The 230,686-nt window shown below is 50.1% G+C and carries 201 protein-coding genes and 2 pseudogenes (1 of these 203 cut by a window edge); 67 read left to right on the top strand and 136 right to left on the bottom strand.

The window, feature by feature from the left end; genetic code table 11:
• Window positions 1–250: 250 nt before the first annotated feature.
• The 14 genes from H511_RS0115880 to H511_RS0115950 form a co-directional block, all read right to left on the bottom strand.
• A complete protein-coding gene (locus H511_RS0115880; RefSeq protein WP_027253188.1) occupies window positions 251–847 on the bottom strand; it encodes an imm11 family protein in 597 nt (198 codons plus the stop codon).
• Between the two features lie 156 nt (window positions 848–1,003).
• Window positions 1,004–1,612: an imm11 family protein gene (locus H511_RS24880; RefSeq protein WP_036759850.1), complete on the bottom strand. Its 609-nt coding sequence runs from the start codon at window positions 1,610–1,612 to the stop codon at window positions 1,004–1,006.
• Between the two features lie 119 nt (window positions 1,613–1,731).
• The gene (locus H511_RS0115890; protein ID WP_027253190.1) at window positions 1,732–2,358 is read right to left on the bottom strand and encodes an imm11 family protein; all 627 of its coding nucleotides are present in this window, start codon (window positions 2,356–2,358) and stop codon (window positions 1,732–1,734) included.
• A 2-nt stretch (window positions 2,359–2,360) separates the two neighbouring features.
• Complete coding sequence (locus tag H511_RS0115895) at window positions 2,361–2,726, bottom strand: hypothetical protein (protein WP_027253191.1); 366 nt, start codon at window positions 2,724–2,726, stop codon at window positions 2,361–2,363.
• Window positions 2,726–3,283 carry an imm11 family protein gene (locus H511_RS0115900; RefSeq protein WP_027253192.1) on the bottom strand — a complete coding sequence of 186 codons (558 nt, stop codon included), beginning with the start codon at window positions 3,281–3,283 and terminating at the stop codon, window positions 2,726–2,728. The genes H511_RS0115895 and H511_RS0115900 overlap by 1 nt, the downstream gene beginning before the upstream one ends.
• The gene (locus tag H511_RS24185) at window positions 3,284–6,532 is read right to left on the bottom strand and encodes a PAAR-like domain-containing protein (RefSeq protein WP_051288273.1); all 3,249 of its coding nucleotides are present in this window, start codon (window positions 6,530–6,532) and stop codon (window positions 3,284–3,286) included.
• A gap of 220 nt (window positions 6,533–6,752) precedes the next feature.
• A complete protein-coding gene (locus H511_RS0115910) occupies window positions 6,753–7,349 on the bottom strand; it encodes a GNAT family N-acetyltransferase (RefSeq protein WP_027253193.1) in 597 nt (198 codons plus the stop codon).
• Window positions 7,350–7,657: 308 nt separating this feature from the next.
• Window positions 7,658–8,056: an ACT domain-containing protein gene (locus H511_RS0115915; protein WP_027253194.1), complete on the bottom strand. Its 399-nt coding sequence runs from the start codon at window positions 8,054–8,056 to the stop codon at window positions 7,658–7,660.
• Window positions 8,057–8,096: 40 nt separating this feature from the next.
• The gene (locus H511_RS0115920; RefSeq protein ID WP_027253195.1) at window positions 8,097–8,579 is read right to left on the bottom strand and encodes a GNAT family N-acetyltransferase; all 483 of its coding nucleotides are present in this window, start codon (window positions 8,577–8,579) and stop codon (window positions 8,097–8,099) included.
• 735 nt (window positions 8,580–9,314) lie between these two features.
• Window positions 9,315–9,620, bottom strand: coding sequence for a YceK/YidQ family lipoprotein (locus H511_RS0115930; protein WP_027253197.1), 306 nt, complete (start codon window positions 9,618–9,620; stop codon window positions 9,315–9,317).
• Window positions 9,621–9,798: 178 nt separating this feature from the next.
• The gene (locus H511_RS0115935) at window positions 9,799–10,689 is read right to left on the bottom strand and encodes an EamA family transporter (protein WP_027253198.1); all 891 of its coding nucleotides are present in this window, start codon (window positions 10,687–10,689) and stop codon (window positions 9,799–9,801) included.
• Between the two features lie 28 nt (window positions 10,690–10,717).
• Complete coding sequence (locus H511_RS0115940) at window positions 10,718–11,290, bottom strand: O-methyltransferase (protein WP_027253199.1); 573 nt, start codon at window positions 11,288–11,290, stop codon at window positions 10,718–10,720.
• 260 nt (window positions 11,291–11,550) lie between these two features.
• Window positions 11,551–11,934 (bottom strand): hypothetical protein, encoded by a 384-nt coding sequence (locus tag H511_RS0115945; protein WP_027253200.1) that lies wholly within the window; start codon window positions 11,932–11,934, stop codon window positions 11,551–11,553.
• Between the two features lie 225 nt (window positions 11,935–12,159).
• Complete coding sequence (locus tag H511_RS0115950; protein ID WP_027253201.1) at window positions 12,160–14,520, bottom strand: ATP-dependent helicase; 2,361 nt, start codon at window positions 14,518–14,520, stop codon at window positions 12,160–12,162.
• A 286-nt stretch (window positions 14,521–14,806) separates the two neighbouring features.
• Between H511_RS0115950 and H511_RS0115955 the strand changes: the two genes are divergently transcribed.
• Together H511_RS0115955 and H511_RS0115960 are read left to right on the top strand one after the other, a co-directional pair.
• A complete protein-coding gene (locus H511_RS0115955; RefSeq protein ID WP_027253202.1) occupies window positions 14,807–15,910 on the top strand; it encodes a phosphoribosylaminoimidazolesuccinocarboxamide synthase in 1,104 nt (367 codons plus the stop codon).
• A gap of 211 nt (window positions 15,911–16,121) precedes the next feature.
• A complete protein-coding gene (locus tag H511_RS0115960) occupies window positions 16,122–17,990 on the top strand; it encodes a methyl-accepting chemotaxis protein (RefSeq protein WP_027253203.1) in 1,869 nt (622 codons plus the stop codon).
• A 65-nt stretch (window positions 17,991–18,055) separates the two neighbouring features.
• On the opposite strand, the gene H511_RS0115965 is transcribed toward H511_RS0115960, so the two are convergent.
• The 7 genes from H511_RS0115965 to H511_RS0115995 all read right to left on the bottom strand — a co-directional run bounded on the left by H511_RS0115965 (window position 18,056) and on the right by H511_RS0115995 (window position 27,013).
• Window positions 18,056–18,565: a GNAT family N-acetyltransferase gene (locus H511_RS0115965; protein WP_027253204.1), complete on the bottom strand. Its 510-nt coding sequence runs from the start codon at window positions 18,563–18,565 to the stop codon at window positions 18,056–18,058.
• A gap of 88 nt (window positions 18,566–18,653) precedes the next feature.
• The gene (locus tag H511_RS0115970; protein WP_027253205.1) at window positions 18,654–19,250 is read right to left on the bottom strand and encodes a DJ-1/PfpI family protein; all 597 of its coding nucleotides are present in this window, start codon (window positions 19,248–19,250) and stop codon (window positions 18,654–18,656) included.
• 172 nt (window positions 19,251–19,422) lie between these two features.
• A complete protein-coding gene (locus tag H511_RS0115975) occupies window positions 19,423–20,970 on the bottom strand; it encodes an alanine/glycine:cation symporter family protein (protein WP_027253206.1) in 1,548 nt (515 codons plus the stop codon).
• Window positions 20,971–21,398: 428 nt separating this feature from the next.
• Window positions 21,399–22,994, bottom strand: coding sequence for an ABC transporter ATP-binding protein (locus H511_RS0115980; protein ID WP_027253207.1), 1,596 nt, complete (start codon window positions 22,992–22,994; stop codon window positions 21,399–21,401).
• Window positions 22,995–23,010: 16 nt separating this feature from the next.
• The gene (locus H511_RS0115985) at window positions 23,011–24,057 is read right to left on the bottom strand and encodes an ABC transporter permease (RefSeq protein ID WP_027253208.1); all 1,047 of its coding nucleotides are present in this window, start codon (window positions 24,055–24,057) and stop codon (window positions 23,011–23,013) included.
• Window positions 24,058–24,061: 4 nt separating this feature from the next.
• Window positions 24,062–25,159, bottom strand: a complete 1,098-nt coding sequence (locus H511_RS0115990; RefSeq protein WP_027253209.1) for a microcin C ABC transporter permease YejB — start codon at window positions 25,157–25,159, stop codon at window positions 24,062–24,064.
• A 27-nt stretch (window positions 25,160–25,186) separates the two neighbouring features.
• The gene (locus tag H511_RS0115995) at window positions 25,187–27,013 is read right to left on the bottom strand and encodes an extracellular solute-binding protein (protein ID WP_036759852.1); all 1,827 of its coding nucleotides are present in this window, start codon (window positions 27,011–27,013) and stop codon (window positions 25,187–25,189) included.
• 379 nt (window positions 27,014–27,392) lie between these two features.
• Here H511_RS0115995 and fusA point away from each other — a divergent pair, with 379 nt between their 5' ends.
• The gene (fusA, locus tag H511_RS0116000; RefSeq protein WP_027253211.1) at window positions 27,393–29,480 is read left to right on the top strand and encodes an elongation factor G; all 2,088 of its coding nucleotides are present in this window, start codon (window positions 27,393–27,395) and stop codon (window positions 29,478–29,480) included.
• Between the two features lie 97 nt (window positions 29,481–29,577).
• On the opposite strand, the gene H511_RS0116005 is transcribed toward fusA, so the two are convergent.
• The 6 genes from H511_RS0116005 to H511_RS0116030 form a co-directional block, all read right to left on the bottom strand.
• Window positions 29,578–30,354, bottom strand: a complete 777-nt coding sequence (locus H511_RS0116005) for a DUF4922 domain-containing protein (RefSeq protein ID WP_027253212.1) — start codon at window positions 30,352–30,354, stop codon at window positions 29,578–29,580.
• Between the two features lie 395 nt (window positions 30,355–30,749).
• Window positions 30,750–31,931, bottom strand: coding sequence for an amino acid permease (locus H511_RS0116010; RefSeq protein ID WP_027253213.1), 1,182 nt, complete (start codon window positions 31,929–31,931; stop codon window positions 30,750–30,752).
• A 596-nt stretch (window positions 31,932–32,527) separates the two neighbouring features.
• On the bottom strand, window positions 32,528–32,827 hold the full coding sequence (locus H511_RS0116015) for an ArsR/SmtB family transcription factor (protein ID WP_027253214.1): 300 nt from the start codon (window positions 32,825–32,827) through the stop codon (window positions 32,528–32,530).
• 16 nt (window positions 32,828–32,843) lie between these two features.
• Window positions 32,844–33,269 (bottom strand): YeeE/YedE family protein, encoded by a 426-nt coding sequence (locus H511_RS0116020; RefSeq protein WP_027253215.1) that lies wholly within the window; start codon window positions 33,267–33,269, stop codon window positions 32,844–32,846.
• Window positions 33,270–33,273: 4 nt separating this feature from the next.
• Complete coding sequence (locus tag H511_RS0116025) at window positions 33,274–33,696, bottom strand: YeeE/YedE family protein (protein ID WP_027253216.1); 423 nt, start codon at window positions 33,694–33,696, stop codon at window positions 33,274–33,276.
• Between the two features lie 76 nt (window positions 33,697–33,772).
• Window positions 33,773–34,654, bottom strand: a complete 882-nt coding sequence (locus H511_RS0116030; protein ID WP_211225215.1) for an MBL fold metallo-hydrolase — start codon at window positions 34,652–34,654, stop codon at window positions 33,773–33,775.
• A gap of 79 nt (window positions 34,655–34,733) precedes the next feature.
• Between H511_RS0116030 and H511_RS23655 the strand changes: the two genes are divergently transcribed.
• From H511_RS23655 to H511_RS0116055, 5 genes are all read left to right on the top strand, one after another.
• On the top strand, window positions 34,734–35,525 hold the full coding sequence (locus tag H511_RS23655) for a sulfite exporter TauE/SafE family protein (protein ID WP_211225216.1): 792 nt from the start codon (window positions 34,734–34,736) through the stop codon (window positions 35,523–35,525).
• A 2-nt stretch (window positions 35,526–35,527) separates the two neighbouring features.
• The gene (locus H511_RS0116040; RefSeq protein ID WP_027253218.1) at window positions 35,528–35,926 is read left to right on the top strand and encodes a rhodanese-like domain-containing protein; all 399 of its coding nucleotides are present in this window, start codon (window positions 35,528–35,530) and stop codon (window positions 35,924–35,926) included.
• 414 nt (window positions 35,927–36,340) lie between these two features.
• On the top strand, window positions 36,341–37,036 hold the full coding sequence (locus tag H511_RS0116045) for a CDP-alcohol phosphatidyltransferase family protein (protein ID WP_027253219.1): 696 nt from the start codon (window positions 36,341–36,343) through the stop codon (window positions 37,034–37,036).
• Complete coding sequence (locus H511_RS0116050) at window positions 37,029–37,961, top strand: phosphatidate cytidylyltransferase (RefSeq protein ID WP_027253220.1); 933 nt, start codon at window positions 37,029–37,031, stop codon at window positions 37,959–37,961. Before H511_RS0116045 ends, H511_RS0116050 begins: the two co-directional genes overlap by 8 nt.
• A 7-nt stretch (window positions 37,962–37,968) precedes the next feature.
• A complete protein-coding gene (locus H511_RS0116055) occupies window positions 37,969–38,619 on the top strand; it encodes a lysophospholipid acyltransferase family protein (RefSeq protein ID WP_027253221.1) in 651 nt (216 codons plus the stop codon).
• Window positions 38,620–38,687: 68 nt separating this feature from the next.
• Here the strand turns inward: H511_RS0116055 and H511_RS0116060 are convergent, their stop codons facing one another.
• The 18 genes and pseudogenes from H511_RS0116060 to H511_RS0116140 form a co-directional block, all read right to left on the bottom strand.
• Window positions 38,688–40,115 (bottom strand): DEAD/DEAH box helicase, encoded by a 1,428-nt coding sequence (locus H511_RS0116060; protein WP_027253222.1) that lies wholly within the window; start codon window positions 40,113–40,115, stop codon window positions 38,688–38,690.
• Between the two features lie 337 nt (window positions 40,116–40,452).
• A complete protein-coding gene (locus tag H511_RS25235) occupies window positions 40,453–41,007 on the bottom strand; it encodes a methyl-accepting chemotaxis protein (protein ID WP_248616616.1) in 555 nt (184 codons plus the stop codon).
• A pseudogene (locus H511_RS25240) lies at window positions 40,993–41,763 on the bottom strand (PAS domain-containing protein); the annotation flags it as partial. The gene H511_RS25235 and the pseudogene H511_RS25240, both read right to left, overlap by 15 nt.
• A gap of 375 nt (window positions 41,764–42,138) precedes the next feature.
• Window positions 42,139–43,164 carry a TerC family protein gene (locus H511_RS0116070; protein ID WP_027253224.1) on the bottom strand — a complete coding sequence of 342 codons (1,026 nt, stop codon included), beginning with the start codon at window positions 43,162–43,164 and terminating at the stop codon, window positions 42,139–42,141.
• Between the two features lie 208 nt (window positions 43,165–43,372).
• Window positions 43,373–43,738, bottom strand: coding sequence for a glyoxalase superfamily protein (locus H511_RS0116075; RefSeq protein ID WP_027253225.1), 366 nt, complete (start codon window positions 43,736–43,738; stop codon window positions 43,373–43,375).
• A 116-nt stretch (window positions 43,739–43,854) separates the two neighbouring features.
• Window positions 43,855–44,337 carry a GNAT family N-acetyltransferase gene (locus H511_RS0116080; RefSeq protein ID WP_027253226.1) on the bottom strand — a complete coding sequence of 161 codons (483 nt, stop codon included), beginning with the start codon at window positions 44,335–44,337 and terminating at the stop codon, window positions 43,855–43,857.
• 160 nt (window positions 44,338–44,497) lie between these two features.
• Window positions 44,498–44,866, bottom strand: coding sequence for an MmcQ/YjbR family DNA-binding protein (locus H511_RS0116085; RefSeq protein ID WP_027253227.1), 369 nt, complete (start codon window positions 44,864–44,866; stop codon window positions 44,498–44,500).
• Between the two features lie 83 nt (window positions 44,867–44,949).
• Window positions 44,950–45,471: a GNAT family N-acetyltransferase gene (locus H511_RS0116090; RefSeq protein ID WP_027253228.1), complete on the bottom strand. Its 522-nt coding sequence runs from the start codon at window positions 45,469–45,471 to the stop codon at window positions 44,950–44,952.
• A 169-nt stretch (window positions 45,472–45,640) separates the two neighbouring features.
• Window positions 45,641–46,900 (bottom strand): DegT/DnrJ/EryC1/StrS family aminotransferase, encoded by a 1,260-nt coding sequence (locus tag H511_RS0116095; protein WP_027253229.1) that lies wholly within the window; start codon window positions 46,898–46,900, stop codon window positions 45,641–45,643.
• A 12-nt stretch (window positions 46,901–46,912) separates the two neighbouring features.
• Window positions 46,913–48,271, bottom strand: a complete 1,359-nt coding sequence (locus H511_RS0116100; protein WP_027253230.1) for a hypothetical protein — start codon at window positions 48,269–48,271, stop codon at window positions 46,913–46,915.
• Window positions 48,272–48,308: 37 nt separating this feature from the next.
• Complete coding sequence (locus tag H511_RS0116105) at window positions 48,309–49,523, bottom strand: MFS transporter (RefSeq protein WP_155804914.1); 1,215 nt, start codon at window positions 49,521–49,523, stop codon at window positions 48,309–48,311.
• 656 nt (window positions 49,524–50,179) lie between these two features.
• Window positions 50,180–50,596, bottom strand: a complete 417-nt coding sequence (locus tag H511_RS0116110; protein WP_027253232.1) for a putative signal transducing protein — start codon at window positions 50,594–50,596, stop codon at window positions 50,180–50,182.
• Window positions 50,597–50,683: 87 nt separating this feature from the next.
• A complete protein-coding gene (locus H511_RS0116115) occupies window positions 50,684–51,037 on the bottom strand; it encodes a DUF1428 domain-containing protein (RefSeq protein WP_027253233.1) in 354 nt (117 codons plus the stop codon).
• A gap of 16 nt (window positions 51,038–51,053) precedes the next feature.
• On the bottom strand, window positions 51,054–51,452 hold the full coding sequence (locus H511_RS0116120) for a YciI family protein (RefSeq protein ID WP_027253234.1): 399 nt from the start codon (window positions 51,450–51,452) through the stop codon (window positions 51,054–51,056).
• Between the two features lie 47 nt (window positions 51,453–51,499).
• Window positions 51,500–52,357 carry a YciI family protein gene (locus tag H511_RS0116125; protein WP_027253235.1) on the bottom strand — a complete coding sequence of 286 codons (858 nt, stop codon included), beginning with the start codon at window positions 52,355–52,357 and terminating at the stop codon, window positions 51,500–51,502.
• Window positions 52,358–52,489: 132 nt separating this feature from the next.
• Window positions 52,490–53,767, bottom strand: coding sequence for an RNA polymerase sigma factor (locus tag H511_RS0116130; RefSeq protein ID WP_027253236.1), 1,278 nt, complete (start codon window positions 53,765–53,767; stop codon window positions 52,490–52,492).
• 60 nt (window positions 53,768–53,827) lie between these two features.
• A complete protein-coding gene (locus H511_RS0116135) occupies window positions 53,828–54,520 on the bottom strand; it encodes an aspartate/glutamate racemase family protein (RefSeq protein WP_027253237.1) in 693 nt (230 codons plus the stop codon).
• A gap of 145 nt (window positions 54,521–54,665) precedes the next feature.
• Entirely contained in the window at window positions 54,666–55,238 is a 573-nt protein-coding gene (locus tag H511_RS0116140) for an acyloxyacyl hydrolase (protein WP_162144621.1), read from the bottom strand.
• Window positions 55,239–55,421: 183 nt separating this feature from the next.
• Between H511_RS0116140 and H511_RS0116145 the strand changes: the two genes are divergently transcribed.
• Window positions 55,422–56,378 carry a transposase gene (locus H511_RS0116145; RefSeq protein WP_027253239.1) on the top strand — a complete coding sequence of 319 codons (957 nt, stop codon included), beginning with the start codon at window positions 55,422–55,424 and terminating at the stop codon, window positions 56,376–56,378.
• A gap of 232 nt (window positions 56,379–56,610) precedes the next feature.
• Here the strand turns inward: H511_RS0116145 and H511_RS0116150 are convergent, their stop codons facing one another.
• The 4 genes from H511_RS0116150 to H511_RS0116165 all read right to left on the bottom strand — a co-directional run bounded on the left by H511_RS0116150 (window position 56,611) and on the right by H511_RS0116165 (window position 59,195).
• Window positions 56,611–57,081 carry a GrpB family protein gene (locus tag H511_RS0116150; RefSeq protein WP_027253240.1) on the bottom strand — a complete coding sequence of 157 codons (471 nt, stop codon included), beginning with the start codon at window positions 57,079–57,081 and terminating at the stop codon, window positions 56,611–56,613.
• 113 nt (window positions 57,082–57,194) lie between these two features.
• Window positions 57,195–58,199 carry a S66 family peptidase gene (locus tag H511_RS0116155; RefSeq protein ID WP_027253241.1) on the bottom strand — a complete coding sequence of 335 codons (1,005 nt, stop codon included), beginning with the start codon at window positions 58,197–58,199 and terminating at the stop codon, window positions 57,195–57,197.
• A 357-nt stretch (window positions 58,200–58,556) separates the two neighbouring features.
• Window positions 58,557–58,805, bottom strand: a complete 249-nt coding sequence (locus H511_RS0116160; protein ID WP_027253242.1) for a DUF3297 family protein — start codon at window positions 58,803–58,805, stop codon at window positions 58,557–58,559.
• Window positions 58,806–58,925: 120 nt separating this feature from the next.
• Window positions 58,926–59,195, bottom strand: a complete 270-nt coding sequence (locus H511_RS0116165) for a hypothetical protein (protein ID WP_027253243.1) — start codon at window positions 59,193–59,195, stop codon at window positions 58,926–58,928.
• A 284-nt stretch (window positions 59,196–59,479) separates the two neighbouring features.
• On the opposite strand from H511_RS0116165, the pseudogene H511_RS24680 reads away from it, so the two are divergent.
• Window positions 59,480–59,590: pseudogene (locus tag H511_RS24680) on the top strand (IS110 family transposase); the annotation flags it as partial.
• Between the two features lie 15 nt (window positions 59,591–59,605).
• On the opposite strand, the gene H511_RS24685 reads toward H511_RS24680, so the two are convergent.
• The 7 genes from H511_RS24685 to H511_RS23665 form a co-directional block, all read right to left on the bottom strand.
• Window positions 59,606–59,977, bottom strand: a complete 372-nt coding sequence (locus H511_RS24685; protein WP_155804918.1) for a hypothetical protein — start codon at window positions 59,975–59,977, stop codon at window positions 59,606–59,608.
• Window positions 59,978–60,395: 418 nt separating this feature from the next.
• Window positions 60,396–61,301 (bottom strand): DUF2971 domain-containing protein, encoded by a 906-nt coding sequence (locus tag H511_RS0116175; protein ID WP_162144622.1) that lies wholly within the window; start codon window positions 61,299–61,301, stop codon window positions 60,396–60,398.
• A gap of 131 nt (window positions 61,302–61,432) precedes the next feature.
• Window positions 61,433–62,131, bottom strand: a complete 699-nt coding sequence (locus H511_RS24190) for a hypothetical protein (protein ID WP_051288274.1) — start codon at window positions 62,129–62,131, stop codon at window positions 61,433–61,435.
• Between the two features lie 483 nt (window positions 62,132–62,614).
• A complete protein-coding gene (gene copI, locus H511_RS0116185; RefSeq protein WP_027253246.1) occupies window positions 62,615–63,103 on the bottom strand; it encodes a copper-resistant cuproprotein CopI in 489 nt (162 codons plus the stop codon).
• Between the two features lie 87 nt (window positions 63,104–63,190).
• A complete protein-coding gene (locus H511_RS0116190) occupies window positions 63,191–66,319 on the bottom strand; it encodes an efflux RND transporter permease subunit (RefSeq protein WP_027253247.1) in 3,129 nt (1,042 codons plus the stop codon).
• Complete coding sequence (locus H511_RS0116195) at window positions 66,316–68,025, bottom strand: efflux RND transporter periplasmic adaptor subunit (protein WP_027253248.1); 1,710 nt, start codon at window positions 68,023–68,025, stop codon at window positions 66,316–66,318. The genes H511_RS0116190 and H511_RS0116195 overlap by 4 nt, the downstream gene beginning before the upstream one ends.
• 2 nt (window positions 68,026–68,027) lie before the next feature.
• A complete protein-coding gene (locus tag H511_RS23665) occupies window positions 68,028–69,404 on the bottom strand; it encodes a TolC family protein (protein WP_248616617.1) in 1,377 nt (458 codons plus the stop codon).
• 694 nt (window positions 69,405–70,098) lie between these two features.
• On the opposite strand from H511_RS23665, the gene H511_RS0116210 reads away from it, so the two are divergent.
• On the top strand, window positions 70,099–70,641 hold the full coding sequence (locus tag H511_RS0116210) for a hypothetical protein (protein WP_036759904.1): 543 nt from the start codon (window positions 70,099–70,101) through the stop codon (window positions 70,639–70,641).
• Between the two features lie 67 nt (window positions 70,642–70,708).
• Here H511_RS0116210 and H511_RS0116215 read toward each other — a convergent pair whose 3' ends face one another.
• The 4 genes from H511_RS0116215 to H511_RS0116230 form a co-directional block, all read right to left on the bottom strand.
• A complete protein-coding gene (locus H511_RS0116215) occupies window positions 70,709–71,227 on the bottom strand; it encodes a protein disulfide oxidoreductase (protein WP_027253250.1) in 519 nt (172 codons plus the stop codon).
• A 4-nt stretch (window positions 71,228–71,231) separates the two neighbouring features.
• Entirely contained in the window at window positions 71,232–73,331 is a 2,100-nt protein-coding gene (locus H511_RS0116220) for a protein-disulfide reductase DsbD family protein (RefSeq protein ID WP_051288275.1), read from the bottom strand.
• A gap of 59 nt (window positions 73,332–73,390) precedes the next feature.
• Window positions 73,391–73,759 (bottom strand): hypothetical protein, encoded by a 369-nt coding sequence (locus H511_RS0116225; RefSeq protein ID WP_155804922.1) that lies wholly within the window; start codon window positions 73,757–73,759, stop codon window positions 73,391–73,393.
• Between the two features lie 149 nt (window positions 73,760–73,908).
• Window positions 73,909–74,298 (bottom strand): DUF805 domain-containing protein, encoded by a 390-nt coding sequence (locus H511_RS0116230; RefSeq protein ID WP_027253253.1) that lies wholly within the window; start codon window positions 74,296–74,298, stop codon window positions 73,909–73,911.
• A 281-nt stretch (window positions 74,299–74,579) separates the two neighbouring features.
• Between H511_RS0116230 and H511_RS0116235 the strand changes: the two genes are divergently transcribed.
• Entirely contained in the window at window positions 74,580–77,396 is a 2,817-nt protein-coding gene (locus H511_RS0116235; protein WP_036759855.1) for an FAD-binding and (Fe-S)-binding domain-containing protein, read from the top strand.
• A gap of 240 nt (window positions 77,397–77,636) precedes the next feature.
• Here H511_RS0116235 and H511_RS23670 read toward each other — a convergent pair whose 3' ends face one another.
• Together H511_RS23670 and H511_RS0116245 are read right to left on the bottom strand one after the other, a co-directional pair.
• Complete coding sequence (locus H511_RS23670) at window positions 77,637–79,301, bottom strand: methyl-accepting chemotaxis protein (protein WP_051288276.1); 1,665 nt, start codon at window positions 79,299–79,301, stop codon at window positions 77,637–77,639.
• Window positions 79,302–79,558: 257 nt separating this feature from the next.
• Window positions 79,559–80,347: a THxN family PEP-CTERM protein gene (locus H511_RS0116245; protein WP_211225217.1), complete on the bottom strand. Its 789-nt coding sequence runs from the start codon at window positions 80,345–80,347 to the stop codon at window positions 79,559–79,561.
• Between the two features lie 544 nt (window positions 80,348–80,891).
• Between H511_RS0116245 and H511_RS0116250 the strand changes: the two genes are divergently transcribed.
• From H511_RS0116250 to H511_RS0116280, 7 genes are all read left to right on the top strand, one after another.
• The gene (locus H511_RS0116250) at window positions 80,892–81,710 is read left to right on the top strand and encodes a phosphate ABC transporter substrate-binding protein (protein ID WP_027253256.1); all 819 of its coding nucleotides are present in this window, start codon (window positions 80,892–80,894) and stop codon (window positions 81,708–81,710) included.
• A gap of 92 nt (window positions 81,711–81,802) precedes the next feature.
• Window positions 81,803–82,714: a phosphate ABC transporter permease subunit PstC gene (gene pstC, locus H511_RS0116255; RefSeq protein ID WP_027253257.1), complete on the top strand. Its 912-nt coding sequence runs from the start codon at window positions 81,803–81,805 to the stop codon at window positions 82,712–82,714.
• A 5-nt stretch (window positions 82,715–82,719) separates the two neighbouring features.
• Window positions 82,720–83,604: a phosphate ABC transporter permease PstA gene (gene pstA, locus H511_RS0116260; protein WP_027253258.1), complete on the top strand. Its 885-nt coding sequence runs from the start codon at window positions 82,720–82,722 to the stop codon at window positions 83,602–83,604.
• Window positions 83,605–83,621: 17 nt separating this feature from the next.
• Window positions 83,622–84,371 carry a phosphate ABC transporter ATP-binding protein PstB gene (gene pstB / locus H511_RS0116265; RefSeq protein WP_027253259.1) on the top strand — a complete coding sequence of 250 codons (750 nt, stop codon included), beginning with the start codon at window positions 83,622–83,624 and terminating at the stop codon, window positions 84,369–84,371.
• Between the two features lie 240 nt (window positions 84,372–84,611).
• Window positions 84,612–84,989 carry a hypothetical protein gene (locus H511_RS0116270; protein WP_027253260.1) on the top strand — a complete coding sequence of 126 codons (378 nt, stop codon included), beginning with the start codon at window positions 84,612–84,614 and terminating at the stop codon, window positions 84,987–84,989.
• Window positions 84,990–85,101: 112 nt separating this feature from the next.
• Window positions 85,102–86,739, top strand: coding sequence for a mechanosensitive ion channel family protein (locus tag H511_RS0116275; protein WP_027253261.1), 1,638 nt, complete (start codon window positions 85,102–85,104; stop codon window positions 86,737–86,739).
• Between the two features lie 101 nt (window positions 86,740–86,840).
• The gene (locus tag H511_RS0116280; RefSeq protein WP_027253262.1) at window positions 86,841–87,275 is read left to right on the top strand and encodes an META domain-containing protein; all 435 of its coding nucleotides are present in this window, start codon (window positions 86,841–86,843) and stop codon (window positions 87,273–87,275) included.
• Window positions 87,276–87,306: 31 nt separating this feature from the next.
• Here H511_RS0116280 and H511_RS0116285 read toward each other — a convergent pair whose 3' ends face one another.
• Complete coding sequence (locus H511_RS0116285; RefSeq protein ID WP_027253263.1) at window positions 87,307–88,986, bottom strand: CHASE domain-containing protein; 1,680 nt, start codon at window positions 88,984–88,986, stop codon at window positions 87,307–87,309.
• Window positions 88,987–89,199: 213 nt separating this feature from the next.
• On the opposite strand from H511_RS0116285, the gene metR reads away from it, so the two are divergent.
• Window positions 89,200–90,111, top strand: a complete 912-nt coding sequence (metR, locus tag H511_RS0116290) for an HTH-type transcriptional regulator MetR (RefSeq protein WP_027253264.1) — start codon at window positions 89,200–89,202, stop codon at window positions 90,109–90,111.
• Window positions 90,112–90,159: 48 nt separating this feature from the next.
• Here the strand turns inward: metR and H511_RS0116295 are convergent, their stop codons facing one another.
• Window positions 90,160–90,348: a DUF4250 domain-containing protein gene (locus H511_RS0116295; RefSeq protein ID WP_027253265.1), complete on the bottom strand. Its 189-nt coding sequence runs from the start codon at window positions 90,346–90,348 to the stop codon at window positions 90,160–90,162.
• A 97-nt stretch (window positions 90,349–90,445) separates the two neighbouring features.
• Window positions 90,446–91,066 carry a hypothetical protein gene (locus tag H511_RS0116300; RefSeq protein WP_237583170.1) on the bottom strand — a complete coding sequence of 207 codons (621 nt, stop codon included), beginning with the start codon at window positions 91,064–91,066 and terminating at the stop codon, window positions 90,446–90,448.
• Between the two features lie 280 nt (window positions 91,067–91,346).
• Between H511_RS0116300 and H511_RS23675 the strand changes: the two genes are divergently transcribed.
• Complete coding sequence (locus H511_RS23675; protein WP_162144623.1) at window positions 91,347–92,555, top strand: GGDEF domain-containing protein; 1,209 nt, start codon at window positions 91,347–91,349, stop codon at window positions 92,553–92,555.
• A 23-nt stretch (window positions 92,556–92,578) separates the two neighbouring features.
• On the opposite strand, the gene H511_RS0116310 is transcribed toward H511_RS23675, so the two are convergent.
• Entirely contained in the window at window positions 92,579–93,781 is a 1,203-nt protein-coding gene (locus H511_RS0116310) for an MFS transporter (protein WP_027253267.1), read from the bottom strand.
• Window positions 93,782–93,893: 112 nt separating this feature from the next.
• Between H511_RS0116310 and H511_RS0116315 the strand changes: the two genes are divergently transcribed.
• Together H511_RS0116315 and H511_RS0116320 are read left to right on the top strand one after the other, a co-directional pair.
• Complete coding sequence (locus H511_RS0116315) at window positions 93,894–94,787, top strand: LysR family transcriptional regulator (RefSeq protein ID WP_027253268.1); 894 nt, start codon at window positions 93,894–93,896, stop codon at window positions 94,785–94,787.
• A 280-nt stretch (window positions 94,788–95,067) separates the two neighbouring features.
• On the top strand, window positions 95,068–96,258 hold the full coding sequence (locus H511_RS0116320) for an amino acid aminotransferase (protein WP_027253269.1): 1,191 nt from the start codon (window positions 95,068–95,070) through the stop codon (window positions 96,256–96,258).
• Between the two features lie 149 nt (window positions 96,259–96,407).
• Here the strand turns inward: H511_RS0116320 and H511_RS0116325 are convergent, their stop codons facing one another.
• Window positions 96,408–96,713: a hypothetical protein gene (locus H511_RS0116325; RefSeq protein WP_027253270.1), complete on the bottom strand. Its 306-nt coding sequence runs from the start codon at window positions 96,711–96,713 to the stop codon at window positions 96,408–96,410.
• Between the two features lie 224 nt (window positions 96,714–96,937).
• Window positions 96,938–97,330: a hypothetical protein gene (locus H511_RS0116330; RefSeq protein ID WP_027253271.1), complete on the bottom strand. Its 393-nt coding sequence runs from the start codon at window positions 97,328–97,330 to the stop codon at window positions 96,938–96,940.
• 354 nt (window positions 97,331–97,684) lie between these two features.
• On the opposite strand from H511_RS0116330, the gene H511_RS0116335 reads away from it, so the two are divergent.
• On the top strand, window positions 97,685–98,350 hold the full coding sequence (locus H511_RS0116335; protein ID WP_027253272.1) for a DUF2982 domain-containing protein: 666 nt from the start codon (window positions 97,685–97,687) through the stop codon (window positions 98,348–98,350).
• 5 nt (window positions 98,351–98,355) lie between these two features.
• Here the strand turns inward: H511_RS0116335 and H511_RS0116340 are convergent, their stop codons facing one another.
• From H511_RS0116340 to H511_RS0116370, 7 genes are all read right to left on the bottom strand, one after another.
• Window positions 98,356–99,009, bottom strand: coding sequence for an MBL fold metallo-hydrolase (locus H511_RS0116340; RefSeq protein WP_027253273.1), 654 nt, complete (start codon window positions 99,007–99,009; stop codon window positions 98,356–98,358).
• Window positions 99,010–99,075: 66 nt separating this feature from the next.
• Window positions 99,076–99,627, bottom strand: a complete 552-nt coding sequence (gene mepK, locus H511_RS0116345) for a peptidoglycan L,D-endopeptidase MepK (protein WP_027253274.1) — start codon at window positions 99,625–99,627, stop codon at window positions 99,076–99,078.
• Window positions 99,628–99,783: 156 nt separating this feature from the next.
• Window positions 99,784–101,553 carry a L,D-transpeptidase family protein gene (locus tag H511_RS0116350; protein ID WP_027253275.1) on the bottom strand — a complete coding sequence of 590 codons (1,770 nt, stop codon included), beginning with the start codon at window positions 101,551–101,553 and terminating at the stop codon, window positions 99,784–99,786.
• A 137-nt stretch (window positions 101,554–101,690) separates the two neighbouring features.
• Window positions 101,691–102,833 carry a DUF1513 domain-containing protein gene (locus tag H511_RS0116355; protein ID WP_027253276.1) on the bottom strand — a complete coding sequence of 381 codons (1,143 nt, stop codon included), beginning with the start codon at window positions 102,831–102,833 and terminating at the stop codon, window positions 101,691–101,693.
• Window positions 102,814–103,824: an imelysin family protein gene (locus H511_RS0116360; protein WP_051288280.1), complete on the bottom strand. Its 1,011-nt coding sequence runs from the start codon at window positions 103,822–103,824 to the stop codon at window positions 102,814–102,816. Before H511_RS0116360 ends, H511_RS0116355 begins: the two co-directional genes overlap by 20 nt.
• A gap of 10 nt (window positions 103,825–103,834) precedes the next feature.
• Window positions 103,835–105,271, bottom strand: coding sequence for a di-heme oxidoreductase family protein (locus H511_RS0116365; RefSeq protein ID WP_081669313.1), 1,437 nt, complete (start codon window positions 105,269–105,271; stop codon window positions 103,835–103,837).
• 105 nt (window positions 105,272–105,376) lie between these two features.
• A complete protein-coding gene (locus tag H511_RS0116370; RefSeq protein WP_027253279.1) occupies window positions 105,377–106,630 on the bottom strand; it encodes an imelysin family protein in 1,254 nt (417 codons plus the stop codon).
• A gap of 555 nt (window positions 106,631–107,185) precedes the next feature.
• Here H511_RS0116370 and H511_RS0116375 point away from each other — a divergent pair.
• The gene (locus tag H511_RS0116375; RefSeq protein WP_027253280.1) at window positions 107,186–107,686 is read left to right on the top strand and encodes a MarR family winged helix-turn-helix transcriptional regulator; all 501 of its coding nucleotides are present in this window, start codon (window positions 107,186–107,188) and stop codon (window positions 107,684–107,686) included.
• Between the two features lie 136 nt (window positions 107,687–107,822).
• Window positions 107,823–108,689, top strand: a complete 867-nt coding sequence (locus tag H511_RS0116380) for a LysR family transcriptional regulator (protein ID WP_027253281.1) — start codon at window positions 107,823–107,825, stop codon at window positions 108,687–108,689.
• Here the strand turns inward: H511_RS0116380 and H511_RS0116385 are convergent.
• Complete coding sequence (locus H511_RS0116385; RefSeq protein WP_027253282.1) at window positions 108,628–109,398, bottom strand: TSUP family transporter; 771 nt, start codon at window positions 109,396–109,398, stop codon at window positions 108,628–108,630. The genes H511_RS0116380 and H511_RS0116385 overlap by 62 nt on opposite strands.
• A 199-nt stretch (window positions 109,399–109,597) precedes the next feature.
• Here H511_RS0116385 and H511_RS24690 point away from each other — a divergent pair, with 199 nt between their 5' ends.
• Window positions 109,598–109,741 carry a hypothetical protein gene (locus tag H511_RS24690; RefSeq protein ID WP_155804924.1) on the top strand — a complete coding sequence of 48 codons (144 nt, stop codon included), beginning with the start codon at window positions 109,598–109,600 and terminating at the stop codon, window positions 109,739–109,741.
• Window positions 109,742–109,785: 44 nt separating this feature from the next.
• Here H511_RS24690 and H511_RS24695 read toward each other — a convergent pair whose 3' ends face one another.
• The 5 genes from H511_RS24695 to H511_RS0116420 all read right to left on the bottom strand — a co-directional run bounded on the left by H511_RS24695 (window position 109,786) and on the right by H511_RS0116420 (window position 115,221).
• Window positions 109,786–110,634 carry a PEP-CTERM sorting domain-containing protein gene (locus H511_RS24695; protein ID WP_027253283.1) on the bottom strand — a complete coding sequence of 283 codons (849 nt, stop codon included), beginning with the start codon at window positions 110,632–110,634 and terminating at the stop codon, window positions 109,786–109,788.
• 136 nt (window positions 110,635–110,770) lie between these two features.
• The gene (locus H511_RS23680) at window positions 110,771–111,211 is read right to left on the bottom strand and encodes a globin domain-containing protein (RefSeq protein ID WP_161459611.1); all 441 of its coding nucleotides are present in this window, start codon (window positions 111,209–111,211) and stop codon (window positions 110,771–110,773) included.
• Between the two features lie 176 nt (window positions 111,212–111,387).
• On the bottom strand, window positions 111,388–112,212 hold the full coding sequence (locus H511_RS0116405) for a tetratricopeptide repeat protein (protein WP_051288282.1): 825 nt from the start codon (window positions 112,210–112,212) through the stop codon (window positions 111,388–111,390).
• A 315-nt stretch (window positions 112,213–112,527) separates the two neighbouring features.
• The gene (locus tag H511_RS0116415; protein WP_155804926.1) at window positions 112,528–113,568 is read right to left on the bottom strand and encodes a hypothetical protein; all 1,041 of its coding nucleotides are present in this window, start codon (window positions 113,566–113,568) and stop codon (window positions 112,528–112,530) included.
• Between the two features lie 312 nt (window positions 113,569–113,880).
• Window positions 113,881–115,221, bottom strand: a complete 1,341-nt coding sequence (locus tag H511_RS0116420; protein WP_027253287.1) for an aminotransferase-like domain-containing protein — start codon at window positions 115,219–115,221, stop codon at window positions 113,881–113,883.
• Window positions 115,222–115,372: 151 nt separating this feature from the next.
• On the opposite strand from H511_RS0116420, the gene H511_RS0116425 reads away from it, so the two are divergent.
• Genes H511_RS0116425 through H511_RS0116435 form a run of 3 tightly spaced genes read left to right on the top strand, consistent with a single transcriptional unit; the run spans window position 115,373 to window position 118,093 of the window.
• Window positions 115,373–116,392 carry a TauD/TfdA family dioxygenase gene (locus H511_RS0116425; RefSeq protein ID WP_027253288.1) on the top strand — a complete coding sequence of 340 codons (1,020 nt, stop codon included), beginning with the start codon at window positions 115,373–115,375 and terminating at the stop codon, window positions 116,390–116,392.
• A 9-nt stretch (window positions 116,393–116,401) separates the two neighbouring features.
• Complete coding sequence (locus H511_RS0116430; protein ID WP_027253289.1) at window positions 116,402–117,298, top strand: NAD(P)-dependent oxidoreductase; 897 nt, start codon at window positions 116,402–116,404, stop codon at window positions 117,296–117,298.
• Between the two features lie 12 nt (window positions 117,299–117,310).
• Entirely contained in the window at window positions 117,311–118,093 is a 783-nt protein-coding gene (locus tag H511_RS0116435; protein ID WP_027253290.1) for a sulfite exporter TauE/SafE family protein, read from the top strand.
• A 108-nt stretch (window positions 118,094–118,201) separates the two neighbouring features.
• On the opposite strand, the gene mukB is transcribed toward H511_RS0116435, so the two are convergent.
• Genes mukB through cmoM form a run of 4 tightly spaced genes read right to left on the bottom strand, consistent with a single transcriptional unit; the run spans window position 118,202 to window position 125,544 of the window.
• Entirely contained in the window at window positions 118,202–122,662 is a 4,461-nt protein-coding gene (mukB, locus tag H511_RS0116440) for a chromosome partition protein MukB (RefSeq protein ID WP_036759860.1), read from the bottom strand.
• The gene (gene mukE, locus H511_RS0116445; protein WP_027253292.1) at window positions 122,662–123,390 is read right to left on the bottom strand and encodes a chromosome partition protein MukE; all 729 of its coding nucleotides are present in this window, start codon (window positions 123,388–123,390) and stop codon (window positions 122,662–122,664) included. Before mukE ends, mukB begins: the two co-directional genes overlap by 1 nt.
• The gene (gene mukF, locus H511_RS0116450; protein WP_027253293.1) at window positions 123,371–124,699 is read right to left on the bottom strand and encodes a chromosome partition protein MukF; all 1,329 of its coding nucleotides are present in this window, start codon (window positions 124,697–124,699) and stop codon (window positions 123,371–123,373) included. Before mukF ends, mukE begins: the two co-directional genes overlap by 20 nt.
• 50 nt (window positions 124,700–124,749) lie before the next feature.
• Window positions 124,750–125,544, bottom strand: coding sequence for a tRNA uridine 5-oxyacetic acid(34) methyltransferase CmoM (cmoM, locus tag H511_RS0116455; RefSeq protein WP_027253294.1), 795 nt, complete (start codon window positions 125,542–125,544; stop codon window positions 124,750–124,752).
• Between the two features lie 117 nt (window positions 125,545–125,661).
• Here cmoM and elyC point away from each other — a divergent pair, with 117 nt between their 5' ends.
• Together elyC and H511_RS0116465 are read left to right on the top strand one after the other, a co-directional pair.
• On the top strand, window positions 125,662–126,474 hold the full coding sequence (gene elyC / locus H511_RS23685) for an envelope biogenesis factor ElyC (protein ID WP_051288283.1): 813 nt from the start codon (window positions 125,662–125,664) through the stop codon (window positions 126,472–126,474).
• Between the two features lie 237 nt (window positions 126,475–126,711).
• Window positions 126,712–128,100: an L-cystine transporter gene (locus H511_RS0116465; RefSeq protein ID WP_027253295.1), complete on the top strand. Its 1,389-nt coding sequence runs from the start codon at window positions 126,712–126,714 to the stop codon at window positions 128,098–128,100.
• Between the two features lie 73 nt (window positions 128,101–128,173).
• On the opposite strand, the gene H511_RS0116470 is transcribed toward H511_RS0116465, so the two are convergent.
• The gene (locus tag H511_RS0116470; RefSeq protein WP_027253296.1) at window positions 128,174–129,958 is read right to left on the bottom strand and encodes a sigma-54-dependent Fis family transcriptional regulator; all 1,785 of its coding nucleotides are present in this window, start codon (window positions 129,956–129,958) and stop codon (window positions 128,174–128,176) included.
• A 284-nt stretch (window positions 129,959–130,242) separates the two neighbouring features.
• On the opposite strand from H511_RS0116470, the gene exaC reads away from it, so the two are divergent.
• Window positions 130,243–131,763, top strand: a complete 1,521-nt coding sequence (gene exaC, locus H511_RS0116475) for an acetaldehyde dehydrogenase ExaC (RefSeq protein WP_027253297.1) — start codon at window positions 130,243–130,245, stop codon at window positions 131,761–131,763.
• A gap of 104 nt (window positions 131,764–131,867) precedes the next feature.
• Here exaC and kdsB read toward each other — a convergent pair whose 3' ends face one another.
• The 5 genes from kdsB to H511_RS0116500 form a co-directional block, all read right to left on the bottom strand.
• A complete protein-coding gene (gene kdsB, locus H511_RS0116480; protein ID WP_027253298.1) occupies window positions 131,868–132,614 on the bottom strand; it encodes a 3-deoxy-manno-octulosonate cytidylyltransferase in 747 nt (248 codons plus the stop codon).
• Entirely contained in the window at window positions 132,614–132,793 is a 180-nt protein-coding gene (locus H511_RS0116485) for a Trm112 family protein (RefSeq protein ID WP_027253299.1), read from the bottom strand. The genes kdsB and H511_RS0116485 overlap by 1 nt, the downstream gene beginning before the upstream one ends.
• Window positions 132,774–133,787 (bottom strand): tetraacyldisaccharide 4'-kinase, encoded by a 1,014-nt coding sequence (gene lpxK / locus H511_RS0116490; RefSeq protein WP_027253300.1) that lies wholly within the window; start codon window positions 133,785–133,787, stop codon window positions 132,774–132,776. Before lpxK ends, H511_RS0116485 begins: the two co-directional genes overlap by 20 nt.
• 14 nt (window positions 133,788–133,801) lie before the next feature.
• Window positions 133,802–135,559, bottom strand: coding sequence for a lipid A ABC transporter ATP-binding protein/permease MsbA (gene msbA, locus H511_RS0116495; protein ID WP_027253301.1), 1,758 nt, complete (start codon window positions 135,557–135,559; stop codon window positions 133,802–133,804).
• Window positions 135,560–135,702: 143 nt separating this feature from the next.
• Entirely contained in the window at window positions 135,703–138,006 is a 2,304-nt protein-coding gene (locus tag H511_RS0116500; RefSeq protein WP_338091553.1) for a DNA internalization-related competence protein ComEC/Rec2, read from the bottom strand.
• A 41-nt stretch (window positions 138,007–138,047) separates the two neighbouring features.
• Here H511_RS0116500 and H511_RS0116505 point away from each other — a divergent pair, with 41 nt between their 5' ends.
• On the top strand, window positions 138,048–138,557 hold the full coding sequence (locus H511_RS0116505; protein ID WP_027253303.1) for a DUF2062 domain-containing protein: 510 nt from the start codon (window positions 138,048–138,050) through the stop codon (window positions 138,555–138,557).
• 210 nt (window positions 138,558–138,767) lie between these two features.
• On the opposite strand, the gene lolE is transcribed toward H511_RS0116505, so the two are convergent.
• From lolE to lolC, 3 genes are read right to left on the bottom strand one after another with little or no spacing between them, the layout of a single operon-like run.
• A complete protein-coding gene (gene lolE / locus H511_RS0116510; protein ID WP_027253304.1) occupies window positions 138,768–140,012 on the bottom strand; it encodes a lipoprotein-releasing ABC transporter permease subunit LolE in 1,245 nt (414 codons plus the stop codon).
• Window positions 140,009–140,698, bottom strand: a complete 690-nt coding sequence (gene lolD / locus H511_RS0116515) for a lipoprotein-releasing ABC transporter ATP-binding protein LolD (RefSeq protein WP_027253305.1) — start codon at window positions 140,696–140,698, stop codon at window positions 140,009–140,011. Before lolD ends, lolE begins: the two co-directional genes overlap by 4 nt.
• Window positions 140,691–141,899 carry a lipoprotein-releasing ABC transporter permease subunit LolC gene (gene lolC / locus H511_RS0116520; protein WP_027253306.1) on the bottom strand — a complete coding sequence of 403 codons (1,209 nt, stop codon included), beginning with the start codon at window positions 141,897–141,899 and terminating at the stop codon, window positions 140,691–140,693. Before lolC ends, lolD begins: the two co-directional genes overlap by 8 nt.
• A gap of 188 nt (window positions 141,900–142,087) precedes the next feature.
• Between lolC and H511_RS0116525 the strand changes: the two genes are divergently transcribed.
• The 5 genes from H511_RS0116525 to H511_RS0116545 all read left to right on the top strand — a co-directional run bounded on the left by H511_RS0116525 (window position 142,088) and on the right by H511_RS0116545 (window position 148,146).
• Complete coding sequence (locus H511_RS0116525; RefSeq protein WP_027253307.1) at window positions 142,088–142,663, top strand: hypothetical protein; 576 nt, start codon at window positions 142,088–142,090, stop codon at window positions 142,661–142,663.
• Window positions 142,664–142,665: 2 nt separating this feature from the next.
• Window positions 142,666–146,121, top strand: coding sequence for a transcription-repair coupling factor (gene mfd / locus H511_RS0116530; RefSeq protein WP_027253308.1), 3,456 nt, complete (start codon window positions 142,666–142,668; stop codon window positions 146,119–146,121).
• Window positions 146,122–146,149: 28 nt separating this feature from the next.
• Window positions 146,150–146,971, top strand: coding sequence for a peptidoglycan binding protein CsiV (locus tag H511_RS0116535; protein ID WP_027253309.1), 822 nt, complete (start codon window positions 146,150–146,152; stop codon window positions 146,969–146,971).
• 59 nt (window positions 146,972–147,030) lie between these two features.
• On the top strand, window positions 147,031–147,603 hold the full coding sequence (locus tag H511_RS0116540; protein WP_027253310.1) for a GNAT family N-acetyltransferase: 573 nt from the start codon (window positions 147,031–147,033) through the stop codon (window positions 147,601–147,603).
• A 69-nt stretch (window positions 147,604–147,672) separates the two neighbouring features.
• The gene (locus tag H511_RS0116545) at window positions 147,673–148,146 is read left to right on the top strand and encodes a BamJ family beta-barrel-assembly machinery protein (RefSeq protein WP_027253311.1); all 474 of its coding nucleotides are present in this window, start codon (window positions 147,673–147,675) and stop codon (window positions 148,144–148,146) included.
• Between the two features lie 115 nt (window positions 148,147–148,261).
• Here H511_RS0116545 and H511_RS0116550 read toward each other — a convergent pair whose 3' ends face one another.
• The 8 genes from H511_RS0116550 to hinT form a co-directional block, all read right to left on the bottom strand.
• Window positions 148,262–149,551: an NAD(P)/FAD-dependent oxidoreductase gene (locus H511_RS0116550; RefSeq protein WP_027253312.1), complete on the bottom strand. Its 1,290-nt coding sequence runs from the start codon at window positions 149,549–149,551 to the stop codon at window positions 148,262–148,264.
• 133 nt (window positions 149,552–149,684) lie between these two features.
• Entirely contained in the window at window positions 149,685–150,227 is a 543-nt protein-coding gene (gene ycfP, locus H511_RS0116555) for an alpha/beta hydrolase YcfP (RefSeq protein WP_027253313.1), read from the bottom strand.
• A gap of 101 nt (window positions 150,228–150,328) precedes the next feature.
• A complete protein-coding gene (locus tag H511_RS23690) occupies window positions 150,329–151,183 on the bottom strand; it encodes a DUF6279 family lipoprotein (protein WP_051288284.1) in 855 nt (284 codons plus the stop codon).
• A 48-nt stretch (window positions 151,184–151,231) separates the two neighbouring features.
• Window positions 151,232–152,077, bottom strand: a complete 846-nt coding sequence (locus H511_RS23695) for a phosphotransferase (protein ID WP_051288285.1) — start codon at window positions 152,075–152,077, stop codon at window positions 151,232–151,234.
• Window positions 152,078–152,668: a penicillin-binding protein activator LpoB gene (gene lpoB, locus H511_RS0116570; protein ID WP_027253314.1), complete on the bottom strand. Its 591-nt coding sequence runs from the start codon at window positions 152,666–152,668 to the stop codon at window positions 152,078–152,080.
• A 69-nt stretch (window positions 152,669–152,737) separates the two neighbouring features.
• A complete protein-coding gene (locus H511_RS0116575; RefSeq protein WP_027253315.1) occupies window positions 152,738–153,133 on the bottom strand; it encodes a YcfL family putative periplasmic lipoprotein in 396 nt (131 codons plus the stop codon).
• Window positions 153,133–154,530, bottom strand: coding sequence for a COG3014 family protein (locus H511_RS0116580; protein WP_036759865.1), 1,398 nt, complete (start codon window positions 154,528–154,530; stop codon window positions 153,133–153,135). Before H511_RS0116580 ends, H511_RS0116575 begins: the two co-directional genes overlap by 1 nt.
• A 68-nt stretch (window positions 154,531–154,598) precedes the next feature.
• Entirely contained in the window at window positions 154,599–154,949 is a 351-nt protein-coding gene (hinT, locus tag H511_RS0116585; RefSeq protein ID WP_027253317.1) for a purine nucleoside phosphoramidase, read from the bottom strand.
• A gap of 361 nt (window positions 154,950–155,310) precedes the next feature.
• Between hinT and H511_RS0116590 the strand changes: the two genes are divergently transcribed.
• Together H511_RS0116590 and H511_RS0116595 are read left to right on the top strand one after the other, a co-directional pair.
• Window positions 155,311–157,308, top strand: a complete 1,998-nt coding sequence (locus tag H511_RS0116590; RefSeq protein ID WP_027253318.1) for a methyl-accepting chemotaxis protein — start codon at window positions 155,311–155,313, stop codon at window positions 157,306–157,308.
• A gap of 194 nt (window positions 157,309–157,502) precedes the next feature.
• Window positions 157,503–158,246, top strand: a complete 744-nt coding sequence (locus H511_RS0116595; protein WP_027253319.1) for a class I SAM-dependent DNA methyltransferase — start codon at window positions 157,503–157,505, stop codon at window positions 158,244–158,246.
• Window positions 158,247–158,475: 229 nt separating this feature from the next.
• On the opposite strand, the gene H511_RS0116600 is transcribed toward H511_RS0116595, so the two are convergent.
• Entirely contained in the window at window positions 158,476–158,766 is a 291-nt protein-coding gene (locus H511_RS0116600; RefSeq protein ID WP_081669315.1) for a YkgJ family cysteine cluster protein, read from the bottom strand.
• Between the two features lie 330 nt (window positions 158,767–159,096).
• On the opposite strand from H511_RS0116600, the gene H511_RS0116605 reads away from it, so the two are divergent.
• Window positions 159,097–160,053, top strand: coding sequence for a transposase (locus tag H511_RS0116605; protein ID WP_027253321.1), 957 nt, complete (start codon window positions 159,097–159,099; stop codon window positions 160,051–160,053).
• A 304-nt stretch (window positions 160,054–160,357) separates the two neighbouring features.
• Here the strand turns inward: H511_RS0116605 and H511_RS0116610 are convergent, their stop codons facing one another.
• The 4 genes from H511_RS0116610 to H511_RS0116630 all read right to left on the bottom strand — a co-directional run bounded on the left by H511_RS0116610 (window position 160,358) and on the right by H511_RS0116630 (window position 164,229).
• Window positions 160,358–161,110, bottom strand: a complete 753-nt coding sequence (locus H511_RS0116610) for an AAA family ATPase (RefSeq protein WP_237584056.1) — start codon at window positions 161,108–161,110, stop codon at window positions 160,358–160,360.
• A gap of 137 nt (window positions 161,111–161,247) precedes the next feature.
• Window positions 161,248–162,534 carry an NAD(P)/FAD-dependent oxidoreductase gene (locus H511_RS23700; RefSeq protein ID WP_051288286.1) on the bottom strand — a complete coding sequence of 429 codons (1,287 nt, stop codon included), beginning with the start codon at window positions 162,532–162,534 and terminating at the stop codon, window positions 161,248–161,250.
• Entirely contained in the window at window positions 162,534–163,916 is a 1,383-nt protein-coding gene (locus tag H511_RS0116625) for an NAD(P)/FAD-dependent oxidoreductase (protein ID WP_027253323.1), read from the bottom strand. The genes H511_RS23700 and H511_RS0116625 overlap by 1 nt, the downstream gene beginning before the upstream one ends.
• A complete protein-coding gene (locus H511_RS0116630; protein ID WP_027253324.1) occupies window positions 163,909–164,229 on the bottom strand; it encodes a (2Fe-2S)-binding protein in 321 nt (106 codons plus the stop codon). Before H511_RS0116630 ends, H511_RS0116625 begins: the two co-directional genes overlap by 8 nt.
• A 277-nt stretch (window positions 164,230–164,506) precedes the next feature.
• Between H511_RS0116630 and pyrC the strand changes: the two genes are divergently transcribed.
• Both pyrC and H511_RS0116640 read left to right on the top strand, forming a co-directional pair.
• A complete protein-coding gene (gene pyrC, locus H511_RS0116635; RefSeq protein ID WP_027253325.1) occupies window positions 164,507–165,538 on the top strand; it encodes a dihydroorotase in 1,032 nt (343 codons plus the stop codon).
• A 138-nt stretch (window positions 165,539–165,676) separates the two neighbouring features.
• On the top strand, window positions 165,677–166,912 hold the full coding sequence (locus tag H511_RS0116640; protein WP_036759867.1) for a cation:proton antiporter: 1,236 nt from the start codon (window positions 165,677–165,679) through the stop codon (window positions 166,910–166,912).
• 109 nt (window positions 166,913–167,021) lie between these two features.
• Here the strand turns inward: H511_RS0116640 and H511_RS0116645 are convergent, their stop codons facing one another.
• The 4 genes from H511_RS0116645 to H511_RS0116660 all read right to left on the bottom strand — a co-directional run bounded on the left by H511_RS0116645 (window position 167,022) and on the right by H511_RS0116660 (window position 173,920).
• Complete coding sequence (locus H511_RS0116645) at window positions 167,022–170,093, bottom strand: efflux RND transporter permease subunit (RefSeq protein WP_027253327.1); 3,072 nt, start codon at window positions 170,091–170,093, stop codon at window positions 167,022–167,024.
• A complete protein-coding gene (locus H511_RS0116650; RefSeq protein WP_027253328.1) occupies window positions 170,093–171,181 on the bottom strand; it encodes an efflux RND transporter periplasmic adaptor subunit in 1,089 nt (362 codons plus the stop codon). Before H511_RS0116650 ends, H511_RS0116645 begins: the two co-directional genes overlap by 1 nt.
• 1 nt (window position 171,182) lies before the next feature.
• On the bottom strand, window positions 171,183–172,217 hold the full coding sequence (locus H511_RS0116655) for an efflux RND transporter periplasmic adaptor subunit (RefSeq protein ID WP_027253329.1): 1,035 nt from the start codon (window positions 172,215–172,217) through the stop codon (window positions 171,183–171,185).
• 188 nt (window positions 172,218–172,405) lie between these two features.
• Window positions 172,406–173,920 (bottom strand): fumarate hydratase, encoded by a 1,515-nt coding sequence (locus H511_RS0116660; protein ID WP_027253330.1) that lies wholly within the window; start codon window positions 173,918–173,920, stop codon window positions 172,406–172,408.
• A 218-nt stretch (window positions 173,921–174,138) separates the two neighbouring features.
• Here H511_RS0116660 and pabB point away from each other — a divergent pair, with 218 nt between their 5' ends.
• The 4 genes from pabB to H511_RS0116680 all read left to right on the top strand — a co-directional run bounded on the left by pabB (window position 174,139) and on the right by H511_RS0116680 (window position 179,162).
• The gene (gene pabB / locus H511_RS0116665) at window positions 174,139–175,515 is read left to right on the top strand and encodes an aminodeoxychorismate synthase component I (RefSeq protein WP_027253331.1); all 1,377 of its coding nucleotides are present in this window, start codon (window positions 174,139–174,141) and stop codon (window positions 175,513–175,515) included.
• A gap of 47 nt (window positions 175,516–175,562) precedes the next feature.
• A complete protein-coding gene (locus tag H511_RS0116670) occupies window positions 175,563–176,171 on the top strand; it encodes a CoA pyrophosphatase (protein WP_027253332.1) in 609 nt (202 codons plus the stop codon).
• A 168-nt stretch (window positions 176,172–176,339) separates the two neighbouring features.
• On the top strand, window positions 176,340–177,620 hold the full coding sequence (locus H511_RS0116675; RefSeq protein WP_027253333.1) for a serine/threonine transporter: 1,281 nt from the start codon (window positions 176,340–176,342) through the stop codon (window positions 177,618–177,620).
• Window positions 177,621–177,800: 180 nt separating this feature from the next.
• Window positions 177,801–179,162, top strand: coding sequence for an L-serine ammonia-lyase (locus tag H511_RS0116680; RefSeq protein WP_027253334.1), 1,362 nt, complete (start codon window positions 177,801–177,803; stop codon window positions 179,160–179,162).
• A 255-nt stretch (window positions 179,163–179,417) separates the two neighbouring features.
• Here the strand turns inward: H511_RS0116680 and H511_RS0116685 are convergent, their stop codons facing one another.
• The 3 genes from H511_RS0116685 to nfsA all read right to left on the bottom strand — a co-directional run bounded on the left by H511_RS0116685 (window position 179,418) and on the right by nfsA (window position 182,605).
• On the bottom strand, window positions 179,418–180,011 hold the full coding sequence (locus tag H511_RS0116685) for an acetate uptake transporter (RefSeq protein WP_027253335.1): 594 nt from the start codon (window positions 180,009–180,011) through the stop codon (window positions 179,418–179,420).
• A 429-nt stretch (window positions 180,012–180,440) separates the two neighbouring features.
• A complete protein-coding gene (locus H511_RS23705; RefSeq protein WP_051288288.1) occupies window positions 180,441–181,658 on the bottom strand; it encodes a hypothetical protein in 1,218 nt (405 codons plus the stop codon).
• Between the two features lie 221 nt (window positions 181,659–181,879).
• Entirely contained in the window at window positions 181,880–182,605 is a 726-nt protein-coding gene (gene nfsA, locus H511_RS0116695; protein ID WP_027253336.1) for an oxygen-insensitive NADPH nitroreductase, read from the bottom strand.
• Between the two features lie 284 nt (window positions 182,606–182,889).
• Here nfsA and H511_RS0116700 point away from each other — a divergent pair, with 284 nt between their 5' ends.
• The 5 genes from H511_RS0116700 (at window position 182,890) to H511_RS0116725 (ending at window position 188,377) form a co-directional block, all read left to right on the top strand.
• Window positions 182,890–183,870, top strand: a complete 981-nt coding sequence (locus H511_RS0116700; RefSeq protein ID WP_027253337.1) for a porin — start codon at window positions 182,890–182,892, stop codon at window positions 183,868–183,870.
• A gap of 198 nt (window positions 183,871–184,068) precedes the next feature.
• Window positions 184,069–184,332, top strand: a complete 264-nt coding sequence (locus H511_RS0116710; protein WP_027253338.1) for a GrxA family glutaredoxin — start codon at window positions 184,069–184,071, stop codon at window positions 184,330–184,332.
• Window positions 184,333–184,494: 162 nt separating this feature from the next.
• Complete coding sequence (locus tag H511_RS0116715) at window positions 184,495–186,177, top strand: aspartate:alanine antiporter (protein ID WP_027253339.1); 1,683 nt, start codon at window positions 184,495–184,497, stop codon at window positions 186,175–186,177.
• 176 nt (window positions 186,178–186,353) lie between these two features.
• Window positions 186,354–187,028, top strand: a complete 675-nt coding sequence (locus tag H511_RS0116720) for a response regulator (protein ID WP_027253340.1) — start codon at window positions 186,354–186,356, stop codon at window positions 187,026–187,028.
• A gap of 35 nt (window positions 187,029–187,063) precedes the next feature.
• The gene (locus H511_RS0116725) at window positions 187,064–188,377 is read left to right on the top strand and encodes an ATP-binding protein (RefSeq protein ID WP_420835037.1); all 1,314 of its coding nucleotides are present in this window, start codon (window positions 187,064–187,066) and stop codon (window positions 188,375–188,377) included.
• Window positions 188,378–188,482: 105 nt separating this feature from the next.
• Here H511_RS0116725 and fabV read toward each other — a convergent pair whose 3' ends face one another.
• From fabV to H511_RS0116745, 4 genes are all read right to left on the bottom strand, one after another.
• Window positions 188,483–189,685 (bottom strand): enoyl-ACP reductase FabV, encoded by a 1,203-nt coding sequence (fabV, locus tag H511_RS0116730; protein WP_027253342.1) that lies wholly within the window; start codon window positions 189,683–189,685, stop codon window positions 188,483–188,485.
• A 289-nt stretch (window positions 189,686–189,974) separates the two neighbouring features.
• Window positions 189,975–192,248 carry an acyl-CoA dehydrogenase gene (locus H511_RS0116735; RefSeq protein ID WP_027253343.1) on the bottom strand — a complete coding sequence of 758 codons (2,274 nt, stop codon included), beginning with the start codon at window positions 192,246–192,248 and terminating at the stop codon, window positions 189,975–189,977.
• Between the two features lie 70 nt (window positions 192,249–192,318).
• A complete protein-coding gene (psrA, locus tag H511_RS0116740) occupies window positions 192,319–192,990 on the bottom strand; it encodes a TetR family transcriptional repressor PsrA (protein WP_027253344.1) in 672 nt (223 codons plus the stop codon).
• A gap of 582 nt (window positions 192,991–193,572) precedes the next feature.
• Window positions 193,573–194,406, bottom strand: a complete 834-nt coding sequence (locus H511_RS0116745; protein WP_051288290.1) for an NAD-dependent epimerase/dehydratase family protein — start codon at window positions 194,404–194,406, stop codon at window positions 193,573–193,575.
• 313 nt (window positions 194,407–194,719) lie between these two features.
• Between H511_RS0116745 and H511_RS0116750 the strand changes: the two genes are divergently transcribed.
• Window positions 194,720–195,574, top strand: coding sequence for a MurR/RpiR family transcriptional regulator (locus H511_RS0116750; RefSeq protein WP_027253346.1), 855 nt, complete (start codon window positions 194,720–194,722; stop codon window positions 195,572–195,574).
• Window positions 195,575–195,855: 281 nt separating this feature from the next.
• Window positions 195,856–197,301, top strand: coding sequence for a pyruvate kinase (gene pyk, locus H511_RS0116755; RefSeq protein WP_027253347.1), 1,446 nt, complete (start codon window positions 195,856–195,858; stop codon window positions 197,299–197,301).
• 126 nt (window positions 197,302–197,427) lie between these two features.
• Here the strand turns inward: pyk and rimJ are convergent, their stop codons facing one another.
• Entirely contained in the window at window positions 197,428–198,012 is a 585-nt protein-coding gene (gene rimJ, locus H511_RS0116760) for a ribosomal protein S5-alanine N-acetyltransferase (RefSeq protein ID WP_027253348.1), read from the bottom strand.
• Window positions 198,013–198,121: 109 nt separating this feature from the next.
• Between rimJ and H511_RS0116765 the strand changes: the two genes are divergently transcribed.
• Window positions 198,122–198,607: a methylated-DNA--[protein]-cysteine S-methyltransferase gene (locus H511_RS0116765; RefSeq protein WP_027253349.1), complete on the top strand. Its 486-nt coding sequence runs from the start codon at window positions 198,122–198,124 to the stop codon at window positions 198,605–198,607.
• Between the two features lie 39 nt (window positions 198,608–198,646).
• On the opposite strand, the gene tyrR is transcribed toward H511_RS0116765, so the two are convergent.
• From tyrR to pspA, 6 genes are all read right to left on the bottom strand, one after another.
• On the bottom strand, window positions 198,647–200,182 hold the full coding sequence (tyrR, locus tag H511_RS0116770; protein WP_027253350.1) for a transcriptional regulator TyrR: 1,536 nt from the start codon (window positions 200,180–200,182) through the stop codon (window positions 198,647–198,649).
• A 214-nt stretch (window positions 200,183–200,396) separates the two neighbouring features.
• The gene (locus H511_RS0116775) at window positions 200,397–201,434 is read right to left on the bottom strand and encodes a YcjF family protein (protein WP_027253351.1); all 1,038 of its coding nucleotides are present in this window, start codon (window positions 201,432–201,434) and stop codon (window positions 200,397–200,399) included.
• On the bottom strand, window positions 201,431–202,828 hold the full coding sequence (locus H511_RS0116780; RefSeq protein ID WP_027253352.1) for a YcjX family GTP-binding protein: 1,398 nt from the start codon (window positions 202,826–202,828) through the stop codon (window positions 201,431–201,433). The genes H511_RS0116775 and H511_RS0116780 overlap by 4 nt, the downstream gene beginning before the upstream one ends.
• An 83-nt stretch (window positions 202,829–202,911) precedes the next feature.
• Window positions 202,912–203,298, bottom strand: coding sequence for an envelope stress response membrane protein PspC (gene pspC / locus H511_RS0116785; RefSeq protein ID WP_027253353.1), 387 nt, complete (start codon window positions 203,296–203,298; stop codon window positions 202,912–202,914).
• Entirely contained in the window at window positions 203,295–203,525 is a 231-nt protein-coding gene (gene pspB, locus H511_RS0116790) for an envelope stress response membrane protein PspB (protein ID WP_027253354.1), read from the bottom strand. Before pspB ends, pspC begins: the two co-directional genes overlap by 4 nt.
• Window positions 203,526–203,546: 21 nt before the next feature.
• A complete protein-coding gene (pspA, locus tag H511_RS0116795; protein ID WP_027253355.1) occupies window positions 203,547–204,212 on the bottom strand; it encodes a phage shock protein PspA in 666 nt (221 codons plus the stop codon).
• Window positions 204,213–204,498: 286 nt separating this feature from the next.
• Between pspA and pspF the strand changes: the two genes are divergently transcribed.
• The 6 genes from pspF to H511_RS0116825 all read left to right on the top strand — a co-directional run bounded on the left by pspF (window position 204,499) and on the right by H511_RS0116825 (window position 210,921).
• Window positions 204,499–205,521, top strand: coding sequence for a phage shock protein operon transcriptional activator (gene pspF, locus H511_RS0116800; protein WP_027253356.1), 1,023 nt, complete (start codon window positions 204,499–204,501; stop codon window positions 205,519–205,521).
• A gap of 121 nt (window positions 205,522–205,642) precedes the next feature.
• Complete coding sequence (sapA, locus tag H511_RS0116805; RefSeq protein ID WP_027253357.1) at window positions 205,643–207,262, top strand: ABC transporter substrate-binding protein SapA; 1,620 nt, start codon at window positions 205,643–205,645, stop codon at window positions 207,260–207,262.
• A gap of 3 nt (window positions 207,263–207,265) precedes the next feature.
• A complete protein-coding gene (locus tag H511_RS0116810; RefSeq protein WP_027253358.1) occupies window positions 207,266–208,228 on the top strand; it encodes an ABC transporter permease in 963 nt (320 codons plus the stop codon).
• Window positions 208,215–209,102, top strand: coding sequence for a putrescine export ABC transporter permease SapC (gene sapC / locus H511_RS0116815; RefSeq protein WP_027253359.1), 888 nt, complete (start codon window positions 208,215–208,217; stop codon window positions 209,100–209,102). Before H511_RS0116810 ends, sapC begins: the two co-directional genes overlap by 14 nt.
• Window positions 209,102–210,100 (top strand): peptide ABC transporter ATP-binding protein, encoded by a 999-nt coding sequence (locus tag H511_RS0116820; RefSeq protein ID WP_027253360.1) that lies wholly within the window; start codon window positions 209,102–209,104, stop codon window positions 210,098–210,100. Before sapC ends, H511_RS0116820 begins: the two co-directional genes overlap by 1 nt.
• The gene (locus H511_RS0116825; RefSeq protein WP_027253361.1) at window positions 210,097–210,921 is read left to right on the top strand and encodes a peptide ABC transporter ATP-binding protein; all 825 of its coding nucleotides are present in this window, start codon (window positions 210,097–210,099) and stop codon (window positions 210,919–210,921) included. Before H511_RS0116820 ends, H511_RS0116825 begins: the two co-directional genes overlap by 4 nt.
• Here H511_RS0116825 and H511_RS0116830 read toward each other — a convergent pair.
• The 9 genes from H511_RS0116830 to H511_RS0116870 form a co-directional block, all read right to left on the bottom strand.
• A complete protein-coding gene (locus tag H511_RS0116830; protein ID WP_027253362.1) occupies window positions 210,918–212,189 on the bottom strand; it encodes an MgtC/SapB family protein in 1,272 nt (423 codons plus the stop codon). The genes H511_RS0116825 and H511_RS0116830 overlap by 4 nt on opposite strands.
• Window positions 212,190–212,340: 151 nt before the next feature.
• On the bottom strand, window positions 212,341–213,039 hold the full coding sequence (gene pyrF, locus H511_RS0116835; RefSeq protein WP_027253363.1) for an orotidine-5'-phosphate decarboxylase: 699 nt from the start codon (window positions 213,037–213,039) through the stop codon (window positions 212,341–212,343).
• Between the two features lie 99 nt (window positions 213,040–213,138).
• On the bottom strand, window positions 213,139–214,308 hold the full coding sequence (gene lapB, locus H511_RS0116840; protein ID WP_027253364.1) for a lipopolysaccharide assembly protein LapB: 1,170 nt from the start codon (window positions 214,306–214,308) through the stop codon (window positions 213,139–213,141).
• Between the two features lie 7 nt (window positions 214,309–214,315).
• Window positions 214,316–214,603 (bottom strand): LapA family protein, encoded by a 288-nt coding sequence (locus tag H511_RS0116845; RefSeq protein WP_027253365.1) that lies wholly within the window; start codon window positions 214,601–214,603, stop codon window positions 214,316–214,318.
• Window positions 214,604–214,732: 129 nt separating this feature from the next.
• Window positions 214,733–215,023, bottom strand: a complete 291-nt coding sequence (gene ihfB, locus H511_RS0116850) for an integration host factor subunit beta (RefSeq protein ID WP_027253366.1) — start codon at window positions 215,021–215,023, stop codon at window positions 214,733–214,735.
• 74 nt (window positions 215,024–215,097) lie between these two features.
• Window positions 215,098–216,768: a 30S ribosomal protein S1 gene (gene rpsA, locus H511_RS0116855; protein WP_027253367.1), complete on the bottom strand. Its 1,671-nt coding sequence runs from the start codon at window positions 216,766–216,768 to the stop codon at window positions 215,098–215,100.
• A 93-nt stretch (window positions 216,769–216,861) separates the two neighbouring features.
• Entirely contained in the window at window positions 216,862–217,554 is a 693-nt protein-coding gene (cmk, locus tag H511_RS0116860; RefSeq protein ID WP_027253368.1) for a (d)CMP kinase, read from the bottom strand.
• A gap of 149 nt (window positions 217,555–217,703) precedes the next feature.
• Window positions 217,704–218,987 carry a 3-phosphoshikimate 1-carboxyvinyltransferase gene (gene aroA / locus H511_RS0116865; RefSeq protein WP_027253369.1) on the bottom strand — a complete coding sequence of 428 codons (1,284 nt, stop codon included), beginning with the start codon at window positions 218,985–218,987 and terminating at the stop codon, window positions 217,704–217,706.
• 176 nt (window positions 218,988–219,163) lie between these two features.
• Window positions 219,164–220,411 carry a DUF5666 domain-containing protein gene (locus H511_RS0116870; RefSeq protein WP_027253370.1) on the bottom strand — a complete coding sequence of 416 codons (1,248 nt, stop codon included), beginning with the start codon at window positions 220,409–220,411 and terminating at the stop codon, window positions 219,164–219,166.
• A gap of 95 nt (window positions 220,412–220,506) precedes the next feature.
• On the opposite strand from H511_RS0116870, the gene H511_RS0116875 reads away from it, so the two are divergent.
• Both H511_RS0116875 and H511_RS0116880 read left to right on the top strand, forming a co-directional pair.
• Window positions 220,507–221,175, top strand: coding sequence for a response regulator transcription factor (locus tag H511_RS0116875; protein ID WP_027253371.1), 669 nt, complete (start codon window positions 220,507–220,509; stop codon window positions 221,173–221,175).
• The gene (locus H511_RS0116880) at window positions 221,147–222,409 is read left to right on the top strand and encodes a sensor histidine kinase (RefSeq protein ID WP_027253372.1); all 1,263 of its coding nucleotides are present in this window, start codon (window positions 221,147–221,149) and stop codon (window positions 222,407–222,409) included. The genes H511_RS0116875 and H511_RS0116880 overlap by 29 nt, the downstream gene beginning before the upstream one ends.
• Before the next feature lie 47 nt (window positions 222,410–222,456).
• Here H511_RS0116880 and serC read toward each other — a convergent pair whose 3' ends face one another.
• Window positions 222,457–223,539 carry a 3-phosphoserine/phosphohydroxythreonine transaminase gene (gene serC / locus H511_RS0116885; protein WP_027253373.1) on the bottom strand — a complete coding sequence of 361 codons (1,083 nt, stop codon included), beginning with the start codon at window positions 223,537–223,539 and terminating at the stop codon, window positions 222,457–222,459.
• A 239-nt stretch (window positions 223,540–223,778) separates the two neighbouring features.
• Window positions 223,779–226,421 (bottom strand): DNA topoisomerase (ATP-hydrolyzing) subunit A, encoded by a 2,643-nt coding sequence (gyrA, locus tag H511_RS0116895; protein WP_027253374.1) that lies wholly within the window; start codon window positions 226,419–226,421, stop codon window positions 223,779–223,781.
• 336 nt (window positions 226,422–226,757) lie between these two features.
• On the opposite strand from gyrA, the gene ubiG reads away from it, so the two are divergent.
• From ubiG to nrdA, 3 genes are all read left to right on the top strand, one after another.
• A complete protein-coding gene (ubiG, locus tag H511_RS0116900) occupies window positions 226,758–227,456 on the top strand; it encodes a bifunctional 2-polyprenyl-6-hydroxyphenol methylase/3-demethylubiquinol 3-O-methyltransferase UbiG (protein WP_027253375.1) in 699 nt (232 codons plus the stop codon).
• Window positions 227,457–227,635: 179 nt separating this feature from the next.
• A complete protein-coding gene (locus H511_RS23710; protein WP_051288292.1) occupies window positions 227,636–228,352 on the top strand; it encodes an HAD family hydrolase in 717 nt (238 codons plus the stop codon).
• Between the two features lie 344 nt (window positions 228,353–228,696).
• A protein-coding gene (gene nrdA / locus H511_RS0116910; protein WP_027253376.1) for a class 1a ribonucleoside-diphosphate reductase subunit alpha crosses the window boundary here: on the top strand, window positions 228,697–230,686 show its 5' portion. The gene runs 278 nt beyond the window's last position; 1,990 of the gene's 2,268 nt are visible here — the first part of the coding sequence; its start codon is at window positions 228,697–228,699; the stop codon falls past the right edge of the window.

Consider the following 230,686-nt stretch of genomic DNA (forward strand, 5'->3'; position numbering starts at 1 on the left):
TTTCGGTGAATAGGAAAAAGAGACATTAATCTCTCTAACCCATCATCTGAACCTTCAACTTGATCTAACATATAACTCGTTGCACGACCACTTTCTTTTAACATGTAGTATTGACTATCATATTTCATTTTCTTGCCATTATACGATTTGTCTTCAAATCGACTATCTCTCAACCTATTGACAATTCTGAATATTGAAAAAACATATGGCCACCAGAAGCACTTTAGGCAGCCATTGTAGTAATAGTCTATTATTCAAAAGCCGAACCAATTGACCATTCATCTACCCGCTGAAAACTCAAACCTGTGAGATTCGCCTCACGAAGTGCCTGCACAACTGTTTCATGAAACAGGAATTTTGGCTTCTCTTCCAATGTGAATACTAAACGTTTTTCTAGAGGTATTTTATCTAGTACATTTTCATCTAATGATAATACTTCTAGAATAAAATCATCATCCACATAAGTTCCATCAATTTTTGATCTACCTTTATGAATTGCCTGATAGTTATTCCATATATGCATATAGTAATGTTCTGACCAAGTTTTATTTCCGCTAACAATATTTGTTTGGTAAAAATCCACACCCGGCAAATTGAACCCTTGCAACACCTGCATGAATTTTTCTGAAACTAATTGCTCTGCAGTCTCATGATAATCTGATGGTGTAAAAAAATCTGGATTTCCCTCAATAATTTCAACCACACCAGGACCAAGAACACGATGTTTAATTGAACGAATCGACATCAAATGCCTTAACCCCTGATCAGAAGTTCTTTTTTGTTCTAGCATGTAGCTGGATGAGTTACCACTTTCTCTTAAAAAGTAATAATCGCTATCATATTTCATTATTTACGACTTCCGATGCGTTTGGATATGCTGGTCACTTGCTATGTCCCTTCGATGAAATCAAACAGAAGTACTGTATCACTTAGTAAGCTTAAAATTCGTTTTCACTAAAATTCCGCCACTTCTTGTGGCGGAAAATGTACTCATAAAATAATTTTAAATAAAAGCACTATTGGGGCCCCAATCCTGAACATTCAAGAACCCAACACCAGTTAACCCTGCTGCCTTTAATGCAACGACAACCGACTCATGATATAGATAATGAGGCTTTTCGTTTAGTCTAAAGACAAGCCGTTCATTTAAAGGTACTTTGTCTAACACATCTTCATTTAAGCACATTTTTTCCAACTGAAAGCGATCATTTTCATACGTTCCATCATAAACAGAACGTTTTGGGTGCAAAGCTCGATGATTTTGCCAGACATGAAGTAGATAATGGCCATCCCAAGTCCGCCCCCTGTTTTCAATATATGTTGGATAGAAATCCACTCCGGGGAGCTGAAAGGACTCTAATACCTGTTTGAATTTATCTGAAACCAGACCAGAAGGTAAAACTTCATGATAATCACAAGGGTTGAAATGCCCATCATCACCATAGGTAATATGTACATATCCTGGGCCGAGAACTTTGCGTTTTATTGAACGCATCACTAACAAATCATCAAGACCTTCATCTGATTTCTCACTTTCAGATAACATATATGAACCAGATAAAGAATCACCCGTCAATAAATAATATTGACTATCATATTTATTTTCGTACATGTAATTTCCCAATGAACAGACTCAGCCACAGCCCTCTGAGTCAAGGTTCATTAAATCCAGAAGTATCTATCATTAAAGCCCCACTGAAGGGGCCAATATCAATAACATATTTATATCAATTACAAATCATCATAGGAATCATCATCGTCGTCTTCAAAGGCAGAACCGATAGACCAGCTATCTACACGACGAAAGCCTAAACCACTGAGGTCAGCGGCTCTGAGGGCTGCAACGACAGATTCATGGAACAAAAAAACAGGTTTTTCTTCCAAGGTGAAAACAAGCCTTTTTTCTAAAGGGACTTGGTCAAGGACTTTTTCATCTAAGGACAGTTTCAACAGGGTAAATCTGTTCCTAACATAAGTTCCTAATATTTCACTTCGTTTTTTATCAATCGCTTTATGATGATTCCAGATATGCATGTAATAGTGTTCTGACCAAATTTTATCTCCATTGACGATATTTGTTTGATAAAAATCTACGCCTGGTAAGTTAAACGGTACCAGAACTTGTCTGAATTTTTCAGATACCAGCTGCTCTGCGGTTTCATGATAGTCACACGGTTGAAATTTGTCGCGATTTCCTTCTGTAATTTCAACGATTCCAGGTCCAAGGACATGACTTTTCAATGACCATAGAGACATTAAATGGTCTAACCCTTCATCAGAATTCTCCGCCATATCTAGCATATAAACACTAGAGTCATAATTTTCTTCCAATATATAGTACTGGCGATCATATTTCATGATTACAGCTTCCGGTGAATCCGAATATGTTGATCTGCATGCTGAATCTTATACGCCAAATCTGGATGAAAATATAATGCCTCATCATCATAAGCCAACCAAACTTGTTCTCCAGATTGAATGGCAGCCGCTACCCTATGCAATGGCTTTGCCTGAACAAACTCGTATTCCCAATCCTCTTCATCGAAACGTACCATAGCCGGCAGGGTATCGATATTCTCAGTAATCTCTAATTCATCGCTTATGTAAACGCCAGGAAAAAGAGTGAAATCAAGGATAACTCTTGGCTCGTCTGAATAAAATTTTGTCTTTGCCACTTCCGCAAGTGGACCCTGTTGTTGAAAGCTTTGTTTGATCCAGTTTTCCATTAGACGATCTCCACAGGGAAAGCAACAACACCGGTGATATTGTTTTCTTCAATGATATTTTTAACTTTCTCGTTGATAACAATTGAGCTACTAAATTCTTTGATTCTGAATATATCATGATTAATATCAACTTTATTTACTTTATTTGAGTCAAATACCATATCCATGATAAAGCCATATGTCTCAAAATAATCACTATAGCTACTAGCTTGTGATTTAACGACGTCTAATAGTGAATACGTCGGAAATACATTCATATGAAAATAATCGTGATATTGATTTCCATCAACATCTACAACAACAGGAATAAATTGAACACCCGAAATAAAATGCTTAATAAAAATATTGACTAAACGTTGATTTGGTATGAAGTCTATAGCTTTAAGCACATCAGACATATTACGCTGTCGATATACTTTCCTAACTTTTATTAAAGGGGCATCAGAATACATTTTAATTGACAAATCACTTTTATCAAGAATATTCCTATGCTTGTTATCAAAAGCAAATGAAGCTTCGTCACTTATAAAGTCACTTTTTAATTGATAATATTTCACTTAGCCTCCAATTTTTGCCTTGTTATTTTTCGATAGTAATTTTTGATTTTTATCAAAATCTAAGAACTGATGCCTTGTGTGATTTTTACGATGTTCACACATTTCTACTTCTGTATTGGTTTTTTCTGATTCAAGTAACTGGTCGCGGCAGCCCGCATTACCTGGATGATAATCTTTACCGAACTTTTTAGGTAAACTAATTATCCCTTCATGCTTAAACTCATTAATCAGACTTAACATATCAACTGATATACGATTCATCCTTTCTCTTATAAGTTTTCTAGCACCTTGCATATCATTACAATATTTTGAAGATTGAATTTCATTTCCAAGTTCATCAAGCCTTCTAAACACCTCATCCGTATAAGGTGACGGATGACCACTATTATGCAACGGTACTCCAAGAGCACAAGCTAGCTCAGGAACTCTTGGCAGAACTGTAACATTATATTTCTCATTTATGTTATATCCAACTTGAGGTAATAATTCATATAAGAATTCACTATCTTCCATTTCATTAATCGTAATAATATGGTGTGCGGCTAATACATTCGATGGATAGCTCGCATCATGCTCTGGACGGCGCCAATTACCATGCTCATCTTTATCTGCACTTCTTGCCCACCAATCATGTTCAATGGGTTTAATGCCTAAATATTTCCACGGTGAATGTTGCCGCTGCTCTTTATCAGAACCTTTTCCTGTGTATCCTCTGCGAGTAAAGCCATACTCCCTGTCAGTTTCTTTATACAACTTGCCTTTATAGCCATCGTGCTTGCAAAGATTCTTAGTTTTCTTTTTCGGCTTTTTACCTTTTTTCAGTACTTTCTTGCCACATAACGGACAAGGCTCTCCATTTCGGCGTTCAAGATGAGTTTCATTGTCTCTTTCATGCTGTTTTTTAGGGTGATAATTCAGCATTTTCTTATTGTTTTCGAAGATCTTCATCAGCACCTTGATCAAGCCTTCCATGCCCTTACCTGCGTTACGGGCTGTGACCACTCCCGTCATTGCTGCAGCAGCAATTGGTGCGCCAACTCCAGCACTAACAGCTCCCGCGACGGCTGTACTGCCTGCAACAGCTGCTATATCTATCCCTTTTTGGGTCATTTGAGATACAGTAAAACGAGCCAGCTCATCTGGTGGCATGGATTCCATGAAACGGCGTGGCAGGCTGGCAAGATATTGTCGTGTCTCTGGATCCGAGGCCAGTAGCAATAAAACTTCCATCGCCATACTGGCTTGCTGCAAACCCAGCTTGGCACGATCAACATGCTTTAGTTTACGTTGAAGGATGTCAATTTCACCCTTGTAAATGGCTTCCACGAGGACATCGATACCAATATCTGCCGCTTCCATCAGCTCGCCAAATTCGCCAAAATCTGGGATATATTCGGTAACGCCTGTGCTTACACCCAATCCTGCACTTTTCGCATAAGACCAGCTTTGCTCCAGGAAAGACAAGTCATCAAAGGCATCTTTGCGGCTTTCCATCTCAGCTAATTCGGCTTCAACAGAGGCCTTCACCAATGCAAACGTTTCAGGCGCAACGTCAACTGCCATTGCTGCCTGCCGGTGTGCTATCGGTTTAAAATCTTCAACCATATTATCGAGTGCTTCTGATAACTGATTTTTCAGCTCGGCTTGTTCCTTTTCTGCCTTTTTCGCTGCTTCTTTGTCACCAAACGTCACTTCTGCGCCAACTTGAGGTACGCCGTACAGCATCACACTGCCGTTCGCATCCAGCTTTCCTTCCTGTTTTTCGCCATTGGCGAACATGACAGAGTAAGGCACATAACCTGCTGGCGTTTGCTCAATGTCATCGTAGGTCAGTCGAATCGCCAGCGGCGCTGGCAATGCGTTCAGCGAGTGCACCACATCGGTAATGCTGCCGCCCTGCGTGGTGCGCTGGTTATTGGTCGGCACCACCATGATGTTTTCGCCCTTGCTGCGGATGGTGGCGATTTTCTGTTTCAGGCCGTTCATCGCCGCTGAAATGTCATCAGGCAGGTTTTTACGGACCGTTTTCACCGATTCCCGATGGGCTTTGATGTTGTTTGAGATATAGGTATATCCACGGGTATCTGAGTGAAAAAGGATCGTTTCCAGCCGGGCATCCGTTTTTTCCAGAATGCTGCCGCATTCGCGACTGAGCAGGGTTGCCTTGGCGTCCCAGTCCAGGTTGTCCAGCCACTCACTCGGGTTGCCAGTGCCCAGATGACGCATGGAAGCCAGCAGGTTGTTGCCGGATTCCTCTTTGTGATAATTGACGAACAGATCAAACAAGACGCCGTCTGCTTCCAGTATCGGCAGCATGGTGCTGATCAGACCGAGGATGTCCTGCTCCGACACAGGCTGCTGGTCAAAGAAGTTGATCAGTCGCGCTGCGATCTCTTCTGCCTGACCCGGTTTGGGGTTCAATGGCAGGTGGGTGCGAATCTCCACTTCCAGCATGTGGCGAAATTCAAGGCTGTCTGCCAGCGTTTCGCCCAAATAACCCCAGTGACGCTCTTGCAGATCGCCTCTTGGGACCCAGAATGGCACGCACATATGCGATGCGCGGTCAAAAAACACCTCGTCATCAAGCGTGGCTTTTTCAGGATTGGCAGGGCGAGGATAATTGATTTTATAAGGCGCTGGCGCTTCACCGTATTCAACGGTGCAGCCTTTGGTGGGCAAGCCATCAACGATGGCTTCACCTGCGTTGTTCAATGTGCCTTCTGCCAGAACAGCACCGGATTCATCTTTCAGTTTGAAAGGGGCATTGGCGAGCGGTTTACCGGACGTGTAACGACATTGAACACGCAGCGCATGGGTTTTATCTTCATCTGGCTGAACGGTCACCGACGGATTTTCACAACCAAAACACATAGTATTGCCTGCGTTCATGGTCATCATGTCGGTTTTACGAGCCACCCCGACACCTTCAATTTTCACTGTGGAAGATGCCGTGGTGAATTTGGCTTCCGCTTCGGTCGTACCGGACACAATGCCTTTTTTATCGCCGCCTGCATCGCCGGTGCTGCACGAAAACTGGCTGCTTTTCAGTGCAATGCTGTTACCACCATCGGCGGTGACTGTTGTGCTTCCATCGGCCAGATCGGCCGACTTGGCATTGTTTCCGTAAGGGATAGGAACAACGGGTGGCCCGACCGTTGTCATACATACATCAGGGACGGCAGCATTCGCTTCACCGCCAGACCCTTTATGAACAATACTCAGACCATCAGCACTGATAGTGACTCCCATGACGCTTTCCTCGCAACACAGACTAATTAATAGCCATTATTCTACCAGATGCCCATCACTCTATCCCATTGATAAAAAATAGGAAATACTAGTCAATATGACTTTTTACCCAGTCAATCTGACAGTTGTTCAATTCTTGTGAGGAATATCAAGATAACAACTAAAAAGTCTGGATTTGCCTCGCAACACGACTATACACAGTGAAAATAGAAGACGGTCATCAGTCTGCCTGTATCTGATAAATCATGGTCGTTGAGCCAGAAAAGCCAACAAGCCATTTCAGATAAGGAAAACGATCGGTTCTGACCGGAAGGAAACCTTTTTCGTCATACAGTTTTCTGGCTCTTGGGTTACTGTCGATAACGTCGAGCCGCACTTTCTGATACTGATTTTCACTGGCATACGCAATAATGTGCGATAGCAGTTTCGAACCGAGCCCCAGGCCACGACAAGCAGGATCCACCACGATGCCGTCCATGATCAGCTCTTTGGGATCAGGCTTGCGTTCAAACAAATTCAGGACAACCGCTGCCCAGGTTCCGCGCCAGACGCCCAGTACTCGCCATAACCGTCTTAAGGTTATCCCGCCCGTCAGTGATCCCTGCGCTGTCTGATACCCGGCAATCCCCACGATGTTTCCATTCGCTATTACCACAAAAGAAAAATCCGGATTAAAGGATTCAGCCAGTAAATGAATCCGCTGCGCTTTGCTGGGAATCGCGGCTTTAAACTTATGTCCAAACGCATTTTCATACAGTGAGGCAACGGCTAAAGCATGGGACGCATGCCAGCCTTGCTGAATCATTGAATAGTCCATGGAAAAACCTCTGAGCAGCCTTTTTGCAGGAAATAATAACCCGGGCAGCATTGACTTTAATCGACAAAACATCGTCATCAAAACGAGATAACGCTATGCGTGCGCCAAGCCACACAATACGCAATCAGATGTCTATATTAGGGTACAGGATCACATATCCTGCAAAGTCATTGCCCCCCCAGTGACGCCGCCTGGTTATGCCTTAGATAATCAATATCCGCCAGATAAGCTGCGTGGTGATTCGGGACAGGCATGAAACCCCTGTTGGTGCAGATAACGTAACAAGCGGTGAACCGTCGCAGACCAAATTATTGATTGGTCAGATCAGTCAGCACCTGCAAAGCCAGGTCTGCTTTGTCCGCCGGTACAAAGACGTGATCGTGATAATACGCGGCAATCACATTGGCGCTGATGCCATGCTTTGCCAACGCAGTAGACACCGCCGCCGTCAGCCCAACGGCTTCGAGGCTGGAATGTACCGTCAGTGTGATACAGCGAAAGGTCGATTCATACTTCATGGCACCCTTTTCAGCCGCCTGAGCCGTGACCACCAGCGTTAACCCTTCCTGCTCCTGAAATGTCGCCAGAGGCGCATACTGAAGATACTCGGTAATATCCCCGTTGACCGTACAAAATACATATTCTTCTTCCCGCGTTACCGGCGACATGGTTTGCAGCAGCCGTTTTAAATCCATGATTCCTGACATATTTCCTCCCAGCCCTGTCATCATGCTCTGTGATCAATAGTTACGTAAGCTGTTTGTACATCACGTAGCAATCGACCAAGCCTTTATTTTTGTGCCGGTAGGCGCCCGGTAAGGTGCCGACTATCTCAAAACCCAGCTTCTGCCAGAGTTTCACGGCAACCTCATTGGTCGATACCACTGAATTAAACTGCATTGCGCTGAACCCCAGCTCAAGCGCCACTTGTTGTGAATGCTCGCACATGGCACGCGCAACGCCTTTGCCCCGCGCTGCCGGCGTTACCATATAGCCGCAATTACAAACATGGTTTCCCGGCCCCATGGCATTGGCTTTGAGATAATAAGAGCCCAGCACTGTGCCGTCTTGCACGCATACAAATGTCTTTAGCGGCAACTCGCCCCACAAGGTAAAAGCTTGCTCACGACTCATCTCCGGATCAAAGGCGTAGGTTTCCTGCGCCTGAATAATGCGCCTGAAATCTGGCCAGAATTGTTCGAAATCGGCGGCATCCATTTCACGTATCAGCATGTCTGTGTTCCCTTTACTGTTATTGACTGAATTTACGACGAAAACCTCTGGCTGTCATGCCTTGGTATAACGTAAACAGACACGCAAAAACAATAGATGGTAAAGACAATCGCGTCGATGGCCGTTTACGGAAAAGCGCGGCTTTGCCCTGTGATGCAGGGTGAAATATTTAAATGATTTGAGGAATCAGGCTGATGTATTTGACGTCAGAGAAGGTAAAGATGAAGTAATCTGAAGCGAAAAAAATCGGGGCTGTGAAGCCCCGCACTCAAGGAACCATTGTTCAGTTTCTTATTATAATTCCGTTGGCTTACGGCATGATGCCGCAAGGCCTTATACCTTAAGAGTATCCAATCGTTCTAAATATGGCGAGCGATCACCCTGATATTGCGGAAAAATCACGTTATGATCACGGTAACTCTTCAAAATTTATCCCAACCCAAGCACAGCACGAGCGCTGGTACGGCGTACTCGGTTTAAATCCAGAGCCAGTTCAATCAATTATGCTGTACTGCCAGCCTGATACCTGTCTGCGACAGACCTGACCGGGTTCACCGGCACTGAGCCTCTATGGCAGGGCTGAAAAGCATACCTTTTCCTATATCGGCTGACAATTTCTCCTTGCGGATTTATTGCCTGAACAGTTTGAATGCCTGATTCTGGCGGATTCGTCACGCTGGCGAAAGGATTTCATCAACGACCGATCCGCTTTAATCAGCCCACCCCACGCGCTTATCGCCAGGACATCCGACAGAAACTGGTTTTATTATTGCCATTATCTTCCAGGATGAGATCGAACGGCAATAAAGCGGTATCTAAAGCAGCCGACGTCACTATATCTGCAACGGAAAGTGGAATAGTGACAACAATGATGGGTGGAAATGCCAGAAGCGCATAAACATTACAGTCTGCATTATCTACAGCATATTCAAGGCCACCGTAAGGCTGCCCGACCTGATAACCCGAGCCAACTCTCGACGCGATACTTGAACAACCGGTTAATATACAAACGTATAGCAATAGACTGACCCATTTCATGAATACATATGCCTTTGATTTTATTCAACATGAGCCTTCTATATCATGTTTTTCAATCAAAGCGTTCTGCCATAGAAACTTATGGAGTGCATCTCGCAAGAAAAACGGCCCCGCAGGGCCGTTGTCATTCATATATGGAGAGCAAGTATTATTAACATTTGTTCATTGCCATTGGGTTTTATGCCTGCTGCCGGGCAGCACGACTTTTTGCCCGTATCAGTCGTCCCCCTAAAATACAGCATGTCAAACCGAGAAAAATCAGTCCTGCGCCTGCCATTTCTGTTTCAGTCATGCGCTCGTTCAGTACCAGTGTGGATGTGAACATCCCGACGACGGGAATGAGCAAAGCAAAAGGCGTCACTGTGGCTGCGGGATAGCTTTTCAGTAAATGCCCCCACAATGCGAAGGCCAGCAACGTTGAAATATAGCTCACGTAAAGCAGTGCCAGCCATGTGTCCGACGTGGCAGCGAGCAGCACATCCAAAGGCTGTGCCGTTTCTGTGAAATACGAGATTAACAGCAAAGGCAGCGGAGGAACCACACTGACCCATACCATAAAGTGAAGCAAATTGACGCCTTGCATCCGCTTCATCATGGTGTTGGCGGTTGCCCAGCAAAAAGCGGCCGCCAGAATCATCATCAGGCCCATGGCCGTAATGTTGCCGTCGGCATCAAGAAAAAACAGCCCAAAACCTGCCACGGCAACCAGGATGCCGAGTGCCTGATACCGACTGACCATTTCTTTATATAGTAAGACACTCAAACTAATAGTGAAAAACACCTGAGCTTGCAATATCAGGGATGATAAGCCGGCTGAAGCATCCGCTTTCATGGCGATAAACAGTAAGCCGAATTTCAGCACACCCAGAAATACGCCGACACCCAGCACATTCCATACGGACGTTTTCGGGAAGGGGATGAAAAACACAGCCGGGACAGCCACCACAGCAAATCGTAATGCAGAAAATAATATCGGCGGCAGTGTTTCCAGCCCTATCTTAATGACAGAAAAATTGACACCCCAAATGACGACAACCAGCAGCGCAATAACCATGTCCCTTGATTTCATTTACCCGTTCCTTCTTCGAGCTTCGCGTTCATGCTTTATACACGACAAACTCACCTTTACCGACAGGCAACAGACAGGTCGTTAACCCTTCCCGGCGGCACAGATAGTCGGTGAAGGCTTCGAGTTCATGACGATGTGAAATCGCATTGTCACACACTAATACCCCACCGGCTGAGAGTTTACTTAGCAGCAGGTCAATATAATCCATGTAAGCTGAACGATCGGCGTCGAGAAAAATAAAATCAAAGCTCAGATCTGTGCTTTGTATGAATTCGCCGGCATCTGCCTGAATCTGTTCGATACGATCCTGTAATCCGGCCCGTACGAAGTTTTCTGTCGCCATTGTGATTTTATCTGTCTGCTTTTCAACGGTTACCACTTTGCCTGCAGCGGGCAGTGACGAAGCCAGCCACAGGGTTGAGTAACCATTGGACGTGCCAATTTCCAGTACATTCACAGCACGTGTCGCCTTCACCATGACAGAGAGGAACTCACCTGTGTCCCGGGTAATATTCAGCAGTTTTTTCGATCGGTCTGATTCAGTTGCGTCATTTTGTTCACCTAACGCCTCTAACTCAGCCAGTAATAATGCTAACGACATCCATTTCTCCCCGCTCATCATTTCGTGCGGATCAAACATCCGCCCAACAATCATATGAACATGGAAACATATCAATGGCATCACATTTCATCAACTATAACCGCGTATAGCAGACATAAAAAAAAGGCTGCCAAAGGCAGCCAAGCATCACAACTTATAGGGTTTGGTAACCCATTCTTATACCGTTCAACATCTTTCTGTTACTGGCAGATTGATGTATCAGTATAAAGAGACGACTGTATGATGCTGAGTATTAAACATTATTTTGTCAGAGAGCACGGCGTTATCCGATTTTCTTTGTACCCGCACATCACAGGATAAGTCCCCGCCTGCTTGAGATCCGGGGAATCCTCCAGCACATGATCTTTATAATGACGCCAGGTGTATTCCGCCATCAGCACACAGTAGCGGGGATCGGTATCTTTTTCGCACTGCTGCCTTGCCCGTAACAATGCCGACATCTCTACTTCGCACTGATAAATCTGGGCCTCATCCTTGTAAAGCTCTCTGCACAGCGACAAAGGCTCCTCGGCGGCGTTTGCTTGCACGGCATTTTGCGAAATATCCCGCCAATGTACCTGAGATGAAGAACAGGCCGTGAGCAAACAGAAAAACGGTATGATCAGCAACCACTGAAATCGCATTGTCAGCCCTTCCTTTTGCATTGAACGCTATAAAATGGCGACCGTTCAGGAAAAATTCATAAATGCACAATAGTGAATGCAAAAGGTGATGGGCGACTCAGTGCGGCAGCCATAACGGCTTATTCGTGATAACAAGGACACCTGCCCGGCATGCAGACAGGCCGGATAACACATCAGCGTGCAATTAATAAGTAAGCTAATTACAGATACGGCAGGTGCTCGCCTTCATCTGAGCACCTGCCGACGCGCGTGGGACACCGCAATCAAACGTTTAACCAGCACAGATTTTTTACTGTCCGCTGCCGTTTCCAGATCACGTAACAAGCGGGTAATTTCTGCGTCAAGGTAACGGGCATTTTTGGTTCGGATCAAGGAACGAATCACCTTCTCGGCGTTATCAGGCAAAGGCTGCTCAATGGCCCACAGGTAGCTGTAAGCAGCAGTGTTGACATGATTGGCCTGACTGGCCTTGGCATGGTTAAGGCTATGGTTGTTTGCCCTGGATAGCGTTTTGTGTGGCGTGCGACTGCTCGCACTTTGCGCTGCATCTGCGGCCCGGCCGACACGTTCATAATACCTTTCCGTCACCGGGTATTGTGCAGCGGGTAATGGCCCGTTCTGATACAGGGCTGGCCCAATGGCTTTGGCCTGCTCAATGGCGGCTTCCCGAACGAAGGTACTGGCATTACGTTTGCCTTTCTTTTCCGCATCGGTGTAATAGACAGCCGAATACGCTTTCGCCCGCGTTAACGCAACATAAGCCAATCGCCGCTCTTCTTCCTTATCTGTTTTCATGTCTGTGGCTGCCGGATTACGATACGGAAAGGCATCTTTATCCCAGAACGGCAGGAACACACGCTGGTATTCACACCCTTTTGCCCGGAATATAGTGGTGACTTGCACGCTGGCCGAACGCGGCTTCTGATCTGCCTGTCCCTGACCGGTATCGCGGGATTGCGCCGTGTAGAACTCAAAATACTGTAAGGCTTTTTCGCAGCGTTGATCCATAGACTCCAGCACGGTTGATACCGCATCCAGCCTGTCTATCGCTTCTTCTATCTCACTGGCTGTGGCTTCGGTTTTCCATATCCAGCTGTCCAGCCCGCTTTCGCGCCGATACTGCTCAAACACATCAAATGCTTTCTGCCCGCCTTTGCGCTGCAACCGGGTAAAAAGCTCAAGGCGTTCAATCAGGTTATCCAGTTTCAGATTAGGGTTCACCTGGGCATGTCGCTCAGCAAAACCAACCCAGCGACTATCCGGTATTTTCACCAGTTGATCACATAATGGTCTGAGCGCTTTATTGGGTACGTAACAATGGGGAAACGACAGCAGGCTGAACAGCAGTGCGGATCTGTCCTGATCATTTAACTGGGCAAATCGCCCGATGGCCAGGGTCATGACTTCCATCAGTAAGCGCACTTCGCGGCTGTTTGCCAGCACAGAAGGTACAGGCATGTGGTACGGAATCTGTTTGCTGAGAAACGCCAGTTCAAACAGCAGCGTCTGAGACCAGCGCCTGACCAGAATGGCGATGTCGTCCGGCTGACCACCCTGTTCAATATACGCCTGTACCGCACTGACAATTTCCCCCACCTGCCGGGGCGAGCCTATCAGGTTAACCTGAGTATCAGGGATATTGTCAGCGGGCACGGTCAGAAAATCTGAAAAGCGTGCCTGGTTATGCGCAATCAGATGGCTGGCGGCCAGCGCCAGGCTATGACCAAAGCGAAAAGTCTGCGACAGCGAATAGACCTGCGCGGGGGCAAAGTCACGTTCGAAATTCAGCATGAACTGCGGCGCACTGCCCCGCCAGGTGTAAATGCACTGATCCACATCGCCCACGGCAATCAGCTGACAGTCAGGCCCAAGCAACTGCTTCAGTAACCGGTACTGCGCATTGTTGATATCCTGAAATTCATCTACCACCAGTAATCGGCACTGTTGCTGACAATGCGCACGCAGTGAGGCATTTTGTTCAAGCAGTGACACGACAGTCACCAGCCAGTCATCAAAAAACAGTAACTTCTGCGCCTGCCGCAAGTGTTCAAAGGCTGTGTAGGCATCCAGAATGAAGCGATAGTCATTGTTGATGCCCGCCATGGCAAATACTTCATGAGGCGGCAACATATGCGCTTTCACCAGACCGACAAAACTAAGCAGCAGTTCAAGGGTTTTCGGCTCTTTCAATTGCTGCTGTTTGCTGTAAGCCGTCTCTTTCCCCGCCATTTGTCGCAGCACTTGTTTCGCCAGACTTTTGTCGTTTTCGCCGGGATTGAAATCAACACGGTATCCGGTTTCAGCCAGGTAACCCGACTGATTCAACACCCGCAGACAGAAACTGTGGAAGGTATGAACAGGGACAGGCTGAGTAATGCCGGACTGGTTGAGTTTCTGCTGAAAATCACGGCGTATATCGCTGTTAAACATCAGGACCAGCATCTCGCTGGCCGGTCGCATGTCGAGCTGAGTCTGAATCAGGCCGACAAGGGTCGTCGTTTTACCCGTCCCCGCACCGGCAATACATAAGGCATTTCCCTCGCGATGCTGAATAAAACACTGCTGCTCGGATGTAAAATGCATCATGTACCGTTTTTACCTGTTGGTCTGAAAGGACAGTGATTTTGCCACAGTTCGGCCCGTCGCACTAACACCTGTCAGTCTTTTGCGATTACCACTGAAAATTCAGGCAAAATAGCGGTACTGTTGCATTTAGCGTCACTCAGAGAAACATCGAGGCAAACGTTTGCTTTTTTGCTGAAAGGGGAAAACACTTCTGCTATCATCTGCCTCGCCAACAGGATATGCGCTGATTGGGCGACACCCAAACAGCGATTTTCATCGAATTGACTCTTGAAATAGGAACTTCACCATGAGCCTTGCTGATCAAGTTCTTGCTGTAAATGATGATCTCCCAATCCGTACCGACCAGCCGGTTCACAGCGGTAAAGTCCGCTCCGTATACTGGCTGACTGAGGCTGACAGCCGCCGGCTGATTGAAGAGAAAGGCTACAATGTTCGCCCGGATGCGCCTTTGGCAATCATGGTTATCAGCGATCGTATTTCTGCGTTCGACTGCATCTGGCATGGTGAAGGTGGCCTGAAAGGTGTACCGGGTAAAGGTGCAGCACTGAATGCGATTTCCAATCACTGGTTCCGCCTGTTCCGCGAGAAAGGCCTGGCAGACAGCCATATTCTGGATATCCCTCACCCGTTTGTCTGGATCGTTCAGAAAGCCCGCCCAATCAAAGTAGAAGCTATCTGCCGCCAGTACATCACAGGCTCCATGTGGCGTGCCTATGCGAACGGCGACCGTGAATTTTGCGGCATTCAGGTGCCTGATGGCCTGACCAAAGATCAGAAGTTGCCAGAGGTTCTGATCACCCCATCCACCAAAGGGATTCTGCACGACATTCCGGGCGTACCCGCTGTGGATGACGTTAATGTCACGCGCAACGACTTGCTGAACAATTATCAGGCCTTCAATTTCAGCCAGCCAGAAGATATTGATCACTACGAAGTGCTGCTGAAAGAAGGGTTTGCTGTTATCAGCGACGCGTTAGCGCAACTTGACCAGATTTTTGTCGATACAAAATTTGAGTTCGGTTATGTCACCGACGCACAAGGCCAGGAAAAGATGATCTACATGGATGAAGTCGGCACACCGGACTCATCCCGCATCTGGGATGGTCCTTCATACCGCGAAGGCAAGATAGTCGAAAACTCTAAAGAAGATTTCCGCCAGTTACTGCTGAACCACTTCCCTGATCCGGACATTCTGCTGAACAAAGAACGCATGGATGAGCGTGAAGCACTGGCCCGTGACAATGCGCTGCCTGAAGATGTACTGATGCAGGTTTCCCGCATTTACACCGGCATTGCCGAGAAAGTTACAGGCAAAAAAATCGAGCTTAGCGGTAACCCGAAGGAAGAAATCATCACTGTGCTACGCAATGAGTATGGCCTGATCGACTAATATTCCCTTAATGGAATATCAGGGCAGCTTATCGCTGCCCTTTTTCATTGTGTTCTGGGTTAATATTCGGTTCAGGAATGCATTATTCCTCACAAAATCATCCCAAAAATATATTCACCATCACAATTACATATTTTTGCTATTAAGACTTTTCGAGCCAGCGCCGACAATGGGGGAACAATAATAGCAATTGCAGTAGTTGAGGGACTCCATGAAGTTTAGCCACAAAATCGTTGCCACTTCGTCGGCAATACTGTTCGCCGCTTTAGTTCTGCTTTCCGGCATCCAGTACGTTCACACCAGAGACGATGTGCATAAGCTGGTAGACCACAGCATTGATGAAATCGTTTCCGGCGTAAATCAAACCTTAGTCACAGAGATTGCCAGCCGTACGAAATTAGCCAATATCACCGCAGGGATCGTAGAACAAAATTTATCCCCTGATAGCATTCGCCAGATTATCAGCCAGCCTGTACTCAAAGACACCTTTGTGCTGACAGGTGTAGGGTTTGAAAAAGACGGTTCTTCCATTATCAACGACCCGTCCTGGAAGCCAGCACCAGGCTGGGATCCCCGCGCTCGTCCCTGGTATACCCAGGCAAAAGAAGCCGGGCATATGATCATTACATCGCCATACCGGGATTCGGTTACAAACGAAATTCTGGTCTCTTTTGCAGCGCCCATCAAAGACAACGGCCAGTTTACAGGGGCCATCTTCTTTGATGTCAGTATGAGCAAAATTGCCAATCTGATTAACCAGGCTTCTTTGTTTAATGCCGGTTATCTCTTTTTGGTCTCAGAGAAAGGTGTCATCATCGCGCACCCTGACAAAGAGTTTAATGGTAAATCACTGTCGGAAGCGTATCCCGGCATACAAATCTCTGAGCAATCTTTAGACACAGTTTTTGATAATGAATCCGTCAATATCAGTTTCCATCAAGTGCAGGGACAAACACTGTATATAGGTGCAGTCCTGAAAACTGACATCGCGTTTGCCGCTGTCGACCAGATTAAAAACAACGCCATCACCTATTCTCTGCTGTTCATTATTATCGGTATCGTGGCTGTCTTCTTGCTGGTTAAACGCCTGATGCGTCCTTTGGATGTTATCAATCAGGCCATGAAAAACATTGCAACCGGACAGGCCGATCTGACCCAGCGCCTGAGCACCAATACCGAGCCGGAATTTGCGTCACTGGCACAAAGTTTTAATCAGTTCACTGAACGTATGCAGCAACAGATCATACGCTCGCAAGCGCTGAGTAACGACATAATGCAAGGCACTGAGCTGACGGCTCAGGGTGCGAATCGCTCATCCGAGGCCATGAACAGCCAGCTGCAACAGCTTGAGCTGCTGGCAACGGCCATGAATGAAATGGCTTCAACATCGGCTAACGTGGCAGACAATGCGCACAGTGCTGCGTCTGCGGCCTCGGCGGCAGAACTGGCTGCACAAGAAGGCGGCGATATTGTCTCACGGACATCTGTGTCTATTCATGATTTGTCCGATCAAATTGATCAGGCTGTTGATGTCGTCAAGGAGCTGGAGTCTGCCACAGGTAACATTGAACGCATTCTTCAGGTGATCAATGACATTGCCGATCAGACGAACCTGCTGGCACTGAATGCTGCCATTGAAGCTGCAAGGGCTGGCGATTCCGGCCGGGGTTTTGCGGTTGTCGCCGATGAAGTCCGGACACTGGCGCAACGTACTCAGCAATCGACGACCGAAATCCGTCAGATGATTGAGCAACTTCAGGCAGGCGCCAGTTCAGCCACCAGCACCATGGCGCTGAGTAAAAACACGGCCAGCGAAACCGTCGCTACGGCACAGGAAGCCGATGAAGCACTGTCGCGCATCCGTGAAGCCATTCAACAGATCAATGATATGAATATACAAATCGCCTCGGCGGCTGAGGAGCAGAGCCTGGTTGCTGAGGATATTAATGGCAATACCATCAATATTAAGGACTTGTCGGTTCAGGTTGCAGAAACCGCCAATGAAACCAGTGTGGCGATGGAAACCCAGATCAAGAACGTGCGTGAACAAAACGCACTGATGAAGCAGTTTACTGTGTAAGCAATGCAAAGCCGCCGGCAGCGACTGGCGGCTTTGCTTTCACTTTGGTTTTTTCGAAATAACGCCTATGACGCTCGCTGATAAACATGATCCGCGTACAGCTCACCGCCAATTTCGTATGCTTCAGGAATCTTCTTCTGTAACCTGAAACCACATTTTTCCAGCACTCGTTCTGAAGCGATATTGCCTTCTGTTACCACAGCCCTGAACAAAACAAGCCCTAGTGCTTCTTCCGCCCAGTGAATCACTGCACGCAGGGATTCTGTGCCATAGCCTTTGCCATAAAACTCAGGCATCAGCAGATAACCCATTTCCGCAATACCCTGATCAACAACAAAACCAGTGATACCGACTTTTTCTCCCGACGCTTTTTCTTTGATGACCAGGGTTAACCATGCGCCGCTTTCAGGCGTCCACGTCTGAAGACGTGAATGAAATTTTGCCTTTATTTCATCGTCAGATGGCGCATCAAAACATTTTTCGATTACAGCCGGTATCGTATGAAGCGCCTTAAAAAGCGGCCAGTCTGTTTCAGTGATGGGCTCTAATACTAATTGTTGTGTTGCTAAATTCATCCTGAATCACCTCTTAAAACTGCCTTAAGATTCAATATTTATCTATTTTCACAATTTCGTACAACAGTAAATCTATCCCTCAGGTTAGTCATGCTTCTGAAAGTGTACGGCTGATTAATGTTTCAAACATTTCTGACTGGCCAGCCGGAATCAGCTGTCGATGAATTTCCCGACGTTTGTCCACACCATACAAACGCTCTGCCAGCCAACCTGTAAGGTACAATTGCGACAAGCACCCACCTGCTGTGGCAAGATTTCCATGCACTACCAGCGCCTTATCCAGAACATGAATACCTTCAGCTTCAAGCGCTGATTTTGCATCCGGATGAGTCGTAGCAGTCATACCATCCAGCAACCCCAGTTTGGCCAGAATAAATGCACCTGCACAAATTGACCCAATAAGCTGGTTTTGAGGATCCAGCTTAAGCGATGCCATAAATTCATGATTATTTAACGCCGCCGGCACCCCTTTGTAACCACTGCTGAATAATACAACATCGGCCTCCGAGGTCTCTGCAACATGCCCGTCTGTTTTTACTTCCATTCCTAAAGAAGATCTATGGAACGGCTTAGTACCCAAGATTTTAACGACCCAGTCCATCTGGCTTCTTCCCAAAATATCCCTTAGCAGGAAAAAATCGATATCCGTGAAGTCATCAAAAATGACGATAGCTATTTGATACATATTACTCTCACCCACTAAGCTGCTTGTTCTTTCTAACGGCAAAAGTTAACACATAAGCATCGGAGTGCATAAATAAGTGTGCCTTGCACTGCTTTATTTGAGTAAACGCCTTAAACAGCAAAGGCCAGCAAATGCTGGCCTTTGATAGTTAGTGAATGTCTGTCAATTCATATTATAAGGTTGATTTGGCTGTACCTATTGTAGAAGAATCTTGACCCAGGTCTGGCGCTTTCTGGCCTTTACGCTTCATACGCTCTTCCCAGTAATCAGCACCTTTGATACCTAATTTCACTGGATCGAACACGTATTCTTTCACACCGGCTTTCTTCTGCATTTCATAGTCTTTCAACGCTTTCAGCGCAGGTTTTGCCATGAAGAAGATAATCAGAATACCGATGATGTTCAGCCAGGCCATCAGGCCAACACCTACATCACCCAGTGCCCATGCCAGGTTTGCCGTTTTCACTGCGCCGTAGAATACGGAAGCTAGCAACGCAATTTTCAGAACGAATGTCAGCCCAGGAACATGAATGGTACGGTGAATGTACGCAATGTTAGTTTCTGCGATGTAGTAGTACGCCAGAATCGTGGTAAATGAGAAGAAGAACAACGCAATTGCCACAAAAGGTTTACCCAGGCCAGGCATTGCTGTTTCAATCGCCATCTGAGTAAATACCGGGCTGTTGGCTGCGATTTCCGCAGGCAGATTCTGCACCAGGAACGCCCCTTCTGCACCATGGACGTTGAATGCACCCGTGATGATAATCATGAATGCCGTCGCACTACAAACCAGCAGCGTATCAATGTAAATAGAGAACGCTTGAACCATACCTTGCTGAGCAGGGTGATCAACCTGAGCTGCTGCTGCTGCATGCGGGCCTGTGCCCTGACCGGCTTCATTGGAGTAAACACCACGTTTTACACCCCAGCCGATAGCCGCACCGACACCTGCCATTGGCGAGAAGGCATCACCCACAATGGTGGCAAACACACTTGGCACCATGTCAATGTTCAGCAGAATGACAACGAAGGCAATAACGATATAGCCCAGCGCCATGAAAGGAACAACGATCTGAGTAAAGTGCGCAATACGCTTAACACCACCAAAGATGATGAAAGCCAGTACCACACATACAATCGCGCCAGTGATGATCTTCGCAGAGCTGAATGTACCCAAAGTGGTTTCGATCACATCACCAGAACCAAATGCCGCTTCAACCGCGTTACCGATACTGTTTGACTGCACACCAGGAAGCATCAGACCGCAGGCGACAATTGTCGCAATCGCGAAGATCCATGCATACCACTTCTGACCCATTGCTTTTTCAATGTAGTACGCAGGGCCACCACGGAACTGGCCTTCATCTTCTTCTTTATAAATCTGAGCAAGTGTTGATTCATAGTAAGCTGTAGAAGCTCCCAGGAAGGCAACAACCCACATCCAGAATACAGCGCCCGGACCACCAAAACCAATGGCGGCAGCAACACCGGCAATGTTACCTGTACCGACACGGCCTGACAGTGAAACCGCCAGTGCCTGGAATGAGGAAATCCCCTTATCTGAACTCTGACCAGCGAACAGCAGGCGGATCATTTCGCCGAAATGGCGAACCTGCATAAAACGTGTTGTGATGGAATAAAATAAACCGGCACCCAGGCAAAGATAAATCAATGCCGGACTCCATATTATCCCGTTGATAAAATCGACCAATGACTGCATATGAGTCTCCCTGTTATAGTCTGTTTGGTTACAACTCGAGCAGTATAATACGCAAATTGTAACCTGATTGTTAAGAATTTTATTTCATCAGCATTGATTTGCTTGATGTAGGCATCAAATAGCAACAAATCCACAACATCCAGTCATTGAAACTATGATTAACGACAAATACAACACACCCCACCAATCATCACCTGTTAGGCCTGTGATAATTTGTATAAGTATTAGCCAGGTGATTCACAAAAGATGTCAATAATGTGCGGCATGTCAGCATAAAGAGGCCGTGACAGATAATAATCAGGCATCAACAGACACAAGATACTGTATTTCAAGCATATGCCATCAAGAGCATTTGTGTGAAATGTGGCGCATGAACTGCCTCCCAAAAAAAGCAGTTCAGCTTAGAAGATGTAAACAGTGAGTGGATATCAGTTAATCGCAGACAAATTCACTAAGTGGCGGGTATATTCGGCTTCGGGGTGGCTGAACATCTGACGGGTTGGCCCCTGCTCTACCACACAGCCATCTTTTAATACCAGGGTATAATGGCACAATGACTTAACGACAGTCAGATCATGGCTGATAAACAGGTAACTCAGACCGTACTTCAACTGCAACTCTTTCAGTAAATTCAGCACCTGATGCTGCACGGTGCGATCCAGTGAGGAGGTGGGTTCATCGAGCAGAATAAACTCAGGTTTCAATACCAGCGCCCTTGCTATGGCTATCCGCTGACGTTGCCCACCTGAAAATTCATTGGGATAACGAAAACGGGTGGATGGGTCCAGTTCCACATCTTTCATCGCCTGACAAATCGCAGCGTCTTCTTCCTCATCCGACAGTGCCTGATGGACTTTCAGACCTTCGCCAATGATCTGCGCAACAGACATTCTTGGATTCAGTGCGGAAAACGGGTCCTGAAATACAACTTGCAATCGACTGCGAAAAGGTAACATGCCTTTGCGGTTAAGATGACTGATCTCCTGGCCGTCAAAACGAATGCTCCCTTCGCTGTTGAGCAATCTAAGTATCGCCATCCCGGTCGTCGACTTCCCTGAGCCACTTTCCCCGACCAGCCCGACACTCTGCCCCTGCTTAAGCTGGAAGCTCACATCAGTCACGGCTTTAATATGACTGATCACACGTTTCATAATCCCCCCTTTCACGGGAAACCAGACACGTAATTTGTCTATTTCAAACAGCGCGGAAGGATTCCCGTTTACCGGAACAGGCTCGCCGGTGGGATCAGAGTTAATGAGTTTCTGGGTATAAGGATGGGAAGGCGACGCAAAAAGGATATCTCTCTCATTGGTTTCCACTAACTGCCCGAGTTGCATCACCGCTACCCGATCGGCAATTTTTCGCACAATACTCAAATCATGCGTAATAAAAAGCATGGCCATGCCCAGTTCCTGCTGCAGATTTTTCAGCAAATCGAGGATCTGGGCCTGAACAGAAACATCGAGAGCGGTCGTCGGCTCATCGGCAATCAGAAGATCAGGCTCATTGATCAGCGCCATGGCAATCATTACACGCTGGCGCTCACCGCCTGACAACTCATGAGGATAGGCATACATACGCTGCTCGGGGTTACGGATACCCACTTTTTTTAACCAGCTCAGCGCACGTTTCTCTGCCGGCCTCTGACGCACTCCCTTGTGTATAGACAGCGTTTCACACAGCTGGCGGCCAATTTTATGCAGCGGGTTCAGCGACATCATAGGTTCCTGAAAGATCATGCCGATTTTGTTTCCGCGTAACCCGCGCATCTGGCGTTCACTACACCGCAGCATATCCACGCCATCGTAATAAATATGACCGTCCAGATAACGCGCCGACGCTTTCGGCAGCAAGCGCAGAATGGCATTGGCCGTGACAGACTTGCCAGAACCACTTTCCCCCACCAGTGCCAGGGTTTCTCCCCGCTTGATTGTCAGGCAGACTTTCTCTGTTACCGGGCGGACAGGCTTACCGTTGGCAAAGCCCACAGAGAGATTTTCAATAGTCAGTAAAGCATCACTCATTGCAGTATCCCGGTCATTACGATTGATGGTGTGGGTCGAAAGCATCGCGCACCGCCTCGCCGATAAAGACCAGCAGGCTCAGCATGATAGAAAGCACAACGAACGCAGACAGCCCCAGCCAGGGTGCCTGAAGGTTGGTTTTACCCTGAGCAAGCAATTCTCCGAGAGACGGTGAACCCACAGGCAAACCGAACCCGAGGAAGTCCAATGATGTCAGTGTGGTCACTGACCCGCTGAGAATAAAAGGCATCATAGTCAGTGAGGCCACCATAGCATTTGGCAGCATATGACGGAGCATTATGCGCCTGTCATTCACGCCCAGCGCCTGCGCGGCACGCACATAATCCAGGTTCCGGCAGCGGAGAAATTCCGCCCGCACAACGCCCACCAGCCCCATCCAGCTAAACAGCACCATGATGCCCAGCAGCCACCAGAAGTTAGGTTCTACGAAACTGGACAGGATAATCAGCAAGAACAAAGTCGGCATACCTGACCAGACTTCGATGAAACGCTGACCAAACAGATCCAGCCAGCCGCCATAGTAGCCCTGCCCGGCTCCGACCATGACACCGACAATGGTTGAGATCACCGTCAGCGCAAAACCAAACAGCACAGATATCCGAAAACCGTAAATGATGCGAGCAAGCACATCGCGGCCTTTATCATCTGTCCCCAGCCAGTTCACATTGTCCGGTGCAGAGGGCGCCGGACCGGACAAGTTGTAGTTAATCGTGTCATAGCTGAAATGGATCAGTGGCCAGATCATATAGCCGTCTTCGTTGATCAATTCCTGCACATACGGATCGGTATAATCGGCTTCTGTGGCAAACTCACCGCCAAATTGCGTTTCGGCGTACTGTTCGGTTATCGGAAAATACCAGTCCCCTTTGAAGCTGACAAACAAGGGCTTATCGTTGGCGATCACTTCAGCAAACAGGCTGATAATAAAAAGCACGGCGAACAGCCACATTGACCAGTAGCCGCGTCTGTGTGCTTTAAACCGGGCCCAGCGCTCTTTTGTCAGTGGATTGAAGGTAAACAAAGTTGCGAATGTCTTTCTCATGGTATTACCTGGCCTCGAAATCAATACGTGGATCGACCAGGGTATAAGTCAGGTCAGAAATAATATTCAGGATAAGTCCCAGCAATGTCATGATGTAAAGCGAGCTGAATACCACGGGGTAATCACGCTGAATCGTTGATTCAAAGCCCAGTAAGCCAATTCCCTCCAGCGAAAACATCACTTCAATGAGCATAGAGCCGGTAAAGAAAATACTGATAAACGCACTGGGAAAACCGGCAATAATAATCAGCATGGCATTACGAAACACATGCTTATATAAGATGCTTCTGTCATCGAGCCCTTTCGCACGGGCGGTGACAACGTATTGCTTGTTGATCTCATCCAGAAACGAGTTTTTAGTCAGCATAGTCAGCGTTGCGAAACCGCCGATGACCATGGCAAAGATTGGCAGCGCAAGGTGCCAGAAGTAATCACCGACTTGCTGATACCAGGTCATCTGATCGAAATCAGCCGAAAACAATCCCCGTAACGGAAACCAGCTGAAATAATTACCGCTGGCAAAGAAAATAATCAATACAATGGCGAACAGGAAACCGGGAATCGCATACCCGGCTATCACTAATGCGCTGCTCCAGATATCAAAACGGCTACCATGATTCACCGCTTTCGCAATCCCCAGCGGGATAGAGACGAAATAAATGATCAAGGTGCTCCACAGACCCAGCGAAATCGACACCGGCAGCCGTTCGATAATCAGATCAATCACATTGCCGCCACGAAAAAGGCTTTCGCCGAAATTGAAGGTAATATAATTCGTCAGCATATCGACATAACGTTCCCAGAGCGGTTTATCAAAACCAAACTGCTTACGTATTTCTGCCACCACTTCCGGATCCAGACCACGGGAACCACGATAGCCCGTTCCGCCATTGCCGTTTTGCTGCGAACCTTCCGACTGCTGTACTTCCTGCCCGCCGCCGGTAAAGCGCTCCATAATGCCGGAAGTATGCCCTTCAAGCTGTGCCACGGCCTGTTCAACAGGCCCGCCCGGTGCAATCTGAATCACGAAAAAGTTAATCGTAATAATCGCCCAGAGCGTTGGGATCACCAGCAAAAGGCGCCGGATAATATATGCCGTCATACTGCTCTACCTGTTTCCACGTTTTGATTAACGGCGTTTTTCCGGCAATTTGACCGCCTTGGCCGTATCCACCCACCAAGTATCAACACCCAGTGCATACTTAGGTCGGACCGCAGGACGATCAAATTTATCCCAGGTCGCTACACGGAATTTGCTTAAATGCCACTGGGGAATGACAAAAAAGTTCCATTGCAGCACCCGGTCCAGCGCCGGGCCTAATGCCGCCAGCGCGGCAGGATCTTGCTGATGCGCAGCGATTTGTTCTGTCAGCGCATCAATAGCCGGATCCTGAACCCCGGCAGTATTATAGGTGGAATCCAGATAGTTACTGTTCCAGGCAATCAGCAGATTCTGTGTCGGGTAGGCATTCGCGCTGTAACCGGAAGACACCATGTCAAAATCCCGGTCACGCAGGCGCTTGATGTACTGCGTAGTGTCAACCGTACGGATTTTCATCTCGATACCCAGCTGCTTCAGGTTTTTCTGCAGCGGAATAGCGATGCGCTCCGAGGTCGGGCTGTAGATCAGCAACTCAAAAGCCAGGGGCTCCCCGGTCTTCACATTGGTCATGACCTGATTTTTCAGCTCCCAGCCCGCAGCCTTTAACAATGCAAACGCTTTACGCGATTGTGCACGAACACGGCCTGAGCCATCAGTGACCGGCGGCTGGTAAGATTCAGTAAAGACACGTGCCGGGATCTTGTCTTTCAACGGATCCAGATATTTCAACTCAGCAGGCGTGGGCAGGCCTTTTGCTTCATAGGGGGTATTCTGGAAAAAACTGCGGGAACGTGAATACTGGTTATAGAAAAGCGTTTTATTCATCCACTCAAAATCCATGGCGTAATTGAGCGCTTCCCTGACCCGAACATCACTGAATACAGGGCGCTGAGTATTAAAGACAAACGCCTGCATCGCCTGAGGGATTTCGTGCGGGATTTCTTCCTTCTTTATATAACCGTTATCAAAATTATTGCCCTCATAGAGAGTGGCCCAGAACTTGGCGACATTCTCCTGACGGAAGTCATATTCTCCGGCTTTGAACGCTTCCAGGGTCACAGTATCATCACGGTAGTAGTCGTACCGGATGGTGTCGAAATTATGCCGCCCGACATTCACCGGAAGATTGGCCGCCCAGTAATCTTTCACTCTGGAGTAAGTCACACTCTGACCCGACTGATAACTGGTTACCTTGTACGCACTGCTGCCAATCGGTGGTTCGTTGAGCGGCTCGCTGAGTTTCTTGTCTTTCCAGTAATGTTCCGGTAAGACGTTCATGCCTTCAACCAGAGAAAACAGTTTTTCCCTGTTGGCAACAGACATTTCAACCCGCGCGGTCAGCGGCGATACCGCCGTCACTGACTTCACCTCTTTATAAAACACACGAAACTGAGGCACACCCTCAGCCATGAACTTATCAAAGGTGAAGGCGACATCTTTCGCTGTAATAGGTTGGCCGTCATGAAATCGCGCTTTAGGGTTGATATCAATTTCCATCCAGGAAAAATCGTCGGCATAACGTACTTTTTCTGCAATTAACGGGTAATAGCTGTCAATTTCGTCACTCGCTGGTGCAAATAAGGTGTCATACATTTCGTCCGCGCCGGCGACCGAAACCCCTCTTGATGCATAGCGGTTAAAACTGTCGTATGTTCCTACTTCCGCATAGGTGATGGCTCCGCCTTTTGGCGCATCCGGATTGACATAGTCAAAGTGTTTAAATTCAGGTGCGTACTTTGCCGTACCAAACCCCACTAAACTGGTGGTTTCTATCACCTCTTGTGCCAGTGCACTGGTACTTCCCAGCAATAATCCAGCCATTATTGACAGGCTTACAGTCAATCCATTCTTCATATCCCCTCCAAGGCAACTTCACCTAACCACCCAGCCGACGCCAGAAAATCGTTCTTTTTCATTATTGTAAGAGTTATCAATGACGAACACTGACATGTAACACAAATATATACCATAAGAAAACACGCCGCCTGAATCGCTGGGCATATCATCAAGAAATTTGTTGCTCTGCCCGACAGGGATGCAACACCTTGTCACAATCAGTTAACAGACATTTTCTGTATTTTTATTGAGCAATCATCCAGTTCCTGCCTGAATCAATGGGTTAAAAGCCAACGAATACTCATTAAATTACTCAGATCTATGTTCTGATAGTTGTAAGTAGTGCTATACTCCCCACCCTGACATGTGACAACAATTGTTCATATAGAGAAAAACAATGGCAGATCTATCTAAATACAGAAACATTGGTATTTTCGCGCACGTAGATGCGGGTAAAACCACTACCACTGAGCGTATCCTGAAGCTGACCGGTAAAATCCACCGTACGGGTGAAGTACACGACGGTGCTTCTACCATGGACTTCATGGATCAGGAAGCAGAGCGTGGTATCACCATCCAGTCAGCTGCGACTACCTGTTTCTGGAAAGACCACCGTTTTAACGTTATCGATACTCCGGGACACGTTGACTTCACCGTTGAAGTTTACCGTTCTCTGAAAGTACTTGACGGTGGTGTAGGTGTATTCTGTGGTTCAGGTGGTGTTGAGCCTCAGTCTGAAACTAACTGGCGTTACGCGAACGAATCAGAAGTATCTCGTCTGATCTTCGTTAACAAACTGGACCGTATGGGCGCAGACTTCTTCAGCGTTGTTGAGCAAGTGAAGAAAGTTCTGGGCGCTAACCCTCTGGTTATGACCCTGCCTATCGGCCGCGAAGACGATTTCGTTGGTGTTGTTGACGTTCTGACTCGCCAGGCATACGTGTGGGACGATTCAGGTCAGCCAGAAAACTACGAAATCAAAGAAATCCCAGCGGATATGGTTGATGACGTAGAAGCTTACCGCGAAGAGCTGATCGAGACTGCCGTTGAGCAAGACGACGACCTGATGGAAGCTTACATGGAAGGTGAAGAGCCTTCTATCGAAGACCTGAAACGTTGTATCCGTAAAGGTACTCGTGATCTGGCCTTCTTCCCAACCTACTGTGGTTCAGCGTTCAAGAACAAAGGTATGCAGCTGCTGCTTGACGCCGTTGTTGACTACCTGCCAAACCCAACAGAAGTTGACCCTCAGGATCTGACTGATCCAGAAACTGGTGAACCAACTGGTAAAGTTGCTACCGTTTCTGTTGACGAACCATTCCGTGCGCTTGCGTTTAAGATCATGGATGACCGTTTCGGCGCCCTGACCTTCGTACGTGTTTACTCTGGTAAGCTGAAGAAGGGTGACACCATCCTGAACTCTGCGACAGGTAAAACTGAGCGTGTTGGCCGTATGGTGGAAATGCACGCTAACGACCGTAACGAGCTGGATGCTGCGCAAGCAGGTGACATCATCGCTATCGTTGGTATGAAGAACGTTCAGACTGGTCACACTCTGTGTGATCCTAAGCACGAATGTACTCTGGAACCAATGATCTTCCCAGATCCAGTAATCTCTATCGCTGTTGCTCCTAAGGACAAAACAGCTTCTGAGAAACTGGGTATCGCACTGGGTAAGATGATCGCAGAAGATCCATCATTCCAGGTTGAAACTGATGAAGATTCTGGCGAAACCATCCTGAAAGGTATGGGTGAGCTGCACCTGGACATCAAAGTTGACATCCTGAAGCGTACTCACGGTGTTGAACTGACTGTAGGTGCTCCACAGGTTGCTTACCGTGAAACTATCACCAAAGCAATCGAAGACAGCTACACGCACAAGAAGCAGTCTGGTGGTTCTGGTCAGTTCGGTAAGATCGATTACCGTATCAAACCAGGCGAAGCAAACTCTGGCTTCAAGTTCGTTTCTACCGTTGTTGGTGGTAACGTTCCTAAAGAATTCTGGCCTGCAATCGAAAAAGGCTTCGCTGGTATGATGAGTACTGGTGTTCTGGCTGGCTTCCCAGTGCTGGACGTTGAAGTTGAGCTGTTCGACGGTGGTTTCCACGCAGTTGACTCCTCTGCTGTAGCGTTTGAAATTGCTGCACGTGGCGCATTCCGTCAGTCTATGCCTAAAGCGGGTGCTCAGCTGCTTGAGCCTATCATGCACGTTGACGTGTTCACTCCGGAAGATCACGTTGGTGATGTTATCGGTGACCTGAACCGTCGTCGCGGTATGATCAAAGATCAGGTTGCAGCTGCAACGGGTGTTCGTATTAAAGCTGACGTACCTCTGTCTGAGATGTTCGGCTATATCGGTCACCTGCGCACCATGACTTCTGGCCGTGGTCAGTTCTCAATGGAATTCTCTCACTACTCTGCATGCCCAGCGAACGTTGCTGAAGCAGTTATCGCAGAAGTGAAAGAGCGTAACGCTAAGAAATAATTTATTTTCTTAACGTAACGACAAAAAAACCCCAGCTCAGGCTGGGGTTTTTTTAGTGCTGTAACAACAGATGCGTTCCTAATTCCCAGCCTGTGATTTACTCGCTGCATTCACGTAAAAACCGCATTAAACCGTATTCCTGTAACCACACCAGCTGTTCTGCTTGTTTTACCAGGAAACGTCCGCTGTAGTTAATACCATTGGCAAAAAGCCCCTGCACATTGTTAGCGGTACGAGGCAGTATCAGCAGCCAGCGCTCAGTCAGAAGGATGTTATGTGGCTTGCACGCATCGTCCGCCTCATTAAAGAGCGACAAGGCTTTCATCCCCTTCAGATAGGCGTCATACAGCTCATCAGTGGTCATAGCTTCAACCAGATACAACCAGTGAGCAAATGGCAGCTTTCCACCCGCGATCACTTTTTCCAGCGGAATGTCGCTTCGGACCAACTGCATGTGACGGTGTGACTGGCTCGCTCCGGCTAACGGCCCACTGTTATAAAAGCCGAGCACATCTGAGTGTGTAAATCCCCCCAGCCAGGCATGCCAGTCTTCCCAGCTTAATGGCGACTCCTGAGGCACAAAATCTTTTGAGCAAATCAGTAAGTGTGGCGAGATAACGGGAAACTTATTGAGCAGACACACATGGTGCTCCCCTGCTTCGCAAACATACATAGATTTCTCGTAGGGCAGAAAGGGGTTAGAGGTATGCTTAGCCGTCAGATTCAGTAACTTCTTGCCCGCATTCTCTGTGACCAGATGACCAAGATAACGGACACCCTGTTCTTCAATCTGCTCCGCTTCTGTGGCGATTGGCATAAGGCTACCTTCTGCCAGTGCCTTTGCAGCCACCTGATCCGCAAGTTTCCAGTTCATATCCATATCCCATCTTTTTTAACCAAGATACTCTAACTTGGCATGCGTGTCATAGGAGAAAAGTGTGTATAAAAAAGTTTACGTTATGGCGAATTTTGTCTCTTCAGGAAAACAGGCCCAAGCCTAGCACCAGTAAAGGAAAGTCGGTAAGATTCGCTCAACTTTTTGAGGATACGTCACTAGCTGCTTACTCTGTGTCAACAGATCACTACTCCTGCAGATAGGTTATTTCAGCGTTCGGTCAAACCTGAAACGACACCTGACGATATCGGTCTTGTTCGGTCAAACAAATCGTTAGCATCCTCAAAGCAATGTCGCTAATACGATATTGAGCTCCACAAAAAAAGGCGCTTCCAATCGGAAGCGCCTTTTTACATCTTATCGGTACTCACTGATTAAATCAGTTCAGCCATCAATAAAAAACAACCGAACAGAAAGCTCAGCGCCAGCGCCATGACTCCGCCGCCCGCCTGATACACAGCTTCGTTACCCTCTTTTTGTGTCACTGTCGCCTCATCGCCATCCTTTCTGACTTTGACTGTCATTGCCATCGGGACAAAAATAGCCAGGAACACAAGAATGATACCGGCATAGCTCAGCACTGACAGGAATTGATTCGCCGCCAGAAGCGCCCCCAGCATAGGCAAAATAAAGGTCAGTACATACGTCACTGCCCGATTCTGGCGAAAGGCATCCGCGTTCTGATCAAACAGTGCCATTGCCACACCCAGAAAAGAAGTCAGCAATGCCAGGCCGGTGAAGACAGACAGGATCAGCTGCATACTGCCGTGATTCACACTCAGCGCAGCAATCAGCTCAGAAACATTCGCAAAGCCCACCAGTTGCTCAGGCGACAGATTGCCTACAGCCGCGTAGAGCCAGAACAGGTAACAGAATAATGGGATGACAGAACCTGCAATCACCATATTTCTCAGCTGCTTTTGAGTGGCTTCAGGGTTATAAGTTACCAGCGATGGGATAACCACCATAAAACCGAAGCTGGTAAACAGCACAGAGCTGGTTTTGATGAGTGCGACTTTGTTATCGCTGCCAACCGATGCCAGGTTGTCAGGATTGATGCCAGGCACCAGAGTCACCAGAGTCATGGCCAGCATGATCACCATTGCCGCAAACAGCAGACGGTTGAGCCGGTCAATCACACCGGTTCCGGCAGCAACAACAACACCCGCTACCACGGTAAACGCAATTTGTGCCTGCGTGGCACTTAATACCACTCCAAGGCCATCGGTCAGCTTTTTGAGCAGATCGCCAGCGCCGATAATGTAGGCCATCAGCAGACACACAAGCAGCGCGTACAGCAAGCCATTTGTCACCAGTTGGCCACCTTTACCCAGTGTTTTACGGGCAATGGAATTCATGCCCAGGCCACCACCAGACTTGATACTGGCTTCAAGCAACAGCAGTGCCGCGTAGGTCGTACCTACCCAGATCAGCAGCATTAACAGGGTGCCCCACAGTAAGCCAAACTGGGCCAATACCATAGGAATAGCAAGCATACCTGCACCCAGTGCTGTACCTGCAATAATCAGGGAACTGCCTAACAATTTCATATTCACGGAATTTTCCTTCATGTCCTTAACTGCGGCTTATGTCAAAAGCGCACTCAAGCGTTATCTTTATAACTATCTGATTTAATTTTATTTAAAAGCACTCTGACACGACTCAGGCGCAATCAGTTGTGTTCTGTATGGGCTAACAATGGCCAAAACATCTAAATCGACGAAAGAATTGAAGGCGATAGGCAGAAAACGGGCGTGAAAAAGGCAGCAAGGTCAAAGCGCAGCGGCTGAGCAAAGCATTCAGAAGGGAAATGGTGAGAATAGCGCCCCTACCCGGCAACAATGCCTGGCATGAAAGCGAGCAGTGTAATGTCATTTATCGTACTCCTAACACGATAGAACTTCGGTCATTTCTGATAAAAACCAGCCAAACTGGCTGATATTTCATCTCTTGCCAGGTCAAGGCAAGGCGTTCGGTCAGGAAGCAAAATAATGAGGTACCGCACAAACTACAACCTGCATTGTTGAAATATTTGATTTTGATCTTGTAAGAAATGGAATACAGGTCAAATTGCCTGTTTGGGCGAGCATAAGAAGCAGATCAATCTGAGTAAATCTTACCCAGATTGATGGTAAATTCACAGCAGGCAGCTTCAGTCGGCACAATAATGCTTATGAAGCATCGCGATGATGTCGATAACAGCAGCATTATCGAGCCGGTAATAGATAGTCTGCGCTTCCCGTCTCGTTTTCACAAAACCGGCCCGGCGCAGCCAGGCCAGATGCTGTGACAAAGACGACTGAGGGATAGGAAATCGCTCATTCAGCTGAGAAACAGACAATTCCTCTTCCTGGAGTACACACAGTATCATCAGCCGGTGCTGATTGCCCATGGCTTTGAGCAGCTCAACCGCCTGCTCGACATTTGCCTCCATGTTGGAATAATCCCGCATTCTACCCTCATAATTTTCAAGACTTTTTAAGCAGACGGTCGATAGTGCCAGAAAACTGCATTCCCGCCAACATCGCGATAACGAAGCCGAAAATTTTAGCATTACCTCCCAGCAGATTACTCACAGCGGGCCCAGGGCAAATCCCCACTAAACCCCACCCCAGGCCAAATAAAATAGCGCCTATGATCAAAGGTTTACCGATAATTTTATTGACAGGAATATAAAACTGATCGGCTATCAGAGGCTTTGAGCGGGGTTTCACCAAAAAGTGATAACCCAGGCCAAAAACGACCAATGCTGAACCCATCACCAAAATTAAACTGGGATCCCACTGTCCTGCTATATCCAGGAAATTTAACACTTTATCCGGATTGACCATTTGAGAAATCGTTAATCCGGCACCAAACAATAAACCGGCAATAAGAGCAATTAGCATCTGCATACCCTTACACTCCTGACAGATGGCGAACAACAAACACCACAACAACAGCGACCAACATGAAGGTTGCTGTTGCGACAATAGATCGGGGAGATAGACGCCCGATACCGCAAATACCGTGTCCGCTGGTACAGCCAGACCCTAATCTTGTTCCGACACCAACCAGCAGCCCACCAGCTATGATGAGAGGCCAGCCAGCATCGATACGTTCTGGCAAATACGTTCCAAAAGGGGCAGCCAGCAATGGGCCGATAACCAGTCCCACTATAAACATCCAACGCCATTTGACATTTGGATCACTGGCATCCATCGCGCCGCTGACAATACCTGAAATACCCGCTATGCGACCATTCAGCAGCAGCAGTATCAGTGCACTAATACCCAACACTGCCCCACCTGCCAGCGCCGTCCAAGGTGTGAATTCTGTCATTTCATTACTCTCACTAATGCAGTTAATCGTTTCAGTTTGGCGACAACCGAGTGGCGCACAAACAGCGTTGAGTGGTTCAATCTGCCTGACTTGGCCGCTCGAGGGTTAACGGAATCTTGATGTAGGCTGTATCGTTACTCTCGGCAGCCGGTAAATGACCGCCACGTATATTCACCTGCACAGAGGGATACAGCAGTTTAGGCACATCCAGATGCTTGTCTCTGGCTTGTCTCACCTGAATAAACGCGTCTTTCTCTACGCCCTGGTGAATGTGGATATTGTTACGGCGGCTCTCTGCAACTGTCGTGACATAAGCCAGCTCCCGGCCATCAGGTTGATAATCATGGCACATCCATAACCTGGTCTCGGCCGGCAGGCTGTGTAACCGGGACACACTGTCATACAACACGCCTGCATCACCGCCGGGAAAATCACACCGGGCTGTACCGCCGTCCGGCATGAATAAGGTATCTCCGACGAAGGCATTACCTTCAATAAGGTAAGTCACACTGTCATTCGTGTGTCCTGGTGTCGACATCACCTTGCCGGTTAATGCGCCAATCGTAAAAACCTCACCATCTTTAAACAGATGATCGAAGACCTGACCATCTGCCATTAACTCATCGTCACCGATATTAAATACCGCTTTAAAGGTTTTTTGTACCTTGACGATTCCTTCGCCAACACCAAGAGGGCTACCGAGCTGCTCGCGGAGATAATGTGCCGCTGATAAGTGATCGGCATGGGCGTGCGTTTCCAAAATCCAGTCGACAGTCAGTTGCTGTTCTTTGATAAACGCCAGTTGCTGATCAGCAAATGCAGTCCAGACCTTGCCGGAGTGAGCCGCAAAATCCAGGACACTGTCCACAATGGCAGCGTGTCCGCCCTGTTTGTCGTAGACAACATAACTGATGGTACTGGTGTCAGTGTGATAGAAAGCTTTAATCATCGCATTCATCAGACTCTTCCTTTGCATTAATATCTATATATCGTATATTACACATATACGAACAATCATAGCAAGTTTTGAGGTCTCTATGATCACCCTTTTTTTTGGTGCAATAGCTGTCGGGCTTAGCCTGGGCATGCTTGGCTCCGGCGGCGCTATTCTCACGCTACCAATTCTGGCTTACGGTTTGGGACAGACAGAGAAACAAGCAATAGCCAGTGCCTTAATTATTGTCGGAATAATCAGCAGTATCACTTCATTCAATGGTATCAGACAGCGATTAGTGAACTGGTCTTTAGTGATGCTGTTCGGTTTTCCCGGTATGGCAGGAACTTACCTGGGAGCCTGGTTCGCCAGCTATCTGGATGGCGCTATCCAGATGACAGTATTTGCCGTCGTGATGTTGGCAGCAGCGTGGCGAATGTTCCAGCCGGTTGGCCTTACATCCTCTCACGCTCAGACTCAGTCATATTGGTTGACCGGATTGCAGGGACTGCTGGTCGGAGTGCTGACCGGATTTGTCGGAGTGGGCGGTGGGTTTCTGATTGTCCCTGCGCTTGTACTGCTCAGTGGTCTGACGATGCAAACTGCGGTGGCGACCAGCCTGGTGATCATCGTCATGAACTCGTTGATCGGTTTTCTGACATACCAGGATGTCCTCGCTCTTACACACCCAGCTGGATTGGCCTGTGATTGCGATCATGGCTGTCATTGGTGTGGCGGGCAGTTTAGCCGGGCAACGACTGTCCGGGCGGTTACCCCAACATCGCTTACAACGTATTTTTTCTGTGTGTTTGATTCTGATGGCAGGATTCATTCTTTACCAGTCACTGCCTTCACTGCTCCCTTCGATGACTCTCTGAAGTTAAGAGGAATATGATTATGCTTGTCAATGGACGCGACTTAGCCAACCGGGCTAAACAAAGTATTGAAGAAATTCACTGCCATGAATTAGCGTTACTGCTCACTCAGGAGATTATTTTAATCGATGTTCGCGAACGTCATGAAGTCGACACAGGCATGCTGCCAGGCGCCATCCATATTGCCCGGGGCGTACTTGAAATGCAGCTTGATACGCACCCAGCGGTTGCCCATCACAGCAATCCGCTTGAAGTGATGGCTCAGCAGCCTGTTTACCTTTACTGTCGATCCGGTGTCCGCTCGGCCTTAGCCGCAGAATCGCTGCAAAAAATGGGATTTACGCGGGTGTTTTCACTGGCCGGCGGCATACAGGCCTGGCAAGACGCCAAACTGCCTGTGGTCAATGCCAAAGCACAGTGAAGTCACATGGAGCCTTATTATCAGGCAAACGCCTGATCAGTGTCTTCCGTACATACCGCACTGCCCGACAGTCAACCAGTTAGTTTGTGCCAGTCATGCTGTGGAAAATTTTTTCCTCCACAGCATGCTCTCAGAGACTGTCACTGCACCGCCATCCCGCTGAGTCTCTGCTGTCTGTCCCGATATCATCCTCTTAGTTTGAAAGCAGTTCAAAAAGTCATAATCAATCGCTTGATATTCAATCTATTCCATTTATGTTTATGTCTCCTTGCTGGCGAGTTCGATTGACAAGACCGAGGACATTCTGTGGCCCATTTTATCTGCCATCGCTCATCCGCTTATTTACACAGATGATTAATGCTCTTTAATGCAGTGGTCTGCCAGCTCATCTTTCTTTTTCTATAAGCCATAAACATGAAGAATCAGCACGAATCAGAATCTAACCGGCGTCCCCTTGCCGTCAGGGAGACGGCTTTAACCAAGCGCATTGCAGTCTGGTTAAGCCAGAAAAACATCACACCGAACCAGATCTCCCTGATGAGCATAGTCTTTGCCGTCATCGGCCTGCTCTCAATGCTGTGGTACAAAGCCTCCGCGTTCAGTGTCCTGTTGCTTGTCGCTGCAGCCTGTATCCAGTTGCGGCTGCTGTGCAATCTGTTCGACGGTATGGTGGCTGTAGAAGGCGGCAAGAAAACCCCGGCAGGTGAATTATTCAATGACGTGCCCGATCGTATTGCTGACCCGCTGTTGATTCTGGCCGCTGGCTTTGCAACTCAGTCTGATATCGGTATGACACTGGCATGGCTGTGCGCCCTGGTCGCCGTGCTGACGGCGTACGTTCGCGTATTAGGGGTCAGCATGGGCTGTCCGGCCGACTTCCGCGGGCCTATGGCCAAACAGCACAGAATGGCGCTGCTGACAGTGAGCTTCCTGGTCTTGTTCGTCAGCCAGGTGTTCGCCTTGCTGCCAGAGGTGCTGGCCTACACGCTGGATGCCGCGCTGGCGATCATGCTGGTTGGGTCTGTAATGACCACCTGGCGCCGTCTGGTGGGTATTTATCGCTTTAAAGCGGCAGAGCAGACTGATAAGGAAAGCGCAGACAATGAATAGTATTCCTTCCCATTCGCTGTACCTGATGCTCGCCATCATTGCCGTACTGGTAACAGGTACGCTGGTGTATTTGTGGAAATCGCGCGCCCATCCGGACAGGGATTACCTTGAACTGAAGCTGCGTATCCGCTCCTGGTGGTGGATGATTGGGATTGTTTTTGTCGTCCTCTACCTGCCGTTAACCTATACGCTGTTTTTTGTCGGTTTTCTGAGTTTTATGGCGCTGAAAGAATTTTTGTCTATCGTGCCGACCCGAATGACAGACCGTCGCGTGATCTTTTGGGCCTACCTGTCCATTCCCTTTCAGTATTACTGGCTGTCAATTGGCTGGTACGGCATGTTCATCATTTTCATCCCTGTGTATGTGTTCCTGTACCTGCCGATGGTGATGGTACTGATTGGCGATACCAAAGGCTTCATCCGCTCCGCCGGTATTATTCACTGGGCCATGATGCTGACCGTGTTCTGTATCAGCCATATGGCCTATCTGCTGGTCTTGCCAAGCCTGAACCCGGACGCCGGATCCTTGGGCATGCTGCTGTTTCTTCTGGTGTTCACCCAGTTTAACGATGTGTGCCAGTACGTATGGGGCAAGTCTTTCGGCAAACACAAGATAGTGCCGAAAGTCAGCCCGAACAAAACCTGGGAAGGTTTTATCGGCGGCAGCGCAACCGTGATTCTGGTGTCCTATTTCGTCGCGCCCTATCTCACGCCCCTCACCTCGCTGCAGGGTCTGGTAGCCGGTATGATCATTGCGTTCAGTGGGTTTATCGGGGATTTAGTGATTTCTTCGGTGAAACGTGATTTGCAGATCAAAGACACCAGCCAGTTTATTCCGGGTCACGGTGGCATCCTGGATCGCATCGACAGCCTGATGTTCACAGCACCGCTGTTCTTCCATTACATTTACTATCTCTACTATTGAGGATCCCATGGCTCACGTGCTCAAGGTGTTATTTATCCTCTTCATTGTTAAGCCGCTGGTATTTATTGGCCTTGGGCTGAACATCATCCAGCGGCAAAACCTGCCTGTAAATGGTCCGGTTGTGGTGGCAGCCAACCATAACAGCCATTTAGATACCCTGGTGTTACTGGCGCTGTTTCCCATTTCCATCGTCCATAAAGTTCGCCCGGTCGCCGCGGCAGATTACTTTCTGGCCAATAAAATCGTTGCCTGGCTGTCGCTGAACGTCATTGGCATTATTCCGCTGAGACGATCCCCTTCACCCAGCCAGCGGGAAGCGGTATTACAGGAGTGCCATCAGGCATTGGCACAAGGGGATATACTGATCATCTTCCCGGAAGGCAGCCGGGGCGAACCGGAAACCATGAGCGGCATTAAGAAAGGCATTTACCATTTAGTGAAAGATCATGAGGGCTGCCCGGTTATTCCGGTGGTCATGCGCGGGCTGGGCCGTTCTTTACCCAGAGGCACCGCGATGTTTGTGCCCTTTAACTGTGATGTGGTGATTGGTGAGCCGGTCAGTCATTTTGACGATGCCAGCGATTTCGTCGATACCATGCAGGCCAGGTATCATGAGTTGGCCAAGCATTGCATTACGCAGACCAGCAGCGAAAATTAATACCGACTCAAAAGCAACAAGCCTGTCTCAGACAGGCTTGTTATCAGGGGTGAATCATTACAAAGGCATTACGCCGATTGCGGACGCGCTCTGTGACACTGAGCAGGTCGCTTGTTGCCGCCAGCTGCGTTACCGGCAGGTCTTGCATTGCCCGCTGATTGACCCGCCTCAGAACGTCCGGCACCATTTTTGTTTGCAGCATTAGCCTGACCATTCGTTCTGCGCCTTGGCTTTTGCGCAGAATTCCCACTGGCATTGTTTCTCTCACCTTGAGCCTGGCCTGAGCGCGGTTTATTCGACTTCGGTTTCTTCGGCTTTTTCGGTTTAATTGGACGCGAATCCAGCTTAGACTCCGGCAATGGATTACTCGGTTTGTAACCGTCCAGTTCCATACGCGGCAGCAGTTGCTGAATTAAACGCTCAATGCCAAACAACTCGTCGGCTTCCTGAGCGCACACCAGCGAAATCGCTTTACCTGTTTCACCCGCACGGCCTGTACGTCCGATACGGTGAACATAATCTTCCGCCACATTGGGCAGCTCAAAGTTCACCACTTGTGGTAACTGAGGAATATCGATACCGCGTGCCGCAATGTCTGTCGCCACTAACACGCGAATTTTGCCCGATTTAAAATCAGCCAGCGCTTTGGTTCGTGCGCCCTGACTCTTATTACCGTGAATGGCCGCAGAAGCCAGCTTCTCTTCAGACAAAAATGCTGCCAGGCGGTTTGCGCCGTGCTTCGTACGGGTAAACACCAACACCTGCTGCCAGTCGCCATCCTTGATCAGTTTGACCAGCATAGGCGCTTTCTTCTTCACATCAGCCGGATAGATACACTGCTCAACCGTTCTTGCCGTTGAGTTCGCGGTATTGACAGAAATTTCAACAGGGTTGTTTACCAGGCCTTTCGCCAGGGTGCGAATTTCTTCAGAAAACGTTGCTGAAAACAGCAAGTTCTGACGTTTCGCAGGAAGCAATTTGAGAATTTTTTGAATATCGCGGATGAAACCCATATCCAGCATGCGGTCAGCTTCATCCAGCACCAGGACTTCCAGCTGATCAAATTTCACTGCATTCTGGTTATACAAATCCATCAGACGCCCTGGTGTTGCCACCAGAATATCTGCGCCTTTGCGCAAACGCAGCATCTGCGGATTAATCTTTACCCCACCAAACACCACAGCACTGCTCAACGGCAGATGACGGCTGTAGACAGACACGCTTTCCTGCACCTGTGCTGCCAGCTCGCGTGTCGGCGTTAAGATAAGCGCACGCACTTGGTTACTGCGAACCTGCGGGCCCTGATAAAGACGCTCAAGAATCGGTAATGTAAAGCCAGCGGTTTTACCTGTTCCCGTCTGAGCTGCAGCCATGACGTCTTTTCCATCTAACACTGCCGGAATTGCCTGTGCTTGAATTGGTGAGGGAGTGTCGTATCCTTTTTCTTGAATAGCTTTCAGGATTGGCGCAGAAAGACCTGTTGAGGCAAAACCCATATATGATTCTCAATTGTTAATGATGTGAATGTTCGCCTAACTCTCTGACGGCGAAAAGTCCGACATTCTGAGGCTTTCACTCCCCGGTAGCAACCTATTATTGTGATTTGTTTCGTGTCAGGTTGAGAGAAAGAACGTCAACAGAACAATATTCTCAGCGAAAAACCGCGAGAGCTTGCGAGAAATTCATCGAAAAATCAGCAAGGATCAGTAGCCAGAATGAAGCATGGGTGCCATTTCTTCAGCATGTCATCGTGAAGAAATAGCACCAGCCCAATGCGTCACGCGCATTTCGCTCAATATCTATCAGATCAAACTGAGCTTTATCTTTTCATCGCTATAGCTGTTTGGTAAAGCTGCCAACCGCCATATCCACTTTCTCGGCCCCTTTGCGAATATCACTCATCATTTGCCCCGCTTTGTTTGACAAAGTGAGTGTTTCAGATGCCTGAGACAAACCCTGTTCAATCAAATGAACCGCATTTCCGGTTAAGGTTAAATTCTCAGATACCACAGCAACAATTTCTTCAGTGGTCTGGCTTGTCCTTGATGCGAGTTGACGGACTTCATCAGCCACAACGGCAAAACCACGTCCCTGCTCACCAGCTCTGGCCGCTTCAATGGCAGCATTCAGCGCCAGAAGGTTAGTTTGCGCCGCTATCCCATTAATGCTGCCCACCAACTCGTTAATTTTCTGAGATTGCTCATACAGTGCCTGGATACCTGCATTCGCTTTTTCCATCACTTTTGTTAACTCTTCCATTTTCTCTATGGTTGAATCAATAACTTGCTTGCCTTGCGTCGTCTGCTGACCGGTCTCTGTCGAGACTTCATGCGCAATGTCAGCGGCTTCCGCAATCGCAATCTCACGATTAATCTGATCTGTAATCACGGTGGCAAATTTAACGACTTTATATAACTCACCATGTGCGTTATATATGGGATTGTAAGACGCTTCTAACCAAACAACATTTCCATAGCTGTCGATACGTTTAAACCGGTCAGAGACAAATTCCCCTTGTCCCAGCCTTTGCCAAAACGCACGATACTCAGGAGAGCTGGCCTCTGAACTTTCACAGAAAATGCGATGATGCTGCCCGACAATTTTCGTTTTTTCATAACCCATAGACGCCAGAAAATTGCTGTTAGCATCAAGAATAATACCGTCTAATGTGAACTCGATGACTGCCGTAGAACGGTGCAAAGCATTAATAAGATCCTCTTGCTCCCGGGACATTGCAATGGTTCTGGTAAGCTCAGAGGCATAAATAACAATATGCTTAATGCCGCCACCCGCAGACAAAATAGGTTGAAGAATAGCCCTCAACCAGGCTTCTTCACCATTTCCTTTTAAAATTTGCAATGCACCATTCCAGTGCTTCCGCTGCCTGATTGCATCAGACATCAAATGAAAGTGGCGAGTGTCCCGCGCCTGCAGAGGAACTAAATCGGCAATATGTTTACCTTTAATCTCTTCCAGCGGCAACAAAATGTCACTTTGAAACAATGTGTTAGCTGAAATTACATTCCCACCCTCATCCAGAGTCAGTCGGAGCATATCAGACTCTATACTCTCTTCAACTTGCGATAATGCATATAGCTCTGCTTTCAGCTCATGGTTTTGTTGCTTTATTTTTCTGAAAAACATATCACTTGTCCTGCGAATCTTGTCATGGGTGAGTGAAGTAAAATTAGGAATGATACAAAAAAACCAGAACGATCGCTCTGGTTAAGAATGACACTGTTATTGTTTGGCAAGCTTTACGCTGATACAAGACATAGCCTGCCGGCAATTAGTCTACCTGATTGTCAATGTGAGATCACACACTTTGAGAATTAACTTAAATGAATGATTTTAATGAACTTTATCGAAATTTCTCTTTGATGATTTTTACCAACTAAGACATTAATATTGAGCTCAAATGCTTTGAATATGTATGCTGGCCCAAACAGCGGGACAGGCATTGGGCACGAAATGGCTGCCCTCTGCCATCGAAACAACTCAGATGGCGAGCGTTACGGATCATTTCGGGCTTTTCGGGGGTTGTTTGGCCTTATCCGATCGTGCCGGACTGCCAGGCACCCACCATGATCCAACCTTGTCAGCTTCTGCTGTCCGCTCTGCCTCAGTGAGATTACGCGTACGGACAATGGAAATCAGCATTGAGCCGCCGATCAGAACAGCTGTGATCAATAACGCCAATTCCGTCGGAATGAGCTTAGTGCCGAAATACGCGTTCACCAGCATCTTCACTCCAACGAAGATGAGCACCAGTGAGAGTCCGTACTTTAAGTAATGAAAGCGGTGTATCACCCCCACCAACGCAAAATACAGTGCCCGCAAACCGAGAATGGCGAACACGTTTGACGTGTAAATAATAAATGGGTCGGTTGTGATAGCAAAAATAGCAGGAATGGAATCCAGTGCGAACACCACGTCGGTCAGTTCCACCAGCACCAGCGTAATGAACAAAGGTGTCATATAAAGCAGGCCATTCCGGCGGACGAAAAATTGCTGACCGACAAAACCTTCCGTCACCCGAAAATGTCGCCGCATAAACACCGCTACGCGGTTTTTGTCCAGATCCGGCGTCTGACTCACAGTGACCAGCATTTTGATGCCGGTAAAGACCAGAAATGCACCAAACAGATAGATCATCCAATGGAAGGTATCAATTACAGCAGTCCCTGCCCAAATGAGGCTCCCGCGCAAAACCAGAGCGAACAGCACTCCCCAGAATAGCACCCGATACTGAGATTGAGGCGGCACCGAAAAATGCATAAAAATCAGCACAAAGACAAATATATTGTCGACGCTTAAGCTCTTCTCAATGAAATAACCCGTCAGGAACGCGTACCCTGCTTCCCGGCTCATAAAAGCAAAGATCCCGGCCGCAAAAAGCAGCGCCAACATGACATAGCCAAGACTAAGCAACAGTGCTTCACGTACCGCAATCACCCGGTCGCCCCGGTGCAGGACACCAAGGTCCAAAGCCAGCAACAAAATGACGAACAGGTTAAAACCGATCCACAGCCAAATCATGTCCATATTATTGCCCGGTCACCTTGAGGTTAAAATTGCCAAAGAGTGCCACCTCGGATTAAGTAACCTGTACTGTCATCACTAACGCCGAAAGACTACGCACCCAAACTCATCACCGAAAGTGTAGCGGGTGTTTGGCAACCGGGAGATTTATCAGCCATTTTAAGCAGCTAAACCTTTAAGCAACTGAACACAGCTGGCTAGAATTTACCCGTTATATGCTGGCCGTTTCATTAAATAATATCCGGTTAGAAAATGGATCTGTCACAGTAAAACACCGCGCTCCCCAGGGGGCATCTTCAATGGTTGGCTTGTTATATTTATAAGGCTTTAACGTGATCTCTGAAAATAACGTATCCAGCTCACTGACATTAACAAAAACTTTGCTTCCAGGCGTGCAGTCGCCTGAATGCTCACTGAGATGAAGAACAAAATCTCCCTTAGACACTTGCATGTAAATCGGAAAATCTTCTTCAAAACGGTGCTCCCAGTCCAGCTCCATGCCCAAAAATTCCAAATAAAATTCTTTGGCTTTATCCTCATCAAAAATCCGAATGACGGGTATCGTCTGACACTTCATAGCCACTGCTCCTCACACATTGCACAGGTATCGATATCATCTGATCGTGCCATTTCCATGTACGATCCCACGGCATCCAACCGACACTTGCAGAATACTCACACTAAAGCCGTTAGTTAACGGGCGAAGGCTTCAAGTGCTTTACCTGTTAGCCTGTAAATTACCCACTCATCTTGCGCATTCGCCCCAATTGACTTGTAAAACTCTATTGCAGGCTCGTTCCAATCCAATACACACCACTCGAAACGACCACACTTTTTTTCAACGGCCAGCTTAGCCAGGTATTTCAATATCGCTTTTCCTGCCCCGACTTTACGGTACTCAGGTGATACATACAGATCCTCTAAATACAGACCATGTTTACCTAACCAGGTGGAATAGTTATAAAAATAGACGGCAAAACCAATAGGCTCGTTGTTCAGCATGCAGATAATTGAATGAACAGTGGCGTCTTGCGCAAAGAGACTGTTTTCTATATGTTCCAGAGTGGCTTTGACTTCACTCTCCTGCTTTTCGTAGATGGCTAATTCAGTGATGAATTTCAGTATAGTGGCTGCGTCATTGACAGTTGCCTTCCTGATTTCAATCTTATTGGTCATCTTCCATGACTCCTCTAACGTAGATCAAGTAACAATAAATCGAGTGGTATCAACCCAGTTATCTGTAATCTGCCTTATTTTATGACACAAGACATCTTCTCACGTAATTAAGAAACGTAAAGCTCTGTTCTCGATAAGAATTACGATGATAAATAGTCATTTATTCATCCTGATTCAGGCCGAGTTCTTTTTGTTTTTTCTTACTTAACCCTAAAGACACAATACGGTATGACTCTTTGAGGTAATATCTTAACGCTTCATCTTTTGTGCTGGCGGTATCGGTCTGCTGAATCCATTTCATCCCCCGCGAAGCCAGATAGGGCGCAGGTCTGAATCCGGATTCATCTTTTAAGATATTAAAATTAAGCTCAGAGGCTTTGAAGGTGTATGCGGGCCCGCCCGATTTGTCCCAACCACCAATGGCGAAAACTTTACCACCCACTTTCCAGACATGGGCGCCTCCCCACTGAACAACGTATGTCGTTGCGGGCAAAGAGCGGCAAAATGCATTGTATTCATCATATGTCACAGGAATAATCCTTTTCATTCATCATCGATGGCACAGCATCCCTTATTCATCCTGCCATTCATTATGGTCAAAGCCAATGGCCCTTAAAACATGTAACCCAGCCAATCTAGCTGCCCGGACTCCCAGTGTTTACCACTAATAGGCTTAATGAAAAGATCATCAAGATGTTCAAAGGCGACACCGAAGTTTTTATGCTCATGCAACCTCAGCCAAGCACTTGGTGCATGTATCTGCCTGAAGCCATTATCCGTGTAAAACTTAGTCAGATCAGAGACTAACATAATGAAATCGACATCCCGACTCTTCGAATATTCGCTGAGTTGCGACAACATAGCCGACCCGATGCCCTGCCCCTGATGCGCTTTGGCTACACAAAAATCGATAACGCCAAGCACTTTAAATGCGTATTCCCCAACGCCAATAACACGATAGTCCAGCCCCAGGTAGCCCACTAACCTTTCATCTTTGTATTCCAGCGCGCGCATATGCGGTAACTGTTTGTAATATGAACGGGCAACTTGATGATCGGGAAATGCTTCATTCCGGAGTGCGGTTATCGCGGCATGCTCATCGCTTGTTACGTCTAACTCAGGTTTGATGTTCACAGTTTACTCCTCAGAGACTGGCGGTCATGAACATTATGTTACAGACACAGAGGTTTTCGGCTGTTTTATCTGAAAGTTAGGACAGAATTGGCAAAAAAAAACGCCCCCGCTAATGCGGAGGCGGTGCTCAATGGAACAGCCATCTCATCAAAAATTATTGTGTGCCGGATTACTTTTTATAGTGCTCGTACACTTTATTAAATGCAGCGGCGAATTTTTCCATGTGCTGCTCTGAATAAACAGGATGGGTATGGAACACAATCGAGCTGTCTCCCAGTTGTCTGGCCACCTTGCAGTCCGTTAAGGTGTAATCAATCTGCCGGTGGGCCGGGTCGTTAAACGGGTAATTATTCGTGCCAAACCCATTTTGCTTCTGGAATGCATCTTCATTGTAAACTTCTGGCCAGGGCACCGGATAACCAGGTACACCTTCTGCATCAATGGCTTTGGTGAAGGTCTTGATGTCACAACTAAGCTTGCTCATATCCAGAACAAACGGCGCCCACCAGAAAGCATTGCCACGTATTTCATCATCAGCCGGTGCATGCGTAACTAAAGGGTGTTCCTTCAGTAACACAGTCAGGAAGCGGCCATTACGGATTCGCTGTTCCAATGCCGTTGCCTTGAAGCGGGATAACTCCCTGATACCAATGGCAGACTGAATTTCTGTCATCCGATAATTAAAGCCAACCTGAGTATGGATGTAAGGCAATTTCTGTGAGATTTCAAACAGACCCAGTCTTTTGGCTACGTCGTAACCGTGATCGCGGAACGAGCGGCATTTCCAGACCAGATCTTCTGAATTGACGTACACAGCACCGCCTTCACCGCCTGTTGTAATGTGCTTGCTCTGACAAAAACTGAAGCAACCGGCATCACCAATAGTACCCAGGTAAGCCCCTTTGTATCTGGCTCCCAATGCCTGCGCACAATCTTCAATGACCTTTAAATCATACTTTCTGGCGATCGCCATGATAGCGTCCATATCGGTCGGCACCCCGAATGTATGCACAACCACAATGGCTTTGGTTTTATCGCTGATTTTGCTTTCTACCGACCTGGGATCAAGGGTATGGGTATGATCAACATCGGCAAATACAGGCAGCGCACCCGCTTGCAGAATAGAAAATGCGGTAGCAATAAAGGTATAGGACTGACAAATCACTTCATCACCCGAACCAATACCCAGTGCGGAAAATGCCGTATGTAAAGCTGATGTACCATTGGTGGTAGTGACGACATAACCCTCGCCCAGATAGGCCGCTAAGTCCTTTTCAAAGGCCATTCCACGTTTGCCGGTCCAATAGTTAATTTCACCGGTTTTTAAGATGGCTTCAATATCATCCATCACGGATAAATCCAGACTTGGCCAGGCTGGCAATGCCTCTGAAATGACAGGGCTACCGCCCAGAATCGCGAGTTTATTCATAAATTTTCCTGCTTAAAGATGTGATGCAAGCCAACGGGACAATGCGCATATGGTAAAGGCCGGATTGGCGATGCCCAGACGAGGAAAAGCGCCAGGCCCAATGGCATACACGCCCGGCATGGCGGTTAATTCCAAATCGTTTGTTAAAGCAATATCACCGGTTCCGCCTATGGGGTGCGTACAGCTTTCGTGTTCGTACGAGCCGTAAGGGAAGATAAACCGCGTATACACGTTGGATTGTTCCGTTTCACTCAGTGCTGCCAGTGCCTGCTCTATCTCGGTACTTTCTGTCGATCCGAAGAAAGCGCCCGATTGTTCTGTCGGTGTGTCAAACAACGGTACTAAGTCTGCGCTTAACTGCTCACTGGCAAATTCAACAATGCGTCTGGCAACACGGTTGTAGTTTTCAATCCCTGCCTCTGAATGGTGTGACTGAATTTCCAGCTTTGTCTGTCCCTGACTGTAATGACAATGGAGCTGGCTGAATTCAGACTGATGCGGGTTTTGCTCAACCACGGCCATCAGTAACAAAAGGCGATCGCCGCTGTCGAGATTCGGTCGCTCAACCACAAAGATGTTGGTATTCAGGTCATGATGCTCGCTGAAACCATGCCACAACATTTCATGGCGGTATTGAGCAATGCGTTCACCCTGACCAATCTTAACGGCGATACCAATACAGTAATGATCGGTAACCTGTGCTGTGGTGGATTTTTCCAGCGATGTGGAAATAATCTTGTTATTCACCAAAGCCGATGCCGACAAAATACATTTATCGAACGGTAACGGATTCACAGTCCGCCCTTCCTGATCGATAAGAAAAAAACCTTCCGGTTTCTTTTCCACCTTGGCGACAGTCGCTCTTTCAATTCGGATCACCCCATCCCTGATAAAGGGTTCAAGCTGATATAAAGGACTGTATGACGAGAATGCTGCATTCTCGCCGACAACGGCCGCCTGAGGTGCATGAATTAAAGGCATGCCAACCGGCTGTTGCCTGGTCATTTCAGGGTATTTACCGGTAAATTCCTTCTGCAACCGCCGATACAGTCCATCATGGCCATTTAAACGCTGTTGCCAAACTTCAGGCCAGCTTGCCAGTGCCTGCGGTTCCAGCGGCAGCATGACCCCGTGATAACACAGCGAACGTCCTCCCAAACGCTCACTGATGCCACCGATGGCCCAATGCTCATCCGCCGTCCAGTGCACTTTCTTTTCATCCCCTTGCAAAACACGGGTATCGCAATGCACATGTTCTTTACGCAAATCCGGTCCGGCTTCATAAATCACAATCTTATTTCCCTGAATGGCGGAATAAAGCGCAAACTCAAGGCCAGACAGTCCCCCTCCGACTACACAAAACGTCGACATATTCTCTCCTTAATTAAATCCCCTTTCGGGCGAAGAATTACCGTCTGTCAGCCAGGTATAAAATAGTCAACCCGAACAAACCAACAGCCGATGAAATAAATATTGTCGTGCTGATATCAAAGAAATAATTACCAAAGAAATAGACAACTGATGAAACCGAAGACGATACAAAGAAAGAGATCGACAGCAACGAACTGCCAACCCCCGGCCTTCCTTCTGCCAGCGACTGCAAAAATCCGATAGGGATACTGATCAGACACGCCGCACCCAGCGCGATCAATGGAACCAATATATAAACATGAACGATATTCTGAGTCACAGACAACAACATGGTAGATAATGAGAATATTACCGCACCCATAATTATTACACTGGATGTTTTCTTTTTTTGTGCCGTCTTAGACCAATAAAAAATAAAGAAAACCTCAAACACAGCAATACCAGCTTCGAATACCCCGATGTCTGAATACTCACCCTTCACCTGATTAACAATAATAAAAGGTACAGTCGCATCTAAGGTAAATAGCATGTTGGTGACAAGCGATACGCTTATCAGTTTAATAATATTCGAAGTATGGAATACTTTAGAGATAGGTTCGGAAGACAACATGGATTTATGGCTTTCATTGACAAACTTTTCTTTAAAGTACAACATAAAAATCAGACAGCACATAATCCCAGAGAACAACCAGATAAAAATCAGCTGTTCTTTTTGCAGCGCTAGCATACCAATCATACCCAGGGTTAACACATACCCCATCGAGTAGGTCGAACGCAGTGCCGCATTCTCATTGTGCGCATTATCAGTACCATCTACATTGCGCTTCGCCGCGGCATAACCAAAAATCAATGAGTTCAATACACAAAATACAGGCAGCAACAGACAATTAGCTAAAAAGTACGTATACTCGTTCGGCCAGACATAAAGTGTAATATTTCCAAACACACCACAGACACTGCAAATAATAATATACTTTACAAAACTGCCTTCTTTATCTGATCGCATACCAAAGTAAATACTAAAGAAGGTAATGATTACTCCAGAAAGCAGAATCACTAAACTGTAATAAATCTCCTGCAAACCAATAACATCGACACCAAAAATATTTTTATAGGGATTCACAGCAGCATTTGCACTGGCAAACAATAAAATTGCAAATACCTGTTTGTTCATAAACAGAGAAACAGGCGAATCTGAGCGACCGAACGATTTTAAAATATTGAACATATAAAGCCTTTGTGTCGCATGCACTGATAAGAGCATGGTCAATTAAGGTGTGAATCTGAAATCCTGACAATTAACCGATAAGTCAGTTGGCGGAAGATTAAACACAAGAATATGTTTTTTATATATGCAAAAGAACTTCTCTCGAGTCACTTAATACTATTTAAAGAAACAAACAGAGCTCAACAATTAAAAGCGTGATCAAGAGTAGATACCAAAAAAGGAAGCAATAAAATATAACTCTCAGCCTGATCATCATCAACAACAAACTCTCCGACAAACCACCAATGGAAGCGACAATAATCTGCTTATCTATCGGATATAGCTACTTTATACCAAGAACAATAACACTGTTAGATCAGCCCATTAAAGATAGAATTATCATTAATTATATTTACAATCAAAGCATAATGAACCATGTACTTTTTTATAGAAAAATAATACCAGGACAGACATAAGAAGGAGGAATATCAGAAAGGAAATCAGGACAGACACAGCAGGAAACTATCGGCAAACTATCGGGACAGGCACAGTAAAGCTCCAAGCTATCAGGACAGACACCAGATGAAACGATAAGCTATCAGGACAGACCGATTAATGCTACGCGTCACAAGCGACTTATCGTCAGCGCCGCGTAACAATAATATGGAGAATGCGGACTCTTTATGATCAGGCACTCTGATTCAAAGCTTTTCAGTGAACTCGCCACAAGCTTCGCATTGATAGCCATGGCGGTAAAAAAACAAGGGAAAGCCCAGTAAAAGGAAAACGACAAATGCAGGTCGTTTTCCCTTTGTGTACGGCAGTAAATCATGGCTGCCGCAACGCGGACAGGCATCCGCTTCCCCGGTGAAGATATGACTGTCCTCGACAGCTTGTGACTCAACAGCTTGCGAGAAGTCGCAGCTCAAAATATCACGGGCTTGTTCAGCCTGTTGTTTCGCGACCATCAGGCGTACGCCACCCATCGCATTGGAATACAGCCACTGCACATTCACTGTATGCTCGTCAGCCAGATGGCTATGAATACCGGCAGCCTCAAGGCTGGCTTTCGCAATATGCGCTTCGTGGGGAAACGAAAAACGGGCAACAACAATCATATATTCTTCCTTGTGCTTAACCAGACTGAGCGGTGCATGGCAGCACCGCGTTTCTTAGCCCCTGTCTACAGCTCCGCGCAACCGTTGCTAGCAATCTACGATAGTTTCGAACCCGCCATAAATAAGGCGCTTGCCATCAAACGGCATGGGGTTCAGATTCTGATCACAGATAGGATCTTTCATAAACAGAGCCATGCCTTCGTCTCGTGCCGCTTTTGAAGGCCATTGGATCCATGAAAACACCACTGTCTCACTGTCTTTACATTTAACTGCCATAGGAAAAGACGTGACTTCGCCATCTGGTATATCATCGCCCCAGGTTTCGACCACACGCTCGGCGCCGTACTTTTTAAAGACCTGTGCGGCTTCTGCGGCATGTTGTCGGTATTCCTCTCGTTTGTCTGTTGGCACAGCGCAAACAAAGCCATCAACATAACTCATGATCTTTCTCCTCTGCCTATGGTGCGCTACGCACCTCTGTGTCTTGATAACTCACGTTATTCTCGCCCTGCAACTCGCGTACCGGACGGATTTCTACGCTGCCGTAGCGTGCAGGCGGGATCTTACTGGCCATCTGAATCGCTTCGTTCAGATCCCGGACATCTAACAGGTAGAACCCTGCCAGCTGTTCTTTGGTTTCAGCAAACGGGCCGTCCGTAATGTCCACCTTGCCATTCCGCACGCGTAACGTGGTGGCCGTCTGGACAGATAGCAGCGCCTCGCCTCCGATCATATAGTCACGCGACCGCAGGGATTCACCGCAATCGATACACTCACGGTTGAGCGCATCCCACTCGTCTTGCGTCAGCGCCTTCATTACTGATTCGTCGTAATAGACCAAAGCTACATATTTCATCGCCCTGATACTCCCTGTCTGATTTAAGAAGCCAGCTACTGCTACTGCTACTGCTGGTGCTGGCTGTCGTCGCCTGGTAACATCACCATCCAGCCCATGCCAAACTTATCCGTTACCTGGCCATATAACGGTGACCAGAAGGTTTTTTCCAGCGGCATACGTACTGAACCACCGTCTGCCAGTGCATCAAATACACGACGCGCTTCCGCTTCGGAGTCAATCGTTAATGCCAGATTGAACCCGGTAAACGGACCCTCGTCACCGCAGCCGTCTGAGGCAAAAAGTGTCATGTTTCCGACCGTAAATTCGCAGTGCATCACCTTGTTTTCAAAACCGGGAGGTAACATACCCTCGGGCACAGGATCCGGGCTTTCATTGAACCGAAATAACATGCCCACACTGGCGCCGAGGTGTTTCTGATAATATTCCAGCGCCTCATCACAGCGGCCAGAGAAAAACAGATAGCAGTGTGATTGCGCTTTTTGCATCGAAAGCGTTTGCCGTAACTGAGTTTCTTGTGCACGAACCGTTCCGTCACTGTCGATCTCGTCAAAGTCTTCCATTTCATAAAAAGGGCGGATTTCAATGTCGGACGCTTCTTCCATCGGGTTCGGGCATTTTTTTACCCATTCAACGGCTTCATCCATCGAGTTGACGTTCCAGACCCAATAACCGGCCACTAACTCATTGGTTTCAGCAAATGGCCCTTTGGTCACGATGCGTTCACTGCCATTAAAACGCACACGAATGCCCTCACTGCTGGGTTTTAAACCGTCGCCCGATGCCATAATGCCGGCTTTCACCAGAGTTTCGTTGAACTCGCCCATGGCCATTAACAATTCCTGGGTTGGCATCTTGCCGGCTTCCGAACTTTCACTGGCTTTCACAATTACCATGACTTTCATTGCGCTTCTCCTGTCTGTGTATTCAGGTTGATTTAAGAGCGGCTTCTTTTTGCTCTCTACACAATAGTCGAGTGAACCTTCAGAAAATCGACAACGCGTGAAAAATTTTTTGATCTTTTGACTGGTAACTATTTAAGGTGTTGTCAGCAGTGCCAACTTTCGTCTGAGAATGCGCTGTTCCGGGGCTTGCTGAGTCAGGCTCAGTGCGAGCTCAAATGCTGAGATAGCTTCTTGCACCCGACCGGCCCGGCTGAGCAATTCGCCATAGGTCGCATAGGTGAGGTGATAGGTTTGGAGGACTTTTTGTTCAAGCAGGTTTTCAACGATCTCGATCCCTGCCTGCGGACCATCACGCATCGCCACGGCGACAGCCCGATTGAGTTCAATGACTGGCGAGGGCGCCACTTGAAGCAGCAGGGAATAAAGCGACACTATCCGGGCCCAATCGGTGCTGGCCATATCCGCTGCCTGAGCATGAGCCGCCGCAATCGCGGCCTGTAATGTGTAATAGCCAATATTTCTGGTTTCCAGGGCACTCTGTACTAAGACAATCCCCTCTTCTATCAAAGCGGCATCCCACAACCTGCGATCCTGATCTTCCAGCAATACGATGTCGCCTTGCTGATCCGTTCGGGCACCTCGGCGCGATTCATTGAGCAGCATCAGCGCCAGCAAGCCAGATACTTCAGCATCGGGCAGCAAGGATCTCACTAAACGCGCCAAACGAATGGCTTCCGCCGTCAGCTCGGAACGTGTGACACGCTCCCCCGCCGACGCAGAGTAGCCTTCGTTATAGACCAGATAGATGACAGACAGCACGGATTCGATTCTGTCCGGCAACTCAGTTTCTGAAGGCAGTTGAAAGGGAATGTTCGCTTCGCGGATTTTTGCCTTACCCCGCACAATGCGCTGGGCCATGGTGGATGGCGACGTCAGAAAAGCACTGGCAATTTCTTCTGTGGTCAAACCACACACTTCCCTCAGCGTCAGTGCGACCTGCACTTTGGCATCTATGGCCGGATGACAGCAGGTAAAGATCAACCTCAGCTGATCGTCTTCAATCACCTGATCATCGAATTCGAATGGGCTTTCAGTGTCAGTGCGGATAAAGGATGTGTTATTGGGAGCATCGAGCAGCTCTGAGACAATCTCGACTTGCCGTTTTTGCCGGCGCAGATGATCGATGGCTTTGAAGCGCCCGACAGACACCAGCCAGGCACTGGGGTTATCAGGAATCCCCTCTTTCGGCCACTGAGTTAACGCCGTGCTGAACGCATCGTGCAGCGCCTCTTCTGCGAGATTAAAGTCACCCAGCAAACGAATTAAGCTCGCATACACTTTACGGGCCTCGTTGCGATACAGGTTCTCTACTTTGCTTTGTACCGCTTCGCTTGTTACAGGTGATTTCATTCGTCTCTCTCGCGCTGTTCGGTTTTCTCTGAGCAATCTGAAGCGGGCGCTTACAGCACTTCACGACATTGCCCATTCCACGGCTTTGGCGGCATGGATGGCCGTTGTGTCGTACAAAGGAATACCAGCATGCTCCTGAGAGATTAACATACCTATTTCAGTACACCCCAAAATAACAGCATCAACACCAGCCAGCTCTAACTCATGGACGATACGAATATACTCATGACGAGATGTCGCATTAATATTACCCAGGCAAAGTTCGTTATAAATAATGTCATGAACCTGCTTTCGATCTTTTTCGCTGGGTATGACAACCTCAAGACCGTACTTTTCCGATAAACGATCTTTATAGAAAGATTGCTCCATTGTAAAAGCGGTGCCTAAAAGGCCCACCTTGCTGATCCCGTCCTTTACAAGCTCTTCACCAGTGGCATCAGCAATATGAAGCAGGGGAATACTGATGCTCTGTTCTACCTCTGGGGCAACTTTGTGCATGGTATTCGTGCAGATCAACACAAAGTCGGCCCCCGCAGATTCCACACTTCTTGCCGCATCAACCAGTATCTCAGCCGCACCTGTCCAGTTGCCGCTGTGCTGTAATTTTTCAATAGGAGCAAAATCAACACTATGAAGAAATATTTTAGCTGAGTGGAGACCACCCAACGTATTTTTTACACCTTGGTTAATTTTCCGATAGTACCCGATCGTACTTTCCCAGCTCATTCCGCCTATCAGCCCAATTGTCTTCATGCGCTCTCACCGCTCCCTGAATATAGTCCTGTATCAAAAATTACGCGGACAGACACAACAAATGAATCACTCAGCCTGTTTAACGTGCCTGTCCTTGTTAGTAGTTATCCCTCTTTAACATGTCTGTCCCTGCAATCCCAAGCAGTCAAAACCGATAGCTCAATTCAATCATGTGGAAATCAGCCCCTGTTGTATCAGATCCATTCACGCCGGCATCGGAATAATGAAGAAAACGATAGCCTAACCCCAGATTGTTAAACAGCGGCACACCAACGCCAAAAGTCAGAGCAAACTGGAAAGGCCCGCCATAGTCTTGCACTCCAAAGCGATACTTACTGAATAGTGCCCCACCGACTCCTAAATCCAGCGTAAACCGGCCGTCTTCACTGCCCAGGGTCAATTCGGGGATAGCAGAGACAACAAAAGCATTTCCCCCGTTCGCCTGCAGCATTCCGGCACTCACCATCAAGCGCGTGCCCATTCCCCAACCAAAAGTGGAATAATCTTGCCATGGTAAGCTGAAGTTCGCCGCCAGGTCGTACACCTCAAAATCCTCCGGCGCATCATCTCCAAGTAATGTCTGCTCTGAAACACGGGCGCGAATACTGAGACTCTGTAATTTCAGCTCTTCCGGGTAGCTCTGGCTGGGGCAGGAAAGGCAACAAATGGCGATCAACATCCGTCTGAGCGACATTAAATGGCGATGAGAACCGATCACAGATCTACCAGAGGATCTACCAGGACAGACATCAGTTCTACAAGGACAGACAGGTGAAGAAAAAAACAACTTCATCAATTTCATGAGATTCTGACCCAGATCCCCACTTCGTGATTTGCTCCTTTTTTCGGCCAGCACAGACATATACTGTATATTCATCCAGCTCAATTATTGTGACTCCCAATGACGACAGCACGCAGCCAACTTATCAGTATAGAAGCTACGCCCTACTACCATTGCGTTTCCCGATGTGTTCGCCGCTCCTTTCTTTGCGGCTACGATGAACTGACCCAGACCAGCTATGAACACCGGCGGGGGTGGGTTGAGAAACGCTTGAAACGGATTGCCAGTGTCTTTTGTGTGGATGTTTGCGCCTACGCCATTATGAGTAATCACTACCATGTCGTTCTGCATATCAACAAGGATCAGGCCCACCGCCTCTCGAACCATGAAGTTATAAAGCGCTGGCTCACCTTACATCGCGCCCCTGCGCTGATTCAGCGGTTTTTGAAGCACGAGGCCTTATCCGAGGCCGAACAGTCTGCTTGCTTAACCATCATCAAAACCTGGCGGGAGCGGCTTTGTTCCATCAGCTGGTTCATGCGCCTGCTCAATCAGTACATCGCCAGCAAAGCCAATCAGGAAGACGACTGCACTGGCCACTTTTGGGAAGGCCGCTTCAAAAGCCAGGCACTGCTGGATGACAATGCTTTAGCTGCCGCCATGGCGTACGTCGATTTAAACCCGATCCGGGCCGGTATCGCGGAGACACCGGAAACCTCCGCCTACACTTCCGTAAAAGCGCGCATTAAATCGCTTCAAAAGAACGAAACAACGGCGCCCAATCTGTTTCCCTTCGCGGGCACCTCACGCAACAACATGCCAGAAGGACTGCCTTTTCACCTGTTCGATTATATTGAGCTGGTTGAGTGGACCGGACGGCAAATCAGGGAAGGAAAACATCACCATATCCGCTCAACCCAGCATCCCATCCTTGAACGGCTCGGTTTACACTCTGATGTGTGGCTCAATATCTGCACCAAAATAGAAACAGGCATCCTCATTGGCACAGCCTCATCAATTCAAGCCGTTTTGCCGAAATTGAACCGGCAACGACGAACCGGTTTACAGATCCCTTAACCCATTCACAGCAAGCAGATCCTCAACAGCGATACATTCGTATGCTGCTGCTCGCCTGGAAATCATGCCAGATGCATAAAATCTCACTTTGCATTCCAACACGCTGTCAATCAGTCTTTATAAAAAGCAAATGAAAGCGAATTTTTGAATCTGGTACAGGCCTTCCTGGCTCTGATTTATGCGTGACTGTCCTATTAACTATCATGACTGTCCTTATTAATTATCTCTCGCGCTATACCTGCGCTAAAACGTGCTCAATAAACGTCGACTTCTTCTCACGGTACTCGTCGTGTGACAAACCCTCACACGATTTCTTTAACTCATTGTACTGAACCACTAAATCTGGAGATGTGCGTAACCTGTCACGAAAATCTACAAAGCACTCAAACTCTGAGCCTATCGCTACCACCTGAAAAGCCACATCTTCGCTTGTTGACTCAAGCATGCATAGTTCAGCTGTTCTCAGTGTGTTTTTCTTTTCTTGAAACCCCAAGGTGAGCAAAATACGCGCAGAATCTTCCAGTTCGTGCGCATCAACGCCGATCAAGATATCAAGATCACCTTTTGAAATAGCGCCTGGAACGGATGACGCTCCCACATGCTCGACTCTTGCTGCTGGCAACAGCCTCCGTACTTGATTCAGATAATAATCAAACCGCTCATGACAGGCTTTCTGATACTGATACGGACTAAGAAATTTCATCTTTCCTCTTAATCATCAATTGTCCTAACTACGAATAGTGTGCCTGTCCTGGTAATGGCTATGTAATGCGCTATGCGGTGTCTGTCCTGGTAACGAGCTCTCTGAATCATTGCTTATTTCCCGACTAACCACGGGCTCTCCAGCTGAAAAACCTGATTATCAAAGTCAATGCTGGCTTGGACACCTAAAGGTGTCACCAACATGGGATGGGTATGACAACTGTCAAAGCCATATAATATTGGCATGTTCTGACCATTAAGAATTTCAAGCAGGACGTCTAATGGCGAGCGACTTGTTCCTTTGTCATCAAAAAGCTCATGCTTACCAAGCACTATCGCTCCAACCTTGTCAAAGACGCCACAAGCCTTTAAGTGAGCAAACGAGCGTTCAACAGTTTCAATCCCTTTTAATGAGTCTTCAATGAACAGTATGTCACCTGAATGTATTTCAGGCATATAATAGCTTCCCCAAATACCTGCCATTGTATTCAGGTTACCGCCAATAATACGCCCGGTGATTTTCCCACCCCCAAGAAATGTCCATTCGTTGCTAAAAACACGCTTTGCCGTGTTTTGTGTTTCCCAATCCAGTTTAACGTCTGTCCAGCGTTCAGGCATAACATATTTATATTCACTTTTCTCTGAACTCAATATATCCAGAAATGACTGAAAAGTGTCATCAACTAAAGGCGGAAACTCACCAAACGATGCCACTAAAGCGGGTCCATAGAAAGTGACAAGACCCGTTTGTGCATAAATACCAAGTAAAAGTGCAGTCACATCGGAATAACCAATAATGATTTTTGGATCTTTTCTAAGTGCTTCGTAGTCAATATATGGCAATAATGAATTACTGTTATTACCGCCAATGGTCGACATAATGCATCGAATGCTTGGATCTCGGATAAGCTGATTGAACTCTTCAGCCCTGGCCTGAATTGATCCAGAGCGATATGAGTCTGAACATCCTGTCAAGGCTCCTTCAACCAGCTCAAACCCTTGACCTTCCAGGTAGGCTTTTGCTCTTGAAAATCGATTGGGCGCGAATACTGTTGCCGGTGATGACGGTGAAAAGAAGCCTATTTTGTCACCAATGGTTAATGCTTTTGGGAATATCAAAAGTCACTATCCTCCATGATGCTAAAAATAAAAAACCACATGCAGAATTAACGAGTTCTTTTTGAAGTGGTAATTGCTCGAGTTTGGGACCTTCCTGGTTCAAAATCACCTCCTTTTATATAGCGCCACAATCTGGGATGAATAAGCACATTTTGTAACTCACCAATGACGTAAACGCTTAAATTGCATTAAACGCCAAACGTTTAGTAACAAGTATAAATAACGAGCATGGGGATATGAAAGCTGCCGATATGTTTATACAGACAGTTGAACCAACACATAGAGCCAGCAATTCTCTCACTCTATGTGTTGGATGATAAGCAGTAAAAAACCACTTATTTATTGAAAGCTTCTTGCTTATTTATAGAAAGCTTCTACTTGGCCTTTCAGTTTGATCAACATTGGCTGACCAAAACGATCTTTTGCTTTCGGTGAAGGGATTTTGACCCAACCCTCACTGATGCAATATTCTTCAACATCAGTACGCTCTTTGCCATTCAGACGAATACCGATATGGTGTTCAAAACACTCTGCCACATAGTGTGGGCTGCGAGGGTTACCGGCAAGGTGATCGGGTAAAGCTGGTTTATCGTTAATGTCGCTCATGTTCATGACCTGAAGTATGTACAAAGTGCGCCATTGTAGACAATGCCCGCCCGGTGCTCAACCAGACAGAGGCACTATTTCGACTGTAACTGTACGGTGACTGTCCTGGTAATTTGAACCTCAGGCCGCAGCCATTGACCAGATCTGAAAACCAACCGTGCAGAGTAACCCGATGATAACAAGTGCTTTGTCCTTGAATGTCGTTGCTGAACGCGCCGATAGTGCAGCTAAAAACACGCCGACAGAAGCGCCGGTATTGGCAATCGCAAATGACCGTTCAAAGTTATGAAACCAAAAAAAGACAGCACACCCAATCAGAGCAAGCAGCATCAACTTAAAAATTACATCAAAAAAATCAAATGCATACTGAATATCTTCTTTACTGTCCAATTTCTTCTTTCTCCATTTTTTACTTAACGAATAAGCTGGCCTCTTCATCAGGCTCTGCCAGACCAAACCAGTCTGATTGCGTCGCTCTCATGAACAACCAGGTTACAAAGTTTCTATATCACTGATTTGAATATATTTTTATCAGAAATAACTCGCTGTGTGAAGATCACGCTGCAAGTCCGGTTGCGTTCGCAGCATTCTCCTGATGCACACCCGACAACGCCGGAAAGAACTCATTAGGTGACTGTCCTTGTAAGCAGCCATCAACGACTTCTGGCTGAAAGAAACCCCAAATAGTGGCGATCATCGCCTGTGTCAGGAAGATGGTTGTAATCCTAAATTCTATGTTGCGCGATGGCGTCTTATGGAATGCAGAATCAGCATTTAATGATTGACGCCATGGTCGTTTGTTATAAGCCTACAGCTGACTTCGTAATTCCGACTGAAACAACAGCTAAGAATAATGCGCTCACTAAGAACAGGGGCATTTTTGTCACAACCGCAAGTATACCCATGTTTTTGGACAAAAAACCGCGATACAAGTAATCCGTATTTGTTTGATTACGTCGTTTTTCATTTAGTTTGATCAAGTTAAGAGGATAACTAGGATTTTTATACCCCCAAAGACAGATAAATGCGATACAACAGAGTGTAAGCCATTGAGGAGAGTCACCGAGAAAGCAACCCACAGCTAAAGCAAATATCCACGGAGCCATCGTATAATTAAGGTAATTTACCCAAAGGTTGTATTGCTCATGTAATTCATCAATAAATTGTGACATTGTATTCCCCTACTTTAGATTCTTTTATATGGTCGCATTGTACAAAGGCTTATAACCAATGACATGGACTTCCCCCTCATCATGCTTTGCCACCTTGATAAGTCTGATCCTGTAACGACCGGAGGCCACCATGTCACAATTTGTCTATGGCATTAACTGAGACTAGCCTAGCTTCAGTATCCACGGCGAAGATCACAGAGGCAATGTATTGATTCACAAAACAATAGCACGATCAAATGTTCTCTCGGCATTTGCTAATATCCCGCCAGCCATTACCTAAAGTGAAACCAGTGGTATATCACATCGAAATGTATTTGGGCTGATACATCCGGAAAGAACAACTTCATCAGATTTCGCTTTAATGTGCCTATCCTTGTAATTCTAAGTGTCTGCTGCGCGACACTTATCCTTATTTTTATTATTTTCTGAATGCATAGTTTTCATCTAAGAGTTCAAAGTCGATTTCAAATCGTTCAACACTTTGCGTTGATCGATAAAAATTTACATTTGAGCTAAACCTTGGGCTTTCTCTTACACTTTCAATCGTTCTATTAATATCGGCATTATCGACTTTACATCCAAAATAAACGGATCGTATAGCATTAGGAACTATTCTTTTAAAGAATTTCACATTGGATATAATTCTTCGATTATAGGCCAAGCACAACCACCATTTCAAACTACTCCTAACATCTACACTTTTAGCTTCAATTTTGTAACTATTGCCTGATATATTTTCAAATAAAACACCATAATCAGAAATAGATTTCGCCACTTCTAAAGATGATAAGTCGGCAATTATAACATCAGCCTCATTCAAGCTAAGTAGATAGCGATGTTCTTTTTCATACAACCAGTCATCACCTTTCGTCAAAGCAAAGTGTGAAAAGAAATTATTTTCAAAGTATTCGTATATGCAATCATCTGGCATTTCAAAACCAGGTCTACGACTACTGTATGAAACCCTTGCTGGTTTTATTTTAGAAATACCACACGTCATCGTAAAACCATCATGATAGTCAAACGTATTTTCGTCACTGGCAATTCCGATAACAACTCCTTTATGTTCACTTGCATAATGTGACCACATCAACAGACTATATGGATTCTCAGTCAATGAAATAACACCATAACCATTCAATTTTGATTCTAATTCATTCTTATAATACTCAACGGTATCTGTAGATAATTCGTTATCTGAATCAATTGAATCCTGAAAAAAGAAATCAACCTTCTTTTCAACGCCAGACTTTGTCGGCTTTGCATCGAATGGGTCATTTAATTCTGATGGAGGTGTTAGGCGTAGCAGAGGATCACTAAACATTTCAAACCTCAAGGGCATGTACTTATATAACAAAGTCAAAGTAACTATAACTCCTGCTACTTAGTAAATATCCAATGAAATAACACTTGCAGCAGGGGCGCAACGTCAGGCGCGTCCCTAGACTGCACTTGTTATCTGATTGAGTACAATAGAACTTCCCCAAAAGTTGAAACTCTGTAGCTCACAATTTTGGGCAATCCTGTTTTCGGATCTATGTGCCGCTGACTATTACCCTCATCTCGCTCTTCACGCTCAGCTTCAATCAATCGGTTCCGCTCGAGAGTAAAAATGTGCGTGTCGAACGAAACCTGCCCAAGTTTAAACTGATATTTCTCATCGTTATTTAGCTTCTCATACTGACCTTCTGTTAGGTGCCCAGGGTAGTAATCTCTTGCTGTACTTTGATAGCCATGCCTATCAATTAATCCCAATATTTCAATATCAACATCCGTCAACTCGGCGAGAACCTGTAATATTTTCTTTTTCGTCTCGTACTCATTTTCGTCAACATTGATCGATTTAGAAAAGTAATTAGCTAGTAATTTATTTCGATCTTCGGTAATAGCCCTTGACGCCTGCTGCAGAGTATCTTCAAAGAGATCGACAGAATACTTGTTCAATTGCACAACGCTTTCCAAAAGCCTCAATCGTTGATCCAACTCATGCAGAAATCCAACGATCCGATCTACCCTCTGATTAGGAATCACGGCCCCAATTACTTCGGAGAACAAGGGCCCAGCGACAGGCAGTGCCCCCACAACACCTTTCGCAAGCGAAACCAAGCTATCTACCCGATTCTCGCCTAGTTCAAGTTCACTCTCAGGGTTCAAAAATTAAGTCTCCAGATAACATCTTATTCTATGACATCAAGTCATATAACTTTGTAGTATATTTCTTTACACAGCTATAAACGTAAGCATTTTATATTAAAGAATTAACAACGATTCACATATAATTTCATCATTCATGTACGTTGCATCGTCAATCAGTGACAAGTGATTCGAAATAATAAAGCGATATTCTATAGTCTCAGGTCTGTTCATTTACAGCCGTTCAAATATGACTGACATGCCACCACCGATTCATCAACAATCAAGTAAGTTTCTTCAACAGACACGCTACCGCCCTTCACATTGAAGTGAATCGTATTATGGAAATTTGACGCTTTTACATGATATTCAGATATGGCTGCTGTTTCACGCTTTGATGTGTTTTAAGTTGCATATCTGTGCATTAGGGCAAGTTCTGAGGCGAGAAAAAAGGAGGCTGTGCCTCCTTGGGTAGGTGGAGTGTAAGCTGTTGACGGGGTTGGATTACTGCACCATGATGCTCTTCACCATACCGGCTTCGGCGTGGCCGGGGATGTTGCAGGCGAGCTCGACCTCTGGTTCACCGTGGAAGTGCCAGAGCAGGGTTTTGGCTTTACCCGGTTTCACCGTCACGGTTGAGCCGCTGTCGTGATCATGGCCGGTTGTCATGTTGCGCATCATTTCCCGGTGTTTCAGTTGTTCTTCTATTGAGCCAATGGAGAACTCATGGTCGATTTTACCTGTGTTCATCACCACAAACTGCACGACATCGTTGGCTTCGATCTGCACATCTTTCTTGAAGCGGATCTTCATGTCATCGGAGAGAATAACGTGAACCACTTTGTCGGGTTTGGCGCCTTTGGCGGGCATACCGACAGCAGACATGCCATCCATTTTCATCCCTGAATGATCCATTGAGCCGTGGCCCATCTCATCCGCAAGGACGGGCGTCGAGGCCAGTGTGATGATCAGGGCGAGTACTGTTTTTTTCATCTGTATTTCCTTTCTGTTCAGCAAATTATGTTGATGTAATTGACGTTTGTGCCCTTCTCCCGTCAGGCAGGAGAAAGGCATAGATAATTAACGGTTTGATGTCACTTCGCGCTGCTTCCACAGCTTGAAAATGGCCGGCAACACCAGCAAGGTGAGAAGCAAGGCTGACGCCATACCGCCAATCATAGGTGCGGCAATACGCTGCATGACTTCCGAGCCTGTGCCTGAGCCGTACATAATGGGAATCAAGCCAATGATGACTGTTAGAACTGTCATCATCACAGGGCGGACACGCAGCCCGGCCCCTTCCCGGATAGCGTCGGTCAGATCCTGTGGCTGCAGGTGATTCTGTTGTTCTTCCGCCTGTAATTTGCGCCAGTGCCAAGCCTGATTGAGGTACACCAGCATAATGACGCCAATCTCGACCGCCACGCCTGCCAATGCGATAAACCCGACGCCTACCGCAATCGAGAAGTTGTATTGCAGGTGATACATCAGCCAGACGCCGCCCACCATTGCCAGCGGCAGGGTGGCCATAATGACCAGCACTTCCCCTACCCGCCGGAAGCTGAAATACAGCAGCAGCATAATGATCATCAGCGTAACAGGCGTAACCACACTGAGTTTTGCCTTAGCCCGTTCCATATATTCATACTGCCCGGACCAGGTCAGTGAATAACCGGCTGGCAGCGACAGTTCGCGGGCCACAATCTCTCTGGCTTCGGCAACGTAAGAGCCCAGATCACGATCTTCAATATCCACAAACACCCAGCCGTTGGGACGGGCATTTTCTGTTTTGATCATCGGCGGCCCGTCTTCGTAGCGAATATCGGCCACATCGGCGAGGGCAATCCGGGCGCCGTTAGGCGTGACCAGTGGCAGGTTCTGCAGTTTCACCACGGAATCCCGATAGTCCTGCGGGTAACGGACATTGATCGGATAACGCTCCAGCCCTTCAATGGTTTCGCCGACGTTCACACCGCCAATTGCAGAGGCAATCACCTGCTGAACGTCCTGGATGTTCAATCCGTAACGCGCAGCCTGGCGGCGCTTGATATCAATGGTGACATAGCGCCCGCCGGCAACCCGCTCGGCATAGACAGAAGCCGTGCCCGGAATCGCGTTGAGGATGGGCTCAATCTGCGCGCCGATGGTTTCTATTGTTTTCAGATCCGGCCCCGAAATTTTGATCCCTATCGGGGTTTTGATCCCCGTTGCCAGCATATCGATGCGGGTTTTTATCGGCATCACCCAGGCATTGGTCAGGCCGGGAAACTGCACCAGATCGTCGAAGGTTCTGCGCAGCGATGCTGTCGTCACGCCCTCGCGCCACTGATCGCGCGGTTTGAGCTGAATCACGGTTTCTATCATGGTCAGCGGCGCCGGGTCGGTTGCGGTTTCTGCCCGGCCAATCTTGCCCCACACGGTTTCCACTTCCGGTACGGTTTTGATCAGCTTGTTGGTTTGCTGCAGCAGCTCACGCGCCTTGCCAACTGAAATGCCAGGATAGGTGGTTGGCATGTACATCAGATCGCCCTCGTCCAGCGGCGGAATGAACTCACTGCCCATTCTGGCGGCCGGATAGTAGGCTGATACCAGCAGCGCCAGTGCCACCACAATCACGGCTTTAGGATAAGCCAGACTGAGATTCAGCAACGGCCGGTACAGGGCCACCAGCCCGCGGTTGGCCGGGTTTTTGTGCTCAGGCAACACCTTACCGCGAATAAAGTAGCCCATCAGCACCGGAACCAGCGTGATCGCCAGTCCGGCGGCTGCAGCCATGGCATAGGTTTTGGTGTAAGCCAGCGGCGAGAACATCTTGCCTTCCTGACCTTCCAGCGCGAACACAGGCACGAAGCTCAGGGTGATGATCAGCAAGGAGAAAAACAAAGGCGCACCGACTTCTTCTGCCGCTTTGCCGATCACCTGCCAGCGGTTCTGATCTGTCAGCGGTGTGCGCTCGATGTGCTTGTGCACATTTTCAATCATCACAATCGCGCCATCGACCATCGCGCCGATAGCAATCGCAATGCCGCCGAGCGACATGATATTGGCGTTGATCCCCTGCCAGTGCATGACGACAAAGGCCGCTAAAATACCGACCGGCAGACTGATAGCTATCACCAGTGAGGAGCGGATGTGGAACAGGAAGATGGCGCAAACAATCGCCACCACGATGAACTCTTCCGCCAGTTTCTGCCACAGATTCTCAACCGCAGCGTTAATCAGGGTTGAACGGTCATAAGTGGGCACTATCTCGACACCGTCCGGCAAGCTGCGCTGCAGTGCTGCCAGTTTGGCTTTCACCGCCTCAATTACCTGACTGGCGTTCTCGCCATAGCGCATCACAATCACGCCGCCTACCGCTTCACCTTCGCCGTTCAGCTCGGAAATGCCGCGTCGCATTTGCGGGCCAATGTTGATATCGGCGATATCTCCCAGCAGCAAGGGGGTGCCTTTGGCTGTGGTTTTCAGGGGCAACGCTTTCAGATCGTCAACGCCGGTCAGGTAGCCGGTTGTTCTGACCATGTGCTCGGCTTCGGCCACTTCGATAACCGATGCGCCAACTTCCTGATTACCACGCTGAATGGCGTTATTGACCTGCTGGAGCGTTAAATCATAAGCGCGCAGCTTGGCTGGATCTATCTGCACCTGATACTGCTTCACCATGCCGCCGACTGTGGCCACTTCCGACACCCCGTTGACGGTTTGCAGTTCATACTTGAGAAACCAGTCCTGCAGACTGCGCAGCTCAGCCAGATCGTGCTGGCCGGTTTTATCCTGCAGCACATAACTGTATACCCAGCCAACACCGGTCGCATCCGGGCCCAGGGTCGGTTTCGCGTTCGCCGGCAGCTTAGGCGCAACCTGGCTGAGGTATTCCAGTACCCGGGAACGCGCCCAGTACATGTCGGTATCATCGTTGAAAATGATATACACGTACGAGTCACCAAAGAAGGAATAGCCACGGACCGTATCGGCACCCGGCACTGCCAGCATGGCGGTAGTCAGCGGATAAGTCACCTGATCTTCGACTACCTGCGGTGCCTGTCCCGGGTAGCTGGTTTTGATGATCACCTGTACATCGGATAAATCCGGCAGTGCATCGACCGGGGTATTTTTAACGCTGTACAGGCCCGCCAATGTCAGGAACAGGGCCGCTATCAGCACCAGAAAACGGTTGTGGAGTGACCAGCGAATAATGGCAGCTATCATTGCTCACCCCCGGCCGCATTCAGTTGTTTCAGGCTGTACTCACTGCCATTGCGGACAATCAGAAAGCGGACGGTTTGTCCTTCTGTAAACGCAGACAGATCGATACTGTCATCGACGGTGAAGTTCATTTCGCCCGGCTGCCATTGCCATTCGGGCACCGCTGAATGTGACAGGGTGATCATCCCGAAATCCGCCATCAGCATTGTAATTTCACCCTTTACCCAGATTTCCCGGGCGGCAGGCTGATCCTGCACCTTGTAATCCACCACCTGATACTGGCCGGATTCTAGTTTGGTAATTTCGAAATCCAGTGTCTGTCCCGTCTTCAGCGGTGCCATTTCCAGGCCGTCAGCCAGGGTGAAATTCATCACCATGCCCGGCCAGTCCCATTCCGGTACGGGCTGATGGTTTATCGTCAGCATCTTGTGATCGGCCATGACTTCAGTGATTTCACCGGTTGCCCATACTGTGGCTTGTTCAGGTTCAACACCATTGATGCGTGCCAGATCTGCCGACTGGCTGGATTCTGAATCCAGCAAGAAGTGTGCAGAGGTCACGACACTGTCCTGCAGGCTTAATCCCTGCAATACTTCAATGTGTTCTGCTGCCTGGCGACCCACTTCTATCCGGGCAGAACGGTATTTCCCCTCACCTTCTGACAGCACCACGCGCGTCATGCCGCCGGAGCGAATCACCGCAGAGGCCGGAATCGTCATCACCGCTTCCTCTGTCTCGGGCTCCAGCACAATATTGGCAAACATATTGGGTTTGAGTTCGCCCGCCGCATTGTCAAAATTTAACCGCATCCGCAGAGTGCGGGTGGATGGATCAAGAATGGGGTAGACATAATCCACACGCCCCTGCCACGCTTTGCCCGGCAGGGCATCCAGCGTCATAGTGGCTTTACTGCCTGTCGTTATCCAATGCGCCTGGCGTTCAAACACCTCGGCATCGACCCAGACAGTATTCAGCGGCCCTGCACTGATCACCGACTGCGCCGGTGACAGATACGCCCCTTCACGGACATTCAGGCTGGCGATCACCCCGTCTGCCGGGGCCTTCACTTTCACTGTCTGCAGCGCTTTGCCGCTTCTGGCGATGGCCTGAATTTGTGCCTTATCAACTCCCAGCGACACCAGGCGATCAAATGCGCCTTTGATCAGGCCATCACGTTTAGTACGGTACGCATTCAATAGCTCTTCCTGGGCTTTGACCAGTTCCGGCGAATACAGGGTGAAGAGTACATCTCCTTGCTTCACCTGCTCACCAACCGCATTGATGTAAAGGTTCTCCACCCAGCCGCTGACACGCACGTTGGTTTGCCACAAGTGCCTTTCATCGAAAGCGACATACCCGACGGTTTCTATTCTGGGCGACAATGGCTGGACAGACACCGCAGCCGTTTTCACGCCGAGGTTGTTTTCCACCGCCGGATCAATACGCACCGTACCCGGTTTACTTTTCGAACCGCCTTGGTCTTCTTCATAAACCGGGATCAAATCCATTCCCATCGGCGACTTTCCCGGCTGGTCCCGCCGGTAGTTGGGATCCATAGGCGCTACCCAGTACAGCGGGGCTTTGGGGGTATCCGCTGATGCGTCGCTGCTATTGGCTGACAGAGCCTGACCGCTGAGGTACTGACTGCCCACATAGCCGATTGTGCTGCCAATGAGCAGCGCCAGCACAGTGATTGTGATTGTTTTCATTATTATTTTCCTTGGTCTGTCAGTGATGGGGCGAGAGTTTGCAAGGCTTGACCACCCAGCAAAAATGCCAGCGTACTGCTGGTCTGGCTGAGATCGGCCGTCAAACGTGCCAGTTCCAGCTTGAGTGCCAGTTCATCGCTGGCAGCATTGATCACATCACTGAACTGCGCAGTGTTATTCTGATAGCCGCGTTCCACGGCTTGGGTCCTTTCTTTCGCCTGTGGCAGCAAGCTGTTCTGATAACGTTCCAACCGCTCGGTCTGACTCTGTCTGTCGGCCAGCAAGGCATTGACCCTGGCGTTCATCTGAGCCAGGAGCAGGTCTTTCTGAGATTTGGCTGCGCCAACCTGATAGTGGGCAGCGGCGCGGTTTCTGTCCTGACGGTTGTCCGTAAACAGCGGGAGATCCACCGTCAGATAAGCACTGAGCAGATCCGAAGCCGGTTCGCCTCGCATATTATTGGCCTGCCGGTAGCCGTACATGACTTCCACGGCAAACTGAGGCTTGTAAGCTTCGCCAGCGATATCTGCCTGAGTCTGACTGGCTGAAATCACCGCTTCAGTCATTGCCACCATGGGGTGCTGAGCCAGCAAAGCGTAAAACTGACTCGTGCCATTGTGCGACTTCAGCACAGCGTCCAGCGCGGCCCCGTCAAGCTGATAACCGGCAGCCAGTGAAGCATTCGCCGACAACCAGTCAGCTCCCAGCCATTCGGACATCTGCGACATCAATTTACGCTGGCTCTGCCGGTTGGCCTGAAGTTTATCGTCCAGCCGGCTCACCTGAAGCTGAGCCTGAAGCAAATCCTGAGCTTCACTTTTGCCAATTGCGTAATTGGTCTGGATAAAACCGGCCATTTCCGACATCAGGCGCTGATTTTCCCTTAACACGCGTTCGGCATATTGCTGATAGCCCAATTCAAGCCACAGTTGAGTAATGCTGTTGGCGACCTCCCTTTGCCGGGCCTGAATTTGCCAGTCCACGCCTTCCGCTTGCTGACGCACTTTTCTGGCCTGCAGCTCAAGCATGTCTCCGCGCTCGAACTGCTGCATCAACCCGACAGAAATATTGGTCATGGGATCGTCATCAAACTGAAAGCTGTCCACCGGCAAACCGCCGACACCGACTTTCAGTTTGGGATCCATTTGAGTGGCACTGGCGACGGCCGTTTCACGTAGCGCACTGGACTGCGCCGCGAGCTGCGCCTGACTGGCGTCATTGCGTACAGCCAGCGCGATCAAGGTTTGTAACGATGCGGGCTGAACTTCCTTGTGGGCGGAAACGTCCAGCGTCTCTGCTGCCCAGACCGGAAACTGCCATGCCGGGTACAGCCAGGCGGCACTGAGACTCAGCGCCAAAGCATGCATATGTTTTTTCACCATAACATCCATTCTGTTTGCTGCCGGAAAGCGGCAGAAAAACGAGACTCACCGTCAGTTCGCGGTGAGACAACTTACGAAGAATGGATTCAGGCGATGGGAGGACGGTAAAGGGACTGGGAAGTGTAAACCACAGAGACGATGCTCTCTGCCGGTCTCAAAGCTAGCTGGCTATTAAGAGAAAAAGGCTGATGCTGAACGGGCAGCACAAAGGCTGTACTACAGGTTGCGGTACAACAGGTGTGAGCCATGGTCATGTCATGATCGCAACCGGGTGGCTGCTGCGCGCTGTGTTCTGAGTGCTCATTGTCAGCCATGTGAGACATACCGGCACAGTGATGTTCAGCCGGTATCATGCTGTCACTTATCATACTGAAAGTCATTAAAGGCGTGCTATTGACCACACCCGATACTATAAGTACCAGTGAAGTCAATAAGGTTAACCAGATTGTCCGACGTGATTTCCGACGCATAACCAGCCTATGAATATCTGAACGCCTACAGCCTAAAGCTTTCCCCTAGGGGAAGGTCAATACTGATGGACTCCTCTAATAAAAAAAATGATACCTGTGACAAAAAAAGTCAATCACGCCACATGGCTACTACGCCCTTTTTTCGCGCATTCTTACCCTTGCAACAAATGCCGCGCCAGCCTGGTCATACTAAAGAGAGTGTTGCTACCGGATTTCAACTGATGCGCAGATGGTCGGTTCCTACCTGGATACTTGTCGCCACAGGGCTGTTGCTCAATATCGTCTCGGCCTTGATGACCAACTTTTATATCGACGGTGCCACGGTTGATGCCAACCAGCTCGTCCAGCAGCAAAACAATAATGAAAAGCTCATCAGCCTGACCTGGCAGCAGATTGAAGGGATAGAACGAAAGCGGGAGTTAGTGCTGAACTTGGTGTCGCTCAGTGAGCTAAGCGGCGCGCCACTGCCCGCCCCGGTTCAGCAGGAAATACAAGATCAACTGGCGCCCTTGCACAATGCGACATTTGCCGGTCTGGCAACAGACAAGCTGACAGGGCTCATGGCTGCCTTCAGTACCGAGCAAGAGTTGCTCAGAGAAAAGATCAATCAGCTCTTTATCGATAATCTCTCACTGGCCGATAAGCACACCCGCCTGATGGCGCACATTTCCGGCTTAAGAAACCTCGCGCTATTTCTGCAGATCATCGGGCTGGCGCTGATTTTAGCCAGAGATCTCAGCCGTCGGCAGGATCTGTCCCGATAGCATGAAGCCTGCCTACCGCAGAGGCAGACAGGCTTTCAAATCAATCAACCTTAGTTGAACCAAAGCCTCAGCTCAGCCAGATCCTTGCCAGCAAGCCCGGCGGTGTGGTGATGCCACTGGTGATAAAGGTAACCTTACCATCGCGGACGATAAACACAGTCGGCGTAAACGCCACCCCCCATTCACGGCCCAGCACATTTTTTTCGTCATTCACATTCTGAAAACCCAGCCCTTTGTTGGCAAAATACTGCTGCAGCTTTTGATCAGAACCGGACGTCAAAGAAATCCCGACCGTTGGATAATACTGACTCAGCCAGTTGACACTCGGGGTGACAAAGCGGCAGACGCCGCACCAGGTCGCCCAGAAATACACAATCACAGGCTGCTCTTTACTGAGCACCGCAATATCAACCGCCTCACCCTGTATATCAGGCGCTTTCAGGGTAAAAGGCGTGTCATCCGGCACAGACTGACTTCGCCAGAGATCAACCCCCACTGAAACCACCGTCAGCAGCACAGTGAAAAAGAGGATCTCTCTGAGCCACTTTTTCCACTTTCCCGTGTGCCTTTTGTGCTCTTCACTCATTGATTTATCCTCCCTGAGCCTGTTGAATCGCAAGCATCACATCCTCGCTGGTGTAAATCACAGGTAACGCGATACCCTGAGGGGCACCCGGTCCGTAAACAATATTAAATGGCACACCGAACCTTCCATTGGCCTGCAAATAGGCGGTCACTGCATCGTTAGGAATTGTCCAGTCTCCCTGCATGCGCACCAGATCGGGTTGCTGAATCGCGTCATAAACCGGTTGCTGCAGCAGGACGCGGACCTTGTTGGCTTTACAGGTGATGCACCAGTCTGCGGTCACATCCACAAACACAGTTTTCCCCTGCGCAACCTGCTTACCGATGTCAGCAGCAAACAGCGGCTGCCAGCTTGGCTCAGGTGGCAAAGGTGTCGCCCACTTTTCAGCCGTCAGACTAGCTGTTAGCAGGACAACCGCGCTGATCATCATAAACACGCTGCCCAGCACGCCCACAGGCTTGGCGCCAAACACTTTGACGGATCGCCAGACAATCAGGCTCATCCCCGCAATGCCTGCCAGCCACAGCGACCAGATCGGCCAGTGTGGGGCCAGCAGCGTCAGCAGCCATAGTGTTGTCGCCAGCATCATGATCCCGAACAGGACTTTCATTTTGCCCATCCAGACACCCGGCTTAGGTAACCATCGCACCATAAACGGGAACAGCGCAATCGCCATCCAGGGCAGTGCCATTCCCAGCCCCAGGCCGGTAAAGATCACGGCCAGATTGCCGACACTGCCCGCCAGGGCGAAGGCGACCGCCGTACCGAGAAATGGCGCAGAACAGGGCGTGGCAAGAAAGGTGGCAAACATACCTTGCGCATAATGCCCGGCATAACCTTTGCCGCCTTGGGTGCCCAGCCAGGTACTGATGCCCGACGGCAGGCTGATGGTGAACAGCCCCAGCATATTGGCACCAAACATGAAGGTCACCAGTACCATCACGGCCAGAAAGGCCCCGCTCTGGAACTGTATCCCCCAGCCGATAGCCTGTCCGGACAGCTTCAGCGCCACCAGTGCCAGTGCAATCAGCCAGAATGCGCTGATGATCCCGCCGGCTGAGGCCAGAAACTGCAGGCGGATCTGCTGCTTTTCCTGCTTCTCGGCCGTCAGCACGGTAGAGAGTTTCATGCCCAGCACCGGCAGCACGCACGGCATGATATTGAGGATCAGTCCGCCCAGCAGCGCCAGGCCGAACATGACCAGTAAGCTGTGGCCTGCCTGAGCGGTAACGATACCGCTTTGCACCTGTAGGCTGTGTTCAGACAACACCGCATCATCTGTCACAGTCACAGTAAGCGACTGCTGTTCGAGATCCGGCTGACCGAACCAGCTCGACACGCCTATCTGCGCCGTCAGGGTGCTCCCCTCAATACTGATGTCCGGCCGCGAGAAATGGCTGTCTCTGACCGCCTCGGCATCACCATCAATAAACAGATCAGGTTTGACCCAGCCCTGCTCGTTGCTCAAAACTACCTGCAGTTTGCTTTGCTCTGCATCCCAGATCGCTGATTTGATCTCAGCCAGCGAAGAGGCTTGCGGCACAGTGCTTAACGCTTGTGCATAGCGGCGCATGTCAGTCTCTGAAGGCGTCAGCTCTGAGGGAATAAAAGATAAATCAATCGGATAGTCGGTGATCACACAAACCGTCGAGCACGAAGACAGGCTGAGAGTAGCCAGCAGAATCACAGGCTGAGAAAAATCCTCCACCCTGATGGTCATCGGAAAAATAACATTCTCAGCATAGCCTATGGTTTCCACACCGAGTACGTCATACCGCTGCGGTACCGGCCACTGCCAGTCCAGTTCGGCAATATTCGCCGAATCCTGCCAGTTGATGCTGGGTACCACGCCCCCTTCACCGGGTGATCGCCAGTAGGTTTTCCAGCCCGGCTGCAAGCGCACTTCCAGATAACCGGCTACTGTCCCTGCAACAGCATCTGTCTGTCCGGTTAACACAAAGCGTGTTTCAACCGGCGGATGATTGGGGTCGCTCAGCCAGCCCGTGCTGACAACTGATGCCTGGGCCACAGACATAAATAACAGGCACAGCCATAACCCGCTGCTGGTCAGCCATTTGATGGTCAATCGTAAATTCTTTTGCATTGTCTTTCCTAAGTAATAAACACACAGATTTTTTGGCATCACGCCAGATGCTATGTGTGTTATTCCCGGAAAATACAAAGCGTTAAATGAATGCGCCTTTTAGGGACTTTAGGCTCACGAGACGGAGGCGGAGAGAGACAGCCCGCACCGAGCAGGCCTGCAAGCAACAGTGTCAGTAGCAGAATGGGGATCAGAAAGAGCGTATCAAGCTGCTGATATTTCACCTGTAGCAGTTGTTCCGACAAATCACACTCAGAGGAATCTGCCGACGCTTGAGGCTCAGCCCGTTCACTGGCAGAGAAGATTTGCACAGCCTCGACAGACTGACTCGGACAGAGCGCCAGCAGAGCCGTGTTTTTCGACAGACACACGAACACCACCCAGACCGTTAACAGTAGCGCCCAGTGTGCTAAGGAATGTCGTCGCAAGAAATGCTGCATGATTGGCTGTCTGTCTCGTACCCTGATCCGTAATTATGAGATGCGCTGACTTAGGTTTCAGCATCATCCACAGGAAAGTACCACGAAATAACGCCAGGGTAACCCACAGAGTGTTACCAGGCATGTCCGGCTGCTGCTTACATCGCCATATGGCCCATTCCGCTCTCTTCTTTCGGGTTATTGCCGTATTCATTCGGACCGGGCTGGCCCTCTCTGGCAAAGAAAAAGAGCAGAATAACGAAACCCAAGACCGGGATCAGACTCAGCAACATCCACCAGCCTGATTTGCCGATGTCATGCAGGCGCCGCACCCCTACCGCAACCGAAGGGATCAGTACCGCCAGCGAATACACACCGCCCAGTAAGCCTGTCCCCTCGCCAGTGCCCGGCGTATTGAGCAAATTATCTGCTATGCCCAGCGCCAGAGTAATGACCAGGTTGATCAAAAAGAAATACCAGTACTCCTGTCGCTGCGCGCGACCTGAAAACACCGCGTACTTTCTGAGTGCGTATAAATACCAGTTCATGCTCAATCCCTTAGGTTGAAGGCTGTCAGGTAAATTTCTGCAGGTGACCAGGGTCAGTTACACTCAAGTATAGAGTCAGATCACAAAATTATAGTTTTTCTCTTCTGATAATAAGGAAAGCGATAGGGTTCACACCTGTTAACAGAAGTACCGCCAGGCAGCAAAAGCTGAGATCAAGCGCAAAGTCTGTTTGCTGTTACGCGCTACACTCAAAGTATCTTCATGATTCATAAATAAAAGCATCAGACTCCTCAACTATTCGCCTACGAGCAAGGGCAACTATGACGGACAACTACCAGCAACTGCTCCAACAGCTTGGCACCCTACTTGATGCCGAGCAGATCATCACAGATGAAGCCAAGCGCCTTGCCTATGGCACCGATGCCAGCTTCTACCGCCTGATCCCAAAGATAGTGCTTCGCCTGCACAATCAGAATGAAGTCATTGAGGTTATTCGCGCCTGTGCTGAACTGAGCATTCCCTACACCTACCGTGCAGCAGGCACCAGCTTGTCGGGACAGGCAGTCTCTGATTCGGTACTGATCACCCTCAGCGATCAGTGGCGAGGCCATCACATTGAAGATGACGGGCTGAAAATTACCCTGCAACCCGGTGTTATCGGCGCGGATGCTAACCGCTATCTGGCCCCTTACGGACGCAAGATCGGGCCGGATCCCGCTTCGATCAACACCTGTAAAATTGGCGGGATCGCGGCCAACAATGCCAGCGGTATGTGCTGCGGTACGGCGCAGAACTCCTATCGCACCGTAGACGGTATGACGGTTGTCCTGACCGATGGCACGGTACTGAACACCCGCGATGAAGAGAGTAAAGCCGCCTTTCGCCGCAGCCATGCCTCATTGCTCCGCGATTTGTCTGAACTGAAAAAAGACGTCGACACTCACCCGGCTCTGAAAGAAAAAATTCAGCATAAATACCGGCTGAAAAACACCACAGGTTACGCGCTGAATGCACTGACCGATTTCAGTGATCCTATTGATATTCTTGAACACCTGATGATCGGCTCGGAAGGCACGCTGGGCTTTATCGCCGACATTACCTACAAGACGGTTATCGAGCACCCTCACAAAGCTTCTGCTTTACTGGTTTTCAGCAATATCGAGCACGCGAGCGAAGCGACCTCAGTGCTTGCCACTACCCCTGTCTCCGCCGTCGAAATGATGGACGGCCGCGCGATGCGCTCTGTTGCCGATAAAGCCGGTATGCCCGATTTTATCGCCCATCTGGATCTGGAAGCCGCCGCCTTGCTGGTTGAAAGCCGGGCAGGTACGCACGACGAACTGCTCAGTCAGTGCGACACCATCATGGCCAGTTTGTCGGCGTTTACCGTCATCGAATCTGTGCCCTTCACCTCTGAGCCGGCCACTGTCAATACCCTGTGGGCGATCCGCAAAGGTATGTTCCCCGCCGTGGGAGCAGTACGGGAAACCGGCACCACTGTCATCATTGAAGATGTCGCTTTCCCTGTTGCAGATCTGGCTAAAGGTGTTCGTGATTTACAGGCCTTATTTGCGCAGTTCCGGTATCACGAAGCCATCATTTTCGGCCATGCGCTGGAAGGTAACCTGCACTTTGTGTTCACCCAGGGGTTTGATGCTCAGAGTGAAATCGACCGTTACGGTGCCTTTATGGATGCTGTCGCCGAGTTGGTGGCCGTCAAATATCAGGGCTCGCTGAAAGCCGAACATGGCACCGGCCGCAACATGGCACCTTACGTCGAGCTGGAATGGGGCCAAAAAGGCTACCAGCTGATGCAGCGCATCAAGCGGCTGTTCGATCCGCAAGGGCTGCTGAATCCCGGGGTGATCATCAATGACGATCCGCATGCCCATATTCGCCACCTGAAACCCATGCCTGCGGCCGACGATCTGGTGGATCGCTGCATTGAATGCGGCTTTTGCGAACCTGTCTGTCCGTCGCGGACGCTGTCTTTATCCCCGCGCCAGCGCATTGTGTTATACCGTGAGCTACAGCATCGCCGTCGCAGCGGTCACACCGCCGGCGCAAAAGCGCTGGAAGCTGTCTTTCAGTATCAGGGCATTGATACCTGTGCGGCCACAGGGCTGTGTGCCGAGCGCTGCCCGGTGGGCATTAACACAGGGGATCTGATCAAAAAACTGCGTACCGACAAGTATCAGCGCTTTGCGCCGATTGCTCGCTGGACCGCGGATCACTTCGCCACCACGACCCGCTTAGTGAAAACCGGTCTGGGTGTGGCGCAGTCTGCCCAGTCTCTGCTGGGTGAGCGCCGAATGACAGCGATCAGCCACACTGCCAGACGCTGGAGCCACAACAGCACACCGCAATGGCTGCCAGAGTTGCCGACAGTCAACCGCCATCAGTTAACTGAAACCGGCAGCAGCCCGGTACACGGCGAGAAAAAAGTGGTGTACCTGCCTTCCTGTGCCAGCCGCACTATGGGGCAGCAGCCAGATAATCCCGACCAGCGCCCGCTCACAGAAGTGACAATGTCACTGATTACCAAGGCAGGGTTTGATGTTGTTATCCCTCCGGCCGTCAACGAGCTCTGCTGTGGTATGCCCTACGACAGCAAAGGGATGACAGAGCCTGCGGCGCAAAAAAGCCAGCAGCTGGAAGACGCGCTCTGGCAGGCCAGTGAACAGGGCAAATACCCGATTTTGATTGATGCCAGCCCCTGCGCCAAACGCAGCGTGGAAAGTTTCAGCCGGCTGATGAATATTGTCGAGCCTGTTGGCCTGGTGCTGCATTACCTGCTGCCTCACCTGGAGCTGAAACGCCAGCATGACACTGTGATGCTGCATATCACGTGCAGCAGCCGCAAAATGGGGCTAGAAGATGACATGCTGGAACTGGCCAGAGCCTGTGTCAGCACTGTGATCGTGCCGGAGCACATTCAGTGCTGTGGCTGGGCGGGCGATAAAGGATTTAGTGTCCCTGAGCTGAATGCTGCCTCGCTGGAACCCTTGAAAGCTCAGGTTCCGCCAGACTGCCGGCGTGGTTTCAGCAACAGCCGTACCTGCGAAATCGGCCTCTCGCACCACAGTGGCATACCTTATCAATCTATTTTATATCTGGTAGATGAAGTGGCCCGTTAGCGCACACCCTTAGTACACAAAGGGTGAGTGCACAATGAGTCACAGGCCAGCCACTACACTGGCCTGCAATATTGTTATCTCGCGCCCAGATCTCAGCATTAAGACAGTAAAAGCCAGCCGCTGACACTACTATAAAAAAGCCTTTAGGTCTTACACAGTACGAAAAAACCCGCCAGTAATTTTACTTGGCGGGTTTCTTATTTTCATTTAATTTCAATATCTTGCGTTATTTTCGCATTTTTAGCTGGCCTTAATACTGTAACCGTCATTCGCGTTAGCGACCTGAAAAAAGCTGACCTGCTCAACCACTTCCTGGCTGACACGGTGCATGCCATCGCTGCATTGTACCGTTTCAGAAGCAATAGATGAGGTCTTATCCGACAGCGCCTGCACCGTATGAATATTCTGGCTGATATCAGCAGCCACCGCGCTCTGCTCTTCCGCTGCCGTCGCAATCTGCTGGGTCTGCTCATTGACCTGATTGATCATGTTCATGATGTCTGCCAGTAACTGATTGGTTTCAGACATCCTCGCTTCGGCCTGATCGGCCTCTGTGGTGCTGTCTGCCATCATGTCCACCGCGCTGCTGCAGGCTTGTTGCAGCTGAGCCAGCATCTGCTCAATTTCATTGACAGAAGATTGTGAGCGCTGCGCCAGGCCGCGCACTTCATCGGCCACCACGGCAAAGCCTCGTCCCTGCTCACCGGCACGGGCTGCTTCAATCGCCGCGTTCAGGGCCAGCAGATTGGTCTGTTCGGCAATACCGCGTATCACTTCCAGAATACTTTCAATTTTACGGGATTCGCCGTGCAGCTCGTTAACAACGCCGGAGGTATCTTGCAGGGTGGCAACCAGCCGCTGAACCACCGACTGGGTGTGCTCAGAAGATTCAATGCCCCTTTCCGCCAGCTCCATCATCTGATCGGATGCTCTGGCTGAATCAGAGGTATTGACCGCAATACTCTTACTGGTTGTCGAAAGCTCTTCAATCGCCGTTACGGCCTGAATGGTATGCTCTGATACCTCACCCGCCGCAACCTGAATATTGTTATTGGCATCTTGTAAAATACGGCTGTTCTCGGTCACCAGTGTGCTGGAACGCACTATACCTGCAACTGTACTGTTCAGACGGTTGACTGTGCTGTCAATCGCGCTGCTCAGCTGGGCCACTTCGTCTGTCCCTTTCACATTAGACAATACATCCAGATGACCGCTGGCCAGGGCTTCTGCCGTTGCTTTCACCCGGCTGATACCGCCAACCAGACCTCGCGCAATCCAGTGACTCAGCACAAACGCAATCAGTACCGCCAGGATAATTGAGACATAAAAAACGGTATTGGCGGTTTTAATCGACTGCAAGGTATCCTGATTGGCCTGAATCGCCATCTGCGCGCTGGCCTGCTGAATTTTATCGAACTGCTGGTTCAGGGCCTGATAGCTGTCAACAAATGCCCGGAACACCGGATAAGGTGCCTGATGGTCAGGTGCGGACTCCATGTCCGACACAAACTGATGCGTATTGGCCTGATAGGTCGACAATTTTTGCTCAAAGTCCGCCAGCAGTTGAGGATCACCGTTGTAGTCTTTCTTAAGCTCTTTTACCAATTCTGGGGTGATCGCGCTGTTTTTATCGACAATCGCATTAAATTCAGGCACTTGTTCATACAAACCCAGAAGATACACCACCTGCAGACCCCGCACGTTACCGATAATATCGGCTTGCGCCTGGCGAATCTGGCTGATCAATTGCGATACTTTGTAGTTATGCTGGTAAAACTCACTGAAATTGCTGCCAATGCGGTCATTGGCTGATTTAATGAATAACATTGCAATCACGAACATCAGTGAGACTGCACCACCTAAAACCAGAATTTTATTGCGGATAGAGAAATGACTAAGCTGCATTGACGCGCCCCAAACAACGATTTGATGTAATTTTGTCCTCACTATTCACAAAAAGAAAAATAAAGGCAAATAAATGCCACAAGGGAATGACAGAATGCCACTCGAGCTCAAATTTTTGCATAAATAATACAAATATATTTAATTCTGACTTGCAAGTCAGCAAAAGCCCTGCCTGAAAAATTTCGTGCTCCGAAGAATAAATATTCACTGTTCAGGCAAAGAAAAAGCCGCAGCTTCTGCGGCTTCATTCGCTTGGGTTATGAGCTGAGATTCTGCCGTTTACGGCGACGTATCATGGCAATGCCGGCCAGCGCCGCCCCCAGAATGGCGACACTGGCAGGTTCTGGTACCGGTACTTCAGTCAGTGCAGAGATATTGGCCTGAATGAAAGCCTGATTGGTGCTTTGCTCAACGGTTTCAAACCGATCAGCAAATAGGCCGTTGACCAGAAAACCCTGAATGTTCACCGTATACATGATGCCGTTAACGGTAGTGACATCCGTGAACTGCGAGGTGGATACCGTAATGATGTCCGCACAGCCGTTCACGTTCACCCCAACGCCATTCGCTTCCCCGTTCGCGCAGGGATCCGCGCTATTGCTGGTCTCGTTATGGGTAAAGTTAAACACAAACTGCACATCAACCGGCGTTCCGCCGTCAATAGACACGGTTGTGCTCAGCTGCAAATCGACACTTTGCAGACTGGCCCCGGTGCTCAGAATGACATTATTTAAATGGGTAAAAGTCCCCAGCTGAAAATCATCGCTGGTGCCGGTATCTGTATCAAACGTGGTGTCGAAGCTGGCTGCAGAGGCAAAATCATAGCCGCTCTGCGGACCCGAAGACGGCGATGGCAGCCCCCAGCGTAACATAGGGTTATCCGTCGCATTGCCGATCGTCACTGGCTGGCCACTGCCAGAATCCGCCACGGCGTTAACCCAGGAACCCGTAAATGCGCCAAACTCCACAGTGACTAATGCGGCATTAACATGAGCACTGGCCAGCATCGCCAGGCTGAACATCGTTATTTTTGTCACAGGTTTCATTACACACCCCCAACCCAACTTTATTGTCGTTTTTGTGTTCGTGCAGGAGTGTTTCAAGTTCTGTGCCATCGCAGCCTGAACAAAAGACAGCGCAGTCAGCAAAGCCGGACATTTCAGAAAATTATCGCAATAAATCAAGGCTATAACGCTAACAAAGCTGTATGGGGATTTTTCGGCTAATGTTGCGTTTTTTTCTGACTTGCTTGCCCAGAACCCTTGACGTCTTGCTGTGTAAAAAAAGGTGACACCGGAATACCTGCCCCCTGAATCCACCATGGCAGAGCCGCGGCTCAAGTGAGAAATGCCTTCCATAATTCATCATGCAGTCAGGCATTGTTTATACCTGATGAGTATCATTGATGGCCTTTCATCAATCTAAGATTTCATATTTGCGCCGATTTTTGATGTATATCAGCCACTTAGTTTCATCTTCATAGAGTGTTCAATAAACTGCAACAAACCTGTCATAAAACTCTCCTAACCTGTGCCTCGTTCGTTAAACAACTGATTGGCAATTCCGCCAAATTCGAAAGGATATGGAAAAATGAAAGCAAAGGTTATCGGTGCTATCACACTGGCTGGCTCAATGATGTTTAACCCGGCTATGGCGGCTGAAACAATTTCTGTTGTGGGCTCTTCTTCTGTAACGCCATTGATGGAAGTATTCGGCGAGACTTACGCAAAATCCCACGATGTTGTGGTTGAGGTTCAGGGTCCTGGTTCTTCAGCCGGTATCCGTGCAGCACACGACGGTTCTTCTGATTTGGGTATGAGTTCACGTGATCTGAAATCGTCTGAGAAAGCCTCTGACATTCAGGAAGTTGTCATTGCCCGTGACGGTATCGCTGTTGTTATCCACAATTCAAACCCGGTAAATGACCTGAGCAAAGAGCAGGTTTCTCAAATTTATAAAGGCGAAATCACCAACTGGAAACAAGTCGGTGGTGAAGACAAGCCTATCGTTGTAGCTACCCGTGATACCGCCTCAGGTACCCGTGGTGCATTCGAAGACATCATGTCTCTGAAGCGTAAAGTCAACGGTAAAACCGTTACTGCTATCTCTCAGCGTGCACAGGTTGCCAGCGGTAACGGTCAGCTGAAAACTATGGTTGCCAGCAACCCGTTCTCTATCGGTTACATTTCTCTGAGCTCTGTAGACGACTCTGTGAAAGCGCTGTCAATTGAAGGCCACACGCCATCGGTTGAAGCGATTAAAGCCGGCGACTACGGTGTACAACGTCCATTCCTGGTGGTTTACAAAGACGGACGCCCTTCTAAAGCCGCTCTGGATTTCCTGAACTGGATGAAAACCGCTGACGCACAAAAAATCGTTTCTGAGCAAGGTTTGATTTCAACTCACTAATTTGCAATGCCTTTTCCGGCCTGGTATGCAGGCCGGATATTTCGATTTCTCAGTACCTGAAGTTTTTGGTTCAGCGTCTGGAGTAATGCAAAATGACCATCGCGAACAATATTGAGAACACGCAGAAGAAGCCTCAGCTTGCTGCTGCAGATAAAATTGACTGGCGTGAACTCTTTTTTAAATACCTTTTCCTGGCTAGTGCTGTCATTGGAATTTTGTCTCTGATCACTATCGGCTATTTCATTTTCCGTGAAGGCTATGCCGCTTTCGCTGAAGCCGGTTTCTCCGGCATTGTGCTGGGTGATGAATGGTTACCACCTGCCTTGTTCGGCATCTTCCCTATGATTGTTGCTTCTGTGGTCTCTACCGCAGGTGCTGTGATTCTGGGTGTGCCGGTCGGTGTGATGACCGCGATCTTTATCGCTGAAGTGGCCCCCAAGCGCCTGGCCGACATCATTCGCCCTATGGTTGAACTGCTGGCGGGTATCCCCTCTGTGGTTTACGGTTTCTTCGGTCTGGTGATTATCGTTCCTCTGATCCAGAACGTATTTAATGTACCGGCTGGTAACACGGTGCTGGCGGGTATCATAGTCCTGGCGGTCATGATTCTGCCTACGGTGATTACTGTGTCGGAAACCTCCATTCGTGCCGTGCCGCGCAGCTATAAAGAAGGCTCGCTGGCGCTGGGTGCATCGCATATTTTCACCATTTTCAAACTGCTGGTTCCGGCCGCCCGTTCCGGCATTATGACAGGCGTCATTCTGGGTATCGCACGTGCATTGGGTGAGACCATGGCCATCATCATGGTCATGGGTAACTCCCCGGCTATGCCTGAGGGCATCCTGGATTCAGCACGTACCCTAACCGCCAATATCGCGATTGAAATGTCGTACGCCACCGGTATTCACGCCAGCGCCCTGTATGCCACAGGTATTGTTCTGCTGGTGTTCATCATGATGCTGAATGCCGCCCTGCTCTACCTGAACCGTGAGCGCGCGAGGTAATCACAATGACGCTATCAACAACCACACATCTGCAGGCGAGTAACCCTGCCAGACAACAACTCAAAGACAAAATCTACCTCAGTGTGATCTGGACCTCGGCCACAGTAACGGTCGGCTTCCTGCTGTGGGTCGTCTGGTACATCCTGAGCAACGGTCTTGCCTACGTTGACTGGACATTCATCTCCAGCAACTACACAACGCTGGGCGAGGAGTCAGGTATCTGGCCGATGATCGTTGCCACGCTGTACATGGTACTGGCATCAATTCTGGTTGCGGCGCCCATGGGCATCATGACCGCGATATACCTGACTGAATATGCCAAAGTCGGCAGCCGCCTGGTGAAAGTGATCCGCTTCTGTACCGAGTCACTGGCGGGTATTCCTTCTATTATTTACGGCCTGTTCGGTATGACCTTCTTTGTGGTTGTGCTTGGCTTGGGCTTCTCGATTTTGTCTGGCGCGCTGACACTGAGCATTCTGATTCTGCCCGTGATCATCCGCACCACAGAAGAAGCCTTGATGGCAGTGCCGCAAACTTACCGTGAAGGTTCATACGGACTGGGCGCATCGAAAATTTACACCATCTGGCGTCTGATATTGCCAAGTGCAATGCCAGGCATAGTCACTTCTATCATCCTCAGTGTAGGTCGTGTTATCGGTGAATCGGCACCGGTATTTATGACAGCAGGCATGGTGGCCCGTCTCCCGGAGAGTCTGCTTGACTCCGGCCGGACGCTCACCGTGCACCTGTACAAGCTGACTCAGGAACTCTACACCATTCACGAATGGCATCAGGCTTACGCCACTGCCACGATTCTGATTGTGATTGTTCTGATCATCAACCTGTGCACCAAACTGCTTGCCAAACGTTTTAACACTGCGACTTACTGATTTCGGGGAAATACATTATGAACAAATTTAATATTGAAAATCTGGATCTGTTTTACGGCGACAACCAAGCACTGAAAAAGATCAACCTGCCGATTCCAAATCGTCAGGTGACAGCATTAATCGGCCCGTCCGGTTGCGGCAAATCCACCCTGTTGCGCTGCCTGAACCGCATGAATGACCTGATTGAAGGTGTGAAGATCAAAGGCAAACTGTCGATGGACGGTGAAGACGTTTACGGCAACATAGACGTTTCCAGACTGCGCATTAAGGTGGGCATGGTGTTCCAGAAGCCCAACCCTTTCCCGATGAGCATTTACGAAAACGTAGCTTACGGCCTGCGTGCTCAGGGAGTGACCGACAAAAAACGTCTCGATGAAGTGGTGGAACAATCGCTGCGCGGTGCCGCGCTGTGGGATGAGGTGAAAGACCGCCTGAAATCACACGCCTTCGGCCTGTCTGGCGGTCAGCAGCAGCGTCTGTGTATCGCCCGCACCATCGCCATGGAGCCTGAGGTCATTTTAATGGATGAACCTACTTCAGCGCTGGATCCGATTGCGACCAAGAAAATTGAAGATCTGATGGAGTCACTGAAGAAAGACTTCACTATCGTTATCGTCACCCACTCCATGCAGCAGGCACGCCGAATTTCAGATCGTACCGCCTTCTTCCTGATGGGTGAGCTGGTCGAACATGACGATACTTATGCGCTGTTCAACAGCCCGCGAGATGACCGTACCCGCGGCTATGTGAACGGCGACTTCGGTTAAGCCTGGATTCCAGACGGCACAAGCATGCCGTGAAATCCGGCCTGTGTCCGACACAACAGAGTCCCGAAACGACAGATAATAAAAGCGATGGTAAGTATTTGCCCCCAATATTGGGGGCTTTTTTTGCTCTTTTTTTACCCATTCCTGACATTTCACACAACAGCCGGACTTACACTCAAATGAACACTGATTAATTCTATTGGCGCCGGACATTCAGGCCAAGATCAGACAGGTGAGATGATGCAAAAGAATCATGAAATTTCACATGCTAAATCCTGGATTAACAAGCTCGCAGCAATGGATGCTCACCCCAAACTCACAGGTATCCTGCAATCTTCGCGGATCATGACGCAACAATATGCCGCCTATTGCCGTTTACATAACCTGATGGCCTTTGCCTATTCACAAAATGGCCACCAGCAGCTGCTTGCTGACACCCTTGCCGCTTCAGGATGCGACACCCTCATCTGTGATCAACGCCACTACCCTGCACTCTGGTATATGCTGCATCAGGTTAACCGGCCTATGCTGATCATTCTGAACCAGGAAATGTGGACGCCGGACTGGTGCTGGCAATTTGATCATCATCAATTCCTTTGCCAGCAGGACTTGCTCTGACCTCAACAGCAACGGTTAGCATGTTATAATCACGGCACTCATTCTCATCGCGGCACACTCGTTGCCGCGATGTATTTGTATTTATCTCCCTGAACCGGAATACCGCTCTACTATGCGCAAGCTTTTACTCATTATTACGTTGCTTATATACAGCCTCAATGTGTTTGCCCAGGCTGAAACACCCCCTTCTCAGCTGGATGAGCTGTCGCAGCTGAACCAGGAAGTCATGGAGCTGTATCAGGCCAGCCAGAACCGTACCGGCACCACACGTGATGTACTGCGCATGCAGGTACTCAATAAGAACAATGAACTGCGCGACAAGATCGGGGAATTAATCAATGAGCCGCCGGAAGGATCAGCCGCTGCCCTGCTGGATTATGTCAAACGGCAGGAACGCTACACCGACAGTACGGCAAACTATCTGAGCAACAAGATTCAGGCTGATGAAAAAGCGCTGGACAAAGCCTCACAGGAAGAGCAGTTACTTAAGCTCAAGCAGTTGAATGAAGAGCGCATGCTGTCTGTTCAGATGCTGGGCGATCAGTGGGAAAACTACCGCTGGATGGAACAGCTGGGCCATAATGCGGATCAGAAAAAAACCAAACTGGCTAAAGCCATCAGCAACCGGTTAGAGTTCGTCTCTGCCTCGCTCGAATACAACGACCAGCAGGAAAAAATGCTGGCCAAACAGCTCAAAGAGGCGTCAGAGAGTGAGAAAGCCTCATTGCAGCTGATGCACATTCTGGCACAACGCAAACTGTCGAGCGATATTGACCGCTTAAACTACTTAATCAACCTTGCTGATCAGGCACAGATAGATACGTCAAACTACAAAAAGCAGCAATTTGAAGTGACCGGCGATCTCACCAATGACATCCTGAATCCGCAGGTGATCTACTCAATTGTCTCTGCCTGGACTGAAAACCTGAAAAAATGGCTGATTGATAATACCCCGCAGGTGTTATTCAAAGTGCTCATCTTCGCCCTGGTCATTTTGCTGTTCCGGCTGTTAAAAAACCTGACACGTAAAGTGGTTAAGCGTGCCGTGGCTTCACCCAACCTCAAGATGTCGCAACTGATGCAGGACTTCTTCATTTCCATGTCGGGCAAAACGGTCTTTTTCCTCGGGCTGTTAATTGCCTTGTCACAGGTTGGGCTTAACCTTGCGCCGATACTGACGGGTTTCGGTGTGGCCGGTGTGATCATCGGTTTTGCTTTGCAGGACACCTTATCTAATTTTGCTTCAGGTATGATGCTGCTGATTTACCGTCCTTTTGATGTCGGCGATTTTGTTGAGGCCGGCGGGGTGTCCGGTAAGGTCAGCCACATGAGCCTTGTCAATACCACTATCCGTACCTTTGATAACCAGATCATCATAGTGCCGAACAGTAAAATCTGGGGAGACACCATCAAGAATGTCACCCACGAGCGCGTTCGCCGTGTCGATATGGTATTTGGGATCGGCTATAAAGACAGTATTGAGCAAGCCGAAGCCATTTTACATGACATCATTGATAACCATCCGGCTGTGCTGCGCACTCCGGAGAAAACCATCAAAGTACACACACTAAATACTTCTTCGGTGGACTTTATTGTTCGTCCCTGGGTGAAAACGGATGACTACTGGGATGTGTACTGGGATGTCACGCGCGAAGTCAAACTGCGGTTCGACAAAGAAGGCGTTTCTATCCCCTTCCCACAGCAGGATGTGCATTTACACATGGTCAGCCCGGAAAAGAACGATGCGTAAAAACATCCAAGTTGAATTGCTTCTACACTAAAACACACGGTTTACGGAATTTTTTGTCTTACCGTTAGTCAAAAATCTTCGAATCCATTTGGGGAAATACAATGAAAAAACACCTGCTGACCGCCATGGGCACTGCCCTGCTGTTATCTGCCTGCGCCGGAACCGGTGGCAACACAACCACTGACACCTCTGCTGATCTGACGCAATATGAATGGGAACTGTCAAAGATCGACAATCAGGCCGTCACCATCCCAAGCATGGGCGCTGTGCCGACTCTGGGGTTTGAAAATAACACCATGGCGCATGGGCATTCCGGCTGTAACCGCTATTTCGGCTCTGCTGAAGTCAAAGACGGCCAGTTCCGGATTGAAAAAATGGGCATGACCATGATGGCCTGCCCGGATGATGCGATGAAACTGGAGCGTGTGATGAGTGATACGCTAAGCCAGTGGAGCAAAGCCGAAGTCAAAGGAAATACGCTGACGCTCAGTAATAACCAGCATACCCTGACTTTCACCGCCACTCAGCCAATGTAATTCGCCACCATTTTGATTTTGTCTGACAGCATCAACTGAGCGCCTTCTCAGTTGATGCTTGTTGCTGACGAACCTCTGCGCTCACCTTGTTAAATCCTTCCTGCTGCGCCTGATACAGCAAAGCTTCTGTTTGATGGAACAGGGTTTCTGCTGTTATTCCTTTGATGTCAAAAACGGTGATTGCACCGACAGACACAGTCAGATAAGGATTGGCGCTCATTTCAGTATTGGCCAGATTCAGACGTTCCGCTGCAGTGCGCAGGTGGCGGGCAACCACTTCACCATTGTTGGTATTTGGCAAGACGGCGGCAAACCTGTCATCATCAAGCCGCGCCATCATATCGGCGGGACGTTTCAATGTTCTGCCCAGCTCGTTGGCCAGCATCCTGAGGCTGGACTCATACATGTCCTGCGGGCACTGGCTGACAAAATGCGCGTAGTCATCAATTTGGATCAACACCACCACCAGCGGGGATTGTTCACGACGTGCGACTCTGACCGCTTTATCCAGACTTTCTTCAAACGCTCGCTGATTGGCGATACCCGTCAGCGGATCAATCAAACTCATACGTTCCAGCTTTTCGTTCACCGCCAGCAGCCTGTCATGTTGCTGATTCAGAGTATCCAGATATTGCTGGCCTCGCTGGAACACGAAGAAACTCACCAAGGCAGCAACAGCAAAAAATGCGTTAACTCCCCAGAAGACCCACCAGGGCGTTGATGACTGATGCTGGCGAATATAATCCTGCATCGGTGTGGCTTCAATCACCCAGCGGCGGCCACCTTTGCTCAGCACCTGATGAACATAGCGATAATCAGGCGCATACTCACGGCTGATCGCCTCCTGGGTCAGCATTTTCTGGCTATAGTGGTAATGCCGTTGCTGGCTAACCGGCCTGGTATCCAAAACCGGCACCAGGCTGAATACCCATTTATTTGACTGAGGCGCCAGGGTATCAATCAGTGTCAGGGCAAAGGGCTTGACCTGGGTTAAGCCGGGTGATGAGAGAAAAATCTGCGCGGGATTAAACACCCCCGCCACAAAGCCCAGCAGGCTGTCCTGCCGCTCTGCCTCCGACATAGGTTCAGGGAACTCGTACACAGGCAACAGGCTGAGAATACCCTGTGCGGTGACATCATTGCGCTGGAGCTGGAGCGGGACAGTCAGTTGCAGCTGCCCGGTATCTCTGGCGCGCTGAACCGCTTCAAAACGCAGGGAGTGCGAGCCCATGTCATAGCCTATTACCGCCTCGTTTCCGGTGACAGGCTCCACATAATAAACCGGATAGTAAACGGCTCGCTCGCTGGCCGCTACGCGCTCACCGGACGCAACCTGTTCGGTAATCACATAGCCGGGCAGCCATTCATTGGCCCGTTGCTCTAAGCGGGCACGATCGGCCTGATCCACTTCGGGAATCCATTCCAGGGCAGTGATCGCCGGAAAACGGGCAAGAATTTTATCTGTCAGTGCCGCGAAACCCTGTGCATCCGGTATGCCGTTGGTGTCCAGATTCAGCTGCAGGGTATAGAGCGCTTCAAAGTGGCTGTTCATCGCCTGAATAAAGGCATGTGAGGCTTCTGTAACATCCGATTCAAATTCCTGCTGAATTCGGCGGGTTTCCAGATGAGAGAAAAAAAGCAGCATCACAATCGACAATAGCAACCCGGCAAACAAGAGTAAGCCAATAAATGTAAGACGTTGTCGCTTCATCAAATTCCCTTAAACAATTTAATTACACCGGGTTTCAATCCTATTTTCAGCCAGGTGCCGTCTATTTGCCAGTTTGGTTTCAGATAACAGATACAAGATCACTATGCGACCCGCATGACACCCTAATGTAATCGATTATAGACGTCTAGATGTTTACACTTCTCTCGATAACCAGTACTCTGAACAGCAGTAATCTTCAGGGACTGAGTGAACATGATTGAAATTAAACACCTTCGCACATTAGCGGTACTGAGAGACACCGGTTCCCTGACGGCAACAGCCAACACCCTTTGTCTGACCCAGTCGGCGCTGTCTCACCAAATTAAAGATCTTGAGCAGCGGATTGGTGCACCGCTGTTTTTACGCAAAACACGTCCGGTCAGATTCACCGCAGAAGGCGATATCCTGCTGAAACTCGCCGATGAACTGATGCCCCGTATCGCACGCGCCGAGCATGAACTCGCCAATCTGAAAGAAGACGCAAAGGGCCGGCTGCATATGGCTATTGAATGCCACTCCTGCTTCCAGTGGCTGATGCCTGCGCTGAAGGAATACCAAATTCACTGGCCGGCGGTAAGCCTGGATTTTTCATCCGGCTTCAGTTTCGAGCCCATTCCGGCTCTGGCTGCCGGGGAGCTCGATCTGGTGATAACATCCGACATTAATCCGCGTTCGGAAGTGCACTACGAACCCCTGTTCGACTTTGAGATGCGTCTGGTGGTGTCGCCGCAGTCTCCTCTGGCCGAATTGAGCACAATCAAACCGGCCGATCTGGCCAGCCAGACCATGCTGACCTACCCGGTGCAAAAAAACCGGTTAGATGTGGTGAAACATTTTCTGCAGCCTGCCGGCATTGAACCTAAGGTATGGAAGCAAGCCGATAATACCCTGATGCTGGTACAAATGGTGTCAGCAGGCTTGGGGGTGGCCGCCCTGCCTAACTGGGCAATTCATGATTTTGCCCGCCAGGGGCTGATAGCCAGCAAACCTCTGGGTAAAGGCTTGTGGCGAAGACTGTATGCGGCGATTCGCGCATCGGAGAAAGAGCGCCATTACCTTCAGGCCTTCTTTGCGACGGCCCGGCAGCAGTGCCAGACCCACCTGGAGGGCATTAAAGCCGCCTGAAACCAGAGACCTGAAAAAACAAAGGGCACCGATACGGGTGCCCTCTGCTCATTTAAATTGATTGGAAATGGGATCGTAACGGTAGCCGAGGGCTGCCATTTTTTGTCTCAGTTGTTCCTGATCCAGCTCGTAACGGCTGGAAAGATCGTCAATCGTATCGCATTCCAGGCGCAGCCTTTCATTCACTATGCCCAGCACTATGTTAGCGTCCATGTTCAGCAAGTTACTGATTTCCACCTCTCCCTCCTCCGGCTACTGCCGTTTAAGCCTCAGACCCAGAGTCAAACAACTCCTCTTGTTGTTAGCATAGACGCTCAAGCCGTCATTCGACCAGTCAGAACACTGAAAGCTGGCATCCTGCTGAGGCAGACAGCAATAACAGCACACCGGACAACTGCCAGACTTTGACCGGCTTCGCCAACACAATATGGCCCACCCAAATCACCTGAGCGGCAATCAGCAATAACAGTGCCGCACAAATCACCAGCAACTGGCTTTCCACCTGTGCCTGCGGCACAGAGTAAAGCTGTCCTGAAAACAGCAAAACGCTCAGTATGGCACTCACCAGCCCTGCCGCCGGTAAAACCCGGTGAAAAGCCTGCAAACGCGTACGCGATTGGGTCAGCAGCAGGTGCGCCAGAGCGGCACCAAACATCACAACGGCAACCAGGCTTTGCGCTTTTTCAGCCCATGACAGCGAAGAGAGTGTCATCAGCCAGCTCAGCACTGCCATCGCGCACGACGCATACAACAGCTTCAACGGTCCCTGATCCCGCGTCTTACCGGTTTTTACCTGAAAAGTGAACCAGGCTAAACCCAGAAGAGGCAACAGTGCCACCGGCTGGTTGATGCATGCGATTAACCAGCCCAGCAGCAGCACAGGAAGCATCTTATGGACCCGGCCTCGCTGGCCCGGACAGATCTCCCCTTTCGTTAAAACGAGAGTAAGAATCATCTGTGCTCCCAACAGAGCAGAGATCAGTAAAGTGGTATAGGTCATATTCATGAAAGGCTACAGAAGAAAGAGAAAAACGCCCGAAATTATATCAGAACAGTACTAAAAACATCCATTGCTCAAATTTTCCGACAATTAACCTGGTTTCACATGCATTATATGAACCAAGATCACGGTTTTGAGGTTCGTCTTGTAGAATAATTGTTCGATTATAAAAATAAAGGGCGTTTACCGTCTGTTTTTTCTCACAAAACAGATGTCAGATGAGCTGGAAGCAAAGATGATATCGACTTATAACCACTACCATAGGCTGTTGTGCCATGCGCTCAAGCTCTATATTCCGGATCTATGGAGTGCTAAAGCGCACACCCAGAGTTTCCAGAATACACGAAGCGGGTACCTGCGCAGCCGAATTTCTCTGCTCTGCATTGTATGGGCAGTACTGATCATTGCATGGATACCTTTTGACTTTTTTTACCTCAATACCGGAGAAGATACCCGCATTGCCAGCGCCCGTTTACTTTTAGCCATATTTTTAACGGGCATTGCGAGAATCAATGAAACCCACACCACCTTGCATCAGTCACAATGGTGCATGACACTCATGGTTTTAGGTCTGAACCTCTTCTACGCCTACTGCATCTGGGTACTGGGCTTCCCCAAAGTGTACAGCGGTTTTGAATACGGCTACACATTGCTGCCTATTTTACATGTCGCCATTTTAACTATCCTGCCAATTACGCTGAAGGAAAGCCTGTGCCTGCTGGCATTCACCGCCGTCACAGAAATCGCGGTCGATTTACAGACAGGTGCCGTCCTGATGCCGGAAACGCTGGCCAATTACTGGCTGCAGAACGTACTGGCCATAGTCGTCATCTGGTCACAGTTATCCAAGCTTTACATGTTGATGCGTTTATACCGTCAGGCAACCCTGGATCCGTTAACCGGTATTTACAATCGGCGAATGTTACTGCAGCAAGCCCAGAAAGCCATGGAAAACTGTCAGGCCAAACGTCAGCCTTTTTCGCTGCTGCTGTTTGATATCGATCGTTTCAAGCGCATCAATGATATCTGGGGACATGGCGTTGGCGACAAAGTACTGCGCGGTTTTGCCGATCATCTGCAGCAGGCATCGCGGAAAACCGATCTGTTCGGACGCTATGGCGGCGAAGAATTTATTCTCTGCCTGCCCTGCTGCGATACCTTAACAGCGCAGAAAATTGCAGACCGGATGTTAGCCGATATCCGTGCACTGGAACTGCCCACTGATATAGAAGAAACACATGTGTCGATCACAGCCTGTATCGGCATTGCAACATTTACCGCAGGTGACAGCCTGATGACCATGATAGACCGTGCCGACCGGGCGTTATACGAGTGCAAAGATGCCGGGCGCGACTGTTATCGGTTTCACCCCTACGGCTATCATTACCGCGACAGGCGCAAGCCATTAGAATCCCTGGCCAGTGAAACCAGCAGCGAGGCTTAATCCCGTCTGAGCCGAGTACAATGTTAAATAGCCACCGATACCGCCGGCTCGGTGGCCTGCTTTCTTCCCAGACGCCAGCACAAGGCATACAGAGCAAAATACAGCACACTGCCGCCCACCAGCACGCCGTACCAGTCCCAGTGCTGCCAGCAGGTGATCAGGTAAAAGCCACCCAGGCTGCCGCCGACATAATAATGCACCAGGTAAAGGGCGGTCGCCGTGGCTTTTCCTGTTTTCGCTTTCTGACTCACCCAGGCATACGCCAGAGAGTGAGTGAAAAACGCACCGGAGCTGATTAACAGCAAACCGCTCAGCATAGCCGATACAGAGTCCAGCGCGGCGACCCACATCCCCAGCGCACTGATTGTCGTACCCAGTATCATGCCGCTCACCGGCTTATACCTGATGCTCCAGCTGCCACTGAGTTTGGCGGTCAGCGTCCCGCTCAGATAACACAGGAATATCAAAGACGCCCAGCTAACCGGCAAGGAATAAGGCGGTGAGACCAGCCTGAAACCCATCACAGAATACAGGTTCACAAACAAGGCAAAATTGATACCGCCAATCAGCATAGGGATCCACAATACCGGTTGCTGTAAATGCCGGAACACATGTTTTGTGTGATGCCTGAGCTGTCCGCGCTGAGGGGTGAAATGTTGCTGCTGCGGTAACAATCTGGCGACCACCAGAGCACCAACCAAACTAAAAAGGGCCATACCCAGTACAGCCCCCTGCCAGCCCCAGGCGTCAGACGCAAAACCGCCGAACAACCGCCCGGCAATACCACCCAGTGAGTTGGCACTGATATATCCGCCTACCGCCAGCGACAGGGCTTTAGGTGAAAACTCCTCAGCCATATAGGCCACAGCAACCGCGGCAAACCCTGCCAGCGAGGCGCCCATCAGCGCCCGGGCAAGACTCAGCATCAGCAAGCTCTCAGTCAATAGCATCAATACGCCCACCACAGGCAATAAAAACAGACTCAGCAGCATCACCCTGCGTCGGCCAATCATTTCGGAACTGACAGCCCAGGGCACCAGAGTCAGTGCCAGGGCCAGTGTACCGGCAGCCAGCAGCCAGTTAACTTTGGTGGCACTCACGGAAAAGGCCTCCGTCATCACAGGTAACAGCGGCTGGAAGAGATACAAATTACAAAACACCAGAAATGAGCCAAGAGCCAGCGCAAAACTGGCCCGACGATAGGCAGAACTATGGATTTCTATCACAGACAGGCACCGGATCATGAAGAGTTGCTGAAACAGTAGCAATTTCCCTTTGATAGTGAAAATATATTAAAAATATCGACTCCATATCTTTTATTAATAGCCGGAGTAACCAATGGACATTCGCCAGCTCACGTATTTCATTGCCATTGCAGAGGCCGGCAGTTTCACTAAGGCCGCAGCAAAACTGCACATAGCCCAGCCCGCTTTAAGCATTGCGATAAAGAAATTCGAACAACAGTTAGAGATGCCATTGTTTCACCGCAGCGATCGCCAGATAGTGCTGACTCACGAAGGTGAGGTACTGATTCAGCATGCCCGCTTAATTTTGCAGCAGGTGGATGATGCCAAGATCGCCATGGCGGAATTAAAGGGGCTACAAAAAGGCGAAGTCCGGCTGGGGGTGCCCAGTATGCTGGGTTCGTATTTTTTCCCCGAGATCCTGATGGGGTTTAAATCCCGCTACCCCAATCTCAAACTGACGCTGGTTGAAGCCGGTACCCAATCGATCCGCTTGATGCTGCTTAACGGAGAGCTGGATTTAGGCGTGATCCGCAGTGCCGATCTCCCCGACAGCCTTGAAGCCGAACCGTTACTCACGTCAGAAATGGTGGCTGTCGTCAGCCCGAACCACGAATTTGCCCGGCAGTCCTCGGTGTCGTTCGAACAGTTTTTCAGCCAGGAGCTGGTGATGTTCAAGCAAGGCTACTTTCATCGCGACTATATTGACCATGTCTGTCAGGCACATCAGCTCAAACAGCACATCGCGTTTGAAACCAACCTGTTGCCCATGATCCTGAGTATTATCCGGCAGGAGTTTGCCATATCAGCCTTACTGGAAATGGTCACCCGCCACGAACCCGGCCTGGCAGCTGTGCCTTTCGAACAACCGGTACAGCTCAGTCTGGCTATCGCCTGGCGAAAAAATGGTTACTTATCGATGGCTGATCGGGCATTCATGGAATTTATCAAAGAGCATCAACGCCATCGCCGATTGCATTTAGCGTGATCCGGCATTTCAGGGTGGGTGTATGAAAAGTTGCAAATTCGCAATGTGATCCAGCTCACGTGAAAATTTCCAATAGATGATGTTTGTGTTTCATTTTCTTTTACAATGGATGTTTGCTTGGGAGCCTGATCGCGCCGGAATGTCAAAAGCCAGACCGGATTTCTGTCTGCCAGATCCTTGAAGGACTGCAGAATTTCGATCAGAGTCACATGGCCATTGAAAAATTATGGTCTTTCCAGGCACGTCGACCGTATCACTGACTAGCATGGATGATTCACGAATGTTTGAAAAAATCGTTGCCGCACCAGCTGACCCTATCCTGGGACTGACTGAAGAATTCAAAAATGACACTCGCGCTGAGAAAATCAATCTGGGCGTTGGCATCTACAAAGATGAATCGGGCAATACCCCGGTTCTGGCGACAGTGAAAAAAGCTGAAGCTATCCTGCTGGAAAAAGAAACCACCAAATCTTATCTGAGTATTCCCGGAACAGCAGAATACGGTCTGGCTGTTCAGGAACTGCTGTTCGGCAAAGATGCCGCCATTATTACTGACAAACGTGCCCAAACGGCTCAAGCGCCGGGTGGCACAGGTGCACTGCGCGTAGCAGCTGAGTTCATTAAACGCCAGCTGGGCGATGTGACCGTGTGGATCAGCAACCCAACCTGGGCAAACCACTTCGGTGTCTTTGGCGCTGCAGGTCTGCAAACAGAACAATATGCTTACTACAATGCCGACACCAAGAGCATGGATTTCGATGCTTTACTGAGCTCTCTGGCTCATGCTAAAGCAGGGGATGTGGTATTGCTGCACGGTTGCTGCCATAACCCGACCGGTATCGACCCGGATGCCGATCAATGGCTGGCATTAGCAAAATTCTGTGCAGAGAAAAACCTGCTGCCAATGTTCGATTTTGCTTATCAGGGCTTTGCCAAAGGCGTTGAAGAAGATGCAACGGGTCTGCGTATTTTTACTGAACACAACAGTGAACTGCTGATCGCCAGCTCTTTCTCCAAGAACTTTGGCCTGTACAACGAGCGTGTCGGCGCCTTCACTCTGGTGGCGAAGACCGCTGAAGTAGCCAGCACGTCATTCAGCCAGGTTAAAAGCATTGCCCGTGTGATCTACTCTAACCCACCGGCTCATGGCGCAGCCATTGTGACTGAAATTCTGAACAATGCCGAGCTGCGTGCAGAGTGGGAGCAGGAAGTCGCAGACATGCGTGACCGCATTCAGGAAATGCGTACTCTGTTTGTGCAGACACTGAAAGATTTGGGTGTTGACGCTGACTTCAGCTTTATTGAGCGCCAGAACGGCATGTTCTCATTCTCTGGCTTGAATAAAGATCAGGTGACACGCCTGAAAGAAGAGTTTGCTATTTATATCGTAGGCTCTGGTCGTATCAGCGTGGCGGGTATGACCAAAGATAACATGCAGCCTCTGTGTAATGGCATTGCCGCTGTCCTGTAACTTTCAGGCTCAGTAACCGGCACAGAAAGGGGCGCTCACAGGGCGCCCCTTTCTTTTGGCTGTCTTTTGACTTTCTGTCTGATGCCTTACTGCATTTTGCTGACTTTGTTATTTACTGTGCTTTCGGTGCGCTGTCTGCCTGCTTCAAATCAACCGGATTTATCCAGCGGTAACACATTACAAAACAGCTCACGTTCATACTGTCGTTCCAGCTGATCGCGCCACGACTTCTTGGAAATATGAACCAGATAAAAGTTTTCCCGTGATGTATCTGTTACGAATGCCATATCAAACTGCATCAACTCGTAATGAATATCATGCACAAATCCCAGCGAGAAACTTTGCCGGCCAGTCAGCTGATTAATGTCCTCCCGGGTTAAACACACACCCTGTTCGTCCTCAGCAAAACGGTTACGTAACCATTCGGAAAACTCTCGAGCACTGATCATTGTCATATTACCTCGTCTGTGAGTGCCTACATCCGTGAATAATCCGATCCTCTTAAATAGGTATAGCAGAATAAGACTAGTTCGTCAGACCGAAACGAAATTACGCAATAAAATCAGCCATGAATGGTCAACTGTGAGAAATGATGATAGCGGGGATAAAGAGAGATAAATGATTGAAAAAGGCAAGAAAGGTAACCCGCCCCTGACAATTCAGGAACGGGGAAGGACAATTATAGCGTTTTATATACGACTTTATTGCCAGCAAGCTGAATGCGCTCAACAAGCCCTTCTTCAACCAGTTTTTTCAGGGCGCCCGTTGCCCAGGAAGCGGCTTTGCTGTCTTCCTGGCCGGCTTCAAGGCCGATACTTTTCGGGTTAATGCCTTCTGCATTGTTTGCCACTATGCCCAGCACCTGCTGTTGCTTGGGTGTCAGCGAGACAGTAACCGCGACTTTACCCGCTGGTGCTTCTGTTTTTTTCACATCAACCTGAGGCTTTGCTGCCGCTACCGGGGCTGCCTGCTTCACCGCTGCATTGGTGACAGGTTTTTGCGTCACTGCCGTGGCCGCTTTGATGCGTTTTTGCAGTTTAAGCTGTACTTTACGTTTGTGAGAGATTCTCATTAACTTCCTACTCCGTTGTACTACTTTCAGTCGCCAGTTTGGATGCCCAGCGGGAAAAAAGTAGCGCGAGTTATATCAAGGATGTCAGAGGAATGCCAGCAAACGGCTATTTTAAGCACAATAAAAGCCATATTTTGCGTATTTTAAGCGACAAGATCTCATTTTTATCTTTTTCAAGTTCATGCACTTAATAGAATAAATACCGGCTTTCATGCAAACTGGCCCTTACGCTTTGCATAAACAGTCGCCAATGATTTGACACCCATATTGCTAACCGCAACCCGTGAGTAACATCCTTGGACAATTTGCCATACTTGATAAAGATGACATCTTCATGCTCGCTCTGGAGTTATTTTGAATAGCGTATATATTCAGTCACCGCATCCCAAACCCGGTGCTTATCTGATCTGGCTCAGCCTGCTGGCGATACTCGTGCTGGGGCTGACGGTCTTTACCTTTCCCGACATTAACGGCGTCGCCGTCGCGCTGCTACTGCTCGCCATGACGACCTTGTTACTGATAGGGGTGAAACTCAACCGGCAGTCACCGATTACTTTCACCCTCACTTTCATGCACCTTCAATACCACAGCCCGCACGGCGGATGGCTGACCCGATGGCAGAATATCGCGGATATAGGACGTGCGTCGGTCAGCACTCAGGGCTGGCACAAACCCCTGCCCTGGATTGGCATCAGACTCAAACATTACGATGAATTTCTGGACAGCATCTGCCCCCGCATTGCCAGCCAGATCCTCATGGAACAGCGCGGCCTGATGATCATGGCCTACAAGCGCGCAGACAATCCGCCTCACGAAATAGAAGACATGTTATTTGATGACAAACACTATGTGGGGGACAACGGAAAAATCAATAAGGGGTTGCTCGCTATGCTGGCGAACCGTATGCGCTACAACAGAGAGCTGATGGGGTATGATTTTTTTATTTCAGAAGATTTGCTCGACAGGCCAGCCGATGACTTTATCGGTCTGGCTCGTCGTTTTCTGGCACAGGCCAGATAGGCCGATTACCAGAGCGGCATAGCATCAGCAACGTGCGGGTTACTGGCTCGCTCCTGACCAAAAGTCGACATTGGACCGTGGCCGGGAATAAAGCGTGTATCGTTGCCCAGCGGCCATAGCTTGGTTTTGATCGACGCAATCAATGTACCATGGTCACCACGCGGGAAATCGGTTCTGCCGATACTGCCGTTAAACAGCACATCACCCACAGCAGCCAGTCTGGCTTCTTCACTGTGCAGGACAACATGCCCAGGTGTATGGCCCGGCGTATGGTACACAGCCAGACTCTGCTCACCAAAGCGAATGCAGTCTCCCTCGTCAAGCCAGCGGTCAGGCTGAAACGAGGTCACGGGTGGAAAACCAAACATCTGGCACTGTTGCTGCAGCGAATCCAGCCAGAATGCGTCATCTTTGTGCGGTCCCCATACCGGCACCTCAAGCTGGGACGATAAAGGTGCAGTGCCGCCGACATGATCCAGGTGACCATGCGTCAGAACAATTTTCACCACCCTGATGCCTAATGATGCAATACGGGCCGTGATACGTTCAATATCCCCACCGGGATCGACAACCACACCTTCCAGCGTTTTATCACACCACAGAATTGAGCAATTCTGCTGAAACGGAGTCACTGGCACGATTTCAAACTGCAGACTCATACACTTGTCCTAACTGTTGCAAAACCGCGCTAGCATACCACACCCCTGCTGCTCTGCGTACTGCGCTTACCAGCGACGCACAGGACCTGTGTCAATGTGCACAAATCCGCTGCGGGGATAATAACCCACGCCACCCAACTTCAGGTCCAGTGCTGCACTGCGGACACGAGACAAAGAAATACCTTCCAGATTAAAATCAATGGCCTGACCTGTCATATGGTAGCTTTTCTTTGCCACTCCTTTGGTGGAGCCGCGCAGCATTTGATTGGTTTTGGGAGAACGGTAGCCCGATATGATGCGTACCTGACCTTTATGGCTCAGTTCTTCACGGATCTGGGAAATCGCATCGAACAGGCGTCGGTCCATTGGCGCCACTTCATTCTGACGAAAGTCGCGGCAAATATGGTTCATGCGCTTTAACTCTTTATCCAGATAGAACTTCCCGTCAAAGTAACGTGTTTCCAACTCTTCTTTGGTATGAATGTTACACAGGTACAGCTCTCGGGCACTCTTCGCGGTATATGGACTCGCAATCGCCATTTTTGGCAACATAAAGGCGCCTAATGTCAGTCCGCTCGCGATCAGGAGCTGACGACGCTTATTATCTACTTCTGACATCCTGAAAAACTCAACTGTAAAACACAAAAAAACAAGCGCAAAAGCCTGTAAACGACTGCACGATAGCCGTGTGTTTTCGATGAGTCAACGCAAAAATGTCAAAAAACAGACATCAAAAAAGCCATCAAATTGACTAGTTATTGACGTATAAGGATTTTAATTTTTGTAAATTGATGCAAATTTTTCTGAATCTGGTGAATTTTTATCCTGCTCATCGTATTGATACACATCGTTGCGGTAATTCACCAGCCCCTGATCGTCAATCCACGCTGTCTGATAGATCAGGAACACCTGAATTTTCTGTTTCACACCGACGGTTCTGGTCGCGCTCCGGCCGGCTAACTGATCAAAGCGCTGCTCAGATACACCCGCGTAAGTTAACAATACCTTCGCCATTTCGTCCGCGCCCTGAACGCGTATACAACCAGAGCTGAACGCTCTGAAATCTTTATTAAACAAACTTTTTGCCGGCGTATCGTGAAGATAAATGGCCTGATTATTCGGGATAGTAAATTTAAACCGTCCCAGTGCATTATGCGCCCCTGGTTTTTGCCGTAACCGGTACGGGAAGTTTTTCGCCGTCACATAGCGCCAGTTGATAGAACTGATGGGAATTTTCTCATTACTGTTCCAGCCGCGAAGTACGTCGTAATGATGACGGTACAGGTAGCCGCTGTCGTAGCGGGCTTTTGGCAGAATATCTTTTCTCATGATTGAGTTAGGGACATTCCAGTACGGATTAAACACCACAGCGGACAGATTAGAGCTCATGACAGGCGTTGGACGTTTGGGTTGCCCGACAATCACTCTGGTATCAAATACCATGCGATCATCCAGCCACAGATTCAGCGCAAAATCGGGAATATTCACAATCAGCCGCGACGGAAAATCTGACATCCACACCCGGCTGCGCTGGGCATTTAACGCCAGCAGACGAATACGTTCCTGAGGCGTCACCGCTAACCAGGCACGGGTTTGCGGGCCAATTGCACCGTCCACTTTTAATCCATGCCGTTGCTGGAAATGCTTCACGGCTTCGGCCAGGTCGACATTGTAGTGCTTCTTACCCGCGGTTCTGAGCTGCTCTGCCTGGTAGTCAGATAAGTCTCCCAGACGCTCAAGGATTGAGATTAAGGCATCGGGATCTCTCAGCCAGGCACCCAGACGGATAATGCCGGGCTGACTAAATACCGGCCAGGGCTTTTCCGCAATGACTTCCATACGGTTAATGGCTTGCAGAAACTGATTGTAGTGGCGTCCGGAAGGTTTGAGCGACGCCACGAAAGCATTGAGCTGATCACGTTCCAGTACTGCCATCAGATCAGCCAGACTTTCATCGGAAGGCGCAGGCATGCGCGCTGGCAGTTCCTCGCCAAACAGCCACTGTGTGCGGGAATCGACAACATTTTCAATAAAGCTGAGATATGCCAGTAAGGTGTCTGTCGCGAGCAGATCATACTGACGCCAATCGTTACTCTGTTTCAGCTGTTTGAGGCGCTTCAGGCGATGATTAAAATCCGGGCTGGTTTGCGCGAGTGTCAGCACCCATAACTGCTGTTCAAAATCAGTGACAGTGAAACTGTCTTGCCAGAGAGGTACATAGCCTAAACCGTGATAGAGCTGAGCAAGTTGCTCCCGATAGCGCAAATCCGGTAACTGAGCGGACACATCATTGACCCAGGCCAGTGACTTTTGCCGGATAAGTGCTAATTCATCCGCCTGTTGCTGAGCCTGAATCTGCTCCGGAGTTAGTACTACGGCTGCCGGTTCAGCGACGGCACTTGTTTCTGCCTCTGGTGCCACAGGCGCTTTGATATCCACACTGATCTCTGGCTCAGGAGCTGTGTGTAACCCATCCTGTGCATGCAGAGTATATGAAACACTGCTCACCACCAGAAGAAGCCCAATACGACCTAGCCTCGTCATGTGCGCTCTCCGCTACCATCAGTATCATTATGGCAAAGCGAAGCAATTATCGCTTGAAATCAAGCGATAACTCGATGCTTTCCCTATTTATAGTTATAAAGGTAGTGAGATATTCGAAAGGCCGTTGTTTCAAAGTTTCAACTGAACAGCAAATTCCAGTGGTTGTCCCACATCACTGCGGATTGCTCAACATGCCCTGAGTCTCGTGGTGTGCGGGTTAAGATTTTCCCTGCTCCTGAACCAACCAGCCACTGCCCCTCACTAACTGCCACCCCTGACGCATCAGTCAAAGGCCGTAAATCCACCAGCTCGCCAGTCTCTTCACGCCAGATGCCATAGCAGTTGCCTCGTGGTGAAGTAGCCAGCAGATAGCCATCCAGGCTGGCAATACTGGCAATATAATGGTTAAACCGCAGCCAGTCCTCGTCATCCGCCAGTAGTGGGCGAAGCGTACCGCCGCGTGTGTGCAGATGAATAAGCGGCGCGATCTGTTCTGGCTGCCCCCGGTATTGCTGACCACAGGCAATATCACCTGTGTCTGTCACAGCAAGGTGCCTGATACTCAGCCGTTTATCTGACAGCACAGCTTGCTCGACAACTTTCCCGCTCTGAATATCGAGATACACTAATGCAGGCTGCATGGTATCCAGATTTAACGGTTCGCGCCCCAGGGTATGTACGCCCCCGACACCAATCGCCAAAGTTTCCGGATCGGCCAGCACCACTTCATGAGGACCAATACCAAACCCGGTGTATTCAGTCACTTTTTGCAACCCGGCTGTCGTATCATAGACGCCAATCACGCCTTCACTGGTTGTGCTCACCCCTTCGGTGGCAAACAGGTAACGACCGTCAGCGGAAAATGCGCCATGGCCGTAATAGTGGCGGTTCTGATCAGCGCGGCGTATCGGCAGCCCCTCTCCCGTTGCCGGGTAAAAAGCCTGCATATAAGCACCCGGACGACGAGCAAAGGCCACCGCCAGTGCTCCGCCAGGCTGAATCGCCACACCGTGCCCGCGTTCAGGCAGGGCTATCTGGTGTATGGGTCGGCCGTGCGAGTCTGCCACAACAACGGCATAACGACCGTCTGCGGTTCTGCTGCAGCCAATGATACGCTCCCCGGCTTCTGCGCCGGTTGGCTGTCCTTTGCTGAGTTGCTCCTTGGTGATGTCTGCTGACGCACAGGCAGACAGTATCCCGGCAGCGGGAAGCAAAATAGCGGTGCCCAGCGCCTGCTTCAGCAGTGCCCGCCTTGTTAAATCAGTCACCATCGGTTGCATTAAACCCTACGACAATACCCAACGCGGGCGATACCTCATCATGGAGTGCGAAACGAATGTACTCCATGCCATTAAAAATACTGATGAGTTCGCGATAGCCATCGCGTGTTTTCAGTAACGCGCCCATGCTGGCACTTTGCGGCCAGCCGGCAAGCAGACTGTCGAACTGACCGGCAATTCGATCAGCCAGTGCAGTTTCACCCTGCGCCCGCAATAACGCATCCAAGCCTTTCCCTTCCGCCAGATACAACGACCGCATTGCCTGTATATTGGCTTTCAGATGGCTCATCGATGTTTGAGAACGCCAGGACTCCGCCTGATAAGGACGCGGATGACCCGGCTTGCCCATCGGCAATGTCAGCTTCTTCATGACAAAGTCCAGCTGATTGGTCAGGGCGCCAACGTATTCCCCCAGCGCCAGTTGCGGTGTCATTGCCTGCCAGGGATTGGCTTTCCAGGCCTCAGCCAGGGCTTCCCCGCTGTGTATCAGGCGCTGACTGACTGCCTGCGCCAGCGCACAGCCGTTGGTCTGGCTTAACCTGTCAGGATTGGCATACAGCAGCCATTCCATAGCCCCCAGCCCCTGTACGGCCACACTTTGTTCAGCCAGCGACTCGGCAGTCCATGTTGTGTCCTGCGCCAACAGCTGCTCCATTTTTCGCCCCGTAATGTCTTTCTTGTCCGGCCAGAACTGGATCTGCCAAGATAAAGCCAAGGCTTGTTCGCTGCCTTTCTCCCGGCCCTGAAATATCATCCAGTCCTGCATCAGCACCTGCCAGGCAGAGCGACTGGCAGCCAGCGTTTTCTCTGTCTGCGCCTGACACATCTCACCGACAGCGCTGCCCAGCACGCGGGCAGCGTCGGAAAATGCGGCTGCCGCTTTACTATGTTGCTGATGAATAACCGCACTGCTGGTTTCTTGGTTATCGTTGCAAGCAGTCAGTCCGGCCAGTGCAGAGATCAGGCTCAGCGCAACTATCGTTTTTCTCATTTTCATGTCCTTACAGTGAATGCAAGAAAGCAATTAATGCATCCCGGTCCTGTTTCCTCAGCTGGAGCACCTGATCGCGGCTGCTCTGCGCTTCACCGCCATGCCAGAGCACAGCTTCCATCAGATTGCGGGCCCGTCCGTCATGCAGGAAATAAGTATGACCATTCACTTCTTCGGTATAGCCAATCCCCCACAGCGGTGCCGTTCGCCATTCACGGCCGTTGGCCAGAAATTCGTCACGGTGATCTGCCAGGCCTTCTCCCATATCATGCAACAGCAAATCGGTATAAGGGTGAATGATCTGCTCAGACAACGCCGGTAAACTGTCGACTTTGGCTGTCTGCAGCTTACTCTGGTGACAAGATCCGCACCCTGCCTCAGCAAATAAGCGCTCACCGCGTTGTACTTGCGGATCATCCAGATTGCGGCGCACAGGCACAGCCAGATGACGGGAATAGAATTCAACAAAATTCATGATCTTATCGCTGACTTCGGGGGAGCCGCCGTTGGGCAGTGTCTGGCACACATCCTGACCGCTGGTGCAGTTTTCAACCGGAAACAAACGGCTCGTCAGGCCAAGATCGCCGTTAAACGCGCCGGCGTTTTGCTGCATCAGTGTCGGCTGGCCGGCTTTCCAGCCAAAACGTCCGGCTACGGTTTGCTGTTTTTCGACATCCCATACCCGGTTCAGCCGGCCGGAAATCCCTTTATTTTCCTGTTGTTGTGCTGCCGCCAGTGATTCCAGGGTCTGCTCGGGGATCTGTTCCAGTAAACCTAAGCCAATCATAGGCGGGGCGATACGCGCCGACATCATGATGTCCGGGTGCATGTCGCCATAATTGAGGTGAGTGATTGCCAGTGTGGGCTTGCGCAGTGTGACGACTTCGCCATCCGCAAAAGTGACCGGTACATCGGTGTATGTCACTGTGATCTGGCCTTCGGGCTTGGCATCAGGCAGAGCAAAATCCTGCAGCTGACCACCATAGACAGGATCCGGGATCACGCCATCTGTGATCAGGGCTTTTTTCTGTTCCGGTGTCAGGGCCGGAATACTTAACCGCACCAGCATAGACACGGCGTTGGTATCCCCTTCTTCCGGCGGATGCCCCCGACCGTCTTTGATGTGGCAATTCTGACAGCCGTTAGTGTTGAACAAGGGGCCTAATCCGTCACGGGCATCTGTGGTCGCAGGGGCCTGCACCCAAGGGTTACGGAAAAAACTGTTGCCGACACTAAAATCCAGACGGTGAACCAAAGGCAGGTTCGCCGCTGGCATAGAGAAAGCGTTAGCACCGGTTTTCGTGACACTGGTCGCCCCGCCGGATTTCAGCAAAGCAAGCTCAACCGTAGCCGCCGTTTCACTGCTTTGCTGGGCCGCGGCAGGAAAAGCGATCGCTAACGGCAGAAAACACGCAGCTATCCTGGCTGCAAAAAGCTTCAACTTCATGTTTGTACACGCTCACATTATAAAGGCTTCAAATAACCCGTTATGACGGCAAAAGGGCTCATCTGAGCCCTTATTTTTGTTTTTATTGATTCATACCATCACAGTTTAAAACTGATGATCAGCAGTATCCGGATTCAGGTTTGTGACACCCAGAATACCGGCAGCGCGCTCGATTTCCGCCGTTTGTTTCACCAGCGCCATAATGGCGTCATTGACCAGCTTGTTACCGGCTTTGTTACCGGCCGCAATCAGCTGATCAAAATGCTGATTATTCTTTTCTGCCGACTCAACCAGGGTATAAACCTGTGAACGTGCATTATCGAATTCAGTATGAATAGCTTTGGCTGCTTGCTGATCTTGCTCCGCCACCAGATCGTGGATACCCGGACCAGTCAGTGTGCTGCCATCGACACGCTTATAAGTACCGGTATAAACGTTATAAATGCCCTGCTCATTGTAGAAATGTGAGTTATGGGTATTGTCTGAAAAACAGTCATGCTCATCTTCGGTCGAGTTGGCTTCCAGCGCCACTTTCATACGCTCACCGGCCAGCTCACCCAGCGACAGTGATCCCATGCCGAACAGCATTTTACGCAAGCCGTTATCCGCTGAATCCGCCAGCAACTCGCTGCGGTAATTGCCTTTCTCGGTTGCAGACCATTGCTTGGCCATCCAGTCCAGATCCGTCAGCAGCAGCTCAGATGCTGCTTTCAGGTAAGCACGGCGACGATCACAATGACCGTTAGTACAAGCTTCACCATTGGCAAAATCGGTATAGGCACGCTCACCGGCGCCAGCAGAGGTACCGTTCAAATCCTGGCCCCACAGCAGGAACTCAATGGCGTGATAACCGGTTGCGACGTTGGCTTCCGAACCACCGACTTCATTCATATCCGCCAGTAACTCAGGCGTAATTTGCACCGCATTGATCGTTGCGTTACCCACCTGAATTGTTTCATTTGCGATGATATTGGCCGTGGCACCGTCATTACCCAGCTCATGGTGATAACTCTGGGCAACATAATCGATCAGACCTTCATCCAAAGGCCAGGCATTCAGCTGGCCTTCCCAGTCGTCGACAACCGGGTTACCAAAACGAAACACTTCCGATTGCTGATAAGGGATACGAGCCAGTTTCCAGGCCTCTTTGGCCTCAGCCAGCGTCTTTTCAGAAGGAGCAGCAATCAAAGCATCAATGGCTTTGTCCAGATTGTGTGCCGTTGTCCGGGCATCACTGAAAACATTAAAAGCAATATCTGCGTAATGGCTGACCACCTCTTGCTTTGAAACAGCAGCATGCGCGGAAGCGGAGACCACGACAGAAGCGGCCAGCAGCGAAAGGGAAAAAGTCTTCTTCATCTTGGCGTATCGTCCTTGGTGATATTAAAAACAATCAGGCTTATATTGAGAATCATTATTATTCACGACCAATACAATAACAAGTAACAATCAGAAACAATTTGAAAAACAGTGACCAAAATCCGTACAGACAAATAAATGCGATATTTTGTGGTCAAGGTTTCGCCATATTCATCAGCGAGCCTCAGGACTGTCCACTGCTCCTTTTCTGTTTCCGTGCGGGTCCGATAACTATTCCGCTAATCTACAATAGAAATTATCAGCAAGAATCCACAGCCAGTCTGGTTATCAGGAATGACCGAAGTTGTTCGTCGCAGCTTCCTGATGTCAGAAGCTGAAAAATCGAGCAAATCATGGTTTTTACAGCATTTTTGATAGCTGGCTTATTAACTGGCGTGCTAGAATTTTGGCTTTACTGAAAGTCTGGCTGAAAAAGACAAGCCATCACGTCAGCTGACTACTCAGACAACCTGAATCAATAAGTGCTTTTGCCGTTTCTATCACGCAACAATCCATCACCTGATGTTCCGTGCGGCAACAAGGTGGGAGAGCAACATGGACAAACATGAAGAAGTCCTCATCGCCCTGCGACAAATAATCCGAGCGATCGACCTGCATTCAAGACAACTGAACAAATCAACCGGTCTGACCGGACCGCAGCTGGTACTGATGAAAGCCATACGCGATTCAGGTGAAGTGACTATTCGCCAGCTTTCCAGCAACACCAATATGAGTCAGGCAACAGCAACCACGATTCTTGACCGACTGGAAAAACGTGGCCTTGTCGTCAGGGAAAGAAGCAAGCTGGATAAACGAAAAGTGCACGCGCATCTCACCACCGAAGGCTTGGCGAATCTGGATAAAGCCCCGCTGCCTTTGCAGGAAAGTTTTGTCTCCCGTTTTCAGCAGTTAGACGAATGGGAACAGTCGCTGCTGCTGTCGTCGGTACAACGCATCTCTTCCATGATGAATGCCGAACACCTGGATGTGGCGCCTATGCTGGAAGTAGGCAGTATTACGCAGACGCATCCCGACGACACCTCAGGTCATCACTAAACTCCCTTTCTGATAACCCGCCGGGCAGTTTTACTGGCGGTTTATCTGTTATTTCCCCGCCCGACCATCGCCTCGTCTTGCTGGCTTTGCTATCATCCATTCCAACTATTCATCAATAATGCACCAGGAACTATTTGTGCTGCTTGAAGGTGTGGAAACATTACTGGTACTAGCAAAAGAAGGCACCATGAGCCGTGCCGGCAGCCGTTTGTACATCAGCCAGAGTGCTGTCAGTAAACGTATCGCCAGGCTGGAACAACGGTTAGGCAAGAAGCTGATTGTGCCTGATGGCCGGAATATCAAATTAACCCCGGATGCACAGGCACTGGTGGCGCAGGTCGGCCCCGGTTTCAATGAATTAAAAGGCCAGATCTTTGATCAACAGGCTATCCGGGATCATAGTCCGATTATTCTGGCCTGTTCAGAAACCCTGGTGGCGGGTTATCTGGCCGCCCTGATGGGGCGCTTTCTGAGAGAGGATCCTCATATCGTGCTCAATACCCACCACACCCCTGTCATTGTTGAGCGAGTACAGGCCGGTGATGCAACCGTCGGGTTTTGTGCCGGTCATCTGCCCGCCCATCACGGGCTTCAGGCAAGGCATTTATTTGATGAGCCTTTTACTCTGGTCTTTAATCAGCCGCTGGCGGAGGCACCAGAGTGCCTGCTGACCAATGATCTCAGCAATCCGGCCAATGCCTATCAGGCGGGATTATTGCAGCAGGCGGGGATCCGCCCTTTGATGGAAATGGACTCTTACACCGCAGCCGCCAAACTGGCGCTGGGCGGCGCAGCCCCTGCGCTGGTGCCGCTTTCTGTGGTGAAAACACTGGCAATCAAAGAGCAGCACTGCCAGCATTTCGCGTTTCTTGACGGCTTTGTCCGGCCCATTTACCTTTGCTACCGCCAGCACAGCTACCGCTCAGAACGCGTGAAGCACCTTATTGAAACCATTGCGGATTTTGTTCCCACAGCAGCTTTATTGCCATCAGCATCGACATGATCACCACCATAGGACGGATGAGTTTTCGTCCGTTACTGATCACCACTTTGGCGCCGATTCTGGCGCCGATAAATCCGCCTACCGCCATCACCAGGCCAATCTCCCATACCGGCAGACCTGCCATGATAAAGAACATCAGCGCGGCAATATTGGAGGTGAAGTTCAGTACTTTGGTACGGGCTGTCGCTTCCACTATGCCCAGACCGGCCAAAGTGACAAAGCAAATGGTAAACAATGAGCCGGTCCCCGGCCCGAAAAAGCCATCATAAAAACCAATGCTGGTGCCGACAGTAAAGGCAAAAAGCCCGTCAGAAATCTTAGCTTTCCCGCCATGAATACTGGCCTGGGGCGCGAACAGAAAATACAGAGAAATGACAATCAGCAAGGCAGGAATCATAGTCGTCAACAGCCCGGCATCAATCACTTGCACCAGTTCCGCACCCACGGCTGAACCGACAAACGTACAGATTATTGCCAGCACCATTTGCCTGAGATCGACCAGGCCGTTACGCACAAAATAATAGGTAGCCGAAAAACTGCCAAAGGAGCTTTGCAGTTTATTGGTCGCCAGCGCCTGTGTCGGCGGCACACCAGCTGCCAGTAACGCAGGCACGGTCAGCAGCCCGCCGCCACCCGCAATCGCATCAATAAAAGCAGCCAGACCGGCCACGAAGAATAAAATCGCGAGAATGTCTAAAGAGATGTCCATACTTCTTCCTGAAAACGATGGGGATCAGTCCCCATGGCCGGAAAAATTAACACCACTCAGAACCCGTTAACAGCGAAAGCTGAGATATCAATTGATTCCATAATGGAATTGATAACAGTTAAACACTCTCTGTGTCTGTCCCTTTAGACGAGCAGTACCCGGCACAGCCGATCTACACTTAACGTGGAGGTAGAAGCTTATGTATATCAAGATTCAGCGCTCTGAGCTTAGTGCTCGTTTATCACAAGCTGAAAACTTACAGGAATGGGTAGATGCTGCTATTCAGGCGCTGGAAGACTTACTGAAGTCCCCGCAGGATTGGCTGAAAGGATCGGTTTCATGAAGAAAGGGAGTGGCTACTCCCTTTCTGGCTTTATTGGCATCAGTTCATGATTGCGTAATGCGTCGTCTGCGTTGGCTTCTTAATAAGCCTAATAAGCCGAGGCCAAGTAATGCTAAACTGCCCGGCTCTGATACAGGTGTTGGCGGATCGCCGCCATCCGGATCAAACGCCACCTGGTCATGTGCCCACTCTTCAAAGCCTGAATCAAACTCAGAGAAGCTGGAGTAGAGAACGAAATTGTTCTGACCAGCGGGAATATTGGCGAAGTAATTCTCATTGATTAAGAACACTAAATCCGTCGCCCCGCTACCACCCGGGCCGTTGTTATTCTTGCTGGTATCCAGACGCACAGAGTTATCCTGAAAAGCCCCATTGTCATCCCAGTCCAGACTCCAGAGCAAAGTACTACTCTGCAAGTTCGCAATATCATCCACATTCTGGCTGGCCACACTTGTTGAGAACAGCATCAGGTTCGTCAGTACAATTTCATTATTATTCCCGGTTTCATTAGCATCGAGAATAAAGGCATAGAAACCATCCAGCGACTGCAATTCAGAGAAGGTGACATCCCGGGTAAAATTACCCGACGGATGCTGATCCATCATATAAGGATCTGTCGTACTGGTATTAAAGCCTTCCTGTATGCCGTTTCCATCCCCATTACTATTCCCGTTCCCGTTACCATTTCCTCCTTCCTGAACACGAAGGAAAGATCCCAGATTACCCGACCCGGCCCCGGCTTGCTGATAAACGGCAACATAACTGTCACCTTGGTTGCCCATCGTCAGTACCGACTGGTCAACACCCGGTGCCGCTAAATTGATTTCAACAGCATTGACTGAAGCACAAAAGCTGCACAGCACAGTCAATGTTAAACCACTTAATAACTTCATCCCCTGCCCCTCTCTACTACATGAGTCAGTAAATACAAAGCAAGTATGAGACCACATATTAAGCACATGTTTTAAAACGGAAAAAATGGCAAGAAAATAAAAGATGTAAAAAAAACCGACATGGTTAATGTCAGTTTCAGGCCTTTCGCGTCATTTCAGCCGACAAGGTTAACTGCACCATGATGTACCGCTTAAACACTTCACTCAGGGGCTGAGTATCCAGTGCCTGTTGCATACAGCGAAGCCATGCGTCTTTCTCGGCGCTGTTCAGGCGCACCCGCCGCCGGTTAGTATTCAGGTAACGCCGACCATTCGATTTAGTGTACAGCGGTACTTCACCCCGTATCCAGGTCAGCAGAAAAGTCGCCAGCGTTTCACGAAAGTCTGTGAGGTCATCCGGATATCTGGCCCGTATTACCGCCAGTTCGGGCTGCGTTTCCATACACTGACAAAAGGCGTCGGCCAGTTTACGAATACCCGCGTCACCACCCACAGCATTGAGCCGGTTGTTGCCGGATGAGAAATCCAGAATGTCACTACTTACAATATCGGAAATATCACGTTCGGGAGGTATCACAACATCGCCCATTACGAAAAACACAGCTATGTATTAATTATCGGCAAAATACTGCCAGTTGATGTAAAAATCTGTATTTGAAATAGGACAAAAGAAAGCCTTCACAACAAGGTGAAGGCTTTAGTGCATAACAGGAGAAGAAATAACCGTTCAGGTGTTGTTATGCGAAAAGGGTATTACAATGAAGCGCTGTAAATCGTCTGGTTTTGCTGATAGAGCCTTAAGCGCTGAGTAAACTTCGCAATGCGTTGCGCTTCTGCATCCTGCTCTAATTTCTCAAGCGCAATTTCCTGCGCCCTGACCGCCTGGTTAAATTGACCGCAGGCAGCATAAGCGGCTGCGAGATTGTCATAATCACCCGCATCTGCCTCAGACTTTTTGACGAGCTGTTTCGCCAGCTTCAGCGCTAAATGACCGTCGCGTGCTTCTTCATCTGAGCAGGTTGCGTATAACCAGACCAGGTTACGTTTTGAATCCAGTGAGCCGCCGTTCGACGCCTGAGTAAACCAGTGAATCGCTTTACCGCAGTTCACCTTACCTTCAGCACCGGAGGCATAATAATTACCCAGCTCGACCATAGCAGGAACATCCCCCTCGTTGGCCGCCTTGCTGTACCAGTTGATCGCCAGCTCATTATTCTGTGGCAGCAGTTGACCTTTTTTGAACAGATCGCCAATCATCGTTTTCACTTCAGGCATATCTACCGCCGCTTTTTCCAGCCAGTAAAGCCCTTTCAGTGGATCGGCCTCAATACCGCTATTCCCTTCCAGATATGCCCGGCCCAGGAAAAGCTGCATATTCTTATCACCCGCTTCCGCTTCAAGCTCTACGTATTTAAGTGTCGATTTCAGGTGATTGGTCGGCTTTGTGGTCACAGACGCCTGAACCGGATGTGTACCATACGCCATCACAGCAACACCAAACACTGAACTGAGTGCAATCTGTTTAAGTAGTGTGAGTCCATTCAACGCCGGTGAAAGCAATTTGCCACTGAAAGTCATAGTTATTTCTCTTTGGTTCCTGTACACGCAATGGGGAGAACTTTAATGAATGGAAGGTCAAAAAACAACCAGACCTATCTGGGCAATCGCGACTAAAAACATCGACATTATTTATAAACAGGACGGGAATCAAAGAGTTGTTATGAACACACTAAGATTATTTTTGCGCAAAAATGAGATATTGATCTTGTGTAAAAAGCTAAAAAACCGCATTTTCAGCATTATCGACTAGCTGTTCAGCAGGAATTCAAGCTTGTGACAAAAAGAAACCGGCCGAACAACGTCGACCGGTTGTGCTTACATCAACCCGGTAACTCAGTAGATGTCATAGTTACCGTCTGCGTTATCTGTCACTTCAACATCGTAGCTGCCGTAACCGGAGAACTCAGGGATAGCCTCATCGACATCGCACATAATTTCGAAGTCGTAGTATCCTTTCGGAATACTGGCCATACCGTAAGAATAACCCCCGTTATCATCCTGACTTGCAGTGGTCACGTAATCAGGATCACCTGAGCTTGGACCATCGGAATCAGATTTAAACAGATAAATCAGTTTCAGGCTGTCCTGCACGCAAGCCGAATCCAGGATCTCACCCACGACATCGATAGCATCCAGTTTATTGACCAGCCACATCCCTTTGCCAGAGAGTCCGTAAGCACCGTTATCCTGCATATCAAAGGCGCTGTATGGGTCAATCATCATGGAATAGGTTTGTGGGTAACCATATTTGTCTTTCAGGTTAAAGCCGGCAAATTCCAGCTTACCGCCCAGATCAATTTTCTTATAGTCACCATCATATTCCTGAACATAGGAGTAAGGACTACCGGTACTGATATCAATATCGCCATCCAGATCGACATCATAACCGCCACCGTAACTACCCTGGTCGTTAATATTCAGGGTCACACTGACATAGTCATCAACAGGCAGGCCCACACCTTTGAGCAGATAGGCCAAATCATTACTCATGTGAAGTAAATCAATCAGCACCATGCCTTCTGGCAGCGCATCACTAATGATTTCTGATGGTGGCACACAATCAGGATCTGACTTCAGCGCCTCTTCAATCACTTCATTGGTGTATTCAATAATGTTGCCGGCACTGCCTTTAATTTCCAGACCCGTAATGGCCAGACACACTTTGCGCGGGCCGTCATAACCGTCACCAGGATTACCCGGACCGCCGGGATCACCAGGGTCCGTACCCGGGTTTTCAGGGACTTCAATAGTCACGGGCACTTCCTGCTGACCATCTGAATCTAATGGTGTATTCGCAGCCGTATCCGCACTGTCTGAATCACTACAACCCGCCACTGCCATCATGGCGAGCATTAATAGAATTATACTTTTCATGTCATCACCCCTACGACAAAACTTATTCATTCGTTATTCACTATTCACCCAACCCGGCCGCCACGCCTGAAACATGCATTGAGTGGTTAGTCAGATGGCCGACTCCAACACTAAAATTCTAGGCACTCTACCGAGCCCCAAAGCGCTATCGACTGTGACACTAACGATTGAGAAACAGGTCTTAGGAACAAGACAAAACTGACCGCATGATGATGCAAAAGCAGGATAAAAAGAGGCGAAGAGATCGCTCAGACAACGCTTTAAACAAAAGCCCTCATGTCAGAGGGCTGGAGAGAACAGGATAAAGATAGGCTAAAAAGGGAACATTGTGTTCATTTCTGACTGGAGTAACACATTCAGTTTATGTAACCCTTGCTCCAGTCTCTGATCCGTTGACACTGACATCAACGATAACCGCACATGCCCGGACTCGTGCGCATCGGGGCAAAAGTAACTGCCGCTACTCACTATTACATCGCGATTCTTTGCTTCCATGACAAACCGGTCCGAGCGCCAGCCTTCGGGTAATGGTAGCCAGATGTGATAACCTTCACTTTCTCTGAATGACGTGCTCAATATCGACTTAGCAATACTCTGTCTGTGTATGGCAATGTGTTGTTGCTGACTGGCAAGGCTAAAAGCACTGCCGCTGGCAATCATCTCAGAGGCTGCAATGTAATTAAGTGGTGAAGACAGCCAGATATTGGCTCGTATATGAGCATTAATCATAGTGACTTGGCTATCAGGGACTTTAATGAAGCCACAACGTAACGCAGGACTGATTGCCTTTGACAAGCTAGTAATATGAAAGCATTGCTCAGGAATGACATTGCAAATTGCAGGTATAGCCTCTGTGTTAAGGAAGCCATAGATATCGTCTTCAATTAGCCACACGTCAGATCCGGCAATGACCTCTGCAATCTGCTTTCGCCTTTCGTAAGGCATTGTTATCCCAGTTGGATTCTGATGTGAAGGGATGACAATCACCAACTTTGGCTTATCTTCCCTAATCACAGCCGCCAGGCTTTCAGGGCACATACCATGATTATCCAGCGCTATGCCGACTACTCGCCTGCCTAACAAGCTGCCAATGGCCAAAATACCTGGGTATGTCAGGGTTTCAACAGCAATAGTATCGCCAGGTTTGGTCAAAGCGATGATGAGCAGAGATAAAGCGTGCTGGGCACCATCGACCAGCAAGGTATTCTCAGGTGTACCCTTTTCAAGCCCAAATCGGGCCGCCCACTTTACGCCTGATTCCCGATGTACCTTATGGCCCGAAAACTCTGAATAACCAATCAGGTCAGCGCTGAATAATCTCGACGCATTCGTGAAGGCTTCCTGTAGCACAGGTACACTTTGACTCAGGCAAGGCTGGAGAAGAGAAAAGTTAAAACACTCTTCGTGCTCAGGAGCCTGTATGACCTGCCCCAATGCCGTTTTGCCCTTTACAAAAGTCCCCCGCCCGACAAAGGATTCTACGCAATCTTTCTCAGCGAGCATCTTATAAGCCTTAGCGACTGTCGCTGGTGTTGTATCCAGCTCTTCCGCTAACTCCCGGTGAGTTGGCAGCCTTGAATTAGGTGGATATTGGCCACTTCCGATTCTTGATTCTATGGCACTGGCAATATGCCTGAATTTGGTTTCACTCACACCAAAACTCCATGCAAGGACAACTCAATCTATAAGGTGCCTAGTGTAATGGTAAATTGGGAAAATTCAAATTACATATTGACATATGTCATTAAAGTTAATTAAATTAGTTTATGCAACAGATAACACAACAGTTAATTGGAGAAATTGAATGCTAGAAATTGAGTCGCATTATCAAGATATTGAAAGCATTAAAGAGCTTTTCATTCCTTATGAGTCAACAAGAAGACTTAAAATCGCGTTTTCCGGATTACGTTTAACGGATGATCAATCATGGCTCAATACCAAAACTTGGTTAGGTCATATGGTCAAATCATGCTTACCCAATGATATAGCTAACCAAATCCAATCATTCAAAGATTGTAATGATTCAAATGCATTAATAATCAGAGGATTACCACTCGATGAAAATTTAGCTCCTACTCCTTACCAAGGTTATGTTGAACCATCAAAGCTTCCAATAATTAGTGCAATTAATATTGGCATATATCATCTGGCAGGAATTGAGCCAATTTCGTTCCAAAACGAAAATAATGGATTTCTATTTAGACATGTCGTTCCTTCGCTAAATAGCAGAAATGACAAATCATCACATGGTTCATTGCATACCTTTGGACATCATGTCGATAACCCAGATCTTCCCTTAAGTTGCGAGAAAATTTCCGATAAAAGTGGTTGTCCAGAATTCTTATCATTGATGGCAATTAGAACTGATCTCCGTGTTAGGTCTAATTTCATTCTACTTGATGATGTTCTAAGCCAACTGAGCTCTGGCGTGGTAAAACAACTTACAAAACCACATTTTGAAATAAGCCGCCCAGATTCATTTTCACAAAATACCTCTTCGGTGTTGCCACTCATTGTTTACTCTAAATCAAATCAAGCTTATTGCAGATACGACAAAGAGAATACAACACCACTCACTAAAGAAGCTGCTGCTGCACTGGTAATGTTCGAAGCAAAACTTCAAGCACCTGAAATGAAAAACTCAATTTTGTATCAACCAGGTGATTTTCTAATGATTAAAAATCAGAGGCTAATGCACAGCAGGGAAGGTTTCCTACCACGAGATGATGGTACTGACCGTTGGCTTATCCGGCTATTTGGAATGAGCTCTTTAGAAAGAATCGTTCCAGTCAACTCAACAGATAACCACATCGGTAAAGATTAGGAGATTAAAATGAAAGGAAAAAAAATTGCATTCATTGGCCTAGGTGTTATGGGATATCCGATGGCAGGACACCTGTCTGATTCAGGACACCAAGTCACTGTATATAACCGAACATCCAGTAAAGCAGAGAAGTGGACTAAAACGTTCAACGGGAAATCCGCCTCAACACCTCAGGAAGCCGCTCGCTTCAGTGATATCGTATTCATTTGCGTAGGCAATGATGATGATGTCAGAAGTGTAATCTACGGCGAAACGGGTGTGCTCTCCTCACTGAAACCAGGCAGTATTGTCGTTGATCACACCACAACTTCCGCCGTGTTAGCCATTGAGCTTGCTAACGCCTGCAAAAATAAAGGGATACATTTCATTGATGCTCCGGTTTCTGGTGGTCAGGCTGGCGCAGAAAATGGCACGTTAACAGTTATGTGTGGTGGTGAACAGTCCACTTACAATCACATTACTGAGGTGATCAGTGCTTACTCTAAACACTCAGTGTTGCTGGGTGGTCACGGTCAGGGGCAGCGCTGCAAAATGGTTAACCAGATCTGCATTGCAGGTATTTTACAAGGACTCAGCGAGGCCCTACTGCTGGCAGAAAAATCTCAGCTTAATATTGAACAAGTAACTTCTGCGCTCACTCATGGTGCTGCCGGTTCATGGCAGATGGCAAACCGGGCTGTCACAATGTCCTCAGATCAATTTGACTTTGGTTTTGCCATTGACTGGATGCGCAAAGATTTACTTATTTGTCTGAATGAAGCTGAAAATCATGGCCTTACGCTACCAATGACACTGGATGTCAATCAACGTTATCAGCAATTAATACAACAAGGACTTGGCCGTATGGATACTTCTGTATTGATCCGGTCTTACGCCAATTCACAAAAGCCTGCACTGATCGCGTAAAAGGAATGACTTATGGATTTTATGATTAATGACCTGTCGCTATGGGTTATTTCAGCCCTTATGATCTCAGCATTAGCCGCTGGCTTTATTGACAGTGTGGCTGGTGGCGGCGGGTTGATACTTGTGCCCTCTTTCATACTTGCAGGGCTCCCTCCGCAGGTTGCTCTCGGCCAAGAAAAAATTGTCAGCACGCTGGGTACTATTGCAGCGATCCGTAACTTTGTACAAAACAAGAAAGTTATCTGGACCGCAGTGGCTACGGGTATACCTGCAGGGCTAATTGGAGCCTATGCCGGAGCACAGGCCATTCTGTATTTTGACCCAGACACCATTGGCAAAATCATACTCGCAATGTTACCTGTCGGTATCGTTCTCTCTTTTATCCCTAAAAAAGAGAAAGGCGATACTGATGAAAAGGTAAATCCTGCCGTCATAATATTCGGTGTGCCGAGTGCCGTCTTCGTGATTGGCTTCTATGATGGCTTTTTCGGTCCGGGGACAGGTAGTTTTCTTATTATTGCACTGCACTACATGTTGCGGTTTGACTTAGTGTCCGCTTCTGCCACCTCTAAGCTGTTTAACTTTTCGTCAAATACCGGTGCCTTGATCGCTTTCGTGGTCTCTGGGAACGTGCTGTACCTTCTCGCCGTACCTTTAGTGGTAATGAATCTGCTCGGTAACCACCTGGGAAGCGTGTCCGCTATGAAATACGGGCCAACTATGGTGCGCAGAACCCTGTCATTATCGCTCACGATTCTGATGTGCTCTCTGGGATATAAGTTTCTGGTTGCTTGACTGTCCGCCACTACTGCGCCCACTCAGACATCCATTACAAATACTGTACGCACCTGACTCAATAAAAAAACCAGCATGTTTCCATGCTGGTTTTTGTTTTCGCCGGTTTTACGCCGGGTCTAACTCGAGTTGTCTGCCCGGTTCCGGCTCACCTTTCGGTTCCTGGCCAAAACCACGCAAACCCACCACATGCACGTGTTCCCGATCTTTAAAGATCTTACGCACCAGCTTGTAGGTGGTGCCCTTCTCCGGGCTGATATTCTCTGGTGCGGCAATCAGCAGCTGCATGTCCAGACGATCACACAGCTCGAACAGGGTAGCGATAGACTTGGCATCCAGTCGCGCGGCCTCATCCAGGAACAGCAGACGGCATGGAATAATGTCTTTACCGCGCAGACGGCGGGCTTCTTCTTCCCAGCTCTGCACAACCATCAGCAAGATAGCCTGACCTGTACCAATGGCCTCACCGGTTGACAATGCGCCCGATTCCGCCTGCAGCCAGCCATCTGTACCACGGTTCACTTCAATGCTGAGTTCCAGATAGTTCCGGTAGTCCAGCAGTTCCTCACCCAGGGTTTGCGGTGAACGCTGACCCATGTCAATATGCGGATTCAGTCGCTGGAACAACTTGGCAATGGCTTCAGAGAAGGTCAGACGATTATTGCCGAACAAATCCTGATGCTGATCCTGCTGATCGGCAAGACCCGTCAGCAAAGATTCATGGGTTTCGCGCACGTTAACATTCAGGCGCACCCCTTTCACCTGACCAAAGCTGATGTTCTGCAGACCCTGGTTCAGCATCTTGATGCGGTTTTGCTCGCGCATTATGGTCTTGCGGATGATATTCGCCACACTGTCTGAGCTGATAGCCAGACGCTTTTCACGCGCCGTCAGCTCTTCTGTCAGACGGGCCAGTTCGACTTCCATCTCTTCGATGGCCTCAACCGGATCGTCGGTACGGATGATATCGTGACGAATCCGCTCACGCAGATGCTGGTACACGGCAATGTAGAACAGGACTTTTCGCTCCGGACGGGAGACGTCTTCAGAAGCACGCAGTGCATCCCGCAGCGTTTCATTATCGGCCACAGCCAGGCGCAGTGCGCCCAGGGCTTTATCTGACAGAGAACGCAGTTCGTCGGCCGTCATGTAGGCCATTTCACGGCGATGCAGACGACGTTCAACATCACTTTCCCGTGCCAGACGCAGCACGGCACACCAACCCGCTTTGGTGTTCACCACCAGGGTACGTAAGTCGATATAGTCTTTTTCTACCTTGCGCAGGCGCTTCACCAGATTGCGCATTTCCATATCCAGTGATGTGGTCGCTTTTTCCAGCTCGCTGCGGCGATTACGGGAACTATGCAGACGCTCATGAAGCTCATCACGACGCAGGCGTGCGCGTTCTTCTGCTTCTAGATCGGCGCGGACACCCAGTTCCTGCAGCTCACGTTCAAATTCCTGTACGGTTTCCTGCTTGGCCTGATGTGAACTTTTCAGCGACGCCAGCAACTGGTTGTACTGGTTGCTCTGAGTCTGTGCCTGTTTCAGGCTCTCACGGTGACGGGCACGTTCGCGTTCCGCCGTTTCCAGTTTGGTTTTCAGTTGCTCGTTGAGCTCAGAGCTCTTGCTCAGCAGCTCAACCGCATCGGCATAACCAAAATGGTGGCGACGTTCAACCAGATCAGCCAGGGCAAAAATCTGGCTTTTCAGGAGCTGAAGGGCCTGATCCGCATCCTGATACTCGGCCTGCATGGCATCAAACCGCTCAGGGTCGGTATCCAGTGCCGACACCAGAGTTTCCAGCTCTTCCAGTGCCTTGCCGTGACGTTCAAGGTAATGGCGTGCTTCGTCAATCTGGGCAAGCTGCTGCTCCACCTCTTCAAGACGGGCGGCAATCGTCTCATCTTCTAATAAGGCCACGACCGGCTGCAGTTTAGATAACAGCGATAACCCTTCACGTGCTGCGGTAAGCTGGCTGCGCTGCTGCTGCTCGGTGGCTTCGGTATCATTTAACTGACGCTGAATCTGATTGCGTTTTTCACGCGCAATGCGAATTGCTTCTTCCGGATCGGCATCAAACGCAATTGCCAGATGGCTGGCGACAAAGGCATTGAAGCTCTGGTACAAACGCTGAAGTTTCTGCGCATCAAAAGATGCCTTGGCGTGATCCTCAACAATCTGATCACGCTCTTCGCGTAAAATCGCCAGACGCTGCTCGCGGGCGGCCCGGCCAAACAGTGGTACTTTCGGGAAACGGGAATAACGCAGCTGCTGCTTGTTTAGCTGAACGCACACTGCGCCTTCCAGTTCGTCGACAACAAAACTGCTGTCATCAAACGAGTCCGCTTCACCTTCGATGATATACAGATCGTCCGGGCAATCATCCAGCCCGGAGAGTTTCTCGCGGACAGACGCAATATCCTGCACCACGATGGCATGGCGTGCAGGACCGTACATGGCACTGAAATACGGCGCATCATCAATCGTGATGTCGTCGTAAATCTCAGACAGTAAGGTGCCGCCCAGCACATCGGCAATCACACGCAAACGGGAATCATCGCTGCCGCCCGGCAAGGCCAGACGTTCGATTTCATTTTCTACATTTTGCTTGCGCACCGCCAGCTTGTCTCTGGCATGAATGGCGTCACGCTCAGACTCCAGCGTCTGGTGCATGGCCGTCATCACCGCCTGGCTGTCGTACAGATCCTGGCCAGATTGTTCTGCCAGTTTTTCCAGCGCATCACTGGCAGCAATCCAGGTCGGTGCTTTGCCTTCCTGCAGGCTGATGTCTTTCGCCAGCTGCTGTTCCTGGCGGCGCAGTTCACTGCGTTTTTCCACCAGATCAGACTGATTCTGCTCCAGGCTCTCTAAGGTCGCTTCATGACGGGCCTGCTCTTCAGCCAGCGCCAGTTCGCCATCAATCTCAACGGCAAAACGTTTAGCGTAAGTGTCTGCCAGTTCCTGGGCCTGACGCTGGTGACGCATGCTGCGCTCCAGATCGCGATACTGCGCACTCAGCTGTTCACTGCGCTGAGCAATCATCCGTAACTCACGGCCTGTGGCCAGTAATTCACGGGCTTTTTTACCTGCCGAGGCACGATCAACAGCACCGGCAATGGTCACCACCAGCTGCAGACCGCGCTCAAATTGCTGCGCCGCGGCTGCAGACATATCCAGCTTGTGTTTGAGTGCCAGCAATGCCGTGGTTTTACTGTCTTGCTGCTGTTTCAGACCGGACAGCAGTTCAGCGGCATTTTCCTGATCCACCGTGTCATCGGCCGAAATCTGACGGGCCTTTTCCAGCGCCTGCACGGCTTGCTGGTACTGTAAGGCACGGGTTTGCTGTGCATCCAGTGCCTGCTGATAATCAGCCAGCTGAGATTTCAGGCTGTCGACCTCGTCTTCACTGAGCATGGCCTGTTCTTCCGCCAGTGCCAGTTGCTCGGCCGCTTCTTCAACAATCATGACCTGCTCTTCAAGACGCTCAGTCAGCTCGAGAAGATCATCACGGTAACGCTCTATTTTTTCCTGCTGACGAACGGCTGTCTGAACCAGTTGCAGGTGATCCGACGCCGCCTGATGATCCTGCTCCAGCGCACTCTCGTTGTCTTTCAGCTCGTCAAGCTCTTGCGACATATTGCCGAACACCTGCTGTTGATCAATCAGCGTCTGGCGTGAGCCCAGCAATTCGCTGCGCAGGCCAAGTGTCTGTTCCAGCTTGATGCGGCGCTCATTGGCATGGCGCATGTAGTCGGCCGCCACATAATTGGTCGCTTCAGTGATCAGGTGTTTAAACAGATCACGATCGCTCTGGGTCACTTTGATCGCTTCAAGCGTCATGCGGTTTTCACGCAGCGCGGCTTCCATATCCTGGAAGGCTTTCTTCACGCCTGAGTTATGCGGCAGCAGGTAATCGCGCAGTGAGCGCGTAATAGCACTGGAAATACCGCCGTACAGCGATGCTTCGATTAAGCGGTAGAACTTAGACCTGTCGGTACTGTTGCGCAGCTTCTTCGGCAAGACACCGAATTCAAACATCTGCGTGTGGTAATCCGTGACAGAAGAGAAGGTTTTAAACTGCACACCTTCGTACTGAGACACGGCATCTTTCACTTCATTGATCTGTCGCACTCGTGCCTGGTTCTCAGACAGGGTTTCCACCAGAATATCCGTCGGTTTCACCGCTGACGGTAAGCCTTGGATCAGGAAAGGTTTGATGTCGACTTTCTTGTCCCGGCCGGCAACCTGCTGCAGTTTCACCGCAAAAATAATGCGCTGGTTCTTGGAGTTGACGATATCGAGCGCAGAATAACAGGCGCCAGGCTTGAGCTTGCCGTGTAATCCCTTATCACGGGAGGCATTAGAACTTCCCGCTTCAGTGGTATTACGAAAGTGCAGCAGGCTCTGATCCGGGATCAAAGACGTGATAAACGCAGCCATGGTGGTGGATTTACCCGCACCATTACCGCCGGAAAGTGTGGTGACCAGTTGGTCAATATCAAATGTCCGGGCAAAGAAGCCGTTCCAGTTAACCATGGTCAGAGATTGGTACTTACCGCGCTCCATCAGGCGTGTTCCTCTTGCTCGGTTTCTTCATCACTTGCAGTGTCGTTCGGTTGCTCTGCCTCAATCAAACTGGATTGAGTCGGCAATTGCTGATGCACTATGGCTTCGCCGTCACGGATCAGGCGAAGCTGAGCTTCTCGAATATCATCACTGTTACGCACATCTGCACCAAAGCGGAATACCGCTTCACTGATGCGGAATTTACCGCTGTCGCCCAGCATGATCACCATACCCAGACGGCGCATACGGCGCAGGGAGGTTTTCACTTTATCGAACAACTTTTCGCGATCCAGATCAGAGCCTGACGCCCGGTTGGTCACCAGCTTCATGAGTTTCTTTTCATCGGCCAGCGACAAAAGCTCATCAAACAGTTCCTGATTGGTGAATATCCCCTCATGGGCCAGACGTTCAGGGCTCAGATACAGGAAGCACAGCACTTTGCCTACCAGCATATCCAGCTCAGACAGCACAGAGCGGCCAATCAGCGAGGTGGAGCGGGGACGCAGATAGAAGAAGCCTTCCGGGGCTCTGACCAGTTCAGCGTTATAGCGCTTATAAAACAGCATCAGGTCCTGCTCAAATTCCAGCAAAAAAGCATGATTATCCAAATCTTCGCTGGAAACATGGCGGCCCGAACGCAGTGCATTATCCAATGCCGGGAACAAGGGGTTGGCAATGGCTTTGGCCAGATTCTCTGGCATAAATTCTTCAATATTTGTCAATGACATTGGCTTGTACCTTGGCTCCGTAGTCGTTGATCAGTTCCCAATCAGGCTGAATCGCACTGAAATCCGACTCGGAATAACCGAGCCTCACGGCCTGATCGACAATAATACGAGCTAAATCAAAATGTTGTGCATGGGAATGCTGGCTCAGGTATTCCCGGATCAAGGCGCCCAGATTAATGGCGGTGCCCTGAGATTTATGGATATCCAGCATTTCAGCAATTCTTTCACTGAGCTGATCATTGACCTGGCTCAGTTCTTCAAATTCAAGCGTTTCCGGCACTATGCCAGTCACTTCATCGTCGCGCAGGACCAGTTCTTCATCGCGCATGTCGAGCAGGCGGTCAGCATCGGCGTAAGTGAGCTGCCATGGCGCATCGAAAAACTCGGCGACCGACTGGCGCAAGCGCTGGCTGAAGGCACGGTTTTTGTCCATATCAATGGCGGTACGGATAAACTTATGCACATGACGGTCGTAGCCGATCCACAAGTCTATTGCCTGCTGGCCCCAGTTGATGATCCGGTCCAGTTTTGCCTGCAGGGAGTACACCATGCCTTCGACATATTCCAGCTCAAGATCCGAGGTTGTGCTTACCGCATCCTGAATGGCAAGCAGCTGGGTTTGCAGCTGATCACCGGCAGCTTGCAGAGTATCCTGAAGCTCACGCAGCGTACTGGAGGTTTCATTCAGCAGGCTTTCACAGTTGGTGATGGCTGCACGCCAGTCCTGATTCAGCAGTTCAGCAATGTCTTCTTTCACCTGCTGCTGCTGCTCGTCCATGGTGCGCTGGTTCAGATCGATACGATCAAAAATCTCGGCCACTGAATATTTCAGTACCGCATAGACGTTGATCTTCCAGTGCTGTTCATTGCCGCCTTCATGGGCAGCGACCGCCGCTTTGGTCAGCTCATCGGCCACCATAGCCAACTGAATCGACAACTTCATCGATGAGAATTCGCGATGACGGGCGTAGTAATCGGCAATACCCAGTGCCAACGGACTGAGCCGGTAAATACTGGCCCCTTCTGTCATCTCACTGGTAAAACGGGAAATCAGTCGCTGGCGCACCAGTTCGTTGATTGCGTTATTGGCGCGGAAAACCAGGGTGTCTTTCGACTGGTCAAACATATCGCTCACGATTTTGAACGCATCGACCAGTTCACCTTCCCCCAGTTCCTCATCCAGACGCTCGCCGCTTAACACGGCAATCGCCAATAAAAATGCCAGTCTTTCCGTTGGCAGGTTAAGGGCGAATTCATGTTGTTTCACCCAGGTCACCAGCTCAGGAACAGTCTGGGATTGGTCACTCATCCGTTGTCCTTATTTGTTAGATTTATTACTTGCAACCGGCTTTATGTTTCTTACTGCAACGGTTTCTGAGCGTATACATGGATATACCGCCCTAAAGATAAATACGGTTCCTGACGACAAAGACGCTGCTCCATCGCCAGTAATTGTTCAAGACTGTACTCGCCCACCCTGTCGGTACGCATGTAATCATGGAAAGTCCTTACTCCGGTTTTACCCAAAATGGTAAAACCGCCTTCCGTGAGCCATGCATACACCTCTTCCGGTGTCTGTGCCGACTGGGGCTGAAGCTTGAATCGTTTGCGGTGTGGCATCCCTTGTTCTACGTGGGTTAGATTACCGCAAATAAGGTTCTTAAACAGCAAGCCATTATGGTTATAAAACATGACGGACACTATCCCGCCCGGTTTCAGCTGCTTCATCAGGTGTTCGAGTGCTGCACGCGGATCGCTCAGCCATTCCATTACCGCATGGAACAAAATCAAATCGACCGGCTCATCCAGGTATTGATCAACCTGCTGCACCGGACAATGTATGAGTCGATATTGCTCAAGCAGGCCATTTTTGGCAATTTCCGCACCTGCCAGTTTCAGCATTTCTCCAGAAAGATCACATAAAGTGATTTTATGACCACGTTTCGCAATTAATTGCGACAACTGTCCCATTCCGCCGCCAGCATCCAGCACATGCAATACTGCGCCCTGCGGTGCTGATGTCGCGTCAAGGGTATGTAAAATCTGCTCCAAATCTTGCCATACGACAGTCTGACGGATCAGCCCTTTTGCTGTACCGTAGATGTTTTCTGAGAACTTTTGGGCTAAATCATCAAAATTTCGATCTCTGATCACGTCAGTTTTCGTTATGATAGTGGCCTAGTCAGATGCTTATTGTGTCACAAGCTTTAGAGTAATAAAGACTTGGAGCGCGTATTCAAGCTCAATTGCTGAAATTTCGGACGACCTGATATGTTTGAACTGAAAAAAATCTTGTCAGCTTTTTTGATGCCCCTTCCTTTGCTGCTGATCGTGGGCATCACAGGGCTGATGATACTCTGGTTTACCCGCCGGCATAAGTTGGCCGGGTACATGCTGGCCGTCTCCTTATTGGGTATTTTCCTGGTTGCCTTTCAGCCTGTCTCCAGCAGCCTGCTGACCCCTTTAGAACGCCAGTATAAAGGCTATATTCCGTCCGGGCAGCCAGTGGATTACATCATGGTGTTAGGCAACAGCCATGTGGTCGACAAAGATCTGCCTATCACCTCTGAGCTGTCACGCGCCTCGCTGATGCGCCTTGCTGAAGCCATACGTATCCATAATCTGTCACCCGGTTCCAAAATCATCCTGTCAGGTTATGACGGAGGCACTGAAATCAGTCAGGCCAGAATGATGGCAAAAGTGGCCATCGCATTAGGGGTGAATAAACTGGATATCCTTCTGCTGGAAACCGCAAAAGATACCTGGGAAGAAGCCTTTCAGGCCGCTTCTGTGGTCGGTAAACGCAACCTGGTGCTTGTGACCTCAGCCAGCCATATGCCGCGCGCCATCGCCGAATTCAGCCAGGCGGGCTTGAGCCCGATTCCTGCCCCGACGAATTATCTCGCCAGTGATGAAATCCACCAGCCCTGGCTGAAATACGCACCTAAAGCCCAGTATCTGGAACAAACAGAGCGATTCTGGCATGAAACGCTGGGCCAATGGTGGCAAAAACTTCGCGACATGGCCGACAGCGCCGCGCCTGTCAATGTGGTGCAGCCTGTCGCTGAAAATACCGCCGCCTGAAACCCTTCAATACAACAGCCAGCTCATTGCTGGCTGTCACTGCACAATAAATATCCTTTAATAGGTTGCAGCTTAACCAATATTCCATTTGGTTTTAACATGTTCGATTTTTGAATAGTTAAAGTAATTAGGAAACATTCCTTAAATTCCGCTTAATCCCTATGATGCTGAAAACATTTTTTGACAGCTCTGCGCAACATGTTATGCAGGCTGGATACCTTATGAATAGAGAGAAGTATGTTTCTAATCGTGAACCTGGCGGTATTTGCACTGCTGATTGCCTTTCTGGTGAAACAACAAAACAGTGATCAAACCCTGTCTAAGCGGGTATTTACCGGTCTGGGACTGGGTGTCATTTTTGGTGCGGCGCTGCAGTTTTTTTACGGTGCCGGGCATGAAGCCATTGCAAGCACGCTCAAGTACGTGGGTATTGTCGGTTCCGGCTACGTCAGCCTGTTAAAAATGGTTGTGATGCCTTTGATCATGGTGTCGATTATCGCCGCTATCGTCAAAGTCAAGAATGCCGGCTCACTGGGCAAAATTTCAGGCCTGAGCATTGGTATCCTGCTGGCAACCACAGCCGTGTCTGCACTGATAGGTATTCTGGTCAGCAATCTGTTTGGTCTGAGTGCTGAAGGCATTGTTCAGGGCGCGCGTGAAATTGCCCGTGGTGAAGCACTGCAGACCCGTCTGGCCTCGGTAGAGACCCTGTCTCTGGCTGACATGATTATTTCTTTCTTCCCGGGTAATCCGTTTGCCGATTTGGCAGGCAGCCGTCCAACCTCAACCATTGCGGTGGTGATCTTCTCAGCCTTCATCGGTGTCGCCAGCCTGACTGTTATCCGCACTCAGCCAGAGCTGGGCAAGAGCCTGGAAACCTTTGTCAACGTAGCACAGGAAGTTGTTCGCACTCTGGTGCGCATGGTGCTGGCTCTGACACCGTATGGCGTACTGGCACTGATGACCAAAGTCGTTGCCGGTTCTAACTACAGCGATATTCTCAATCTGCTCAACTTCGTGGTGGCTTCCTACGTCGGCCTGGGGCTGATTCTGGTGATGCACCTGATTCTGGTATCTGGTGTCGGTGTCAACCCGGTTCGCTTCCTGAAAAAAATCCTGCCGGTACTGACTTTCGCCTTCACCTCACGTTCCAGCGCAGGTACCCTGCCGCTGAACATTGAGACTCAGGTGAAAAAACTGGGTAACGGTGAAGCCGTGTCTAACTTCTCTGCCTCTTTCGGTGCCACTATGGGTCAGAACGGCTGTGCCGGTCTGTACCCGGCCATGCTGGCGGTGATGATTGCCCCGACCCTTGGCATTGATCCGCTGGATCCGGGCTTCATTATGACCCTGATTGCGATCGTCACTATCAGTTCCTTCGGTATTGCCGGCGTGGGTGGCGGGGCAACGTTTGCTGCGATTATCGTTCTGTCTGCGCTGGATATGCCTGTGGCACTGGCTGGCCTGCTGATTTCCATTGAGCCTCTGATTGATATGGGCCGTACTGCGGTCAATGTCAGCGGTTCGATGACTGCCGGTACAGTGACATCCCGGGTACTGGGACAAGCAGACAACAGCATTTTCGACAGCGATGAAGAAATCAGTGGCGAGCGGGCCAACGCCTGACGAATCTGAATATCGTTATTAATCCACAGCCCGGTCATTGACCGGGCTGTTTGCTTTCAGGGCTGAGCCGCCTTTACGAAGCCATACCCATTTTTCGTAAGCGCCGGTACAAAGTATTGCGGCTGATCCCCAGCACTTTCGCGGTACGGGAAATATTGCCGTCGTTCGCGCGATAGGTATCCAGCAGGGTTTCTGAAATGGTGGCCTCAAGTTTACTGGCCGAACCTGAGGATTCATTCACCGTGGCGTCAGGTAATTGTGCCACCAGATGCTGAGGCAAATGCGCCTGTGTTAACTCGGCTTCGCCTTCTGCCAGCACCGCCGCGACTTTGAGCGTATTATCCAGCTCGCGAATGTTGCCGGGCCAATGGTAACTCGCCATCCGCGCTGCCAGTAACGGGCAGACAGACATAGCGGTGTCACAGTATTGCCGCAAAATGGCTTCCGTCAGTGCCGCTTTGTCCTGCCGCTCCCTTAAAGCCGGTAAGGTCAGAATCAGGCCATTGAGCCGATAGTACAAATCCTCGCGAAAATGGCCTTGTGCCACCGCTTCTGCCAGGTTTTTATGGGTTGCAGCTATGATGCGGATATCCACGCTTACCGGCTGATTCGCACCGACCGGGATCACTTCTTTTTCCTGCAAAACATGCAGCAGACGGGTTTGTGCCGTTAAAGGCATGTCTGCGATTTCATCCAGAAACAATATCCCTTTATCCGCTTGCCGTATGCGTCCTTGCTGTCCCTGGCGGCTTGCACCGGTAAAGGCACCCGGCACATACCCGAATAATTCAGATTCAATTAAAGAGGGCGGTAACGCACCGCAGTTAACGGCGACCAGTGGCGCATGCCGCCTTGAGCTGTGACGATGCAACTGTTTCACAAACTCGCCTTTACCTACCCCGGTTTCACCCAGCACCAATAAGCTGATGTCTTTCTCAATCAGCTTGCAGGCTTGCTGCCAGGCACGCTCTACCCTGTCATCACCATAGTGCAGCGGACAAGATGGCGACAAGGTATTGGCATGACGATAACCCGAAACTGAAGCCGGCATTATTCGGTGCTTCGCAAAAATCAGAGACTGAGCTTCGAACGCACCTTTCCGGGTATCGGCCATGATCTCATCCAGCTGGCGCCCCAATACTTGTGTCTGTCCCAACAGCCGCTCTGCCACCGTATTGTGAGCCAGTATCCGCCCCTCTTCATCCGCCACCAGGACTCCCTGCCAGCCTGTTTGCAGCAAGGCTTTGTCACAAGCTAAATCGATACGCATCATGGCATCAGGCAACTGACACAGCAGCGCATTCTCGATCAGTTGCACCATATTCTGTACCAGCAGCCGGGTTTGTTCGGAATGCACCTGCTGTTCACTGGTAATATCCAGCACACCGATCAACTCGCCGGCAGCACTGAACACAGGCCCGGCCGAACAGCTGATAAAGCGGTGCTGGCGGATAAAATGCTGGTCGCCAACCACTGTGATAAATTGCTTCTCGGTCAATGCATTACCTATCGCATTGGTTCCTTTTACCCCTTCCTGCCAGCAGACTCCGGACTCCAGTGATATGGCGGTGAGGCGTTTTTCAAAACGGACCTGTCCCCAGGCTTTTATGATCACGCCTTCAGTATCACCCAGCAACAGACGGCTGTTGGTTCCGGCAAAGACCTGATTAAACAGCGGCACGGCAAACTGTTCGACAAGCTCAATCAGCTTACCAGCCTGCGCACGCCGCTCGTCCAGCTGTTCATTGTTCAGCCGGATATTTTCCGGTGTTTTGCTCTCATTCAAACCCGCTAACTGGCAACGACGCCAGGAGTCAGTCAGCCAGTCTACCTGTGAAGTACTTGCTTGAGTCGGCATGTTCAAGTGTTCCATTTTGGTACAGTGTTCCACAGGTTACTGATAAATAACGGAACACTGGCAGCGGTCAGACACAATGATGCCGATGACAGCATCAATATTGAAAAATTTTATTAATCATAGCTTTACATTTATTTAACAACAAGTCTGCCCTGTTGGCCTGCAATTTGCCCTGTCTGTCATGAAGGCAAACAGCCTGAGTCAGACTATCACCATGAAAATATGGATAAAAAAACGCACTCTGACTCGTTAGCTCATCACATCAACAGGAAAGGGATATTGCTATGATCTACGCTCAACCAGGTTCCGCTGACGCTATCATCAATTTCAAGTCTCACTACGACAATTACATTGGCGGCAAGTGGGTTAAGCCGGTTTCCGGACAATATCTGGCGAATGTCTCGCCGGTTAACGGCAAGGAATACTGTCAGGTCGCCCGTTCCGGCGAGGCTGATATTGAGCTGGCTCTGGATGCCGCGCATGAAGTTCGCGCCCAATGGGCCAGCACCAGTGTGACAGAACGTTCCAACATTCTGCTGAAAATTGCCGATCGGATTGAAGCCAATCTGGAAATGCTGGCCGTGGCCGAATGCTGGGAAAATGGCAAGCCGGTGCGGGAAACCCTCGCCGCCGATCTGCCTCTGGTGGTGGATCACTTTCGCTATTTCGCCGGGTGTATCCGGGCGCAGGAAGGCTCAGCGGCAGAACTGGACGCCCATACTGCCAGCTACCATTTCCCTGAGCCTGTCGGTGTTGTCGGCCAGATCATTCCCTGGAATTTCCCTATGCTGATGGCCGCCTGGAAACTGGCGCCGGCCATGGCTGCTGGCTGCTGCGTGGTTCTGAAACCTGCAGAACAGACACCTACCTCCATTCTGGTGTTAATGGAAACCATAGGTGACCTGATCCCGGCTGGCGTGGTCAACGTTGTCAACGGCTATGGCAATGAAGCCGGTCAGGCGCTGGCCACCAGCAAGCGTATTGCCAAACTGGCCTTCACCGGCTCAACGGAAGTCGGTAATCACATTCTGAAATGTGCCGCCGATAATCTGATCCCTTCCACTGTTGAGCTGGGCGGCAAGTCACCCAATGTGTACTTTGAAGACATTTTCGATCACGAAGATGCCTATCTGGATAAATGTGTGGAAGGGTTACTGCTGGCATTCTTCAACCAAGGAGAAGTCTGCACCTGCCCGTCCCGCGTGCTGGTACAGGAGTCTGTCTATGATCAATTCATCGCTAAGGTCATAGAGCGGGCCAAGACCATTCAGCAAGGCAACCCACTCGACACTGAGACCCAAGTGGGCGCGCAGGTATCTCAGGAGCAATTCGATAAGATTCTGAGCTATCTCGAAATCGGGCGTCAGGAAGGGGCAGAAGTCCTGTTCGGTGGGGATATCGCCAGACAAAACGGAGAGCTTGCATCCGGTTATTACATTTCACCTACCCTGCTGAAAGGCCACAACAAGATGCGTGTGTTCCAGGAAGAGATCTTTGGCCCTGTGATAGCCATTACCACCTTCAAAGATGAAGCCGAAGCGCTGGCGATCGCTAATGACACCGAATACGGTCTGGGTGCAGGAGTCTGGACCCGGGATGCCAACCGCGCCTACCGGATGGGGCGAAGCATTGAAGCAGGCCGGATCTGGGTGAACTGCTATCATGCCTATCCGGCTCACGCTGCTTTCGGGGGCTACAAAAAATCCGGGATCGGCCGCGAAACCCACAAGATGATGCTGGATCATTACCAGAACACCAAAAACCTGCTGGTGAGCTATGATGTCAATCCGCTGGGTTTCTTCTGATACACAACTTTGCCTGAAACCATACCACTACTAAAGACGGTGGCTCAGGTGACAATAAAACAGCCGGCCTGGTGGCCGGCTGTTTTTATGTCGCCAGATCAATCTTACTTAATCAGCAAACGGACTTTTTCCAGATCTTCCGGGGTGTCTACCCCAGCCGGCGGTGGATCAATGGCAACATCAACGTGGATTTTTTCGCCGTGCCACAACACGCGCAGCTGCTCGAGCGACTCGATTTTCTCAAGCGTACTGGGCTCCCAGTTGATATAAGTATTGATAAAACCAGCCCGGTAGGCATAGATTCCGATATGACGCAGCAGGTTCTGATGGATCTCCTGCGGGCGCTTGGCAAAATTATCGCGATCCCACGGAATAGAGGCCCTGCTGAAATACAGCGCGTAACCGTTTTTATCCATCACCACTTTGACGGCATTCGGGTTAAACACTTCATCGGCATGGTCAATCTCAACCGCCAGGGTAGCCATAGGCGCGTCACTGCGGGCCAGATTATCCGCGACCTGACGAATGATGCTTGGCGGGATCATCGGCTCATCGCCCTGAACATTCACCACTATCTCGTCAGCAGCCAGTTGGTATTTCTCGACCACTTCCGCCAGACGTTCAGTGCCAGATTCATGATCCGCGCGCGTAAGACACACCTCGCCACCAAAGCTTGTCACCGCATCCGCGATGCGCTGATCATCCGTCGCCACAATGACCTGCCTGGCACCGGCCTTGCTGGCCTGCTCGTACACCCACTGGATCATCGGTTTGCCGGCGATATCTGCCAGCGGTTTGCCGGGTAAACGGGAAGATTGATAACGGGCCGGAATAATGACAGTGAATGCCATTACATCACCTCATCGGCACTCAAAGTGCGCGCTTCCGGCTCCAGCAGAACTGGAATGCCGTCATTAATCGGATAAGCCAGGCGATCAAATTTACAAATCAGTTCATTATTGTCTTTATCAAAGTGCAGTTTGCCTTTGCATACCGGACAAGCAACGATCTCAAGCAGACGGTGATCCATATTCTTCCTTCACTTCTATAATTTTGTTCAGCAGTTCAATTGACTGAGGCTCTGAAAGTTTGGCATCAACAGGCAGATACCACCAATTTTGCCGGGCAAATGCCTGACACTTCACCGCATCTTTTTCAGTCATCACCAGGTGTTCGCCTTGCTCTGCCAGCGCTGCCAGTTCACTGGCCTCAAAAGCCTGATGATCCGAAAAAGCCTGACAATGAACCGGGGTCACGCCCAGCGTGTTCAATGTGGCAAAAAAACGTGGCGGATGACCGATTCCAGCCATGGCCACGATATTTTGCAGGCTGTCTGGTGACCGGCGTTCGCCCGTCAGCAAATTCACCAGCTCACCGGGCTCAAGGCGCATGGCAATTTCGTTACGCCGGGCATCGCCACCATTGCAAATCAGAAAGTCGACCTCGTTCAATCGGTCGCAGCGCTCGCGCAGCGGCCCCATAGGGATCAACTGTGCATTACCGAAGCGACGATTACCATCGATGACGACAATTTCAATGTCTCTGGCGAGCGCGTAATGCTGAAGGCCGTCATCGGTGATAATGACATCGACGTCCTTTTCCAGCACTTTCACCGCGTCCGCCCTGTTTGGTGCAACTACAACAGGGGCACAGGTGCGACGGGCAATCAACACCGGCTCATCACCCGCTTCCGCCGTTGTTGTGCGCTCATTTAGGCGCAGCGGATAATGATCCGATTTACCGCCATAACCCCGGGATACCACGCCCACTGTCAAACCTTGCGCCTGAAGTTGTTCCACCAGCCAGATCACGACCGGCGTTTTACCGTTCCCGCCAGCAGTAATATTACCGACTACGACCACAGGAACGCGGGCACGGTATGCCACTTTTTTACCGGATTGGAAAGCATGGCGACGACGGCGGCTAATCCAGCCAAACAGCTTGCTTAATGGCCATAAGACAGGTGCCAGCGCCCACCCTGCCGGGTGGCGCTCAAACCAGATTTTTTCAATCAGATTTGCCATGAGACCCGCTCTGCTTATTCGCCAAACTGGATACGGTGCAGCTGCGCATAGGCACCGTCTTTTTCCAGCAGCGCGGCATGGACACCGCGTTCAATGATTTCACCTTCGTCCACCACCAGAATTTCATCGGCATTTTCAATAGTCGACAGGCGGTGAGCAATCACCAGCACGGTTTTGTCTTTCTGCAACTCATCCAATGCCGCCTGAATCGCGCGCTCAGATTCAGTGTCCAGCGCCGATGTGGCTTCATCGAGGATCAGTACAGGTGCATCACGTAACAGGGCACGGGCAATCGCGATCCGCTGGCGCTGACCACCGGATAAGCTGACGCCGTTTTCACCAATAATGGTATCCAGACCTTGGTCCATACCCTGAATAAAGTCCATGGCATAGGCCAGTTCAGCGGCTTTTTCTATATCTTTGCGGCTGTATTTATCACCACTGGCATAGGCGATATTGTTGGCGATGGTGTCGTTAAACAGGTGCACGTTCTGCGACACAATCGCCACCTGATCGCGCAGGTTTGCCAGTTTGTAATCATGGATATCACGCCCATCTATAGTAATCAGGCCAGAATCTATGTCATAGAAACGGGTGAGCAGATTAGCAATCGTACTTTTGCCCGAGCCCGAGCGGCCAACCAGAGCCAGCGTTTTACCTGCCGGTAAGTCAAAACTGACATTGCGCAGTGCAGGAGTATCTTTGGTCGGATAGGTAAAGGTGACATCTTTAAAGGCCACATCCCCTTTCACGCGCTGGGTTTCGTAAGTGCCGTGATCTTTTTCGGTTTCCAGCTCCAGGATGCCAAAAAGCGTCTGGCACGCCGCCATACCACGCTGAAACTGAGAAGTGACATTGGTCAGCGCTTTGAGTGGTCGCATCATGCCGAACATGGCGCCAAAGATCAGAGCAAAAGTACCGGGAGTCAGTTCACTGCGCAGACTTTCGGTATTGGCCAGGATCAACACAGCCACCAGCGCCATTGACGCAATCAGCTGAATAACAGGGTTGGCAATGGCCTGAGCCGACACCAGTTTCATGGTCTGCTGACGCATGCGGTTGCTGACTTGCTCGAAACGGTTTTTCTCAACCTGCTGGCCGCCATAGCTCAATACCACTTTGTGCCCTTTCAGCATCTGCTCGGCCGATGAGGTCACAGAGCCCATGGTGTCCTGCATATTTTTAGAAATAAGGCGAAAACGCTTTGAGACCACACGAATACTGACAGCCACCACCGGGGCAATCACCAGCAAAATGGCAGACAGCTGCCAGCTGTTCCAGAACATCATCCCCATCAGTGCGATAATGGTCGCGCCTTCCCGAACCAGGCTGACCAGCGCACCACTGGTTGCGGAGGCAACCTGCTCGGTGTCATAAGTAATTCTGGATAAGAGCGCGCCGGATGATTCTTTGTCAAAAAAACTGACCGGCATCGTCATGAAGTGGTTGAACACCTGCCGGCGCATATTCATTACAACATTGCCGGAGACCCAGGACAGGCAGTAAGTGGAAACAAAGCCGCTCAAACCACGAACCAGCATCAACCCCAGAAGATAAAAAGGCATCTTGGCCAGAAAGTTGGAGTCCACACTGTTCAGACCGCCAAAACTTTCATCCATCAGAGGTTTGATCATGGATAGCATTAATGCATCACTGGCTGCATTAATGATCAGCGCGATAACGGCAGCAATCAAACCCGCCTTATATAAGCTGATTGACGGCCAGAGTCGTTTGAACGTATCCCAGGTGGATTGATCGTTAGCTTGTATCATGTAAAACCGATTGTTATCTGTTAGTGGCGGTTATTCTACTCGTTAACGACTCATGCACCAAGTAAGTTACAAGGCTCTCGTGCTTCTTAAATCCTGAAAAGCGATGCTTTTTTATCCGTTCACACTCAGTTTGAGAGGCTCAATCACGGCCTGAAAAGCGGTTGATACCAATGTTGCCGGCTGTCTTTGCGATAACGGGTCACCGCCACTGCACCCTGTTCTATACGCATGCTGACCTGGCCGTCTTGTGCTGTATCCAGCCAGTGCAGCCCCTGCATCAGGTAACGATGCTTGACCTGCTCAGCCGGTAAAGCCCATGGGCTGTATTTCCCTGCAGAGACTAAGGCGTATGTCGCCTGCAAGGAATCTAACCAGGTCTGAGTGGACGATGAGTTACTGCCGTGGTGGGGCACCAGCAAGATATCCGCTTTCAGATCCGGCTCCAGCCTGGCGAGCAGCAATTCCGAAATGGCATCAATGTCACCGGTTAACAACAGCGATGTCTCAGATTCCGGGTTTAACCGCTGATCACTCACCTGTATCACGCAGGAATGCGGGTTGGCGGCTTTCGTTACCCTTTTCGGCGGCCAGAGCACCCTGAAGGTCAATCCCTGCCAGCGCCATAAGCGGCCGCGAACACAAGGCGCAAAGCCCTCGCGCTTGTCACTGCTGCGCAGCCAGGCCGGATTCAGACGTGCGATGACATCTGATGTCCCACCGGCATGATCGGCATCGGCATGACTGAGAATGAAACCGTCCAGATGGCGAATGCCCTGCCGTCTCAGTACCGGCTCAATAACCGAGAGGGCCATGCTTCCTTCCGGCCAGCTATTTCCGGTATCGTAAAGCACGGCTCGGCCCTGGCGCTGAATCAGTATCGCCAGCCCATGTCCGACATCCAGCATATCGACCTGCCAGCTGGCAGGATCAAGCGTTTGCGACTTGCTCCAGTCACTGACTCCCCACAGCGCCAGCACCAGACTCAACTGCAGACACAGAAAACGTCGCCAGGGCAGAAGCCAGCACAGCACAATACCCGTCACCATCGCCAGCAGGACGATAAACAGGCTTTCAGACAATGGCCACCAGGCCCCTTCCGCCAGACTTGCCAGGGCGATAACCGGATGCAGAGACCAGTCAGCTAACTGCCAGAACACACCTGAGAGGCCGGGCACTGTGATAGTGACCACGGCCAGCAGGACACAAGGTACAGTCACCAGACTGACCCAGGGCACTGCGAGCAGATTGATCAGCGGCGCCGCCAGCGAGATCCCGCCAAACCAGACCCACTGCAACGGCAGCATTAACCCCAGCAGTGCCAGTTGCAGCAGCACATAAACACGGACTGTTTCGCGCCATGGCACTCGGGCCTGCTCAGCCTGCTTTCGTCGCCGGATACCGCCAGTATTGGCCAGATACAGAACCAGCACAGCACCAAATGACAACCACATTCCGGCCGAGTAGGACGCCAGCGGGTTAAGTATCAGGCAACTGGTCAGTATCACAGACCATAATTGCAGTCCGCTCCACACCACACCGCAACGAATCATCAGCAGACATAAGACCGATGTCAGTAAGGCGCGCTGAGTGGGAATACTGAATCCGGCCAGCCAGGCATAGCCATACGCCAGCAATAACGCCAGCCAGAAGGGCAGCCAGAGCCAATGTCCGGACTCAGGCAAGGCACCCCGCACCCGGCTTCCGATGTTCCATCCCATCACCACAACCAGTCCGATATGCAGACCGGATATCGCCATAAGGTGAGCCAGTCCGCTGTCGCGCAGTATCGACCAGTCATCCTGATCTAAACCGTCTCTTTCGCCAAAACCGAGCGCTAACAGATAGGCCCGGTAGGTCAAACCCTCTGTTTGCCGCACCGCGCGATCAAACCAGCGCTGGCGCAAACTCATCGTGTCATTTTGCGATAACAACGTACCCGCAATGACTGTCCCAGTACCATGGATCCCGTTCCCCACCGCGTAACGCTCGGCATCAAATCCTGCGGTATTTGCCCGTCCGCTGGGGCGACGAACCCGGATATCCAGCTGATACCGTTGTCCTTGCTTGAGCTCCGTTACCGCCGGCCAGTCAAGCAATAAACGGAGTGCATCTTTTCGCACAAGATCGCGTTCCTTCACGCTCTCAGCAACAAAAATGAATCGCTTATCAAGAATATTATGATTAATTAGGCTGCGAACTTCGCCAACTATGGTAATATTCCCGCGCTCATGAGGAAGGCTATTGACTGCCTGGCTATAGTCAACAGCAGTTACCCAAGCCCAGAGCCCACCTATTGCGATCGCAAGAAACAAGTTGATACGCAAACAGAAAAATATCGCTCCACCTATAATCATGGCTGTAATAAACCATTTGTAGTCTGGTAAGGATTGCCAGTAGTGAAGTGACAAAACGCCAATGGATAAACCGGCTGTCATCTGAAACATCATGACAACCTGACGCTAACAGCCATTAAAAATAACGACCGACGATGCCAAGACAACTGATAAAACGTTTCTTGCCCAGCCCAGAGATGATTAAAAACCACAAGGCTTTGAAAGTTTTTGGTACTGTGCTGCATAACCCTAACCTGTGGTGTCTGAACCGCCGGTCCGCCTCTGGCGCCTTCGCGGTGGGACTGTTTATGGCATACGTCCCCTTACCCAGCCAGATGATCATGGCTGCAGGGTTAGCTATTCTGTTTGGCGTCAATCTGCCGCTTTCCGTTTCTCTGGTGTGGATTACCAATCCAATCACTATGCCAGTCATGTTCTACGCGGCCTACAAACTCGGGGCATGGCTGATGAACGTGCCCTACCAGCCTTTCCATTTCGAACTGTCCTGGGCCTTCCTTGAACAGCAGATGAGCCAGATTGGCCCGCCGTTTCTGCTGGGCTGTTTTGTCTGCGGGACGATTTGCGCATTGATTGGTTACTTCGGCATTCGCGGATTCTGGCGTTATTCTGTTGTCCGCAGCTGGAACCGCCGCCGCTTCCGCTAATCAACAGGCTCGGAATAAGCACCAGGGATTAACCATAAAAAAACCTCGCCAATGCGAGGTTTTTTTATAACGTATATTAATGGGATGCAGAAAAACACTGTCTGTTTGGAAGCCAGGTATTATCGATTACCGACTTTGCATCATGGGCATCAATACTTTTTCGGCCTGATTCACAGTACTCCGCCAATATAAGCGCCAATTTACCGACATTTATTTTGCACTTAATACCTGTGCGGGCTGAAGTGCACTCGCCCTGCGAGCCGGATACCAGGTTGCCAGCAGGCTCAGCACAATGGCTGTCACCATCACGATCACCACGTCATGCCATCTCAGCTCTGTAGGCAGGAAATTCACAAAGTAAATGTCACCTGATAAAAACGGATGACCAATCAGTTTTTCGACAAAACGCGCTATCGAAGTCAGGTTCAATGCGACCAATGCTCCAAGGCCTGCCCCGAGCAGGCTGCCAATCAGACCAGACAATAATCCATGCCAGACAAAGATCATTTTAACCAGACGATCACTAGCGCCCATGGTTCGCAAAATAGCGATATCTGCCGCTCTGTCTTTCACCGCCATCATCAGCGTTGAAACAATATTAAAGCAGGCTACCCCAATCACCAGTACCATCACCAGATACATGATGGTGCGCACCAGCTGGATATCACGATAAAGATAACCATACTTCTGGGTCCAGCTTTTTAAGTAGACATACACAGGTAAGGTATATCCGACTTCTTTCACTATGTTGGTGGCATCCAGCACCTGATCCACATTGATCGAAATACCTGAAACCCCTTCCCCCATGGCAAGGTAATCCTGGGCATCCTGCAGAGGTACCAAAGCAAAGTTATGGTCAATCTGACCGCCCAACGCCAGCACGCCGGCAACCTGCAGACGAATGCGCTTCGGCGCTTTGAGCTGATTTCCGCTATCACGGTTTGGCAACATGGCGGAGATCCAGTCACCCACCTGTATCCCGAGCAGATCCGCGACGCCCTGCCCAAGAATTATGTGTTTCTGACCTGCCTGAAAATCTTGCCACGCACCGTCTTTGACATAACCCGGCAAGGCGCTGACCCGGGTTTCCTGGACAGGATCGACCCCTCTGACTTCAACCGCTTTGAGCTGTGTGCCCTTTTCAAGCAAGGCAGTAAATTGCACATAAGGCGCTGCCGCTTTGACTCTGGGGTGCTTTTCAACGGTTTCCAGAACAGGTTGCCAGTCGGTGAATGGCGGCTTCACGGCTTCCAGCTCACCATGGGGGATCACCGCCAGTACCCGGTTTTGTAACTCACGCTCAAAACCATTCATTGCTGAGAGGCCAATCACAATAACCGCCACGCCCACTGCGATACCGAGAATAGAAGAGATTGAGATGAAAGAAACCAGTCGGTTCCGCTGCCGGGCCCGGCTAAAGCGGCTGCCGATAAAAAGAGACAGTGGTCGCATCAGGCCACCTCAAAGGCCGCCAACTGGCCATCCTGCATATGCAGACAACGATCAAGTTTGCCAGCCAGTTCATTATCATGCGTGACAACCAGAAAAGCGGTGCCCGATTCCTGATTCAGTTTGCGCATCAGATCGTAAATTTCCAATGCGGTTTTATGATCCAGATTCCCTGTCGGCTCATCCGCCAGTACCAGGGCCGGCTTATTCACCAGTGCCCGGGCAATAGCCACGCGCTGGCGCTCTCCGCCACTGAGCTCTGATGGCCTGTGGCTATATCGGTGGCTCAAGCCCACCTGGTCCAGAATCTGTCTGGCCTGCTCTTTGGCTGCCGCAGCTGAGACACCGCCTATCATCAAGGGCATAGCGACATTTTCTTCCGCAGAGAAATCAGACAGCAAATGGTGAAACTGATAGACAAAACCTATGTCCTGGTTGCGAACTCTGGCCTGTTTATTGGCACTCATGCCATTGAGTTTCTGGCCTTTGAAGTACACATCACCGGCCGTCGGCGCATCCAGCGCCCCCAGCAAATGCAGCAGGGTACTTTTGCCCGATCCCGATGATCCCACGATCGCCACCAGTTCCCCGGCTTCGATTTGCAGGCTGATATCATTCAGTACCTGGGTTTCCAATTGGGCTTCACGGTACACCTTGCTCAGATGCTGGCATACCAATAACGAATCACTCATAACGCAAGGCCTCAGCAGGACGGACAGCCGCCGCCCGATAAGAAGGGAAAAGGGTCGCCAGTAAACTCAGACAAATCGCCCCGATAATCACGATGGCAACCTGGAATGGCTTCACATCAACAGGTAACGAACCGCCTAAGCTCGCCAGATCAACGCCCAGCAGCGACAAAATACTATTAATATTCAACGCCAGCAGGGTGCCCAGTATGCCGCCGGTCACAGCACCTATCACACCACTACTGGCTCCCTGCACAATAAAGGTCAGCAATACCTGCTGACTGGTCATTCCCTGTGTTTTCAAAATAGCGACTTCAGCCTGTTTTTCCATCACCACCATGATCAGGGCCGAAATAATGTTAAAAGCCGCGACGCCAACCACCAGTCCCAGCATCAGCCCCATCATGTTCTTTTCCATTTTCACGGCCTGAAACAGCTCGCCGCGCTGATCCCGCCAGTCCGACCAACGAAAGCTATCGGGCAGATCAGACTGAGCGAGCGCTGTGACGCTAAAGGGATCATCGAGAAACAAGCGCCAGCCGGTGAAGGCTTCGGGTTTATACCGTAACAGACGGCCTGCATCGGCGATGTTGGTTAACACCAGCGATTTATCGACATCAGACCCGGTGAAATAGATGCCAGAGACAATAAAATTGCGCTGACTGGGAATGCGCCCCAGAGGGGTATAGACGCTGACACTGGTCACCATCAGGCGGACTTTATCCCCGACTTTGACCCCCAGTTGCTGCGCCATGCCATTACCAAGAATCACCCGATAACTGCCCGGTGTCAGATCAGCAACCTGCCCTTGCACCATGTGCGCAGCCAGCGGTTCATAGCCTTCCGGCTCTACACCCAGCATAGATCCGGCCGCCAGCGCACCTGCACTTTGCAATACCGCCTCAGCGCGGGTTAACGGCACCGCCCGGTTGACCTGAGGTAAAGCAGACAGCGCAGCAGGCGGCGCGTCAGGCTGAGTAAAGGGGCCATCCTGCTGGGTGATCAGTGCCTGCGGCAGCACTCCCAGAATGCGGTCTTTGAGCTGCTGCTCAAAACCATTCATCACAGAAATAACAATAATCAGCGCAAGCACACCTATGGTGATGCCTGCGGTGGACATAGCAGAGACAAAGCGGCTGAAGCGGTCACCCGAACGGCCTTTCAGGTAGCGCAGCCCAATAAAAATAGGCAATGGATGAAACATCATTCAGTCTGGAACCATCCTGTTAACAGTGGTCAAAAGCATACCTGCTGCTGGCTGTGATTACCATGCAACTTGGTCAATCTCATGTAAAAAGAGTGGCTAGAAATCAACCTGTTGAGACCTCTGGCTTGCCCGTTAGCCGATGCTAAGTGATAATCGAAGAATAGTTAACAAATCACGAGTGTGACATGAATCAGGACGAGTACTTTTCAGTCCATGCCGGGCTTACCATTAATGTTGAACCTTTGGGGGAACATGCTGTGCTGCCCGATGACGCCGAATTTCTGCGGGAAATTCCACCTCTGTTTCGTGTTGCCAGTGAATGTAGCGAGCTGGAAGGCAGTGCAGAAAAAATGCTGCAACAGGATAATAAGACAATGAACCGGCCGCTGCTGGATTATCTGGCGGCACAGAACAATAAAATAAACCTGCTGCTCTCTTTTGTGCTTTCACAGCAAGATGACCCAGCCCTGCGTCATACCACGCAAACCTTCGGGGCCAGCCAGCTGACTTACCTGGCAGAGCGGCCGCTCGAGATTGGTTGTCAGGCTCGTCTGAAACTGTTTCTTGATAATCCCCCTGCTGCCGTGTATTGCTATGCCAGTGTCAGTGAATGCCAGGCCAGGGAAGATAAGTTTGACATCACACTGCAGTACACCAGACTGCAGGAAGACGACAGGGATCTACTCATTCGTGCAGCTTTGCACATTCAACAAAAACTGCTGCGTCAACGTGCGCTGCAACGAAACGAAAGTCAATCATAGTCATGACAACACACACGCTATTTTCTCTACCTTTGCCGAACAAAGCCGGCGACAAGCGCTTTGTGGGAAATGTCTCCGGCGCCGCCCTGGCGGTTGCCATTGCCGAACTGGCGAAAAGCCACACAGGCCCGGTGCTGGCTGTAGTGCCTGATACACAGACGGCATTGCGCTTACAGCCTGAAATCAGCCAGTTCTCTCAGGCTGAGGTCAATATTTTCCCCGACTGGGAAACCCTGCCTTATGACAGTTTTTCGCCGCATCAGGACATCATTTCTGATCGTCTGGCCCGTTTATATCAACTGCCGACTCAGCAGGATGGTGTGCTGCTGGTTCCTGTCAGTACTTTGTTACAGCGCCTGACACCGCGCAGCTTTATTCACCAGCACGCCCTGCTGGTCAGCAAAGGGGATCGCCTGTCGCTGGAGAAGTTACGTCTGCAACTTGAAGCCGCCGGTTACCGCCATGTCGATCAGGTGATGGAACACGGTGAGTACGCCAGCCGCGGCTCACTGCTTGATCTCTTCCCGATGGGAAACAATGAGCCCTTCCGGATTGATTTCTTTGATGATGAAGTGGATTCGATTCGTCAGTTTGACCCGGAGTCGCAACTGTCGACCGGCGAGATCGACAATATTCACCTGCTGCCCGCACACGAGTTTCCGACCGATGAAGTGGCCGTGGAAAACTTCCGTATGCGCTGGCGTGAGCAATTCGAAGCCCGCCGGGAGCCGGAGTCCATCTATCAGCAGGTGAGCAAGCGCACCTGGCCGGCAGGGATTGAATACTGGCAGCCGCTGTTTTTCGATCACACCGATACCTTGTTTGATTATCTGCCTGATAACACGCTGTTACTGACCATAGGCGATCTGGACAACGCGGCGGAGCATTTTCTGCACGATGCCGAATACCGCTTTCAAGAGCGCCGTGTCGACCCGCTGCGCCCGCTTCTTGAACCTAAAGCCCTGTGGCTGACCACCGCAGAAATGTTCAGCGGATTTAAAACCCTGCCGCAGGTCAAGCTGAACAAAGCTCCGGAAGAAGACAAAGCCGGCCGGTTCAACCCGGCCATTTCGCCGGTGCCGGCGCTGACCATCAATCATCAGCTGAAAGAACCCTTATCGGCACTGCGTCAGTTTCAGGAAAGCTTCACCGGAAAAATCATCTTTTCCGTTGCCAGTGAAGGCCGCCGCGAAGCCTTGCTGGACTTGCTGGCCCGGATAAAACTGCGCCCTATGGTCTGTCACAGCCTTGAAGAGGCCATGGCAGCCGCCAGTCAGTACACTCTGGTGATTGGCGCCGCAGAGCAGGGTTTTATCCTCGATGAACCGGCTCTGGCTTTCATCTGTGAAAGTGATCTGCTGGGTGAACGTGTTATTCAGCGTCGTCGCCGTGAGGATAAGCGCACTGTCAGCTCAGATACCATTATCCGAAATCTGGCAGAGCTGAAAATTGGCCAGCCTGTGGTCCACCTTAACCATGGCATAGGCCGCTATCAGGGCTTGCAGACCCTCGAAGCCGGCGGCATTACCACTGAATACGTCACCCTGGAGTATCAGGGCGGGGCGAAACTCTATGTCCCCGTGGCATCCCTGCACCTTATCAGCCGCTATTCGGGAGGGGCTGAAGAAGCCGCCCCTATCCATAAACTGGGCAGTGAAAGCTGGCAGAAAGCCCGCAACAAAGCGGCGGAAAAAGTCCGTGATGTCGCGGCAGAGCTCCTGGATGTTTACGCCAAGCGCGAGCTGAAACCGGGTTTCAAATTTAAGCTCGATCGCGAAGCCTATGCCGATTTCTGTACCGGCTTCCCGTTCGAAGAAACCCACGATCAGGCCATGGCCATCAATGCCGTGCTGTCGGATATGTGCCAGGCCAAAGCCATGGATCGTCTGGTGTGTGGTGATGTCGGTTTCGGTAAAACCGAAGTCGCAATGCGTGCGGCCTTTGTGGCTGTCGATAACAGCAAGCAAGTCACAGTGCTGGTACCAACCACTTTGCTCGCGCAGCAGCATTTTGAAAATTTCCGTGACCGCTTTGCCAATACCCCGGTGCGTGTGGAAGTGCTGTCCCGCTTCAAAACAGCAAAAGAACAAAAAGCGATTATGGAAGATGTCGCTAAGGGAAAAATTGATATCCTGATCGGCACGCACAAGCTGCTCAACGCCGAAGTGAAGTATCAGGATCTCGGCCTGCTGATTGTCGATGAGGAGCACCGCTTCGGCGTCCGCCAGAAAGAAAAACTGAAATCGCTGCGCGCAGACGTCGACATTCTCACGCTCACCGCTACCCCGATTCCGCGTACGCTGAATATGGCCATGAGCGGCATGCGCGATCTGTCTATTATCGCGACCCCGCCTGCCCGGCGTCTGGCGATCAAAACCTTCGTTCGCGAGCGTGAAGACCTGATCATCCGTGAAGCCGTATTGCGGGAAATTATGCGCGGCGGGCAAGTGTATTTCCTGCACAACGACGTAGAAAGCATCGAAAAAACGGCGCAGGATCTGGCCGTTCTGATCCCTGAAGCACGTATCACTACCGCCCATGGACAGATGCGCGAACGTGAGCTGGAAAGAGTCATGAGCGACTTTTACCATCAGCGTTTTAACCTGCTGGTCTGTACGACCATCATAGAAACCGGAATTGACGTCCCGACAGCGAACACCATAGTGATCAACCGGGCTGATCATCTTGGCCTGGCCCAGTTGCATCAGCTGCGTGGTCGCGTTGGCCGTTCACACCACCAGGCCTATGCGTATCTGCTGACCCCGCATCCCAAGCGGATGACCAAAGACGCCGTGAAGCGCCTGGAGGCCATCGCGTCACTGGAAGATCTGGGCGCTGGCTTTACGCTGGCGACACACGATCTCGAAATACGCGGCGCCGGCGAACTGCTGGGCGATGAGCAATCGGGCCAGATCCAGTCGGTAGGTTTTACGCTGTTCATGGAAATGCTGGAACAGGCCGTCGAAGCACTCAAGGCCGGCAAAGAGCCGTCGCTGGATGACCTGCTGCGCGAGCAGACTGAAGTTGAGCTGCGATTACCGGCGCTGCTGCCGGAAGATTACATCCCGGATATCAATACGCGACTGTCCCTGTATAAACGTATTGCCAGTGCCGGCAATGAAGACGCCCTCGACGAGTTAAAAGTGGAGCTGATTGACCGCTTTGGCCTGTTACCGGACGCCGCCGCTAACCTGTTAACGCTCAATAAGCTGAAGCTGAAAGCGGCAAATCTGGGCCTTCGTCGCATAGAAGCCGGAGAAAAAGGCGGTTATTTTGAATTTACAGAAAATGCTGCCATTGACCCCGGTTTCCTGGTCGGTCTGTTACAATCACAGCCACAGCGATTCCGAATGGATGGTCCGACTAAGCTGAAGGTCACGGCAACACTGACGGACCGCCGTGAACGCATCAAGTATGTTGACGGCTTCCTAACACAATTAGCTGAAAACACCCTATAATGGCTGCATACCAGTGCGGAGTATAACCTTGAAAAATCTGATTTATTTGCTGCTGCTTGTCATCAGCCTGCCAAGTTTCGCAGCGCGACAATTTGACATTGAAGTCATTATCTTCAAGCGAAATATTGATCCGGGACAAACGGCTGAATCCTGGCCGGATCAGGCAGAGCCTCTGAATTACAGTGGCGCGGTGCGACTGAACAATATGGCGCAACTGGCAAACAGAGGCATTACGCCTATGCCGGCCAGCCGGTTTAAGCTGAGCGAACAGTATCAGCGCCTGAAGAGTCATGCCGGTTTCACCCCGCTTGCTCACTTTGGCTGGCGGCAGGGGGATCTCAGCAAAGCACAGGCACCGACTTTTCACTTCACCGCTGGCCGGGATTTCTCAGGTCAGTTTCTGCAAGACGGCACCTCGAAAGCCGAAGCGGCGCGCCGTGGCCTGAGCAGCAGTGAAATGACTGCACCACCCAGCTTTGATCTTGCGTCCGGTGAGGTCACGCCAGCAGAGCCTTCTCCGGCAGCAAGTAAGCCGCTGTATGAGCTTGAAGGGAAAATTCAGGTCTATGTGAATCACTTTCTTTTCACCAATACCCAGCTGGATTTACGTGAGCCCGGCCGCCGTGAAGTGGTTGTCGGCACCGAGCCATTAGACAGTCTGGATCCCAACCAGAGCGGCACGGTTCAGTACGGACAGCTGCAGGAAGTGAAAAAGAAAATAGAAGTTGAAGAATTCCTCAAAGCGTTCCGCTTTGACCAGCAGCGTAAAATGCGCAGCGGTGAAACCCATTATCTTGATCACCCGCTGATGGGGATGGTGGTACAAATCCGCCGCCTTGATTCAGAATAACAACATTTGCGAGGGGCCATCTGGCCCCTTTTTCCGGTTACTGTCTGCAGGAATCACCGATGAAGCTGGACTTCATGCTCACCACTCCCCGCCTTTACCTGCGCCCCTACAAAATTGCGGATGTCGATGACAACCTGTCCGCGGTACTGGAATCGCAGCCGGATTTATCGCCCTGGGTCGAGTGGTGTCATGATGGCTATGACCAACAGGATGCACACGCCTGGCTGTCGGCTTCTCAGATGAACTGGAAAATCGACAATGGCTATGAGCTGGCTATTTTTACCCGCCGTGACGACAAATTTTTAGGCACTGTGTGTCTGAATAATCTGTCTCAGCTCACCAATTCTGCTGAATTGGGCTATTGGATCCGAAGCAGTTGCCACCGTCAGGGTTATGCGACAGAAGCGATTGTCGCTCTGGCGCGTTTTGCGTTTGATACACTGGCACTGACCCGACTGGAAATCGTGGTCCACATCACTAATACCCCCAGCCAGAAAACCGCTGAACGCACAGGCGCCCTGTTCGAATCTCTGAGCCGTAACCGAATTTACACCCATGGCAAAGCCTGCGATGGCATGGTCTACGCACTGATCCCGCAGGACTTGGCACCTAAACGCCACCGGATAAGCTAAGATAGCCAAATAATCCTGGGATACTTGGCTATATTCATCAAAGACAAGACAAAAAAGGTAGGAATATCAGTGTTTAAAATTATTATCGCGATCATTATTATCGGCTTGGTAATTTTCTTCTTTCAACGCAGCCAGAACAATAAGCAGTTGGCGGTTCAAAATGCAGAAGAAGGCAAAGCCTTCCTTGAAGCCAATAAAAACCAGGAAGGTGTTAAAATCACAGCCTCCGGCTTGCAATATACTGTGCTGAAATCAGGCACGGGTACGGCACACCCCAAGCCATCAGACAAGGTAACTGTCCACTACCACGGCACCCTGATTGACGGCACTGTGTTTGATAGCTCTGTTGAGCGTGGCGAGCCGATCGCTTTCAACCTCAATCAGGTGATCAAAGGCTGGACCGAAGGGCTTCAACTGATGGTTGAAGGGGAAAAGGTGCGTTTGTTTATCCCGGCCGAACTGGCGTATGGTAACCGCTCTATGGGTAAAATCGGTCCCGGATCGGTGCTGATTTTCGATGTCGAATTATTAAAAATTAATTGATCCCCAAACCACCACCACCGCTGGGTACTGGCTTAGAGACAACAAAAAAACCGCCGTTGCAGGCGGTTTTTTATTGGGCGCCAGATCCAGGTGTCAGACACCTGGCACTGTCGCCTTAATGAAGTTTAAGGTTAGGACGCAACACGCGGTTAATCCGCCCAACCAGCATCATCAGACTGGTCTTAAAGAAACCGTGCAGCGCAATATGGTGCATCCGGTACAGTGAAATATACATCACGCGGGCAATGCGGCCTTCAATCATCATCGACCCTTTGGTCAGGTTACCCATCAGGCTCCCGACGGTAGAAAAACGGCTCAGGGAAACCAGCGAGCCATGATCCACAAAGACATAAGGCTTCTGCGCACGGTCTGTCAGCTTAGCGACAATATTTGAGAAGCAGCGACTGGCCATCTGATGCGCCGACTGTGCACGAGGCGGAACCAGGGTGCCGTCCTTTTGCGTACAGGCAGCCAGATCCCCAATCACATAAATATCATCGTCACGGGTAGTCTGCAGCGTGTCTTTCACCACCAGCTGGTTGATACGGTTGGTTTCCAGACCCGCAATATCTTTGATGAAATCCGGGGCTTTAATGCCCGCCGCCCAGACCATGAGTTTGGCCGGAATGTGCTGACCGTCTTTGGTTGTCAGACCGGTTTCATCTGCTTTAATCACCATGGTTGCTGTGTGCACTTTTACGCCCAGCTTAGTCAGCTCAGTGTGCGCGGCAGCTGAAATACGGGGCGGCAATGCAGGCAGAATGCGCTCACCGGCTTCAATCAGGTTGACATTCAGTCGTGAGCTGTCCAGATCACCAAAGCCGTACAAACGCAGTTCTTTCACGGCATTATGCAGCTCTGCAGACAGTTCCACCCCGGTAGCACCCGCACCGACAATGGCAATATCCACCGTTTTCTGCTCTTTGTGGGCATGCAGCTTCAGGAACTGATTATTCATTTCCGTTCTGAATTTATGTGCCTGCGCCGGATTGTCCAGGAAAATACAATGCTCTCGCACCCCGGGTGTATTGAAATCGTTACATTTCGAACCGATAGCCAGAACCAGGATGTCGTATTCAATCTCGCGCTCAGGGATCAGCAGTTCATCGTGCTCATCGTAAAGCGGGTGCAATGTGATGCTTTTGCGGTCGCGGTCAATGTCTTTCAGCGCGCCCAATTGAAAATCGAAATGATGGTTTTTGGCATGTGCGCGGTAGCTCAATGCGTCAACGCCTTCATCCAGCGAGCCGGTCGCCACTTCATGTAACAATGGTTTCCACAGATGACTGCTGTTCTTATCTACCAGGGTAACGTTTGCTTTTCGTTTACGGCCTAAGGTTCGCCCTAGTTTGGTGGCCAATTCCAGGCCTCCGGCACCGCCTCCAACTACGATAATTCTCGTCACAGTCTTTTTCCTCTAGTTTTTATAAATCTTGCACAAACCGGCAGGGACTTTGCCCTGCCAGGTAAAAATTCTGACTGACGTAGAGTTGGGCAGAGGATTGTTTCAATCCGTCTGCGGAGGGAGAGGCATATACTCAATTGGTTGCTTTAAATTGCTTTATTGCTTGTAAGTGCTGGGAGATTTTCTTGAATTTATGCGTTTGTGTATCGTCCCAGATCACTTGGTAATATGCGTCCAATGTTCTATTTATGGATCGATTATCTAACACTTCATCATTAGTTGAAAGTATACAGAGGCACTTCCCGGTATTTTTTTCTCTGAAATCAGACACGCATTTTGTTGCTATATCTTCGTACTCTTCAGGTCGGTCTATTTTCCCCTGCATATTTGTTTCAGGATGTAAATTCGGGTTAATGATTGCTTGCTTGATACCACAGAGAAAACCGATACGCTCAGCCCAGTAACCCCCTAACCCTACGCCACATATCAACGGATGCGCATCATCACTGGCAGCAATGAGCTTATCCACTTCTTTCAGCAAGTGTTGCATATCGTGTTTGGGATGAAATGTACTATAAGTCACTGCGCGAACATCGGGATCGATAAATTGCAGCTGAAGCACTTTTTCGTGGTTACCAGGGCTGGTGGAATCAAAACCATGCAGATAAATGATCATAGTAAAGCGGCTCCTGAAAAATGTCCGTATTAAGGTCAATAACTATACGGCATTCGCCTTTTACCCACAAAAATAAAGTGGTTAATCAGGCCGCTGGGCGGTTACTGTTGGATCAAGACGGCTATCTCTTTGCGCGTTTCGGTTAATTTATTCATCAGATACTGGCGCTGAGAAGCAGACAAACTCTGATTCAGCTGTGCCATTAAGGCAAACCGGCGCTGAAGGTATTGATCTAATTGAGACTGTACCGGTGCATAGCGAAGACCGACAATATCTTTTAATAACTTCTCGAGCCTGACATCAAATTCCGGACGGTGACGCTGCGACAATAACGCCAGCCATTGCTGATAAAGCCCGCTACGCGCAGAAAAAAAGACAGGTTCAATATCCAACTGGTGCTTTGCCAGTTGCTCAATAATGGTTTGCTGCTCATCCGTCAGTGAACCAATCCATTCCTTGCTGAATTTTTCAAACCTGGCGGTATAACGCTGAAGTTTCTCTTCCTGGCTTAACTTCTCTCTTTTGGTCCGAAGCTCATCCAAATCCTTGGTGATCTTACTGTTAATCTGGTCAATCTGGATATTACTCAGGTATCGCAGCAGGTTGGCCGCCGGCGGGGTAAAAACTGAAACACTCTGCTCTGCCAGTGCCGTAAAGCTATAGTGGTAGCTTTTTATCTGTTCTGAGGTCAGCGGGCGTTGCAGATCCTGCTGAAAATCAAGAATATGCTGATGCAGTTTTGGCAACTCCTGACGGCGGTGCACAGCCTGGGCCTGTAACAGCTCGCTTTCAAACCGGGATTCCTGCGTCGGAGTCAGGCTGACATAATCATCCAGATACCAGAAAATCCAATAGTTCATGGTGTTATAGGCAAGACGGGCGGCACATCCCGAGAGTAAAACCAACACACACAACAACAGTAACGGACGATGCCAACGAGCACAGGCTAAACTCACACGTACTTCCTCCGGAAACTGGCTGACAGGTTTACCCGACGATAGCTATCAGGCAGCAATCAATTTCGCTAACAATGCTTTTGCCTCAATACGATAGGTGTCATCCTGCCACAAATTTGCGCCAGCATAATACCAAAGCATAGCCAAGAAATCGCACCAGGGTAGCCACTGCTGCACTGCTTGTGAGACAAGATCCGGGTCGCCCCCCTGATAACGGCAGTAGTGCTGTGCGGTTGCCGCAACATCAAGATGGTTGGCCTGAACTGTCAGCGCCAGATCCAGCATAGGGTCACCGGCCGCCGCATACTCCCAGTCAATCACGGCCAGCTCTCCGCCCGGACGCTGAATAAGATTGTAAAACCCCAGATCATGATGGCAGCAGGTGTCAGGAAACCCACTTTGAGGGATATGACTGAAAAAATGTGCACATACCGATGCCAGTTCTTCCCCTTTATCCGCTGGTGAGATGGCAGCAAGATACTGTTCAGCCCGCTGACGCACGGCTAACCGCCAGCCGGGCAAAGGTAATCGGTGAATCCTGGTCTGCAAGGCCATCAGCACGGCTGGCGATGGGGAATGGGTACAGACATTCCCTTCTATCCATTCAACGAGTATACCAGCCGGCGTTTGTGCAATCGGATTCGGGGCAAACGGGCAAGACTGAATCGCTGATAACAGCTGATATTCATGATGACGGTTAACGCCGAATGCCTGACTGGCCGGGCTGACAGGACGCCAGACCGCTTGCACATCAGACGATGAAGAGGATTGCAGGACAAGCTGCCAGCACCGGTTGCTGAGCCCGCCTCCTACAGGGCGGGCATTCAGCACATCAAAACCAGCAATGCGGGAGAATGGCCATTCATCCGGCTGAAGAAACGATGAGCCAGGCACTTACCAGCCCAGCAAGCGTTTGGCTTCCTGCTTACGGATTTCAGTTTCATCCGCCCACTCAATCAGGCCGGTTTCCAGATCCATCAGGCGCATAGTCATTTTGTAATACACGTCTTTATCGCTGCCTGACTGCTTCACGATACTGGCAAGATTGCCGTACATCATGTATTCCGCGCCAACCATCTTGCCAAACTGAATCGCCGTGCTTTGATTAACCAGTTCATCGTTGTTCTGGAAGTTCAGTTGCTTACGAACAGCTTCCACACGTGTCATATCGACAAAACGGAACTTGCCTGAGTTGAGCATTCGCGTGCTGATTGAATCGGTAATAGATTCTGTATCAATGTGCTCGCTGGTTTTATTTTTGATGCTGTCCACCACTATGATTGGACGCTTACCGGCAGTGATCGCGCCCACTGAGCCAGATGCCAGCATGCTGTCTGTCATGTTTTCCGCAATCTTTTGCAGGTCAGTCGAGCCGAATTCAGAGGTCGTGGTTTCTACCCCCTGAGCATCTCCATAAGTTACCTGTTTTGCACAACCACCCATCAGGGCAGCAATTCCCACTAAAGCTATGGCGCGTTTCTTCATTTCTAACCCTTAATCGGTTTTATCATTCTTGGAATACTGGGGTGATTTCAGTCAGCCCGCTACATTTGCTTACCAGGTACTGGTCGCTTCACGGATATAAATACGGTAATTGGTGACATCCGCGCTCTTCGCCATGGCTTTGATTGTCATGGTGTCTTTACCGTGCAGTACGAACTGCCGCCACGGGCTTTCACTGCCACTGACTTCCAGACCTTTGGCATCGTACCAGTAAAAACGGTACTGCAGCTTAATATCAGTATCTGACTTGCTGTTTACCGGTACACCGGCCTGAAGCAAACCATTCTGACGCGAGACAATGGCTTTTTCTATCCCAATCTGGTTAGCCAGAGAAGGGTTAGCAATGACCACATACTGGTTACTGCTATCAATACTGATACCAGAGGTTGTGGTATCCGCACAGGCTGCCATCATCACAGTTAACAGTATTGCCGCAAAATATTTCATCAGTTTCCTCCTAATAACACCGACCAGCCACTCATTGACTGGCCCTGTCGGGAAATCCAGACCATAGTGGTACGGCCTGGTTTAACCTCAGCATCCACCGACCTGCCCTGCCATTGAATCTGATGGCTGCCGGGAGGCAGGTCTTCCTGGTACAAAGCAACCTGAGCAGGCAGCGTCTGCCAGCTTCTTGTATCCGGTTGCTCTGTTAATGTATTGAATATATTAGCCAAAACATTACCGACTTCATCACCGTTCCGCGCCGCCGACTGCCTGACCTGCTCTTTGGCAATCACTCGCAGGCTCTGGCGCAATACCCGTACTGGCAGGGTTTCGTTCAGGTTCTGTTTCGCCATCTGATCGACATTGACCAAAGGCGGTACAGTCAGTAACCGGTTGTTAAGGCTGAGTTTACCCGGCAATACTGCCGGACGCGGCGGATAATGCGGCAGTGCCAGATTGTAAAGCACACTCTGACCCTGGCTGTTATAGAGCCAAAGCGGCAAACGCCAGCCTTCGGGAGCCTGTACCACACCCTGTTCATCTAAAATAATCAGGCGACCAGTTCCGGACTGAGGTGATTGCCAGGGGCCATACTTTTTGGCCAACAACTGCTGATCATCTGTCATGCTCAGTCGCTCAGCCAATCTTTGCACCGCCTCTGCCACATAAGGATTATCAGGAGCGACCGCTAACGCCCGTTTGAAATCAATATAAGCATCATTCAGATTGCCGTCCGCTTCATACAGCATGCCTGACAGATAGAACAAATAGCCGTTCTGCACCGCTGCCAGCGTCTGCCCGGCATTGGGGTAACGCGCGAGCACCGAGCCGATATTGTCTGCCAGCCCCTCTTTTCGCAGCTGACTTTCTACCGAAGCTAACTCAGATTCACGCTGCTGTCTGGCCGCTTCCTGCACCTGATTCGCTCTGCGCATTTCAACCAGCGCACCATTCAGGTCCCGATTATGAATGTAGTTCAGCGCAAGATATAAATGCAAAAATCCCAGTTCATAATCAGAGGCTTGGTAGCTGATCATATTGTCATTGGTGAACAATGCCCCAGCCTGATTCAACCCTTCAGACACCTGAATCCGGGCAGCGTTTTGCTGCTCTTTAACCGCGTTGTCCGATTTCTGCAGCGCAGCAAAGCTGGCCGTGTAATCGCCTGCCAGCAACGTCAGCCTGCCCCGCTCCATGCCGTCGAGAATCGCCCCTGCCGGCTCATCAGGCAAGCTGTCTAATGCGCCCTGAATCTGGCCTTGATACAAAGCCTGTCTGCTCGATTTGATGCTGGCACTGTAATGGCTGAACAGACTGTGCCCGGATAAATTGGCACAGCCTGAGAGAATAAACGCGCAAAAAAAGACAAGAGTGATATGCCGGAAATGTTTTTTCATTCGATCCTGTTTGTCATCTGGCCGTCGACAAAATCTCTGCTGCCGACAAACCATGAAGATTAACCGTCTTAACCAACCAGCATCGGGCCGAGCGGTCGTCCACCCAACAGGTGCATATGAACGTGATACACTTCCTGTCCACCATGAGGATTACAGTTCACAATCAGGCGATAACCGTCTTCTGCAATCCCTTCTGCTTCTGCCAGTTTGCGGGCAACGGTAAACAAACGCCCCATCATCGCTTCATCTTCCGCTTCCACATGGTTCACAGTAGGAACCAGCTTGTTAGGAATGATCAGGATATGGCTTGGTGCACGGGGGTTAATATCGCGAAATGCAGTAACCAGATCATCCTGATACACCACATCAGCCGGGATTTCCTTACGGATTATTTTGCTGAAGATCGTTTCTTCTGCCATGACTTTCTCCATCTTTTGATTTTCACTATTGCCGAGTATGCGTGAGTCGCGTAATCAGAGCAATATTGAACGTCGTTTTAAACCTGTTTTCCAGCGATTATTTCACTGCAGGATCTTCATTTTGTTACACCTGCCAAAGTATGTGCAGAGAGTATCCGGTTATCCTCACAAATTCGCCTGCCTAGCAAATTACGGTGATATTTTGATGACACGGTCACGGCTTGGAGAACACTTATTTTACGTCGTGAAGCAAACGCGGTATGAGTAACTAAATAATAACACTCATAATAAAAACCACACTGGCAAGCAAGGAAATACTCGGGCTGTGTCCGGCCCGGGATGTTTTAGGGACGATAGTGCAATGAAAAAACAGACTTCTGTCATCCGGCGTATGTACGCGGGTTTCGCCGTGATGATCGGCCTCTTCGCGACCACCAGCACACTGACGCTGATGGAAACCAAAACCATCTATGGGCAATTAGAGTCGGTAAACACCGAGTCCGTTCCGTTAGTCACCATTTCCAGTCAGGCCAATGTGGAACTTCTGGTCGCCGACAAAGTGTTTAAAGATTTTCTGACCACCAATGATCAGAACCGAATGCAGCAATATGAAAGTCAGTTTACTGAGTCTTACGATCATTTCAGGCAAACCCTGGCAACGCTTATCGATACCGCGAAAGATTACCCTTCGCTGAGCAGCCAGCTGGAAGCCTTGAAAGCATTAGAAGACAGATACTTTACCCAGGCCCAGGTTGCCATGAGCAACTACCGTGACCAGCTAGCTGCCAATGAAGCTCGTCAGCAATCCATTCGCCGCTTTCAGCAGTTGCATCGCGACCTCAATGTGCGGATGAAAGATGTCATTGCCGATCGCAGCCGGGTGTCTGAGCTGATGCTGGCGAAAAGTTACTTCGACAAACTCGGTCAGACAGAAGCCATCACTTCTGATGCTCTGGCGTCCAGTGATGTTGAAAAAATTAATGACGCGATAAAAAACAATAAACGCCTGGTTAACCATCTCAGTAATTCTTACCGCACACTGACCTCAATGATCCCCGATCTCAAGCGGACTTTTGACTCGTCGATTGGGCAATACAATCAGGATATAGGTCAGCCAGGCGGTGTGCTGGATGTGCATTTTAACTATATTCAGGCTCAGGAACGCCTCTATACCAGTATCAGTAATCTGGCGGCAGAAATTAACAATGCTAATTCTTTGCTTGAAAGCTTCCGCAGCCAGGCAAGAGGTGACATGAATACGGCCATCGCTCAGGCAGATGAGTCTTACCAGACAGGTGTGAGAAATACCGTTCTGTTGGGCAGCCTGGCCGCGTTTCTGGCCGTCGTTATCGGCTGGTTCCTGGCACGTAATGTCAGACAACCGCTGGCTTCCACCCTGACCACACTGGAAGCACTGACAGCAGGCGATATGACAAAGCGCATTACAGACAACACATTCGCTGAGTTCGGGCAATTGAGCCACCACATCAATACGCTGGCTGACCATCTGCAGCAACTGCTGAGCCAGTTGAGCGATGCCTCTGCCGAGCTGACGGAAGTCGCGACCCAGAACCAGACCACCACAGCCGACGCCAAAGATCGCCTGAACGAACAGCGCCAGCAAACCGCATCCGTCGCGACAGCAATGACAGAAATGGAGCATTCTGTGGCTCAGGTGACACAAAGTGCCCAGCACACTCTGGATAAAGTGAAAAATGTCGAATCAGCCGCGGCAATAGGCCGCGGTGTGATGGGCCGTAATATTTCCACCACCCATCAATTGTCTGAGCAGTTGGATCAGTCCGTGCAAGCGGTGAACCAGCTTCAGCAAATGAGCAGTAATATCGGCAGTATCCTGGATGTGATCCGCACTATTGCCGATCAGACCAACCTGCTGGCACTGAATGCGGCTATTGAGGCCGCCCGCGCCGGTGAGCAAGGCCGGGGTTTTGCGGTCGTTGCTGATGAAGTGCGCATTCTTGCTCAGAGAACCACAGACTCCACAGGCGAGATTGAATCCATGATTCAAGAGCTGCAGTCCAGCTCGAGCCAGGCGGTTCAGGTGATTGAAAGCTGTGTTAACGAAATGGAAGACAGCGTCAACCAGACGTCGGAAGCCAGCAGCGCGATGGAAGAAATTGAAGCCATCATTATTGAAATCAGCGATATGAGCAGCCAGATAGTCCAGGCTACCGAAGAGCAGCGCAGCACCACGGCCAGTATTGCCCGTAGCCTGGAAGACATCAGTGAAATTGCCGATGCCAACCTTGCAGCGATGGAAAGCGTCACCAGTGCCAGCCTGAAACTGGATCATCAGGCCAAAGAGCAAAACGCCCTGGTTCAGCGATTTACCCTCTGATCAATACAATCACGCTCAAACGGCCAGAACGCGTTTCTGGCCTTTTTATAGTGTCTGTCCCGTCACACAACCATGTCTGTCCCGTCATAACCAGCGACAAGCACAGTTACTGATACTTTTATCTGCTTCGCAATTGCGGCAGATTGGTTTACTATGCGCCACCCAAAAATTTCAGCGCAGTCTACCAGGCAACTATGTCCGCCAACGCCCTATATACAGACCTTTCAGGCTATTACGACTTAATGTGTGTCGACATCGATTATCAGGCCCAAAGCCACTGTATTCGCCGGCTCCATCAATTGTTCGGTAACAACGGAAAGACCCATCTTGATCTGGCCTGCGGAACAGGACCGCATGTTCGGCATTTCATTGATTATGGCTATCAGAGCAGCGGACTGGATATCAATCAGCCGATGCTGAATATTGCCGCCACACGCTGCCCGGAAGCACAGTTCACTCGACAAAACATGAGTGATTTCAATATCACTTCCCCGGTCGACTTGATCACCTGTTTCCTGTATTCCATTCATTACAGCGATGGCATTGAAAAGTTGAAAGACTGTATCGCCCGCGTGCACAGTGCATTAAGCGATCAGGGGATGTTCTGCTTTAACGTGGTCGACAAAGATAAAATCAATAACGATTTATTTGTCAGGCACACTGCCCAGCACGACGGCAGCCAGTTCACTTTCCACTCTGGCTGGCATTATTGCGGCGACGGCGAAAAACAGTCGTTAAAGCTCAGCATCGAAAAAAGCACGGCTGAAGAAACCCACAAGTGGCATGACGAACACCCCATGGTCGCTGTCACTATCAATGAATTAAAAGACATACTGCAGCCCTACTTTGATGTGCATGTCTTTGAACATGACTATGAGAAAATCATCCCTTGGGATAACAGCTCAGGCAATGCCCTTTTCGCTTGCGTGAAAATCTGACTCTGATGGGCATCATTCACGTTGATTGTGAGTGATGTTCATTTGATTGGCTTATTGGCAGCAACTATAAAACCGCTTCATTACCCCAGAGGCCAACTTGGTGTCCAAAACCCATGTTGGCCCCGCTTTAAAGGCGTCTATTTACCTCGTTCTATACTGTATCTGACTTGTCCGTAGGCGCTTTAGACATACAGACTCTGTTCTTCTGAGCCTGATTTATTCCCAATAATTATACTAAATCTGCTCTTTCATCCCGACATTCGTATGAGCCCATTTCGAATTCCCGGCAAATCCAAGGCCGGTTTTCATAGATGGTACACATAAAAGTTTCCCGGTTTAGCGCCGAACACCAACCGTCGGCCAGACGCAACATGGTTTCACCGCCCCATTCATCAGTGGCAATGTGCTGTTCTGGAACGCCAGTATCAGTAATGATCATAACTTCTAAGCGGCAACAGCAAGCCTGACAAGTAGAGCAAGAAACTTCAGGAACAGCGATGTTTTTTATTGGAATGGTCATGAATATCTTCAGCAAATACAGTAACGGCATAATACGCTAATTCGCACCGTTTTACCGAAATAGATGGCCAGGCGACAATAAGGACCATTTTGGGATGTACCAGCGATGTACCGGGACAGACACGTCAACAGTCGTACCAGAACCAGTCGTACAAGGACAGGCACATGAGATTTTGACATCAGTTCTACAAGGACAGACACCTGAAGAAAAAAACAACGTCATCAATTTCATGAGATTCTGACCCAGATCCCCACTTCGTGATTTGCTCCTTTTTTCGGCCAGCACAGACATATACTGTATATTCATCCAGCTCAATTGTTGTGACTCCCAATGACGACAGCACGCAGCCAACTTATCAGTATAGAAGCTACGCCCTACTACCATTGTGTTTCCCGCTGTGTTCGCCGCTCCTTTCTTTGCGGCTACGATGAACTGACCAAGACCAGCTATGAACACCGGCGGGGGTGGGTTGAGAAACGCTTGAAACGGATTGCCAGTGTCTTTTGTGTGGATGTTTGCGCCTACGCCATTATGAGCAATCACTACCATGTCGTTCTGCATATCAACAAGGATCAGGCCCACCGCCTCTCGAACCATGAAGTTATAGAGCGCTGGCTCACCTTACATCGCGCCCCTGTGCTGATTCAGCGGTTTTTAAAGCACGAAGCCTTATCCGAGGCCGAACAGTCTGCTTGCTTAACCATCATCAAAACCTGGCGCGAGCGGCTTTGTTCCATCAGCTGGTTCATGCGCCTGCTCAATCAGTACATCGCCAGCAAAGCCAATCAGGAAGACGACTGCACTGGCCACTTTTGGGAAGGTCGCTTCAAAAGCCAGGCATTGCTGGATGACAATGCTTTAGCTGCCGCCATGGCGTACGTCGATTTAAACCCGATCCGGGCCGGTATCGCGGAGACACCGGAAACCTCCTCCTACACTTCCGTAAAAGCGCGCATTAAATCGCGTCAAAAGAACGAAACAACGGCGCCCAATCTGTTTCCCTTTGCAGGCACCTCGCGTAACAACATGCCTGAAGGACTGCCTTTTCACCTATTCGATTATATTGAACTGGTTGAGTGGACCGGACAGCAAATCAGGGAAGGAAAACATCACCATATCCGCTCTACGCAGCATCCCATCCTTGAACGGCTCGGTTTACACTCTGATGTGTGGCTGAATATCTGCACCAAAATAGAAACAGGCATCCTCATTGGCACAGCCTCATCAATTCAAGCCGTTTTGCCGAAATTGAACCGGCAACGACGAACGGGTTTACAGATCCCTTAACCCATTCACAGCAAACAGATCCTCAACAGCGATACATTCGTATGCTGCTGCTCGCCTGGAAATCATGCCAGAGGCATACAATCTGACTTTGCATTCCAACACGCTGTAAATCAATACTTTTAACGGACTTTAAAAACCCTTCACCGAACTCAGTGAAGGATCTGCTGGCTTTATCTTTTGCATGACTGTCCTTAGTTGCATTTTTTAATGTGTCTGTCCTTGTAAATCGATTAACGTGACCAGATTAATGTGCCTGTCCTTATAATTCACCCCAAGCATTAACGTGACTGTCCTTCTAAATCAGTTAATCGACAAACAGCTCATCAAGCATGGGTTGGGGGTTATTCAGAAACGCTTTCGTAATCGCGTAGTGTTCCGTCTCTTCATATCTCACCGGGTGAATACCGGACGGGCCAATCTGATAAATCAGAGCGCCGGGATACGCCATGATCATGGGTGAATGGGTAGCAATAATGAATTGTGATTGATCCTGAACCAGCTGATGCATTCGACTGAGCACCGACAGTTGGCGCATAGGGGATAAAGCAGCTTCAGGCTCGTCCAGTATATATAAGCCCTTACCGCCAAACCGCTCGACCATTAATGACAGAAATGACTCACCATGCGACTGGTGATGAAGGGATACGCCACCGTATGAATCAATCACAGGCGGCCCGAAACCTGGCGCTTCGTCCAGTTCATCAATATGGGTCGAGACATTGTAAAAACTTTCAGCCCGGAGAAAAAAGCCGTCCTTATAACGCCTGAACGACTTGTTGTAGCGGATAGACTTATACAATTCAGAATGCGTACTTCGGGTCGAGAAATTGAAATTCTTCGTTCCCCCTTCTGCGTTGAACCCCATACCGACAGCAATGGCTTCCAGCAAGGTTGATTTGCCGCTGCCATTTTCACCGACAAAAATTGTGACCTCCGGGCTGAAGTCGATTTTATCCAGGCCTTTTACTGCCGGAATACAAAACGGATAATGACCAAAAGAGTCAATTTTCTCTCGTTTCAGCTGAATATCTCTTAAGTACGGTAAAGGTTCCATCATCTGAATCTAGTGTCGAAATAATCTGAATTGAGCCGTATAAACTCTCCAAATTCAAGGAAAATCACCTGATGTGATGGTATTGATGCGAAAACGCTGCAGTTGCACAGCACCACGCCTGGAGTCCATTTCGGTAACAGTCATGAGTTGGCTATCCTGTTCTCAGAAGATGAGCTGGCTGTAACTGAATAAGCTGCATCAGCCTTTTCGCCTTTATCGTGCAAAAAACGCTGGTACAGAAATGGGCTGATATCCACACTGGTTGGTTCGCCGCGTACCAGTTCATTCAATAATTTACCTGTAATCGCAGAAGTCAGCATACCGGTTCTGAAGTGACCGCAAGCCGTCAGATAACCCGCAATACCGGGCACTGGCCCCAGAATTGGCAACTCGTCCGGGGAGCCGGGACGTAATCCGGCCCAGCAGCGTTTAATGTTCATGTCGCGCAATTGAGGAATCGTCTTCATCGCGCCCCGGGCCAAGGATTTAAGCTGGTTCAAATCTGTGCGGGTGTCGTAACCACACTCTTCTGTGGTTGAGCCAATCAGGATCTCGCCATTGTCTTTCTGCGCAATATAGCAGTCGCTGGTGGTAATACAGCTATTGAGTATTTTGGGCAATCTTTCAGACACCAGCACCTGTCCTTTGACCGGGAAAACCGGCATCTGCATGCCCGTCGCCCACAGATTGATCTGCTCAGCCCATGCCCCGGCTGCATTGATGACCATACCGGCGCTTAATTTACCCCGGGACGTCTGCACGCCCGTCACCCGATGACCTTGTCGCTCAATCGCTGTGATCGAGGTATTGAGGTACAAATCCACACCGTTCTGGCGCGCGGCTTCCACATAGGCATCATTCAGCCGATAAGGGTTGATCTGGTGGTCGGTATCGAACTCCATCGCGCCAATGGCGTCCGGCGCTATATTCGGCTCTTCTGCCAGCAGCGTGGCTTTATCTAGCCAGCGAATGTGTTGCTGACGGTCTGGCACAGCAGCGGCAATATGTTCAGCGTAAATACGATCATATTGATCAAACAATACAAACTTCAGCCCTGTTTTTTCAAATTTCATATCGACACCGTGTTTCTCCAGCAGCTCCTGATTTAAAGCCGGATACATCGCATTTGACATCATCGCCAGGTCAAAAAAAGGCTTAGGCATGATATGTGGCTTCATGGCTGAAGCATCCGATACATCTGCCCCTTGCCGGAGTTGTTTTGACAGCGTTTTAAACAGAATGACTCCACAGCCCAAACCCGTTGATTCACCCATTGCCCACAACCCGCCGGCAGAAGCACGGGACGCGTTGCCCGGTTTCTTGAAATCGACCAGCGCAATATTCAGATCCCGGTTGCGGCTTAACGCAAAGGCCACCGCTCCGCCAATCACCCCACCGCCGCAAATCACAACATCATAGTGCTTCATTATTCGTTCTCCATGGCAGCAAAGGGAATGGGATCTAATGGGAATCTGACTCTGAACTGACCCTGTTCGCGGTGAAAGCCTTCACTCGCTAACCTGTCATGGCAATAATGACTGCAGGTTTTTCCCTGACAGTCTCCCATAGTGACACGGGTCCGCATTTTCAGGCTCACGCTATCCCGGCAGCCTTCGGCAATCGCTTTGTCTATGGCAGAACGCTTTACCTGTTCGCAGCGACAGATCACAGTCTCGGCGTCGGGCAGGTTCAACAGCCCTTTTTTACGCTGATTAGCACGGTCAAAAGCACCGCGGAAACGGTACAAACGCTTGAGCGTCTTCTGCAGTTCAGAGAGACGTTCTGCTACGTCTGCCGCCTTGTCCGGATACAGCTCTGCCACCAACGCCAGGGCCGCGATCTGACCTTCCACAATGGCGACATCCGCCCCGGCGAAACGGGCAGAGTCACCGGCACAGAAAATATTCGTGCGGCTACTGCGCTGATAGGCATCTGTTACCGGAATCAGTCCGCTGAATTCATCCATTCTGACCTCAAGATCCATTAGCTGAGCCAGCTGGGACCGGGATACAAAGCCGTAACCCACGCCCAGTAAATCGGCCTCTATCCACTGTATTTTCTGCTGATCGGCTTCCCAGTTGCTGTTATAGGGTGCAACGGCCACACGCTCCAGACTGACACTGCCTTTCGCTTTCACTATCCCCCAGCCATAGTTCACCGGTACTTGATGCAGCCTGAGATAGGCCAGCAGCGACAGACCTTCCAGCGCCATCTGCGGGCGATTAAGCAGCGCTATCACCTCCTTACTCATCGCACTGAAAGATGTGGCGTCATAGACACCTTTCACTTCAACTCCTGAGCGGAGCAGCTGACAGGCAAGCAATATCAATAACGGGCCTGTCCCGGTTAATACCGCCTGCCTGCCAGGGCGCACTAATCCGCTTTTGAGCTGCAGCTGGATGCCACCAGCCAGCATCACTCCCGGTAACTGCCAGCCCGGAAAAGGAATGCTCCGTTCCTGACAGCCCGTTGCCAGAAAAAGATAATCAAAGTCCTGAGCAGAAAGCCTGTCATGGCGGGACAGCAGCAGTTGACTGCCGGCTAACGGGCCAAGCACCCGCGTCTCGGTCAGAAGTTCGATATTGTGCTGGTGCTCCGCCACCAGGGCCTGCTGCAAAGCGATGTTCTTTTGCAGGCTTTCATCCAGATGCGGCATGGTTTGTGTTGCCCGCCAGGGGCCGCGATAGATAACACCGCCGGCTTTGGGCGATTCGTCAATGACCGTTGATCGTATGCCAAATGCCGACAAAGTGGATGCTATCGACATGCCTGCAGGACCGGCACCGACAATCACGATATTCTCAGGCATGCTCACTGTCCCCTTCGATAACCCGATTGCGACAGGTGCGGATTTTCATGCTGGGCTGGACCAGTGTCTGGCAGGCACGCTGCTTATGACGGCCATTAATTTCAACCAGGCAGCAATGGCAAACGCCCATACCGCAAAAAGCCCCTGAAGATGCGCCAAAATCATTTTTCATCAAACGCCTGAACTCACTGGCTAATAATGTGCTCAAGACACTTTCACCGGGTACCGCTTTCACCTCAATATCATTCACTGACACACAAAACGTGTTGTCTTTGAGCGGCGTAATATCTTGTGTTCTGGTTATAGATGCCATTTTATACTCTGTCTCTTGTAGGTAAGGTAAGAACTGCCACTGCTTTGCACTTAATTTTAGTGAAACCATGGGCATATATTTACGTTACCACTTCGCCAGATTATGCGATTGTTTTCGATCAATGTTTGGTGTGATCAGGCGATGCTTAACCGCAACACCAGCGCAGACAGGGCAATGAATGCAAACGATTGCGGTTTGAGAGGGTAAATAGGCAATACGGCTTTACTTAGTCACGCCATACTTTTAGAATCGGGCGAATTTTCTGGAGGGAGCTACTATGACGTCGATCACTATCACACGTCCGGACGACTGGCACGTACACCTGCGCGATGGCGATGTACTGAAGGATACGGTTCGGGACATCAGCCGTTATATGGGACGGGCTATCATCATGCCTAACCTTGTTCCTCCCGTAACTGATACCTCTGCCGCTCTTGCTTACCGTGATCGCATTCTGGCTGCTCAGCCAAGTGAAACCTTCTCTCCTTTGATGGTGCTATACCTCACCGATAACACAACACCTGACGAGATTCGCAAAGCCAAGGCCAGTGGTCATGTGTACGCGGCAAAGCTCTATCCTGCCGGGGCAACCACTAACTCTGATTCAGGCGTCACCGACATCAACAAACTGCTGCCCACCATGGAAGCCATGCAGGAACTGGGTATGCCGCTGCTGATTCATGGCGAAGTAACCAAGCACGATGTGGACATTTTTGACCGTGAAAAAGTCTTTCTCGACACTGTGCTGGCGCCTATCGTCGCTGCCATGCCAAACCTGAAAGTGGTGCTTGAACACATTACCACCAAAGATGCCGTCGACTTCGTCAACAATGCCGGGCCGAACGTGGGCGCAACAATTACCGCTCACCATTTGCTGTATAACCGCAACCATATGCTGGCTGGCGGCATCCGTCCGCACTTTTACTGCCTGCCTATTTTAAAGCGCAACACCCATCAGGAAGCGCTGATTGCAGCAGCTACCAGCGGCAGCAAAAAATTCTTCCTGGGCACAGATTCAGCGCCGCATGCGAAGGGCAAAAAAGAAGCCGCCTGTGGCTGTGCCGGCTCTTATACGGCCCATGCTGCCATTGAGCTGTACGCAGAAGTTTTCGAGCTGGCAGGCGCACTCGACAAGCTGGAAGGGTTTGCCAGCCATAATGGCCCTGACTTCTACGGCCTGCCTCGCAACCATGACACTATCACCCTGACCAAACAAAGCTGGGCGGTGCCGGACACCATGGAATTCGGTGCCGATCAGGTGGTGCCTATCCGGGCCGGCGAACAAATCGGCTGGCAAGTAGCACAGTAATCTGCTTTGCCCTGGTAAAAAGGCTCCTGCGTCGGAGCCTTTTTCTCATCCAATCTGTTCTCACTGCAAACAATCCGCTTGCTTCATCCCCCAACACGATTAGAGTATAAAAAACAATCACTTTTTGGAGAGGTGTCTGTGACTGGTTATGAATCTATCCCCTCGCTTGTCATCTTCGCCGTACTGGGCTGGGTCGCCCTGAACGCCATCTTTTTCTTTTCTCACCGCTGGCGGCTGTTTTCAGACATTACCTGGATCCTCCTGCTGGGACTGATCTACGGCGCGGTTTCCGCAATGCCAGGTTCCAACTTGCCGGACCTGGTATTGGAGCCGCATGTTGTGCTGTATCTTTTCGTGCCGTTGCTGGTGTTTTCATCTACCCAGTGTATTTGTCTGTTTCATTTCAGGCAGGTGCTGATCCCCGCGTCACTGGCCGGCTCCTTAGGTATATTGATCAGCATGTTGGTGATTGCGGCCGCTATACACTGGCTGCTCGGGGTACCCTTGATGCCTGCGTTGTTGTTCGGGGTTATCATTTCTGCCACCGATCCTTTGGCAATCAGCGCCTTATTCAAAGATAACCAAAGCGTGACCGAAAACCAGAAACTGCTGATTGAAGGGGAATCCATACTGAACGACGGTTTTGTGGTCACTGTGGCCAGTATTCTTTCCTTAGTGATTTTCAGTGGGACTGAATTTGATTTGACAAGCAGCAGCCTGAGTTTAGTGTCGCATGTGGTGGGGGCTTTGGCGGTCGGTGTAGTGCTCGGGCGCGGGGCTCGCTGGCTGCTGACATTACTCCATGAGCGGCATTACACCTTAACAACCAATATCACGCTGGCATTGGCATATGGCAGTTTTGTGCTGGCTGAAGAAATGCATTTTTCCGGAATTCTGGCCGTGTTTGCCGCGGCACTGGCTTACGGTTACAAGCCTTATCAGGATGATGCCAATCATCTTGCCCATCAGGAGATCTGGGAGTACCTGGATTATGTCGCCAACGCGCTGCTTTTCTTCCTGCTCGGTTCCAGCGTGTTTACTCTGCTGTCTCCCGATGTCTTGTCCGCCGTTATCATACTGTTATCCATAGTGCTGCTTTTTTCGGCACGGTTTATTTCGCTTTGGCTGATGCTGCCTGTCCTGCGTATAGATTCGAAAAAACTGTCGCGGCTTGATTTCTGGCTGCTGAATTTCTCAGGTGCACGTGGTGCGGTATCCATTGCCCTGATCCTGATGCTGCCGGCAGACTTCAGCTACAAACCTTTGTTTCTGACGATGGCGATCAGCATGATTCTGTTTTCTCTGATTGTTTATCCGGTGATTACCAAGCGTATGCTGGCCCAAAGCAGCGCCATCCGTGAGTCGGCGTCATAACACCTCGTTAATCACCGTCCGCCCCGCGAGAAACGGGGAGGACGGCAGATAATGATGTTTGAAGAATCAGCATGAAAATACTGACCAGGCTGATTCTCTGAGCTCAGGGTTACCCCTCACGGCCCGGCAACGGGACGCTGTGGAATAACCGGTACAGCACAGGCACCACGATCAGGGTCAGTATGGTCGCAAAACCCAGGCCGAACATGATGGTCACTGCCATCGGCTTAAAGAACACATCCGGCAAGAGTGGAATCATACCCAGAATAGTAGTGATCGCTGCCATGCAGACCGGGCGAACCCGGCTGACAGCGGCCTCCACCACCGCCTGGTATTTGTCTTTACCGCTGCTGATTTCGATCTCGATCTGATCCAACAGCACGATACCGTTTTTCACCAGCATGCCTGACAAACTCAAAAAGCCCAGCAGCGCCATAAAACCAAACGGGGTGTTCAGTAACAGCAGGCCAGAGGCCACCCCAATCACCGCCAGAGGCACAGTCGCCCACACAATCAGCGCCTCCTTCACCTTGTTAAACAGGAAGATAGTGATCAGGAACATCATCAGATAACCCATTGGCATCGAGCTGAACAACGAGGCTTTCGCATCGCCGGAGGACTCGTACTCGCCGCCCCACTCCAGCGCATAGCCCGGTGGCAGGTTCAGTGCTTCAATCGCTGGCTGGATCCGCTTTTGCACCGTCGCGGCCGTTTCATCGCCGAGCGGATCGGGGTCAGCCATGACTGTCAGTACCCGCTTTCTGTCTTTACGTGCAATGAGCGGATCTTCCCAGCGCAGATTCACAGCCGAGACCACTTGCTGCAAGGGCACATAGCCCTGCACCGCCGGACTCCAGATTTTCATCCCCTCAATGGTACTGATATCAACACGCTCCTGCTCCGGCAACCGGGCAACAATCGGCATCAGGGTGGTGCCCTCGCGGTAGATACCTACCGACAGGCCGGAAAATGCCATTTGCAGCAGATCATCGACATCTTTCTTGGTGATACCGTAGCGGCGGGCCTGGCTTTCGTTGAAAACCGGCTCAAGCACTTTGGTGCGCTCTCGCCAGTCATGACGTATGTTGGCGGTGCCTGCGTCGGCCTGCATGATGTCAGTAACCTCTTTGGCCAGGCCGCGGAGCACAGTCGGATCCGGGCCGATCAGACGGGCTTCAATTTTCGCGCCCGAAGACGGGCCAAGCATGATTTGCTTGAGCTTGTATTCGACATCCGGGAAGCCCTTGCCAATGATCGTCTGGACCTGAGACATAGCCGGCAGCACATCATCAAACTGCTTCACCCGGATAATCAGCTCACCGTATGCGGCATAACTTTTCTCGGGTGAATAGGTCAGCATAAAGCGCTGTGAGCCTTTGCCCGCACTGGTACTGACGTAATCAATGCTGTCATCTTGCTCAATTTTCTGCTGCAACTGTTTCAGCACATCATTCGTCGCCCGGATGTCTGTCCCTTCTGGCAACCAGATATCCACCATGAACATAGGTGACGTTGACGCGGGGAAGAAAGATTGCTTAATCAGTGTGAAGCCGTACAGGCTCACCCCCAGCATGACCACCAGCGATATCACCGTCAGCCAGGCGCGTCGCATACACAGCTCAAGAAACTGCCGGTACCAGACAAAAAACCTGCCTTTGTAGGGATCATCCTCTTCGCCTTCGACAGCCACTTTTTGCGATTTAAAAAACAGATCGGCGAAAAAAGGCGTCAGAGAGATAGCGGTGAACCAGCTCAGCATCAGAGAAATAAGCAGCACGGTAAACAAAGTACGGGTGTATTCACCGGTCGAGTCCTGCGATAAGCCGATAGGCGCAAACGCCATGACGGCAATCACGGTCGCACCCAGAAGCGGCCATTTGGTTTGTGTGACTATGTCAGACGCCGCCTGCAGTCGGGTTCGCCCTTTCTGCAAACCAATCAGTATGCCTTCAACCACCACAATGGCATTATCGACCAGCATCCCCAGGGCAATGACCAGTGCTCCCAGTGAAATGCGCTGTAAGTCGATAGCCATCCATTTCATAAACACAAAAGTGGCAAGCACGGTTAACAGCAAAATCAGCCCGATAAGAAGACCGGATCGCAATCCCATGAAGAACAGCAGGACCACAATGACAATCACCACGGCCTGGCCCAGGCTCACCACAAAACCGCTGACCGATTTATCCACTTCTGTCGGCTGGCTGTACACCACGCCGATATCTATGCCCACCGGCTGCTGCACTTTCAGTTCAGCAAGACGGCTCATCACTCGCTTGCCGCCTTCGACCACATTTATACCGGAAACAAAAGCGATCCCCAGGTTCAGGGCTTGCTTGCCGTTATAGCTGACCAGGTTATCCGGAACTTCCTTGAATCCGCGTTCAATCGTGGCGACATCTCTGAGGTAAATCAGCCCCTGAGAGCCGGAGTCTTTGATGATCAGATCGCCCAGCGCCTCCGTATTCCGGAATTCACCTGTGGTCTGCACTCGGATATATTCATCCCCGACGCGAATGGCACCGGCACTGGTCACCAGATTCTGCTGCTGCAAGGTGCCATAAATCGTCTGCGGTGAGATCCCCAGATTACTGAGCCGCTGCATGGAGATTTCAATAAACACCTGCTCCTGCTGCGTGCCCGTGACCTGTACTTTACCCACACCATCAACCAGTTCCAGCTCCCGGCGAAGGTAATCCACATAATCGTTTAACTCACGATAGCTATAACCCTCCCCGGTCACCGCCAGCAGAATGCCGTACACATCACCAAAATCATCCACCACTTTGGGTGTGCCGACACCGGGTGGCAGGCTGGGTTTCAGATCATTGACCTTACGTCGCAGTTCATCCCAGATCTGCGGCAGATCGTCCGGACCATAATTATTTTTCATGGTCACTGTGATCTGAGACAAATCCCGGCTTGAGATAGAGTTCACTTCATCCACGTAAGGTAGCTGACCGATGGCTTTCTCTATCGGATAAGTCACCTCTTCCTCAACCTGCTGCGCGGTCGCACCAGGATAAAAGGTCACCACCATGGCATCTTTTATCGTAAATTCAGGATCTTCCAGCCGGCCCAGTTCAAGAAATGCCATTGTGCCACCGATCAGAAAGATCAGGGTCAGCATCCAGCTGATGACTTTGTTTTTAATAAAGTATGTAGCGATATCCTGTTTCATCACTTCACTGCCTCCTGACCGACAACAGTCACATGCTGACCATCACGGAGGCGGTTGACGCCTTCAGTCACAATCACGTCGCCTTCCTGTAATCCGGACACAATACGCACACCATCCGGGACAACTTTATCTGTTACAACCTGGCGCTTTGTCACTGTATTACCGTCATTCACTACCCACACAAATTTGTTGGCCGGGTTGATAGCATCGCCGTCTTGATTGAACACGGCACTGAGCGGAATCACCGCTTCATCCGAGCGATAAACCTGTATTTTCTGTCCGTCCACTTTTACCTCGACCGAAGTGCCATCGAGAATGAATTGCGCTTCCGGCATTGGCATGGTGAGCGTGACCTTGAAAGAGCCCAGTTCAGGATCCGGCTCTGTCGTAAACTCTTTCAGATACGCGGTATATTCTGTTCCGTCATCCAGTATCACTTTGGTGCCCGGCCGCTTATTTTGTACCTGCCTGGCGGTGCTTTTTGAATAAATCATGTCCGGGGCCTGGATCAGGATATCCACGTCAGTCGCGCTATGGATATTCATGACAGCCTCGCCCACCTGGACGTTTTCAAACTGCTCAACAGGTACACGAGAGATCACCCCGCTGAAAGGGGCGTGCAATGCGGTGAAGGTCAGCCGTAACTTGGCCAGATTCAGCCTTGCCAGCGCGATTTGCCTTTGTGCAGCCAATTCATCGAACTGCGACTGGGCCAGATATCCTTGCCTGACCAGTGTGGCCGACCGGCGATATTGACTGTCCGCCAGACTGAATTTCGCCTGCGCATCATTGACTGTCAGCTGGTAATCGGTCGGATCAAGTTGCGCCAGCAACTGGCCTTTTTTCACAAACTCGCCAGGCTTGACGTTGACTTTGATCACTTCACCGGAGAGACGAAAAGACAGCACAGATTTATCTGCAGCCGCCGCGACGGCCGGGAAAGAGACAATCGGTGAACTTTGCTCCAGCCCCACCTGATAGACGCTCACAGATGGTGAAGCCTTAGGCTCGGGCTGCGGCGCCTGACCACAGCCAACAAGCAACCACGGCAATAGCCAGAAAGCTGAACGTAATAAGGTACTTTTCATCTCAGAGACCCCGCTCCTTGACCCATTCACGTACGATCTGGCCTTCTTTCAGCTCAGTCACGCCAGACGCTGCAATAACCGCACCGTCTTCTAATCCGCTGACCACGCGGGATTGTTCATCCAGCACCACTTCAACTTTGCTGACTTTGCCATCATCAGCCACCCGCCACACATAAGTGCTGCCGTTTTCCCGCACAATCGCCCGTGCGGGCAATGAACCTGCCCCGGTTTGCGGTAACGCAATTTTCACTTGCGCTGCCATACCGGGAAGCAGGTTTTGATCAACCGGTTTTTCCATGGTCAGTGTGACCTGGTAACTGGAGGTTTTAGTGTCGGCTTCGGTGTCAATTTCCTTCAGGTTGGCCTGGAACACCTGATCCGGGATGGTATCGAAGATCACCTGGGCAGATCGCTCGTCACCGGATCGCATACGGTTAAGCAGTTGCTGAGGTAACTGGAAACTGACATTAAGCAGCCCTTCGCTCTGAATATGCATCACCGGCTGTTTCGCCGAAACATATTCATAATTGTTGGCCATGGAAATAGAGACTACCCCATCGTAAGGCGCCATCAGGGTAGCGTATTTCAGGTTGGCTTCCTGTTTATCCAACTCTGCTCTGGCCTGATTTCGGGCTGCCGTTGACTGGTCAAAGTCCAGTTCGGACACCACATTGGTTTTCAGCAATTCAGCATTTCGCTGGTACTGAACCTGAGCCAGGTTGTAATTGGCTTTGGCCTGTTCAACCAGCAAGGTCAGCTCATCGGTTTTCAGCTTCGCCAGACGCTGGCCTTTTTTCACCTCTTGGCCATCGCGCACATCCACACTTTCCAATACCCCCGATACCCTGAATGCCAGCACCGCTTTATCACCGGCTTCCACCTGGGCGGGAAATGTCCGGTAACCCTGGCTGTCACCGACATCAACAGTTAACAACTTAACCGGTCGGGATACGGGTTCGGGCACAGATTTTGTTTCCTCACTGCAAGCGGTGAGCATGCTCACCGACAGAGTCAGGGCCAGCAGAGTGAGCCTCATTCAATGCCTCTCCAATTCAATAGGTCCGATTTATTCAACATTTTGTTGTTAGCCACGGGTCAACATAGCAAAAAAATGCCATTTTATTGTTTGCTTCCTTAATCAAAGGTTAAACCAGTGCAAAAAAAAAGGAGCCAAACGGCTCCTTTTTATTTCAAAATATTTCAGCAGATAACACTGCAGGCGTGTTACACATCCATTTCAGCGATTTTGACTTTCCAGATGTCAGGACCGGTCTGGTGCGCATTCACACCGTCTGAATCGACGGCGACCGTGACAGGCATATCCTGCACTTCAAATTCATAGATAGCTTCCATGCCCAGGTCTTCAAAAGCCACAACGCGCGATTTCTTGATAGCTTTCGCCACCAGGTACGCCGCGCCGCCCACTGCCATTAAATACACGGCCTTGTGATTTTTAATTGACTCAATCGCCACAGGGCCACGCTCTGCTTTACCTATCATGCCAATCAGACCGGTTTCAGCCAGCATCATGTCGGTGAATTTATCCATGCGCGTCGACGTTGTCGGACCGGCAGGCCCCACGGCTTCGTCGCCCACTGCATCCACAGGGCCGACGTAATAAATGAAGCGGTTGTTGAAATCCACACCGTCTGGCAGGCCCTGTCCGCTGTTCAGCATTTCCTGAATACGCTTATGGGCAGCATCACGGCCAGTCAGGATTTTACCGGACAGCAGCACGGTTTCGCCGGACTTCCATTGCTGAATTTCCTCTTTGGTGATGTTGTCGACATTAACACGACGCACATTCTGGCCCACTTCCCAGGTCACTTCAGGCCAGTCTTCCAGCTTAGGCGGCGTCAGCTCTGCCGGACCGCTGCCGTCCAGGGTGAAATGCACATGGCGGGTGGCCGCACAGTTCGGGATCATGCAAACCGGCTTTGAAGCCGCATGCGTTGGTGCTGTCTTGATTTTGATATCCAGCACGGTCGTCATGCCGCCAAGGCCCTGGGCACCGATACCCAGCTTGTTGACGCGATCATAGATATCCAGACGCAGCTTCTCTTCGGCATTTTGCGGGCCGCGCTCTATCAGCTCATGAATATCAACCGCTTCCATCAGCGACTCTTTCGCCAGTACCGCGGCTTTTTCAGCCGTGCCGCCGATACCTATGCCCAGCATACCTGGCGGACACCAACCCGCGCCCATCAATGGCACCGTTTTTTCCACCCACTCGGCAATATCATCCGACGGGTTGAGCATCACCATTTTGGTTTTGTTCTCTGAGCCGCCGCCCTTGGCCGCCAGCTGAATTTCCACTTGGTTACCCGGTACCATGTCAATATGGACAACCGCAGGGGCATTGTCTTTGGTATTGATACGCGCTCCGGCAGGATCCGCAACAACCGATGCCCGCAAAGGGTTGATCGGGTTGTTGTACGCCTGACGCACACCTTCGTCGATCATTTCCTGAACGGTCAGATCGCTGTCCCACTGCACGTTCATACCAATTTTCACGAAACAGGTCACAATACCTGTGTCCTGGCAAATCGGACGATGGCCTTCGGCGGACATACGAGAGTTAATCAGAATCTGTGCCATGGCATCTTTCGCGGCCTGGCTCTGCTCTTTGTGGTAAGCTTTTTCAAGCGCCTGCACAAAATCCAGCGGATGATAGTAGGAAATGTATTGCAGCGCGTCTGCCACACTGCTGATAACATCTTCTTTACGGATGACGGTCATAGTTGCCCTCGTTGCTTATTGACGTATACGCGCCTGCAAATTGACGGGCCTGACCCGGACCTTATGCATGGTAGGGTGTCAGAGGCAGACCGAAATCTTGAGCTGAATCATCAATGCACAGGATAAAGCCGCGATGCAGACGTCGTATTTGTTTCTATGATACTCTTGCCCGCAATCTCGCGCTATGCGCCAATCGAACACCTGTCACAAAAAAGAAAATGAAATATTCTGCTGCCTCTCAACTTCAGATCATGCATCTGGACTATAGCCAGGATGCTGTTCTGGACTGGTTCGAACCTCTTTCTGCCTCCCCTTGGGCTATGCTGCTGCGTTCAGCGGCACAAGGCCACCCTGACAATCGTTATGACATTCTGGTTGCCGGCCCGCTGGCGACCATAGAAACCCGCGACGGTGTCAGTGTGATCACCCATGCAAGCGGCCAGCAACACAGCTCAGATCAAGATCCGTTTTCATTATTACACGCGCTGCAGTCGGAATTATTACCGGCCTGTCCGGCCATCGGCGATCTGCCTTTTACCGGCGGCGCTGTGGGGTATTTTGCTTACGATCTGGGCCGGCAGGTGGAAAAGATACCGGCCCTGGCCATTCAGGATATCAAGGCGCCGGATATGGCGGTGGGCTTATATGACTGGGCGTTAATTGCTGACCACCATACCCAGCAGCTCTCGCTGGTGGCGCCGGATACCTCAGCGCGGCTGCAGTGGCTGAAAGCACAGCAGTCAGCTGAGTCTGACCAGAGAGATGCCTTTCGGCTGACCTCCGACTGGCAGGCCAATATGACGCTCGACAGCTATATCGGGAAATTTAATCAGGTACAGGATTATTTGAACGCGGGTGACTGCTATCAGATTAACCTGGCACAGCGTTTCAGCGCGGGTTATCAGGGCGATGAATGGCAGGCTTACCGGAAACTGGAAGGCCATAATGGCGCGCCCTTTTCGGCCTTTATTCGACTTGAGCAGGCCGCGGTGTTGTCTGTGTCACCGGAGCGTTTTCTGAAGCTCAAAGATAACAAAATTGAAACCAAGCCGATTAAAGGCACCCGCCCGCGCTCTGCCGATCCTGTCACCGATCAGGCCAATGCCGATGATCTGAAACACGCCAGCAAAGACAGGGCGGAAAATTTGATGATAGTCGATTTGCTGCGCAATGATATCGGCCGGGTGGCATCACCGGGCACGGTGCGTGTCCCCAGCCTGTTTGCCATTGAAAGCTTCCCGGCCGTGCATCACTTGGTCAGCACGGTCACGGCCGACATGGATCCTGCTCACTATTGTGCAACGGATCTGCTGAAAGCTTGTTTTCCTGGCGGTTCTATCACGGGGGCACCGAAAGTCCGCGCCATGGAAATTATCGAAGAACTGGAGCCGCACAGACGCAGCGTGTACTGCGGCAGTATAGGTTACATCAGCCGCTGCGGTCAGATGGATACCAGCATCACGATCCGAACCCTGATTGCGGTCAACAAGCAGATTTATGCCTGGGCCGGCGGCGGTGTGGTGGCCGACAGCGACGCTCAGAGCGAATACCAGGAAACGCTGGACAAGCTGAGCAAAATTCTGCCAATCTTATAACAGACCCTCAACAAACTGCCGGGAGGGGGCGCTACCGGGAATACCATATGATAGTCCAGCATCACATGCTCAGCCGCTTCCTGCTTGCGCAGCCGGGCCAGTATGATCGCAGTCATCAGAGACGTATCAAACAATTGCTGCCCAACAGCAGCCGCTTCAAACCCGCGGCAGTAATGATCCCTCTGGTAGCAAGGCCTGATGGCTACCATGTGATACTGACCCGGCGGGCAAACCATCTGAAACACCATCCTGGCCAAGTGGCCTTTCCGGGCGGCCGCTTTGAAAGCGAAGACGGCGAACTCATCAATACTGCCATCCGGGAAACCCAGGAAGAGATCGGCATTCTGTGTGATAAAAAAGACATTCTGGGCAAATTGCCCGCCCTCCCGACACTCAGCGGTTATATGGTCACACCGTTTTTAGCGACTGTTGCCGCCAGCTACCGGCCCGTGCTCGATCCCAACGAAGTCGACAGCATTTTCGAAGTCCCCGTTACCTTCTTGCTCAACCCCCGCAATATGCGCACCCAGCGTTTTACCTTCAAAGGTAAGGAACACACCATTTATGCCATCCCGTATCAGGAATATTCCATTTGGGGCGCAACGGCTCAGATAGTCAAAGCCCTGTCACATCAAATCTGGGTCGACAATCGCTGAAGCTTTCACCACCTGTGACACAAATGACCATTCCTTTGGTGATCAAACTCTCATTTCCTTGCAACAAATGTTAAATAGTGAGCGAGTTTTTTCACAGATCATTTTTTCATGCCTTAAATAAGCGAAAATACCCCGGTTCCTGTTCCCTATTAAATATTGGACTAACTTATGCAAACGAAAACTGCATCTGTATCTGCTGCATCCGCTGCTGCCAAAAGCCGCTGGACAGCACAAGATACGACCTGGGTGCTTTCCCTTTTTGGTACGGCCGTTGGTGCCGGAATTCTGTTCCTGCCAATTAATGCGGGTATGAGCGGTTTCTGGCCACTGCTGGCGATGACACTGCTGATTGGCCCGATGACGTACTTCGCACACCGCGGTCTGGCGCGTTTTGTCCTGTCTTCCGCGAAACCCGGCAGTGACATTACTGAAGTGGTGGAAGAACATTTTGGCGCCAGTGCCGGTAAATTAATCACCCTGCTCTACTTCTTTGCTATTTACCCGATTGTGCTGATTTATGGTGTCGGTATCACCAATACTGTCGATTCTTTCCTGGTCAACCAGCTTGGCATGGCATCCATGCCACGCGCTTTACTGTCCATCATTTTGATCCTGGGTATGATGTCCGTGATGATTGCCGGTGAAAAACTGATGCTGAAAGTTACTCAGTTTCTGGTTTACCCGCTGGTGGGTATTTTGCTGTTTATGTCGGTATATCTGATCCCCGAGTGGAATCTGTCTTCCGTCAGCCTGAGCACTATGCCTTCACTGGGTGATTTTGCGATCACCTTGTGGATTACCATCCCTGTCCTGGTATTTTCGTTTAACCACAGCCCTATTATCTCGGCTTTTTCGCAGGCACAAGCGCGCGAACACGGCGAACAGGCTGAAGAGAAAGCATCCCGTATTCTGGCGCGATCTGCCGTTATGCTGCTGGGCTTTGTGATGTTCTTCGTGTTCTCGTGCGTACTGAGCCTGAGCCCGCAGGATCTGGCACAGGCGAAAGCGGAAAACCTGGCTATTCTGTCTTACCTGGCCAACAAACACGACAGTCCATTTATTTCATATCTGGGCCCGGTTGTAGCATTTGTGGCTATCGTTTCCTCTTTCTTCGGCCATTATCTGGGCGCGCGGGAAGGTCTGAATGGTCTAGTTTCTAAACAATTAAAGTCGGCTGGTAAGCAAGTTAACGAAAAGAATATTGACAAATTTACCGTTGTCTTCATGATTGCTACTATCTGGTTGGTCGCGACAGTTAATCCTAGTATTCTTGGGATGATTGAAACATTAGGCGGCCCGATTATTGCGACAATCTTGTTCCTGATGCCTATGTATGCCGTACATAAAGTACCGGCAATGCAGAAGTACAAGGGCGCGGTAAGCAACGTATTTGTCACACTCATGGGTCTGATTGCGATTTCAGCCATTATGTACGGGCTATTTTTCTAACGTTTCGCCTGTACAGCATTACTGACAAAATACGTAAAAGAACCGATACTTAAGAGCAGGGGAGCTTTCAGCACCTGCTCTTTTGTTTTGACTATACTCGCCAAGGAAGGGGCGGGAGTTCATAAAAAGATAACAGTCCCGGGCCGAAGCAAGATCGCTTCCCCGACTGAGGTACTACGCATGATCAGTATTTTTGATATCTTCAAAATTGGTGTGGGTCCTTCCAGTTCGCACACTGTAGGTCCGATGAAAGCAGGTAAAGAGTTTGTCGATAACCTGCGTGAAATGGGCAAAATCAATGATGTGACAAAAGTCACCGTTGATGTGTATGGCTCTCTGTCTCTGACAGGTAAAGGCCACCACACAGACATTGCCATTATCATGGGCCTGGCTGGCAACAGCCCTGAAACTGTTGATATCGACAGCATCCCCGGGTTTATCGCCAGCGTTGGTGAAACCGAGCGTCTTCCAATTGCAGGTAATAGTCACACCGTTGATTTCCCACGTGATGGCGGAATGAATTTCCATAACACCAATCTTTCCCTGCATGAGAATGGCATGAGTATTCATGCATGGGCTGGCGAAGACAAAATTTACAGCAAGACCTATTACTCTATCGGTGGCGGCTTCATTGTTGATGAAGAAAACTTCGGTAAAGAAGAAGAGTCTGAAATCAAAGTCCCGTACCCGTTTACCTCGGCACAAGAGCTGGTTCAGCACTGTAAAGAAAGCGGTCGCTCCATGAGCTCTATCGTCATGGCAAACCAACGTGCCATGAACACTGAAGACGAAATTAAAGATTACTTCGCCAAAATCTGGAAAACCATGCAAGACTGTATGGACCGTGGCATGAACGAAGAAGGCATTCTCCCTGGTCCACTGCGTGTGCCTCGCCGTGCTGCCGCCCTTCGCCAGCAGCTCATTACTTCAGAGCGTACCAACACCGACCCGATGACAGTGGTTGACTGGGTGAACATGTACGCTTTTGCAGTGAATGAAGAAAACGCAGCAGGCGGCCGGGTAGTCACTGCGCCGACTAACGGTGCTTGCGGTATTATCCCTGCAGTACTGGCTTACTATGATAAATTCATTCAGCCGGTCAGCGAAAAAGAATATATCCGTTACTTTGCCGCGTCTGGCGCAATCGGCGGTCTGTATAAGCGTAATGCTTCTATCTCTGGTGCTGAAGTAGGCTGTCAGGGTGAAGTGGGTGTTGCCTGCTCAATGGCGGCTGCCGGTCTGGCAGAGCTGATGGGCGCAAGCCCTGAGCAGGTGTGTATGGCCGCGGAAATCGCCATGGAGCATAACCTGGGTCTGACATGCGACCCGGTTGCCGGCCAGGTGCAGGTACCTTGTATCGAACGAAACGGTATCGCAGCGGTTAAATCCATCAATGCTTCACGTATGGCGTTACGTCGTGCTTCCGAGCCTCGGGTATCGCTGGATAAAGTGATCGAGACCATGCTGGAAACCGGTAAAGACATGAATGCCAAGTATCGCGAAACCTCTCAGGGCGGATTAGCGATCAAAGTGATCTGCTGATCCAAAGAGCAATCTGATTGATACGTTAAAGGAGGCTTAAGCCTCCTTTTTTTATTCCCTGTATTCTCGGTCTCAGCCAGCCCGCTACCCTGCCTTTTTTGCTTACAACGTGCTAAACCCGCCATTATTTCGCCTGCAGCCGGGCTCTAACAGCGTCCAGCTTTCTTCACCGCCATACCGAACCTGCCAGCAACCGGCATAAAAAAACCCCGTACCGACGGCACGGGGTAAGCAGTAAATACAGAATTGAAAAAGTTATGCTGCAGCTTTCAGAGGCTCCACAGCAGCCACTTTACGCTCACCGATGGGCAGAACAGTACGGCCGAACTCATTGTTCAGTACCTGGGCCATCGCAAAGTAAATCGCACTCGCACCACAGATGATGCCTTCAAAGCCCGCAATGGTGCCAATCAGGGCGCTGCCAGTGAAATCACGTGCTGCCAGCAGGAAGAACAACACGGTTAAAGACGCAAAGACAAATTGTTTGGCGCGTGGGTAATTGAGTGAACCAACAAACATAAAGGCAGTAAAGACGCCCCACAGCAGCAGATACCATGCCATAAACTCTGCAGGTGCTGCAGGCAGCCCCATGTACGGCATCACAATCAGGCCAACCAGTGTCAGCCAGAACAGACCGTAAGAGGTGAAAGAGGTGGTACCGAATGTATCACCACGCTTAAAACACATCATGCCGACAAGGATTTGAGCCAGACCGCCATAAAAAATCCCCATAGCCAGAATCATAGAGTTCAATGGGAAAAAGCCTGCATTGTGGATGTTCAGCAAAATGGTGGTCATACCAAAGCCCATCAATCCCAAAGGTGCTGGATTTGCAAAATTCGTAGACATTTTATTCCCCTACAGGAAAATTTAAATAAAAGTGGCATTAATTAAAATAATTGCGCAATCTAGCGCGGCGCGAATTCTAATCTATGTCCTGAGGGAAAACAATGTCTCAGCCGTACAAAAACCAACCATCAGACAAAAAAGCATAATTAACCAGAAAAAAGTAAACACAAAAAATATATCAAAATCCATGAAAGATGTAACAAAATGCATCACAAGCCATCAAACCCCTGTAATTACGGCAACAAAAACAGCAAATTCATTATAAATTACACACTAATGAGGCAGCATAAATCCCTGCTTTTATGGCTTGCTACAGATAGCCAGGAAAAGAGACTCAGGGTGATATCAAACAATCAACGGGGAAATTGTGTACAAAAAACCGCTGCCAGGGCAGCGGTTTTTCTCACTGAATCAGCACACAACGTTTGGCTAACGGACGACGGCCGGCCCGGATTCAGCGCTATCATTCTGTGGCTCAATGAATGTGGCACTGGTGTCTGGTGCTTCCCCACCCGACTCCGGCACAGACATTGAAGACGGTGCTTCAGCATCCGCAGACAGCTTAGACTGCAGCAAGCTTATCTGACGCTGCTGGCTCATAACCAATGCATTGAGATCGCGGATGTACTTGTCTTTATCTTTCAGCACCTCGTCTTCCGGTTGGTTACGGGCTATTGCCCCTTTGGAATTGACACCTGCAATAATTAATCTGGCCTGCTCCTGAATGGGCTGATCACGCAAATCGTCTTCTTTTAACGCCTTGGAAATTCTCAGTAGTTTATTTTCAAAATCCAGAATATAAGACTCATATTCATCTTTACTTAAATCGCGTAAGCGCTGCACTTCCAGCGAAATATGCTGAGCATGCGCAAGCTCAAACTGCACTGCACTTGCCGCTTGCTGTATGGCATCAAAATCGCGGGGGGTACGATCTATTAGCGCCTTACCGGCTTCTATACTCAGTTCAATCTGCGCGTAGCTGTTTGGCGCATAATCCCTGACATCCTGACGGCGCAGCTCAATCATCATAGCTTCCAGCGGCGCAATGTAGATTTTTTTGATCGTCTTGACTTCCAGGCTGTGGCTGCGCGAAAGAAACTCATCCTGCTCCTCTCTCGCGTCACTCAACTCATCATCTTCTACCAAAGCAAACAAGCTGGCATACAGGCGATGCAAGCGTGTGTACTCACTTCGGTAGTACTGCCTGGCATCCAGAGAATCCAGATATTGCATCTGAGTGATTGCCGGTGACAGAACATTATCGGCGACCTTCTGCAACTGCTTCAATTGATTAAAAGAAGCCTCAACCTGACCCAGTTCTAACTGTATCTGCTGCAAATACGTGGTAGAGGAAAACAAGGAGTAGCTTTTATAAGCCGTCGACGGCGTGGCGGTGATCTCTTGATAAATGTTTTCTGCATTTTCCCAGCTGGCTACCATGCGCTGATAAGTATCCGGAGAATAAATGGCCAGTGCGCTGGTTTGTTGCATCGACTGCTGCCAGTGCCGGTAAGCAGACAATACCCGCTGAAATTCTCCCTGTTCAGAGATAGCAGTATCCGACTCACTCATTTCAGGTGTGCTTGAGCAAGCACCCAATAACACGGCAAAAAATACCATCAGGGCTGAAAGGCCCGTTCTTTTCATAAAAAATTCCGTAATAATTTGATTTTACAGTCAATCCACTCACAAATATGGAAAGCTATGTCTGTAAAGCGGCAGAAGTCCTACCAGTATGAAATAACAACCCCCTTTCTGCATCAGCATGATAATTGGCCACTTTCTTCGTCAATTACAAGCAGAAAGTGACCATTTATACAAATCGGCAAGACAAAAATGAGTGAATACTCAAATAGTTTAACTGATGCCTACCGGGTACTAAAGCCTTTGCTGGTAAGGAAATCCTTCATGAATGGCCGGGCTTCTTTAGTTAAGGTCGCGGTAATCTGTTCAGACCAACTCATATCTTTATTTCCGCCAGTGCGCGACTGGTAATACTGGCGCACTTTTTCGTCGTATTCTTCCAGCTGATGGCGATCCAACTCCTGCTGATAACTGTTTTGGTGAATCACCAAGGACTGCGGCAGGCGCGGCTTAGATTCAGGATTTTGATCCGGATAGCCCAGGCACAGGCCAAAAACGGGCATGACATGCTTAGGCATATCAAGCAATGCAGCCACCTCTGCCGGATTATTTCTGATCCCGCCAATATAGACCCCACCCAACCCCAAAGATTCAGCCGCTAACAAACAATTTTGTGCCATGAGCGCAGCATCGACGGCACCAATCAGCGTCTGCTCAGTAAAACCAAGCTGTGCTTCAGGATGAATTTGCAAATGGCGGTGGAAATCCACACAGAACACTAAAAACTCTGCCGCTGAAGCCACATAAGGTTGATCACCAGCCAGATGGGCCAACTGAGTGCGTTTGTCTGTATCAACCACCCGTATCACGCTCACGCATTGGATAAAGCTGGAAGACGAGGCTGCAATTGCACAGTCAAGCAGGGTCGAGAGTACATCCGCCTGAATAGGCTCAGAGGTAAAGCGTCGTATAGAACGGTGTGCCAGTATCGTATCAATTGTCTGATTCATTATTCTCTTCATCCTGCTGTTCAGCTTGAAAACACCATTATTCGCTTGCCAATAACAAAGATTATCCGGGGCAATTTATGCACTCTATCATAAACAACCAGATGATCCAGATTGCACACTATGACTGGCCGGCAAGCGTGAAAAAGGAGTAATTCATTGATAAATAATGTTTCGTTTTCATCAAAGTGACTTTTGAACAACATTTTTTTGTCATATTCACCTTCTATCCTGCAGCCCATCAAAACAGCAATGAAGCACTTGATACCTACTTAGGGGAAAAAGAAATGAAAAAAACTGTTTTAGCATCGGCACTGATTACTGCTTTTGTTTCTGGCTCAGCTGCTGCTGCAAACGTTTATGACAAGGATGGGGCAACCGTTGACTTATATGGCCGCGCAGTCGGTATGTACTACAGCTCGGATGATAACAGCGAAAAAGGCGATCAAAGCTACTTCCGCTTTGGTGCCAAAGCGAAGTCTGAGATAAACAGCAACCTGTACGGTGTCGGCGTATACGAAACCGAAGTGAACGCCTCTTCTAAAGACGAAGGTCTTGAAACACGTAAAGCTTATGCCGGTCTGGGCGGTAACTTCGGTGAAGCCACCTACGGTCGTCAGGAAGGGTCATTTACCCTGATTTCTGATTACACAGATACCCTGGAAGAGTTCGGTGCCGATGCCAGTGGTACAGGTACCGACCGTTTCGGTACAGGTAAAACCAGTTCAGTGCTGAAATATGCCGGTGAGTTCAGCGGCCTGACTGTTGAAGCAAGCTACCAGTTGGACAACAACGCCGTCGAGCAAGTTGATGGCGACACATCAACCTCTTACGGTATTGCCGCTTCTTATGCACTGCCTGTGGGCGTGAACTTTGGTGCCGGTTATAACTCAGGTGAAGGCCTGGATGGCACTGATGATGCAGAAGTGACTGCACTGTCTGTTGCCTACGATGCCAACAACATCTATGCCGCTTTGCTGTACAGCATGGGTGAAAACTGGAAAGACAAATCGGGCGCAGAAACCGGCACTGACTACGACGGCTACGAAGCTGTTGTGGGCTACAATTTTGGTAATGGCTTCTCTGCCCAGGCTGTCTACAACTATCTGGAAGCCGATACAGGCACCACATCAGATGTTGAAGACTATTTTGTGCTTGGCGCCTACTACAAGTTCAATAAAAACCTGCGTACCTACGCTGAGTACAAAGCCGATCAAATCGACGGCAACGAAGACGTTCTGGCGATGGCTATCCGCTACGACTTCTAAATTCTTGCTCCACTGCCATCCAAAGCCAGGCCTGTCCAGCCTGGCTTTTTCATTGCATCCGCCTCAGACATAACAGGTTTGCCGCTGATGTAAATAGCGCTAACCATCGAAATTTTCTATTGATGCTACTGATAATTCCGACTTTCACCGCCGACAGACTCACGTTATAGTAGCCCCACAAGACAAAGGAGAAGCTCTATGTTCGTAGTAATTTTTGGTCGCCCTGGCTGCCCTTTCTGTGTTCGTGCAAAAGACTTGGCTGACAAGCTGAAAGAAGAACGTGATGATTTCAACTATCGTTACGTGGATATTCACGCAGAAGGCATTTCCAAGGCTGATCTGGAAAAAACCGTGGGCAAGCCCGTTGAAACGGTCCCACAAATCTTCGTTGATCAACAGCATATCGGTGGCTGCACAGACTTCGAAGCCTACGCAAAAGACAACCTTGGACTGTTTCAATAATCACAGTTCAATTGCGCAAATGTGACTCGTTGACAAAAAGGCTGTTTAATCAGCCTTTTTTTGTGTCGCGCACCTCGAATATCGGTATCGCACAGCAGTAGATTAAGATAAAATTCCGCCTCATACCTTTAGTATATTGCGCTGACTTCGGAAAAATTTGTTGTGAACATCGACGTTGCTGACCTGCTTCGCCAGAATGATATTCTGCTCCTCTTTGTAGTTCTCGCTGTGGGTCTTACGGTCGGAAAACTTCGTATCGCCAAGTTGCAGATTGGTAATTCCATTGGCGTACTCCTGACTGCTCTTATCTTCGGTAACGCCGGTTTTACCTTTGATGCGGAAGCCCTCAATATTGGCTTCATGCTATTCATCTTCTGTGTGGGCATTCAGGCCGGGCCAAACTTCTTCGGAATTTTTTTCCGGGACGGTAAGCATTATTTACTGCTGGCTTTAGTAGTGCTGCTATCGGCCATCACTATCACACTGACCATGTCGCACTACCTCAATCTGGATCTGGGTCTGGCGACCGGCCTCATGGCTGGTTCGCTTACCGCTACCCCGGTTCTGGTCGGTGCCAAAGATGCATTGAGTGGCGGCTTATCCAACCTCTCAGATCCCCTGATTGTTCAGGACCTGATTGACAGCCTGAGTGTCGGATATGCCATGTCTTACCTGATTGGCCTGATCAGCCTGATACTGCTGGCCAAGCTGATGCCCAAGCTGCAAAAGCAAGATCTTGCTGAATCCTCGCAGCAGATTGCAAAAGAGCGTGGAATAGGCAGCGTTTCACAACGCAAAGTCTACTTACCTATCATACGTGCCTACCGTGTCGGACCAGAGCTGATTGACTGGATCGATGGCCGCAACCTGCGTGAACTGGGCATCTATCGCCAGACGGGCTGCTACATTGAGCGTATCCGGCGCCATGGTATTCTTGCCAGCCCGGATGGTGATGCCATCCTGCAGGAAGGCGACGAGATTGCCTTAGTGGGTTACCCGGACAGCCACGCGCGTCTTGATCCCAGCTTCCGCAACGGAAAAGAAGTGTTTGACCGTGATTTACTCGACCTGCGCATTGTAGAAGAAGAGATCGTGGTCAAGAACGACAACATTGCCGGTAAGCGCTTATCCGAGCTGAACCTGGCGGAATACGGCTGCTTCCTCAACCGTGTAGTCCGTGCGCAGATTGAAATGCCGATGGACCACAGTACCCTGCTCAATAAAGGTGACATCCTCCAGGTCAGCGGTGAGAAAAGCCGGGTACTGGGGCTGGCCGAGCGCATTGGCTTTATCTCTATCCACAGTCAGATTGCTGATCTTCTGGCCTTTTGCTGCTTCTTTATTATGGGGCTGCTGTTCGGCTCCATTACCATGACCTTCGGCCAGATCACCTTTGGTCTGGGTAATGCCGCGGGTCTGTTGCTCGCCGGGATTTCCCTGGGTTTCCTGCGGGCCAATCACCCGACGTTCGGCTATGTTCCTCAGGGCGCACTCAATATGGCCAAGGATCTCGGTTTGATGGTGTTTATGGTCGGTATTGGCCTGAGTGCCGGTTCTAACCTGTTTGAATCGATTACGCAAATTGGTCCGAGCGTCTTTTTAGTCAGCATGATGGTGAGCGTGATTCCCGTGATGCTCGCCTACCTTTTCGGCGCTTACGTACTGGATATGAACCGCGCACTGCTGTTTGGTGCCATTATCGGCGCTCGTACCTGCGCCCCGGCGATGGACATGATCAATGAGCATGCCCGCAGTACTATTCCGGCTCTGGGCTATGCGGGCACCTACGCCATCGCTAACGTTCTGCTCACAATAGCAGGTACGCTGATTATTATTCTCAGCTAGCACCTCCCCACACGGCTGACACTGGCATTTGGCAGAGTCAGCCGTTATTCAGATGATAGGTGGTATAATCTCTCACAATTAACCGGTGAAAATTGTACCCGCCAGCCCCCTTTGCTATAAAGCGTGCTTTCTGGTATTCGCAACTCTATTCCACAGTTTCAGGTAACTTTATTATGATGCGCATCCTGATAGTCGAAGACGATCCGATCCTGTGCCACCATCTGAAAACTCAGCTCAGTGAGCTGGGTAATCAAGTTCAGTGTGCCAATACGGCCGAAGAAGGCCTGTTTTATGCTGATAACTACCCCAATGATGTCGCTATCGTCGATATAGGTCTGCCCGACCGTGACGGTATCAGTCTGATTCGTGAAATCCGTGATAAAGGCTTACGACTGCCGATCCTGATCCTGACAGCACGCTCTAACTGGCAGGATAAAGTCACGGGACTGGAAGCCGGTGCCGATGATTATCTGGTGAAACCTTTCCAGAGAGAAGAGCTGGTTGCCCGGCTGAGTGCGCTGGTCCGGCGCAGTGCAGGATTCATCAAACCCGAGATGACCGCCGGAGAAATCCGTGTCGACCTGCTGGCGAAACAGGTTTTTGTCAGCGAAAGCCTGCTTGACCTCACCGCTTTTGAGTACGAACTGCTGGAATACCTGATGCGCCACAGCCGCCAGGTGGTTTCCAAGCAGCGACTGCTGGACGTGTTGTATGAAGATCAGGAAGGCGATCCTAATACCATCGAAGTCATGATCAGCCGTCTGCGCAAAAAAATCAGCCAGACCGGACAGGACAACCCCATTTCGACCATTCGCGGTCAGGGATACATCTTCGAGCTTACCGCGCAATGAATCTGGCTATTCTCCCGCGGTTGCGCCATCGGGTAATGATCACATCCATTGCGATCATTGCCCTGATTACATCGGCCCTGGCCTGGGTGATCAATGAGCTCTACAGCCAGAGTTACATGGCTGCCTATTCAACCGATCTTGTTGCACAAATGCCTTTGGTCGTTGCCCAGCTTAACCGGGCAGGATTGATCAAAGACGTTGATAAGTGGATTGACTCTTTGGATCCATCCGCGACGGATTACATGTCGGTACTTTGTGATCGCAATGATAATACAATGTGGTTGTCAGATGAGGCCAAAGCCGCGGGACTGATCAGTATTTGCAGCAGCCTGCCGGATGCGATGCAAACCCCCACCCTGGTCAAGGCTGATAACACAAAGAGTTATATCGCTTACGATATCAGCCGTGACCGCGAGAATGGCAATGCTTACCAGCTGGTTGTCCTGCGCTCAGGCACAGCCTATGAACAGTCTCTGAGCCGGCTTCACAACCGGACCGCCCTCTATCTCGGCTTGTTTGTATTGATCGCCGTTGCCTTTCTCATCGCCGCATTTCACTGGAGCTTTCAGCCGTTGCGAAAACTGGCGACTCAGCTCAATCAGGTCACGGACGCCAAACGCGAGCAACTGGACAGTGATTTTCCTACCGAGTTGCAAGACGTGACACAGTCACTTAATCGTCTCATCCGGATCAGTAATGACAAGACCGCCCGCTACCGCCACGCGATGGACGATCTGGCGCATAGCCTGAAAACCCGCCTGGCTGCCGCCAATGCCTTGCTGGATGATCATTCCCTGCCCCGCTGCGATCTCAATCAGCGTATGCTGGAACAAATCAGTCAGATGGACGATCTGGTTCAGTATCAGTTAAAGCGCGCTTTGATGGGACAACAAGGTCTGCAGAAAGATAAAACCCTGCTCAACCCTGTCGTGGAAAGCTTTGAGCGGATGCTGAAGAAGATTTACAACACCAAACAGGTCACACTGAAACGCCAGTACAGTACGGGCTTGTGCCTCCCACTTAACCGTACCGATTTGATGGAACTGCTGGGAAACCTGCTGGAAAACGCATTCAGATTCTGCATCAGTGAAATTCGGTTCAGTGCCGCGCAACAACAGGAAAAATTGATTATCCGCATCGAGGATGACGGACCCGGTGTCAGCGATGACATGCGGGAGGCTATCTTCCAGCGGGGGATCCGGGCTGATCAGCGCAATCCGGGACAAGGGATTGGCCTGTCAGTCTGCCACGATATCGTCACCTGTTACGGCGGCCGTATTTACGTGGAAAAAGCCAGCATTGAAGGGGCAGCCTTTGTGATTGAACTGCCGGATGACAAAAACAGTTAACGTACTTTAATCCAGGTGCCGTTTATTCACTGTTTACACTGCACTAAAATATCAGCCATAAAAAACCGCCAACTTGGGCGGTTTTTTTATATCACAGTAAAAGGATCAGACATCCTGGACGTCGAACTCAACTACAGGATTGACGTCGGCATCATAGTCCACGCCATTCAGACCAAAGCCAAACAGTTTCATGAACTCGTCTTTGTACATCTGATAATCTGTCACTTCGAACAGATTGTCATTTGTCACCTGTGGCCACAGCTTTGTGCAGTGCTCCTGGATATCATCACGCAGTTCCCAGTCATCCAGACGCAGGCGGTTGTCGCTGTCCAGCTCAGTGGCTGAGCCATCGGCTTTATACAGGCGCTGAGAGAACATGCGGAAGATTTGCTCCATACAACCCTCGTGAACACCTTCTTCGCGCATTTTCTTGAAGACCATTGCAATATACAGCGGCATCACAGGAATCGCCGCGCTGGCCTGAGTCACAACACTCTTAAGCACAGCAACGTTTGCCGTGCCCTTGATAGCGGCCAGTTTATTGCTCAGCTCGCTGGCAGCACGATCCAGGTCCATTTTGGCTTTACCCAGTGCACCATGCCAGTAGATCGGCCAGGTAATTTCAGTACCAATGTAGCTGTATGCAACCGTCTTACAGCCTTCAGCCAGCACGCCGGCATCTGCCAGCGCATTGATCCACAGTTCCCAGTCCTGGCCACCCATGACTTTCACTGTATCTTCAATTTCCTGCTCGCTGGCAGGTTCAATGCTCGCTTCAATCAGGACATCTTTATTGGTATCAACCGCTGTCGCTGTATAAGTCTCGCCCATCGGCTTGAGGCTGGAGCGGATCAGCTCACCTGAATCCGGCATTTTACGCACTGGGGAAGCCAGTGAATAAACCACCATATCAATCTGACCCAGATCTTCTTTGATCAGCTCAATCACTTTCTGCTTCATTTCATGCGAGAAAGCATCGCCGTTAAGGCTCTTGGAGTACAGACCTTCTGCTTTGGCGAATTTGTCAAACGCCGCAGAGTTATACCAGCCCGCTGAGCCCGGCTTTTTCTCTGTACCTTGCTTTTCCAGGAACACGCCGATAGTCGCAGCGCCGGAGCCAAATGCTGCCGCGATACGTGAAGCCAGACCGTAGCCAGTGGAAGAGCCAACCACCAATACACGCTTAGGGCCATTTTCCAGCTTAGGCTGAGACTTGGTGTATTCGATTTGCTCTTTGACGTTTGCTTCACAACCCACTGGGTGAGTCGTTGTACAAATGAATCCACGAATTTTTGGTTTGATGATCATTTCGTTTTCTTCCTTTGTTCTGTTGCCCGTAGGATAAAAGGTTAGCCACTAATTCGCATCAGTTTTATGTTCGAAACCGCTAAAATCGACCAGTGGTTGGAGGTGTTAAGGCAGATTCTTTGATATTGAGCCATGAGTTGCTGAAGAAAACAGCACCCGCAGACAATCAGGATACGTCTTAAAAGCCCGGGCTTCTTCAGGATAGCTGAGCCGGTGAAAAAAATGCCGCGCAAATGCGCGGCATATTTGACCACCAGGTTTATTCTTCATTAAGCAATATCATTGCTTATCAGGCGGCTTTCCCTGGCTGTAAGGCGCCCTTTTTAAACGCTTCGGGTGCGAAGCTGTCCACTTGTATCGCACGCGATCTCAACTGGTCAGCATTATGCACTTTCTCAACCTCAGCTTCTGTGATTACTCCCGCATCCAGGGCAATCTTCAGTTTTTCAGCCAACGGTGCCTTGCGAGGCACAGTGCCGGCTTTCACCGCTTTCGCCAGTTTACGCTCAATATCGCGCACACCGTACATGGCAACGAAAGCACGCTCCATGATAGCCACAGGATCGTTGTCTTTCTCACCGATATAGCAGTTGGTGGTCAGTCGGTCACGCGCAACCCCTGGTGTCATCAGCAGTTTGGAAATCGCCAGTTTCAGCTCATCCTTTGGTGCTTCATAGTGAATTCCCAGCGGGAAGGTCAGTGTACGCAGAACCCGGCCAACCCCTTTGCGCGGGAAGTTATTAAAGACTTCATCAAAGGCAACACCGCACTTGTTCAGGCAGTGCTGTAACGCGTAATGAACCAGAGGCAGGTCTTCTTGCTGACGGCCTTCCATTTCATAACGCTTCAGCACGGCCGATGCCAGATACAGGTGGCTTAACACATCACCCAGACGCGCAGACACCATTTCTCGGCGTTTCAGTTCCCCGCCCAGTGACAACATAGAGAAATCTGCCGCCACAGCCAGAGCACGGCTCATGCGCGACAAATGACGATAGTAATATACGGTTTCACCCGATACCGGTGCCCGGTTGAGTTTGGAGCCGGTAAAGGCATTGAGCAAGGCTTTGCTGACATTCCCCACCGCAAAACCAATGTGTTTGAACAACAGCTGATCGAAGTCTTTCGCTGCCTGATCAGCATCCGGATTCGCTGCGGCTTCCATTTCTTTCAGTACATAAGGGTGACAACGGGTCGCCCCCTGGCCAAAGATCATCAGGTTACGGGTCAGAATGTTTGCCCCTTCCACCGTGATCGCCACAGGCATACCAATATACTGATTGGCCAGATAATTCATTGGTCCGGCCTGAATACCCCGTCCGGCGTGAATATCCATCGCGTCGTTCAGGATAGTACGGGCAATTTCCGTCATGTGGTACTTGGCAATTGCCGTCACTATGCCCGGTTTTTCTTTCATATCCAGCGAAGTGGTCGTCAGCGTACGGGCCGCTTCCAGCATATAGGTCATGCCGCCAATACGCCCCAGGGCTTCGGCAACACCTTCAAAATGGCCAATCGACATACCGAACTGCTTACGCACATAGGAATAAGCCCCGGTGCTGCGTGATGTCAGGTGGCCAATGGCCGTCCCCAGCGCCGGCAGTGAGATACCACGGCCTGCCGACAGACATTCCACCAGCATACGCCAGCCACGCCCGACATAGTCTTGGCCACCGATCACCCAGTCCATCGGAATAAACACATCCTGACCACGGGTAGGACCGTTCATGAACGCGCCGCCCAGCGGGTCATGACGTTCACCAATTTCCACGCCATCATGACTGGTTGGAATCAGGGCACAGGTAATGCCGATATCTTTCTGATCACCAATCAGGCCTTGCGGGTCACGCAGTTTAAAGGCCAGACCCAGCACAGTGGCAACAGGTGCCAGGGTAATGTATCGCTTGTTCCAGCTGACCCGGATACCCAGAACTTCCTTACCTTCATGCTCGCCATAACAGACTTCACCCATATCCGGGATACCGCCGGCATCAGAGCCCGCCTCCGGGCCGGTCAGTGCAAAACACGGGATATCGGTACCGTCAGCCAGACGCGGCAGCCAGTAATTCTTCTGCTCTTCTGTCCCGTAGTGGCTCAGCAGCTCACCCGGGCCCAACGAGTTGGGTACCATGACAGACACGGCGGCACTTTGGCTTCGGGTGGCAATACGCGTCACTATGGTCGAGTTGGCATGCGCAGAGAACTCGCGACCGCCGTACTCTTTGCCAATGATCAACGAGAAGAATTTTTCTTTTCGCAGGTACTCCCACACCTCAGAAGGTAAATCACGATCTTCACGAACAATCTGGTTGTCATCCAGCATTTTCAGCAGAGTTTCAAGCTCATTATCAATAAAAGACTGTTCGTCGTTACTCAGCTTAGGCCTGGGATAATTCAGCAGGGTATTCCAGTCTGGCTTACCGGCGAAAAGCTGACCGTCCCACCAGACACTGCCTGCTTCCATGGCTTCCCGTTCGGTATCAGACAGTGGCGGTAACACTTTCTTAAATACCTTAAAAGCAGGATCACTGATGTAACGTTGTCTCAGACTTTTATTACTCATGGGTCACGTCCTTTTGTCTTTCTGCCACGTCTTGGCGAGAGTTAACTGTTATCGTTTTTTTTTGCAGGGTTCAGTAAGCGTTCTCTGTCGCTGCTGATACTGGCGCAGGCATCTCTATCGGCGCGGCAACACCCGCAGCAAGATACGGCACCATGCGATCAATCAGATCAGCGGTCGACACAGTACATTTGAAGTCATTTTCAGCAATTTCGCGCAGTGCGGTACTGGATGCCATCGTAAAAACGGACGCCCCTAAGGTAAAATGCAAGCGCCAGAACAGGGTTTCCGGATCCAATGACGGATTGGCGCGGCAAACTGCTTTGGTGAACAGGTTTAGCACCGGGTTATAACGCGTTACGATAAACCAGCGTAAGTGGCCCTGAACATCGGTATAACCGCGACCAATCAGGGACATGAAAATAGTGGCGCCACCAGAACGGAAATTGCCGAGTTTCAGCAAAGGCTGCTTGGTACAACGGAAGACATCTTCCATGCTGAAATCATCGCGGGTCAACAGCACTTCCAGCTCCTGCTTGAGCGCTGGCATGAATTCTTCCAGGTAGCGGCTCAGCACTGCCCGGATAAGCGTTTTCTTATCACCGTAGTGATAGTTCACAGAGGCCAGGTTGACTCCCGCTTTGCTGGTGATTGTTCGCAGCGACGTTTCTTTGAAGCCATGCTCTGCAAACAAGAGTTCAGCGGCGTCCAGAATGCGGCTTTTTGTATCAGCTTTGACTACCATGTTAAGTCACCCGTATTAAACACATGTTTAAACTCTACACCTTGCTAACAGATTTAACAAGCGATGAACAGTATTGAAACGGAGAAGAAAAGAAAAAATTTTAAATAATGCGAAGTGCGATGGGAACCAAGGCTAAATACCGCAGTCATACATAGTGCCACTGCTTTTTCTTAGAAGATTTTCTTCAAAGCCCGTTTCCGTCTGGAAACGGGTTTTCTTTCATTATCATCCTGCAAGTGGCAACATTTTCTTTACTACTCCGACAGTGCATCTTTGTTTAAAAGAAACAGTGAATTTTGCCTTTTAGATATCAATTGGTTAGAAAAATTTTAAAAAAAAGCACTGCGGAATCGGAACTAAGCGATAAGCGCTCGGTCATAACTAGTGACATTAAGATTAACGAAGTGATTGACAACCGGCCGCCAATGAATGGTTCACTGAACAGCTTTAATCGACAATGCCACTGCTGCTAAACTCCTAATTGTGTTAAGGATAAATTCCTCCCGCTGACTTTTCAGCGGGATTTTTTTTATCTGTATCCCGCAACACTGAGCACACATGGCGAAGCAATTTGGCTCTCCCTCAGAGCTCAGGAGCCAGAGTCATTAGATCCTCATAACGCCAGTTCAGACCCAGAGCCTCAACGGTTGCGGACGCATTGACCCATTTCCCCTGCTCACCACCAGGCTGAAACTCAGGCAGGGCTAATCCTGCCAAACGGGCCATTTCCCGATAATACACTGCCCTGCTGGGGTGCTGTGGCGACGATAAATGCAAAGTTGTCATTACCGGCCAACGTTCCAGGATAGCCGTGATAGCTGATATCACATCATCCAGATGCACCAGGTTGACTGGCGCCCCGCCATTGGCAATACCTTGTCGCCCAGCGAGAAATTTCACCGGATGCCGCTGAGGGCCAATCAGGCCCGCTAAGCGCAGCACTACAAGATCATCACCCCATAACTGACGGAGTTGCTGTTCCAGATCAACATGTGCCCTGCCAGATTCTGTCGCAGGAGCAGGCACAGTTGACTCAGTAATTTCCCCTTCGGCATCCCCGTATACCGAGGTAGTACTGATAAAAATCAACTTGTGGCAGCCGGCCGCTTTCGCTGCCTCTGATAAAGAGATAATTTTCGCACTGTACTCTTCCGCTGAAGCAGTTCCTCTCCCTGGCGGTACATTCAGCACCATAACATCTGCCGCTAAAAATGCGTTCAGCGTCGGCGAATGCACCTCGTGTGGTAGCGGCAGACGAACCACAACCCCTTTAATACCCTGGTGCTCCAATACTTCAGCCCCCTCTTGGGTCTGCTTTGAACCGAATGTTTCATAACCGGATTGTTTCAGGCTCTTTGCCAAAGGCAAACCTAACCAGCCACATCCGCAGACACTGACACGCTTTAATTTTTTCATCATCATTTCCTTTGAAACTTATTCGTTGTCTTTTTGTTGTACATTTAATTCAAACTGTAAATTAATTCCGGGCACTGAAAATAAACAACATAAAGCAGCTTAATACTCGGCAATTCCTTGGTTTTTCCCCGTTAAAATCATTTCAAAACTGAAAGGGAAAGTAGATCGTGATCAAACTATAATAAAAAGGAAAAGTGATTTTCAGAGATTTGCTAGGAGGCCAGAAAAGAAAAGTAGTATAGTTTCATCATATTTGGCAGCGTCCCAACGAACTCGCCTATTTTGAAATTCAGCAACGAATCGCGGTTATCGTATGAATACCCTTGAAAAAATCCAAAATAATCTAGAACACTTTAGTAAGTCTGAGCGTAAGGTTGCTGAAGTTATCATTGCTTCCCCGCAAACCGCTATTCACTCGAGTATTGCGACTCTGGCTAAAATGGCCGATGTCAGTGAGCCGACAGTCAACCGTTTCTGCCGTCGCCTTGACACCAAAGGTTTCCCGGATTTTAAACTCCATCTTGCTCAAAGCCTGGCGAACGGTACTCCCTATGTAAACCGTAACGTTGAAGAAGACGACAGCGCAGAAGCTTACACAGCCAAAATCTTCGAGTCCACCATGGCTTGTCTGGATGTCGCGAAAAGCAGCCTTGACCCGATGCAGGTTAACCGGGCCGTAGATCTGCTGACTCAGGCTAAACGCATTTCCTTTTTTGGCCTGGGGGCATCCGCTTCAGTTGCCCATGATGCCATGAATAAATTCTTCCGCTTCAATATCCCCATTGTCTGCTTTGATGATGTCGTGATGCAACGTATGAGTGTCATTAACTGCACTGACAACGATGTTGTGGTGCTGATCTCTCACACCGGCCGTACCAAGAATTTAGTAGAAATTGCAGAGATGGCACGTGAAAACGGTGCGACTGTCATTGGTATTACCGCCAAAGACTCGCCGCTGGATCGCGAATGCTCACTGTCTATTTGTCTGGATGTCCCCGAAGATACCGACATCTACATGCCGATGGCCAGCCGCGTAGTGCAGATGACGGTCATTGATGTGCTCGCCACCGGTTTTACCCTGCGTCGCGGCCCGGGTTTCAGAGAAAACCTGAAACGCGTAAAAGAGACCATCAAAGATTCACGCATTGCAAAAGAAGGGCTATTTTAAAGCCAGCACCGCGCCCATGATTCCCGGGATAGAACATCAAAGCATGGTGATACAGCCATGCTTTTTTATATCCTCAGTATTCCCTCTGCGTTTAAAACGGACAATAATACCCGCTGGACTGAGAATGAAAACGACCAGCACGGACGACAAAGTCGTCAATTCATTGTCCTATGTCGCCTTTTTACTACAAGCACCTGTAATATAATTACAGATAATGCTAACACTATATACCCAAGTTATAACCCATCTCATCGTATCCTTTCGACTATATGGAGAGCTTCATGTCTCAAAGGTTAAGACGTACCAAAATCGTAACGACACTCGGCCCTGCTACCGATCGCGACAACAACCTCGAAGCCATTATTGCGGCCGGCGCCAACGTGGTACGCATGAACTTTTCGCACGGCAGCCCTGACGATCACATTCAACGCACTAAACAAGTCCGTGAAATCGCTGCTAAGCTTGGCCGCCATGTCGCTATACTTGGCGATCTGCAAGGCCCGAAAATCCGAATTTCGACCTTTAAAGACAGCAAAATCAAGCTGGCTATCGGTGACACTTTTACCCTCGACAGCGACTTGCCTAAAGGCGAAGGCAATCAGCAAGCTGTTGGTCTGGATTATAAAGAGCTGCCGAAAGATGTCAGTCCTGGCGACTTACTGCTGCTGGATGATGGCCGTGTGCAGCTTGAAGTGACGCATGTTGAAGGTAACAAAGTCCACACAAAAGTGACGGTTGGCGGCCCGCTATCCAATAACAAAGGCATCAACAAGAAAGGGGGTGGCCTGTCCGCCGAAGCCCTGACTGAAAAAGACAAAGCCGATATCATCACGGCAGCTGCCATGAATGTGGATTATCTGGCGGTTTCCTTTCCCCGCAATGGCGAAGACATGCACTATGCGCGCCGTCTGGCCACCGATGCTGGCCTGAATGCCCGTCTGGTCGCTAAAGTAGAGCGTGCTGAAGCGGTTGCCAGCGAAGAAGCCATGGACGATATTATCATGGCCTCAGACGCTGTGATGGTTGCCCGTGGTGACCTGGGTGTGGAAATCGGTGACCCGGAACTGATCGGCGTGCAAAAGAAACTGATCCGCCGCGCCCGCAGTCTGAACCGTACTGTCATCACTGCCACCCAGATGATGGAATCCATGATCACCAGCCCGATGCCAACCCGTGCTGAGGTAATGGACGTAGCTAACGCCGTGCTTGACGGTACGGATGCGGTCATGTTATCGGCTGAAACCGCTGCAGGGGATTATCCGGTTGAGACAGTCAAAGCCATGGCCAGCGTGTGTCTGGGTGCCGAAAAAGAACACAGTGTGAACGTGTCTTCTCACCGCATGGACCGCACTTTTGATACCCCGGAAGAAACCATTGCGATGTCAACCATGTATGCCGCCAACCACATGGTGGGTGTCACAGCCATGATCACCCTGACCGAATCCGGTCGCACGCCGCTGATGATGTCGCGTATTTCATCCGGCCTGCCAATCTTTGCGTTGTCGCGCAATGAGCAGACACTCAACCGCGCCGCACTGTACCGTGGTGTCACACCCGTCTTTTTCGACCGTGCCGGTGACGCAGGTCTGGATGTTGCCAAACATGCGATTAACGATCTGAAAGAGCTGAATCTGCTGAAAACAGGCGATCTGGTGATTATCACTCAAGGTGACATCATGGACACTGTCGGCAGTACCAACAACATGCGTATCCTGACTGTCGACTGATAAGTCAGAGCAACACGCTGAAACGAAAAAAGCTTGCGGTACTGAGCATACAGTAAACGCAAGCTTTTTTATTTCTGCTTCACCGGCCCACCCGTAACCCAAAACAGGGTTAAAGGCTACACGCCGTTACTGCGAAGGTTGCGACCAGTCCGGGTTAATACGGGCCGTCAGTATATGATCTTCCCAGCGCCCATTGATCAACAAGTATTCCCGGGCAACCCCTTCCTGCTCGAAACCCGCCGATTTCAGTACTGCCGCACTGCGCTTATTGCGCGGTATATAAGCCGCCATCACCCGATGAAATTGCTGCACGTCAAACATCCAGCGGATGGCAGCATTCAACGCCCGCCGCATGATGCCCTTGCCCTGACATTTTTCATCCAGTGAATAACCAACATGGCAGGCGTAAAAAGGGTGGCGCACCAGGTTACTGAAATTAATCACGCCGCAAACTTCTTCTGATCCTTCCATGAAGATAACAAAATAATACGCCAGCCGGTGTTTATGAAGTTCTGCCAATTGGGTCAGACGGCGTTCCCAACCCTCCACTGTAAAGAAAGCCGGGTCCCGAAGCGGTTCCCAGGGCTGGAGAAACTGTTTGTTACGCTGATAATAGGACGCTATCTGACGCGCATCTTTATTCGTCACCAGACGCACTGTCAGTCCATCAACTTTTAAGGTTGATGAACGCTGCATGATTGAATGAAACAAGCTGACCTCTGCATACTATACTTTCACTTTAACGCTACCGGCATTTGAGGCGTTCCTCTGTGCCTGGCTGAAGGTAGCCGTTAAGACTCTCTGACCGGTGAAGGCAACTATGTACTACGACCTGATCAACACTGAGCTTGGTCTGATTTATCTGCAGGCCGACGACCAGGGGCTGAAGCTGATCACCATTGCCAGTGACGGCTATCAGCCTCCCCCCTGCTGGATTCATCACCCTGAAAAATTACAAGAGTACACCCTTCAGCTCAAGCAATACCTGTCAGGCCAGCGTCAGCAATTTTCACTGCGCTTAGCGCCCGATGGCACCGCCTTTCAGCATCAGGTCTGGCAGGCTATCCAGGCCATCCCCTATGGCGAAACACGCACCAGTCAGCAACTGGCTGCCCAACTCGGCAATAAGCAAGCCCATCAGGCGGTGGCACTGGCAAAGAATGTCAATCCCATCCCTATACTCATACCCTGTCACCGCGTGATCTGCCAGAACCCGAGGATCAGCTGCCGTTTCGGGCTGGATTTGATCAACCTGTTACGGGCCCTTGAAAAAGGCCACATCCCGCCCAAACTCAGGCCACTTTAGCAGACAGCCTGCCGGGTGATATGCGGCACAGCAAGCAGGTTACGGCTTACTGATACCATACTCGCGTAATTTATTCGCCACTGCGGTATGAGACACCCCTAACCGTTTTGCCAGTTTTCGCGTAGAAGGGTAACTACGATACAGGTTTGTCAGGATGCCGGTTTCGTAGCGCTTCATGATGTCATCCAGCGAACCATCGAGTGTCTCTTCGTTGATCACACTGGCTGACTCATTCTCTGGCAGCTGAATATCATCAACCGTCATTTCAGCGCTTTCGAGCTGCGTCATGGCCCGGAACAGGACATTGCGTAATTGGCGAATATTGCCGGGCCACGCATATTGGCTCAGCATCTGGGCCAGCTTATCTGACATCACAGGCTTCGCCTGCTGCAGCTCCTGGGCAAACTGAGACACAAAAAGCTCAGCCAGCGGTACTATATCTGCCGAACGTTCCCGTAACGGCGGAACCACCAGAGATAACACATTCAGGCGGTAGTACAAATCTTCACGGAATTGCCCTGCAGCAACCAGATCCGGCAATCGCTTCTGTGTGGAGCAAATAACCCGGACATCAACCCGCACTTCTTTCTCTTCACCGACCCGGCGGAAGGTGCCATCCTGCAGGAAACGTAACAGTTTCACCTGCAAATGAGAGGACATCTCGCCAATCTCATACAGGAATACCGTACCGCCGCTGGCCTGTTCGAAAATGCCTTTCTTACCGGGCTCACCACCGGTACCGGCCACCCCGAACAGCTCGGTTTCAGCGGCGTTATCCGGCATAGACACGCAATTAACCAGCAGGAATGGCTTTTCCCTGCGCAGTGAGCGCTGGTGACAGGCTCTGGCCAGCATTTCTTTACCTGTTCCGGTTTCCCCCTGAATCAGCAAAGGCGCATCGAGCAGGGCCAGTTTTTTCGCCTGTGCAATCAAATGCCGGAAACGGGAAGACTGCCCGACCAGATGTTCAAAACCATTGTCACCGCTGATCTTGCGCATCGCCAGCGGCATTTTGGCCTCAGACAGAGATTTCAGCAGAATCACCGCACTGGCCAGCACTTCATTATCGGACTCATCGGCCACGTAGACCGGCATGACTTCCATCAGATAATCCAGGCCGGACAACACCACCATTTCGCTGTAATGCCTGGCGCTGTCTTTCTCCAGCCAGCGATGGAAGTTGAAGCCCAGCACACTGTGGACGGTTTCTCCCAGCACAGCTTCGCGGGTTTTGCCTAATAACTGCTCTGCCGGCTGATTGGCCAGATCGATTTTGCCCTGCAGATTAACAGAGAAAAAAGGATCCGGCAGCGCTTCCAGCAAGGCTTTCAATTCTTTGTGTTCACGCTCGCTCGGCATGAACTGTATCTTACGCACATCCGTCACTCCGTCTAACTGACGGATTTGAAACATTAACTGACGAAACTCTTCAAATTCGATTTCCGGACAATTGAGATAAATAATACCGCTGCGGTCGATTTCGATTCCCCGCAGATCCAGTGCCCGGCTCGCCAGAATATCCAGCAGTTCACGGGTCATCCCAAGCCGATCGACACAAAAGACTTGTAGTCTCATAGTGGTTGCCTTTTCGCTCCAGACAAAACTGTCAACAATTCGTGACACGAAAAGAAGTGTGCGCGGAAGTCGGTGTGCCGTCAAGACGGCAATGCCCGAAGGTGAGAGCTATATCGTGATGAAATGGCAGCAGAAAATACTTTTTGTTTCTGAGCGCCGTTAATCGGATAAAAAACGACCAGCGCTTTATGGCTGGCCGTTGTATTTCCGCGTATCAGTCTGCGGACTTTTCTGCTTTATCCCCGCCCAGCCGGCTGAGCAAATCACGACGAATATCACTCAGCGCCGGGGCCTGTTCCGGCTGCCAGGGTAACGGGCGCATCAAATTCATGGCTTTGAGGCCAAGACGGCCCGTTAGCAGGCCCACCCCAAGCCCTTGCGCGGCCCTGGCAGAGAGCCGACCGGCAAGATGTACAGACAAAATATCCATGCTGCTGTCGGTGATCAGCTCGCTGGCACCGGCTATGGCCATATTTTTCAATACCAGCTTGAACAACTGAATACGCGACCAGTAGCCCAGCTCAATACCATAGACTGCCGCTATCTGATCAATCAGACGAAAATTCCGCCAGGCGACCAGTAATACATCAGCAATCGCAAGCGGGCTGACCGCGACCATCAGGGCGGCTTCCCGCGCATATTTCACCACCAGCTTTTTGGCCTGTTTGTCCTGCTGGCTGAGCACCAGCTGGTCATACATGGCCAGCACTTCCGCATCATTATGCGTGGCCGCCAAAGACGCCTGCCAGCGGCTGTAACCCGGGTTCTCAGCCGAAATTGCACCTTGCTTGGCCAGGCGGATACAAAACGCTTTCCCCTGCCCGATGCCCTCGGCGGCCAGTAACATTTCAGCCTGCTCGCGTTCTGTCTGGCGATCTTTGAGGCGGCGCAGCCTGAGCCATTCACGGCCAAGCACACCGATACCCGTTGCAGCCACCGAGGCCACCAGCACGCTCCAGCCCAGCGACAACCAGTCACCGCTCTGATAGGCAGAGGCAACATAGTCAACGCTCTGCCACACCGTCAGTCCGATGCCGCCCAGCAGCAAGGTTTTCAGCCAGCGCCCCCGGGAAGACGATTTGCCCAGCGTGTTCTCCAATTGCGCTTCGGCCTGCGAGTCCGATTCCTCTTCGGCTGCGGCGGGCAAAAAGCTTTCTTGCCCGGCAAATTCCAGCCGGCTTTTCAGATCCGGGCCTGACGGCTCGGTTTCCTGCTCATCAAACACTATTTTGCTTTGATACGGCTTCGTCATCGCAGTTTATCTCCCAGCAAAAACGCTAATGTTTTATCCATCCGAATGTGCGGCAAGGGTTCATCGCTTTGTTGCGGCAGCGGACGGAAGCTGACAAAGTCGAACCCCTGCGCCTGCCAGAAGGCATCATCCGGCAGCCTGCGCGGGACTTCGCCAGGAAACACTGTCTGTGCCTGTCCTGACAAGGTATGCCCCCGCAGTGCCGGCACCTGCTTACCCTGATGATCCACAAAGCCCGGCTCCGTGGCCTGAATGGCGGCCAGACTGGTACAGCTCATGTTAATGCCCTCAAAGGAAGCCGTTTGCCAGGCTTCATTGACCATTTGCTGTAACAGACTGACCAGATTCGGATGTTGCTCCGGGGTAATGTGATCGGCCTTGGTCGCCGCAAACAGCACTTTATCAATACGAGGTGAGAACAAACGGCGCAGCAAGGAGCTTCTGCCGTAATGAAAACTCTGCATCAGCTGATTGAGTGCATGGCGCATATCATTAAACGATTCGCGGCCGGCATTGAGCGGTTGCAGGCAGTCGACCAGAATGATTTGTCGGTCAAAACGGGAAAAGTGATCCCGGTAAAAGCCTTTCACCACGTGCTGCTGATAATACTTGTAGCGGCGTTTCAGCACGCCGATATTGGTATCGTCACCCGCTTCATTTAACTGGGCTTCGGTGTATTTTTCCAGCCACATAAACGGGAAAAACTGCAACACCGGTGCCCCGGCCAGTTCACCGGGTAACACAAAACGTCCCGGTTGAACCCAGTGCAACCCGGCTTCCGCTTTACACTTGAACAGATAATCGGTGAAGGTCGCCGCCAGGCGCGCCAATGCTTGTTCGTCAGCCGGCGCGAAGGGATCCAGTGTCTCGCCCGCGGCAAGCCAGTCGCTTGCCAGCTGTTGACGGCGGCCAGTCATCAACCGAGCCTGCTGTTTCGACCAGGCCAGGTAATCCATTTCCAGCAAAGGCAAATCCAGCAGCCACTCACCGGGATAGTCAATGATATCCAGATACAGGGTGGCAGTATCCTGCAGCAGTTTTAACGGGCCTTTCTGCGGTTTAAAGCGCAGCGCCATACGTATCTGACTGACATCCCGGGTCGGTTCCGGCCAGTGCGGGGGCGATTGCAGCAAAGCCTGCATGCCTTCTTCGTAACCAAAAGCCGGTACGTGCATATCAACCTGCGGCACACGACGGGCGCCCAGCAGATGACCATCACTGACGGCCGGAAACAGTGGCAGCCGCGGGTTGGTGCTGACATGCTGCAGCTGATTCACCAGCGAAGTAATAAAGGCCGTTTTACCGGCTCGGGACAATCCTGTCACCGCCAGACGCACATGCCTGTCCAGGCCACGGTTTACCAGTTTGTTGAGCTCTTGCCCCAAATGAATCATATCCTGCCCTTTTCGTTGTTATTGGCTGATACGCAACAGAAAAGCAGGCCACTGCCTGCTTTTCGTAACACTTGACCGATAAATTAAAGCTGTTTGAACGCTTTTTCTACATTGAATGCCGATGAGGTGACATAGGCTTCCATGTCGCGGAGCTTGCCTTCCATCTCATCAAACTCATGTTCAATATTATCCAATAGCTGCGACGGCGACTGTCCCGACTGCCAGGGTTTCTGTTTCACTGTGTGCTCTTTATAAGCGTGCTGCTGAATCTGACGCTCTTCCGGCATCTTGTCGAGAAACAGACAAGCTGCGATATACGCCAGCGTCACAAAGAACCCGATACCCAGCAGAAAGGCAGACACGGTCAGAATACGGACGACCCAGGCCTCCACCCCGAAGTATTCGGCAATCCCGGCGCAAACCCCGCCCAGTTTGCCGTTCTTCGGATCACGGTATAAGGTTTTCGTCATGGCTTCTGTCTCCAGTGTGGCGCTTCTGCATCAAGTATTTTTTCCAGTGTCACGATACGCTGCTGCATTTGCTCAGCACGGACCACCAGCCCTTGTAATTTGTCAGTATCTTCACCTGACAGCCCCTGTGCCGTCTGACGCTTACTGCGGTAGTGCAAAATCAGCCACAGTGGCGCAACAAACACCAGAAAGACAATCAACGGCCCTACAATAAATCCCATGGACATGCACACTCTCCTTCTGAGGCGTTATTCTTTGTCTTTCATACCCGCTTTCAGGCGTTCCAGCTCTTTTTCAATGTCATCCTGCGCCTGCAGATCAGCAAATTCCTGCTCCAGGCTTTTGCCCCGGCCTATATTATAGCTGTCGGCTTCTGCTTCCATTTCATCGATACGGCGTTCGTACTGCTCGAATTTAGACAAAGCTTCTTCCACTTTACCGGTATCGAGCTGACGGCGGACTTCACGACGATTATCGGCAGCCTGATGACGCACCACCAGACTTTGCTGACGGGCGCGGGTTTCCTGCAGCTTACGCTCCAGTTCAGCCACTTCCGATGCCAGCTTTTCGATGGTCTCTTCCACCAGCTTATATTCTTCCTGCAGCGTCAGCACCACATCGCTGATTTTTTGTTTTTCAATCAGCGCAGCGCGTGCCAGATCTTCACGGCTCTTCTGCAGCGCCAGTGTGGCTTTGTTCTGCCAGTCTTCAGACTGTGACTGCAAACTGTTAATACGGCGATACAGCTCTTTTTTGTCTGCCATCGCTTTGGCCGAAGAAGTACGGACTTCCACCAGCGTGTCTTCCATTTCCTGAATGATCAGGCGGATCATTTTTTGCGGATCTTCAGCTTTGTCCAACAGCGAATTTACGTTGGCGTTTACAATGTCCGCAAAGCGAGAAAAAATACCCATTATGTCTCTCCTTTCATCGCTGCAACCACACATGTCGGGTTGCAAGCATTGTGATATGTCATTTCACCAGATAGCAATCTGCCTGCATTTCTTATTACAAGAGCCGTGCCAACTTTTAAAAAGCCATAATTTCAGATATTTAGCTTTGCGGGTAACGATTTCCGCTGCTATCTTATGAATGATTACACCAAGAGTTAGTAAAATTAACCACACCAGTGTTGTGCCTCCCGGCAACCTCGTCCCAGTTGGGCATATATGCATTTTCTATACAGAAACGGATAACACGATGCAAAAAACAGACAATCTGATCGGTGAATCTGAACCCTTCCTTGCTGCCCTGGATCATGCCTCCCGTCTGGCACCGCTTGAGCGTCCTTTACTGATTCTCGGTGAACGCGGGACAGGTAAAGAGCTGATTGCCCAGCGTATCCACTATTTATCAAAGCGCTGGGATCAGCCCCTGGTGTCGTTAAACTGTGCCGCACTGAGTGACGGCATCATAGACTCTGAGTTATTCGGCCATGAAGCCGGCTCCTTTACCGGCGCCAAAAGCCGCCATCAGGGCAGGTTCGAGCGGGCAGAAGGGGGCACGCTGTTTCTCGATGAGCTGGCCACCTCCCCGATGGGCATTCAGGAAAAACTGCTGCGTGTCATTGAATACGGGGAATACGAACGGGTGGGAGGAAGCAAAACCTGCCAGGCCAATGTCCGTTTGATTTGTGCCACCAATGCCGATTTGCCGGCGATGGCCGAAGCCGGCAAGTTCAGAGCGGATCTGTTAGACAGACTCGCCTTCGATATCATACATCTGCCGCCGCTTCGTGAACGCCAGGAAGACATTATGCCACTGGCTGAATACTATGCGGTGCGCATGTGCCGGGAAATGGGCTTCGGCTACTTTGCCGGATTCAGCCCGCAGGCCCAGCGCACGTTACTGGCTTACCAATGGCCCGGCAACGTCAGAGAGCTGAAAAATACCGTAGAGCGTTCCGTGTTCCGCCAGTCAAATGAAGATCTGCCGATACAGGATATTGTGCTGGACCCGTTTCAGTCACCCTGGTCAGCTAATGGCTCTGATCAAGCAAACAGCGACTCTGAAAACAGTGCTCTGCCAGTTAATGACCAGCCTGTATTACCGCTCGATTTACGCCAGTATCAGACCGAACAGGAAGTGGCTTTGATCAATCACGCCCTGGCACAAGCTAAGTACAACCAGCGAAAAGCCGCACAACTGTTGGGATTAAGCTACCATCAACTCAGAGGCTTACTGCGCAAACACAATATGGTGGGCAGTAATCAGGAAGAGTAGAAAAAGGACATTCGGATAAAAACACACTGGATATTGAAGGAGATACCTTGGTGCTTGGCGCGGAAAGTGGTAAATTTAGCCACTTGTTTTTTCTCAACACCATTTAGATAAGAGCGTTGTTATGAACGCCTGTTTCCGATTGCTGCTCACCTGTGCCGGATTGCTGGGTTTGACGGCCTGTTCACAGCCACAACACGATAGCACCATACGTCAGTGGGGGTTTATTTATTGTGGTCAGGACACCCCCTGGACCTTTAACCCGCAGCTCACTGATGGCGGACATACTGCAGACAGTCTGGCCGCTCAGGTTTTTGACCGTTTACTCCAGCTTGATCCTATCAGCCACTTGCCACAACCTGCGCTTGCCCGCAGTTGGAGTGTCAGTGAGGACGGGCTTGAATACACGTTCAGCCTCAGAAAAGATGTGCGTTTTCAGCAGACCGCAAATTTCACACCCACAAGGCACTTTAATGCCGAAGACGTGGTATTCAGTTTTAAGCGGATAATCGATCCCAGGCACCCTTATCATTCTGTCTCTGGCGGCCATTATCCCTGGTTTGAAAGCCAATCGTTCGGCCAGCTGATTGCTAGCATTGATAGTGTTGACTCCAGTACGGTGACGTTTACCCTGACCCGGCCTGACAATGCCTTTTTGTCGACCCTGTCGAGTTCGTATGCAGCCATTCATTCGGCAGAATATGCTGATCAGCTGCTGCGTGAAGGCCATCCCGATTACATTGATACCAAACCGGTCGGCACCGGTCCTTTCTATCTTGATGAATATCATCCCCATGATTTAATCCGGCTGAAGCGCCATTCTTTTTACTGGCGTGGCGCACCTTTTATGAACCAGGTGGTGTTTGATATTTCTTCCCGCGGTACCGGATCCCTGGCCAAGCTGCTCAATCATGAGTGTGATGTGCTCTCCTCGCCGGTTGCCAGTCAGTTACCTGTGATTAAAAATAACCCGGACTTCGAACTGATTGCCCAGACAGCCATGAACGTTGCTTTTCTGGCCATCAATAATAATATTCCCGCTTTGCAGGATGTTCGGGTACGTCAGGCGCTCAATCTGGCCATTAACCGTGAAAACCTGCTCGATTCTGTCTATTACGGCACGGGCACCAAGGCCAAAACATTGCTGCCGCCCATGTCCTGGGCACATGATGACCATCTGGCAGACCTCAATTATGACCCGGACGCCGCCATAGCACTGCTGAAAGAGGCAGGCTACAGCAATAATCTGCACCTGATCCTTGCCGTTCCCATGGAACCCAGGCCTTACAACCCCAGCCCGCGCAAAACGGCCGAGTTAATCCAGGCTGACTTACGGGCTGTGGGGGTTGATGTCACCTTACTGTTACAGGACAGACCGCTCCGGCCAGGTTCGGTGGCCCAGAAAGGCATAGATCTGACGCTGACCGGCTGGGTGGCGGATAATGGCGATCCGGATAACTTCCTGCGCCCGCTGCTGTCGTGCAGCGCCAAACAGGCTGGCCTGAATGTCGCTAACTGGTGCAACCTGCAGTTTGATAACCTGCTGGAACTGGCGTCACGCACCACTAAGCTGGATCAGCGCATGGACTACTACCAATACGCTCAGGAAATATTGCGCGATGAAGTACCGGTTATTCCGCTGGCACACGGTATCCATTATCAGATCCACCATAAATCTCTGCACGGGCTGCATCTGAGTCCGTTCGGTACTCGCTCATTCTCTAATGTGTACCGGAGCGAATAACTGATGTTTATCTATACCATTCGCCGATTGAATCTGTTTCTGATCACCCTGTTCATACTCACCCTGATCGGCTACAGCATTTTACGTATTGAGCCGTCCAGCTACTGGAATCTTCACGAATTTTGGCCCGGCTGGCTGCTGTATCTTGATAACCTGATGGTGGGTAACCTCGGGCTGAATCAGGAGGGGCAACCTATTCTGTCAGAAATTCTCCAGGTGTTCCCTGCCACCCTGGAGCTGTGTTTTTTCGCCTTTATTCTGTCACTGATTGTTGGCATCCCGCTTGGCACCCTGGCTGGGGTCAAACGTGGCCGCTGGGTAGATACCTGCATTTCATCCCTGACACTGGTGGGTTATTCCCTGCCGCTATTCTGGCTGGCCATGCTGTTTATTATGCTGTTTTCACTCAAGCTGGGCTGGCTGCCTGTTGCCGGGCGCTATAACTTGCTCTACCAGATTGACTCAGTGACAGGTTTTGCCCTGATCGATGTGCTTTTGTCTGACATGAGCTACCGTTCAGCCGCCCTGATCGATGTCATCCGGCATCTGGTATTGCCGACATTAGTGCTGGCCATAGCGCCAACAACCGAAGTGATACGTCTGACCCGTGCTTCTGTTGCCGACGTCATGCAGCAAAACTTCATTAAAGTTGCGCAAACCAAAGGGCTGTCGATGTGGGAGATCATCATCCGGCATGCCCTGAAAAATGCCATTCCGCCCATTATCCCCAAACTGGGGATGCAGTTTTCGACCATGATGACCTTTGCTATGTTAACTGAGTCTATTTTCAACTGGCCCGGCATAGGTCGCTGGTTACTGGACGCCATTGCCACACAAAGCTATGTGGCCATTCAGGCCGGTGTGATTACTGTTGGTGGATTCATTCTGTTTGCGAACATTCTTTCTGACCTGGCGGGTGCCATGGTGAACCCACTGACCCGTAAGGAATGGTATGCCATCAAATAATATTTATCAGGAACATAAGATTCCGACGCAATGGGAACGGGCCTGGCAAAATTATCAGGCCAATTCACTGGCAGTGTTTGGATTGTGGTGCCTTGGTTTTCTGCTGCTGATAACGATCTTTGCCCCGCTAATGGTTGCCTACGGCCCGGGTGAGCAAGTGGGCGAGTTTCTGATGCCCCCCTCCTGGGACGCCAGCGGCCATGTGGAATTTTTCTTCGGCACCGATGATCTGGGCCGCGATCTCTTCACCCGAATTCTGCTGGGAAGCCAGCTGACCTTTGGCTACGCGCTGCTCGTGGCACTGGCTTCGGCGATCCTGGGCATAGTCATCGGCGTACTGGCAGGTATGACCCGCGGGCTCAAATCCAGTATCCTTAACCACGTACTTGATACTGTGTTGTCGATACCGTCGCTGCTGCTGGCCATTATCATCATTGCCTACATGGGTACCGGCATGACCAGCATTCTGCTGGCGATCTGGCTGGCGCTGATCCCGCGTTTTATCCGCGCAATTTACTCTGCTGTCCACGACGAGATGGAAAAAGAGTACATCATTGCAGCGCGGTTAGACGGTGCGAACAGTTTCTATCTGCTGTACTACTCTATTTTGCCGAATATTCAGCCCGTTATTATCAGTGAACTGACCCGGGCGATCTCTATCGCCATGATAGATATCGCGGCGCTGGGCTTTCTGGGGCTGGGCGCGCAGTCCCCATCACCGGAATGGGGTGCCATGCTGGGTGATTCCATCGAATTAATCTATTTAGCGCCCTGGACAGTGACCCTGCCCGGTCTGGCCATCACCTTCAGCATCTTAGTGGTAAACTTAGTAGGAGAAGGTCTCCGTCAGGCAATTAATGCAGGAGTCGACTGATGCCACTGCTCGATATACGAAACCTCACCATTGAAATTGAAACGCCTCAGGGCATGGTCAAAGCCGTTGAGCGCATGAGCCTGACGCTGAACGAAGGTGAGATACGCGGACTGGTTGGCGAGTCGGGGTCAGGTAAGAGCCTGGTCGCGAAGGCCATCGCCGGTGTCACTAAAGACAACTGGCGGGTCAGTGCCGACCGCTTACGCCTTGGCGATATTGATCTCCAGGCACTGTCGCCGCGCGAACGCCGCAAAGTGGTGGGCCGCGAAATTGCGATGATCTTTCAGGAACCTTCTTCCTGTCTTGACCCCTCTGAGCATGTGGGTCAGCAATTGGAAGAAGCCATTCCGCGCAGCTCTTTCAATGGCACCTTCTGGCAGCGCTTCCACTGGCGCCAGAAACAGGCAATAGCCCTGCTGCACAAAGTCGGCATAAAAGATCATAAACGTGTCATGCACAGTTATCCCTATCAGCTGACTGACGGTGAATGTCAGAAGATCATGATAGCGATGGCCATTGCCAACCGGCCACGGTTATTGATTGCCGATGAACCCACCAACGATCTGGACCCCATTACACAGGCGCAGATTTTCCGCTTGCTGAGCCGGATGAACCAGCTCAATAACACGACCATACTGCTGGTCAGCCACGATCTGACCACTGTCACCCAGTGGGCCGACCGCATCACAGTGATGTACTGCGGTCAGGCGGTTGAATCCGGCAGCCGTAAACAGTTACTGACCACGCCACACCACCCTTATACAGTTGCCCTGCTGCAGGCCATGCCGGATTTCAGCCAGGATATTCCGCATAAGAGCAAACTCACCACGCTGCCCGGCTCTATCCCGCCGTTGCAGCATTTGCCTATCGGCTGCCGGCTGGGGCCGCGCTGTCCCTATGCACAACGTAAGTGTGTGGAAATCCCTAAACGTAAGAAAGTCAAAAACCATAAATACAGCTGCCATTTCCCGCTGAATATGCCGGAGCCAAAATCATGAGTGCCCTGTTGGAAGTGACCGACCTGAGAAAAGAATACCACCACCGCTCCGGCTTTTTTCGCCGCCGCAGCACTGAAGCCGTCAAACCGGTATCTTTTAACCTCGAGGTAGGTGAAACCCTGGCGCTGATCGGAGAGAACGGCTCAGGTAAATCGACGCTGGCTAAGATGCTGGCTGGTGTTGTCGATCCCTCGGGCGGTGAAATCAGGGTTAACGACGAACCATTGGCTTTTGAGGATTACAAAACCCGCTGCAAGCTGATTCGCATGATATTTCAGGATCCGAATACCTCGCTGAATCCAAGGATTCAGATTGGTCAGATTCTGGAAGGGCCGCTGAAACGTAATACCAGCATGACGCCGCAGGAGCGTGAGAACCGGATCAAGGCCACTTTGCTGCGCGTCGGTTTGCTGCCGGAACATGCCTATTTCTACCCGCAAATGCTGGCAACAGGCCAGAAACAGCGGGTATCACTGGCTCGCGCGCTGATTCTGCAGCCTTGTATTATCGTGGCCGATGAAGCGCTTAATGGACTGGACATGTCGGTACGCTCTCAGATCATCAACCTGCTACTCGATCTCCAGCAGGAAATGGGGCTGTCGTACATCTATGTTTCTCAGCATATGGGCGTGATCAAGCATTTCAGCGATAAGCTGATGGTGATGCAAAAAGGAGAAGTGGTGGAACAAGGCGCAACTCAAGATGTGTTCAGTGCGCCACAGCATCCTTTGACTCAGAAACTGCTGGACAGTCACTTTACGGCGCCGTCGCACGACCGCAGCACCCGGACCAGCAGCCGCTCGGCGAAAATTCACGTTTAACTGAGAACCAGCCAGGCCCATACCGCCACCGCACACAGTGATACCGCCACAGGCAGCACCACGTTGCGGGCCAACGTCCGGCTGCCGGCGAAACAGGCCATCAGCATCTTCACCAGGCTGTTTACACTAGCGGCAAGGACAATAGCGAACCCCGCGGTCTGGATGCTGAGCTGGCTTTGACTTTGGCGGCCAAGGGCCAGCGTGATGGCATCAACATCCGTTATCCCTGATACTGCCGACAGCACATACGTACCCGTATCACCAAACCACTCCTGCAGCGCCTGGGCCAGAACAACAATCACCAGCAACACGGCACCAAAAGCTAAGGCGGAAGGTAAGGCAAGAGGACTACGTTTGACCTGAGGTGCCCGATACCCTTCCATCGGGTTTCTCAACCAGAGCCAAATGGCCGGAAGATAAAAACACGCCATCATGACCAGCATAGGAACGGCAACAATCGTCACCAGTCTGGCGTTAATCACTGAACAGAGAAAAATGATACGCGGAAACATGGTACCGCAACTGATGAGGATCCCGCTTGCCAGCAGGGGGGACAGCGCCGTTTCCTGCTTAGATAAATTCGAGAACTGCAGCGTCAGGGCGGTTGAGGAACTCAGTCCGGCAAATAAACTGGTAAATAAAATCCCTTTCCGCGGGCCGCCGATTCTGATGGCAAAATAGCCTACGAATGAAATGGCCGCAATCAACACTACCAGCCACCATATTTCAAACGGATTAATGGCTTTCCAGGGACCAAAGCCTTCATTTGGCAACAGCGGCAGCAAGACAACCGATATCAGCAACAACCTGAGGGCGGCATCCAGTTCATACTCCTGCACCTTGGCAATCGCGGCGTGGAGCTCTTCTTTCATATCCAGAATAATCGCCGTGACGACAGCAGCCGAGACTGCGACAACAGGCTGACCACTTACCGCCAGACAACCCAGCAGAAAAGTCAGCAAAATACCAATTAAGCCAGTAATGCTCAGATTGACAGCTAAACGCTGACTGGACAGATAAGCGATGGTGATCACCGCGCTTAAGGCCACCAGGGCAAACCCCAGAATAACTGCCGAATAAATATCCGCCAGCAGGCCAATCAGCCCTCCCAGCAAGCCGACCAGTGAGTAGGTCCGAATGCCGGCAACACGCTGCCCATCTTGTTGATTACGGGTTACCCAGCCACGCTGCAAGCCAACGATTGCCCCTAACAATACGGCAATCCCTAACCGCCAGAGTGGAGATTGCCAATCCAGCACATGCTCCATACGGCTTTATCATCTTGTTGTTCTTACAAGTAAAAGTGTAAGAAACATCTTGGCAAAGTGCTGAAAAAAATCACCCCGCCGCAGCGGGGATGACACAAAAAACAGAACTCCCCCCGCCAAGTGAAGGCAGAGGCAGCATATGAAGAGGAAATTACGCCAGAAGAGAGCGGTTGATCTCGGCCAGCACTGCTGCCGGATCGTCAGCCTGAGTGATAGGACGACCAATAACCAGATAATCTGACCCTGCTTTCACCGCTTCTGCAGGGGTCATCACACGGCGCTGATCACCCGCGGCACTGCCGGCAGGGCGAATTCCCGGCGTCACCAGCTTAAATTCAGCACCCAGATTGGCCTTCAGCAGGCTGGCTTCCTGCGCTGAACATACCACGCCATCCAGCCCACTGTTCTTGGTCAGAGTCGCAAGATTCAGTACGTGTTGTTCTGGTGAGCAGGAGATCCCCACCCCGGCCAAATCCTGCGCTTCCATGCTGGTCAGCACAGTGACGGCAATCAACAGCGGTCTGTCTTTACCATAAGGTTCCAGGATCTCACGAGAAGCGCTCATCATGCGCTCACCACCACTGGCGTGTACATTCACCATCCATACCCCCAGTTCGGCCGCCGCTTTCACCGCGCGGGAGCAGGTATTTGGGATATCGTGAAACTTAAGATCCAAAAAGACGGAATGGCCTTTGTCGTGTAGCTTACGCACAAAGTCCGGCCCAAACAGAGTAAACATTTCTTTGCCTACTTTCAGTCGGCAACTGCCTGGCTCAATGCGATCAACAAACGCCAGTGCCGCATCCTGAGTGGGATAATCCAGTGCCACAATCACTTTTGGGTCTAACATTCTCTCTCCTAGACTTCTGTTCTGTATTGCTATATTCAAAAGAAAGGGCCAGCACACACGGTGATCAGCCCTTTCAAATTTACATTCTCTTTGTCGCCATTACTCCCCATCCAGTCCTCGAATGGGTTTCACTGCCCCCCACCCTTTGCAGGACGGGCATTGCCAGTAAAGTGAATGACTTTCAAAACCGCACTTACCGCAACGATAGTGTGGTTTCATTTTCAACTGTTCGCCGACCAGGCTACGCAATGTGGTCAAACTGTCCTTGGCGCGGCCTTCTTCTGCTTCATCAAGATGATAATCCATCAGCTGATAAAAGCCTTTCATCGTCGGGTTCTGCAGCAGCTGCCGAGTCATGAAAGTCTGCGCCATGATAGCGCCCTCATGACGGGCGATTTCGTCGGCAAGCATCAATTCAGCGGTCGCTCCGGCATGGTTGTCTACACAGTGGTGAAGATACTTTATCCAGCCTTCCTCATTGTGAGTGGCTTCATAGCATTCCAACAGCATAGGCAGGGTTTCACTGATGTAGTCCACATCCTGCTCGGCGACTTTTTCCAGGTGCTGCGCTGCGGATTTATAATTTTTTTCAGCGATAAGAATCCGGGCGGTACTGATGGAGGCCCGTACACAGTGTTTGTCGGCAGACAGGGCTTTCTTCAGCAGCTGCTTGGCTTTTTCTGCATTATGCGCGCTCAGCTCCAGCATGGCCAGCTCACACCAGAAATGTGCGATATCATGCCTGAGCTTATTTTTACCCATCTTGACCAGCTGGCTGGCCATTTCGATCGCGTTATCCCATTCCCGGGTTTGCTGATAAATTGTCAGTAACTGTTGCAACGCCCCTTCTCTGTGATCAGGCTCGTCCAGCAACTGCTCAAAGATTTTTTCTGCGCGATCGAAGAACCCGGCGGCCATATAGTCTTTGGCCAATTGTTGCAATGCCAGGTTGCGTTGGTCAATAGTCAGGTTCGGGCGGGCAATCAGGTTCTGGTGAATACGGATGGCACGATCAACTTCACCCCGGCTACGGAACAGGTTCCCCAGGGCAAGGTGAGTATCTATCGTTTCACTGTCAACCTGTAATAGTTCAATAAACAGATCGACAGCTTTATCAGACTGATCAGAGAGCAGCAGGTTCAGGCCTGTCACATATTGGCGTGACAGGTGATGAGACTTTTCCTGCCGCTTATTACTCGCGCTTCTGTTACCCATGTACCAGCCATATGCTGCGGCAATAGGAAGTAACAGAAACAACAGCTCTAGCATGAAGTGATTATTCCTTGGCGGTCTCTGCAGAACGCAACTGCTCTAGTTCTTTTTCTTGTTTGGCGACTTTTTTCGTTAAACGATTTTTCGTGAAGCGGGCTTTCAGATACATAGAGCCACAAATCAACCAACCAATTGCAAATCCGATACCGAAGGTCGCACCTAAAAGCGTAGATAGCTGAAATTGTCCTTTGGCTATCAGAAAATCGAAGTCAACCATCACCTGATTCTGCGCACCCAGCGCCAGCGTTAATAAAAAACACGCTATCAAGATAATAATGCCTACTATTTTCATCGTGAATCCTCTCACTAGATCAAAAACTTGATGATTAGATTATGCAGTAAAACGACTCATCAGACCATGATCAACAGACATAAAAAAACGGCATACTTACAGCATGCCGTTTTTTCGTGCTAAATACGATTATCCTGCATTCGGTGCATTCACGCGGTCACGTAACTCTTTACCAGGTTTAAAGTGAGGCACGTACTTGCCGTCCAATTCCACTTTATCACCGGTTTTCGGGTTACGCCCTACGCGCGGTGCACGGTAATGCAAAGAGAAACTACCAAAGCCTCGGATTTCAATGCGGTCCCCTTCAGCAAGGGTTGTTGCCATATGCTCAAGGATTTCCTTGATCGCATCTTCTACCTGTTTGGCAGAAAGATGAGTTTGTTGGCTGCACAGCCTTTCGATCAATTCAGACTTTGTCATAATCACCCCGTTTTTAGTATGTTTCTCAATAGTATAACCGTTAAGGGGGAAAATGCTTCCCCCCTTGGGGCAAATTATTCGCCTTTAGCCGCTTTAAACGCGTCAGCCATAGCATTACCGAATGCAGATTCGTCCTGCTGGTTCAGGCTAGCCATTGCTTCTTGCTCTTCGTCTTCGTCTTTCGCACGTACAGACAGGTTGATAACGCGGTTCTTACGGTCAACACCGGTGAACTTCGCTTCAACTGAATCGCCTTCAGACAGAACCAGAGTGGCGTCTTCTACGCGGTCACGAGAAGCTTCAGATGCACGCAGGTAACCTTCTACGCCTTCAGCCAGCTCAATGGTTGCGCCTTTAGCATCAACGGCAAGCACTTTACCGTTAACCAGAGTACCTTTCTTGTTCAGAGCTACGAAGCTGTTGAACGGGTCTTCTTCGATTTGCTTAACGCCCAGAGAGATGCGCTCACGCTCAGCATCAACAGCCAGAACAACTGCTGAAATCTCGTCGCCTTTCTTGAAGTCACGAACAGCGTCTTCGCCTGCAACATTCCAAGAAATGTCAGACAGGTGAACCAGACCGTCAATGCCACCGTCCAGACCGATGAAGATACCGAAGTCAGTGATAGACTTGATCTTACCAGTTACACGGTCGCCTTTAGCTTGTGCTTCAGCGAACTGCTGCCAAGGGTTAGCTTTACATTGCTTCAGACCCAGGCTGATACGACGACGTTCTTCGTCGATGTCCAGAACCATAACTTCAACTTCGTCACCCACGTTAACCACTTTAGATGGGTGGATGTTCTTGTTGGTCCAGTCCATTTCAGACACGTGTACCAGGCCTTCAACGCCTTCTTCGATTTCAACGAAGCAGCCGTAGTCAGTCAGGTTAGTTACGCGACCAGACAGCTTAGTGCCTTCTGGGTAACGCTTAGCGATAGCAACCCATGGATCTTCACCCAGTTGCTTCAGACCCAGAGATACGCGAGTACGCTCACGGTCGAACTTCAGAACTTTAACGTTGATTTCGTCACCAACATTAACGATTTCTGATGGATGCTTAACGCGTTTCCAAGCCATGTCAGTGATGTGCAGCAGGCCGTCAACACCGCCCAGATCTACGAATGCACCGTAGTCAGTCAGGTTCTTAACGATACCTTTAACTTCCATGCCTTCTTGCAGAGAAGCCAGCAGCTCATCACGCTCAACGCTGTTTTCAGATTCGATAACAGCACGACGAGAAACAACAACGTTGTTGCGCTTCTGGTCCAGCTTGATAACTTTGAACTCTAGCTCTTTGCCTTCCAGGTGAGCAGTGTCACGTACTGGACGAACGTCAACCAGAGAACCAGGCAGGAACGCACGAATGCCGTTCAGCTCAACAGTGAAGCCACCTTTAACTTTACCGTTGATGATACCAATAACGGTTTCAGCATCTTCGTAAGCTTTCTCAAGCTGGATCCAAGCTTCGTGACGCTTCGCTTTCTCACGAGAAAGTTGAGTTTCACCGAAACCGTCTTCAATCGCGTCCAGAGCTACGTCAACTTCAACGCCAACTTCGATTTCCAGCTCACCAGCAGCATTTTTGAACTGCTCAGCAGGAATAGCTGACTCAGATTTCAGGCCAGCGTCAACCAGAACGAAACCGTTCTCAATGGCAACTACAGTACCTTTAACGATCGCGCCAGGGCGTGTTTCGATTTCTTTTAGAGACTCTTCAAAGAGTTGAGCAAAAGATTCAGTCATTTAAATAATCTTCAGTATATGAACAACCATGGGTATCCTACCGCATGGGGTTGAAAACAAAGTCAGTTATCATTCCTTGACACCGACATACCATCAGGCTGATTTCTCAGCCGACAATTTTTCTTCAATGTGAGCCAGCGCCTGTTCGGTCACTTGCTCAATCGACAGATGCGTAGAGTCTAGCACTAAAGCATCTGCTGCGGGACGTAATGGCGCAACGGCTCGATTGCGGTCGCGATCATCACGTTCCTGAATTTCGCTTAAAAGACTGTCAAAGTTAACACTTAAGCCTTTTTGTTGCAACTGGTTCATGCGGCGCTTGGCGCGCTCTTCGGCGCTGGCATCCAGGAAAATTTTCACTTCAGCGTTAGGAAAAACCACTGTTCCCATGTCACGGCCATCCGCAACCAGGCCAGGCTCTCCGCTAAATGCACGCTGACGACGTAACAATGCTTCACGCACCCGAGGTAACGCCGCGACTTTTGATGCCGCATTGCCGACGTCTTCAGTGCGTAATGTGGAAGAGACATCTTCCCCTTCCAGAATCACTTTCACCAGTTCGCCTTCTGCAATGAACTGCACATCCAGATGCGCAGCCAGCGGAACCAATGCAGCTTCAGAATCCAGTTCTACACCATGATGAATTGCTGCCAGTGCCAGTACTCGGTAAATAGCACCGGAATCCAGTAAATTCCAGCCCAGCTTATCTGCCAACAGCATGCAAAGTGTTCCTTTACCGGCTCCACTTGGCCCATCAACAGTGATCACTGGTGCGTTTGTAGACATAGAATTCTCCGAATTTGTTAAACCTTCAGCAAACTTGCTGTTTCAACGCGGGCCGTATTATACGGTAAATTTGTCCTGGAGGCACTTCCAGTCGGGAAAAAAATCACCCAGCCTTAAGCTGGGTGACAGGGACAAATCTGAGGAAATGATCAATGACTTAATGCAGCCAGCTTGTCAAAGTAATCCGGGAAGGTTTTCGAGGTACACTTGGGATCATTAATCGTCACCGGCGTGTCTTCGCTCAGTGCAACTAAGGAAAAACACATCGCCATGCGGTGATCGTCATAGGTGTCGATAGCAGCATGCTGCAACTGCGCCGGCGGTGTGATGATAATGTAATCTTCACCTTCCTCGACTGTCGCGCCCACTTTACGCAGCTCAGTTGCCATGGCTGATAAACGATCCGTTTCTTTCACCCGCCAGTTATACACGTTACGGATAGCGGTGGTCCCTTCGGCAAACAATGCCGTTGTGGCAATCGTCATGGCGGCATCCGGGATATGGTTAAAATCCATATCCACACCGTGAAGTGTGCCGCGACGGGCGATGACATAGTTATCCCCCCACTCTATCTCAGCGCCCATAGCCGCCAGTGCATCAGCAAACCGGGTATCGCCCTGGATACTGGATTTACCAATCCCGGTGACTTTCACAGCACCGCCTTTAATGGCTGCAGCAGCGAGAAAATACGACGCGGAAGAGGCGTCACCTTCTACCATAAAGTCACCCGGCGCCTGATATTGCTGGCCGCCTTTTACGATAAAACGCTGGTAATTGTCGTTCTCTACCTGTACCCCGAATTGCGCCATGATGTGCAGGGTAATATCAATGTAGGGCTTTGAAACCAGTTCGCCTTTGATGCGGATCACTGTCTCTTCTGACGCCAGAGGAGCAGTCATCAGAAAGGCGGTCAGAAACTGGCTGGAAATTGAGCCATCAATCTCTACTTCACCGCCTTTGAGGCCGGTTCCCTTAATTTTCAGCGGCGGGAAACCCTCATTTTCGAGGTAAGTAATATCCGCACCGGCACTGCGCAGCGCATCGACTAAATGGCCAATCGGACGCTCTTTCATCCGCGGCTCTCCGGTCAGCACATACTCACCCGAGCCTAAGCTCAAGGCTGCAGCTAACGGACGCATAGCCGTACCTGCGTTGCCCAGAAACAGCTCAAGCGGCTGTTCGGCATGAAATGCCTGACCCAGCCCCTGTACTTCACAGACGGTTTTATCCTCGGAAAGCTGATACGAAACGCCCAGTTTGGTGAGAGCATTGAGCATGTGACGGATATCGTCACTGTCGAGCAGATTCGTCAGACGCGTCGTACCGTTCGCCAGTGCTGCCAGTAACAGTGCCCGGTTAGACACACTTTTGGAACCTGGCAGGTTCACTTCCCCGTCAATACGCTGAATTGGCTGTAAAGTTAAACTCTCCATTGGGTGATTTTTCTATCCTGTTGTATTTGCGTTTCCGCAGAGTAACCAATATTTCGAAGTGATGCTAGTCATCCCAGGGGTCAAAACGCGCCATCCCCCGCCAGGCTGAGCCTGACAGGGGATAAACCCTGCTTGCGAAACCTTGTGACAGGGTCATTTACACTGCCTGAAACCTCCTAGTCATCCAGACGGCACTGGCTGACGGCCGAGCCGTCAAAATAACATGCCAGATCGACCCATTGCCCCTCAAAACCACCCAGTGAAGCATCCGAGGCGGCGTAACCCCAGATCGCATTTCCGGACACCGGACCTTGCAGACTGATCTCCGCTTCCTGCTGTTCAGGTTCGATTTCGCGCACCAGATACTGGCCATCAACTAAGCTGCCTTCAAGCTCGACCCACTGCCCGTCCAGTGTGGCTTTCGTCAGGCCGTCCTCCAGACGAACCGTTGCGCTCATTAGCAATTCAATGCCATTCACAGACAGGGTGTCATTCACATACTGCGCTGTCCCTTCAAGGCTGAAGCGATCCGTTGTGATCTGAGAAGAAGACGGTTCAAAGTCCACTTCCACGGCGGCCAGCTGACCGGTCTGGTGCAGCAGTTCCACCTCTACTACGCGGCCGGTGACCAGATCAGACTGGCTGCCATCTTCGTAGCGGGTATTTGCTGTCAGCGTCACGACAGTTCGGCTATTGAGTTCAATGGCTGTTTTGTCACGGTTAACAAAAGTGATCACACCTTCAAGCTCTTTACCATCCAGTTCCGCCGCCTCTTCAGCGTCAACCTCGGCAGCCCGGAAGATACCGTCAGCGAACATCCCCGTCACTTCAACCCACTGGCCATTCTGTAACGGGTCATCATCCAGAGCCGCACCGGCAAAATTCACCACTGTGCCATTGACCGAGAATGTCTGCGCTGACATATCCAGTTGGCTGACACGGCCTTCCACTTCACTGATTGCTGTCGCATCGATCGCCTGCACTGCTGTCAGGGTCCGGCTGCCATCCGCCTGTGGCTGAGCGAAAAGCAGCACAAAATCCCCCACCTGCGCGCTCACCGCCACCTGTTCCAGCAGCACAGTCTGGCCATTGACTGTGATGGACTGCCCGTCGACGGCGGTTACTTCACCGCTCATGAAAGGCTCAAGCTCAATCTCACTCACCCGGCCATCATCACTGTCGATTTCAACCTGCATACCTGAAACCACATCCGTCAGTAAAAGAGGCTGATCCTGATAAGAAACACCGGCCGATGCGACATCCAGGCTGCGACCATTCACCATCAGTCTCGCCTGTTCGGCCTGCACACTGTCTACTGTGCCAAGTAAAGTCCCTGAGTAAGCTTGTTGCTGCGCATCTGAGTCACTGCCGCCACACGCGCTCAGCAAACCACCCAACACGGCAACTGAAAGAATTTTTTTCATGATTTCTAACCCTTATGTTCGCTTTCATTCTCAATACGGCATATGGTATGCAGTGAAACGTGAAGCATTCGTGAAGACGGATTAGAGGGGGCTGCATGCGGGTTCTGGTTGTGGAAGATAACCATAAAATATCGGAAACCATTGCCGATTATCTGGAACTGGAAGGCATGGAAACCGACTTTGCCTTTCACGGTGAAGCTGCGCTGGCTCTGGTCGCAGAAAGCCATTATGACGTCATTATTATGGACATCATGATGCCAAGGGCGGACGGTATTACCACGGTGCAGAAGCTGCGCCGGGAGTTGTTCTGCAACACACCTATTCTGTTTCTCACAGCCAAAGACGGTCTGGACAGCAAAGTGGCGGCGTTTAATGCCGGCGGTGATGATTACCTGCTCAAACCCTTTGCGATGGAAGAGCTGACTCTGCGCCTGAGAGCCCTTGCCAGCCGGGGGCCCCGGCAAGATATAGGGACACTTTCCTATGCGGATATCATGATGAACCCGCAGACAGAAGAAGTCACCCGCAATGGCCAGCCAATAAAACTCAGCCGCATTCAGTTCAAAATTCTCTGGCTGTTGTTACGACAGGCGCCGGCCATTGTCAGCCGGCAGGAAGTGATTGATGCCGTATGGGGGGAAGATGCACCGCCCAGCGATGCGTTGCGCAGCCATGTTTACAGCTTGCGAAATGCCCTCGACAAAGGATTTGAGACCAGCAGATTAGAGACAATTCATGGCAAAGGTTACCGACTCAGAAGCTGAGCGCGTCTATCCCAGCATTTTTCATCGCCTGAGGATCAGTTTTTTACTGCTTACCCTGGCGATGTTCGGATTATTTGGTTCGGTCATTTTCATCGCTGAAGAACAACTTGAAATCATCAGCCTGCACCACTGGCTGGATACTGAGGCCAATCAGTACGCCCGGGAATACCTGACCACAGGGGATGACACTCCGCTGCCAAACCCTGAGGAGTTTGCCAGTTACTGGAGCGAAGAGGGCCTGCCGCACTGGCTGGTTCCCTATAACAAGCCCGGTTTTTACGAACACTTGCTCGGCACCGAAGATAAACACTTTACCGTGATTGAGCACCCCTCCGGCAGAGGACTTTTCTATCTGGTCTTTCAGGACGATGCCGATGACTATCTTGATGAGTATGAAAATAACCTTCATAGCATCACGCTGCTCCTTGGGATGGCCGTGACTCTGGCCATCGCGGCTTATGGCGTCTACCTGTCACGGACCCTGTCTCAACCGCTGATCGCTATCCAGAAGAAAATTGCCCGGATGCCGCCTGGCGAGCCTGTCTTTGATCTGGATACCGCCTTTAGCGAAACCCGAGCCATTGAACAAAGCCTGCGCGACAGTAAGCTCAACATCGCAAAATTTTTTCAGCGAGAGCAGGAATTCAGCCGGTTTGCTTCCCATGAGCTCAGAACACCTATCATGGTGATTAAGGGGTCGGCAGATATACTCGAAAGGATCCCGGCGCAACCCCGCATTGCGCAAAAGGCCATAAACCGCTTACAGCAAGCCAGCCAGGAGATGACATTATTGACAGAAACTTTCCTGCTCCTTGGCCGCGAACAGATTGATGATAGCTTCTTTTCGCCCTGTCATATCGCCGCTATTTTGCAGCAGCAACTGGATGATCTTTCCCCCCTGTTTGCCCGCCAGAATACCTGCTACGCGCTTTCACTCAATAACACGGCGACTGTGCAGGCACCGCAAAGTTTTGTCTCGATTATTATCAGCAACCTGATCAAAAATGCCTTCAGCTACAGCATAGGTAACATTGATATCGCCCTTAACGGCATGCAGCTAAGCATAGCCAACAGGCATGGCGGGCACGATACAGAAAACGCCGGTTATGGCTGCGGGCTGGTGATCGTCAGCCGGATATGCGAAAGAATGGGATGGGATTACCAGGCAGAAGATGATGGCGAAGTGTTTACAACCCACCTGACGTTCAACGACCGTCGCCAGGCACAGGCATAAATAAACAAGCCGCCTGAACAGGCGGCTTGACTGCAGATGTACTTTACTCAGGCATTGTCGCGTTCAAAGGCCGCCATGAAGTCGACCAGCGCCTGAACGCCTTCAATCGGCATCGCGTTATAAATAGAGGCCCGCATACCGCCAACCACACGGTGACCCGCCAGGGCTTTCAAACCCGCGGCATCCGCCTGTTGCAAGAAGGCTTTATCCAGTGCCGCATTTTTCAGCTGGAAAGGGACATTCATTAATGAACGGTTCGCCTGATGCACTTCATTGCGATAAAAATCAGACTGATCAATAAAGTCATACAACAATTTCGCTTTTGCTTCATTGCGCGCCTGCATCACCTCTACGCCACCGATGGCTTTCAGCCACTTGAACACTTCACCAGCCAGATACCAGGCAAAAGTGGGCGGTGTATTAAACATCGATTCTTTCTCTGCCAGCACTTTGTAATCCAGTATGCTTGGCAGGATGTCTTTGGCCAGACCCAGTAAATCATCACGGACAATCACGATCGTCAGACCGGCAGGGCCGATATTTTTCTGTGCCCCGGCGTAGATCACCCCGTACTGTGATACATCGATTTTGCGCGACAAAATGGTAGAAGACATATCGGCGACAATCGGCTTGTCCGTCTGTGGCAAGTCACGGATCTCAATACCGTCGATCGTCTCATTCGGGCAGAAGTGCACATAGGCCGCCTGTTCAGTCAGCGCCCAGTCACTCGCCGGCAGAACGGCTTTTTTACCATCACGCTCGCACGTGATATCGATAACATTCGGCTGGCAGTATTTCTGGGCTTCATCAATAGCACTGTGTGCCCAGTAGCCGCCGTCAATGTAATCCGCCGTGGTGGCATCGCCCAGCAGGTTCATCGGCACGGCAGCAAACTGTGCCCGTGCGCCACCGTGGCAGAAAAGAACATGATAGTTGTCAGGAATAGCCAGCAGGTCACGTAAATCACGCTCGGACTGTTCTGCTACAGCGATAAAGTCTTTACTTCGATGGCTGATCTCCATGACCGAGGTACCCAGACCATTCCAGTTCACCAATTCCTGTTGGGCTTTGACCAACACTTCTGCTGGCATCATTGCTGGACCTGCACAAAAGTTATAAACCTTATCCATGATGAGAAACATGCTCCTGCTTTGCGAAAATGTGGTGACCCTGTTATCAACATCATGAATAACTGGATCTGTGTTTTATTTTTTTACACCTTTCATTCGTTGCTGAAAACCTTTTTTGTTGAGTAAACAATAAAAAATACCGATAAGCGTCAGCGAAACAAACAAAAGAGGCATTTTGCTAAAAAAATGTTATAAAAAAACGCAGCTCCTGAGCTGCGTTTTTATGGTGAAGCTAACAATCAGTCTTCGCTGCTGTCTTTGGCTTCATCGCCTTCTTCAGGCAATACCGCATCGGTATCTGTTGTCACTTCCGCCACAACCTCTTCGCCGTCAACTTGCAGTAACTCGTCATCCTCAGGTTCCTCAATACGCTGAAGACCAACAACTTGTTCATCTTCTGCAGTACGGATAAGGGTAACCCCCTGAGTATTTCGACCTACGCGGCTGACTTCTGCGACACGGGTGCGCACCAGAGTACCGGCATTGGTGATCATCATGAACTCATCACCTTCCTGTACCTGAACCGCACCGACCACAGAGCCATTACGCTCGGAGACCTTGATGGAAACAACACCCTGGGTCGCACGGCTCTTCGCTGGGTACTCTTCCAGGCTGGTACGCTTACCGTAACCGTTTTCAGTCACCGTCAGCACGTCGCCTTCATTACCAGGGACGATGAGCGATACCACTTTGTCGTCATTGGCCAGCTTGATACCGCGGACACCTGCCGCTGTACGGCCCATGCCACGCACTTGCTCTTCAGAGAAGCGTACCACTTTACCGGCGGCAGAGAACAACATGATGTCATTGCTGCTGTCAGTGATATTCACACCAATCAGTGAATCACCTTCACGCAGGTTCACGGCAATAATACCGGCGCTGCGAGGACGGCTGAAATCCGTCAGCGGTGTTTTCTTAACCGTACCGTCAGCGGTAGCCATGAAGATGAACTTATCTTCTTCATATTCTTTCACCGGCAGAATCGCGGTAATACGCTCATTCTCTTCCAGCGGCAGAATATTCACAATTGGCTTACCACGTGCCGTCCGGCTGGCCTGCGGCAACTGGTAAACCTTCAGCCAGTACATACGGCCGCGGCTTGAGAAGCACAGGATGGTATCGTGGGTATTGGCAACCAGCAGGCGTTCGATGAAGTCTTCATCCTTCATCCGCGTTGCGGCACGGCCTTTACCACCGCGACGCTGTGCTTCGTAATCAGCCAGCAGCTGATATTTCACATAGCCATGGTGAGACAAAGTCACCACCACGTCTTCCTGAGTGATCAAATCTTCCAGATCGATATCATGGCTGGCCGCTGTGATTTCGGTACGGCGAACATCATTGAACTGCTCCCGGGCAAGCTCAAGTTCACCGCGGATCACTTCCATCAGGCGCTCAGCACTACTCAGGATCAACATCAGCTCTTCGATCTGGGTCAACAGACCTTTGTACTCGTCGAGAATCTTTTCGTGTTCCAGACCGGTCAGCTTGTGCAGACGCAGATCCAGAATGGCCTGTGCCTGTTGCTCCGTCAGGTAGTACATACCATCACGAACACCCAGCTCAGCAGCCAGCCACTCAGGACGAGCCGCATCAACACCGGCACGTTCCAGCATGGCCGCCACGTCACCCAACTGCCATGGACGGGCCAGCAGGCCTTCACGGGCAATTTGCGGCGTCGCCGCCTGACGGATCAGATCGATGATTTCATCGATATTGACCAGTGCAATCGCCAGACCTTCCAGAATATGCGCACGCTCACGCGCTTTACGCAGTTCAAAGATGGTGCGACGTGTCACGACTTCACGGCGGTGGTTAACAAAGCTTTCCAGCATCTCTTTCAGATTGAAAAGCTTAGGCTGGCCATTTTTATCCAGCGCCACCATGTTGATACCGAACGTGGTCTGCAGCTGAGTCTGTGCATACAGATTGTTCAGTACCACCTCGGCCACAGCGTCACGACGACACTCAATAACAATCCGCATGCCGTCTTTATCAGACTCATCACGCAGTGCACTGATGCCTTCGACTTTTTTCTCTTTGACCAGTTCAGCGATTTTTTCAATCAGACGTGCTTTGTTGACCTGATAGGGAATCTCGGTGACAACAATGGTTTCTTTGCCATTTTTGTCTGATTCAATATCGGCTTTAGAGCGCATGTACACTTTACCGCGCCCCGTTTTATAAGCGTCAACAATACCTTTACGTCCACTGATCATCGCCGCTGTCGGGAAATCAGGGCCAGGTATATATTCCATCAGCTGGTCGATGGTAATTTGATCGTTGTCCATAAAGGCCAGACAGCCGTCAATCACCTCACCCAGATTATGCGGTGGAATATTGGTCGCCATACCTACGGCAATACCGGATGCACCGTTAACCAGCAGGTTAGGAATTTTGGTTGGCAACACAGCAGGAATGCGCTCTGTGCCATCGTAGTTGTCAACAAAGTCGACAGTTTCTTTATCCAGGTCGGCCAGCAGTTCGTGAGCAATTTTGCTCATCCGCACTTCGGTATAACGCATTGCCGCGGCAGAGTCGCCATCAATGGAACCGAAGTTACCCTGGCCGTCGACCAGCATATAACGAAGGGAGAAAGGTTGCGCCATACGAACAATAGTGTCGTATACCGCGCTATCACCATGAGGGTGATATTTACCGATCACGTCGCCCACAACACGGGCAGATTTTTTGTATGGTTTATTCCAGTCATTACCGAGTACGTTCATCGCGAATAGTACGCGGCGATGTACCGGCTTCAGGCCATCACGCACATCAGGAAGAGCACGACCCACGATGACTGACATCGCGTAGTCGAGGTATGAGCCTTTCAGCTCCTCTTCAATGTTTACCGGCGTGATCTCTTTTGCAAGATCGCTCATGGAGCCACTATCCCTCAGGTAGATTCTGTCGTATTTTTATACGTGCAAGGTGCGGGAATATAGCATATTTCCCACTTAATAGGCACACCTTTCAGTGCCTTTCTTGTGAGTAATTTTACGAATTGAAAATAAACTCTTGTCCTTCTGTGCAATCCATGGGGGTTCTCCCCGCCATCAAGTGAAGGTTTTTAATACAGAAAAACAGCGACTGGCGAAAGATGCACCAGCATCATTGTATTTTCTTGCGACAGACCTAGGTTAGGCAAACAAGCATTTCATGTCAGCCGTCTTTCGCTATAATGCCCGCTCTGACATCAATGGAAATGGCGAGCAATAATGACCAAGCAGTTAAATGTCGATCCGGCAGAAATCAGTAAATTTGAAGAAATGGCATCACGCTGGTGGGATCTGGAAGGCGAATTCAAGCCTCTGCATCAGATCAACCCACTGCGCTTGAACTATGTGATCGACCATGCCGGCGGACTGTTTGGCAAAAAAATCCTCGATGTGGGCTGCGGCGGCGGCATCCTGGCCGAAAGCATGGCCCGAGAAGGCGCGGAAGTCACGGGGTTGGACATGGGTAAAGAGCCATTAACGGTAGCTCGTCTGCATGCGCTGGAAACCGGCACTAAGCTGGACTACATCCAGCAGACGGTTGAAGAACATGCTGAACAGTACGACGTCGTCACTTGTATGGAAATGCTGGAACATGTGCCGGATCCTGCCTCTGTGATTGCATCCTGTGCCCGACTGGTGAAGCCTGGCGGCCATGTGTTCTTTTCAACCCTGAACCGGAACATGAAATCCTACTTGTTTGCGATTGTCGGTGCCGAGCAGGTCATGAAACTGGTACCTAAAGGTACGCACGATCACAAAAAGTTTATTCGTCCGTCAGAGCTGATGGCGATGGTTGATCTGACTGCGCTCGAAGACCGCCACATTACCGGTTTGCACTACAACCCACTGACCGACACCTACAAGCTGGGCCGTAACGTGGACGTGAATTATATCCTGCACACAGTAAAACCTGAATAAACAGCCTGTCTCACTACAGCCAGGCTACTTGCTCAAGCCTGGCTGACCCCTCCTTTCTTCCGCGTTTGATCCAATGCCCGGATTATGCCCATAATCATACGGCTTCGCCGTTTTACTGATATGCTTTAAGCACATTCATTGCACACGCTTTATCAGCCTTTGAGATAAGGACACAGCCTATGTTGGGGTATCGGATTGACGCTGTACTTTTTGATCTGGACGGCACCTTGCTTGATACCGCTCCGGATATGGCAAGAGCGGCTAACAGAGTGCTTGCAGATTACGATGTTCAGCCACTGACTGCAGCGCAAATCCAGGCGAATACCAGCTACGGTGCCAATGGCTTGATAAAAGCGGGATTTGGTACAATACCCGCGCATCTGAACCCTTTGCATCTCAGGCAACAATTCCTTGATTACTATCATGATGAAATTTGTTTAAAAACATCAATGTATGATGGCATTGATACACTTTTAAACTATTTGAACAAAAATAGAGTCCCGTGGGGAATAATGACAAACAAACCTGAGTTTCTCACTCAGCGCCTGCTTCCCTACTTCCCTGTTTTGTCTGAAGCAGAAGTCGTCGTTTGTGGCGACACATTAGACAAAGCCAAGCCGCACCCCGATCCGCTCTGGCATGCCTGCCAGCTGCTTAACATCCCACCTGAAAGTTGCCTGTATGTCGGTGACATTGAAAAGGACATGATTGCCGCGCGAGCCGCACGCATGCCAGGTGCTGTCGCTGGATGGGGATACATAGGTGATGAGCATCATCCCGACCTGTGGCAAGCGCAGGCGATCCTGCCTGAACCCGCCGCACTCATCCCCATACTGGAACAACATAATCGTAACGAAAGCGCCTTTTTTAACCAATCATGCTGCACGCAAAAATAGAGCGGAAAATCAGGAAAAATCAAGGGAAAAAAAATTTTTCCGGCGGAAAAAACAGGTGCTTTTTGTTTGCATTTTCCTATGACACTGGCAAGTCTGATGAAATAGGTGAGTACGCACTAACTATCCATTTTACATCCCCATGTTATCCACAAGCGGTCAAAAAATACCAGCTTGCAAATTCGTATCCTCACCACTATCTTGTTTGCCACATGGCTTAACACCCCAACATATAGTGTTTTGGTCTATCATTTTAAGTGTAACGAAGATCACAATCTTCTTTTACTTTTTTAATAAAATTGCAAAAAAGCACTATAGATCAGGGAAAACTGGGAAAACGATTAAAAATGAATCAACAGCTAACTGTAACCAAGCGTGATGGACGCAAAGAACGCATCGATCTGGACAAGATCCACCGTGTCATTACCTGGGCCGCTGAAGGTCTGGAAAATGTGTCAGTGTCGCAGGTTGAGCTGAAATCTCATATCCAGTTCTACGATGGTATCAAAACAGAAGATATTCATGAGACCATCATTAAAGCAGCTGCTGACTTGATTTCGGAAGAGTCGCCAGATTACCAGTATCTGGCTGCCCGCCTTGCTATCTTCCATCTGCGTAAAAAAGCGTATGGTCAGTTCGAGCCACCGACACTGCTCGACCATGTAAGAAAAATGGTCGACAAGGGTAAGTACGACAAGCACCTGCTTGAAGATTACTCTGCCGAAGAAATGGCCGCGATGGATGACTATATCGATCACTGGCGCGACATGAACTTCTCGTATGCTGCAGTAAAGCAGTTAGAAGGTAAGTACCTTGTCCAGAACCGTGTCAGCGGTGAAATCTACGAAAGTGCCCAGTTCCTGTACATTATGATTGCGGCGTGCCTGTTCAGTAAGTATCCGAAAGATACGCGTCTGGACTACATTAAGCGCTTTTATGATGCTGTGTCTCTGTTTAAGGTTTCCCTGCCTACACCTATTATGTCTGGTGTGCGCACGCCAACCCGCCAGTTCAGCTCATGTGTACTGATTGAATGTGATGACAGCCTGGATTCTATCAATGCAACCGCCAGCGCGATTGTTCGCTACGTTTCCCAGCGTGCGGGCATCGGTATCAACGCAGGCCGTATTCGTGCCCTGGGTTCTGAAATCCGTGGCGGCGAAGCCTTCCATACCGGTTGTATTCCGTTCTACAAGTATTTCCAGACCGCGGTAAAATGCTGTTCTCAGGGCGGCGTTCGTGGTGGCGCTGCCACACTGTTCTACCCAATCTGGCACCGCGAAGTTGAATCTCTGCTGGTACTGAAAAACAACCGTGGTGTTGAAGAAAACCGTGTCCGTCACATGGATTACGGTGTCCAGATCAACAAACTGATGTATACCCGTCTGATCAAAGGCGAGACCATTTCTCTGTTCTCACCGTCGGATGTACCTGGGCTATATGATGCTTTCTTTGCCGATCAGGAAGAGTTTGAACGCCTGTATGTGAAGTATGAGCAGGACGACAGCATCAAAAAGCAAACAGTGAAAGCCATCGATCTGTTCTCTCTGCTGATGCAAGAGCGTGCGTCTACTGGCCGTATTTATATCCAGAATGTTGACCACTGTAATACTCACAGCCCGTTCGACCCGGCGGTTGCGCCAATTCGCCAGTCTAATCTGTGCCTGGAAATCGCGCTGCCAACCAAACCGCTGACCAACGTTGAAGATGAAAACGGTGAAATCGCGCTGTGTACTCTGTCTGCGTTCAACCTGGGTGCTATCGAAAACCTGGATGAGCTGGAAGAAATGGCGGAGCTGACCGTCCGCGCTTTGGATGCCCTGCTGGACTACCAGGATTATCCGCTGCCTGCAGCTCGTCGTGCGACCATGAACCGCCGTACTCTGGGTGTGGGTGTGATCAATTTTGCTTACTATCTGGCAAAACACGGTGTGCGTTATTCAGACGGCAGTGCGAACAACCTGACTCACCAGGCGTTTGAGGCCATTCAGTACTACCTGCTGAAAGCGTCTGTCGGCCTGGCTAAAGAGCGCGGCGCTTGCCCGGCGTTCAATGAAACCACCTATTCGAAAGGTATCCTGCCCATTGATACCTATAAGAAAGATTTGGATAAAATCTGTGGTCAGGAACTGCGTTATGACTGGGATGCGCTGCGTCAGGAAATCATGACTCACGGCCTGCGTAACTCAACGCTGTCTGCTCTTATGCCGTCTGAGACATCGTCTCAGATTTCTAACGCAACAAATGGTATTGAGCCACCTCGTGGTTTCGTCTCCATCAAAGCGTCTAAAGACGGCATCCTGAAGCAGGTGGTTCCTGAATACAATAAATACAAAG

The organism is Photobacterium halotolerans DSM 18316 (assembly GCF_000425165.1).
In the GTDB taxonomy this organism is placed as follows: domain Bacteria; phylum Pseudomonadota; class Gammaproteobacteria; order Enterobacterales; family Vibrionaceae; genus Photobacterium; species Photobacterium halotolerans.

Bases quoted from the DNA above. Each gene is read 5' to 3' on its own strand.
- H511_RS0116735 (WP_027253343.1), bottom strand. From the start codon at position 192,248: ATGAGTAATAAAAGTCTGAGACAACGTTACATCAGTGATCCTGCTTTT.
- H511_RS0116300 (WP_237583170.1), bottom strand. From the start codon at position 91,066: ATGATTCTTACTCTCGTTTTAACGAAAGGGGAGATCTGTCCGGGCCAG.
- H511_RS0116680 (WP_027253334.1), top strand. From the start codon at position 177,801: ATGATCAGTATTTTTGATATCTTCAAAATTGGTGTGGGTCCTTCCAGT.
- H511_RS0116600 (WP_081669315.1), bottom strand. From the start codon at position 158,766: ATGACCATTCCAATAAAAAACATCGCTGTTCCTGAAGTTTCTTGCTCT.
- H511_RS0116810 (WP_027253358.1), top strand. From the start codon at position 207,266: ATGTTTATCTATACCATTCGCCGATTGAATCTGTTTCTGATCACCCTG.
- H511_RS0116025 (WP_027253216.1), bottom strand. From the start codon at position 33,696: ATGACAGAATTCACACCTTGGACGGCGCTGGCAGGTGGGGCAGTGTTG.
- H511_RS0116610 (WP_237584056.1), bottom strand. From the start codon at position 161,110: ATGATGGAACCTTTACCGTACTTAAGAGATATTCAGCTGAAACGAGAG.
- H511_RS0116685 (WP_027253335.1), bottom strand. From the start codon at position 180,011: ATGTCTACGAATTTTGCAAATCCAGCACCTTTGGGATTGATGGGCTTT.
- H511_RS0116775 (WP_027253351.1), bottom strand. From the start codon at position 201,434: ATGACGAAGCCGTATCAAAGCAAAATAGTGTTTGATGAGCAGGAAACC.
- H511_RS0116135 (WP_027253237.1), bottom strand. From the start codon at position 54,520: ATGAAGACAATTGGGCTGATAGGCGGAATGAGCTGGGAAAGTACGATC.
- H511_RS0115890 (WP_027253190.1), bottom strand. From the start codon at position 2,358: ATGAAATATGATCGCCAGTACTATATATTGGAAGAAAATTATGACTCT.
- H511_RS0116220 (WP_051288275.1), bottom strand. From the start codon at position 73,331: ATGCAAAAGAATTTACGATTGACCATCAAATGGCTGACCAGCAGCGGG.
- H511_RS0116485 (WP_027253299.1), bottom strand. From the start codon at position 132,793: ATGGATCACCGTCTGCTTGAGATCGTTGCTTGTCCGGTATGCAAAGGC.
- fusA (WP_027253211.1), top strand. From the start codon at position 27,393: ATGGCAGATCTATCTAAATACAGAAACATTGGTATTTTCGCGCACGTA.
- mepK (WP_027253274.1), bottom strand. From the start codon at position 99,627: ATGTCAGAAGTAGATAATAAGCGTCGTCAGCTCCTGATCGCGAGCGGA.
- ycfP (WP_027253313.1), bottom strand. From the start codon at position 150,227: ATGATCATTTATCTGCATGGTTTTGATTCCACCAGCCCTGGTAACCAC.
- H511_RS0116110 (WP_027253232.1), bottom strand. From the start codon at position 50,596: ATGATTGTTGTTGCCCGTTTTTCGTTTCCCCACGAAGCGCATATTGCG.
- kdsB (WP_027253298.1), bottom strand. From the start codon at position 132,614: ATGGCATTCACTGTCATTATTCCGGCCCGTTATCAATCTTCCCGTTTA.
- H511_RS0116100 (WP_027253230.1), bottom strand. From the start codon at position 48,271: ATGTCGACGTTTTGTGTAGTCGGAGGGGGACTGTCTGGCCTTGAGTTT.
- H511_RS23710 (WP_051288292.1), top strand. From the start codon at position 227,636: ATGTTGGGGTATCGGATTGACGCTGTACTTTTTGATCTGGACGGCACC.
- H511_RS0116590 (WP_027253318.1), top strand. From the start codon at position 155,311: ATGAAAAAACAGACTTCTGTCATCCGGCGTATGTACGCGGGTTTCGCC.
- ubiG (WP_027253375.1), top strand. From the start codon at position 226,758: ATGACCAAGCAGTTAAATGTCGATCCGGCAGAAATCAGTAAATTTGAA.
- tyrR (WP_027253350.1), bottom strand. From the start codon at position 200,182: ATGAGACTACAAGTCTTTTGTGTCGATCGGCTTGGGATGACCCGTGAA.
- H511_RS23705 (WP_051288288.1), bottom strand. From the start codon at position 181,658: ATGAAAAGAACGGGCCTTTCAGCCCTGATGGTATTTTTTGCCGTGTTA.
- mfd (WP_027253308.1), top strand. From the start codon at position 142,666: ATGACAACACACACGCTATTTTCTCTACCTTTGCCGAACAAAGCCGGC.
- H511_RS0116465 (WP_027253295.1), top strand. From the start codon at position 126,712: ATGTTTCTAATCGTGAACCTGGCGGTATTTGCACTGCTGATTGCCTTT.
- H511_RS0115935 (WP_027253198.1), bottom strand. From the start codon at position 10,689: ATGAAATCAAGGGACATGGTTATTGCGCTGCTGGTTGTCGTCATTTGG.
- H511_RS0116525 (WP_027253307.1), top strand. From the start codon at position 142,088: ATGAATCAGGACGAGTACTTTTCAGTCCATGCCGGGCTTACCATTAAT.
- H511_RS0116710 (WP_027253338.1), top strand. From the start codon at position 184,069: ATGTTCGTAGTAATTTTTGGTCGCCCTGGCTGCCCTTTCTGTGTTCGT.
- H511_RS0116425 (WP_027253288.1), top strand. From the start codon at position 115,373: ATGCTAGAAATTGAGTCGCATTATCAAGATATTGAAAGCATTAAAGAG.
- H511_RS0116120 (WP_027253234.1), bottom strand. From the start codon at position 51,452: ATGAAATATGTAGCTTTGGTCTATTACGACGAATCAGTAATGAAGGCG.
- H511_RS0116645 (WP_027253327.1), bottom strand. From the start codon at position 170,093: ATGAAACAGGATATCGCTACATACTTTATTAAAAACAAAGTCATCAGC.
- H511_RS0115915 (WP_027253194.1), bottom strand. From the start codon at position 8,056: ATGTCAGGAATCATGGATTTAAAACGGCTGCTGCAAACCATGTCGCCG.
- pabB (WP_027253331.1), top strand. From the start codon at position 174,139: ATGAAATATTCTGCTGCCTCTCAACTTCAGATCATGCATCTGGACTAT.
- H511_RS0116830 (WP_027253362.1), bottom strand. From the start codon at position 212,189: ATGGAGCATGTGCTGGATTGGCAATCTCCACTCTGGCGGTTAGGGATT.
- H511_RS0116720 (WP_027253340.1), top strand. From the start codon at position 186,354: ATGCGCATCCTGATAGTCGAAGACGATCCGATCCTGTGCCACCATCTG.
- fabV (WP_027253342.1), bottom strand. From the start codon at position 189,685: ATGATCATCAAACCAAAAATTCGTGGATTCATTTGTACAACGACTCAC.
- H511_RS23655 (WP_211225216.1), top strand. From the start codon at position 34,734: ATGATCACCCTTTTTTTTGGTGCAATAGCTGTCGGGCTTAGCCTGGGC.
- H511_RS24685 (WP_155804918.1), bottom strand. From the start codon at position 59,977: ATGTCACAATTTATTGATGAATTACATGAGCAATACAACCTTTGGGTA.
- H511_RS0116030 (WP_211225215.1), bottom strand. From the start codon at position 34,654: ATGAATGCGATGATTAAAGCTTTCTATCACACTGACACCAGTACCATC.
- H511_RS0116660 (WP_027253330.1), bottom strand. From the start codon at position 173,920: ATGACCGTCATCCGTAAAGAAGATGTTATCAGCAGTGTGGCAGACGCG.
- H511_RS0116195 (WP_027253248.1), bottom strand. From the start codon at position 68,025: ATGAAAACAATCACAATCACTGTGCTGGCGCTGCTCATTGGCAGCACA.
- H511_RS24695 (WP_027253283.1), bottom strand. From the start codon at position 110,634: ATGAAGTTATTAAGTGGTTTAACATTGACTGTGCTGTGCAGCTTTTGT.
- H511_RS0116780 (WP_027253352.1), bottom strand. From the start codon at position 202,828: ATGATTCATTTGGGGCAAGAGCTCAACAAACTGGTAAACCGTGGCCTG.
- H511_RS0116270 (WP_027253260.1), top strand. From the start codon at position 84,612: ATGCAAAAGAATCATGAAATTTCACATGCTAAATCCTGGATTAACAAG.
- pyrF (WP_027253363.1), bottom strand. From the start codon at position 213,039: ATGTTAGACCCAAAAGTGATTGTGGCACTGGATTATCCCACTCAGGAT.
- H511_RS0116020 (WP_027253215.1), bottom strand. From the start codon at position 33,269: ATGCAGATGCTAATTGCTCTTATTGCCGGTTTATTGTTTGGTGCCGGA.
- H511_RS0116215 (WP_027253250.1), bottom strand. From the start codon at position 71,227: ATGAGTGAAGAGCACAAAAGGCACACGGGAAAGTGGAAAAAGTGGCTC.
- copI (WP_027253246.1), bottom strand. From the start codon at position 63,103: ATGAAAAAAACAGTACTCGCCCTGATCATCACACTGGCCTCGACGCCC.
- lolD (WP_027253305.1), bottom strand. From the start codon at position 140,698: ATGAGTGATTCGTTATTGGTATGCCAGCATCTGAGCAAGGTGTACCGT.
- H511_RS0116650 (WP_027253328.1), bottom strand. From the start codon at position 171,181: ATGAAAAGTACCTTATTACGTTCAGCTTTCTGGCTATTGCCGTGGTTG.
- H511_RS24880 (WP_036759850.1), bottom strand. From the start codon at position 1,612: ATGTACGAAAATAAATATGATAGTCAATATTATTTATTGACGGGTGAT.
- H511_RS0115970 (WP_027253205.1), bottom strand. From the start codon at position 19,250: ATGTATCAAATAGCTATCGTCATTTTTGATGACTTCACGGATATCGAT.
- H511_RS0116870 (WP_027253370.1), bottom strand. From the start codon at position 220,411: ATGAAAAAAATTCTTTCAGTTGCCGTGTTGGGTGGTTTGCTGAGCGCG.
- H511_RS0116050 (WP_027253220.1), top strand. From the start codon at position 37,029: ATGAATAGTATTCCTTCCCATTCGCTGTACCTGATGCTCGCCATCATT.
- H511_RS0116175 (WP_162144622.1), bottom strand. From the start codon at position 61,301: ATGTTTAGTGATCCTCTGCTACGCCTAACACCTCCATCAGAATTAAAT.
- ihfB (WP_027253366.1), bottom strand. From the start codon at position 215,023: ATGACAAAGTCTGAATTGATCGAAAGGCTGTGCAGCCAACAAACTCAT.
- pspA (WP_027253355.1), bottom strand. From the start codon at position 204,212: ATGGGTATTTTTTCTCGCTTTGCGGACATTGTAAACGCCAACGTAAAT.
- pyk (WP_027253347.1), top strand. From the start codon at position 195,856: ATGTCTCAAAGGTTAAGACGTACCAAAATCGTAACGACACTCGGCCCT.
- H511_RS0116150 (WP_027253240.1), bottom strand. From the start codon at position 57,081: ATGAAATTTCTTAGTCCGTATCAGTATCAGAAAGCCTGTCATGAGCGG.
- H511_RS0116365 (WP_081669313.1), bottom strand. From the start codon at position 105,271: ATGAAGTTGAAGCTTTTTGCAGCCAGGATAGCTGCGTGTTTTCTGCCG.
- H511_RS0116435 (WP_027253290.1), top strand. From the start codon at position 117,311: ATGGATTTTATGATTAATGACCTGTCGCTATGGGTTATTTCAGCCCTT.
- H511_RS0115965 (WP_027253204.1), bottom strand. From the start codon at position 18,565: ATGAATTTAGCAACACAACAATTAGTATTAGAGCCCATCACTGAAACA.
- H511_RS0116060 (WP_027253222.1), bottom strand. From the start codon at position 40,115: ATGGGTTTTGCCTCAACAGGTCTTTCTGCGCCAATCCTGAAAGCTATT.
- H511_RS23700 (WP_051288286.1), bottom strand. From the start codon at position 162,534: ATGAAGCACTATGATGTTGTGATTTGCGGCGGTGGGGTGATTGGCGGA.
- H511_RS0116505 (WP_027253303.1), top strand. From the start codon at position 138,048: ATGCCAAGACAACTGATAAAACGTTTCTTGCCCAGCCCAGAGATGATT.
- H511_RS0116880 (WP_027253372.1), top strand. From the start codon at position 221,147: ATGGCAAAGGTTACCGACTCAGAAGCTGAGCGCGTCTATCCCAGCATT.
- rpsA (WP_027253367.1), bottom strand. From the start codon at position 216,768: ATGACTGAATCTTTTGCTCAACTCTTTGAAGAGTCTCTAAAAGAAATC.
- lpoB (WP_027253314.1), bottom strand. From the start codon at position 152,668: ATGAAGAAACGCGCCATAGCTTTAGTGGGAATTGCTGCCCTGATGGGT.
- H511_RS0116875 (WP_027253371.1), top strand. From the start codon at position 220,507: ATGCGGGTTCTGGTTGTGGAAGATAACCATAAAATATCGGAAACCATT.
- exaC (WP_027253297.1), top strand. From the start codon at position 130,243: ATGATCTACGCTCAACCAGGTTCCGCTGACGCTATCATCAATTTCAAG.
- H511_RS0116845 (WP_027253365.1), bottom strand. From the start codon at position 214,603: ATGAAAATAGTAGGCATTATTATCTTGATAGCGTGTTTTTTATTAACG.
- H511_RS0116055 (WP_027253221.1), top strand. From the start codon at position 37,969: ATGGCTCACGTGCTCAAGGTGTTATTTATCCTCTTCATTGTTAAGCCG.
- H511_RS0115895 (WP_027253191.1), bottom strand. From the start codon at position 2,726: ATGGAAAACTGGATCAAACAAAGCTTTCAACAACAGGGTCCACTTGCG.
- H511_RS0116385 (WP_027253282.1), bottom strand. From the start codon at position 109,398: ATGGACATCTCTTTAGACATTCTCGCGATTTTATTCTTCGTGGCCGGT.
- serC (WP_027253373.1), bottom strand. From the start codon at position 223,539: ATGGATAAGGTTTATAACTTTTGTGCAGGTCCAGCAATGATGCCAGCA.
- H511_RS0116040 (WP_027253218.1), top strand. From the start codon at position 35,528: ATGCTTGTCAATGGACGCGACTTAGCCAACCGGGCTAAACAAAGTATT.
- lolC (WP_027253306.1), bottom strand. From the start codon at position 141,899: ATGTTTCATCCATTGCCTATTTTTATTGGGCTGCGCTACCTGAAAGGC.
- H511_RS0116415 (WP_155804926.1), bottom strand. From the start codon at position 113,568: ATGAAAAGTATAATTCTATTAATGCTCGCCATGATGGCAGTGGCGGGT.
- H511_RS0116250 (WP_027253256.1), top strand. From the start codon at position 80,892: ATGAAAGCAAAGGTTATCGGTGCTATCACACTGGCTGGCTCAATGATG.
- H511_RS0116015 (WP_027253214.1), bottom strand. From the start codon at position 32,827: ATGCGGGATTATTCCAACATGGAGGCAAATGTCGAGCAGGCGGTTGAG.
- elyC (WP_051288283.1), top strand. From the start codon at position 125,662: ATGTTTGAACTGAAAAAAATCTTGTCAGCTTTTTTGATGCCCCTTCCT.
- H511_RS0116145 (WP_027253239.1), top strand. From the start codon at position 55,422: ATGACGACAGCACGCAGCCAACTTATCAGTATAGAAGCTACGCCCTAC.
- H511_RS0116115 (WP_027253233.1), bottom strand. From the start codon at position 51,037: ATGAGTTATGTTGATGGCTTTGTTTGCGCTGTGCCAACAGACAAACGA.
- H511_RS0116825 (WP_027253361.1), top strand. From the start codon at position 210,097: ATGAGTGCCCTGTTGGAAGTGACCGACCTGAGAAAAGAATACCACCAC.
- H511_RS0116315 (WP_027253268.1), top strand. From the start codon at position 93,894: ATGGACATTCGCCAGCTCACGTATTTCATTGCCATTGCAGAGGCCGGC.
- mukF (WP_027253293.1), bottom strand. From the start codon at position 124,699: ATGAGTGACCAATCCCAGACTGTTCCTGAGCTGGTGACCTGGGTGAAA.
- H511_RS0116765 (WP_027253349.1), top strand. From the start codon at position 198,122: ATGTACTACGACCTGATCAACACTGAGCTTGGTCTGATTTATCTGCAG.
- H511_RS23670 (WP_051288276.1), bottom strand. From the start codon at position 79,301: ATGCAGCTTAGTCATTTCTCTATCCGCAATAAAATTCTGGTTTTAGGT.
- H511_RS0116160 (WP_027253242.1), bottom strand. From the start codon at position 58,805: ATGAGCGACATTAACGATAAACCAGCTTTACCCGATCACCTTGCCGGT.
- H511_RS0116820 (WP_027253360.1), top strand. From the start codon at position 209,102: ATGCCACTGCTCGATATACGAAACCTCACCATTGAAATTGAAACGCCT.
- H511_RS0116235 (WP_036759855.1), top strand. From the start codon at position 74,580: ATGACGGACAACTACCAGCAACTGCTCCAACAGCTTGGCACCCTACTT.
- H511_RS0116245 (WP_211225217.1), bottom strand. From the start codon at position 80,347: ATGAAACCTGTGACAAAAATAACGATGTTCAGCCTGGCGATGCTGGCC.
- H511_RS0115980 (WP_027253207.1), bottom strand. From the start codon at position 22,994: ATGAGTGATGCTTTACTGACTATTGAAAATCTCTCTGTGGGCTTTGCC.
- H511_RS0116745 (WP_051288290.1), bottom strand. From the start codon at position 194,406: ATGAAAAAATTAAAGCGTGTCAGTGTCTGCGGATGTGGCTGGTTAGGT.
- H511_RS0116080 (WP_027253226.1), bottom strand. From the start codon at position 44,337: ATGACCAATAAGATTGAAATCAGGAAGGCAACTGTCAATGACGCAGCC.
- pstB (WP_027253259.1), top strand. From the start codon at position 83,622: ATGAACAAATTTAATATTGAAAATCTGGATCTGTTTTACGGCGACAAC.
- H511_RS0115985 (WP_027253208.1), bottom strand. From the start codon at position 24,057: ATGAGAAAGACATTCGCAACTTTGTTTACCTTCAATCCACTGACAAAA.
- H511_RS0116280 (WP_027253262.1), top strand. From the start codon at position 86,841: ATGAAAAAACACCTGCTGACCGCCATGGGCACTGCCCTGCTGTTATCT.
- H511_RS0116375 (WP_027253280.1), top strand. From the start codon at position 107,186: ATGGACAAACATGAAGAAGTCCTCATCGCCCTGCGACAAATAATCCGA.
- H511_RS0115940 (WP_027253199.1), bottom strand. From the start codon at position 11,290: ATGTCGTTAGCATTATTACTGGCTGAGTTAGAGGCGTTAGGTGAACAA.
- H511_RS0116275 (WP_027253261.1), top strand. From the start codon at position 85,102: ATGCGCAAGCTTTTACTCATTATTACGTTGCTTATATACAGCCTCAAT.
- H511_RS0116325 (WP_027253270.1), bottom strand. From the start codon at position 96,713: ATGACAATGATCAGTGCTCGAGAGTTTTCCGAATGGTTACGTAACCGT.
- H511_RS0116340 (WP_027253273.1), bottom strand. From the start codon at position 99,009: ATGAGTCTGCAGTTTGAAATCGTGCCAGTGACTCCGTTTCAGCAGAAT.
- H511_RS0116630 (WP_027253324.1), bottom strand. From the start codon at position 164,229: ATGGCATCTATAACCAGAACACAAGATATTACGCCGCTCAAAGACAAC.
- H511_RS0115945 (WP_027253200.1), bottom strand. From the start codon at position 11,934: ATGCGATTTCAGTGGTTGCTGATCATACCGTTTTTCTGTTTGCTCACG.
- pspC (WP_027253353.1), bottom strand. From the start codon at position 203,298: ATGACGAAAACCTTATACCGTGATCCGAAGAACGGCAAACTGGGCGGG.
- H511_RS0116605 (WP_027253321.1), top strand. From the start codon at position 159,097: ATGACGACAGCACGCAGCCAACTTATCAGTATAGAAGCTACGCCCTAC.
- H511_RS24690 (WP_155804924.1), top strand. From the start codon at position 109,598: ATGTATATCAAGATTCAGCGCTCTGAGCTTAGTGCTCGTTTATCACAA.
- H511_RS0116130 (WP_027253236.1), bottom strand. From the start codon at position 53,767: ATGAAATCACCTGTAACAAGCGAAGCGGTACAAAGCAAAGTAGAGAAC.
- H511_RS0116370 (WP_027253279.1), bottom strand. From the start codon at position 106,630: ATGAAGAAGACTTTTTCCCTTTCGCTGCTGGCCGCTTCTGTCGTGGTC.
- mukB (WP_036759860.1), bottom strand. From the start codon at position 122,662: ATGGAGCGCGGTAAGTACCAATCTCTGACCATGGTTAACTGGAACGGC.
- H511_RS0116095 (WP_027253229.1), bottom strand. From the start codon at position 46,900: ATGAATAAACTCGCGATTCTGGGCGGTAGCCCTGTCATTTCAGAGGCA.
- H511_RS0116230 (WP_027253253.1), bottom strand. From the start codon at position 74,298: ATGAACTGGTATTTATACGCACTCAGAAAGTACGCGGTGTTTTCAGGT.
- H511_RS0116125 (WP_027253235.1), bottom strand. From the start codon at position 52,357: ATGAAAGTCATGGTAATTGTGAAAGCCAGTGAAAGTTCGGAAGCCGGC.
- H511_RS0116700 (WP_027253337.1), top strand. From the start codon at position 182,890: ATGAAAAAAACTGTTTTAGCATCGGCACTGATTACTGCTTTTGTTTCT.
- H511_RS0116005 (WP_027253212.1), bottom strand. From the start codon at position 30,354: ATGAACTGGAAACTTGCGGATCAGGTGGCTGCAAAGGCACTGGCAGAA.
- msbA (WP_027253301.1), bottom strand. From the start codon at position 135,559: ATGATACAAGCTAACGATCAATCCACCTGGGATACGTTCAAACGACTC.
- sapC (WP_027253359.1), top strand. From the start codon at position 208,215: ATGCCATCAAATAATATTTATCAGGAACATAAGATTCCGACGCAATGG.
- H511_RS0115960 (WP_027253203.1), top strand. From the start codon at position 16,122: ATGAAGTTTAGCCACAAAATCGTTGCCACTTCGTCGGCAATACTGTTC.
- H511_RS0116655 (WP_027253329.1), bottom strand. From the start codon at position 172,217: ATGAGGCTCACTCTGCTGGCCCTGACTCTGTCGGTGAGCATGCTCACC.
- nfsA (WP_027253336.1), bottom strand. From the start codon at position 182,605: ATGAATCAGACAATTGATACGATACTGGCACACCGTTCTATACGACGC.
- H511_RS0116670 (WP_027253332.1), top strand. From the start codon at position 175,563: ATGATAGTCCAGCATCACATGCTCAGCCGCTTCCTGCTTGCGCAGCCG.
- H511_RS23675 (WP_162144623.1), top strand. From the start codon at position 91,347: ATGATATCGACTTATAACCACTACCATAGGCTGTTGTGCCATGCGCTC.
- mukE (WP_027253292.1), bottom strand. From the start codon at position 123,390: ATGTCATTGACAAATATTGAAGAATTTATGCCAGAGAATCTGGCCAAA.
- H511_RS0116595 (WP_027253319.1), top strand. From the start codon at position 157,503: ATGTCCGCCAACGCCCTATATACAGACCTTTCAGGCTATTACGACTTA.
- H511_RS0116675 (WP_027253333.1), top strand. From the start codon at position 176,340: ATGCAAACGAAAACTGCATCTGTATCTGCTGCATCCGCTGCTGCCAAA.
- H511_RS0115995 (WP_036759852.1), bottom strand. From the start codon at position 27,013: ATGAAGAATGGATTGACTGTAAGCCTGTCAATAATGGCTGGATTATTG.
- H511_RS0116500 (WP_338091553.1), bottom strand. From the start codon at position 138,006: ATGATGTTTCAGATGACAGCCGGTTTATCCATTGGCGTTTTGTCACTT.
- H511_RS0115990 (WP_027253209.1), bottom strand. From the start codon at position 25,159: ATGACGGCATATATTATCCGGCGCCTTTTGCTGGTGATCCCAACGCTC.
- H511_RS0116350 (WP_027253275.1), bottom strand. From the start codon at position 101,553: ATGACGAGGCTAGGTCGTATTGGGCTTCTTCTGGTGGTGAGCAGTGTT.
- H511_RS24185 (WP_051288273.1), bottom strand. From the start codon at position 6,532: ATGGGAGTCACTATCAGTGCTGATGGTCTGAGTATTGTTCATAAAGGG.
- H511_RS0116625 (WP_027253323.1), bottom strand. From the start codon at position 163,916: ATGCCTGAGAATATCGTGATTGTCGGTGCCGGTCCTGCAGGCATGTCG.
- H511_RS0116075 (WP_027253225.1), bottom strand. From the start codon at position 43,738: ATGAAGTGTCAGACGATACCCGTCATTCGGATTTTTGATGAGGATAAA.
- psrA (WP_027253344.1), bottom strand. From the start codon at position 192,990: ATGGTAGTCAAAGCTGATACAAAAAGCCGCATTCTGGACGCCGCTGAA.
- H511_RS0116285 (WP_027253263.1), bottom strand. From the start codon at position 88,986: ATGAAGCGACAACGTCTTACATTTATTGGCTTACTCTTGTTTGCCGGG.
- H511_RS0115950 (WP_027253201.1), bottom strand. From the start codon at position 14,520: ATGATGCATTTTACATCCGAGCAGCAGTGTTTTATTCAGCATCGCGAG.
- H511_RS0116540 (WP_027253310.1), top strand. From the start codon at position 147,031: ATGAAGCTGGACTTCATGCTCACCACTCCCCGCCTTTACCTGCGCCCC.
- H511_RS0116355 (WP_027253276.1), bottom strand. From the start codon at position 102,833: ATGCAACCGATGGTGACTGATTTAACAAGGCGGGCACTGCTGAAGCAG.
- H511_RS0116320 (WP_027253269.1), top strand. From the start codon at position 95,068: ATGTTTGAAAAAATCGTTGCCGCACCAGCTGACCCTATCCTGGGACTG.
- H511_RS0116190 (WP_027253247.1), bottom strand. From the start codon at position 66,319: ATGATAGCTGCCATTATTCGCTGGTCACTCCACAACCGTTTTCTGGTG.
- H511_RS0116210 (WP_036759904.1), top strand. From the start codon at position 70,099: ATGCGCAGATGGTCGGTTCCTACCTGGATACTTGTCGCCACAGGGCTG.
- H511_RS0116070 (WP_027253224.1), bottom strand. From the start codon at position 43,164: ATGGACATGATTTGGCTGTGGATCGGTTTTAACCTGTTCGTCATTTTG.
- H511_RS0115955 (WP_027253202.1), top strand. From the start codon at position 14,807: ATGAGCCTTGCTGATCAAGTTCTTGCTGTAAATGATGATCTCCCAATC.
- aroA (WP_027253369.1), bottom strand. From the start codon at position 218,987: ATGGAGAGTTTAACTTTACAGCCAATTCAGCGTATTGACGGGGAAGTG.
- cmk (WP_027253368.1), bottom strand. From the start codon at position 217,554: ATGTCTACAAACGCACCAGTGATCACTGTTGATGGGCCAAGTGGAGCC.
- H511_RS0115880 (WP_027253188.1), bottom strand. From the start codon at position 847: ATGAAATATGATAGCGATTATTACTTTTTAAGAGAAAGTGGTAACTCA.
- sapA (WP_027253357.1), top strand. From the start codon at position 205,643: ATGAACGCCTGTTTCCGATTGCTGCTCACCTGTGCCGGATTGCTGGGT.
- H511_RS0116580 (WP_036759865.1), bottom strand. From the start codon at position 154,530: ATGAAAAAACATTTCCGGCATATCACTCTTGTCTTTTTTTGCGCGTTT.
- H511_RS0115910 (WP_027253193.1), bottom strand. From the start codon at position 7,349: ATGGACTATTCAATGATTCAGCAAGGCTGGCATGCGTCCCATGCTTTA.
- hinT (WP_027253317.1), bottom strand. From the start codon at position 154,949: ATGGCAGAAGAAACGATCTTCAGCAAAATAATCCGTAAGGAAATCCCG.
- pspF (WP_027253356.1), top strand. From the start codon at position 204,499: ATGCAAAAAACAGACAATCTGATCGGTGAATCTGAACCCTTCCTTGCT.
- lapB (WP_027253364.1), bottom strand. From the start codon at position 214,308: ATGCTAGAGCTGTTGTTTCTGTTACTTCCTATTGCCGCAGCATATGGC.
- H511_RS0116575 (WP_027253315.1), bottom strand. From the start codon at position 153,133: ATGAAATATTTTGCGGCAATACTGTTAACTGTGATGATGGCAGCCTGT.
- H511_RS0116045 (WP_027253219.1), top strand. From the start codon at position 36,341: ATGAAGAATCAGCACGAATCAGAATCTAACCGGCGTCCCCTTGCCGTC.
- pspB (WP_027253354.1), bottom strand. From the start codon at position 203,525: ATGTCCATGGGATTTATTGTAGGGCCGTTGATTGTCTTTCTGGTGTTT.
- lpxK (WP_027253300.1), bottom strand. From the start codon at position 133,787: ATGGCAAATCTGATTGAAAAAATCTGGTTTGAGCGCCACCCGGCAGGG.
- metR (WP_027253264.1), top strand. From the start codon at position 89,200: ATGATTGAAATTAAACACCTTCGCACATTAGCGGTACTGAGAGACACC.
- H511_RS0116750 (WP_027253346.1), top strand. From the start codon at position 194,720: ATGAATACCCTTGAAAAAATCCAAAATAATCTAGAACACTTTAGTAAG.
- H511_RS0116360 (WP_051288280.1), bottom strand. From the start codon at position 103,824: ATGAGAAAAACGATAGTTGCGCTGAGCCTGATCTCTGCACTGGCCGGA.
- pyrC (WP_027253325.1), top strand. From the start codon at position 164,507: ATGACGTCGATCACTATCACACGTCCGGACGACTGGCACGTACACCTG.
- H511_RS0116405 (WP_051288282.1), bottom strand. From the start codon at position 112,212: ATGACTTTCAGTGGCAAATTGCTTTCACCGGCGTTGAATGGACTCACA.
- H511_RS0115975 (WP_027253206.1), bottom strand. From the start codon at position 20,970: ATGCAGTCATTGGTCGATTTTATCAACGGGATAATATGGAGTCCGGCA.
- H511_RS0116430 (WP_027253289.1), top strand. From the start codon at position 116,402: ATGAAAGGAAAAAAAATTGCATTCATTGGCCTAGGTGTTATGGGATAT.
- gyrA (WP_027253374.1), bottom strand. From the start codon at position 226,421: ATGAGCGATCTTGCAAAAGAGATCACGCCGGTAAACATTGAAGAGGAG.
- H511_RS0116725 (WP_420835037.1), top strand. From the start codon at position 187,064: ATGATCACATCCATTGCGATCATTGCCCTGATTACATCGGCCCTGGCC.
- pstA (WP_027253258.1), top strand. From the start codon at position 82,720: ATGACGCTATCAACAACCACACATCTGCAGGCGAGTAACCCTGCCAGA.
- H511_RS0116470 (WP_027253296.1), bottom strand. From the start codon at position 129,958: ATGCCGACTCAAGCAAGTACTTCACAGGTAGACTGGCTGACTGACTCC.
- H511_RS0116330 (WP_027253271.1), bottom strand. From the start codon at position 97,330: ATGAGAATCTCTCACAAACGTAAAGTACAGCTTAAACTGCAAAAACGC.
- pstC (WP_027253257.1), top strand. From the start codon at position 81,803: ATGACCATCGCGAACAATATTGAGAACACGCAGAAGAAGCCTCAGCTT.
- H511_RS0115930 (WP_027253197.1), bottom strand. From the start codon at position 9,620: ATGAAATGGGTCAGTCTATTGCTATACGTTTGTATATTAACCGGTTGT.